This is a genomic window from Salarchaeum japonicum, assembly GCF_049705945.1.
In the GTDB taxonomy this organism is placed as follows: domain Archaea; phylum Halobacteriota; class Halobacteria; order Halobacteriales; family Halobacteriaceae; genus Salarchaeum; species Salarchaeum japonicum_A.
This window is the reverse complement of the sequence record NZ_JBNAMV010000004.1, coordinates 1,988,840-2,163,226: the sequence shown is the minus strand read 5'-3', so window position 1 is coordinate 2,163,226 and position 174,387 is coordinate 1,988,840. Positions and strand designations below refer to the sequence as shown.

Here is a 174,387-nt window from a genome sequence, read left to right as displayed (position 1 = left end):
CGAGGACGCCGACGACGTTCTCCAGTTCATTCGCGCTGCCCGGGAGTACGGACGGGTCGCCGACACCGAGAAGCGCTACCGCGTCCACATTCATCGGGGCGGCGAGCACGTCGCGACCTACGAGAAGGACACCTTCCTCGTCTACAACACGGACGGCGACCTCCTCCGCCGCCACAGCCTCATCCCGAGCGGTATCGAAATCTAGTCGAACGGCCCCGGGTCGTCGGTCGCGGACACCCGCCACGTGAACGTGCCGTCCTGGTGGACGTGCCCGCCGAGGTAGGACGCGCGGTCGTCGTCGCTCGGCGCGGGGTTGAACGCGGTGTGACCGCCATTGTTCTCCGGTTGGTCGCCGTCCATCGTGAACTTCACCTCGTACCAGGCGTCCTCGGTGAACACGGCGTCGTACGTCTGCGGTTCGTCCGGTCGGGCGACCGTCGACGCGGTGAGGGTGCGCTGGGGACCCGGGACGGCGGGGTCGCCGGCCACGCCGGGCCCGCCGTCCGCCGGTTCGGTGCCGGCGTCCACGACCCGGAGCGTGATTTCGTGGGGCACGTCGTGGTCGTTGACGAACCGGAGCGACCCGGCGGGAACGTCGTCTGTGTCGTTCGTGAGCGCGGTACAACCGGCGAGCGCGCCGCCGAGAGCGGCACCGGCGGTCGCGAGGTACGTTCGTCGCGTAGGGGAGGGCATCGTCACCCAAGTCTCGTCGGATACGTGATAAAATCCGGTGGTCGACCGCAGGGGTAAAGCCGTCCGCTCGTGTTCGTCCGAGCATGGAGTTGTTCGGGACTGCCGGGATTCGTGGGAGTTCGACGGACCGCGTGACGCCCGAGCTAGCGCTCGCGGTCGGGCGCGCCGCGGGCGTGGACGCCGAGGAGTTCGTTCTCGGACGGGACGGCCGCGAGACGGGGGGTGCGCTCGCGGACGCGATGGCCGCCGGCCTCCGGAGCGCGGGCGCGGATGTGCGTCGAGTGGGCGTGGTTCCGACGCCGGCGCTGGCGTTCGCGTCACGGGGCCGCCGCGGCGTGATGCTGACCGCGTCACACAACCCCCCGCAGGACAACGGCATCAAGCTGTTCGACGACGGCACGGAGTACGACGCGGGCCAGGAGTCGACCATCGAGGACCGGGTCGCGGCCGACGACCCGCCGGCGGTGTGGGACGCGTGGGGGGACGCGGAGAACGCGGACGTGCTGGACGAGTACCGGACGGCGGTGGCGGCGTACGCCAGGGAGTTCGGCGCGAGCCTCGACGGTCTCAAGGTCGTCGTGGACTGCGGGAACGGAATGGGGAGCGTGGCGACGCCGCACGTCCTCGAATCGCTCGGCGCGGAGGTCGTGGCCTTGAACGCGAACGTGGACGGCCACTTCCCGGGACGGCCGAGCAAGCCGACGCCGGAGACGCTCGGCGACTTCACGAACTTCGTCGCGAACGCGGACTGCGCGTTCGGCGTCGCGCACGACGGCGACGCGGACCGAATCGTCATCGTGGACGCCTCCAGCGAGGTCGTGCACGAGGACACGGTACTCGCGGTGCTGGCGGAGCGCTACACCCGCGCGAGCGGCGCGCTCGACCCCGTAGTGGTGACGACGCCGAACGCGTCCGCGCGCATCGACGAGCGGGTTCGGGCGGCGGGCGGGCGCGTCGAGCGCGTTCGACTGGGCGCGCTCCACGAGGGAATCGCGTCCGCGGAGGCCGCGGGCGGTGACGTGGTGTACGCGGCGGAACCGTGGAAGCACATCCATCCCGGGTTCGGCGGGTGGATCGACGGCGTGGCGAGCGCGGCCGTTCTCAGCCGACTGGTCGCCGCGGAGGGGTTGGACGCGCTCCGCGCGCCCGTGACCGAGCGACCGTACCGGAAGGTGAGCGTGGACTGTCCGGACGAGCGGAAGGCGGCCGTGATGGACGCGCTCGAAACCGAGATTCCGGCGGCGTTCCCCGACGCGGACATCGACACCGAGTACGGCGTGCGCGCGGAGTTCTCGGACGGCTCGTGGACGCTCGTCCGCCCATCCGGCACGGAGCCCTACGTTCGCGTGTACGCGGAAGCGGACGACGTGGACGCGCTGGTGGACGACGTGGCGGAGCTCGTCGAGGGCGCGGTGGCGAACACATAACCCAGCGTACACACGTATGTGACCAAGTTCCGCATTCGAACGACGGATTTATTCGCGTACGCGGTATTTCTGTAGTCGATTATGGTGGATACCGACGACCGGCGGCGGCAGTTCCTCAAGCTTTCAGGTGCCCTCGGAGCGGCGGGTCTCACGGGCCTCGCTGGCTGTTCGAGCGGCGGGGGCGGTGACAGCGCGGCAGCAAACATCGGTATGGTGTACGCGACCGGCGGAATCGGGGACGGGTCGTTCAACGACCAGGCGCAGACTGGTATCCAGCGCGCCGCGGACGAACTCGATATCACGTACGAGGAGTCCCAGACCGAGACGAACTCGGACTTCCAGCCGACTCAGCGCCAGTACGCGCAGTCCGGTGACTTCGACCTCGTCTCCTGCATCGGGTACGCGCAGTCGGACGCGCTCTCCACGAACGCGGTGGATTTCCCCGACCAGAAGTGGGCTATCGTCGATTCCGTCGTGGACGAGCCGAACGTCGCGAGCTACGGGTTCCGCGAGCACGAGGGGTCGTTCCTCGTCGGATACATGGCAGGCATGCTCACCACGCAGGACTTCTCCGCGGGCGCGGGCAGCACGACGAGCGACACGAACACCGTCGGGTTCGTCGGCGGGACGGAGACGCCGCTCATCCAGAAGTTCGAAGCCGGCTTCGAAGCAGGCGTCGGCCACCACGACGACTCCATCGAGGTCATCACGTCCTACGTCGGTTCCTTCAACGACCCCGCGGCGGGCCAGGAGCAGGCGCGCTCGATGTACAACGGCGGCGCGGACATCGTCTACCACGCCTCCGGCGCGACCGGTGTCGGCGTGTTCCGCGCGGCACAGGACATGGGCAAGTTCGCCATCGGCGTCGACAAGGACCAGTCCATCACCCAGGAGTCCTTCGCGAACGTCATCCTCGCGAGCATGGTCAAGCGCGTCGACACCGCCGTTTACACCGCCGTCGAGAGCGTCGTGAACGACAACTTCGCGGGCGGCGAGCAGACGACGTTCGGCCTGAGCGACAACGGCGTCGAAGCCGTCTACGGCGACCAGATCGGCGACCAGATTCCCGAGGACGTGAAGTCGAGCGTCGCTGACGCCCGAGAACAGATTATCGCGGGCGACATCACTGTCCCCTCGACACCCCAGTAACAACGCCACCCCCGCTTTACTGCATGTCAGACGCAATCACGCTGACGGACGTCACCAAGCGATTCCCCGGCGTCGTCGCGAACGACGCCGTGTCGCTCTCCGTCGAGTCCGGGTCCGTCCACGCCCTGCTCGGAGAGAACGGCGCAGGGAAGACGACGCTGATGAACGTCCTCTACGGACTGTACGAGGCCGACGAGGGAACGATAGCAATCGACGGTACGCCCCGGGAGTTCGACAGCCCGCGGGACGCCATCGACGCCGGCATCGGAATGATCCACCAGCACTTCATGCTCGTGGACACGATGACGGTCGCCGAAAACGTCGTCCTGGGTGACGAACCGACGACGTGGTTCGGCCTGCGGACGGACGCCGACGCTGCGCGCGAGGCCGTTCGCGACCTCTCCGAGCGCTACGGGTTCGACGTGGACCCGACCGCGCGCGTCGAGGACATCAGCGTCGGAGAGAAGCAGCGCGTCGAGATCCTGAAAGCCCTCTATCGGGGCGCGGACACGCTCGTGCTTGACGAACCGACCGCTGTACTCACGCCGCAGGAGGTCGAGGACCTGTTCGCGGTGTTCGAGGAACTCACCGCGGAGGGGAAGACCGTCCTGTTCATCACGCACAAACTCGGCGAGGCGATGGCGGTCGCGGACGACATCACCGTCCTGCGGGACGGCGTGAACGTCGGGACCGTCGACGCCAAGAACACGACCCAGGAAGACCTCGCGGAGCGGATGGTCGGCCGGGACGTGCTGTTCGAAATCGAGAAGGACGCGGTGACCGCGGGGGCGGTGTCGCTCGCCGCGGACGGTCTCACCGTCACCGACGCCGATGACGTGGCGCGCGTGGACGACGTGGACTTCGAGCTTCGAGAAGGCGAAGTCCTCGGCATCGCGGGCGTCGACGGGAACGGCCAGGCGGAACTCGTGGAGGCAATTACGGGCCTCCGCGAGCCGGACGCCGGCACCGTCCGATTGCACGACGAGGACGTGACGACGGCGTCCCGCCGCGACCACATCGACGCGGGCCTCGCGTACATTCCCGAGGACCGCCACGCGCGCGGCCTCGTGATGGACTTCGACCTCGTCGAGAACGGTATTCTCGGCGCACAGCACGGCGCGCCGTACGCCTCCCGCGGCGTGCTCGACTGGCGGACCGCGCGCGACCACGCCGAAGACATCGTGGACACGTACGACGTGCGGCCCGCCGACGCGGACGCGGACGCCGCCTCATTCTCCGGCGGGAACCAGCAGAAGTTCATCGTCGGCCGCGAACTCGAACGCGACCCGAGCGTCGTCGTCGCCACCCACCCGACGCGGGGCGTGGACGTGGGCGCGACCGAGTTCATCCACGACGAACTCCTCAACCGCCGCGCGAGCGGGGATGCCGTCCTCCTCGTCTCTTCGAAACTCGACGAGGTGCGGAGTCTCTCCGACCGCCTCGCGGTGATGTACGAGGGCGAGTTCGTCGCCGTCGTCGAACCCGAGAACGTGACGGAGGAAGAACTCGGCCTGCTGATGGCCGGCGAATCCCCGGAGGGGTTCGATGAGTAAGTACCGCCGGGCGCTCGAACGACTCGTGGACGCGTCCGCGAAGGAACGCATCGCGGTGAGCGCCGCCGCGCTCGCGCTCTCCATCCTCGTCGGCGCGCTCGTCGTGTTCGTCTCCGGTATCGTCGCGACCTGCGCGTCGCCCGCGTTCAGCGTGCTCGGCGTCGGCGTCTGCTACGACCCCATCAACGTCTTCACCGAGCTGTTCCTCGGCGCGCTCGGCCACCCCGAACAGGGCGGCTGGTCGCCGACGAACTACCGCATCGCCATCGCGCTCCAGCAGACCACCCTCCTCATCTTCACCGGGCTCGCGGTCGCGGTGTCGTTCCGCGCGGGCCTCTTCAACATCGGTGTGCAGGGCCAGCTCGTGTTCGGCGCGCTCGCCGCCGCGGTCGCCACCATCTGGGCGGGCGCAATCGCGCCGACCGGCATCCTCGGCACCGTCTTCCTCGTGCCGCTCGGCCTGCTCGCCGGCGCAATCGCCGGCGGCCTCTACGGCGCGCTTCCGGGTGCGCTCAAGGCGTACGGCGGCGCGAACGAAGTTATCACGACCATCATGCTGAACTTCATCGCGTCGAACGTCGCGTACGTTCTCGTCTCCACCTTCCTCATGCCCGAATCCAGCCAGCTCGTCCAGACCGCCGTCATCCCGGCGGCGGCGAAGATACCGAACGTTCCGTTCATCGGGTTCGAGGCCCGGGACGCGTTCAGCCTCCTCGCGCTCCTCGGCGCGCTCGCGTTCATCACCGGCATCGCCTACCTGCTCGCGAAAACGTCGTTCGGCTACGACATCCGCACCAGCGGACTGCAGGAGGAAGCCGCCGCGTACAGCGGCGTCGACGCGAAGCGAACGACCGTCCTGAGCATGGCGCTCTCCGGCGCGCTCGCCGGCGTCGGCGGCGCCGTCTGGGTGTTGATGGTGAAGGGACGGTTCCTCACCGGCCTCCCGTCGCTCGGCTTCGACGGCATCACGGTGAGCATCCTCGCCGGCAACAACCCAATCGGGGTCGGCGCGGCCGCGTTCCTCTTCGGCGTCCTCAAGTCCGGTACAATCGCCGTCGACTTCTCGACGGACGTCCCGGTCGAACTCGTGGACGTGCTGCGCGGCCTCATCATCCTGTTCGTCGCGATGCCGGAGTTCTTCCGGCTCATCGGGAAACGCTACCTCGGCCTCGGAGGTGAGCAGCGTGCGTAACACGCTCCGCGCCGCAGTCGGCGTGTTCGCCGCGCTCGTCGTCCTCGGCCTCGTCTTCCCCGACTCCCTGTTCGGTCTGGTCACCGACACCGGGACCGCGGAGGCCGCGCTCCGCCTCGCCGTCCCCATCACGCTCGCCGCGCTCGGCGGCATCTTCGCGGAGAAGAGCGGCGTCATCAACATCGGCCTCGAAGGCCTCCTCATCGTCTCCGCGTTCGCGGGCGTCGCCGCCGTGAAACTCCTCGGAACCGGCAGCAGCGTCGGCCCCATCCCGTCTATCTGGGTGGCGTTCCTCGTCGGCGTGCTCGCGAGCACGCTGCTCGCGCTGCTGTTCGCCGTCGTCTGCATCGAGTTCGAGGCGGACCAGATTATCGCCGGACTCGCGGTGTGGCTGGTCGCGCTCGGCATCGCGCCGTTCGCGTCCGTCGTGCTGTTCGGCACGAAGAACGTCCAAGTGTCCACGCTCGGCGACATCTCGATTCCCGTGCTCTCCACGATACCCTACTTCGGGGACGTGGTGTTCTCCGCGAACGTCATCGTCTACATGATGTTCGTCGCCGTGCCCGCGTGCTGGTACGTGCTCAACCGCACCCAGTTCGGTCGGTGGGTCGAGGCGAGCGGGGAGAACCCGAGTGCGCTCGACACCGCCGGGGTGAGCGTCGACCGCGTCCGGTACGCGAGCGTCCTCATCTCCGGCGTGCTCGCCGGCATCGGTGGCGCCGCGCTCTCGCTCGGGCACGTCGGCGCATTCACCGCCGGCGGCGCGACGATGGTGAACGGCAAGGGCTTCATCGCCATCGCCACCTACCTCTTCGGGAACTACAACCCGCTCGGGACGCTCGTCGCCACGCTGCTGTTCTCCGGTCTGGACTCGCTCCAGATCGGCCTCCAGCAGGCCGGTATCGCCATTCCCTCGGAGCTCGTGCAGACGATTCCGTACGTGACGGTCATCGTCGTGCTCGTGTTCGTCGGCCGCACCCGCATTCCCGCGGCCGCCGGCGACCACTACGACTCCGGCGAGGACTCCCGGTAAAGCGAACCACCTTTTCCGTCCGCGCGCGGACTCACGCCCATGGACGACCTGATGCGGGCCGCGCGAGACGCCTACAAGAACGCCTACGTTCCCTACTCCGACTACCGGGTCGGTGCCGCCATCGAAACCGCCGACGGAACCGTCTACACGGGCTGTAACGTCGAGAACGCGAACTACAGCAACAGCATGCACGCCGAGGAAGTCGCGGTCTCGCAGGCCGTCGCGGACGGCCACACGGAATTCGAACGCCTCGCTGTCTCCTCCGCAGAGCGGGACGGCGTCACGCCCTGTGGGATGTGTCGGCAGACGCTCGCGGAGTTCTGCGACGACGACTTCCCGGTCGCCGTGGACGGCGACGAGGGCGAGGTGTACGAACTCGGCGACCTCATCCCGAACACGATTACGCGGGGAATGCTCGACTGAGGCGCTCCCGATTGAGGAGAACGAAGCCCGCGAGCACGACCGCGAACCCGACGACTGTGAACGCCGTGATTGCTTCTCCGAGGAGAAGCCAGCCGGCGAACGCAGCGACCAACGGGACGATGTACGCGACAAGGTTCGCGTATATCGCGCCAGCGGTCGCGATGAGTTCGAAGTAACAGACGTACGCGAGCGCCGTTGCGACGACGCCGAGGTAGGCGAGCGCGAGCAGGAGGTCCGTCGTCACGGTCGCGTCCGCGAGGTGCTGGTCGACGGCGAACGCGCTCGCGTGCAGGAGGACCGCGCCGACCGCCATCGCCCACATCGTCACCGCGGCCGTGGAGAGCGACCCGCCGCTGAGGCGGTTCGAGAACACGCTTCCGACGGCGACCGAGGCTGCCGCGACGAACACGAGCGCCAGGCCGAGCGTGCTCTCCGAGAGCAGTGAGCTCGGCGACGGATGCGCGACGATGACGACGCCGACCAAGCCGAGCGCGACGCCGGCGAGTTCGTCTGCGGCGAGACGCTGTGACGGCAGGAACATGCGCGTCAATCCGACCGAGAGAATCGGGTTGAGGCTGTAGATGATGGCGGCGACGCCGCTCGTGAGGTACTGTTGTCCGACGAACAGGAATCCGTTGTTGAACGCGACGATGAGCACGCCGCTCACCAGCACGGAGAGCACGTCAGTGCGCGTACTCGGAAGGACGTTCGAGCGAGCGGTCGTGGCGAGCACGAGCGTCGCGAGGACGACGAACCCGACATCGAACCGGAACGCCGCGTAGAGCACGGGCGGAACGTTCGCCAGTCCGGTCTTGATGGCGACGAACGACCCACCCCACGCGAGCGCCACGTACGTGAAGAGCGCGGCGGGATGGCGGAGGTTCACAGTCGGCCGTCGGTTTCCGGCGTGAAGTCGGTTCGTGTTCCGGCATCGAACGGGAAGACCCTTGTGCGCCGCCCGCCGACGCGACGGTATGCCCGGTGATTCTGAGGACCCGAACGAGGAGGTCCAGTACCACGTGGAACTCACGGAGGGTGACGTTGCGGACACCGTTCTCTTGCCCGGCGACCCCGAGCGAGTGGAGAAGATTTCGGAGTTCTGGGACGACTACGAGGAGAAGGCGTACCACCGCGAGTACCGCACGCTCACGGGGACGTACGACGACGCGCCAATTTCGGTGACCTCGACGGGTATCGGCAGTCCGTCTGCGGCCATCGCGGTGGAAGAGCTCGCGCGCGTCGGCGCGGACACGTTCATTCGCGTCGGCTCGTGTGGCGCGCTCTCAGCGGAGATGGACGTGGGCGACCTCGTCATCTCCACGGGCGCGGTCCGTCAGGAGGGGACGAGCGACGAGTACGTCCGCGAGGACTATCCGGCAGTCGCGCACGACGAGGTCGTGAGCGCGCTCGTCGCGGCGGCGGAACGCCTCAATCACGACTACCACGTCGGCGTGACGATGAGCGCCGACGGCTTCTACACGGGCCAGGGCCGCCCCGGGTTCGGCGGCTATCAGGCGGCCGGGAGCGAGGACCTCATCGAGGAACTCGAAGCGGCGAACGTGAAGAACATCGAGATGGAGGCCTCGGCCATCCTCACCATCGCGAACGTCTACGGTCTGCGCGCGGGCGCTGTCTGCTCGGTCTACGCGAACCGCGCCACCGGCGAGTTCCGGGCGGAAGGCGAGTATCGGGCGTCCGAGACAGCGAGCCTCGCCGTGAAACTCCTCGCGAAGATGGATGCGAAGAAAGCGGAGGAAGGCGTGGACCGCTGGCACGCGGGTATGAGTCTCGACTGACCTGGGACTTGCACGGCGGCGCGTCGGTGGTCGCGGTGGGCGCGCCGCCGGGTTTCGCGCTCCCACGCGCGGTCTGTTTCAGACCACGCTGCACGCTGGCCGCGTGTTCGTATTTGAACGTTCGCGTCACTCAGTCATTCGTGACGAAAGTACTCTCAAGTGGTGGTTTCGGGATTCTCAGAAGCCTTCGCGGAGGAAGGTGGTGGTTTCGGGGTAGAGGGCGTCGAGCGCCTGCGTGGTGTCGTCGTCGGTGTGGATGTCGTTGGTTCGTGCGAGGTCGGTGGCGGTTCGGTGGCCGACGGCGAGTTGGGTGAGCGTGCCGATGTCAAGCGAGAGGTCGGCGTCGTCGTGTGTTCGTTCGACGCTGGGTGCGCCGTTGGTGACGGTGAGGCGGAAGGTGTCGTCGTTCCAGTCGGCGAGCGTGTCGGTGACGGCGATGGTGAGGTCGGCGTCGATGGCGGGGTAGTCGAGCGCGGTGAGCGCGTCGGGAACGTCGACGATGCGGACCATCGGGCCGGCGGAGACGGTGGTGTCGACCTCGCCGGGGTCGGGGACGACATCGAGGAGCGGGGAGTCAACGGGGCCGCGGAGGCGGACTGTCTCTACCTGGGAGTCGTGGTCGGCGAGGAATCCGAGGACGGCGAGGTAGGCGCCGTGGTCGGTCCACGCGGCGTCCTGTACGGCGAGCGTCTTCCCGTCGTCGGACTCGACGCGGTAGACGAGGTACGCGCGGTCGGTTCCGGTGGCGTCCTGCCAGCAGTAGACGTAGGGGTCGGTGTCCCAGCCGCTGAAGACGCGTTTTCGCCACCACTCCTCGGTTCGGTCAAGCGTGAGTTCGTAGCGCTCGCCGTGCGCGGCGAGCACGCTCGGGAGGCGGTCCCAGTCGTCGGCATCAAGGCGGCCCCAGGTGCCGAGCGGGGCGTCGTCCCGGGCGAACGCGAGCGCGTCTGGGGGGCACTCGTGCGTGACGTACTCCGTGGCGGTCGCCCAGCCGAACTGCGCGTAGAACGGGTGTTTGAACGGCCAGAGCGCGCTCAGGTAGGTGTCGCGCTCGCGGTACTCGCGGAGGGATTCGACGAGCATGTCGCGGACGAGGCCGCGGCGGCGGTTCTCGGGCGGCGTGGCGACCGCGGAGAGGCCGGCCATCGGGTGGGTGTCGCCGCGGACGTGTGCCGTGAACCAGTAATGTCGGCAGACGGCGAGCAGGTCGTCGCCGTCAAAGACGCCGTAAGGGTCGCCGACCTGCGCGGGTTCGGGAAGGTCGTCGTCCTCGTCGGGGTCGTGCGGGCCTGATTCGGGGCGGAACGCGTACGTGACGAACGACCGGAACTCCTCCGTGCGGTCGTCGGGGAGCGGGCGGTAGTCGACCATACGAACCAGCGTGGCGCGAAGAATGAAGAACGTGCCGAGTCAGTACGCGGTCTCCCCGACAGTTTCGAGGTAGGTCGCGGTGCCGGTGTGGTCGGCATCGTCGAAGGACTCCACGCGAACGCGTACTTTCGTCTGCACGCTGTCGCGGGGTGCGTCCGGCACGCGGAGCACGGAGTCGCCGATGCGGACGATGGGCGTGTCGCCCTCGTTACCGGTGACGACGACGACAAACTCGTCGCCAGTGTCGAAACTCGGCGTCGCGGTGCGGAATCCGACGCCCGCGAAGAACGCGTCGAGGTTCATACGCGCGCCACCTCCTCTGCCTCACGGTCAGTGGCGTACTCCAGGCCGTACCCGGTGATGGCGGCGGCGAGGAACACGAAGAACAGCAGCCAGCCGTGGAAGACGAACGGCCAGACCTCCACGGGGTTGACGAGCATCGACTCGACGCCGTACTCCTCGACGAGCGCGGGCATCTGGCTGTATCCGGCGAGCACGCCGCCGGCCCACGGGAAGATGTAGCCGAGCGCGCTCGTGTTCGCGTCGAGGATGTTCGCGCGCCGGTAGCCGTTGATGTTGAACTGTTCGCCGATGCGCGCGACGTAGGGCGCGATGGCGATTTCCGCGGCGGTGTTGATGGTGATCATTGCGTTGACGCCGGCGGTGCCGAGCACCATCGTCGTCTCCGCGCGCCGGACTTTCGTCGCGACGGTGGAGAGCAGGAAGTCCTGCACGGCCTTGAACCCGCCGCCCTGAATCATGATGCGGGCGGCAGCGACGATGAGGAGCGTGAGGACGATGAGCGGGAAGAACCCGGCCGCACCCGTGTAGAGGCTGCCGTGGACGCCCGCTGCGGGCGTGTTGGGTCCGGCGATGGTGACGATGGGGAGCGCGGTGAACGCGTCTGCGAGCGGCGCAGTCGTCGGTGCGACGAACTGGATGATGGTGCTCGCGGGCGCGAGACCGAGCCCGATGTTGAAGACGATGGCTGCGATGATACCCCACGAGATCGCTTCGACAATGTGGCGGCCGTTCACCGCGGTCCAGATGACGAGCCCCATCGAGACGAGATGGACGAGGCCGACGACGTTCCCCGAGGGAAGGCCGTCACCGGTGGGCTGGAAGGTCGTCATCAGTTGGCCGGCGATGAGGTAGCCGACGATGGCGAGCGCGGCGGCGACGAACGCGTACTTCAGCCGTGAAGCGACAACACCCCCGATGTCGGCGTCCTGGGTGACGGCGCTCACGATGGTGGTGTCGCTGACGGGCGCGAGATTGTCCCCGAAGACCGCACCGGAGAGAATCGCGCCGAACATCAGGACGGGGTTCGCGCCGAGCAGGACGGTCGCCGGGAAGAACGTCGTGACGAACGTGATCGTCGTCCCGTAGCCGGTACCGATGCCGGTCGCGAGGAGCGCGGCGAGCACGAACGTCAACGCCGGCAGGAGCGTCGGGAGCACGGACTCGGAGACTGGGACGACGTTCGCGACCCAGATGAGGCCGTTCACGAACCCGCCGTCCTGCAGGAGCTGGGCGAACATTCCCGCCCAGAGCCATGCGACGATGGCTGTCGCGGCGACTCGTTCGGTCATCCCCGCGAAGATGGCGTTCGCGTAGTGCTTCCAGTCGCCCTTCACGAAGAACATCCCGACGACGAGCGCGACCAGCATCCCGATGACGAGGCCGGTGGTGTCGCCGATGCCGAACAGGCCGCTCTGCACGACCGCCCACACTACGAACAAGCCGAGGGGAATCGCGCTCGCGGCACGCCCTCCGTAGAACTCCAACGTGGGCGCGCTGCGCGCGTCCTCAGCTTCGTTAAGTTCGGTCTGTACGTCGTCCGCGTCGTCGTTATCTGACATTCTCTCTCTCCCTCTGAGTGGTGATTGGTACCTGCCTTCATATAGTTCAGGGGAGCGTCAAGGCTTCCGACGGCGACGAAACTAAACCCACCCGCGTCGTCGCTCCATCCATGAGTCAGTCCACACAGGACCATCTCGTAGCGCTCCGACGAGACCTCCACCGTCACCCGGAGCCGGCGTGGCGCGAGTTCTACACGACCGCGCGTATCGTCGAGGAGATCGAACGCATCGGCGTGGACGAACTGCACGTCGGCCCGGACGCGCTGAACGCCGACGAACGCATGGCAGTCCCGGACGAGGACGTGCTCGACGAGTGGTACGACCGCGCGCTCGACGCGGGCGCGGACCCCGACCTGCTCGAATCGCTCCGCGGCGGCTTCACGGGCGCGGTCGCGGTGCTCCGGAAGGGCGAGGGGCCGACAGTCGGGCTGCGCGTGGACATCGACGGGCTTCCGCAGGCGGAGTCGACGGACGACGACCACGTGCCCGCCAGAGAGGGCTTTCGCTCCGAGAACGAGGGTGCGATGCACGCCTGCGGGCACGACGCGCACGCGACCTTCGGTATCGGCGTCCTCGAACGCGTCAAACAGAGCGACTTCGAGGGGACGTTCAAGGTGTTCTTCCAGCCGGCGGAGGAGCGCGTCGGCGGCGGGCGCGCGATGGCGCGCTCCGGCCACCTCGACGACGTGGACTACCTGCTCGCCGTGCACGTCGGACTCGATCACCCGACGGGCGAGGTGGTCGCGGGCATCGACGGATTCCTCGCGGTGTCGCACTTCCTCGCGGAGTACGACGGCGAACCCGCACACGCCGGCGCGAAACCCGAGGAGGGGCGGAACACCGTGCAGGCGATGGCCGCGGCCATCCAGAACCTCTACGGGATTCCCCGGCACTCGGGGGGCGAGACGCGCGTGAACGCCGGTCTCGTCGGCGGCGGCACGGCGACGAACGTCATCCCCGAGGAGTCCTTCGTCGAGGGCGAAGTCCGCGGTGAGACGACGGAGCTCAAGGACTACATGAAGGACCACGCGCACCGCGTGCTCCGGAGCGCGGCGGAGATGCACGACGTGGACGTGGACATCCACACGGAGGGCGAGGCGCCGAGCGCGGTGAGCGACGGCGCGCTCGCCGACATCGTCTACGACGTGGCGAGCCGAACCGACGGCGTGGACAGTCCCGTGGACCGCGACAAACTCGGCGGGAGCGAGGACGCGACGTTCCTCATGCAGGAAGTCCAAGACAACGGCGGACTCGCGTGCTACCTCGCGGTCGGCACCGACCATCCCGGGGGCCACCACACCGCGACGTTCGACGTGGACGAAGCCAGCATCCCCATCGGAATCGACGTGCTCACGGACTCGATTCTCTCCATCGCGAAAACACAGCCGTAGCTCGGTAGGGGCATTCACGGCGGCCTGGGTTCTCGCACGCGGACGGCCGTCGGGATTTCGTGAATCCCGCGTGCGACGACGATTACGCCATACCGCCCGCTGGCCTCGCTATTGTACTTGAACGTTTGTCGGAGGGATAGAGCATCGTCGCGCTTCGCGCGACGTTCACCGCGAACGCTGTGCGTTCGCGGGTTTTTTGGTGCAGATTTTTGCTCCGAGTGGTCGCGCTCCGCGCGACCCGAGGAGGAAAAAGGTGCGCTAGTACTTGGGGTCCGCGCCGGTGACTTCGTAGACGTCGGTCATGATGTCGTCGCGGCGGTCCTGCCAGGTGTCGAGTTCGTGGGGGCTGTCCGGGTAGGTCTGGTAGTGGTCGAGGAGGCGGTCGGCCTGGTTCTTCGTCTGGTAGAGGTTGTAGATGGTGCCCCAGTTGCCGAAGCTCTTGATTGCGGTCTGGACTTTGACGCCGAGGCTGAGTTCGGCGCTGCCGGCGTAGATGGCTTCGGAGAGTTTGCCCATCGGGAGGCTGGCGAGGAGGCCCATGAGGTTGTCGACGTCGACGGCGGTGGAGAGGATGTTGTAGACGTCGAGGCCGGCGTAGCGCGCGCCGAAGTGGTCCATGACGCGTTCGTTGTACCGCCAGAGGTTCTCCTCGCTCACGTCGCCCTGCTCGATGGCGGTGACGGCCTGTTCGCCCGCGTACTTCCCGGAGTAGGCGGCTCCCGCGATACCGCCGCCCGTGGTGGGGTTGACGAGGCCGGCGGCGTCGCCGACGGCGATGAAGCCGTTCGCGACGGCGGAGTCGTAGGGCCGGCGGGTGGGGAGCGCCGCGCCGAGTTTGTCCTTGACGGTCGCGCCCGCGAACTCGGGGCGGTTCCGGAGGTCGCGCTTGAGGTCCTCGATCATCTGCATCGGCTCCTCCGTCATCTGGAACCCGAGGCCGGCGTTGATTTCGGTGCCGGTGCGCGGGAAGTACCAGAGGTAGCCGGCGGCGCGCTTGGTTGGTTTGAACACGAGCGCGTCCTTCCATTCGACTTCCTCCTCGACTTCGACGATTTCGCGGTAGCCGCTGCAGAACTGGCTGTAGTTGACGTTCGTGTCGAACGTCGTGCCGTCGAAGTTCGTGTTGTCTTGGAGGACGCTGAGCGACCCTGCGCCGTCCACGACGATGTCGGCGTCGAACTGGTGGACGTCGCCCTTGTGCTTCCCGCGGACGCCGGTGACGGTGCCGTCGTCCTCCTGAAGGACGTCGGTGACGACGACGTTGTAGTGGAAGTCGACGCCGCGGTCCTTCGCGCCGCCGATGACGCACTTCCCGTACTCCCAGCGGTCCACGACGGCGAGTTCGCCGGGAACGGGAATGTCGAGGACGGTGTCTTCCTGGGGAATCTCGAAGCGGCCGTGGTCGACTTCGGTGTTGGTGATGGCGGGTTCGAGTTTCGACTTCGGGATGGCTTCGGGGAAGTTCGCCGCGCCCTTGAGGGCGTCCCCGCACGCGATGTGACCGGCCTCCTGCTCGGTCTTTCGCTCGACGATGGCGACGTCGTAGCCCGCCATCGATATCGTCGCGGCGGCGTAACAGCCGGCGGTGCCGGCGCCGACGACGACTGCGTCGTACTCGTGGGTAGTCATACTCGCTCGATTGAAGGCGGGCGGGAAAACTCTTTACTCCTCAATCCGTCGCCTGCGCGGGGACACGGCGGAATAAAGAGTTTTACCGGTCGTCGCAGAACGGACGGGTATGACGACGTACACGGTCGAGTTCGCCGGCCGCGACGAGACCATCGAGGTCTCCGAGAAGGAGACCATCTTGAAGGCGTGTTTCCGCGAGGGAATCGCCCAAGAGTACTCGTGTCGGGTCGGAATGTGTCTGGCGTGCTCGGCCAAGGTTATCGAGGGCGAGGTCACGCAGCCCGCAGCGCGCGGGTTCACGGAGGAGGAGGCCGAGGAGTACGCGCTCACCTGTATGGCGCGCCCGCAGTCGGACCTCGTGCTCGACAGGGGGCAGTATCCGCCGAGTATCGAGGAGGAGGCGCCGGAGCCGAGCGGTCCGGTGACGGCCGATGACGACTAGACGCCCGGCGTGGGCGCTGCCTTCTGCAGTGCGGTTTCCGCGATGTTCCCGCCGTAGTCGGCGCACCGGGAGAGCGAGTCCACGACGAGACTCAGCTGTTGGGCGTTCCGCGGTTCGAGGTCGCGGAGGTGTTCGTCGACGGCGCGCGTGAGGTCGTCGATCTGGGGGATGCGTTCGCGCGCGTCGTTCGCGAGCTCGGTCGCTTCGTTGGTGTCGTCGGTGACGAGCGCGTCCATCGCGATGTCGACGATGCCGATGGCTTCCTCGTGGAGTTCGTTGAGGGCGTCCGCGACCTCGTCGGGGATGTCCTCGTCCATTTCGAGCGCGACGTTCGCCATCTTGGTCGCGTGGTCGGCGATGCGTTCGAGCTGGCGCGCGCTCGAGTGGTAGTCGAAGCAGACTTCGCGGGAGACGCCCATCTCGGTGGCGGCTTCGGGTGAGCGGAGCGCGCCGCGGAAGATGCGGGAGACGACGAACCAGAGGCGGTCCACGTCGTCGTCACGTTCGGTCACGTCTCGCGCGAGGTCGTCGTCGTTCTCGACGATGGCGGTGACGGCGTCGTCCAGCATCGACGTGGAGATGAGTCGCATTCGACGGACGGCGTTGTGGATGGAGAGTTCGGAGGAGTCGAGGAGGTCCTGGATGACGACGCGGTCACCGGTCTCCTCGAGGACTTCGAGGCCGACGAGGCTCTGCGTGGCGTTCCGGATGACGCGGCGCTGGTCGGCGGTGATGCGGTCGGCTTCGAGTTCAAGCACGTCGAACCCGGAGACGTACATCGTCATCACGGTCCGCATCAGGTGGTCGCCGTCGAGGCCGCTGATGTCGAACGTTCCCCGGACGGTGTCCTCGCTTCCGACTGGCTGAACGAGGAGGCTCCGGCCGTCCTCGTGGAACACCATCTCGTCGCCGGCTTCGACGTCGTTCTCGCGCGCCCAGTCCTTCGGAATCGAAACTGTGAACGTCGACCCCCCTGTCACCTGGACCTTCCGTCGTTCCATATACACTGCTACGCGCCACACAATAAATTATCTTCGGTCTATATAACCCACTACGCTAGCCCGCCCGTATCGCCTGAAATGCGCCCTGAATGCTTGTGAGTGGTCGTTCCGACGAGTATTCGAAACGCGTTGAACGACCAATCTACCACGACGTATATTCTACTATATAGTTGTAATAGTAGAGTATTTACCCACGTCTCGGGTAGTCCCGGGTGATGTCTGAAAGGCGTGCGACACGCCGTCTCGCCCTCGCTACAGGGGGGTCGGCGCTCGCCGCACTCGCCGGTTGTATCAGTACCAGTCCGACACCGCCCGGGAGCGGTGGCGACACCAACAGCGGCGGCGGTGGCGGCGGAAGCGTTCCGCTCCTGCGGGCGGGCGGGTCCTCGACCGTCTTCCCTATCGCGAACCGCGCGTCCTCCTACTGGGGGTCGAACGCGCCGCCGTCCGACGGCGAGTACTGGGGGCCGACGGAGTACGGAATCGAGACGGACGAACACCTCGCGGACTACTGGGCGGGCCTCTACGGGTTCGGACCGGCGGACGGCGGCGTTCCGCCGTTCGAGGTGAAGGTGAACCTCAGTCACTCCGGAACGGGCCTGGAGAACTTGAAGGCGGGCCGCGTCGACATCGGGAACGCGAGCGCGCCCGTCGCGGCCGAACTATCCGAAGCCAGCGAGGAGGAACTGGCGAAGTTCAAAAACCACGTCGTCGGCGTGGACGCTCAGCCCATCGTCGTCAGTCAGGAAGTGTACGACGCGGGCGTCACCGGACTGACCGCGGAGACGCTCCGCGCCATCTACAAGGGCGAGATAACCGACTGGCAGAACGTTCCTGGCTACGACGGCCCGTCGAAGCAGATTCAGTGCATCGGGCGCGCCGAAGGCTCCGGAACCGACACGGCGTTCCGCACGAACCTCTACGGCGACGCGAACGCGCCGATGCCCGGTATCGACGTGCGGAAGGGACAGAACCAGCAGGTGCGGGACATCGTCGCGCGCTCCGGGAACGCCATCGCGTACATGGCGCTCGCGTTCGTCGACGACTCCGTTCCCGCCATCACGCTCACGTTCGAGGGAACGGAGTACGTCCCCGGTGAGAACCTCGCGGACCTGAACTATCCCCTCTCGCGGGACCTTCACTGTTACACGTACGAGGACACCTCGAAGATGGAGGCCGCGTTCCTCCGCATGATTCTCAGCGACTACGGCCAGGAGAGCTTCGTGAAACCGGTCGGGTACTCCGCGCTCACGCAGGAGCGACAGGACGAAGAACTCGCGAAACTCCCCGACACAGTATGAGCGTCGCAGACACGGCCACGGACCGAGCGCGAGACGCCGCGCGGACGCTCGTCCACCTCGACCACGGCACGCGCGTCGTCGGCGGCCTGGGAACGCTGTTCCTCGTCGCGTTCCTCGCGGCGTTCGCGGTCGGGCACGCGCTCGCATGGGTGCCGCTGGTCGCGTTCGTCGGTGTGAACGCGTACGGCGCGTCCCGCTATCCGGGCGCGACCGCGCGCTACCTCGCGTTCGTCGCGACCGTCTCGACGGTCGTCGTGCTCGGCCTCATCATGGTCTACCTCTTCCTGCGCTCCCGGGAGGCGTTCGGCCTGATGAGCCACCACGTGTCGCTGTTCGGCGTGTCGTTCGACGTGCCGGGCCTACGGATGTTCACGGACACGTCCTCGCCGTTCTGGACGCCGAGCCAGCAGTTGTACGCGCTCGCGCCGATGCTGTGGGGGACGTTCATCACGACCCTCATCGCGACCGCGGTCGCCGCGCCGCTCGGCGTCGCGGGCGCATTGTTCATCAGTGAGATGGCGCCGGGGTGGGCGCGCGAAATCCTGAAACCGAGCGTGGAGACGCTCGCCGGCATCCCCTCCATCGTGTACGGCTTCATCGGCTTCATCGTCCTCAACGAGTTCATGATGACCGAGTTCAGCCTCCCGACGTTCGGCAGCCTCATCGTCGTCGGGTTCGTCATCGGCGTGATGGCGCTTCCGACCGTGGTGTCGGTCGCGGAGGACGCCATCGCGAGCGTGCCCGGCGAGATGAAGGACGGGTCGCTCGCGCTCGGCGCGACGAGCTGGCAGACCACGACGAGCGTCACTCTTCCCGCGTCGATTTCGGGCGTGTCGGCCGCGGTCCTGCTCGGAATCGGGCGTGCGGTCGGTGAGACGATGGCCGCGACGGTCATCCTCGCGAACATCACGAACCTCCCGGACCCCCTGTACGACGTGTTCGGGAACACCATCACGCTCACCTCGCTCATCGCGAGCCAGTACGGTATCGCGTCCGGCAGTCAGATGAGCGCGCTGTTCGCCGCGGGCGTCGTCCTGTTCGTGACGGTGCTCGCGCTCAGCATCGGCTCGCAGTACATTGAAGCGCGAATGAACCGCAAACTGGGTGGTCGAGAATGAGCTCGCTCGTTCAGTCCGAGTCCTCGCGCGCGGAGTACGCCGCGGGCGTCGGCGTCGCACTCGGCAGTCTCGCGCTCGCCGCGAGCGTTCTCGCGTTTGCACAGGTCATTCCTGCCACATCCACAGTTGCGGGCGTCGCGGTCGCCGACTGGCTCGCGGGCGGCCTGCTCGCCGGCGCGCTCGCGCTCGCCGGCGTCGGTATCGCCTCTCGCACCGGCGCGCTCGACACGACGCCGGACGCGACCGCCGGCCTCTCCGTCGTCGCCGGGTTCGGCCTGCTCGGCCTCGCAACGGGCGGCTTGGTCGCCGCGCAGACGCTCGGGTTTTCGACGCTCTGGCCGATCGGTGCGCTCGTCGGGATGGTCATCGGCGCCGTGCTCGTCGCGTCCCCACGCGAGGACGCCGGTCTCACCGTCGCCGGCGCCGGGTTCGCCGGTCTCGCCTCGCTTATCGTCCTGCTCGACGTTATCAGTCCGGGCTGGCGGTGGACGCCGATCGAGTCCTCGGCCGTGTTCACGCCCGACACCGTGCTCCCAATCCTGCTCGGCGTCTCCGGCCTCGCCCTCGCCTGGGTGAGCGCGCAGGCCTACAACGGGTTCGGGGCGCGCGGGCGCGAGCGCGGCGCGAACTTCCTCGTCGGCGCGAACGCCGCCGCGATGATCGTGCTGCTCGTCGTCATCGTCGGCCTCATCGTCGTGCGCGGGTTCGAGCCGATGACGCAGAGCATCCAGTACGGTCTCTACTGGGGGCCGTGGTTCTGGTTCCACGTCCCGCTCCTCGACCAGTACGTGATATTCAGCGGCCCCATTCTCTGGTTCTACTGGCCGTTCGTCATGGAGGGTGTCGCGCTCACGAACGCCGTGAACGGCATCGCGCCCGCCATCGTCGGCACGGTCTGGCTCGTCATCGGCGCCGTCCTGCTCTCCGTCCCGCTCGGCGTCGGCACGGCCGTCTTCCTCACCGAATACGCGGAACAGGGCCGATTCACGCAGCTCGTGGAAGTGTCGACGAACGGCCTCTGGAGCACGCCCAGCATCGTCTACGGCCTGTTCGGGCTGGCGTTCCTCGTGCCTCGTCTCGGGAACACGAACAGCCTGCTCACGGGGATGCTCGTCCTCGGGTTCATGCTCCTCCCGCTCGTCGTCATTACGAGCCGCGAAGCGCTTCTGAACGTCCCGGACGAGTACCGGGACGCGAGCGCCGCGCTCGGCGTCTCCCAGTGGCAGACCATCAGGAGCGTCGTGCTGCCCGCGGCGATGCCGGGCGTCATCACGGGCGTCATCCTCGGCGTCGGCCGCATCGCCGGCGAGACAGCGCCAATCCTGCTCGTCATGACGGGCGAGCCGTTCCCGACGAACGGCGCGGACGTGCTCGGGTCGTTCTCCTTCACGTCCTCGTTCCCGTTTGTGGACATTCTGAACACGGGCGCGCTCCTCGAACCGGCGAGCGCACTCCCCTACCAGCTGTTCGCCGCCATCAGCGCCGGCGTCGGCCAGCAGGGTGAGGGCTTCGCGTGGGCGACCGCGCTGGTCCTCCTGCTCGTCGTCCTCGGCTTCTACGCCATCGGCATCGCCTCACGAATCTACTTCCGGAAGAAACTCGAAGCATGAGCACGCAACACACCGAATCCGAACGCACCACCGCCGGCGAGAGCGAAGAACAAATCGACCCCGAGTGGACGAACTACGAGTTCGAGGGGGACGCGAAGATCTCCGCGAGCGACGTGAGCGTCCACTACGGCGAGGAACAGGCGCTCAAGAACATCGACCTCGACATCCCCGAGAAGTCCGTGACGGCACTCATCGGACCGTCCGGCTGTGGGAAGTCGACGTTCCTCCGGTGCCTCAATCGGATGAACGACCGCATCAAGAGCGCTCGCGTCGACGGCAGCGTAACGCTCGACGGGGAGGAAATCTACCAGGACGGCGTGAACCTCGTGGAGCTCCGCAAGCGGGTGGGGATGGTGTTCCAGCAGCCGAACCCGTTCCCGAAATCCATCCGCGACAACGTCTCCTATGGCCCCCGCAAACACGGCGACATCGACACGGGCCTGCTCTCGCGGCTGCTCGGCCGCGGCGACGACGAAACCGAGGACGAACTCGTGGAGCGCGCGCTCCGCCAAGCCGCGCTCTGGGGCGAAGTCAACGACCGCCTCGGGGACAACGCACTCGGGCTGTCCGGCGGTCAACAACAGCGCCTCTGCATCGCGCGCTGTCTCGCCGTTGACCCCGAGGTGATTCTGATGGACGAGCCCGCATCCGCGCTCGACCCCATCGCCACCGCCAAAATCGAAGACCTCATCGAGGACCTCGCGGAGGACTACACCGTCGTCGTCGTGACGCACAGCATGCAGCAGGCGGCGCGGATTTCGGACCAGACCGCCGTCTTCCTCACCGGCGGCGAACTCGTCGAGTACGGCGACACCGACCAGATCTTCGAAAACCCCGAGAGCCAGCGCGTCGAAGACTACATTACGGGGAAGTTCGGGTAACACAGTATGCCACGAGAATCCTATCAGGAGAAACTCGAAACGCTGCGTAACGACGTCCTCTACATGAGCGAGGTCGTCACCGACCGCCTCCGCATGGCGCTCGAATCCATGCAGCAATCGGACGAAGAACTCGCGAGGGACGTCATCGAGGGCGACGACGAAGTGAACGGCCTCTACCTCGACCTCGAACAGGACTGCATCGACCTGTTCGCGCTCCAGCAGCCCGTGGCGGGCGACCTCCGCCTCATCGCGTCCTCGTTCAAAATCATCACGGACCTCGAACGCATCGCCGACCTCGCCGTCAACCTCGGCGAATACACCCTGGACGCCGAACACGAGATGTTCCCCGAAGTCAACATCCACTCCATCGGCCAGGAAACCATCGACATGGTCGAGGACGCCATGAACGCCTACGCCAACCAGGACGTCGACGCCTGCTTCGCCATCGCCGACCGCGACGACGACATCGACGAGATGTGCGAAGCCGCCAGCCAGACCGTCGTCCGCGATCTCATCGAAACCGAAGTCGACGCCGACACCACCGAAGAAGAAATTGAACGCATCATGCAGGACGTCTCCCGCATGCTCCTCACCATCCGCGACCTCGAACGCATCGGCGACCACGCCGTCAACATCTCCGCCCGCACCCTCTACATGGTCGAAAACGACGACGAACTCATCTACTGAACGCACCTTTTTACTCCGCGCGTCGCCGAAGGCGACCGCGTGAGTGAAACCCTGTTCCCGCGAACGAACGGCGTAGCCGTGAGTGAGGGGGAGCCAGTCAGAGCACCGCTCTGACGTTGGAGGAAAAGGCCGCGAGCGCCGGCGGCGCTCGCGGTACTATCCAAGTTTCCGCTCCGTTACCGTCCCGCCTCCGCTCCGCCACCGTCCCGCCTCCGCTTCGCGACCGCTGCGCCGCTCCGTATTTGATTTGTTGGGTCGTCGCGTCCCCTACGTTTATTCTGGACGCGGACGGGGTTCGGGTATGCGAATCAAAACCTCGCTGAAGAGCGACTTTCTGGCCGGGTTGGTACTGGTCGCGCCGTTGCTCGTGACGCTCGTCATCCTTCAGTTCGTGTTCTCGTGGACGACGGGCTTTCTCGCGCCGTTCATCGAGGGGTCGCGGCTGGCGTCCCTGACGGCGAACAACGTCCTGCTCGCGCAACTGCTCGCGTTGGTGTTGTTCGTCGTGGGCGTCACGGTCGTCGGCGCGGTCGCGCAGTGGTCCGTCGGGAAGCGCGTGCTCGGGCGGACGGGCCGCGTCGTGACGTTCATTCCCGTGTTTCGGACTATCTACGGGAGCATTCGAGGGATGGTGTCGTCGGTGACGACGCGGAGTTCGGACTTCGAATCGGTGGTGTACGTGGAGTGGCCGCAGGACGGCGTCTACCGTCTCGGACTGAAGACCGGTGACAGTCCAGAGGGTGTCGAGGAGGTCGCGGGCGAGAAAGCGTACAACGTGTTCGTTCCGGGGAGTCCGAACCCGACGCAGGGCTCGCTCATCCTCGTGCCGGAGAGTCAGGCGCACGAGTCCGATTTGAGCGTGCGCGCGGCCATCCGCCTGCTGATGACGACGGGGATGACGGAGTCCGAGGACGAGTCCGTGATTCAGCTCACGGAGGAGGAGTTGGACGAGGGCGTTTCCACACCTTGATTAGTCCGTCCGCTCCTCCACGTAGTCGTACGATGAGTGCGCGAGCGGACGGCGGCGGACCCGAATTGGTGGTCGTGTGTGGGCTTCCGGGCGTCGGGAAGACGACGGTCGCGGAGACGATTCGAGAGCGCGTCCCCGGAAACGCGGACCTCCTGCGGACCGATATCGTTCGAACTGACGTGGTCGACGACCCCGACTACACGGAAGACGAACTCCGCCGGGTCTACGACGAACTGTTCTCCCGGGTGGACGCGCGTCTCGCACGCGGCGAGTCGGTTGTCGTCGACGGGACGTTCAAGCGCGCGATGCATCGAGAGCGCGCCCGCGACCTCGCCGCCCAGCACGGCGCGACCTTCCGCCTCGTGCGCGTCGAGTGCGACGAGGACGTGGTGCGAGCGCGCATCGCCGCGCGAACGGACGACGCGAGCGACGCCGACTTCGACGTGTACAAACTCTACAAGGAGGAGTTCGAGCCAATCGAGCAACCCTGTATCACAATCGACAACTCGGGGAGTACCGCGCAGACGAGAGAGTGCGTTATCGACGCGCTCTACTAACTTTCTTCGCCGTCCGCGATGTCGTCGTACTGGTCGAACAGCAGGCGTGCGCGCTCGCTCTCCTCCTCGGTCGCTTCGATGCCTTCCTCGACTTCGCCGAACGACTCCTCGCGGTGGCCGACCCACTCGCGGAGGTCGTCGTTCGCCTCGGCCGCGAGGTCGTCCGCCTCGCCGACTGTTCCGTACGTCTCCCGGAAGACGGTCTGCCAGCCCTCCTGTTCTACGTCGTAGCCGACGCCGTAGACGGTGTCGCCGGTGACGAGGACGAGCGCGGAGACCAATCGAGTGTCGCGGCCGCGTTTCGAGGACGCGGACGCGGGCGCGGCCATGCGGAAGGTGTCGGAGCGGTGCAGCGTGCGTCCCTCCGGGACCGTGAGCGGCCGCGGCGGGAGCGAGTCGAGACTCATACCTCGTCGTTCTCGCCCCACGATGAAGAACGAACCGAACGGGAACCCGCAAAGAAAAATACCCACCGCTCGAATCCACGCGTATGGTTACGGACGAAAGTGGGTTCGCCGTCCCTGCAGGCATCATGGTGTTCATAACGATAGTCGCCGCCGTTCCGGTGCTCCTCCCGGGCGGGTTCTGGCCGCTCCTCCTCGTCGGCCTGTTCGCGGGAGCCGTACTCGGCGGACTGTCGTACTGGCTCGTCGAACGACTGTACTAACGCGCAAAGAACGGACGACGCGGTCGGCGGTCCGTGTTCGCCGACACGAGCGACGTGCGACTGGACGAAGAGAGCAGGACGACGCGGTCGGCGGTCCGTGTTCGCCCCGGGAAAGCGGAGTGTTTTTGCGACGCGGGTCGAGGGAGGTCGTATGTCCGAGACGTGGACGGTGCTGCTGCCGTCGACCATCGACCCGAGCGGTCCCGACGAACTCCGCGAGTTCGCGACGTTCGTCTCCATCGACGAGTACGCGGACGAGGCGGCGCTCGTCGCCGACGCCGACAGATTCGACGCGGTCATCACGCGCACGGTCCCGCTGACCGCGGCGTTCTTCGACGCCGCCGACTCCCTGAACGTCGTCGTGAAACACGGCGCGGGCGTGGACCACATCGACGTTGACGCGGCGACCCGGAACGGCGTGCTCGTCGCGAACACGCCGGGGGAGAACACGAACGCCGTCGCGGAGCACGCGCTCACGCTCCTCCTCGCGGCGAAGCGCCAAGTGGTGCGCGCCGACGCCGCAACCCGGAACGCCGACTGGCGACGCCACGACTTCGCGGGCCACGAACTCTCGGGCCGGACGCTCGGCCTCGTCGGCGCGGGGAACGCGGGCCGACGGCTCGCGGAGCTCGTCCACGGGTTCGGCGTCTCCTGCGTCGCCTACGACCCGTACGTCGATTCCGAGGACCTCCCGGCGAACGTCGAACTCCTGGATTCTGTCAGTGCGGTGTTCGAGGCGGCGGACGACGTGAGCGTGCACGTCCCGCTCACCGACGAAACCCGGCACGTCGTCGGTCGCGAGGAACTCCGAGCGCTCCCCGACGACGCCGTGCTCGTGAACACCGCACGCGGCGGCGTGGTGGACGAAGACGCTCTCTGTGACGCGCTCGACTCCGGCGCGCTGGCCGGCGCTGGCGTCGACGTGTACGAGACGGAACCGCCGACCGCGGACGACCCGCTGCTCGACCAGGAGCGCGCGGTCCTCACCCAGCACAACGCCGGCGTCACCGTCGAATCGGCGCGCGCCGTCAGCCTCGCCGCCGCCGACCACGTCCGCACCGTGTACGAGGGTGGGCGGCCGAAAACGGCTCTCAACGACCCAAAATAGTCGTCAGTCGTCCGTTCCGCGGTCCGGGAGCGTGACGGTGACGACGTTCCCGTCGTCGTACGAGAAGTCGAGCGTCGCCCCGAGCGCGTCGGCGCACCACGTCGCGACCCAGAGGCCGACGCCGCTCCCGTGACTGAGCGGGGTTTCGGTGCCCGCGCGCAGCGGCGCGAGTTCGGCGTCCGAGATTCGGTCGTTGTCGTCGCGAATCGAGACCGCGAACCGGCCGTCGTCGGTGGTGTGGAGGCGAACGAAGGCGCTCGGGTCGCCGTCGGCGTGCGCGACGGCGTTCTCCACGAGGTTCGACAATAGCAGTCCCAGCACCGCGCGGTCCGTTCGAACGGTCGCGTCGGACGCGTCGTGTTCCACGGCGATTTCCGCGTTCGGCCAGTCCGCCAGCACGTCCTCACGCACACCCGCGACGACCGTTTCGAGCGAGACACGTTCGGGGTCGCGGTCGCGCTCGCGAACCCGCCGGAACTCGTGGGCGGTCTCCGCGACGGCGAGCAGTTCGTCGCTCGACGCCACGATTGCGTCGGCCTGCGATTCGAGGCGGTCGTCGCTCAGGTCCGCGCGCATCGACTGGGCGTGCCCGCGGATTATCGTCATCTTGTTTCGGAGGTTGTGCCGCAGGACGCGATTCAGCACGGTGAGTTCCTGTTCGCGCTGTCGTTCGCTCGAGATATCGTAGAGGATGAGCGTCCCGCCGACCGACCCGCCATGGGAGTCCGTGAGCGGCGTGTACGACACGGCGAACACGCCGCCGTCCGGGCCGCCCGCGGAGAGTTCACCCGCCTCGCGCACGTCGTCAAGAGACTGTCCGACAACGGCCGAGAACGCGACGGGGAGATCGTTCGCGCGCGGGACGCCGAACACGGTTCGTGCGCGGTCGTTCGCCTCCACCACGCGGTCGTCCGCGTCCAGCACCAACACGGGCTGGTGGAGGTCGTCGAGCGCGTTCTGCTCCGCCGCGCGCCGCGTCACGGGGTTCGTGTCGAACATGTGCGTGCCGACGAACGCGTACGCGTCGAACGCGACGTGCGCGATGACGAACACGAGGATGAAGTTCAGCGCCGGCCACGGTCCCGACTGCGTTATCCACTGCACGAACCCGGCGAGCGGCGGGGCGGTGCTGAGCGCGACCGCAGCGGTCTCCCGACGGTAGAGCGGGCCGTACGCGAGTATCGCGTCCACCAGCAACAGCACGGCGATGGCGACGGCGGTCAGCGACAGAATCAGAATCGCGTAGCCGAGCGGTTGAATCGAGTACAGCGCGCCCGCCAAACCGAGCGTCTCCACCACGCGGAACTCCCGCCACAGCAGCGCGTGCAGCGGTTGCGTCACCACGAGCACGGACCCGCCAGCCGTCGCCGCCACGATACCGCGGAACACCCACGTCTGCAACGCGCCGCTCCGCCCCGTGTACGCGAGCGCGAACGCCAGGAAGAACGGCCCGATCCAGAGAAACCCCAGCCAGAACGCCGCGTCCGCGTACGCACGCCAGAACGGATCGAACACGAACAGACCGATGCCGTACCCGAGCGTCGCGACCGCCTGCGCCGCCAGCGTCGCCATGAACCACTCCGCACCACCACGCCCCCAGTGCCGCCACAGATACGCGCAGAGCGCGAGCGAGCTCACGCCACCCAACAGCGTGCAGGCGGCCACGACGACACCGAGTATCGAAACCACGACGACTAAAGACACACAATCGGCCTAATTGGGTCTTCGGGTCGCAGAACGACGCCGCAACGCCCGTGCGACGGCAATGCGAACGCCCCGACCACCGCCGACGCCGAAGGATGGTGGTTCCGAGGCGGACGCCGGCGAGTGCCGCCGGAGCGCCGCGCCCCACCTACCCCTCTCCCACGGTTCCATGTTACGGCCATCGGAACACACGCAACGCAAAAGGTGGAGCGGGCCGGGAGCGATTTGAATTGCGTCAGACTCGCTATCGCTCGCCTGACTAACCCAAATCGTGCTGGCCGCTTCGTTCCGCTCGAACTGACTCGCACACGCTACGCGGTGCTCGACAGGTGCGGTCGGAATAGAAGCGGGCCGGGCGCGATTTGAACACGCGACCGTCTGATTAAGAGTCAGACGCTCTGCCGAACTGAGCTACCGGCCCTGTGATTCTTCGTATCCGCGGGACGCTAAAATAGGTTTCCTTCTGGGGGTCGCGTGTGAGGGGTTCTCGGGGGTTGTCGGGAGGACTAAGTACGGCCGGAGGATACGCGTTCGTACATGAGTAGCCGGGCTACGATTTCGTCGATGTCCACGTACGCGATTCTCGGCTGCGGGAGCGTCGGGCACTCCGTCGCGGAAGAGCTCGTCGAGCGGGGGAAGGACGTGCTCATCGTGGACAAGGACGAGTCGCGCGTCGAGGCGTTGCGCGACCAGGATTTGAACGCGCAAGCCGCCGACATCCGGGACGACGACGTTGCGGAGCTCGTCGACGACCGGGACGTGGTGCTCATCATGTCCTCGGACATCGAGGCGAACGAGGCCGCGGTGGAGAACATCCGGAATCGGAACGAGGACCAGTTCGTGGTGGCGCGCGCGAGCGACCCGGTGACGGCGGACGAGCTCACCCAGTTGGGTGCGGACGTGGTGATCAATCCGTCGAACGTCATCGCGGACGCGGCGTTGCGCGCGCTCGAATCCGGCGAACTGGAGTACAAGGCGCGACAGCTCGCGGACGTCATCACGGCGTCGACGAGTAAGCTCGCGATACTGACGCACGACAACCCCGACCCGGACTCCATCGCGTCCGCGGCGGCGTTACGGTCCATCGCGGAACACCTCGGCGCGGAGGCGGACATCCTCTACTTCGGCGATATCGGCCATCAGGAGAACCGGGCGTTCGTGAACCTCCTCGAACTCGAACTCACGCCGTACGACGACGTGGACATCTCGGAGTACGACACGGTCGCGCTCATCGACCCGGCGAAGGCGGGCGACCTCAAGGTCGACGCGGACGTGGATATCTACATCGACCACTACGAGTCGGAGGGCGAGGTGGAGGCGGAGTTCGTGGACGTGCGGCCGAACGTCTCCTCCACGTCGACCATTCTCACGAAGTACATCCAGGAGTTCGACCTGAGTGTCGACCAAGCGGTCGCGACCGCGCTCCTGTACGGGATTCGGACGGAGACGCTGGATTTCCGGCGGGACACGACGCCCGCGGACCTCACGGCTGCGGCGTACCTGTATCCGTTCGCGGACCACGACACGCTCGAACAGGTCGAGTCGCCGAACATGAGTCCGGAGACGCTGGACGTGCTCGCGGAAGCCATCACGAACCGCGAAGTCCGCGGAAGTCACTTGGTCTCCGATGCGGGGTTCATTCGGGACCGGGACGCGCTCGCGCAGGCCGCCCAGCAACTCCTCAATCTGGAGGGTATCACGACGACGGCCGTGTTCGGTATCGTGGACGACACCATCTACCTCGCGGCGCGCTCGAAGGACATCCGATTGAACATCGGGAAAGTCCTGCAGGACGCGTTCACGGAGATTGGCGAGGCCGCAGGGCACTCGACGCAGGCGTCCGCCGAAATACCGCTCGGCATCTTCACGGGCATCGAGTCCTCGGAGGAGAACCGCGAGACCCTGCTGACGCTGACTGAGGAGGCGGTGAAGCGAAAACTGTTCGACGCGATGGGTGTCGAGCAGGAGACGAGCGCGCAGAACGGCGGTTAGTCCTTTCGTTTGACCATGTCGCCGAGGGTGAGGCCGTCCCCGCCGCTCTCGGACTCCCAGTCGTCGTCGCCGCTCGAGGATTCGGTGAGCGTGATGGAGAGGTACTTCTCCAGTTTCTTCTGGACGCTGTCGCTCGGGAGCATCGCGCCGCGTTCGAGTTTGCGGACGAGGCTGGCTTTCTCGCTGATTTCCTTCGCGAGTTCCTCCTGGCTGAGGCCGGCTGACTCGCGGGCGTTTCGAATGCGGTCGTCGTAGTCCGCGGCCACCTCCTCCATCTCGTCGAACATGTCGTGGCGGCGAGTGTTCGACGACCCGCCGGAGGAACCGCCGGTGCTACTGGAGTCGCCGGAACTGCTGGAGGACGTGGAGTACTTGGTGGACGTGGAGGACGACGACTGGGTCTTCACTTCGGTGCCGAAGTCGGCGCAGTCGTCACAGACGTCGAGTTCCGCGCCCTCGACCTTGATGGTCTTGGGGGACGCGGTCTCCGCGCCACACATCTCGCATTGAACCATAGAGAATCTAGCTCCGGGAGCGGCTTAAAAGGCACGCCGCGGGTTACTGGAGGTCGCGCCACGCGCCGAAGAACCGCTGGAAGGCGGTGAGGTGGCCGACGACGGCGAACAGGCCGAGCAGCCACGCGACGACGCTCACGTCGGCGACGACGGGAACGACGACGGAGATGCCGCCGGTGAGGCAGACGAGCGCGAGGCGGTCGGCGCGTCCGAGCAGGCCGCCGTACTGGCGTTCGAGGCCGACGGCTTCGGTCTGCGTGCCGAGGTAGGACGTCATCAGGACGCCCGTGACGGCCGCGAACCCGAGCGCGTGCTGGTCGATTCCGGCGGCGAGTCCGGCGATGATGACGATGTCGGCGTAGCGGTCGAGGACGTGGTCAAGGAGGTCGCCGGCGGGGCTGTCCGTGTCGAGTTCGCGTGCGACCGCGCCGTCGAGCAGGTCGAGCATGCCGTTGAGCAGGACGAGCACGGCGCCGACGCCGTACCACCAGTCGGGGCCGGCGCCGGCCTCGTAGAACGCGCCCGCGGCGATGACGGCGAGCGCGAACGCGGCGACGCTGATGGCGTCGGGCGTGAGATTCAGTCTAACCGAGAGCCTGACGAACGGGCGGAGGATGCGCGACGCGAGCGAGCGGTACTGGTCGAGCGTCATAGGTAGTCGGTGAAGTCGAGGTCGCCCGCGCTCGGGTCGCGCTCGCCCGCGAGCACCGCTTCCACGTCGTCCGCGACCTCCTCGGGCGAGCGGTTCGACGTGTCTATCTCGTACACGCTGTCCGCGCCGAACTCCTCGACGGCCTCCGCGAGAATCACGTCCAGGGCCTCGGATTCGGCGTTCTCCCGGGCTTTCGGTTCGGGTTCGCCGCGCTCCCTGAGCCGCTGGTCGAGTTCGCGCGGGTGACACCGCAGGACGATGCAGCGGTCCGCGTCGAAGTAGTGCGCGAGGTGGCTCTCCACGATGATGTCGTCGCGGCCGTCCAGCCAGTCGCGCGCGGCGTCCACGTCCACGACGAGGCTGTCGCGCTCCTCGTCGCGTTCGGTGTAGAGGTCGCGTTCGCGGATTTCGTCGTTCAGGTGAATCACGTCGAGGTCGGTGTCCACGAGGTCGGTCACCGTGGTCTTCCCGGTTCCGGGTGTGCCGGTGACGGCAACTCTCACGAGTCGAGCACCTCGTTCAGTTCCGCAACGGCGGTCTTCGTCTCCTCCGTGGTGCCGCACGTGATGCGGATGCAGTCGTCGAGGCCGAAGCTCGTGCAGTCGCGGACGATGACGCCGCGGTGCTTCAGCGCCTCGGCCACCGCCGCGGCGTCCCCGACGTTGACCAACACGAAGTTCCCGTGGCTCTCGAACACGCGGGCGTCGATGTTCTCGGTCATGTACTCGCGCGCCCACTCCGCTGTCTCGACCGTACGGTCGACGTGCGCGTCGTCGTCAAGCGCCGCCAGTCCGGCGCGACAGGCGACGAGGTTCGCGGCGAACGGCGTGTTCACGCGCCGGTACGCTTCGGCCCAGTCCTCGGGAACGACCGCGTACCCGAGGCGGAGGCCCGCGAGCCCGTAGGCCTTCGAGAACGTGCGGAGAACGGCCACGTCGTCGCGTTCGCGCACGAGGTCGATTGCGCTCGGCGCGTCCGTGAATTCGCCGTACGCTTCGTCCACGACGACGAGCGTGTTCTCCCGGGTTTCGTCGGCGATTTCGGTGACGGCGTCCAGCGTGAACCGGCCGCCGCTGGGGTTGTGGGGGCTGGTGAGGAAGACGATGCGCTCGCCGTCGTAGGCGTCGAGGACGGCGTCTGCGGTGAGGGAGAAGCCGTCGTCACGCTCGACGGGATACGTCGCGACGGTGCCGTGGTGGAAGCGCGCGGTCATCCCGTAGTAGGAGAAGCCGGGGTCGGGGACGAGAACGCCGTCCTCGGGTTCGAGGGTGGCGCGTGCGAGGTAGTCGAGCGCGCCGTCCCCGCCGTTCGCCAGCCACACCTGGTCGTCCTCGACCGCCCAGTCGTCGGCGAGTCGCGCGACGAGGTCGGCGTGGTCCGCGGTCGGGTAGTGGTGGGCGTCGCTCGCAGTCTCCCGTATCGCGTCGGCGCCGAGCGGACTGGGGCCGAACATGTTCTCGTTCGACGCGAGTTTCACGAACTCCGAGGGGTCGCGGCCGAGTTCGCGCGCGACCTCCTCGATTCCCCGACCCGCCTGGTACTCGACGTGGTCGGAGAGGTCCCGTGGTTGCATGGGTGGACCGAGCGCCCGGGCGGCCTTAAGCCTCCCTACAGCCAGTCGTCCTCGCCGACTGAGCGAGTCCCGGCGGGTTTCAAGTCGCCGCCGTCCCCAGGATGGGTATGGCACTCACCGAGACAGCCTTGTACGCGTTCCACCTGGTGTTCGCGTCGCTCTGGACGGGCAGCGTCCTGTTCGCGGCGTACGCAGTCGTCCCGCTCGGCCGCTCCGGCGACGCCTCACCCGGCGTTCTCGCCGCCCTCGCGGGCAAGCTCGGCGTTCTCAACCGTCTGTCGAGCGCGCTGATGCTCCTCTCCGGCCTCGGCCTCTGGGTCGTTCTCGACTACACGAGCCGGTTCCCGGACGACCCGAACAGCCACCTCGTGCTCACGATGCTCGTCCTCTGGTTCGTCCTCACCGGTCTCGTCGAGGTCGGCGTCTCCCGGCTGAAGGACGCGACGGACTCCGAGAAGGTCCGGACGCCCGCAGAGAACGCGCGACCGTTCCTCCTCGGCGCCGCCCTAGTCGGTGTCCTTCTCCTGCTCGACGCCGCCGCGCTCGCCGGCAACCTCGTTTAAGTAGCCGGCGTTCGTTTTTCCCGTCATGGTAGACATCACGAGCGGTCTCGTCCTGTTCGTCGTCAGTCTCCTCGTCGGCGGGTTCGGCATCTACGCCGGCGGGCGAATCGTCGCCGGCGTCGACGACTACAGCCACGCCGTCGTCACCGCGCTCGTCGGCGCAATCGTCTGGACAATCGTCGCGTTCTTCTTCGGGTGGGTTCCCCTCCTCGGCCCGATTCTCGTCTTCCTCTCCTACCTCTGGGTCGTGAAGACGCGCTACCCCGGCGGCTGGGTGAACGCCGCGCTCATCACGCTCGTCGCGTGGGTCACGCTGGTCGTCGTGCTCGCGTTCGCAGAAACCTTCGGCGTGTTCCCGAACGAGTTCGACGCGTTCGGCGTCCCCGGAATCTAGGCGCGCTCGACGGTGTGTTCGAGGGTGCCGACGCCCTCGATTTCGACCTCGACGCGGTCGCCGTCGGTGAGTTCGTTCACGCCCTCGGGCGTGCCCGTGATGACCACGTCGCCGGGTTCGAGCGTGAGGTAGCTCGTGATTTCCTCGATGAGTTCCGGAATCTCGAAGATGAAGTGCTCGATACTGGAGTCCTGTCGCGTTTCGCCGTTCACGCGGAGCGAAATCGACGCGTCCTCGGGGAGGTGTTCGGGGTCGGCGAGCACGGGGCCGAGCGGGCACGCGCCGTCGAACGCCTTCCCGCGCACCCAGTTCTTCTCCTCGTCCTGGTCGTCGCGGTTCGACACGTCGTCCGCGACCGTGTAGCCCGCGATGTACTCCTCGGCGTCCGCGGCGTCGACGTTCTTCGCCTGCTCGCCGATGACGACCGCGAGTTCGGCCTCGTGCTCGCAGTACTTCCCCTCGGGGAGCGTGACGGTCGCACCGGGGCCGGTGACGGCGTTTGGCGGCTTCAGGAAGAGAAGCGGGCGGTCGGGAACATCCTCGCCGCGCTCCTCGGCGTGCTTCGCGTAGTTCCGGCCGACGCACACGACCTTCGACGGGTCGGTCGGCGGGAGGAGTTCCACGTCCTCGATGTCGTAGGTACGGCCGCCGAATGACACTTCGTCGCCGTGGTACTCGCCGTCTCGAACTGCACCCGCGGGGTCGCGGAATCGAACGTGATGCATACGTACGCGTTCGAGACGCGGGGCGTAAGGGTTGTGGAAACGGCGGACCGCGAGTCGGCGGTACGATTTATGGGCGGCACGTCCGTACTTCCACTCGCAATGGAACTCACCTGGTACGGCCACGCGACCTGGGGCGTCGAAGTCGGCGACACGAGCATCCTCATCGACCCGTTCTTCGACAACCCGAAGACGGACACCGACCCGGAGGAGCTCGACCCCGACTACGTTCTCGTCACGCACGGGCACGCGGACCACATCGCGGACGCGGACCGCTTCCGCGGCGCGCAGTTCGTCTCGACGCCCGAAATCATCAGTTATCTCACGGACCAGTACGGCGTCGAGGACGGCACCGGCATGAACCTCGGCGGCACGTTCGAGGCCGGTGACGCCTTCGTCACGATGGTGCGCGCCGACCACTCGAACGGCATCGACACCGACTACGGCGCCTCGGGCGGAATGCCCGCTGGGTTCGTGATTTCGGACACGAAACCCACGCAGGTCTCGGACGAGGACTCCACGACGTTCTACCACGCCGGCGACACCAGCCTCCACTCCGAGATGAAGGACGTCATCGCGCCCTTCCTCGAACCCGACGCCGCGGCCGTCCCCGCCGGCGACCACTTCACCATGGGTCCCTGGCAGGCCGCCGTCGCCGTCGACTGGCTGAACGTCGACCACGCGTTCCCGATGCACTACGACACCTTCCCGCCCATCGAAATCGACACTGACGACTTCGTGCGGGAGGTCAAAGCCACCGGGAGCGACGCCGACGTACACGTACTCGACGGCGACGAGACCTTCACCCTGTAGGGGCCGCCCGCGAGTGGAGGCCGCGCGTACCGAAGGGACAACGCTTACCTATTTTCCGGGCGACCACTCGAACGCAATGACGGACATCGACATCACCAGCACGTCCGAGGAGGGCTTCGTCACGCGCTCGCGAATCGGCGACTTCGAACTCACCGTCGACGCCACCGGCGAGGAAGGCCCTGACCCCAACGCCACCCTCGTCGCGGACTACGCGTCCTGCTACATCCCGGCGTTCCGCGTCGGCGGCCAGCAGCGCGGCTACGACGACCTCGGCAAGGTCGAAATCGGTGCCGAAGCCGACCTCGACGACGACGACGACCTCGAAGCTATCCGCTTCCACATCAAGGTCGAATCCGACGTTCCCGACGACGACCTCGACGACATCGTCGCGCGCGGCGAAGACATCTGTCACGTCCACTCCGCCCTCCGCGAGGAACTCCACGCGGACATCACGGCGGAAGCGGACGCCTTCTAACGCGCTTCTTTCTTCGGGTCTCGCGGGTATCGAAGAGGACTCTCGTACCGGTCGGTTCGCCACCACCGGTGTCTTTTTGTAGGTTTGTAGATGGGACTGCGTATGCAACGAGAACCCGGGACGGACAGACGACAGTTCGTCAAGGCGGCCGCAGGTCTCGCGACCGCCGGCGCGCTCGCTGGCTGTAGTGAACAACTGACCGGAAGTAACAGTAGCGGCCCGACGGAGGCGATTCAGACGCTTGCCAGGGGGTACCGTGAGAACGACATCGACCTCGTGACGCAGATGATTCACCCCGAGTCGCCGATGAGCGGTTCGATAAGCACGTCCACCGTGGAATCGGCGACGATTACGGTGACGGACGCGAACGTGGCCCGTCAATCCGCGGACGGAGCCTACGTCACTGCGACAGTCACCTCGGAGAGCGGGAGTAGCGAATCGAATACGGCAACGTACACCTTCGAACTGCGAAAGTACAATGGCGAGTGGAAGGTCTGGCAGATAGAACAGGGCCGGAACGTTCCCACGACTACCTCGACGCGAACGACATCGCTTACGACCTATCCCGACGGCGACCCGCGGCGGACGATTCAGACGTTCGCGCGAGCGAACCGACAAGACGACGCCCAACTCGCCCGGAGCGTCATCCACCCCGACTCATCGCTCCGAGAGAACGTCCGACAGAACGTCGAGAGCAACGACATAGACATCCTCGAAATGGAGGTGGCGAGTGAGAGTGAGACGGACGCGGTCGTCTACGCTCGACTACGAATCATCTACGAGGACGGGAGTTCCGACCCGCGAACGACGTGGGTGACGTTCGAACTCCGCACGCACGACGGCGCGTGGAAGATTACGACGCTCACCGAAGGGCGAGAACAGCCGACCGAGACGGAGACGACGACAACCTCGAACCGCGAGACGCACTTCCACGATGGGTTCGAGGAGAACCTGAGCGCCTGGCAGGTCGACGACGACCGATGGACGCGGACGGACGCAGTCGCCTACCGCGACACATACAGCGCGCTCATGTCCGCCAGCAGTAACGTGACTCGCATCGCGACGGCCGCCCTTCCCGAGACACGACAACTCGGTCGCTTCGCGTACGCCTGGCAGGAAAGCGACGCGAGCTGGGGCGGCGGAATCCGACTGCTAAACGAACGGGGCGAAGTCGAAATCGGGTTCGCCACCAACAATCCCCAATGGGTAGTAGACGACGCGAACGGGCTCTCACAGGTCCATCAGGGCGTTGGATACGAGACCTGGGTAACGACGAGCGTCGAGTTCGACTGGCAGGAGAGCGCGGCGCTCGTCAGATTCGTCCATCCCGAGTCCGGCGAGTCGGTCACGCAGTCTCGACCGCTCAAACGCGGCCGCAACGTCGCCTCCATCGAGGTTCGCGGGTTCACCGGCGAGCGCGGCTGGCAGAACGACTCGTGTCACATGGTCTGGGACGAAGTCGTCGCAGAAATCTAGCGGAACGGCAGTCGTCCCGTATCGGGGTGTGGCGTCCGCACACAGCTGTTTTCCGCGCGCTATCGGGGAATATCGAGAATCGGCGAGGCCAGCCCTCAGTGAGCGGTGGAGAGCGCGGAGAATTATGCCGTGGAGCCGACCGTCTTGACGCGTTCGATGTCCGCTTCCATGCGGATGCTGGCAGGAAGGTCGCGTTCCATGACGCGGCGAGCGAGGTCGTCGTGGCCGTGGATTTCGAGACGGCGCTGGTAGACCGTGTAGTTCCACGAGCTATACTTATCGGACTCGTCGCCGTCGAGTGATTTGTACTGGGAGACGTAGAAGTTCTCGGGGGTGTCGGAGTGCGGGCCCTTGATCTGTGCGCCTTTTCGTCGTACGTTGTCGCGGATGTCCCGGACGACCCGTTCGAGGGTGTCTCGGTCCCCGCTCGTGAACGTGAGCTTAGTTACGAAGGTCATGGCTGGAACTGGGTAATACGGTACGATGCAGTCCACAGTAAAAAGTAGTGTGCCTTCGCGCTGGCGTGCTACCGGGTCGCGCGGGTCCGACATTCACTTAACCCGGAGTCCAGTAACAATACGTAATGACGGTTGAAGCAACCAGCGCCGGTGCGATCCTCTTTCGGGATACGCGAGACCGGCGCGAATACCTCCTCCTCAAGAGCCGCCCCGGCGACTGGGAGTTTCCCAAGGGCGGCGTCGAGGGGGACGAAGAACTCCAGCAGACGGCCATCCGTGAGGTCCAGGAGGAAGCCGGTATCGAGGACTTCAGACTCCTCGACGGCTTCCGCGACGACTACGACTACGTGTTCGAGGCAGGTGGAGACCGCATCCACAAGACGGTCCACCTGTTCATCGCGAAGTCCTACGAGGCCTCGGCAGAACTGTCGAGCGAACACTCGGACCTCCAGTGGCGAGACTACGAACAGGCGATAAACACCATCACGCAGGACGGGCCGCGCGACATCCTCCGAGACGCTCACGAGTTCATCGACGAAGAAATCGTGGACGACGCCGACGCGGACGGCGAGGCGGGCGTCGAACAGGAGGGGTAGCGTGCCAGCGGAGTTCAGTTTCGAACTCCGCGTGTGCGCCGCGCTCGAATCCCAGTGGCCGCTCGGCGACCGCGACACCGAGTTCTTCGTCGCGCGGCAGTTAGGGACCAAGCGGCGGCGCTGGGACACGCTGATTCTCGAAGTCGACCCCGAAGGGTTCGCCGAGCGCGCGCAGTTCGGCGGGAAGCGACTCGACCCGAACCTGTTGTTCGTGTGCCAGCACGCGCCCGCGGACTGGCAGTACTACCGGGACGCGCTCCCCGAGGGCGAGGTTCCCTGGCGGTACGTCCGCGAGACCATCCACCGCGGCGCGGCCCGGGGCGTGCTCGAAAAGCGAAAGCGTAGCGGCCGCATCGAACTCCACCGAAAACAGGCGTATCCGGACTGGCTGGAGCGCATCATCGCGGTGGAGAACAAGCCAGACCTCGACGCGTCGGCGGCGCGAGCGCTCTCCGACCAACTGGAGCGCGACGTGGCGCTCGGCCTCGCGGACGAGGTCTGGGTCGCAACCGAGTCCGGCGAGCGCGTGCTGTACGAGGAGATGCCGGTCGAAGCGGGCATCCTCGTGTTCGAGGACGGCGCGCTGGACGTGCGGTGGCATCCGCGCGCGCTTACCCCGGAACAGCCCGGCACGCGCATCCTCGACCGCGGAAGCGAGGTCTGTGAGTTCGAGTACGTCACGGCGGCGCGAAAATCGAAGCTTCGGGCGTGGCTCGCCGAGCGCGCGTACGAGCGCGGCTGGCGGTCCTACGTGGACACGATGCGGCCGGACTGCCGCCACTTCGACCTGAAGCGGGACGGAGATGGGTACGTGCCGTACTGTCACGCGAAGAACAGAGAACAGACCGCTGGCGAGTGCTCGGGGTCGTGTGCCGAGTTCTCGCCCGAACCCCCGCAGTGGCGACAACTGGGCTGGCCCATCGAGGGCGGGCCGGGACAGACCGTCAAGCGCGTGCTGGACGAGCGCCGGGAGCGCGAGCGCGGGCGTTAGTCGGTGAGTTCGACGGCGTTCCGGGGGACGGCGAGGCGGAACGTCGGGACGGTGCGGTAGATGAGGTCGGCGACGCCCTTGCGTTCGAGCGTGCGGAGCGCGCGCCGCACCTCGCCCGTGTCGAACTCTTCGCCGAACTCGCTTTCGAGGTCGTGGAGGACGCTGACGACGCTCTGCGAGCGCTCCTCGGGACCGGCGAGTACCTCCAGAATGTGTTGTTCGAGGTCGCTGAGGTGGACGCGCAGCGGGTCGTCCTCCCCGACTTCCTCGCCAGTGACGATGGCGCGGGCCTCCGCCGTCGCGCGGATGAGGCTGTCCTCGTCGCGGTAGTAGTAGTCCTTGAGTTCGCCCTCGAGGTACTGGTGGACGTCGCTCCCCGACTCCATCTCCCAGCGCTCTTGGAGGGTCTTGTTCTTCGTGGGCTGGAGTTCCACGAGGTCGGCGAGGCGCTCTCGGGCCTCCGCGGAGAGACTCATACCCGGTATCTCGCCACCGGGGTATTTCGGCCTTCTGAAAGCCCCGAACCCAATCGTTATGCAGTCCGTCGCCGTGCCTCGACGTATGAGCGACCTCGTCGAACTCGACGTGGCCGAGGGCGTGGCGACGGTGACGGTGACCCGGCCGGAGAGCCTGAACAGCGTGGACGCCGCGACGCTGGACGCGCTCGGGGACGCGTTCGCGGACGCGGCGCGCCGTGACGCCCGCGCGGTCGTGCTCACGGGCGCCGGCGAGAAGGCGTTCGTCGCGGGCGCCGACGTGTCCTACATGGCGGACATCGACACCGCGGAGGCCGAGGCGTACGCCCGGAAGGGCCACGAGCTCACGCGCGCCATCGAGGAGTTCCCCGCACCCGTCATCGCGGCCATCAACGGCTACGCGTTCGGCGGCGGCCTCGAACTCGCGCTCGCCTGCGACCTCCGCGTCGCGTCCGAGCGCGCCGTGCTCGGGCAGACCGAAATCGACCTCGGCGTGATTCCGGGCTGGGGCGGCACCCAGCGCCTCCCCCGCCTCGTCGGCGACGAGACCGCGCGCCGCATGATCTACTTCGGCGACCGCATCGACGCGACCGACGCCTACGAGGAAGGCCTCGTCGGCGACGTCATCGCGCACGACGAACTCGACGAGCACGCCCACAGCCTCGCCCGCGACCTCGCGGAGAAACCCGGGTTCGCGCTCGCCGCGGCGAAGGAAGCCATCAACGAGAGCCACCGCACTACGCTCGACGCCGGACTGGACTTCGAACGCCGCACCTGGGCGGGCCTGTTCGGCACGCCCGACCAGCGCGAGGGCATGGCGGCGTTCCTCGAGGACCGCGACCCCGATTTCGACTAAGAACTAAGGCGGATGCCCGCGACTCCCCGGTATGGCAACGCGTATCAAGTTGAACGAGCTCGACGACGCGCTCGACGACCTGCCGTATCCGCTCACGCACGGCGACGCAGTCGCCGAACTCGACGACTACGTCCTCCAGTACGCGGACGGCGAGGAACCGCTCGCGGACGTGGTGGAGCGCTCCGACGAGGACGTGTTCGACGACCCGAGCATGCTCGACGCCGAAATCCGGAACAACCTCCCGACGGAAGCCGTCGGCGAACCCGGGCAGTCCGAGGGCGAGGGCTGAGTCGGGGGGCTTAACTGACGACGTTCGCTAAGGCGAGCATGGAATTCTGCGACGACTGCGGTTCGATGATGCACGCGGAGGACGACCTCTGGGTGTGTGACTCCTGCGGGCACAAACAGCCGAAGGACCCCGACGCGAACTACGTGCTCTCCGAGGAACAGGAAGTGAGCGACATTATCGAGACGGACGGCGAGAACGCCGGCCTCCCTACCACGGACGCGCGGTGTCCCGAGTGCGGGAACGACAAGGCGTACTGGTACATGCAGCAGATTCGGAGCGCGGACGAGTCCGAGACCCGCTTCTTCGTCTGCACCGAGTGCGAACACACCTGGCGCGAGGACGACAACTAACGAGGGACGCGGTTACTCGGCGCGCGACTACTCGGCGTGTTCTTTCTTGAGTGAGAGTGCGGTGCGGTCGAACTCGCAGACGACCTCGTCGTCCTGGTTCAGGGCTTCGACGTGCATCGTGACGATGCCGCGTTCGCCGTCGCTGGTCTCGCGTTTGTCGGTAACCGTGCTGCGGGCGGTGATGGTGTCTCCGTGGAACACCGGCTGGGGGTGTTCGACGTTGTCGTAGGAGAGGTTCGCGACGATTGTGCCGTCCGTGGTGTCGGGGATGGTGAGGCCGACGGCGAGGCTCATCGTGTAGAGGCCGTTGACGAGGCGTTCGCCGAACTGGGTGTCGCCGGCGAACTCGGCGTCGAGGTGGAGCGGCTGCTGGTTCATCGTCATGTCGCAGAACTGTTGGTTGTCGGCTTCGCTGACAGTGCGGGACTTCCGGTGTTCGATGGTCTCGCCGACCTCGAACTCCTCGTAGTACTTCCCGGGCATACTCGGGTGGTCGCGAGTCCGGGAGAAAAACCCCGTCGGTTCGAGCGGCCACCATCCTTTTCGGTGTCAGAAATCCATACTGTAATAGATATGTCATCGCTCTCGACGCGCACGAGCGCGCTTCTCGCCGCGGTGGTCGCCGTCGGTCTGCTGACCGGCGCGGCCGTCGCGGCGACAGAAGGCTCGGTCACGGCCGACCCGAACACGCCGGAGACGACCGCGACGCACACCGCCACCGCCACCATCGACGGCAGCGCGGCGGGGGCGTCGTGGAACGGCCTCGAAATATCGTACGAACAGACCGACGTGAGTAACGTCGGCCAGAACGACATCGCGAAAATCGGCATCGACCGCGGCGATGACGCGCCCGGCGACACCGTCGACGTCGATATCTCGAACGACCTCAGCAGCGTGAGCGCGAACAGCGACGGAACCGTGCTCACTATCGGTCTCGGCGGGAACTACAACCTCGGTTCGGGCGACGAGGTCGTCGTCGTATACGAGGACGTTCAGAACCCGCCCGCCGGCACGTACACCGTCGGACTCGACGTGAACTACCAGTCGAGCGGCGGAGAGACCTCGGCGGCGCTGACCATCGAATCCGACACGACGACCACAACAACCACGACGCAGACCACGACACAAACGACGACGCAGTCCACGCAAACGACGACTGCGTCGACGACGCGAACGACTACGACAACCGAGACGAGCGACCCGACCACCACGCGGACAACGGAAACGACCCAGACGACTACGACGACCCAGAGCGCTGAAGACGCGCGCCACGCGTCGGTCGTGTCGATGCCGGCCACGTCGAACGCGAGCGTCACGCACGGCGCGATGGCGGTCGTCGGGAGCGCGAACGACGGCTCGTCGTGGACCGGGTTCCAGATTGACTACCGCGGAACGGGTGTCGACGCGAGTAACGTCGGCCAGAACGACATCACGAGAATCGGCATCGACCGCGGGAACGACAGCGCGGGGACGACCGTCGACGTGAACGTCTCCGACGATCTGAGTAGCGTGAGCGTCTCCGGTGACGGCGAGGTCGTGACCGTCGGCCTCGGCGGGAACTACGACCTCTCGCTCGGCGACCAGATAGTGGTCGTCTACGAGGGCGTGGAGAACGGCGCCGCGGGGACGTACGAGGTCCCGGTGGACGTGAACCACCAGTCGAGCGGCGGGACGGCCGTCGCGACGCTCGCGGTGGCCGAGAACAGCACGGCGACGCAGACCACGGTGAACGCCGACCAGACCACGACGACGGGAGACACGACGACGGCCGCGATTACGGACACTGAGACGAGCACGACGACGGAGACGACCGATTCCGGCGGAAGTACGTCCGGGTTCGGTGTCGCCGTCGCAGTCGTCGCCCTGCTCTCGGTGGCGCTGCTCGCCCGCCGCGACAACTAAGCCCCGTCGGTGTTTTTTCGCGGTATGGTTCGACGCAGTCTCCTGTTCACGCCCGGTGACCAGCCGGAAATGATGCGGAAAGCGCCCGGTTCGGGCGCTGACGTGGTCGTGTTCGACCTCGAAGACGCTGTCGCGCCGGACGAGAAGAGCGTTGCGCGTGCGACGGTCTCCGACGTGCTCACGTCGCCGGCGTTCCGGCCGGACTGCGAGGTGTGCGTGCGCGTCAACCCCGTTGGTATCGCGGCGGACGACGACGTGGCGGCGCTCGCACCTGCGGACGACCACGTCGATGCGGTGATGCTGCCGAAGGTCGCCGCGGCGGACGACGTGCGGACGCTCGAACGCCTGCTGGACGAACACGGCGTGGACGCGGACGTAGTCGCGCTCGTGGAGTCCGCGGCGGGCGTGCTGAACGCCCAAGAAATCGCAGCGGCGGACGCGGTGACGGCGGTGGCGTTCGGCGCGGAGGACCTCTCCGCGGACATCGGCGCGACCCGCACGGACGACGGAACGGAAGTCCTGCACGCGCGCGAGCACGTCGTGCTCGCCGCGGCCGCGGCCGACGTGGACGCAATCGACACCGTCTACACGGACATTGAGGACACCGACGGATTGCGCGAGGAGACGGCGTTCGCGGCTGGACTCGGGTACGACGGGAAGATGGCGATTCATCCGGCGCAGGTCGCGCCGATTCATGACGCGTTCAGCCCCGACCCCGAGGAGGTGGAGTGGGCGGAGCGCGTGCTTGCGGCGAAGGAAGCGGCCGACGCGGAGGGACGCGGCGTGTTCCGGGTGGACGGCGAGATGGTAGACGCCCCGCTCGTCGCGCAGGCGGAGCGCGTCGTCGCCCGCGCCGACGCCGATAATTAAATTCCTAATATTACATATTACCATACCTGAGCCGCCACGCTTATTCGGAACGGAGGAATCGATTCAGTCGATGAGCGAGTCCAATCCGTTCGAGAACCTGCAGGAGCAGCTAGAGGACGCCGCCGCCCACCTTCCCGACGGCGTCAGCGACGACGTGCTCGAACGACTCAAGAACCCCGAGCGCGTGCTCGAAACGAACCTCACCGTCGACATGGACGACGGCAGCATCGAGACGTTCCGCGCCTATCGCTCGCAGTTCAACGGCGACCGCGGCCCCTACAAGGGCGGCATCCGCTACCACCCCGGCGTCACCCGCGACGAAGTGAAAGCGCTCTCCGGGTGGATGGTGTACAAGTGCGCCGTCGTCGACATCCCCTACGGCGGCGGTAAAGGCGGTATCGTCGTCGACCCCAGCGAGTACTCCGCGAGCGAACTCGAACGCCTCACACGGTCGTTCGCGAAGGAACTCCGACCGTTCATCGGCGAGGACAAGGACATCCCCGCGCCCGACGTGAACACCGGCCAGCGCGAGATGAACTGGATCAAGGACACCTACGAGAAACTCGAAAACACCACCGAACCCGGTGTCATCACCGGAAAATCCCCCGAGAACGGCGGGAGCGCGGGCCGCGTCGAAGCCACCGGCCGCTCCACCATGTTCGCCGCACGCGAGGTGTTCGACTACCTCGATAAGGACCTCACCGACGCCACCGTCGCCGTCCAGGGCTACGGGAACGCCGGCTGGATCGCCGCGAACCTCCTCGACGAACAGGGCGCGTCCGTCGTCGCCGTCAGCGACTCGAGCGGCGCCATCCACGACCCCAGCGGCCTCAACCCCGTCGCAGTCAAGGACTTCAAGAACGAATCCGGGCACGTCACCGGCTACGACGACGCCGAGGAACTCACCAACCGCGACCTCCTCACGCTCGACATCGACCTCCTCGTCCCCGCCGCCCTCGAAAACGCCATCGACGAAGACATCGCCCGCGACGTACAGGCCGACGTCATCGTCGAAGCCGCCAACGGCCCCCTCACCCCCGACGCCGACGACGTCCTCCAAAACAGCGACGTCACCGTCGTTCCCGACATCCTCGCGAACGCCGGCGGCGTCACCGTCAGCTACTTCGAATGGGTCCAGAACCGCCAGCGGTTCTCCTGGACCGAAGACCGCGTCAACGACGAACTCGAACGCGTCATCACGGACGCCTTCGACGAACTCACGCACGCCTACGAAACCCTCGACCTCCCCAGCCTCCGCACCGCCGCCTACGTCGTCGCCATCCAACGCGTCGTCGACGCCTACACCGGCAACGGGAACTGGCCCTAGCAAGCCCTAAACGGTCGCCTTTGGCGACCGTTTACCCCTTGCAGAATCCCCACCCTGGCCGTCGGCAGACGCAGACGGCGGCCTACGGCCGCCGCGGCATCACAACAAACGAAACCGCAACTCCGACCGCATCGCAACTGACTGCGACCGCACCGCACCCGCTTTCGTTACTGGTGGCCGCTGACCCGCACGGGTTCGTAGGGTTCTTCGAGGTAGTCGATGTCGGAGTCGCTCAGGCTGATGTCGAGTGCTTCGACGGCGTCTTCGAGGTGTTCGACGCTCGTGGTGCCGACGATTGGGGCGTCCACCCAGTCCTTGTGGAGCACCCAGGAGAGCGCGATTTGCGCCATCTTCACGTCCTTCTCGTCGGCGAGTTCCTCGACGCGTTCGTTGATTTCGAGGCCGCCGCCCTCCCGGTAGGGGTGTTCGTACATGTGTTCTTCCGTCTCTCCGCGTCGCGTAGCGTCGATATCCTCGTGGGGGCGAGTGAGGAAGCCGCGGGCGAGCGGACTCCACGGCAGGACGCCGACGTTCTCCTTCTGGGTGTACGGCAGCATCTCGCGTTCCTCTTCCCGATAGGCGAGGTTGTAGTGGTTCTGCATCGTCACGAAGCGCTCCAGGTTCTCCACGTCACTCGTGCGGAGCGCGTCGGCGAACTGGTGCGTCCACATCGAACTCGCGCCGATGTACCGCGTGTCGCCGCGTCGGACAGCGTCGTCGAGCGCCCGCAACGTCTGCTCGATGGGCGTGTCGTAGTCCCAGCGATGAATCTGGTAGAGGTCCACCGTATCCATCCCGAGCCGGTCGAGCGAGTTCGAGAGCTCCTGCTCGATAGTCTTCCGACTGAGGCCGCCAGAGTTGCGATTGTCGCGGTCCATCGGGTGGAACACCTTCGTCGCGACGACCTGCGAATCCCGGTCGTAGTCGTCGAGGACGGACCCGAGCACGCGTTCGGACTCTCCCGTCGAGTACATGTTCGCGGTGTCGAAGAAGTTGATGCCGAGGTCGATGGCGCGCTCGATGATCTCTCGACTCTCTTCCTCGTCGAGCACCCAGTCGCGCCACTCCGGGGTGCCGAAGCTCATGCAGCCGAGGCAGAGCCGACTGACTTCCATGCCCGTGTCGCCCAGCGTCGTGTACTCCATACGCGACCGTCTCACGCCGTCGTGAAGAACCCTTGTGCGTCCCGGCAAGCGCGTCCGTCGCGCGTGGACTTTTGAGGGCGAGCGTCGAGAATCCGGTATGGACTTCGAGTACCCTTGGGCGTTCGAGTCGCGGCGGTCGGCCGTGCACGCGCGAAACGGGATGGTGGCGACCAGCCATCCCGTCGCCGCGCAGGCCGGACTGGCCGTGCTTCAGGACGGCGGGAACGCGGCGGACGCGGCGGTCGCCACCGCGGCGGTGCTGAACGTCGTCGAACCGAACATGACGGGTATCGGCGGGGACGCGTTCGCGCTCACGCAGTTCGACGACGAGTACGAGGCGCTGAACGCGAGCGGGCCCGCACCCGCCAGCGCGAACCTCGACACGTACCGCGAGCGCACCGACGCCACGGACGAAAACGGTGACCCCGCGATGCCCGAGGACGGCGGTCTCGCCGTCACCGTTCCGGGCGCGCTTGCCGGCTGGGACGCCCTCGCGGACCGCTACGGCACCCGCGACCTCGATGCACTCCTCGAACCCGCCGTCGAGTACGCCCGCGACGGCGTGCCCGTGAGCGAGTTCGTCGCCCGCCAGTTCGCGCACGCCGCGCCGCGAATCCGGGAGTACGACGAGACGGCCGACACCTTCCTCGACGAGAACGGCGACCCCTACGAGGCCGGCGACACCCTCCGTAACCCCGACTTCGCGGACACCCTCGAACGCATCCAGAACGCCGGCATCGGCGCGTTCTACGGCGGCAGTCTCGGCGAGCAAGTGGTCGAGACCGTGCGCGAGCACGGCGGCGAACTCGCGCTCTCCGACCTCGACTCGTATCGCCCCGAGTGGACCGACCCAATCAGCACCGAGTACCGCGGCCTCGAAGTGCTCGAACATCCGCCGAACGGCCAGGGAACGGTCGCGCTCGAAGCGCTCAACGTCGCGAGCGAGTTCGACCTTCCCAGCGACCCGACGAACCCCGACCGCCTCCATCACCTCATCGAGGCAGTCAAGGTCGCGTTCGCGGACGGCTACGAGTACATCACCGACCCCGACGCGTACGACATACCTCTAGAAACGATGCTCTCGGAAGCGTACGCGGCGGAGCGCGCCGCCGACATCGGCCACCGCGCGAGCGTCCGCGAGGCGAAGGCGGGCGACCACGCGGACACTGTCTACCTCACCGTCGTCGACGGCGACGGGAACGCCGTCTCCTTCATCAACTCCATCTACATGAACTTCGGGAGCGCGCTCACCACGGGCGGGTTCGCGCTCCAGAACCGCGGGCACTCGTTCAGCCTCGACCCCGACCACGCGAACTGCCTCGAACCCGGAAAGCGCCCGTTCCACACCATCATCCCCGCGATGCTCCGCGAGGGCGGCGAGTTCCGCGCCTCCTGGGGCGTGATGGGCGGGTCGATGCAGCCACAGGGCCACCTCCAAGTCGTCGCGAACCTCCGCGCCGGCCTGAACCCGCAGGCGGCGCTGGACGCGCCGCGGTTCCGCTGGCTGGAAGACAATCAGGTCGCGCTCGAAACCAACCGCATCCCCGAATCCGTGGTGACGAACCTCGAAGGCCGCGGCCACCGCATCATAGAGGAGGACGCGTTCTTCGACGACGGCGGCCACTGGGGCGGCGGCCAACTCATCTGGCGCGACGACGACGGCACGCTCGTCGGCGGGTCCGACCCGCGAAAAGACGGCCAGGCGGTCGGCTTCTAGGCGGCGTTCGGCGGTTTCTCCATCTCTCTTCGTCGGCTTACAGGCCGAGTTGTCGGCCCAGCACCATGTGCTGGATTTCGCTCGTCCCTTCGCCGATTTCCATGAGTTTGGCGTCGCGGTAGAACCGCTGGGGGGCGAAGTCGGTGGTGTAGCCGTAGCCGCCGAGGGTCTGGACGGCGTCCTCGGCGTTCTTCCGCGCGGCCTCGGAGGCGTCGAGTTTCGCGAGCGCGGACTCCGTGCTCACGCTGTTGCCCTTATCGTACTCGGTGGCGGCCTTGTGGGTGAGGAGGCGGGCGCGTTCGGTGCGGCGGTACATGTTCACGATTTTGTCGCGGATGGCGTCGAACTTCGCGATGGGTTTGCCGAACTGCTCGCGCTCGGTGGCGTAGGAGTGTGCGGCCTGATACGCGCCCTCGGCGAGGCCGGTGGAGAGCGCGGCGATGGAGATGCGGCCGCCGTCGAGCGTCTTCATCGTCTGCTTCCAGCCCTCGCCCTCAGCCCCGAGCAGGCGGTCCCCGGGGACGTAGACGTCGTCGAACGCGATTTCGCAGGTCGGAGAGGCGTTGAGCCCCATCTTCTCCCACTCGGTCGTGACCTCGAAGCCGTCGTCCTCGTCGGGGTCGACGATGAACGTCGAGATGCCGTCGTAGCCCGCGTCGGTGTCCGTGACGGCTTTCACGAGCACCGACCCGGCGACCGAGGCGTTCGTGATGAACTGCTTCGTGCCGTTGATTCGGTAGCCGTCGCCGTCGCGTTCGGCGGTGGTGTCCATGTCGCTCGCGTCGCTCCCGCTCCCGGGTTCGGTGAGCGCCCACGACCCGAGGTAGTCGCCTTCGGCGAGCGGGCGGAGCCAGCGCTCCTTCTGTTCGTCGGTGCCGAACAGTTCGATGGGTTTCGAGGCGAGGCTGATGTGCGCGACGTAGGAGAGGCCGATGGAGCCGGAGACGCGCCCGAGTTCCTCGGCGACGAGCGCGTACGTCAGGTAGTCCGCGCCCAGGCCGCCGTACTCCTCGGAGACGGGGACGCCGAGCATGTCGAGGTCGGCGAGCGCGTCGAAAATCTCGTCGGGGAATCGGTGGTCGTCCTCGATGTCCTGCGCGATGGGTTCGATTTCCTCCTCGCAGAACTCGCGGACGGTGTCCCGAATCATCCGGTGTTCGTCGGGGACGCTGAAATCCATGCGTCAAAATTTGCCAGCAGGAGTATAAACACACCGGACGACCGCACGAGGCGGGAAACCTATGGGGCGCGCGGGCCAGATACGGATATGAGCGTGCGGCGGTTCGTCCGCGGAACAGTCCCCTGGGACCGACTGGAAGCCCTCGCCCACGAGCTCGGCGAGCGCTACGACGAGTCGCCAGTCCGCGTGGAGTTCCTCGACGCGGAGAACTGGTTTTCGACGCCGTTCGTGGTGAACGACGAGTACTTCGTGAAAGTGGTGACGCCGCAGAACGCGACCGTGCACGCGCTCTTCACGGGGATGCGGAACCTCGGCGTATTCTCCTCGGGCACCGAGGGGTTCTTCGAGCAGTTCGAGGACGCGTACGCGATGGCAGCCTACGAGTACGACGCCACCGAACGCATGCGTGAATCCGGATTGAACGTCCCGGAGCCCGTGGACGTGTTCGAGTTCGACGGGTTCGGCGTGCTCGTCCTCGAATACCTCCCCGAATTCACGCCGCTCGACGACCTCCCGGAGGCGGACATCGCCGCGTACGCGCCCGACCTGTTCGCGGGTCTGCGCAGGATGCACGACCACGGCGTCGCGCACGGCGACCTCCGCGGGGAGAACGTCCTCGTCTCCGACGGCGACCTCTACTTCATCGACGCGACGAACGTTCGCGAGGGCCGCGAGGCCGCGGCGCGCGCCTACGACCTCGCGTGCGCGCTCGCCGTGCTCGAACCGCTCGTCGGCGCGTCCGTCGCCGTCGACGGCGCGCGCGAACACTACGACGCCACGGACCTCCTCGACGCCTGGGAGTTCCTCGACTTCGTGAACATCCGCCCCGACCACGACTTCGACGCCGGCGCGCTGAAGGGAGAGATCGAGGCCGCCGCCGGGTAGCGCGAAGTCCCTATCTTTTTACTCTCCGACTGCGCAGTTTTTGCCGAGATGAGTACCTACAACCACTACATCGACGGCGAGTGGGTTTCGGGCGAGGGCTCGGAGACCTTCGAGAGTCGGAACCCCGCGACCGGCGAGACGCTCGGCGAGTTCGAACGCGCGACGGACGCGGACGTGGACGCCGCCATCGACGCCGCGAACGCCGCCGAAGAGGAGTGGCAAGCCCTCTCCTACATCGACCGCGCAGAGTACCTCTGGGACATCTATCACGAGCTCCGTGACCGCCACGAGGAACTCGGCGAGGTCGTCACGAAGGAGTGCGGGAAGGAGATCTCGGAAGGGAAGGCCGACGTGACCGAGGCCTGGCACATGGTCGAGTGGGCGGCCGGAAACGCCCGCCACCCGCACGGCGACGTCGTCCCCTCGGAGATTCCGTCGAAGGACGCATACATGCGCCGGAAGCCGCGAGGGACCGTGGGCTGTATCACGCCCTGGAACTTCCCGGTCGCAATCCCGTTCTGGCACATGGCCGTCAGCCTCGTCGAGGGCAACACCGTCGTGTGGAAGCCCGCGGAGCAGACGCCGTGGTGCGGCCAGATCATCGCGGAGATGTTCGAGGACGCCGGGATTCCGGACGGCGTGTTCAACATGGTGCAGGGCTTCGGCGACGCGGGCGAGCGTATCGTGGAGGACGACGGCATCGACACCGTGCTCTTCACCGGGAGCGCGGAGGTCGGCCACGAAATCGCGTCGAAGGTCGGCGGCGAACCCGGCAAGCTCGCGGCGTGCGAGATGGGCGGGAAGAACGGCATCGTCGTCACGGAGAAGGCGGACCTCGACGTCGCCGTCCACTCCGCGGTGATGAGTTCGTTCAAGACCACGGGCCAGCGCTGCGTCTCCAGCGAACGTCTCGTCGTCCACGAGGACGTCTACGACGAGTTCAAGGAGCGCTTCGTCGAGAAGGCGAAGCAGGTCGCTGTCGGCGACCCGCTCGACGAGTCGACGTTCATGGGGCCCGCCATCGAACCCGAACACGTCGAGAAAATCAAGGCCGGGAACACCCTCGCACGAGAGGAGGGTGCGAACGTCCTCGTCGACCGCGCGGACCTCGACGCCGACGAAATCCCTGACGGACACGAGGACGGGAACTGGGTCGGGCCGTTCGTCTACGAAATCGACTACGCGGACGACCTCTCCTGCATCCGCGAGGAAGTGTTCGGGCCGCACGTCGCCCTCATGGAGTACTCGGGCGACATCGAGCGCGCCGTCGAAATCCACAACGACACGCCCTACGGGCTCGCCGGCGCGGTCATCAGCGAGGACTACCGCCAGATCAACTACTTCCGCGACAACGCCGAGGTCGGCCTCGCGTACGGCAACCTCCCCTGCATCGGCGCGGAAGTCCACCTCCCGTTCGGCGGCGTGAAGAAGTCCGGGAACGGCTACCCGAGCGCCCGCGAGGTCATCGAGGCCGTGACGGAGCGGACGGCGTGGACGCTCAACAACAGCAAGGACATCGAGATGGCGCAGGGGCTGAGCGCGGACATCAAAACGGAAGACGACTAATCGGTCCGCGCCGGTATCGGTCCGCGCCGGTTTCGCGACACGGTTTTTCTTTCGGTGGTTCGACAAGCCCCGAGTACGGAGGCGTGGGTATGATTGCGCGTGTCTGGTACGGGTACACGGAGCCGTCGGATGCGGACGAGTACGAGGCGTTCGTGACGGAGAACGTGATTTCGGACGCCGAATCGAAGATTGAGGGTTGTGTCGGCGGCGAGGTATTCCGGCGCGAACTCGATGGCGAGGTGGAGTTCGTGACGGTGCTTCGGTTCACGGACTACGATGCTGTCGAAGCGTTCGCGGGCGAGGAGTACGAGTCGGCGCACGTTCCCGCGGAGGCACGGGCGTTGCTGTCGCGGTGGGAGGACGAAGTGGCGCACTACGAGGTTGTGTAAGTGGCGGGAGGAGGTGGGGTCCCGGCGGGTGGACGCCGGGAGAGGGGTGGACGCGGTGTGGCGGACGTGGACGCCAATTTGTGCCGACACGTCGGCGAGAAAAGCGCCTGTGCGTCGGCACGCGGTGATTGGTCGTCCTCCCGTATAAGGTTGTTTACCGGCGGCGGTCGCGCAGGGCCGGGAAGTCCGCTCGGGTTTCCTCGACGCGGTCGAGCGAAACCTCGGCGGTGACGATGCCGGGGTCGTCGTCCGTGGTTGCTATCGGGGTACCCCAGGGGTCGTAGACGGTGGAGCGCCCGAGGAGCGAGGCGTCGTCGAAACTGCCGCTGCCGTTGATGGTGGCGACGTACGCGAGGTTCTCGATGGCGCGCGCCCGGGGGAGCGTCTTCCAGTGTTCGACGCGCGGGTAGGGCCACGCGCTCGGAACGAGCACGAGGTCGACGCCGTCGTCCGCGAGGGCGCGGTAGAGCTCGGGGAAGCGGAGGTCGTAGCACGTCGTCACGCCGACCGTGAATCCGCCGAGGTCGGCGGTCGGCACGGTCTCACCGGGAACGAGCAAGCGGGCTTCGGCGGATTCGTAGCCGAACAGGTGGCGTTTGCGGTACGCGAGCAATCGCTCCCCGGACGAGTCGAAGAGGACGCTGGTGTTCGCGAGGCCGTCGTCTGCGGGGCCGCCGTCGCTCGTGGCGAGGTCTTCGACGATGCTGCCGGCGAGCACGGCCACGTCGTTCTCGCGCGCGGCGTCCCGAAGCCGGGTGAGGGTCGGGCCGTCGAGGGGTTCGGCCGCTCGTCCGTAGGCGTCGAACGCGAAGTAGCCGACGTTGAATATCTCGGGGAGAGCGACGAGGTCCGCGCCCTCGCTCGCGGCCGTTTCGATGGCGTCGACGGCTCGCTGGGTGTTCGCGTCCACGGCCGCCGCCTCGATGTCGAGTTGGGCGAGTGCGAGTTTCATTCGTCCAGTCGGTCCCGGAGGCTGTCCAGTTCCTTGTCGAGGTTGCGCTTAAAGAACCGTTCGACGCCCGGCAGGCGGCCGTCAACGACGAACTCGTTGTGGAGTCGAGTCCCCCCACTCTCTAGGGGTTCGATGCGGTGCTCGCCGGTGACGCGGAGGACCTTGGACTTCCCGACGAACTTCACGTACTCGCCGTCCTCGCGTTCCACGTCACGGGTTTCGACGGGAATCGTGCGGTTCACGACGGGTACGCGGACGTGCCACGTGGTCACGTCGCCGTCCTGGTCGAAGGAGTCGACGACGCTGATGGCGCTCGCGCGGCGTGCCGGGTCGGCGATGAACGCCCACACGTCCTCTGGCGGCGCGTCGAGGTCGAACGTCCGCTCGACACGTACGGTCATACCCTCACGTGGAGGGGTTGAGAGAAAAACCCGCCGATTACTGCGGTTCGACCTTCCATGTGGTCGAGCGCGAGCGGCCCCACTTCTCGATGTCCACGTCCTCGGACTTCTCCGCGAGCCGCGGCAGCCGCACGCCCACCTGTTTCGCGGTGAGTCCGATGGCGTCCGCGATGGTTTTCGCGCGGAAGTACCGCTCGCCGGTGGCCACGCTCTCCCGGAGGTAGTCCACGATTTCGCGCTCCTCCTCGGTGTAGTCGGCCATTAGTGGGATAGTACGGGTTTCGAGCGCTTAATGGTTCTGCTGCTCACTCCGCGTCCGGACTGCCGAGGACTTTATCGAGCATCCAGAGCGCGGCGAGCACGGGGAGCAGTGGGAGGAAGAGGAACACCATTGCCGTGAGCAGCATCAGTCCGACGAGCGTCATGAAGGGGTCGTCCGAGCTAATCGGACTGAACAGGAAGGATAGGGCGCGGTCCGTCTTCGATGTCGTGGGCATACTCGGTGGTTGTGGGAGTACCCGCAAAAACGCATCGCCCCCGCGGCGTCAGTCGTAGACGTGGAACGCGCCGACGGCGAGGACGCCAAGGGTGACCGCGGCCGCGAACGCCCACGCGGTGTTCGCTTGACTCTGCGCGACGTACATCCCGAGCGCGCCGGCGACGCTGAGCGCGCCGAGCAGCACGCCTCCGCCGAGGCTCGCGTCAGTTTCGGTTTCGGTTGCCATACGCGAGTCGTCCGGCGCGAGTGCCTTAATCACTTCCATGGCGGCCGACAACGATTAACCACGGGGAGTGCGTTCACGACGTATGGACGTTCGTTCGCTGTTGTTCGGGAGCACTATCCGCGTCGCGCTCACGGTCGTCCTCGGCCTGGGCGTCGTGGCGGGGGGTGCGGTGGTCACTGGCGTCGTCGGCGTGCCGAGCGTCGCCTCGATGGACAACGACTTCGGGGAAATCACGGACGACACGACGGCCGTGAACACCGAACTCGTCGTTCACAACCCGAACCCGCTCGGGGTTCGACTCGGTGACACGACCGTGAACTACAGCGTGCTGATGAACGACGTGACGATGGCCACGGGGTCGAAGTCCGGGTTCGACATCGACACCGGGAATACGAGCATCAATCTCACGACGTACCTCCAGAACAATCGGATTCCGGACTGGTGGGTGACGCACATTCGGAACGGCGAATCCACGTCGCTCGTGGTGAACGCGGACGTGCACTCGGGCCTGCTTGGTCGGACGTTCAACTATCAGACGGGCGGACAGACCATTTCGACGGACATCATCAGTCAGTTCAATTCGAGCGAGACGCGTGCCGTCGACTCGGGGAGCGTTCTCGTGGACGACCCATTGTTCTACGTGAACCGCACGAACGCCTCCTGGGGTGGCGTGTCGTCCGCCGAGACCCCCATCGATATGGAGTTCCTCGTGCACAACCCGAAGGACACCCCGCTCGGCGTCTCCAAGATCGGGTACAACATCACGATGAACGACATCTCGGTCGGGAGCGGTGAACTCGACCGGGGCGTCGTCGTTCCGCCGCACGAGTCCAAGGTCGTGAACGCGCAGACGGCCATCCGGAACCAGCGCCTCGACGAGTGGTGGGTGTCCCACCTCCGGAACGACCAGGTGACGAACCTCACCATCGACTTCTACGCGGTCATCGACCCGCCGGTAGCTGGGGCGGGCGAGATGCGGATTCCGCTGCGCGGCCTCACGTACAACCGTACCATCGAGACGAACATCTTCCAAGACGGCGACGAGAACGACTCGTCGAACGGCGCGTCGAACGACACCACCACGACCACATCGGACCGCGGGGATAGCACGACCACGAGTGGGACGACCACGACCGACACGAGCGACGGCACGGCGACTTCAGGCGACACGACCACGGACGGCGGAACCACGACGGGCGATGGAGCGACGACCGGCGGTGAGACGACGACTAGCGGGACGACGACGGACGACGGCGGCATCCTCGCAGTCAGTCAGGGGAGTACGTTTATGAGTGAGGAGGGCGGTGTTTCGAGTATGGCACGGAGTACTCAGTCTCCTGGTCGCGTTCTCCACGCGTGATGAGATTGCAGTCGACGGCAAGGGCGAATCGGTCGTCGTCACGATCGGCGGCGAGACGGTCGAACTCTCCCGAGACGCCGCCGAGGAACTGAAAGACGGCGTCGGGGACGCCCTCACGCGCCGCGAATCCTTCTTCCGCACCGCGTGCGTCCACCGCGAGGACGGTAGTTACGTCGTCGAACGCCGGAACGCGGACTCCACGGGGAACTCCGCGGTGTTCGAGACGTTCCGGGAAGCCAGGCGGTTGTTCGACCGACTCCCGGACGTGTTCGACGCTGACGACCTCTCGAAGGCGGGGTTGACGGGGTCGCGGCGTCACATGATGGTGCGGCACTTCGCCGAACATCCGGGATTCGCGTGCGAACTCGACGGGCGAAGCCCGCTGCGTGCGAGGAAAATCGGCGGCTAGACGGCCGCAGCGGTTAGTTGATGGTGGTGTGGTCGGACTGTTCGTTGAGCGCGAGGTTCGCGGCGATTTCGGCGTTCCGCATCGCGTACTGCGCGGTCTGCTGGAGGCTGACGAGGACTTCGCGGACGCGGAGGAGTTTCTCGTTCTCCATCTCGGGGAGGTCGGCGAGGATTTCGCCCTCGCGGTCCTCGATGTCCTTGAAGAGTTTGCGGACCTCGACGGTGGCGTCGTAGTCGCGGTTCACGACGGCGTCGACGGAGAGTTTCGTGATTTCGTCGACTTGGTCGGTGAACTCGCGGATGCGGCGGAGTATCTTCGAGTCGATGTCGAGCGTGTGTCCCTCGGTTTCGAGGACGATTTCGGCGATGTCCTCGGCGTTGTCCGCGGTGAGCTCGAGGTTCTTCGCGACGCTCCGGTAGCCGATGAGGGGGAAGCCGTCGTCCAATCCGACGGCGCGCGCGAGGTTCGGGTTCTGGTAGGCGGTGAAGATGAGGCGGAGACAGAGGACGAAGATCTTGTTCGCCTGGCGTTCGCGGTTGAGCGCGCGCTGGGCGATGTCGGGGTTGCCGTGCGCGAGCGCTTTGATGGCCTCGCCGCGCATCGTGCTGCCGGTGTTCTCGAGGCGCTGGAGGAGGTTGTCGAGGTCGAAGTCCTCGGGGTCGACCGAGCACCGGATGGTGATGCGTTCGGGCGTCTCCTCGATGACGCCGAGCCCCATGAGTTGGGTTTCGGCCTTGTAGACGGCGTTGATGTGCGCGGAGTCGAGCGCGCCGTCGCTCTCGACGTGAATGATGCGGCGGCCGAGCACGTACTGGCCGACGATGGCGCGTTCGACGGCGTCGACGCTATCGGGGGCGTCGGCGGCGAAGGACTCGACGTGAATCGTCGCTTCGGTGTCCTCCTCGCGGGATGACTCGGGCGTGATGGTGAGCGTTCCCTTCCCACTCTCGCGAACCGTTATCTCCTCGCCCTTCTCGACGTTCTGCGCGCGCGCCCACTCCGCGGGCAGCGTCATCGCGAGCGTCGAGGGGCCGAGGCGTTGAACCTTTCGCGTATCCATACCCGAACAGAGTGACCAATCGGACTTAATCTTGTCTCTCGAACCTTATATTGGCCTTAGGATGTTGCGTGTTCACTCACATCTCGCCACTGCGCCCTAGACGACCTTGACGAGGCGTCGCTCGAAGCGGCCCGTCCGCACGCGCATCCAGCCGCGGAGCGACTCGTCCACGTCCTCGTCACCGGTGTCCACGCGGAGCGCGCCGATATCGTCGAGCTTTCGACGGGACGCAACGACCTCGACCTCACTCCGCCGGATGACCTCGGGGCTTATCTGGTGGTTGCCGCGGCCGAACACGAACCCCTGACCGCCGATGGGCGACACGACGATGACGTTGCGCTCGCCGAGGTGTGCGAGGATGTCGTCCTCGGTCGCGTCCCGGACGAGCACCTCGCCGTCCCGCCACAGATCCACGCCGAGCGGCGACCCCGGAAAGCCGAGCGCCTCCTTCACCGCGCCGACGGTGCTTCCGGGGCCGAGCACGTACGTCACGCCGTCCTCGACGTCGTCCGCAACTCCCTCGGCGAGTGCCTCGACGGTCCCACCCGAGAGCTGCTTGCTCGACTGGAGCTGTTCCGCGACCGGAACCTCGACGACGGCTTTCAGTTCGGCCCGCACCTCGCCCTCGCGGTACGCGTCCTCGTCGATGTCGTTCACTTCCCGGCCCTCGGTTCGCTCGAAGGACGCGGCGATACGGCCCGCGGCCTCCGGCCGCACCGCGAACACCGAAGAATAGACTTTCACGCCCGCGGGAACGCCGAGAATCGGCGTGTCCGAATCGAGGTCGTCGAGCGCTTCCGCGATGTCCACGGCGGTGCCGTCCCCGCCGACGAACAACACGAGGTCGACGCCAACGTCCACGAACGCCTCGACGGCGGCCCGAGTGTCGGAAGCGGTCGTCTCGTCGCCCGCGGGATCGCCGACGACTTCGGGGTCGAACCCGGCGTCGCGGGCCTCGTCCGCGCCCATGCGGCCGCCGTACGCGAGCACGCGAACGTCAGGGTCGGCGTCGCGGAGCGCGCGCAGTGCCTTCGTCGCGCGCTCCGGCGCTCGCGGCTCCGCGCCCCGCCGCCGCGCTTCCTCCAGAACGCCGTCGGTTCCCTTCAGGCCGACGCGTCCCCCCATGCCCGCGATGGGGTTCACGACGACTCCGATAGTGCGCATACCCGGCGTACGGGCGGGCGCGTAAAGTGCGACGGGGTCGCGGCGACTCGAAAAACACTAAGCCCGCGGGGCGAGAGACGCAGGTATGAACGCACTCGTCGCGGAAACCGCGGGCAGCCTGCCAATCGACCTCGTGAGTTACGCCGTACTCGCCGTCGGCGTCCTGTTCGTCGTCGCGTGGGCCGCGTCTATCCTCCGGTAGAGCGCTATACTCGTTCGCGCAACCACGCTGCCGCCGCCTCCGCCGTCTCCGGGTCGGGGCTTCCGACGCGGATGCGAACGCCGTCGCCGGGATAGCTCCCGACTGTCACGTCGAACTGTTCCTGCACTTCGGTGAGCGTGTCGACGAGCGCCGACTCCGGCTTCTCCGAGTGCACGACCTCGACGTGCGTGCGTTCGCCCTCGAACTCGGATTCGACCGCGTCGAACATCGCCTTCATCTCCGACGGCACGCCCGGGAGAACGTAGACGTTCTCTACGACCGCGCCCGGCGCGACGCCCTCCTCGTTCGGTAGAAGGCGGGCGTCCTCGGGGAGGAACGTCGTTCCCTCGGCGAGGTCGCTGTTGTGGTAGCCGCCATGCGCCTCGAACCACGCGACCGCGTCCGGGTGCTCGGTCACGTCGCGGTCGAACGCCGCGGCGACGCCGTCCATCGTCACGTCGTCGTGCGTCGGCCCCAGTCCACCGGTGACGATGACGGCGTCGTACCGGTCCGCGAGCCGTCGCGTCTCCGCCGCTATCTCCTCGATATCGTCCGGCACGACGACCGTCCGGCGGACGGTGACGCCGCGCTCCGCGAGCCTGCGGCCAAGCCAGGACGCGTTCGTGTTCTCCGTCTCCCCGGACAGTAGCTCGTCGCCGACAGTGAGAACGCCGACCTTCATACCGACCGAAGGGACGCCGACGATAAAAGCGCTATTCGACGTCGAGACCCGCGTCCTCCCGGTACTGCTGGAGCCGCCGGATCTGGTTACGGAGGTAGAACGCGCCCGTCACGCCCAGCAGGACGGCGAGCACGATGACGCCCCCGAAGAGGTAGACGTCCTGTTCGTAGTAGTACGTCACCTCGATGTGGCCGCTGTCGAGCGACTCCCACGCGAGGTGGACGCGACCGTCCTCGACGGAGCGATCGTAACCGCCGGGGTCGACGTGGCCGAGCACGGGAATCGCCACGTCCATGTCACCGGGGAGTACGACCTCGTAGGACCCCTCGACAGGCGTGGAGACGGTGACGCCTCGCTGGTCGGCGGGCGCGGTGAACGCCACCTGCCCCGTATCGGTCGGGAGCGACACCGTCGTCGACGAACGCGACTGGGAAACGTCGACCACGGACTCGTTCACGACTGTGCCGTTCGAGTACTGGAACTTCACGGCCGAGAGCGTGACCGGCTGGTCGCCCGTGAGGTCAGTCGGCGTCGAAAAGGAGAGCTCTGTGGTGTTGTTCACGCGGTAGACTGCCTGATAGGACCCCGTCGATACGTCGACTGAAGCGTCCGCGGACGCGTTCCAGTCGTAGGACACGTTCTCACCGTCTGCGCCGGAGAACCCCATTCCCATACAGCCGGCGGTAGCGGCGAGCGCGCAAACCGCGAGCACCGCGACCAGCCGACGCCTCATGGAACGACGGCGAGGAGTTCGGCGGGCAGGTACTCGCCGATGCTGGAGAGCAGGCCGGGCGCGTCCGTGTCCTCGCGACAGATGATGCTCTGTTCGAGGAGGCCGAGGCGTTCGACCGTGACGATGTCGTGCGCGTGGCCCGCGCGGTTCACCGTCGCCCGCGTCTCCCCGCGGGTGGCGCTGTTCACGTTCACGCGACCGGTGCCGCGCGTCCACTCGAACAGTCGGTCGCGCTCTTCCTCGGCGAGCGAACACGGCTCGTCGTACACGAACCGGAGCGGCATGTGCTGGACGAGGCCGAACCGCTGTCGGACCTGCTCGGGCGTTCCGGGCCCGAGACCGAGTTCGTCCGTGGGAATCCGAATCTCCTCGCCCGCGTCGAGAACGAACCCGTCCTCGTCCCAGGATTCGAGCGTGCCCGTGTAGGTGTCGCCCTCGCGGAACTGGGGCGTGATGACGCCCCACTCCTCGCGCAGGGCGTTCCGCGCGACCTCCTCGTCCGGCCCGGAGAGCGTCACGGACGGGAAGCCGTCGTGACGCACGCCGATGTCGAACTCCACGTCGAGGTCGCCGACCGTGTTCTGGATGAGCGACCGCAGGCCGTCGAGTGCGCGTTCGCGGGCGTCGCCGCCGACGTACACTTTGGTTGCAAGGACGACCATTATGCCGCGTTCAACTCCGATTCGAGCGCGTTGATTCGGTCGTCGATGGACGACAGCATGTCCGTGTTCTCCATCGACTCCAGGGGCGACCCACACTCCGGACACTCGAATCCGAAGTCCATCGCTTCACCGAACTCGAACCGGATGGAGTCCACCTCACAGAGGTAGAACTCGTTCTCCAGTTCGTACTCGCGGCGCTCCCGCAGCGCCTCCAGGAGGCGGTCCATCTCCTCCGCGAGGTTCTCCGGGATGTTGTCGTACTCGAACGTCCAGAGGTAGGTCAGCCAGCCCGAATCCTCGTCCCGGACCCGTCGGTAGGTCGCGAGGTCGTTCTCGTAGAGAATGAAGAGCGCGCGGCGCACGTCGTTCAGTTCGAGGCCAAGTCGCTCCGCGAGCTCCTCGTCCGTCACCTCGCCGTCCGGCGGCGCGGCCGCCACCGGCATCCCCGTCGGCCCGACGAGTTCGTGGAGGTACTTCTGCACCACCGGATCGTCGAGTAAGTCCTCAAAAGCCATTTGCGTGTAACTCCGGGCCGAACGACCCTTAATACCATCGGGATACGCGGCGCTTCGCGCCGCGGAACACACGAACGCTGAACGACGTGAAGCGTGAGCACGCGGTACGCGGGGCCGAACCGCAGGTGAGGCTCCGCGGAATAAGCGAGCGGCGACAACGGAGCCACGAGCCGCGAAACCTGCGAACGCGGAGACGTTAGTCGTCGAGTTGTTCGACGTTCTTCCCGGTTTCTTCGGGGATGACGCGACGTTGTGCGCCCTCCCAGTCGCGGTCGAGTTCGCGGCCGTCGAAGAGGCGGTCGAGGAAGACGGCGAGTCCGGCGACTTCGGAGTGGGGTTGGTTAGTGACGCCGACGTTCCAGTCGGCGTGCTCGTAGACGGAGAACGGGACTTTCTCGCCGCCGACGACGACCAAGAAGTCGTTCTCCGCGTGCGCGTCCCGTATTTCGTCCTGGGCGTCCTGCACGCGTTCGCCGTACATCGTGAGATGGGCGATTTTTCCCTCCCAGTTCCGGATGAGGGCGTCCTGTTCGTCGGTGAGTTCGACGGCGAACGGGCCGCCGAACCGGCCCGTGATGTCGCGGACGGTTTCCGCCGACTGACCGGCGTTCGCGGGGAACACGACGCGGTCCGCGCCGAGCGCGCGCGCCGTCAGCCCCACGTGCGTCGTCATGCGGTCGTCGCGGCCGGGACGGTGGCCGTACCGGCACACGACGACTTCGCTGTCTCCCTGCATACCGTGGTGGAGCGGCCGCGGCGGGTAACGCGTTTCGGAACCGACCGTTCAAATACGAGGGCGGGGCCAGGGGGTGGCGTGACGTAACCGTCGCCGCGCGAGACTCGGAACACGGAGTGCGCGACACACGCCCGCGCGGCCCCGGTCGTGTCGCCGAACGCCCCTTTTTGCCGTTGGGAGTCGTAGCGCTCGCATGAGCGACTATCGTCCCGAAGTCGATGCAGGTGTCGAGAGCACGTCTCTCGACGGGAAGACCGTGCTCGTCACCGGCGCGACCGACGGTGTCGGCCGTGAGACCGCGCTCGCGCTCGCCCGCCTCGGCGCGCACGTCCTTCTCCACGGCCGCGACCGCACGAAAGGCGAGCGCGTGCTCGACGCCGTCCGCGAGCACTCGAACGGGGAACTCTACCTCGCGGACTACACTAGCCAGCGCGCCGTGCGCGAGTTCGCGCGCGCCGTGCGGGAGCGCCACGACACGCTCGACGTGTTGCTGCACAACGCCGGCGCGCACTTCGACGACGGCTGGCTCACGGAGAACGGCGTCGAGGCGACGTTCGCCGTGAACCACCTCGCGCCGTTCCTCCTGACGTACGAGCTCCGCGACCGCCTGTCCGAGGACGGCAGGGTTGTCACCGTCGCGAGCGACGCGCACCGCGGCGCGACCCTCGACTTCGAGCGGTTCCGTTCCGTGGAAAACTACGACGGGCTGGCGGCCTATCGGAGGTCGAAGCTCGCGAACGTGCTGTTCACGCGCGAACTCGCGGCCCGCCTGAACGGCCCGACCGCGAACGCGCTCCATCCGGGGTTCGTGCCCGGCAGCGGGCTGTGGCGGCACGCGAGCATTCCCGTCCGGCTCGGCGTCGGTCTGGCGACGCGACTGCCGACGGCCCTGACTGGCGGCGTGGTATCGACGCCGGCGGAGGCGGCGACCACGTCGGTCTACCTCGCGGCGTCCCCCGCGGTCGCGGACACGGCTGGCGAGTACTTCGCCGACTGCGAACCGGCGACGCCGGACGACGCCGCGCTCGACGCGGACGCGCAGCGTCGGCTCTGGACGGCGAGCGCCGCACTCACTGGCACCGACCCGACGGTCCCGTAGACCGGAAGGCACTTTTCCCGGCCGCCGACAGGTCGCGTATGGACCTCATCGGACAGCGGGTCGTCGTTACGGGTGCCGCGGGACTGGTCGGCTCCCATCTCGCCGGCCACCTCGCGGACGAGAACGACGTACTCGCGGTGGACAACCTCTCGAAGGGCACGCGCGACCGCGTGCCCGACGGTGTCGCGTTCGAGAAAGCGGACCTGCGGGACGAGGACGACGTTTCCGAGGTCATCACCGAGGATGTCGATATCGTGTTCCACTTCGCGGCGTACACGGACACGAACTACTCGAACCCCCGGAAGCTGTTCGAGGAGAACGGCGAAATGACGTACAACGTCCTCGAACGCATGAACGAGGTCGGCGTGGACAAACTCGCGTTCACGTCCTCCTCGACGGTGTACGGGGAGGCGCCGATGCCGACGCCGGAGGATTACGCGCCGCTCGAACCCATCAGTATCTACGGCGCGTCGAAGCTCGCGGACGAGGGACTGGTGTCGACGTACGCGCACAGCCACGGCATCCAGTCGTGGATGTATCGGTTCGCGAACATCGTCGGGCCGCGCCAGCGCGGGAACGTCATTCCGGACTTCATCGAGAAGCTCCTCGACGATCCGGAGACGCTTACAATCCTCGGGAACGGCCGCCAGGAGAAGTCCTACCTGCACGTCGAGGAGTGCGTGGACGCGATGTGTCACGTCGTGGAGCACGCGGACGACGACCTGAACACGTACAATTTGGGGACGCGGACGACGACGAGCGTGAACAGCATCGCGGACATCGTCGCGGACGTGCTCGACATCGACCCCGAGTACGAGTATACGGGCGGTGACCGCGGATGGACGGGTGACGTGCCGAAGATGCGGCTCTCCATCGAGAAGCTGTCCGCGCTCGGCTGGGAACCCCCTGAGTCGAGCGACGACGCGGTTCGCCGGGCGGCCCGACAGCTCGCGGACGAACTTCGCGAGTAGACGGGTATTCTTTTGTCCGTCAGGCTCGAAACGTCGGGTAGTTCGATGTTCGATGTCGGCTCGGTGCTTCCGGTTGAGGAGGTCCCCGAGGGGACGAACCTCCTCGTTGGAGGCCCGGCGATGAGTCGGAAGCGAGAACTCGCCCGTTCGCTCGTGGAGCGCGGGCTCTCGGCGGGCGAGGGTGCAGTCGTCGTGACGACGCGGGACAGCGCCGACCGCCTGCTCGACGTGTCGCAGCCGATTCGCACGGCGACGGCGGAAGGCCGCGCGGGCGTTATCGACTGCGTGACGCGGGAGCGCGGCGGCGACTACCGGGAGCGCGAGAACGTCCGGTACGTCTCTTCGCCCGGCGACCTCACCGATATCGGGATTCGTGCGGCCGGGTTCTTCAAGCGGTTCAGCGAGGAGGACCGGCCGGTCCGGTTCGGGATGGCGTCGCTGTCGACGATGTTGATGTACGCGGACACCCGTCGCGTGTTCCGGTTCATGAACGTATTGACGGGGCGCATCCAGCAGCACGGCTGGTTCGGTGCGACCGTGTTGGAGACCGACGACCGCACGGCGTTCGACACGTTCGCGCCGCTGTTCGATGGAATGGTGCAGACGCGCCACAACGAGGACGCGGGGCGCGTCGAGGTCCGCGTGCTCGGCCTCGCAGGAGCGCCGACGGACTGGCAGCCGCTCTAGGAGAAGTGTTCTTCGGCGGCGACCTCCGAGGACTCTTCGTCTCTGAGTTCCGCGTCTACGTACGCGAGGAGTTCGTTCACGAGGTCGCCATAGTCGGAGAGCTCTCCGCGGTCGAAGCTCACGATGAGGCCCTCCCATTCGCCTATCGGAACATGGATGAGGAGGATTTCGTTGAACCATCGTGCGGTCATGTCGAGTGTTCCCCAGCGCGTGAACTCTCCCTGTTCAGGTGTTTCGTCGAGGCCTTTGAGAATGGCGTTCTTCACGATCTCGTCGAACTCCTCGTCGGTGAACACGTTCGCGATGTCGTCGCGGCGGTAGAGAACTGTGTAATCGTCGCCATCGTAATGAACGGCGACACGCAGGGGGCGCTGCTCCCGTGCGGCGGCGAGAAAGTCGTCAAGCACGTCTGAATTCATGGCGTTTTCTTCGCGGTCGCCGACTGTTAACCTTCCCCCTCAAGTGTCGGATTTCGCGACAAACCCGTAGCCGGTCGCGGCCATGACGAACAGGAGGAGCGGGCTGAAGAACGCGAACGCGTAGTAGGGCGCGTATCCGCCGATGGAGACGCTGAGGTTCGCGAGGTCGATGCTTCCGGTGAGGGTCGGGACGCCGAAGACGCCGGACATGTAGACTGCGCCGGCGTGCCAGGGGATGAGCGCGCCGCTCGGGGTTCCGACGGCTTCGACGGCGCGGGAGAGGTTGCGGGAGTCAAGGTCGTACTCGTCGTAGGCGTTCCGGAGGCTGACTCCGGGAAGGACGATGCTCATGTACTGCTGGGCGCTGAAGACGTTCGTGACGAACGCGGCGACGCCGGTGCCGGCGACGAGGCTGTTCTCGCTCCAGACGAGGTCGAGGAGTTCGTTCGCGAGCACGGCGAGCACGCCCATGCCTTCGAGGAGGCCGCCGAGGGAGAGCGCGAGGACGACGACGGTGATGGTCCACGCGGATCCGGAGAGGCCGCCGGTGGCGAGCAGGTCGTTCACGAGTTTGACGCCGGTCTCGGGCGCGGTGCCGTTGAGGAAGACGTTCCAGGCGGTGGTGAACTGCGCGCCCTGAAGGAGGACGGTGGTGAGCGCGCCGGCGAAGACGCCGGTGACGAGCGTGGGGAGGGCGGGGATGCCGTAGAGCGCGAGTCCGAACGTGACGACGAGCGGGAGGAAGACGATGGGGTTCGTCGTGTAGGTGCCAGCGAGCGCGCCGCGGATGCTCTCGACTTGGCCGGCAGGAATCGCGCCGCCGGCGCGGAGGCCGAGGACGGCGTAGACGACGATGGAGAGGCCGAGTGCGATGGCGGTCCCGACTTTCATCGCGTCGATGTGGTCGTAGAGGTCGGTGTTGGTGACGGCGGCGGCGAGGTTGGTGGTGTCGCTGAGCGGGCTCTGTTTGTCGCCGGCGTACGCGCCGGAGAGAATCGCGCCGGCGGTCATCGGTGCGGGGATGCCGAGGCCGGAGCCGATGCCGATGAAGGCGACGCCGAGCGTGCCGGCGGTCGTCCACGAGCTCCCGATGGAGAACGCGACGATGGCGGCGAGCAGCGCGGTGACGGGCAGGAATATCTTGGGGGTGAGGACGCCGAGGCCGTAGTACATCAGGCCGGGGATTGTGCCGGCGCTGACCCAGGTGGCGATGAGGGCGTAGATGGTGAAGAGGATGAGGAGCGCCTGGAGGCCCATGATGAGGCCGTTCGAGACGGCGTCGTAGAGGTCGGAGTACGTGAGGTCGAGGCGGACGAGGCCGACGAGGCCGCCGAAGACGATGCTCCAGAGGAGGGGTGCGTGCGGTGCGAGCCCGAGGTAGCCGGAGCCGACGCCGAGGAAGACGACGACGCCGAGAATCGGCAGGAGCGCTTCCCCGAGCGAGGGCCGGCGTTCCGGTGGGATGTCACTGAGTGTTTTGGGCTGGAAGTCCGAACTCATCGTCCGACTATATCACCGTGAAGCATTAAACAGTTCTGTTGTATGCACTACGTGTATGGGTTAGTGTCCCATACCGGCCGCGGTCACTCGTCACGTCCCACCCCGCAGCCGGCCGCGACATCCCGACAGCCCGGCGGATGTTTAGGCCTCGGGTGGCAACGTCGGGTATGGACGACCTGTCGGAGGTGTCGGAGGCGGACCTCCGGTCGGTGTTCGAGCGAGAGCAGTACGTCGCCGGCGACGACGTGGTGACGACGACGTTGCTCGCGCTCCGACTGGGGAAGCCGCTGCTCGTCGAGGGCGAACCGGGCGCCGGGAAGACCGAGCTCGCGAAGGTACTCGCCAGCGGGTTCGACACCGAGCTCGTGCGCCTCCAGTGCTACGAGGGGCTCGCGGCAGAAGAAGCGCTCTACGAGTGGAACTACACGAAGCAACTGCTGGACGCGCAGACCGGCGCGGACTCCGTGTTCGAGGAGGAGTACCTGCTCGAACGCCCGCTTCTCCGAGCGCTGCGCCACGACGGCGACCGACCGGCCGTCCTGCTCGTGGACGAGGTGGACCGCGCGGACGAGGCGTTCGAAGCACTCCTGCTCGAAGTGCTGAGCGACTTTCAGGTGTCGATTCCCGAGCTCGGCACGGTCCGCGCGGAGACGCCGCCCGTGGTCGTGCTCACGTCGAACCGGACGCGGGAGTTGAGCGACGCGCTGAAGCGGCGGTGTCTCTACCTGAATCTCGAACCGCCGTCGATGGAGCGTGAGCGTGAAATCCTGGAGCGGAAGGTCCCGGAACTCGACCCGGCGGTCGCGGCGGACCTCTGCGGCGTCGTGGCGGAACTCCGGGACCGCCCGCTCCGCAAGCCGCCGGGAGTGGCGGAGACGCTCGAGTGGGCGGAGGCGTTCTCCGTGCTCGGCCGCGACACCGTCACCGTCGCGTCGGTCCGGGAGACGCTGTCGTGCGTGCTCAAGGACGCGGACGACGTGGAGCGCTTCGACGGCGACGCGCTCCGGGACGTGCTCGCGGCCGCCGGCGTTGACACGGGGGCGTGAGGCGTGGCGCTCGACGACCACGTCCGCCGCGAACTCGTGGCGTTCGCCGCACGCCTCCGGGACGCTGGCGTCGCGGTGCCGGGCGACGGCGCGCAGTCGGCGGCGCGCGCGGTGGCAGCGCTCGACACCCGCGACCGTGAGCGGGTTCGGGCGGCGCTCCGGGCCGCGCTCTGCACGCGACCCAGCGACGGCGACGCGTTCGACCGTCTGTTCGACACGTTCTGGGCGCGCGTCCGCGGCGAGAACGCCGACTACCCGACCCCGGACGCGGACGACGACGGGCCAATGGTCGGACGGCGTGGGGACGACGCGGCCGCGACGCCGGACGAGGACGGCGGCGGAGGCGGGTTCGGCGACGGCTCCGGGGGCGAGGACGCGGGCCGGGGCGGCCGCGGGGACGCGTACACCGCTGAAGCGGGGGGTCGACTGGTGTCGCTCGACGCGACGCCGCCGGACGCGACCGAGGCGGTGGCGGCGTTCACGGACGCGGTGGCAGCGCTTCCGGGCCGGCGGTGGACGACGGGCGACGAGACGCCGGACCCGCGGCGGGCGCTCCGGAAGAGCGTGCGGTACGGCGGCGTCCCGATGGAACGCCCCACTCGTTCGCGAGCGGAGAGCCGGGTGAAGGGCGTCGCGCTCGTGGACGTGAGCGAGTCCGTGCTGGACGCGCTCGACCGGGACGCCCTGCTCGCGGTCCTGCACGCGCTCCATCGGGCGTGGAGTCGCTTCTCCGTGTTCTTCTTCGACACCTCGCTGCGCGACGTGACGGACGCGTTCGCCGCGCCCACGACCGAGGACGCGGTCGCGGCGCTCGCCGAGGGCGACGCGGAGTGGAGCGGCGGCACGAGACTCACGAACGCGCTCCGGTCGCTCCGCACGGAACACGCGAACGTCGTCGCGCGGGACCGCGTCGTCGTCGTGGTGAGCGACGGCATCGAACGCGGCGGCGTTTCGGGTCTGGAGCGCGAACTCGCGTGGCTGTCGCGGCGCGCCGGTCTGCTGCTCTGGCTGAATCCGCTGGCCGCCGACCCGAACTGGTCGCCGAACGCGCCCGGGATGCGCGCCGCACTCCCGTACGCCGACGGCGTCTACCCGTTCGTGGACGCCAGCGACCTCGAACGAGCGGCGGAGTCACTCACCAGGGTCGGACCGACACGACGCGTCGAATAAAGAACGAACTGCGGGGGATTTTACGCTGACGTGGTGGACGACGTACTCGCCTTCTCGGCGCTGTCGAGGCGGCGCCAGAGGACGATAACGAGGATGAGGCCGACGACGAGCAGGCCGTTGACCACGTAGAGAGCGTTCGTGTAGTTACCCGTGGTTTCGACGACGTAGGACGCGATCTGCGGACCGACGACGCCCGCGATGGCCCACGCGGTCAGCGCGTAGCCGTGAATCGCGGACACGTCCTTCGTGCCGAACAGGTCGCTGAGGTACGCTGGCAGGCACGCGAACCCGCCGCCGTAGCACGTGATGATGAGGAACAGCAGCGCGGCGAGCGCCCAGACGCCCGCGATCTGCGCCATCACGAAGAACGCGACGATCTGGATGACCATGAAGGCCGCGTAGGTCGTCGTCCGACCGACGTAGTCGGAGAGCGTGGACCAGAAGATGCGGCCGCCGCCGTTGAAGATGCCGATGTAGCCGGTGATGAACGCGGCGGTCGTCGCGGTCGCGCCGCCGATCTCCTGCAGCATCGGGGACGCGAACGCGAGCAGCATGATACCGGCGGTGATGTTGATGAAGACGATACCCCAGATGAGGGCGAACCGCGGCGTCGTCCGCGCTTCAGCGGCGCTGAGAATGTTGAGGCCGGGGAGCGAACCGGTCGCCTGCTCTTGGGCGTCCTCGATGTCGTGCATCGTTTCGGGGAGCCAGTCCTCCGGGGGCTTCTTGAGGTAGCTCGCGCCGGCCGCCATCAGGACGAAGTAGAGCGCGCCGAGGACGTAGAACGTCGTCGCGATGCCGCCGGTCGTGTAATCGGCTGCGCCACTGCTGAAGCGCAGCATGAGTTCGTTACCGACGGGACTGGTGAGGAGCGCACCCGCACCGAAGCCCATGACGGCGAGGCCGGTCGCCATGCCGCGGCGGTCCGGGAACCATTCGACGAGCGTGCCGATCGGAGTAATGTAACCGAGACCGATACCCATTCCGCCCACGACGCCGAACGTCGCGAGGAAGAGGGGGAGGCTCCCGAGTTGGACACTCAGTCCGGCGCCGACCATGCCGAGTCCGTAGAGGACTGCGGCGGCGAGTCCGGATTTCCGCGGGCCGTATTTCTCGACGTACTTCCCGAGGAACGCGGCCGTGAATCCGAGTACGAAGACTGCAATGGAGAACGCGAGCGTGACGCTCGACGTGCTCCAGTCGAGGCTCTCGTTGAGCGGTATCTGGTAGATGCTGTACGCGTAAATGCTACCAATGGAAAGGTGGATTGCGACCGCCGAAATCGCGATGAGCCACCGGTTCTTGTCTGCACTGACTGTAGACATCACCTATCCACGGGGGTTACAGAAGTATAAAAATTCGGCATACAACGTTAAATACCTATTTTTCTTGGTAGGCTCTCCCTACTATCCAATTGCGGGTTTTTCCAAGCCCGACCTGGAGTTAAGGTGACGTTTTAGCGGTCGAGCGCGCCGAACTCGTCACGGGTGTTGACGTTGGTAAGCGCGGCGTCGAGCGAGATAGTCGCCGGGGTGTCCGCCGAGGTGACGCGGCGAACGTCGAGTCGGTCGAGGAGCGCTCGCGGCCCGGCCGCCCCAGCCACCTCGGCGAGCGCGTCCGCGACGGTCGTTCGGCGATACCACGCGCACAGCGGTTGCGGGACGCCGTCGGCGGCGACCGGAACGACTGCGTCGCAGTCGGCGGTGCGTTCGTCCGCGAGCCACGTGACGGTGGCGGCGTCGAGGCGCGGGAGGTCGGTCGCGGCGGCGAACAGCCAGTCAGCGTCGAGCGAGCGCACGGCACCGGCGAGTCCGGCGAGCGGGCCGGCGTACCCGTCCGCGTCCGGGACGAACTGCGCGTCCGCCGGGAGTACGCGTCGATACGCAGCGGGCGGCGTAGGGCCGGCGGCGACTGCGGGCGGCGTCCCGATGGCGTCGGTGAGCGCGTCGTACACGCGGCGCACCATCGGCGTGCCGTCGACGCGGGCGAGCGCCTTGTCCCGCTCCCCGAACCGAGTGCTGTCGCCGCCAGCGAGAACGACACTACGGTCACGCCACTCGGTCATCGGCGGGGATAGTCTCGCCGGCGAGAAAAGGACGTTGCTCGCCCCCCTCGTGAAGCAGCGTATGTCGCCGCTTTCTGGGGGATAGCACCCGTGAGCAAACTTATTTCAGGATGGCTTGAGTAGATGTGTGCGAGACGATGCACGATGTCTGAAACTGTAGGAAGCCAACGACTCGCGGTGCGCGTCGCCGGTCGCGGTTCGGGGGAGGTCGCGGTGGCCGCCCGCGAGCGAGCGAACGTGCCCGTGGCCGAGGTCGGTTCCACCGGCGTGCCGGGCGTCGAACCGCTCCTCGCCGCGAGCGACGGCGACGAGACGACGTTCTACGCGAACGCAACGGCGGAGACGGCGGAGTCCGTCGCGGACGCGCTCGCCGGTGACGGCGCGCTGCCCGACGGAGACGCGACGGTCGCCGTGTCGGACGCATCGGCGCTCCCGCTTCCGGACCTCGACGGATTCGGCGACGAGCGGTCGGTGCTCGCGCGCTGCGGCTGGATCGAACCGACGAACCCCGACGCGTACGCCGACGCGGTCGGATTCACGGACGCCGACCCGGACGCGGTGCTCGCGGACGCGGGCGGCGTGCTCGGCCGCGGCTGGGGCGACTGGAGCGCGGACGAGCCCGTCGGCCCGCTCTGGGAGGGCGTCCGCGACCGCGACGGCAGTCCCGCCGTCGTCGTGAACGCCCACGGCAACCCCGGCGACGCGCTGCTCGGTGAGAGCGACCCGTTCTCCGTGTTGGAGGGCGCGGCGCACGCCGCAGCGGTCGTGGACGCCGTGCAGGTGTTCGTGTACGTGAGCGAGGACGACGAGGCCGCGCGGGACGCGTTCACCGCCGCGGCGGACGCCTACCCCGACTTCCCCGTCGATGTTTCGATAGTGGAGGGGCCGGCGGCGTACCGCGCGGCGGAACCGACGATGGCCATCGAAGCGGTGGAGGGCAACCACCGGCTCGAAGCCCGTCTCCGGCCGCCGGGGCCCGAGGTCGAGGGCGTGTTCGGCGAGCCGACCGTGGTACACACGGCGCGGACGTTCGCGCACGTCGCCGCCGCGGTCCGCGGCGAGGAAACCGACTCGCGCGTGCTCTCCGTGACGGGCGACGCCGACGAGGCGACGCTCGAAGTCGGAGAGAGCGAGACGCTCGACAGCGCGCTCGACGACGCCGGTGTCGCGGACTACACGGGCGTGCTCGTCGGCGGTCGGTTCGGCGGGCTGACGACCGACCTCGACGTGTCGCCGACGCCGGACGCGCTCTCCGCGGCCGACCTTGGCACGGACGGCGTGCTCGAAGTCGTCGGCGCGGACGCGTGTCCGGTCGCGTTCGTCGGGAAGCGAGCGCAGTTCGCGGAGGACGCGAACTGCGGGCGCTGCGTGCCCTGCCGGGAGGGGTCGAAGCAGTTGACCGAACTCCTCCGCGAGGTGTACGACGGGTCGCTGAACCGTCCGAAGATAGACGAACTGATGCGCGTGATGGAGTCGTCGAGCGTCTGCGCGTTCGGCCAGCACGCGCCGCGGCCCGTGCGCACCGGCCTGCAGGAGTTCGCGGACGAGTTCGAAGCACACGCGGAGGGAACGTGTCCGTCCGGACAGTGCAACCCTGACGCGGCGAGCGAGGAGACAGCGAGGGCGAAACCATGAGTTCACACGAACCAGAACCACACTCGGAGTTCGACGTACCGCCACTGACGGAGACGATAGCCCCCGGAACCGCGAGCGACCCCGACATGGAGAGCGCGGAGACGGCGACGGTCACGGTCGACGGCCAGGACGTCGAAGTCGAAGCGGGGTCGACCCTGCTCGACGCCGTCGAGGAAGTGGAAACCGACGAGTACGTGCCCGCACTCTGTCACTACGACCGCCAGGACATCGGCCCGCGAAGCGAGTGCCGCACCTGCATGGTCGAGACCGAGGACGGCGTGGTGGCGGCGTGCAGCACGCCCGCCGAGGACGGCCTCGAGGTGTCGACGGACGCCGCCCCCGCTTCCGAAGCGCGGGACGTGAACCTCGACCTCGTGCTCTCCGACCACAACCTCCGCTGCACCACGTGCGGGAAGAACGGCCGCTGCGACCTCCAGGACGTCTCCATCGAGAACGACGTGGAGGAGCCGCGGTACGGCGTGCTCGACGACCGCGACGAGTACGAACCCATCGACGACACGAGCGACTTCATCCAGATCGACCGCAATAAGTGCATCCTCTGCAACCGCTGCGTGGAGGCGTGTAACGACGTGCAGGTCGAGGGCGTCCTCCGCATGGAGGGCCACGGTCAGGACACCCGTATCGGGTTCCAGAACGGCGCTGACACGATGGAGGGCTCGACCTGCGTCTCCTGCGGGCACTGCGTCACCGTCTGCCCGACCGGGAGCCTCGTCGAGAAGGGAATCGAGGACGCGACGACCATCCCGCTACCCGGGTTCAATCAGAAGAACAGCGTCGGGAAGGTCGTGGAGTCCGCGGACGTGGAGAAGGGGCCGATGACCCCGATGAAGCGCGACCAGGTAACCGAGACCACCCGGGAGACGGGTGGCGACGAGGAGCGTGACTGGCCATGACAAGTCTTGACGACCGCACCACGGATGACGAGGACGAACAGAAGGAGGGCGTCGCCGGCTTCATGCAGGGCGCCCGGAAGAAAGCGCTCGAGAACGTCGAGCACGTCGCCGAGGGCGCGGCCGCTGGGACGCTCCCGGAAGGGAAGCTGTTCGACATCGCGACCACCATCGGCGACAAGCGCCTCGACGACCTCACGGTCGAGGACACCACCTGCGGGTACTGCGCCGTTGGCTGTCGGTTCGACGTGTACACGGACGGCGACGAAGTGCTCGCCACCCGTCCAACTGAGCCCGAGAAGTCGCCCGTGAACGGCATCTCGACGTGCGTGAAGGGCAAGTTCTCGTACGACTTCGTCGACTCGGAGGGGCGACTGACGACGCCGCTCGTCCGCGACGAGAACGGGGACTTCCGGGAGGCGTCCTGGGACGAAGCCTACGAGCGCGTGGTCGAGGGCTTCCAGGACATCAAGGAGGAGTACGGTGGCTCCGCGATGAGCATGATCGCGTCCTCGAAGGCGACGAACGAGGAGAACTACCTGATGGGGAAGTTCGCCCGTCAGGTCTTGGGGACGAACACGGTCGACAACTGCAACCGGCTCTGTCACTCCTCGACGGTCGCCGGCCTCGCTCGCACGTACGGCTACGGCGCCGCGTCGATATCGAACGAGGACTTCGAGAAGGCGGACGCCATCTTCCTCACCGGTTCGAACACGACCGAAGCCCACCCCGTGCTCGCGACCCGCATCAAGCAGCAGGTCAAGGACGGGAAGGAGCTCGTCGTGTTCGACCCGCGCGAGGTCCAAATCGCCGAGTACGCCACCCAGTACACGGAGGTCCGGCCCGGGTTCGACCAGGTCTGGATCAACGGGATGGTTCGGTACATCATCGAGAACGACCTCTACGACGAGGAGTTCGTCGAGGAGCGCACCCGTGGCATCGACCAGGTGCGTGAGGCCGTTCAGGAGTTCACGCCCGACTACGTCGAGGAAGTCACGGGCGTCTCGCCCGAGGAACTGAAGTCGGCCGCGGAGACCATCGCGAGCAACGACCGCGTCGTGTTCGGGTGGACGCTCGGGCTGACCGAGCACTCGCACGGCACGGAGAACATCATGGCGATGGCGAACCTCGCGGCCATCACCGGTAACCTCGGGAAGCCCGGTACGGGCGTCTCTCCCTTCCGCGGGCAGAACAACGTCCAGGGCGGCGGCGGCGACATGGGGCCGCTCCCGGACAACTTCCCCGGCTACCAGTCCATCACGGACGAGGAGAACCGGAAGAAGTTCGAGGAAGCCTGGGACTGCGAAATCGACCCCGAGCCCGGGTTCTACACGACGGAGATGTTCCTCGCGGCGAACGAGGACGACCTTCAGGGGATGTACTGCATCGGCGAGAACCCGTCGCTCTCCGAGCCCGGGTCGAACCACGCCTCGGAGGTTCTGGAGGAGATGGAGTTCCTCGTCGTGCAGGACTTGTTCCTGAACGACACCGCGAAGTACGCGGACGTGGTGCTGCCCGCGTGTTCGTTCCTGGAGAAGACGGGGACGTTCACAAACACGGACCGCCGCGTCCAGATGGTGAAGCAGGTCATCGACCCGAAGGGCGACTCGAAGACCGACTGGGAGATCCTGCAGGACCTCGCGAACCGCATGGGTCGCGAGTGGGACTACGACAACACCGCCGAAATCATGGAGGAGATGCGCCAGCTCACCCCCATCTACGGCGGTATCACGCAGGAGCGCGTCGAGGAGGAGGGCGGCCTCCAGTGGCCGTGCTACGACCTCGACCATCCCGGGACGGAACGCCTCTACACCGAGGAGTTCAACACCGAGGACGGTCTCGCGCACCTGCAGGCCGTCGGGTACAACGAGCCGGGCGAACTCCCGGACGAGGACTACCCGCTCTCGCTCACGACGGGGCGCGTGCTCTACCAGTACCACACGGGGACGATGACGCACCCCGAGGAGGGAATTCAGGACTACAACGACCGCGACTTCGTGGAGATTAATCCCGAGGACGCGGCCGACTACGGTATCGAGGACGGCGACCTCGTCACGCTCGAATCCCGCCGCGGCGAGATTACGGTGCCGGCGCAGGTCACCGCCCGCATCGGGTCGGGAACCGTGTTCGCGCCGATTCACTTCGCGGAGACGTGCGTGAACAAGCTCACGGACTCGGAGCGCCTCGACCCGCACGCGAAGACGCCCGAGTTCAAGGTGTCCGCGGTGCGCGTGACGCCCGTGGAGGGCGAACCGGACGTTGACTTCGAGACGCGAGAACCGGTCTCGGGGGACGACTGACGATGGCGAAACCGACCACTGACGTTCCCGACGGCGCGCTGAACGTCGAACCCGAGCGTCCGCAGGAGGGCGAGGACGCCCTGCGTGCGGTGCTCGAAGAGTACGGCGGCGACTACGCCGACGCTATCGAGTACACGGACGAACTCGAAGCCGTCTTGGAGACAGCGATACTCGTCATCGCGAGCGCGGACGACGACGACGTGGACAACGTCACGCAGTCTCTCGTCACGCTCGTCGAAGCCGGCGACGCGATCTCCACCGAGGGAACGGTCGCGCTCGCGGAGGGCGTCGGTGAGAACAGCGAAGACCTCGCGGACGCGCTCGACTCCGTGCTCGCGCTCCAGCAGTCCGGCGACCTCGACGAACTCATCGAGATGGCGGGCGTGCTGTCCGCGCTCGACGTGGACGAGACCACGGTCGCGGGTCTGAACCGCGTGCTCGACGCGGTCGGTGAGGCCGAAGAAGAGTCGGAGCCGGCCGGGCCGTTCGCGCTCGTCGGTGCGATGTTCGACGCGGACATCCGCGCCGGCCTCGGCTACCTCCTCTCCGTGCTGCGCTCGCAGGGGAGTCGCCTCCGGTCCGAGTGATGGACGACGGGACCGTCTGCCCGCTCTGCGCGGTCGGCTGCCGGCTGGACGTGGGCGAGGACGGCGACCGCGCGGTCGGCCGGAACGGTCCCGCGAACCCCGATGGTCGCCTCTGCGCGAAGGGGATTCGCGCGCCGAGCGTGCTGGACGACCCCGAGCGCTTGACGACGCCGCTCGTCCGCGAGGACGGCGACCTCGTGGAAGCCTCGTGGGAGCGCGCGCTCGACCGCGCCGCGGACGGCCTCCGAGACGTTCGCGAGACGTACGGCGCCAACGCGCTCGCGTTTTTGGGCGCGCCGCACTGCACGAACGAGGAGAACTATCGCTTGCAGAAGCTCGCGCGCGTCCTCGGCACGAACAACGTCGACAATCGGGCGCGGGCGTGCCACGAGGAGGCGGCGGGCGCGCTCATCGAGCGCTTCGGGTATCCGGCGACGACGTTCGCGGCGGAAGACCTCGACGACACCGACCTTCTGCTGGCGGTCGGCGCGAACCCGGCGGTCCAGCAGCCCGTGTTCTTCGACTCGTTCGTCCGCCCCGCCGTGAACCGCGGGGACGCGACGCTCGTGCAGGTCGACCCGCGCGAGAACGAGACGACGCGGCTCGCCAGCCACCACGTCGCGCCCCGCCCGGGGTCGGACGCCCAGTTCCTGCAGGCCGTCTGCGCGCGCCTCGTCGAACGCGGCGACGTGGACGACGACTTCCTCGACGAACGAACAACGGGCTACGGGTCGTACGCGGACGCGGTCGCGGATATCGACCCGGTGAGCGCGGCGGCGGAGACCGGCGTGTCGGCGGACGCCGTAGACGCGGTCGCGGACGCGGTCGCGGACGCGGACCGCGTGGCCGTACTCGCGGCGACGGGCGTGGAGAACGACGGCGGTGCGACGCCGAACGCTCTCCTCAATCTCCTCGCGCTCACCGGGAACGTCGGCCGGCCCGGCACGGGGTTCGGCCTCCTCCGAGGGTTGAACAACGAGCAGGGCGCGAGCGACGCGGGGTGTCGACCCGACGGGCTCCCCGGACACGCCGCGCTGGACGACGAGGCCGCGCGTGAACGCCTCGCAGACGCGTGGGGCGTCGCGCCGCCACGCGAACCAGGGTTGACCGAGAAGGAGGCGTTGCCGGCGTTCGGCGACGACGTACACGGCGTGCTCGTCGTCGGCGAGAACCCGGGAGTGTCGAAGCGCGACGAGTCCGAGGTGGCGGAGCGCCTGAACGCGCTGGACTCGCTCGTCGTATTGGACGTGTTCGAGAGCGAGACGACCGCGCACGCCGACGTGGTGCTCCCAGCGGCTGTCGGCCTCGAAAAACCCGGAACCGTGACCTCGCTCGACCGGCGCGTCCAGCGGCTCTCCCCGGTCGCCGACCCGCCCGGAGACGCGCGCTCCGACCACGCCATCCTCGGCGGCCTCGGACAACGGCTCGCCGGCGACGCGTTCGCTGGCGGCATCGAGGACACCGAGCGGGAGCTCGCGGCCGTGAGCGACCTGCACGGCGGGCCGGACGGCGCGCGCTGGCCGGCGGGCGAGGACACGCTCTACACGGACTCGTTCGCGACGCCGTCGGGCCGCGCGCGGTTCGTCGACCCGTCGTTCGACGCGCCGACGATTCCCGAGGGCGCGTTCGCGTTGGTGGTCGCGAGCCGCGCGGGCGGGTTCGGAATGGAGGCCGGCGACGACCGCCTCCGACTCAACACCGACGACGCGGCGGCGCTCGGCGTTGAGGATGGCGAACGCGTCCGCGTGTCGACCCTAGAGGGCGACGCGTCGGTGGACGCGGTCGCGCACGTCACCGACGGCATCCGGGCGGGCACGGTCGCATTGCACGCGGACGCGGCGGACCCGCTCGTCCGCGCGGGCGCGACCGCCGTACGCGTCGACTAACGACCGCCGACGAGCGGGTCGTCGCGGACGTGACTGGTGAGCGCGATCCGCGGCACGTCCGCGCGGTCGTGGATTCCGGCGGCGATTTCGTCGGCGGTCGTTCGCTGCGCTTCGGTATCTACCTTGTTCAGGACTGGAATCACGGTCGCATCTGGTGGAACGTTCTTCAGCCCGCCGTCTGGATGGGCGAGCACGGCGGCGACGTGGTCGGGTTCGATTGTGTCGCCGAGACTGAGGTCGGTGAGCGCGGCGACGCGCTCGGGGCGGTGGACTGACTCCTCGCTGAGCGGGTCGCCGACGACGCCGACGGACGCGACGGGGAGGACGGTGTCGGCGGTCGCGGGAACCGGCGGTTCGCCGTCGTTCGGGGCTTTGAACTCGCGGCCGCGCGCGCCGTCGGCCTTCACGAGCACTGTGTCCGCGAGGTCGCGGAGGCCGGCGACGGTGTCGGCGTCGTAGCCCTGATAGTGGCCGGGTCGGTACTCGCTCTCCACGAGGCCGAGGGGGAACTCTGTCGCGTCCGCGATGGCTGCGCGGGGGTCGTCGGTGACGCGGAAGGCGGCGACGCGGTCGGAGAGGTCGGGGACGCGAGTGGTCGTGGTGACCACTGCGCGGGGAATGCGGTCGGCGAGCGCGAACGTCGTGGTCTTCTTCCCGCCGGCGCCGACGATGGCGACGAGGCCGTCGGCGGCGAGGGCGTCGCGGAACTCCATACGGTCGCTGAGAGCGGTAGACGGGTAAGCGCGGCGCTAGTCGGGGAAGCCGCCGGGGGTGACGGCGCGCGTCCCGCGGTCGGTCGCGCGGAAGACGACTTCGCCGGTGACGGCTTCGACGAGGCCGCGGTCTGCGAGGACGGCGCAGCGGCGCTCCACGTAGGGCGTGTGCGCGCCGACCCGGTTGGCGATGATGGCCGCGTACTCCACGCGGCCGTCCGCGAGGAATTCGAGTATCGCCGCGTCCACGGGCCGGAGCGCCGGACGGCCGCTTCGCGCGTCGCTCATACACCTTATTGGGTATTGTTACCATATAACACTATCGGGTGGGTCTAAGTTCGACACGCCCCAACCGCGGATGTGCCCGCGACCACCACGCCCGCAGAACTCGCCGCGCTCCTTGACGCGGACGCCGACGCCACCATTCTGGACACGCGCCCGCCCGAGAGCTTCGACGCCTGGCACCTCCCGGGGGCGGCGAACGTCCCCTACAAGCCGAACCAGCCGTTTCCCGCGGACGCGCTCCCGGACGACCTCGACACGACGGACCGCGTGCTCACGGTCTGCGCGAAGGGAACGTCCTCGCGGTTTCTGGCGGAGGAACTCGAAGCCGCCGGATACCGGGACGTGTCGGTCGTCGCCGGCGGGATGCGCGACTGGAGCGCCGTCTACGAGACCGTACCGGTCGTCGCGCGAAGCGACCTCGAAATCGTGCAGGTGCAGCGCCGCGCGAAGGGCTGTCTCGGCTACATCGTCGCCGACCCGAACACTGGAATGGCCGCCGTCGTGGACGCGACGCGTCACGTCGAGCGGTTCCGCGACGTCGCCGACTCACGGGGTTGGGAGGTCGTGCGCGTGCTGGATACGCACGTCCACGCCGACCACATTTCTGGAGGGCGACGGCTCGCGGACGCCCTCGACATTCCCTATCACCTCGGCGCGAACGCCCGCGAACGCGACGTGGCCTACGAGTACGAGGAAATCGAGCGCAACGACACGGTGGCGGTGGGCGACGTATCGCTGAAGGCGCTGGCGACACCGGGTCACACGACGGACCTCACGAGCTATCTTGTGGACGGCGCCGCGGTGCTCACGGGCGACGCGCTGTTCGTCGATTCCGTGGGGCGGACGGAACTGGAGTTCGGGGACGCGGACGCCGACCGGGGCGCGCGCCTCCAGCACGGGAGCCTCCACCGGACGCTCCTCGCGCTCCCGGACGCGGTGACAGTGCTCCCCGGCCACGCGAGCGTCGCCGCCGACGGTACGTGGACGCCCACGCCACCCGGCCAGCCCGTCAAAGCCATCCTCGGACGCCTCCGCGACCGCCTCCCGCTCCTGTCGTTGTCCGAGGACGCGTTCGTCGACCGACTGACGGCGAGCGCGCCCGCGAAACCGCCGAACTACGAGCGCGTCATCGCCATCAACCGCGGCCGCGAAGAAGCCGAGAGCGAGACCGAACTCACGGAACTGGAACTCGGCCCGAACAACTGCGCGATAGACTGACTACCGCTCTCGGCGGCGACCACACACGACTAAATGCCAGCCGGGAGACGGATTCGTATGGCGGAGACCAACCGACAGTGGATTCTCGCGCAGCGCCCGACCGGCGAACCGACCCGCGACGACTTCGAACTCCGGGAGACGGAGAAACCGACGCCGGACGCGAACGAAGTGCTCGTCGACCTCGCGTACATGTCCGTCGACCCCTACATGCGCGGCCGGATGCGGGACGCCGAATCCTACGCGGAACCCTGGGACGTCGGCGACCCGATGCAGGCGGGCGCGGTCGGCACCGTCGAGGAATCGAACCATCCCGACTTCGAGCCGGGTGACACCGTCGTCGGCAACCTTCGATGGGCGGACTACGTCGCCGCCGACGGCGCGGAACTCTCCCACGTTCGCACGGGCGACGCACCCGTCAGCACCGCGCTCGGCGTGCTCGGAATGCCCGGCCGCACCGCCTACTTCGGCCTGTACGACGTGGGCGAACCCACGCCCGGCGACACGGTCGTCGTCTCCGGCGCGGCGGGCGCGGTCGGCTCCACGGTCGGACAGCTCGCCAAGCTCGCCGGCTGCGAGGTCATCGGATACGCCGGGAGCGACGAGAAAGTCGAGTACCTGGAGGACGACCTCGGCTACGACCACGGCATCAACTACAAATCCGAAGACGTCCGGGACGCCCTCCGCGACGTGACGGACGGCGTCGACATCTACTACGACAACGTCGGCGGCCCCATCACCGACGCCGTGATGGACACCCTCAACGTGGACGCGCGCGTCGTCGTCTGCGGCCAAATCGCGCACTACAACGACACCGAACGCCCCACCGGCCCCCGCCACTTCGGGAACCTCATTCAGACCCGCGCGAAAGTCGAGGGAATCCTCGTCCGCGACTTCGCGCCGCGCTTCCAGCAGGCCACCGAACGCCTCGCCGAGTGGGTCGCGTCCGGCGACCTCACCTACCGCGAAACCGTCACCGACGGCCTCGAAAACGCCCCCGACGCCTTCCTCGGCCTCTTCGAAGGCGAGAACATCGGCAAACAGCTCGTCAAACTCGACTAGCGAACAGTCGCCCGCAGCGACGTCAGTCCTCCAGCGCTCGCAGTTTCGGCGGACTCGCAGACTCCGCCTCCCTCACGCCTCCCTCCGGTCAGCGTTCGGCGTTTGGCGACTCCCTCCGGTCGTCGCCTCGCCTCGGCTCGCGCCTCGCTCGTTCGTTCAGCGAAGCCTCCGGCTTCGCTTACTGGAAGCCCATCGCTTCGATCTGTTCCTGATAGCGATTCCGGATGGTGACTTCGGTGACCTGCGCGACGTCCGCGACCTCGCGCTGGGTCTTCTTCTCGTTGCAGAGGAGGCTGGCGGCGTAGATGGCGGCGGCGGCGAATCCGGTCGGGGATTTGCCGGAGAGGAGGCCCTGTTCGGCGGAAACGTCGATGATTTCGTTGGCCTTCGACTGGGTTTCCTCGGAGAGTTCGAGTTCGCTCGCAAAGCGCGGAACGAACTGCTTGGGGTCGACGGGCTCCATTTCGAGACTGAGTTCCTGTGCGACGTAGCGATACGTCCGACCGATCTCCTTCTGGTCGACTCGGGAGACCTCCGCGACCTCTTCGAGGCTGCGGGGGATGCCTTCCTTGCGGCAGGCGGCGTAGAGGCAGGCGGTGGCGACCCCCTCGATGCTGCGCCCGCGGATGAGGTCTTCCTTCAGCGCGCGGCGATAGATGACGGAGGCGACCTCGCGAACGCTGCGAGGCACGCCGAGCGCGCTGGCCATGCGGTCGATTTCGCTGAGCGCGAACTGGAGGTTGCGCTCGCCGGCGTCCTTCGTCCGAATCCGCTCCTGCCACTTCCGCAACCGATGCATCTGACTCCGCTTTTTCGAACTGATGGAGCGGCCGTAGGCGTCCTTGTCCTTCCAGTCGATTTGGGTAGTCAGCCCTTTGTCGTGCATCGTCTGGGTGGTCGGCGCGCCCACGCGCGACTTCTCCTGGCGCTCCGAGTGATTGAACGCCCGCCACTCCGGCCCGCGGTCAACGTTGTCCTCCTCGATAACGAGACCGCAGTCCTCGCAGATGAGCTCCCCCTGGTCCGCGCTCACGCTGAGGTTCGTGGAGTCACACTCCGGGCACACCCGAACGTCCTCCTGTTCGGACCCCGTCGTTTCCTCCGCCTGGTTCTCGCGCTCGCGCTGCCGGCTGGGGCGTACCATCGTACGTTAACCAAACACATCGGTAGTTTTAAGCCCTTTGTCTGGTGTGCCATGTTACCAAACCGAGAGGTCTGCGGCGACCCACGCGACCCCAACTGCGCCGAACGACCCGAGGAGATTCACGACGGCGTTCGCGGCCGCCAGCCGCGTGTGGCCGTTCTCGGCGAGGCGGACGGTCTCGTACGCGAACGAGGAGAACGTCGTGAACGCGCCGCACGCGCCCGTGCCGAGGAGGAGCAGCCAGGTCTCGCCGGCGTTCGCGAACGTCAGGAGGCCGAGCGCGAAGCTCCCGAGGACGTTCACGGCGAGCGTGCTCCGCGGGAACTCGGTTTCGGGGACGAGCACGCCGACGTAGTACCGGGCGAGTGCGCCGAGCGCACCGCCGGCGCCGACGAGCTGGGCGGACACCACGTCCACTAGGCGTCACCCCCGAGCGCGCGAGCGAGCGCGCGGCCGACGAGCACGCCGAACAGTCCGAGCGCGTAGTTCGCGGCGACGTTCCCCGCGAGCACGAGCGGCGCGCTCTGCAGGCTCTCGACGGCGAACGTGCTGTACGTCGTGAATGAGGAGAGGAAGCCCGTGGCAGCGAGGACTCGCGTGCGGTCGGCGAGCAGGCCGACGTGGTAGGCCTCGTACATCACGAATCCGAGGAGGAAGCTCCCCGCGGCGTTCGCGGCGAGCGTGCCCGAGAGGCCGGGGAGGAAGAGGCCGAGAAAATATCGGAGGTTCGCGCCAGCGAATCCGCCGATCCCCACCAAGAGGGCGGTTTCGGCGGATTCGCGGCGGCTCATTCCTCGACGACGGTGATGTCGCCGACCATCCCCATGTTCTCGTGGGGGACGCAGATGTAGTGGTAGTCGCCGGGAACGGTGAACGTGTGTTCGTGTTCGAATCCGGCGTCCTCCCACTCCTCGTGGCCCTCCCAGTCGGACTCCGCGGGGATGCCGTCGGGGACGACGTTGTGCCCACCCTCGAACCACTTCCAGATGACCGTGGTTCCCGCCTCGATAGTGAGCGAGTCCGGCGAGAACGCGTACCCGCCGTCGGGAGCAACCTCGATGAGCGTCGTCTCCGGTGGAAGCGACGTGACGGTGACGTTCGGCCCACTCGCGCAGCCAGCGAGCGCCACAGCACCACCGACACCGGCCGTTCGAAGGAACTGCCGTCTGTCCATATCGAGGCTTTGGTGGGAAGCGAAAAACGCCTTCCGGTTCTGTCAATCCAGTCAGTACGTATTTAGGGGTGCGTCGGCGAGGAGATTGCACGATGGGCCTCCGCGACATCGTCTCGGGCGTCGAAAGCCGGGAGAAGACGCTGACCGTGTACGCCCCGAGTGACGCCCTCGCCGACGCCGTTCGCGACTACTTCGCGTCGCAAAACGTCCGCGTCGTCCACGAACCCGTCGCCGACCCGGCGGACGCGCGGGTCGAACTGTCGGACGACGACGGTGAGCGGGTCGCGTCGGTGGACGTGCGCGCCATCGAGGAACTCGTGTCGGGGCGCGCGGACCGCGACTTCGGCGACACCCCGCCGTACCGCGCCATCCTCGAAGGCCTCGACAAGACGACGTTCACGTCCTACGACCGCACCCAGATGATGCGGGCGTCCCGCGAAGTGGAGGACCGCGCGTGGCGGGTCGGCGAGGGCCAGTTGGTCGCGGGGTTCCAGCGGCTCTCGACGTTCGAGACCCAGCACGACGCGTACTCGTTGCTCGCGGATACGGGCCTCGACGTGCACGTCTACGGCGCGCCCGACGCCGATGTGGACGCCGTCGGGACGACCGTTCACGGGGTGGACTCGTCCGAGATACGGGAGACGTGGTTCGTCGCGTTCGACGGCGGCCCCACACCCACGCAGAAGTGCGCGCTGCTCGCAGAGGAACGCGAGCGCGGCGAGTTCTACGGGTTCTGGACGTACGACCCGGACACCGTCGACCGCGTGTTCGACGCCGTGACGGGAAACCCGAACCGGCCGACGGCGTAGGATACCCGTAGGCTTTTCTCGACAGCTACGCGAGGGCGTACCATGGTAGTCATCGATTGCGGCACGCTCGTCGACGGCCGGGCGGACGACCCGCTCAGCGACGCACGCATCGTCGTGGACGAGGAGACAATCACCGCTGTCGGCCCGCAGGAAGCGGTGGACGTTCCGGACGGTCACGACCACGTCTCGTATCCCGATTCGACGGTGATTCCGGGACTCATCGACGCGCACGTCCACCTCCAGGGGTCGCGGTCGATGGACCCGATGGAGTGGGTGACGGAGGGCGACGCGCTGTGCGCGGCGCGCGCGACCGCGGATCTCCGCGACCTCCTCGCGGCGGGGTTCACGAGCGTTCGCGACGTGGGAAGCACGACCGGGCTGGGCCTCCGCGGCGCGGTCGAGTCCGGCGACGTGCCGGGGCCGCGCGTGTACACGAGCGGGCAGTCCATCAGTCAGACCGCGGGCCACGGCGACAGCCACAGCCTCCCCTACGAGTGGGCGGCGGACGCCGGTCTCGGCATCTCCACGCTCGCCGACGGCCCCGCCGAGTGCCGGAAGGCCGCGCGCAAGCAGATTCGGGAGGGCGTCGATTCGCTGAAGATCATGACGACGGGCGGCGTGCTCTCGGAGCGGGACGCGCCCGACCAGAGCCAGTTCACGGACGCCGAGATAGCGGCGATGACGGAGGAAGCCCACCGCGTCGGCATTCCGGTCGCGAGCCACGCACAGGGCGCGGCGGGCATCAAGAGCGCTCTCCGGAACGGCGTCGACACCATCGAACACGGCTTCTACATCGACGACGAGGCGGTCGACCTCCTGCTCTCGACGGACGCGACGTTCGTCCCGACGCTCGCCATCATGCACCGCATCGTCGAACACGGCGACGACCACGGCGTCCCCGAGCACGGCCTCCGGAAGGCCCGCGAAGCCTACGACGCCCACCGCGAGAGCGTCAGAAAAGCGTACGACGCGGGCGTGCCGATAGCGCTCGGCACGGACTTCCTCGGCCCCGACCTCGTCCCGCACGGCGAGAACGCGATGGAGGCCGAACTGTTCGTCGAGGAAATCGGGATGAGCGAGATGGAGGCGATTCAGGCCGGTACGCGCGTCGCGGCGCGCACCGTCCCCGACGACGACCTCGGAACCGTCGAGTCCGGCCAGCGCGCGGACCTCGTCGTACTGGACGAGAACCCGCTCGACGACATCTCGGCGGTCCGCGAGAGCGTGGCCGCGGTGTACGCGCGCGGCGAGAAAGCGTAGTCAGTTTTCGGGCGCGTCCTTCCACTCGCCCATGCCGGCGGGGTCGAGGTGGATGTGCACGTCGCCCACGTCGGGGAGCGCCATCACGCGCGTCCTGAGTTCGGTTTCGAGGTCGTGGGCCTCCCGAAGGGTGTGTTCGTCCGCGACCTCCGCGTGGAACTCCACCTCGATTTCGGTGCCGACGTAGTGCGCCGTGAAATCGTGGATTCCGGCGACCTCCGGGTGGGAGAGAACGGCGTCCCGGATGGCGTTGAGCTCCTCCTCGGGCGGCGCGCGGCCGACGAGGTAGTTGATGTTCTCGCGGGAGATGGCGACACCCTGTCGAATCACGAGGACGCTGACGAGCGCGCCCGCGATGGGGTCGAGCATCGGTTCGCCGATGGCAGCGCCGAACACGCCGACGACGGCGGCGAGACTGGTGTACACGTCGTTCAGGCAGTCGGCGGCCAACGCGTCGAGCGCGGGCGACCCGAGCGTCTCGTTCAAGAGGTTGGTGTAGCGGTAGACGAGCACCATGTCGAGCACGCCGAACGCGAGCCCCGCGACGAGGAGCGGGTCGAACACCACATCGGGTGCGTGGAGGACGGCGAGGCCGGCGTCGTAGAGGATGCGCGCGCCGAGCACGACGAGCGTCGCGCCGACGAACAGCGCGGTGAGCGGTTCGATGCGCTCGTGGCCGTGCGGGTGCGTGCGGTCGGGGCCCTCGAAGGAGAGCCGGCCCCAGACGAGCACGATGAGGCTCGCGAGCAGGTCGGCGAGCGAGTGCGCGGCGTCCGCGACGAGCGCGAGACTCCCGAAGGTAACGCCGACGACGCCCTCGACGAGAATCTTGAGGACGTTCCCGAGGACGTTGGCCCAGGTCGCCCGCAGGAACGCGCTCCGGTCGTCCATCACCGGAGGAACGGAGACCCGGCAGTTAGGGGTTGCGTTCGCCCGCGCGAGACTCCTCGAACACCCGACGACACGCTACACGTCGAACTGTCTGGTGTAGCTGACCGTCCAGACCGTCGTGGCAAGCAGGAGGACGACGTAGGCTATCCAGGCAGCAGAATTCGTTCCGCCCGCGAATTCGAGCGCGGCGAGCGCAAACGTTCCCACGACGGCGGGCGACAGGCGGAGCGCGAACCCCTTGCCGAGTTCCGCGCCGTCCACGTTCTCGGGCGTGTTCGGGCCGACGCCGGCGATGAGGCTCGTGTGACCGCGCGCAATGAGGGCGGTGAGAACCGCGAGCACGACCGCGATACCGAGCAACGCGACGCCTTCCGAGGTGCTCATACGTCGGCGTCGAACCCGGCGGAAGATAGTCCTTCCGCGACGCTACCCGGCGAGAGCGACGAGGAGGACGACGGACGCGGCCGATACTGTATGTCGCTACAGCGAACGCTTACAACGCTTTGTGCTGACTGTTCACGTATGTCGTCTGACTCGCAGGGGTTCGTGTACGCGACGGACCTCGACGCCCTCCGAGAGAGCGATCGCGAACTCGTGAACAAGGACGGACAGGCAATCGCGCTGTTCCACGCGGACGGCGAGGTGCGCGCGGTGGACAACCGATGTCCCCACATGGGATTTCCGCTGACTGAGGGAACCGTTGACGACGGCGTGCTGACGTGTCACTGGCACCACGCGCGCTTCGAACTGTCCTGCGGGGATACCTTCGACCCGTGGGCGGACGACGTGCCGACGTATCCCGTGGAAGTGCGCGATGGCGAGGTGTACGTCCGGCCCGTGCCCGAGCGGGACGCGCCGCCCGCGGAGCACTGGGCGGACCGACTGGAGACGGGTCTGGAGGAGAACCTTCGGCTCGTGCTCGCGAAAGCCGCCATCGGCCTCGCCGACGCGGGCGTCGACTACGGTGAACCGTACGCGACCGGCGTCGAGTTCGGCACGCGCTATCGGGCGGACGGCTGGGCGTCCGGGCTGACGATTCACACGGCGCTCGCGAACGTCCGCGACCGACTGGACGACGCGACCCAGCGGCGCGCGCTCTACCAAGGAGTAGTTGAGGTCGCGGGCGACTGCGCGGGCACGCCGCCGAAGTTCGACCAGCCAGCGCTCGACACCGACGAGGTGTCGAAGGCGCGGCTGAAGGAGTGGTTCCGGGAGAACGTCGAGGTCCGGGACCGGGACGGCGCGGAGCGCGTGCTCCGAACCGCCGTGAACACCTTGGAGCGAGAGGACGTGGCGGAACTCCTGTTCGCGGCGGCGACCGACCACGTCTACCTCAGCACGGGGCACGCGCTCGACTTCGTGAACAAGGCCTTCGAATCGCTCGACCACGTCGGCTGGGAGCGCGCGGACGACGTGCTCGCGTCCGTCGTCTCCAGCCTCACGGACGCGGACCGAAGCGAGGAGAACGCCGAGTGGCGTCAGCCCGTGGACCTCGCGGGCCTGCTGTTCGACGCGTACGACGAACTCCCCGCGGATCCGAGCGGCGACTGGACCGAGCCCGACGGCTTCCTCGACACTCTGCTCGACGACGACCCGCACGCAATCGTTGACGCGCTCACCGAGGCCGCGGACGCGGGCGCGACGCCGCGCCAGCTCTCCCGCGTGGTGCGGTACGCGGCCGCGGTCCGGGTCGCGCAGTTCTCGACGGGCAACGAGTTCGGCGACTGGAACACCGTCCTGCACACGTTCACGTACGCGAACGCAGTCCACCAAGCCACTGCGCGCACCGACGCCACCGAACTCTACCGGGGCGCGTTCGACGCCGCGCTGAACGTCTACCTCGACCGATTCCTCAACACGCCGCCCGCCGCGATACCGGACGGCGACCCGAACGCCGACCCGGAGAGCGTGCTCGACAGGCTTGACGAGGCGTTCGACCGCGAGGGAACCGAAGAGGTGAATCAGGCGTCCCAAGCGGCCGCGGACTTCCTCGCCGGCGGTGGCGACCCCGACGACCTCATGGAGGAACTGGGCGCGTCGCTCGTCCGGGAAGACGTCGGCTTCCACACGTTCCAGGCCGTCGAAGCCGGATTCACGGGCGCGACCGAAACCGACGACGCGGAGCGCGAGCGCGTCTTCCTCGTCGCGGCCGCGCGCTACCTCGCCGCGCACACGCCGACGCGCCGCGAGCGCGAACAGACCTATCGCATCGCCGAGCGCCTCCACCGCGGCGAAGCCCTCCACGAGACAGAGCACTAGAACCGCAAGGCGTTCGCCCGCGGTACAGCGAGTCTCCCCGCGACCGAGCGTATTTCCCGCCGCCACCCGAACGCCCGGTGTGCCCCTCCGAGACTGCTCGCATCCCATAACGAACGATATGCCCGTCTATCCGGGCGACCCCGACGTGGCGGTCGAACCCGCAGCGACGATGGAGTCGGACGGCTTCCGCGTCCACCGCCTCGCGCTCGGCACCCATACTGGCACGCATCTGGACGCGCCGAGCCACCTCGAACCCGACGGCGCGACGCTCGGCGAGTACGAGGTCGAGGATTTCCGCTGGGACGCGCGCGTCGTCCACTGCGACCCCGGAGCAGGCGGGCGGATTCGAGCGAGCGACGTGCCGGATTTCGGCGACGTGGACGCGGTGGTGTTCGGGACCGGGTGGAGCGAACACTGGGACACCGAACGCTACCGCGAGCATCCCGCGCTCACGCCGGACGCGGCCGCGCGGTGTGCCGACGCGGACATTCATGTCGGCGTGGACTGCCCGAGCGTCGACCCGGCGGAGAGTGAGGCGTTCCCGGCGCACCACGAACTCCTCGGCGCGGGGTCGCTGATTCTGGAGAACCTCACGAACCTCGCGGGCCTCCCGGAGCGCGTGACGCTGCACGCGCACCCGCTTCCGGTCGACGCTGACGGCGCGCCCGCCCGCGTCGTCGCGGAGTACTAGTCGTCGGTGGCGAGCGCCCGCGCGCGCTCGCTCACCGTGCTGCGGCGGTACATGAGGACGAAGGCGGCGGTGGCGACGACGATGAACCCGGCGGCGACGGCGAACGCGACCGGCATCGACGAGAGGTCGGTGATGATGCCGACGGTGAGCGGGCCGACGACCTGCCCGACCTTCCACGAGAGCGAGCGAAGGCTCATGCTGGACGCGACGGAGTCGAAGCGCTCGCCCTCGGTGACGAACAGGCTCATGCTCGCGGGAAGGCGGATGCTGTCCGCGACGCCGAGCACCGCGTACGCGCTGAACATCACGGCGAGCGCGCCGGCGTTCGTGACGGTGCCGACGACCGGGAGGACGGCGGTGGTGAGGAGGTCGTTCGCCGGGCCGGCGAGCGGGAGCATCGCCGTGCCGACCGCGTAGAGGAGCGCGCCGGCGACGACGAACCGGTGTTCGCCGCCGAGTCGGTCCGTGAGGTCGCCCATGTAGCCCTGGAGGAGGGTTTTCGCGAGTTTCCCGCCCGCGAGGATGCCGCCGATGACGAGCGAACTTACGCCGAAGACGGTGCGGGCGTAGATCGGGAGGAAGAGGATGACCGCCATCTTCCCGAAGCTGAACGCGAGGCGAAACGTGACGAGCGAGCGCACCATCGGCCGGCCGAGCAGCGCGACGAGCGTCTCCCGGCCGCTCGCGTTCTCGGGGTCGGTCATCCCGCCGGGGTTGTCCCGGAGGAACAACAGGACGAGCACGGTCGCGGCGAGCGTCACCGCCGACAGGACGACGTACGTGAACCTGAATCCCTGTGAGTAGAGGAGGTAGCCGCCGACGAGGTCGCCCGCCATGCTGGAGAACGCCGCGACCTGATTGTACGTGCCGAGCCAGCGCCCGCGCTCGCCGTCCGGACTGATTTCGCCGACGACCGCCGACCCCGTTATCCAGAGCACGCTCGCGCCGACGCCCTGGAGGATGCGAACGAGGATGACGTGGACCGCGCTCTGCACGAAGATGAACCCGACGAACACCAGGACGTTCACGAGGAGGCCGGCGACGAGGTAGCGCTTCGCGTTCCCGGTGTCGATTTTGCGGCCGAGCGGGAGGACGATGAGGAGCTGTGCGAGCGCGAACGTCGCGCCGAACAACCCCTCGACGAACCCCGTGGTGCCGAACAGGTCCGCGTACAGCGCGAGCGCGAGGAGGAGCGTCGAGTACGCCTGACTGCGCGCGAACGCCGTGCCGGAGAGCGCCACGAACTCGGCGTTCTTGAACAGCGAGAGCGGACTCCCACGGTCCTCCGAATCGGCCACGAGTACGCCACGCTACCCGCGCCCCGTTCTTAAAAAACGCGCCCGGAGAGGGGTTTGCCTACAGTTCGATGCGTTCGACGAGTCGCTCGCCGTCCCCGCTCGTGTTGATGGCGACGATGCGGATGCTGTCCTCGAGCATCGACCGTTCGAGTTTCTCCTTCAGGAGGTTGTCCACCTGGTAGACGCCCGCCGCGTTGTGCATCTTGATTTCGACGAGCACGGGCGTCTCGTCGCCGGGTTCGAGCGTCACCGCCTGAATCGCCTGACTCGAAATCGTGTTGATGCCGCGGCCGCCGCGCTCGTACGGAATCCGGGACCGCCCGCGCTCCATGTCGAGTCCGTCCGCGACTCGAATCACGCCAGCCTCCGTCGTGAGCGGTTCTTCTTCCGTGTGATGGCAGAGAATCGCGTGCAGTACTTCGGCCTTCACGCGCACCGCGTCCGCCGTCCCGTAGAACTCGGGCAGCATTCGGTCGAGCAAGTCGGCCGCGAGCGGAATCGAATAGTATGAGTGGTCGTCCCGGTGGACGACGTGCCCGATATCGTGCAGGGTCGCCGCGAGCGCGACGATAACCGCCTCGTCGGCCTCCTCCAACCCCTGGTCGCTCGCGCCGTTGAACGCCACGCCGCCGCGCTTCAGGAGGTCGTACAACCGCAGCGCCCGATTCCGAACGATCTCGATGTGCTTCGCGCCGTGGTCGTTGTACCCCTTTCGCGCCACCGGATTCACGTTCTGCGTCTCCAGATACGCCTGAATCTCCTCGTCAGACTCGATATACGCCAGCACGTCGTTCACGCGCTCGTCCGGGAACGCGTGGTTCTCGGCCGGGTCGTACGCGTGCGTTCCACTGATCTCGCTCATACCCCAGCATCCGACCGCCGCGCCGAAAAAGACCGCGGGTCACACCCACCCATACGAGCAAAAGGCCTATAATCAAGTGTTGGCTATCAACGGTTAGAGATGCTCACTGCACCAGCGTTCATCGGGGGTCTCCCGGGCGGGATGGAGTTCGCGGTCATCCTCCTGCTCGCCGTCCTCCTGTTCGGCGCAAACAAGATTCCGAAGCTCGCCCGGTCCACCGGTCAGGCAATGGGTGAATTCCAGAAGGGCCGCGAGGAAGTCGAACAAGAACTCGAGGAAATCCGCGACGGCGACGTGTCCGCAGACAGCGAGTCCGAACCGTCCACGGACTCCGACACCGACAAGACGCCCACCAACTAACCAACACGGCTTTTTCGCGCGCCCAACACACCCCCATAGGGGCGCGTGGCCAAGCGGACAAGGCGAGAGGTTCCTAACTTCTAGACCGCGGGTTCAAATCCCGCCGCGCCCGTTTTCACAGCTCGCGGAGCGAGCCGGAAAACGCGGGCGGCTCCGCGAGACGCCAAAGGCGTCTCGCTCAGTCACCCTCGCTCGTTTCACTCGCTCGCGTGACTCCCGCCGCGCCCGCCTATTCTGTTCGAGCAAGGCGAGAGCGAAGCTCTCGCTGGCAGCCGAAACGCTCCGCGTTTCGGCGACGACGCGAGAACCGAGTGGGCGTGTGACTGGGTAAACACCATCACGGTGGGGCGTGTAGCGTTCTCGTATGCCAAATAGTGCTGACGTGCAGTTGGTTCGTAACGCGACTGTTCTCGTGGATGTCGGGAGTGTGACGTTCTTGGTGGACCCGATGTTTTCGGATGAGGGCGAGAATCCGCCGGTGCCGAACTCGCCGAACGACCGGCGGAACCCGCTCGTTCCGATGCCCGGTGTCGAGTTGTCCTACGACGCGGTGGTCGTCACGCATCGTCATCAGGACCACTGGGACGAGGCGGCGGTGGAGGCGCTGGACGCCGACGTGCCGCTGTTCTGTCAGCCCGCGGAGGCGGACGCGTTCGCCGCGGAGGGGTTCACAGACGTTCGAGCGGTCGAAGAGTCGGCGTCGTTCGAGGGCGTCACCGTTCATCGCACGCAGGGCCGTCACGGCCACGGAGCGCTCGCGGAGGAGATGGGTCCAGTGTCCGGGTTCGTGTTCGAGGGCGACGAGACCGTGTACGTCGCGGGCGACACCGTCTGGTACGACGCCGTCCAGGAGACGCTCGACCGGTTCGCCCCCGAGGTGGTCGTGCTCAACGGCGGGGAAGCCCGATTCGAGGAGGGCGACCCTATCACGATGGGCGTCGAGGACATCACGGCCGTTCGCGCGGCCACCGACGCCGAAATCGTCGTCGTTCACATGGAAGCCATCAACCACTGCCTGCTGTCGCGCGAGGAACTGCGTGAGGGAGTCGGGGACGTTCACGTCCCCGCGGACGGTGAGCGAGTTACCTTCTGACGCGAGGAGAGTTCGCGCGAAGCCTCTGTATTATCGGTTGGTGTACTGGTCGTTCGTCGTGGGGTCGGCGAGGGCGCGGCGCGCGTTCTCGCGGACGACGTCCTCGGTGACGGGGTGGCCAGCGAGCGGCGTGTCGTTGAGCCAGAAGACACCGTCGGCGTCGGCGGCGAAGTCGACGAACTCGGCGGTGGTGAGCGGGAGGGGAAGGGGGACGGTGCGGCCGCCGAGCATGTAGTCGTCGGGGAGGAGGCGGTGGTCGTAGCCGGAGACGCTGCCGAATCCAAACTGGGGAACGGGGAGGCGAACCTTCGCGTCGTGTTCGTCCGGGGCGGTGGTGTGCGCGTCGAGGTGGATGGGGGAGCCGCCGCCGGCGCGCCGACAGAGCGAGGTCTGTGGGAGGCCAGTGATGCGGACGCGGTCGCGGTCGACGTCCGCGGCGTCGACCGCGTCGGTGACGGGGAACGAGAGCGCGAGCGCGTCGAGCAGGCGTGCGAGCGCGTCGTCACGGAGGTCGCCGTACGTGAGCGCGGTGACGAGGCCGCGGTCGAACAGGGCGTCGGTGAGCGTGCGGTCGGCGTCCCGGGCGAGGAGGACGCGCGGGGCGAGCGCGCCGGTTCGGAGCGCGTCGTGACTGGGGTGGTCGCGGTCGGTGTCGAGGACGAGGGCGTCGGCGCGTTCGACGCCGTCGAGCGCGTCGGTGACGGTGAGGTGGTCGGCGGGGAGGGCGGGCCAAGCCTCGCTCCCGCGGACGCTGGAGAGGGCGTCGCGACGGCCGGGGGCGTCGCTGACGACGGCGATGCGGGTGTTCTCGATTTCGGGCGGGGCGGGGGCGCGCGCGTTCTCGAACGCGACCGGTGGCGTGCGCGCGACGCCCGGCCGGGGGCTGTCGAGGCCGAGCGCGTGGCCGGCGGGGAGCAGAGAGTCCGTTCCGCGAACGCGAATCGGGGAGAGCACGTCGAGCAGCGGCGAGAGGAGGCGGGTGCCGTCGACGCTCCCGGGGAGGACGCCGACGGTCGGCCAGCGCGGAAGCACGTCTTCGATGTCGGCGAGGTCGACTTCGAGGTACTCGACGAGCGCGTCCGGGATGGATGCGTCGTAGAGGTTCTCCGGGTAGAACGGGAGGTCGGCGGCGACGGCGTCGTACTCGACGCGGGGGAGTGCGTTGTACCCGCCGATGCGGGCGAGCGTGTCGAAGAAGACTGCGCGGGCGAGCACGCTCTCCACGCTGTCGGCGAGCGGTTCGTTCCGTCCGAGGCGTTCCGTGTATCCGTTATCGAGGCGGATGGCGGGGTCGCCGGGTTCGACGGTCGCGCCGAGGTAGTACGCGAGCGGCGCGGCCTCGTACACGTCGGCGTACGTCTCGGGAACCGTGATGGTGACGCCGGTGTCGGGCCGGGAGAGCGCGTCCGGTATCGAGAGTTCGTCGCCGGGTTCGTACGCGGGCGGGTGGCCGCGCAGCGTCGGCCACGACCGCTCGGGCGAGAACTCCTTCAGGCTCGTTCCGGCGTACGAGACGGCGTCCATGAGCGCCGCGGGGTCGTCGGGGACGGTGATGGTGTGGTTCGGGGCGTCGTGACGGGAGCGCGCGCCGACCGTCACGGTGGTGTCGCCGTCGAACGTGAGCGTGAGCGGCGCGTCGTTCTCCTCCCGTGACTCGTAGACGCCGGTGAGCGGGCCGTCCGCGCGCAGGAACACTTTCAGTCCGCACTCGATGTCGAGGACGTACGTCCCGGCGTCGAGCGACCGCTCGGTGGTGTTGAACTCGCCGAGGTGCGTGCCGTCCTCGGTACGGATGAGGACGCCGGTGTGGGTGCCGACGACGAGTTCGGCCGTCTCGAACGCCACCGCGTCGTCCACAGGAAGCGGGAAGAGCGCGGGGAGCGCGGAGCGGAGGCTGACGGGGCCAGGAGCGGAGAAGGAGAGCGACGCGCCGGTTACGTCGTCCGCGACCGTGACGGTCCCGTCACCGGTCGCGCGAAACGACACGAGGTCGGGACGCCGGCGGGAATTCATGGGTCGTGTCAAGCCGCCAGCCGGATTTATGCATGCCGGTTAGTGCGTCTCGAACCAGTCCGCGAGCGTCTCTAGGCGGTGGATGGCGCGGTCCGGGTCGCCGATGTTGTGGTGTTCGTTCTGGTAGACGACGAGCTTGGCGTCGACGCCCTGTTTCTTCACGCTGACGTAGAGCTGTTCGGCCTGCGTCGGCGGGCACCGCCAGTCCTCCTCGCCGGCGGTGACGAGGAGCGGCGTCTCGACGTTCCCAACGTCGTCGATGGTGGATATCTCTCGGTACGTTTCCTCGTTCTCCCAGGGGAGGCCGAACTCGTCCTCGTGCCAGAGGTGGTTGTCGTCGGTTCCGAACGTCGACCGGAAGTCGTAGATGCCGTGTTCGGCGGCCGCGGCGGCGAACGCGTGCGATTTCGTGACCGTGGCGGCGGTGGTGATGCCGCCGTAGGAGAACCCGGTGAGGTAGCGGTCGTCCGCGTCCGCCCAGCCGCGGTCGGTGAGCGCTTCGACGCCCGTGACCACGTCGTCGACCTCAAGGTCGCCGCGCGTCCCGCGGAGGCGTTCGGCGAACTCGCGGCCGTATGAGGTGGAGCCGCGGTAGTTAGTGCGGAGGACGACGTAGCCCTTGTTCGTCCAGAAGAGGTTGTCGAAGCGGAAGGCGGGGTCGTCGTACGCCATCGGGCCGCCGTGGACGGCGGAGACGACGGGCCGCGGGTCGGGGTCGTCGGTGTCGAAGCCGGGCGGGAGGTAGACGAGGCCCTCGATGGTGATGCCGTCGGAATTCTCCCACTCGACCCGCACGCACTCGGGGGTGTGCGCGTCGTCCACGAGGTCGGCGTTCACGCGACTGATGCGGGTGAGCCCGTCGTCGGTGTCAGCGTCGAGCGCGTCGACAGGGAGCGTGTGTACGTCCGCGCCCGTCGCGGGGTCGTCGAGGCGGAACGCGAGCACGCCGCCGGCGGTGTCGAGGAAGGAGAGCGACCGGCCCGTTCCCTGCGCGTCGAACACGCGCTCTGGGTCGTCACGGTCGGCCGCGAGCCGGACGAGTCGCGTGTTTCCTTCGTCGCCGACGAGGCTGACGAGCGTGTCGTCGTCCAGCCAGAACGGCGCGCCGCCCATGCCGAGCGTGCGGTCGAGCGACCCGGACACCGATTCGAACGCCTCAGCTTCGCGGTCGAGCACGTACGCTTCCGTGGGCTTGTACCAGTTGTAGGGGTCGCCGCCCGCGACGGCGATGCGGTCGCCGTCCGGCGACCAGCGCGGCGCGTTCAGCCGGAGGCCGGCGTCCGTCTCCCGTTGGAGGCCGGTTCCGTCCGGGCGGATGGTGTAGAGGTAGGTGACGTGCGTGTCGTCGGGGTCCTCCTCCTGGTTCGCGAGGAACGCGATGCGGTCGCCGTCCGGACTCCACGCCGGCTGGAGCGGCCACCGCGACCCCTTCTCGGCGTCGAACGCGTCGTCCAGTCGCACGGTCGTTCGGTCCGCGACGTCCACGACGAACAGGTAGGTCGCGACCTCGTCCAGCCAGCCCGTGCCGTTCGCCTTGTGCTGGAGGCGTTCGATTTCGACGGGACCGTCGTCCTGGCGCTGTTCGAGGTACGCCTCGTCGTCGTCGGTCGGGTCGCGGCCCGTGACGACGAGGCGCTCGCCCTCGGGCCCCCAGTCGAAGTCGCTGACGCCGTAGTCGCGGTCGGTGACCTGCCGGGCGTCCCCGCCGCGCGCGAGGTCGAACACCCACACCTGCGGCCGCGGTCCGTCACCGCCGACCGGCCCCGACTCCTCCTCGCCATCGTCGTCTTCCTCGCTCTCGACGGAGAGTTCGGCGTCCTCGTCGCGCGCGCCGACGAACGCGAGTCGCTCGCCGTCCGGACTCCACTGCGGGTTCGACGCGTCGGACGCCCGCGTGAGCCGGTAGGGGTCGCGCGAGCCGTCGGTCGGGGCGACGAACAGCGAGGTCCGCGAGTCGTCTTCGGACTCGTCGAACTCGGTCGCGAGGAACGCCACCCGCTCGCCGTCCGGCGACACGGCGGGCGACGACGGGAGGCTGTAGTCGTAGTACCGCTCCGCGGAGAACTCGTCAGTCATACGCGTTCGTCGCACACGCCCACAAAGAGCCTAGGGTCTCCGGAAATCCGTTCGCGTCACACCCGCCCGTTCGCGTCACTCCACCAGCGTCTCCTCGTCGTCGTGGGAGACGGTGACCTCGTGGCCCGTGTGGCGGGCATGCGTTCGCGCCCACCGCGTCGCCGGGCGCTCCGCAAGGAAGGAGTCGCGGTTCGGGCACTGCCGGCACTCCACGCGGTACGGCGTCACGCCGTCGGGGAAGTGGCCGGTGTGGCGCTGGTGGTCGAGCGCGAACTGCTCGACCGCCTGATTACCCGCCTTCAGTTCGTCGAGTTCGTACCCGAGGTCCCACTCCTCGCCGCAGCGCGAACACGACACCGTCGGCGTGTCGTCCACCTCGGGGTCCGTGTCGTCCACGTCCGGGATGTCCATACGCGGGAGAGTCGCGGCACGCACTTCAGCGTCCGGGAAACGCGTCGTCCTCGATGACGCCGGGGTCGGCGCTCCCGACCGGTTCGGGGTCGTACTCGGGGCCGACGCCCGCCCCGCCGCGCCCGCCCCGCCCGCCGCGCTCCCCGCGGTCGACGGGCGCGCGCTCACCTCGCTCGTCGTTTTCGGCGTCCCGGTCGGCGCGGTCGAGTTTCCGGTCGACGCGCGCGACGGACCGCGAGAGACCCGCTTGCTCGTAGTGGTCGCGCGCGGCTTCGAGGTGGATGCGGCGCACGCCCGGGTCGTCGCCCTCCAGGGACGCTTCGGCCTCTCGCTTCTGTCCGCGGAGGTGCGCGAACGCCTCCTTGCGGCGGCCGTCCGGAACGTCGTACCCGGCAAGGGCGTCGATGGCGTCCTCGACGACGGCGACCGCGCGACTGTCGCGGCCCGCGGAGGCGTGCTGGTTCGCGCGCACGACGCTCCGACTGTACAGCGGGTCCCACGCGTCGAGGAAGTCGTACTCCTCGGCGACCTCGCGGGCGCGGTCGAACGCGTCGACGGCGCGGTCGTGGTTGCGCGCGCTCCGGTGGCGGTGCCCGACCGCGAGCAGGCGAGCGTACTCGGCGCGGCCCGCGACGCCGTCCAGGTCGATGCGGTTCGCCACGTCGGCGGCGGCCGCGTGCAGGAGTTCCGGGAATCGGGCGTCGGTGCGTGCGACTTCGCCGGTCCAGTGGAGGGCGTTCGCGAGCGCGAACGCGAAATCGTCGTCGCCGGACTCGGTCGCGGCTGCGGCGACCGCGTCCCGCCACGCCCGCCCGCGCTGCCAGTAGTCGGCGTCGAGCGCGCGCGACTTCGCGCGACCGTACGCCTCGGTCGTGTCGAACTCGCCGCGGACGTACTCGCGAGCGCGCTCGAAATCTCCCCCGCCGTCTCGGACGATGCGGGCGAGCGCGACCGCGTGGGATCGGCCGTCGTCTCGCGCCGCGAGGTCGCTGGGGGTGTAGCCGAGGCGGCGGAGTCGGTCGCGGGCAGTCGGCCAGTCCCCGGTGGTGGTGACGAGGTCGCAGAGCGCGTCCGCGGCGTCCACGTCGCCGATGTCCGCGATGTCGTCGAGGCTCGCGGCGAACGACTCGAACGCGCGCCGCGTGCCGGTGGCGAGGCCGACGCGTGCGACGGCGGCGTGCCGGACGAGTGGGTAGCGAATGCTGTGCACGGCGTCCGCGGCGCGCTGGCTCGCGGCGGTCACGCCCGCGAGGAGACGCACGACGCCCGGCGGGTCGAGGAAGAATCCTGCGAGGAACGGGAGCGATTCGGGGTTCGGGACGGCGTTCAGCACGGTCTTCGCGGCCTTCCGGTCGCCGTCGGCGGCGTCTCCGAGCGCGTCGCCGAGCACGGGACCGAGGAGGCAGAGGGAAACGTGAGCGTCCGGGAACGCGAGGCGGACGCGCGCGAGCCGCGCGGATTCGGGAACTGTGACTGTCCAGTCCTCGACTGTTGCGTCCGTCGCGGCGTCGACGCTGGGGGTGTCCGCGGGGAAGTCGAGCCGGTAGCGGCGCTCGCGGTCCTCGCCGCGTTCGTGGTCGCCGAGCACGCGAGTCACGCGCGCGACGGCGGCGCCGGTGCCGACGGTCCAGCGGGAGCGCTCCATCACGTGCGGGAAGGGCGTCCGAGCGTAATAGCCCACCGTCTCGACCGAAGAATTATGCCGTCCCGCGGACGTGTGACGTGTACGTGAAACGAGACGGGGTGGTCGGCGATGGCTGAGGGAACGTCGCTCGGCACGGACGACGGCGGGCGGAGCGTCGGGCGCGCACTGCTCGCGGCCGCGGTGGTCGTCGGCGTCGTGCTCGCGACGGGCGTCGCACCGGCGTTCGGCTCCGTCGCTGGCGGCGCGCCGCTCGCGAGCCTCCTCCCCGTCGTCGACCCGCCCGCGAACGCCGGGTCCGGTGGGTCGGCAGGGAGCGGGCTGTCCGGCGGACAACTGGGCGCGCTGAACGCCGGGTCGCAGGTCGGCGTCGGCGGCGACCTCGCGTCGAACGACTCGGCGTTCCGGTCGCTGAACGACGAGGTCCACTTCGTCGTCGAGAGCCCGCAGCCGGCCTACTGGCGGACGAACGCCTACACGACCTACACGGGAACGGGGTGGTCGACCGACGGCGCGACGACGGCGTACGAGTCACCCGTGGCGTCCCGGGACGGCGACGCGTTCTCCTATCGAGTGACGCTCCGGCAGGCGGCGACCTCGCTCCCGACCGTCTGGGCGCCCCGAACCCTCGATACGAACACTGACCTCTCGGTGACGCCCACTGACGGCGTCGTCGCGGACTCCCGGCTTCCCGCGGGAACGACGTACGCAGGGACGAGCGTTCGCCCGCCCGACGACCCCAGCGTTCTGCGGTCGCTCGGCACGGAGTACCCGCGAGCTATCGAGTCGACGTACACTCGGCTTCCCGAGGAGTCCCGTGACGCGTTGACGCCGTTCGTGAACGACCTCACCGAGGGCGCGGAGACGCCCTACGACGCGGCGAAGCGCGTGGAGAACTGGCTCGAAACGAACAAGGAGTACTCGCTGAACGTCAGTCAGCCGCCGAGCGAGAACATCGCGACCCAGTTCGCGTTCCAGATGGAGGCGGGGTACTGCGAGTACTTCGCGACGACGATGACGGCGATGCTGCGCACGCAGGGGATTCCCGCGCGGTACGTCGTCGGGTACTCGACGGGCGAGCAGACCGGTGAGGACGAGTACACGGTCCGCGGGATGAACGCGCACGCCTGGGTCGAGGTGTACTTCCCGGACGCGGGCTGGGTTCGCTTCGACCCGACGCCGGCGAGCGAGCGTCTCAGCCAGGAGGACCAGGCGCTCCGGAACCAGACCGGCTCCGGCTACGAGACGACCACGACCACTGAGCCGACCGACACCACCACGGACGAAACGACGGGAACGCCGACCAGCACCACGCCGACGGGGACGACCGACGGCACGACGACGCCGGAGGGAACGACCACAACGGGCGGCACGACGACACCGGGCGACACGACGACACAGCCGTCGGGTGACGACCCGCAGAACCGCGGGAACGATGGTGGAACGAACGACACGGCGACCGACGACGGGCTGTCGGTGTCGCTGAACCGCACGCCGGTCCCGGGTGCACCCGTCGAGGTGACAGTGTCGGGTGCCGACGGGCCGCTCGCGGGCGTCGGCGTGACGTTCAACGGCGAGCGGGTCGGCGTGACGGACGAGAACGGCACGGTCGTCGGCGTGGTGCCGTACGCGCGCGAGTTGACGATACGGACGGAGACGGAGACGGTCGTCGCGGAGACGGAGGACCCGGCGTCCGGGTTCGCGTTCACGTCGGGGAGCGCGTCGATTCCGACCGACGACGCGAACAACTCCTCGACGTACCCGGTGAACACGAACGCGTCCGTCTCCCTGCTCGGGCGGACGGTCACCGGGAACGAGGTGACGGTCGTCGCGGCCATCGACGGTGTGCCGGTGCGTGACGCCGCGGTCCTGCTTGGCGACGAGCAGGTGGCGACGACGAACCGCTCGGGGCGGGCGCGCGTGACGCTCCCCGCGGAACCCGGGAACGCGACGGTGCGAGTCGAGCGCGACCCCGTGAACGGCTCCACGACAGTGAACTTGGAGCGGCTGTCGCTGTCAGCCGACCCGTCGCTGCCGCTCGCGCTCCCCGGAACTGGCGCGACGGTGACGGCGACGCTCGGCGGTGACCCGGTCGCGGACGTGCCCGTGTTCCTCGACGGCGAACAGGTGGGCGTCACCGGTGCGGACGGGACGGTTCGCGTGTCGCTGCCGGTCGCGTCGTCGGCGGCCGTACGCGCCACGGCGTACGGACAGGAGCGCACGCTGACGTTCGACTCGCTCTTCCTGAACGCCGGCGGCATAGCGGTCGGCCTGCTCGCGGTCGTCGTCGGTGGCGTCTACGGACTCAAGCGGTACGGGACATCGCCGCGCGGCCTGCTCGCGTGGGTCGCCCACAGCGTCGTAGCGGTCGCGCGCGGCGCCGTGAACCTCGTCGTGGTGCTCGCCGGGCGGGCGGTCGCGGCGGTGCAGCGCGCGCTCGACGCGCTCGCGAACACCGTGCGCGGCCGTCGGTCGCTGCGCGAACTCGCGGCGGCGTTCGTCGCGTGGCTGGCCGCGCTCCGCGACGAAGCAGTCGAACGAACCCGGAACGCCCGGAGCCGGTTCGATTCGAGTTCCGAACAGGGTGAGTCCGGTGAGGTTGCGGCGGCGCGGCGGACGCTCCGGGACGCCTGGAACGACTTCCTCGATGCAACCTCGGTGCGGCGGCCGTCCCGGCACACGCCGGGCGAGCTCGCGACGCACGCGGTCGAGCGCGACGACCTCCCGGCGGACGCGGTGCGGGAGGTCCGGGACGCGTTCCGGTCGGTCGAGTACGGTCACCGCGACCCCGGCGACCGCCTGCCCGCCGTCGAGGACGCGATGCGGGAGATAGAGGCCGCACAGCGCCCCGACGACGGAGGTGGGGAGTGATGCGGCTTCGAACGTGGTTCGGCGGAACGGTCGGCCTGGCGTCGCTCGCGGCCGCCTACCTCTACACGTACCGCCCGAGCCTCGTCGAGTCCGTCGCGCCGCTCGCGAACGTCCAGGACGCGCTCGGCGGGATGGAGCCGACGCCCGTACTCGCGGGACTCGGCGCGCTCCTGACGCTGTACGCGGCGCTGCGGGCGTGGCGGCCGTTCGGTCGGTCGTCTCGTCCGGTGGACGGGTCGCCGGCCGCGCGGTTCGCCGCGTACCGGGAGCGCCCGCCCGAGTTCGTGTACGGCGACGACCGCGTCCGGGCGGCGTCGGCGATGGACCGAACGGTATCGAGCGCGGTCGAAGGGTCGGCGGACGCGCTCGACACGACGCGGCACGCGCTCCGCGACACCGCCGTCGCGGTCCTGGAGCACGCGGACGCGGACGACCCGACCGCAGCGGTCGCCGACGGGTCGTGGACGGACGACCGGGTCGCCTCGGCGTTCCTCGCCGACGACGCCTCGTATCCGTTGTTGAGTCGGCTACGGTCGTGGGTGGACCCGGCAGCAGCACGGGAGCGCCGCGTCGAGCGCGCGCTCGCCGCCATCGAGAACCGGAGGGAGAGCGATGAGTGACGGCGTTCGGGAGCGCTCGGGGCGCTGGGGCGTCGCCGGCGTCGGCGCGCTCACGCTCGCGGGCGTCGGCTTCCTCTACACCGCGCCGCTCGTCATCGCGGCCGCAGCGATTCCGGCCGCGTTCGCGGCGTACGACGCTCTCACGACCGTTCCGTCCCGCGGTCGAGTGCGGGTGACGCGGGCGTTCGGCGCGAGCGCACCCCGGCCGGGCGAGCGCGTCACGGTCACGCTGACCGTCGAGAACGCGGGCGACTCCGCGATTCCCGACCTCCGCGTCGTGGACGGCGTGCCGGACGAACTCGCGGTCGCGTCGGGCGCACCGCGCGTATCCACCGCGCTCAGCGCCGGCTCCGAGGCGAGCGTCGAGTACGAGGTCGTGGCGAAGCGCGGAACCTACGCGTTCGACGCGCCGGTCGCGCGGGCGCGGTCGTTCTCCGCCTCAACGACCGTCACCGTCGACGCAGACCCCGAGGGCGACACCGAACTCGTCGGGCAGCGCGCGGTGGACGCGCCGCCGATAACGGACTCGACGACGCTCCGCGCGGGCACGCAGACGACGGACCGCGGCGGGAGCGGTCTCGAGTTCCACGCGACCCGCGAGTACCAGCACGGCGACCCCGTGAACCGCCTGAACTGGCGGCAGTACGCGAAGACCGGCGAACTCTCCACGGTCGAGTTCCGGGAGGAACACGCCGTGCGCGCCGCGCTCGTCGTGGACGCGCGACCGCCGACGCGGGTCGTCGCGGGGCCGGGCGAACCGACGGGAACCGAACTCGCGGGGTACGTCGGCCGTCGACTCCACGGCGCGCTGACCGCCGCGAGCATCGACACCGACGTGACCGCAGTCGGACTCGACGCGTCGCACGGCGCGCCGCTCGGCCCGGACGGGCTGCCGTGGGTGGCCGCCGCGGACGGCCGCGAGAGCGCCGACCTCGTGTTCAGCGCCGTCGAAGCCGCCGCGGACGACACGCCCGACCCGAGAGCGACCTGGCAGTCCAAACCGCCGAACGCGGAGTCCTGGGACGCCGCGACGACGGACTGGGTGCCCGAACTCGGCGAACGACTGCCGGCGCGCGCCGAAGTCGTGCTCGTGTCGCCGCTGCTCGACAACTGGCCCGTCCGCACCGCGAGCGCGCTCGCCACCCGCGGGTACGGCGTCACCGTCGTCAGCCCGGACGTGCTCCCGGACGAATCGACCGGCGGGCGTCTCGCGCGCGTCCACCGCGACCTCCGGACGCGGACCCTCCGCGAGCGCGACGTGCGCGTCGTGGACTGGAACCTCGACGACCCGCTCGACACCGTGCTTGACGCCTCACTCACCCACCTCCTCACATGACGCGAACACTCACCGACACGACGTGGCGGCCGACCCGGCTCGGGACTGCAGTCGTCCTCCTCGGGACGCTCGCGGTCAGCGTCGCGCTCGCCCGGCCGCTCGGCCTCGAACCGTCCATCGCGCTCGCGTGGACGGCCGCCGTGCCGTTCGCGCTCGGACTCTGGCTCGTCACGCGCGAGCGCTGGCGGCTCGCCGCGCGCTTCCTCGCGGGCGTCGCCGTCCTCCCGCTCGGCGTCGGCGTCACCGTCGGCGCGGTGTACGCCGCCGTGACGCTGTTCGGCGCGCTGTTCCCGCAACCGACGCCCGGACAGGTCGCGGAGGCGACGCTCGTCGTGCTCGGCCGTCTCGCCGTCGTCGTCGGCCTCACCGCCGCGGCGCTCGGCGCGACCGTGAGCGTCGGCGACCTCGCGGACCGCGACAGCCTCCGGAAGTTCTCGAAGGTCGCGGGACGAACGGCGTTCGTCGGCATCGCCGCCGCAGGCGTGCTCGTCGCGCTCGCCGCCGTCGGGAACACCGAACTCGGCGGCCTCCAGGGGTCCGTCGGCGACACCGTCGCGGACGTCCTTGACGCGGTCGCGGGCGCGCTGCTCTCACCGGGAACGATGACGCCGAGCCTGTTCTCGTTCGCGGCGCTGCTCGTGCTCGCGTCGCTCGCGACCGCTGGCGCGCTTCGTTCCCTCCCCGTCGCGGAACTGCTCGACGCACCGACTGCGGTGACGGCGGTTCGGCGCGCTCTCTACCAAGTCACGCTGTTCGGCATCGTACTGCTCGCCGCGGGCACGCTCACCCGGTTCGCGATTTCGCCGATGCGGCTCCAGCGCGTCCTCCCCGCGACGGCCTACGACGTGCTGGTCGCGGTCACGACGCTCGGCGCGCTCAGAACGGTGCTCGTCGCCGCGGCAGCCGTCGGACTCGCGGGCGCACTCCTCGGCTGGCTGTTCCGTCGGCTCGCGCGGGCGTCGGCGGGCGCGGCGGCCGTCCGGAACGCCCCGACGGTCGCCGGCGGCGCTCTCGTCGCCGGAACCCTCGCCGTGCACGGGCCGCTCGTGGCGGAACTCCGGTCGTTCGTGCTCTCGACCGTCCCGTACACGGTCGCGGGCACGATTCGCGGACAGTCCGGCGCGGTAGTCGATTACTACGGGACGTTCACGGTCGCGGCCGTACTGCTCGCGGTCGTGCTCGTCGCCGCCACCGCGACGTTGGTCGTCGCGCGCGTCGGCGTCGGCCTGCGCGTCCTCCCCGTGGACACGTTCGGCCCCGCGCTCGCCGCCGCCGGTCTGTTCGTCGCCGCGGCGTTCGCCGGCACCACGGACGCCGTCACGCCGCTGCGGTTCCTCGCCTGCGTCGTCGCCGCGCTCGTCGTCTGGGACGCCGGCGAGTACGCAACGAAACTCGGGGACGAAATCGGTCGGCACGCCGGCACGGCGGGCGTCGAGGGCGTCCACCTCGTCGGCACGCTCCTCGTCGGCGTCGCCGCCGCGGCGCTCGCGGTCGGCGTCGCGAACTACGGGACCGCGATGTCGTTCTCGAACCCGAACGCGCTCCCCGTCGCCGTCGTCGGGAGCGGCGTGGCGCTCCTCGCGCTCGTGTTCGCGCTCCGATAATCAGTCCGCGACCGCCGGCACGTCCAGGCTGTCCAGCACGTCCGAAACCACGTCCTCGCGGTCGACGCCGCGGACGTTCGCCTCCGCGGTGAGGACGAGTCGGTGCTGGAGCGCGGGCCCCGCGACGCGCTTCACGTCGTCGGGCACGACGTAGTCGCGGCCCTGCACGACCGCCGCGCCGCGCGCCGCCTCGAACAGTTTCTGAATGCCGCGCGGGCTGACGCCGACGTCCACGCGCTCGTCCTCGCGCGTCCGCCGCCCGAGTTCCACCACGTAGTCCCGGAGGCGTTCCTCCACGTCCACCGTCTCCACGGTCGCCTGAATCTCTCGAACCGTCTCGGGGTCGAGCACGCGGCCCACCGTCGGAATCTGGGTGTCGCGCTCCGCGCGGCGGTCGATGAGTTCGCGCTCGCCCGCGAAGTCCGGATAGCCCATATCGGTCTTCACCATGAATCGGTCGCGCTGGGCCTCGGGGAGACCGAACGTTCCCTCCTGCTCGACGGGGTTCTGTGTCGCGATGACGAAGAACGGCTCCGGGAGCTTGTGGGTGGTTCCGTCCACCGAGACCTGGCCCTCGCCCATCGCTTCGAGGAGCGCGGCCTGCGTCTTCGGCGGCGCGCGATTGATCTCGTCCGCGAGCACGACGTTCGCGAACAGCGGGCCGGGGTTGAACGAGAACTCGCCCGTGGACTCGTTGTAGATGTTCGACCCCGTGATGTCCGCGGGGAGGAGGTCGGGCGTGAACTGGATTCGGGAGAAGTCGAGGCCGAGCGCGGTGGCGAAACTCCGCGCGGTGAGCGTTTTTCCGGTTCCGGGCACGTCTTCGAGGAGGACGTGGCCGTCGGCGACGAGACTGGTGACGACGAGTTCGAGGAACTCCTCGCGGGTGACGACCGCGCCGCTCACCTCGTCGAGGACATCGCGCAGGCGAGACGCCGCCTCTGCGTGTTGCATACAGGAAGGGGCGACGCCGGGAGTAAATACGTGTCGCCGCTACGGGGGGCGTTCGAGCGAGAACCGGTCGCGGGTGTACGAGTAGAAACTGCCGGCGAGTCGGCCGACCGCGTCGAGTTCGCGCACGTCCAGTTCGCCGTCGGGCGCGAGCGCGTCGTCCACGTGGACGTGCTCGACTTCACCGATGACGAGCACGGAGTCACCGACGCGGAGCGTGTCGTACAGCGAGCACTCGAAGTTCACCGGCGACTCCGCTACGCGCGGCGGTTTGACGGTCTCCGAGTCAACGCGCGTGACGCCCGCGTGCTCGAACTCGGACTGGTCGGCCTGCAGGGTCGCGCTCGTCTCGTTCATCGCCTCCACGGTGTCGCCCGTGACGACGTTCACGACGAACTCCTCCGTCTCCCGGACGTTCCGCGTCGTGTCCTTCGAGCGCTCGTCCGTGTCCAGCGGCGAGAACATCACCGTCGGCGGCTCGACCGACACCACGTTGAAGAAACTGTACGGTGCGAGGTTGTCCACACCATCCGGGTTCGTCGAGGACACCCAGGCGATGGGGCGCGGCACCACCGCGCCCGAGAGCGTCCGGTACATCGACGCCACGTCGTCCGGCGCGTACTCCATACCCGGAGGACTCGCCCGCGCGACGAGTCGCTTTCGACTCTCCCGGAGAGTTACGGGAAGATTGACTCCGGAACGTAGGCGGTCACCGTCCAAGCCCTCGCCGCTCACTCCGCTCGCGTCTCGCCCTTGGAGAATCCACCAGGACAGCGCTCGCTACGGGAAGATAGATTCCGGAACGTAAGCGGTCACCGTCCAGTTCGGCGCGTCGACGACTTCGCTGATTTTGAGGTCGACGATGGCCGAGCAGAGGATGTAGGCCTCGCCGCGGGTGAGGCCGCGCTCGGCTTCGAGGTGGTCGATCATGTGGCGAATCGCCTTCTTCGTCGCGACCATGAGGTCGTCGGCGATGCCGGTGGTGGCGTACATCGGTTCGTCCCGGCCCGTCGGCGTGTACGGGTGGTCGCTCTCGAACTGGGGTTGGGAGATGTCCATGTCCTTCCGGACGTCGAAGCGCGCAGTGACGAACATCGGGGCTTCGATACCCGTCACGCAGACCTCGCCGTCGCCCTGCGCGGCGTGACAGTCGCCTGTGGAGAACAGCGCGCCCGCGACCTCGACCGGGAGGTAGACGGTGGAGCCGGCGGTCATGTGCTTCACGTCCATGTTCCCGCCCACGTCGCGCGGCGGGAGCGTGTCGTGCTCGCCGTCCGCCGCCGGTGCGTTCCCGATGGTTCCGGGGAAGGGGTGGAGCGGGACTTCGATGTCGTTCACGAAGTGGCCGATGTCGCCGTCGAGGTCCCACGCGTGATAGCCGGACTCCTCGAAGTCCTCGGGGAGCAGGCCGAGCCCCATGTCGCCCGGCATGAAGCCGGTGTACCCCCAGCCCTTGTGTTCGAGGTCGAGGAGTTCGACCTCCAGCACGTCGCCCGGTTCCGCGCCCTCGACGTACACCGGACCAGTGAGGGGATGGACGGGGTCGAAGCTCACTTCGCCGAACTCCGCGGCTGTCGTCTCCATGTCGACTTGGCCGTCCACGGCGTCCCGGCACTCGAAGCGAACGACCTCGCCCGGTTCGACGGTCAGAATCGGGTCGAGGGAGTTGTCCCAGGCGTTGTGGATGTTCTCGTCGTCGTCGCTCAGCTCGTAATCGACGGAGTATGCCATACGTCCACGAAAGGCACGAACCGGCTTAAGGCTATGTGGCGCGAACGCCGGCGACGGTGGCGGGTGACACAACGCCTTTCTTCCTCGACACCCACCACACGAGTATGACATTCGACCCCGCCGACGAGGGCCTCGACGCCGACGACGTCCAAGAGCGCGTGGACGACGCCATCGAGAACAACGAAGTCGTGCTGTTCATGAAGGGCACGCCGATGATGCCCCAGTGCGGGTTCTCGAAGCGCGCCATCGGCCTCATCACCAAATACCGCGAGGACGTGGAGACCGTGGACGTGCTCCAGAACCTCGACGCGTTCCGCGCTGCGCTCGAAGAGTACTCCGGCTGGGAGACCATCCCCCAGACGTACGTCGAGGGCGAGTTCGTCGGCGGGAGCGACATCCTCGCGGAACTCGAAGAGCGCGGCGACCTCGCCGAGACGCTGAACGCGGAAGACGTCGACGTGGACGCGAGCGACGACGGCGACGACCAGACCGTCGAATCCCCGTTCTGACGAACTACCGTTCTTCCTCCGAATCGGGCACTGCCCGCTTTCCGTCGCGATACCGTTCACGCGCCACGCCGAGAATCGAGTACACCACGTAGAGGACGACGCCGACAGCGGCGATAGCGAGTACCGTGAACGTCAGGGTTTCGAGGACTGCCATACCGGCGTGTAGGCGCTCGGAAGGGAAAAGGAGCGGTACGTAGACGCGCTCAGTTCCAGGGTGCGAAGTCGGGGTCGACTTCGCGTTCGACGCGGTCGATACCGTCGATTTTCTCGATATCCTCGGGGTCGAGTTCGACGCCGAGGCTCCCCCAGTTGTCCCGGATGTGTTGCTCGCTCGTGGCCTTCGGGATGGCGGTGACGCCCTTCTCGCGCGCCCACGCCAGCGCGACCTGCGCGGCGCTCGCGTCGTGTTTCTCCGCGACAGTCTCGATGGTGTCGTTGCCGAACACTTCGCCGCGGGCGAGCGGACTGTACCCGACGAGTTCGATGTCGTGTTCGTCGGCGTACTCGCGGAGTTCGACCTGCGGGAGGAACGGATGGAGTTCGACCTGGTTCGCGAACAGCGGCGCGTCGAGGACTTCCTGGGCCTCGTCGAGGTGGCGCGGTTCGAAGTTCGACACGCCGATGTGTTCGATTTTACCGTCGTCGTAGAGTTCGTCGAACGCCGAGAGCGTGTCCGGGGCGTCGTACTCGTTCGCCGGCCAGTGCACGTAGAGAAGGTCGGCGTAGTCCGTTCCCAGTTTGTCGAGGCTCTCCTCGAAGCTCTCCAGCACGTCGTCGTGGGAGAGCTCGCTCGTCCAGATCTTCGTCGCGAGGAAGATGTCGTCGCGGTCGACATTCGCCTGTTCGATGCCGTTCCCGACGGCGTCCTCGTTCCCGTAAATCTGGGCGGTGTCGACGTGCCGGTAGCCCGCTTCGAGCGCGGTCTTCACGGACTGCGCGCACTGCGCGGGGTCCTCGTTCTGCCAGGTGCCGATGCCGAGTACGGGCATGCCGCTACGCTGTGGGTAGTCGAATCCAGACATATTTGTTCGGTGGAGCGTAACGGGAAAAGACGTTTTGGTAGCGGCGTTAGAGGTAGTGTTCGGTCACGAGTCGCTTGAGGAGCGAGAGGTCGTCGAAGTGGAGGAGCTTCGCGATGGCGAGCGGGTTCCCGCTGTTCGCGTCCGAGAGCGTGTCCACGTCCGCGTCGTTCAGGTCGCGGAGGAGACGGTCGTAGCGGTCGTCGTCCGCGAGGTAGAGGAGGCGCGTCATCGCGAGGCGGCGCTTCGCGCCCGGCGCCACGTCCTGATGCCAGAGGTCGGCGTACGTCTCCATCGCCTCCTTCGACGTGTCAGTCGTGCCGGTGAGACAGCGGTCCGCGGTGATGGCGGCGGCGCGCGCGGACTTCAGTCCCTTGTGAATGCCCTCGCCCCAGAGCGGGTCGATGGACGGAACAGTGTCGCCGATGGCCATGAAGTTGTCCGTGCAGAGCTGTCCCGGCTCCTGGATGTGGGCGGACCCGCGGTGTTGCTTGCCTTCGAGTTTCGTCGCGTTCTCGAAGCGCGGGTCGTTGTCCAGCCAGTACTCGAGGTAGCCGTCGATGCTCATGCCTTCCTTCCCGCGCTCCTGATAGGACTCGTTCTGGATGTAACACAGTCCAACCTTCGCCGTGTCCTCGCCCGTGTGGAAAATCCAGGAGTAGCCGCCGGGCGCGAGGTCGTGGTCGAGGCGGAGCATCATCGCGTCGTGGAGGTCCGCGTACCCGGAGTGGTCGACGTCGACGCCTTCCATCTCCCACTCGATGCCGATGGCTTGGTTGTGGCGCTCCAGGTCGCTCACGCCGAGTTGTTTCGCGAGCGGCGCGGCGGGCCCGGTCGCGTCGACGACGATGTCCGCGTACACCTCCTCGTCGCCGCTGTACTCGACGCCCACGATGTCCCCGTTCTCCATGATGGGTTTCGAGACGCGGGAGCCGAACCGGTACTCGGCGCCGTGCTCGCGGCCTTCCTTCACGAGGAAGCGCTTGAAGTCCGCGAACTCCAGGACCGCACCGGGTTGCTGCTGGACGATGTGCTCGTTCGGGGATTCGAGGACGACGGTGTCCGTGAACTGCATCACGACATCGTCGGGAATCCCGAACGCGCCCATCATCGAGGGGAACGTCCCCGCGGTGGACTTGTTCGACTGTCGCGGGAACTCGTCTTCTGGTTCGGTTTCGAGGACGAGAACGTCGTAATCGCGCTGAGCCAGGTCGCGAGCGCATTGTGCGCCCGCCGGCCCCGCCCCCGCGATTACAACGTCGAAACGCTCAGGCATACTCCACAAAATCCCCGTCGCGCTAATCAACCTTTCCGAATACGCACGCAGAACCCTCGTATTCCGATGTTTTCCGGAGAACAGAACGAACACGCGGACCCGGGAGACGTGTTCCAGGAGAAATCATTATTGCAGTTGGATTTCTTGTTTATCCTATGACCGGAGTGACAGTACACCGGCGCGTCGCGGACCGCCGAGCGATTGCCGCTGGCGCGCTCCTCCAGGCGTTCGTGGTCGCCGGACTCTACCTCCTCGTCGCACCCTACTACCTCTACGGCGTTACGCCGCTCGCCATCGGCGCGTTCGTCGGCATCATCAGTCGCGCGTTCGAGACGGAGGGCGTCGACGGCGCGGCGGCCGTCGGCCTCGGGTCGTTCCTCGGCGTGCTCGTCGTCGGCGTCGCGTTCTTCCTGAACTCGCCGTTCACCATGACGCAGACCATCGACATCCTGTTCGTCTACGGTACGTGGACGACGTTCGGCGTCATCTGCTTCGCGCCCATCGCGGCCATCATGGGCGGCATCGCCGCTCAAGTCACCGCCGGCTACGCCGGACGAGCAATCTGAGAACGGCGGTGCTCCCCGCACCGTTCCGTGGGTTCGACCGACCGCGAGTTTCGCGTTCGAACACCGGACCTGCGGTCGATTTCGTGGAACCGCCACGAACGTAATCCCCCGTCACGACCCGGACGTATGGATGTGAGTCTGCCGCCCGAGGAAGAGGATGTGTACACGTACGAGCGAACGTTCACCACCGACGAGGTGGAGGCGTTCGCGGAGCTCTCGCACGACGACCAGCCCGTTCACAGCGTCCCCGACGAGGCGGGACGCTTGATGGTGCAGGGTCTTCTCACCGCGACGCTCCCGACCGCCATCGGGTCCGCGCTCGGCGTGCTCGCCTACCACATGGACAACTACTTCCACAAACCCGTCTACACCGGCCAACCAATTACCTGCGAAACCACGCTCACCGACGTGGAGGAACGAGACGACCGCTTCGACATTCGCGGCGAAAACAGGTGCACGAACGACCAAGACGAGGAAGTCCTCACCGGCTCCTTCGAGGGCGTCGTCTGGAAGGAGTAGCGGACGCGGTACGCGGAAGTCGCACTGAAGGTACCGAGCGCGCTCGTCCGAACAGCCTATCAAGTATATGTTGAAAGACAAATAGAACGAGGGGGGCCTGTCGGCGCATCGAAGATGCGCCGTTCACCGGTCGCCGGAGGCGACCGGCCTTTTTAGTGGAGGTTTTTGCTCAAGCGGTCGCGCAAAGCGCGACCCGCCGAGCAAAAAAGTCCGTTAGTAGAACTCGCGGACGAGGTCCATCGCTCCCTCGGGGGCGCCGTCGGTGTCGATGTCGGCCATGTTGCCGTCGACGCCGTGGGACTGTTCGTAGGACTGGGCGTCGTCGTCCTGGTAGAGGATGCCCATGTATTCTTTCTCGCTGTCGAGGATTTTGTCCTTCGCTTGTTCGCGGTCGCTCGGGTCGTACTCCGCGTCTTCGCCACCGAGGTCGACGAGGCTGTCGCGGAAGTAGTCGTAGGTGTCGACGTCGTTGAACGTCACGCACGGGCTGAACGTGTTCACGAGGCTGAAGCCGTCGTGTTCGATGGCTTCCTCGATAATTTCGGTGTGGCGCTGGGCGTGACTGCTGAAGGACTGCGCGATGAAGCTTCCGCCGGCGGAGAGCGCGAGCGCGAGCGGATTGACCGGGGGCTGCTTGGAGCCCTCGGGCGTGGTCGCGGTCTCGAAGTCGGACCGGCTGGTCGGGGACGCCTGGCCCTTGGTGAGGCCGTAGATGCGGTTGTCCATCACGACGTACGTGATGTCGATGTTCCGGCGGACGGCGTGGATGAAGTGACCGACGCCGATGCTGTAGCCGTCGCCGTCGCCGCCCGCGACCATCACTTCGAGGTCGGGGTTGGCGACCTTGACGCCCGTGCCGACGGGGAGCGCGCGCCCGTGGACGCCGTGGAGCGCGTACGAGCGCATGTACGTCCCGATCTTCCCGGAGCACCCGATACCCGCGACGACGAACGTGTCGTCGGGCGCGTTTCCGGTGTTCGCGAGGGCTTTCATCATGCCGTTCATCGTGCCGAAGTCACCGCACCCGGGACACCAGGTGGGCTGCTTGTCGGACTTGAAGTCGGTGAATCTGACGTTGGAGCTCATGCTAGTTCCTCTCGGATGTCCTCGGCGAGTTCGTCCGCCTTGAACTGGACGCCGTTGTACTTGTTCACACGCTTCACGCGGGTAAGCGTGTCGTGCTCGATGAGGTCGGCGAACTGCCCGGTCGCGTTACACTCGACGACGATAACGTCCTCCGCGGCCTCGACGTCCTCGGTGAGGTCGGGGCGCGGGAAGACGTAGGGGACGGAGAGGAAGCGCACGTCCACGTCCTCCTGGTCGAGGTAGTCCATCGCCTCGATGAGCGTCCCTTCGTTGGACCCCCACGAGATGACGAGGTTGTCGGAGTCGGGGTTACCGAACTCGCGGTAGGAGAAGTCCTCTTCCTCCTCGGCGGTGGTGACCTTCTGCTGGCGCTTGTCGACCTGTTCGACGCGCACGTCCACGTCCTCGGTACGGCGGCCGAGTTCGTCGTGCTCGAGGCCCGTGCTCATGTGCACGCCGCCCTCCGTGCCGGGGAAGGCGCGCGGGCTGACGCCGTCGGCGGTGACGGCGTGCGGCTTGAACTGGTCCTTCTCGTTCTGCCACTTCGAGATGTCGTCCTCGTCGACGACCTTCCCGCGGTCGATTTCGACCGCGTCCATGTCGAACTTCTCGGGTTCGAACGTCTGCTCGGTGACCGCCATCGCGAGGTCGGCGGTGAGGTAGACGGGCGTCTGGTACTTCTCCGCGAGGTTGAACGCCTCGATGGTCTTCCAGAAGCACTCCGCGACCGTGGTGGGCGCGAGGACGAACCGCGGAATCTCGCCGTGTCCGCCGTACAGCATCTGGTTCAGGTCGCCCTGCTCCTGCTTCGTCGGCATCCCCGTGCTGGGGCCGGAGCGCATGACGTTCGTGATGACGAGCGGCGTCTCCGAGGTCGCGACCAGGCCGAACGTCTCCGTCATCAGGTCGATACCGGGACCGGAGGTCGCGGTCATCGAGCGAGCGCCGGCGCGCGCCGCGCCGAGCGCCATGTTGATGGCGGCGAGTTCGTCCTCGGCCTGCACGACGTGCCCGCCGAAGTTCTCGATGCGGCCCTTGAGGTACGTCATCACGTCCGTCGCGGGCGTGATGGGGTAGCCGGCGTAGAACTTACAGCCGGCGGCGATGGCGCCCATCCCGATGGCTTCGTCGCCGTTCAGGAGGACGTAGTCGTTGTCCGTGGTTTCGAGGTCGAAGTCGAACGCGAGGTCGAACTCCTCCTCGACGTACTCCGCGCCGAGACGCGCGGCCTTCTTGTTGTTCTCGACGATTTTCTCGCCCTTCCCGCCGAACTTCTTCTCGAGGGATTCGTCGAGGTTCTCGATGGGGAACCCGGCGACCTCACAGACCGCGCCGAGCGCGACGACGTTGCGCATGATGGCGCCGCCCGCGTCCTCCGCGAGCGACTTGAGGGGGACGTCGAGTCCCGTGACCTCGTTGGGCGCTTCGAAGTCGGAGAACTCGGTCCGCTCCCCGTCGTAGATGATGACGCTGCCGTCGTGGAGCTCGTCGAGGTTCTCCTCGACGGTGCGTTCCGTGAGGGCGATGAGGACGTCGAGGCGGTCCACGACGCTGCGGACCTTGTCGACGGACGTTCGTACTTTGTATGCGGTGTAGCCACCTCGGATGCGGGACGCGAAGTCCTTCGAGGTGAAGACGTGCCGGCCGGCGCGCGAGAGCGCCTGTGCGAATATCTTGCCGGTGGAGTCGATTCCATCGCCGGCTTCCCCGCCGATGGCCCAGTTCAGGTCCTCGTGCATGTGGTGTAGGCTTCCGAATCGCCCGGCAAAAAGCCTTCTGAACCCGGTGGAAGACGTGAAAACGAGGTTCGTGTGGATTCGGAAACGATTACTGAACGGGCGTTCGTGTTTCCCGCTCGAACTGTCCGGTCCCGGTCTATTCGAGCGTTGAAATGCCGGTTCGGCCCGAGTTCTGAGTCACCGACTGGGTGACGTGAACCGCGGCCGACGTGACCACTAACACAACTGCTTTCCCCGGCCACGGCAACACGAACGTATGGATACGACGGACGTAGCGGTTCGCGCGGTTCGCGCGGTCGGCCCCGACACCATCGCCATCCAGTTGGACGCGCCCGACGGCTTCGACGCGAAGCCCGGGCAGTTCGTGCAGCTCGCGGTGACCGTGGACGGGAACGAGGAAGCCCGCCACTACACGCTCTCCTCGCCGGACACCGACGACCTCCTCGAAGTCACGGTCGGCGTCGACCCCGACGGCACCGTCGGCCCCTACCTCGAATCCCTCGAACCCGGCGACACCGTCGGCATCAACGGCCCGTTCGGGCACGCGTTCTACGAAGGCGAACGCGAAGTGACGCTCGTCGTCGGCGGCCCCGGCGTCGGCCCCGCGGTCGGCATCGCCGAGCGCGTCGTGCAGGACGGCGGCGAGGTCGCGGTCGTCTATCTCGACGATGTACACGCGCACACGGACCGCCTCGCCAGCCTCGCCGACCACGGCGCGGACGTGTTCCTCGTCGGCGACGACCTCGGGCCCGCGGTGGACGCCGCGCTCGCCGCGGTCGGCGGTCAGGTGTTCGTGTACGGGTTCAGTGACTTCGTGCGAGAGGTCGCGGACCTCCTCGAGGACCGCGGTATCGAGTCCAACGACGCGAAGATAGAATCGTTCGGGTAACGGGGAACGAGTTTAAGTTTTCTCCGACCATTCGTCCACCCAGACCCTGGAATGGACGACCCCGAACACGACGTGAACCGAGTTCTGGACCGACTCGAAGACGTCTACGGGGAGGTACCAGTCCACCGCGAGTCGACGCCCGTTCCGCGCGAGATGTACGTCGAGTGCATGAACGCCGCGGACAACGGCGAACTCGGCGGCACGCGCGTCCTCGTCTCACACGAAAACGAATTCCTCCTCGTCCGCGAGACGGGCGAGGAAGCCTGGGACGCGCCCGGCGGCAGCCTCTCCCGGAACGACACGCACGCCGCCGCCGGCACGCAGTACGTCGCCGACCAAGCGGGAATCGAGTGCACGGTCGTGGACGCGTTCGCGGCCATCGAACGCGAGTTCACGTTGGTCGACGGCGGCGACGGCGTCACCGGCCTCTGGGTGTTCTTCGAGGCCGAGACGTTCGAAACAGACGTCGAACTCGGCCCCGGTATCGAGGACGCGCAGTGGTTCGCGCGACCGCCGGCGGAGGTCGGCCCCCACCTCTCCGAGCGGTTGGCGTCCGCCGCGGGCGACGACTAGTGCTCGACGTACTCCACGAGCACGCCGCCCGTGTCCCGTGGGTGGAGGAACGCGACCGTGTGCCCCCACGCTCCCTCCCGCGGTTCTTCGTCCACGAGTGAGACGCCGTCCTCGCGCGCGTTCGCGAGCGCTGCCTCGATGTCGTCCGTGATGAACGCGACATGGTGCATCCCCGGTCCGTTCTCGTCGAGGTATCTCCCGATAGTCGTCTCCTCGCCCGTGGGTTCGAGGAGTTCGAGGTAGGCGTTCCCGAGGTCGAGAAAGCAGACGTTCATGCCGTCGAACTCCTCCTCGTGGACGATTTCGGCGTCGAACAGCGAGGCGTACTGTGCTGCGAGGCTGGCGGCGTCCTGAGTGGCGACGCCGACGTGGTCGAGACGCATACCGCGAACTGGGGGCGACGCGTGGATAAACCTTAGAGTGCGGTGCCGGGCTGGTACTCGCCGAACACGTCCCGGAGGACGTTACATATCTCGCCGACCGTCGCGTACGCCTTCACGGCGGCGACGATGTGCGGCATGAGGTTCTCGTCGCCCTCCGCGGCCTCGCGGAGCGCCGCGAGTCGCTCCTCGACCTCGCCGTCGTCCCGGTCCTCCTTGACGTCCTCGAGCCCGCCGATCTTGCGCTTCTCGTCCTCCTCGGTGACCTCCTCGATGTCGACTTCGGGTTCGTCGTCCACCTCGAACTCGTTCACGCCGACGATGGTGCGCTCGCCGTCCTCGATCTCCTGCTGGCGCTCGTACGCCACGTCCTGAATCTGGCGCTGCACCCACTGCTGCTGGATGGCGGACAGCATCCCGCCCTTGTCGTCCACGGTGTCGAGGAGGTCGAACGCCTCGTCCTCGATGTCGTCCGTGAGGGATTCGACGTAGTAACTGCCGGCGAGCGGGTCGATGGTGTCCGCCGCGCCCGACTCGTGCGCGAGAATCTGCTGGGTGCGTAGCGCCGTCCGCACCGACTTCTCGGTCGGGAGCGACAGCGCCTCGTCCTTCCCGTTCGTGTGCAGGCTCTGCGTTCCGCCGAGTACGGCGGCGAGCGCCTGGTACGCAACGCGCACGACGTTGTTCTCTATCTGTTGGGCGGTCAGCGTCGACCCCGCGGTCTGCGTGTGGAACTTCAACTGCTTCGACTGCGGGTCGTCCGCGTCGAAGCGTTCCTCCATGATTTGCGCCCACATCCGGCGCGCGGCGCGGAACTTCGCCGCCTCCTCCAAGATGTTGTTGTGGGCGTTGAAGAAGAAGCTGAGCTGGGGCGCGAAGTCGTCCACGTCGAGGCCGGCGTCGAGCGCGGCTTCGACGTACTCGATGCCGTTCCCGAGCGTGAACGCGACCTCCTGCGCGGCCGTCGACCCCGCCTCCCGGATATGGTAGCCCGAAATCGAGATGGTGTTGAAGTTCGGCGTCTCCTGCGCGCAGAACTCGAAGATGTCCGTGATGATTCGCATCGACGGCTCCGGCGGATAGATGTAGGTGTTGCGCGCGACGTACTCCTTGAGCACGTCGTTCTGGATGGTGCCGCGCAACTCCTCGCGGTCGACGCCCTGTTTGTCGCCCACGGCGATGTACATCGCGAGCAACACGCTCGCGGGGGCGTTGATGGTCATCGACGTCGAGACTTCGTCGAGCGGGATGCCGTCGAACACCTTCTCGAAGTCCGCGAGCGTGTCGATGGCGACGCCGGACTTCCCGACCTCGCCCGCGCTCATCGCCGCATCCGAATCGTATCCCATCTGGGTCGGGAGGTCGAACGCCATCGACAGCCCGGACGACCCCTGGTCGATGAGGTAGCGGAAGCGCTCGTTCGTCTCCTCGGGGGTTCCGAAGCCCGCGTACTGCCGCATCGTCCAGAGGCGGCCGCGGTAGCCCGTGGAGTAGACGCCGCGCGTGTAGGGGTCTTCGCCCGGGAACCCGATGTCCTCCCGATAGTCGAGGTCGCTCACGTCGTCCGGCGTGTAGAGGCGGTCGACCGTCTGCCCGCCGGTGTCGGTGTCGAACTCCTCCTTGCGTTCGCCGAACCGGTCGAGCACGGGGTCGAGCGTCTCCGCTTCCCACTCCGATTTCGCCTCGCGGATACTCGCGAGGTCGTCGTCGTCGAACATACCTCGGACGACGAGGGAGACCGCCTTAATGGTTGTACGTTAGGGAACCCACGCGCGCTCAGTCACTTCCATGCGCGTGCCCATCGTGCCCGCTCTCGTTGCCGCCGGTGCGGTGGAGGTAGTAGAGGCCGAGGAATCCGACGGTGGCGAGGACGTTGAGCGCGGCCTTGTAGTTGAGTTCGATGGAGATGCGTTCGACGGTCGCGCTCGCGGGGTCGGGGATGAGACCGAGCAGGTCGAACGCGATGTGGACGGCAACGCCGGTGACGACGGCGGCGACGAATATCATCGCGGAGAGCACGGCGGCGAACGTCGCGCCGTAGTACTCCCGGTACGCCTGCATTATCGGGGGGATGACGAGGTCGGCGTAGATGTATGCGAGCACGCTCCCGAACGGCAGGCCGCGCGTCCAGAGAATCGCGCCGAAGGGGACGTTCCCGACGGAGCAGACGAACGTGACGATACCGACGACGGCGCCGAGTACTGCCGTCCAGACGACGTACGTGTACTCGCCGACGATTGGGCCCGCGAAGATTGACTGCCAGACGGCGTCGGGGACGAAGCCCGCGATGAGGCCGGCGAACACGAACCCGACGGCGATTTCGTCCCAGAGCATCCCCCACTCCTTGAGTTGCTTGTCGGCGAGCGCGCGCCAGCCGGAGAGCGAGGTCGCTTGCTCGACGACGGTCGTGTCGGCGTCCTCGGGGTCCCAGCCGCGCTTGCAGGACGCGGAGCAGAAGTAGTAGGTCGTGCCCTCGTACTCAATGGTGTGTTCGGTCTCGTCGGGGTCGACTTCCATCCCGCAGTTCGGGTCGCGGACGGTGGTGTCGTCCGAGGCGTGCTCGCGCGCGGACTCCACGATTTCGTCCGGAACGAACCGGAACCCGACCGCCATCAGGCCGATGAGGAGGACGCCGCCGACAAAGTTCGCGGCGACGAACTCCCAGCCGAGCAGTATCCAGATGACGAATCCGATTTCGATGACGAGGTTCGTCGACGCGAACATGAACGCGCCGAGGGCCGCCGCGGCGCTCGCGCCCTTCTTGAAGAGGTTCTTGGCCGTGGCGATGGCGGAGTACGAGCACGAGGAGGACACGAACCCGAAGAACGCGCCCGTCCCGAGTTCGCGGACGCCCGACCCCTCTAGGTGTTGGGAGATGTCGTCCTCGGACAGCCACGCCTCGACGCCGCCGGCGATGGCGAACCCGAGCACGAGCGCCCACCACGTTATCCACGCCATCTCCACGGCCGTCCTGACCGTCTCCTCAGCGCCCGTGAGAAGGTACGTGTCGAGCGGTTCCGTCGACGCAATCGCGCCCCCGGCGACGATGAGAACAGCGAACGCCACCAGGATGAGGTAGTCCCGTCGCTCCATACGGAGTACAAGACACGCCCCGTTTACGCCGTTTGGGGCTCAGAATCCGAGGCTGACTCGTGGAAAACCCGGGAGTCGTTAGCCGCCGGTGTCGTACTTGTAGGTCGCGGTGTCCGAGTCGATGCCGAAGTCCTCCGGGGTCTCCTGCGGTTCGCTCTCGCCCTCGTCGGAGCGGAAGCGCCGGCGGAGGCGGCCCGGAACGGAGAACTCATCGGCGTCGAGGAGGAGCGGAACGGCGTCCTCACCCTCCGTCTCCCGGACCTCTGAGAGCCGGCGGACCAGCGGCTCGGGGAGCGTCGACTCGTCGATACGCTCGAACGCGAACTGCTCCATGTAGTCCGGTTCGGTCGTGAGCGAGAAGACGCGGTCGAACCCCTGGTCGTGCGCGGACTCCACGAGGCGTTCGATGACGTGCGCGCCGACACCGCGGCCGCGCCAGTCGGGAAGAACGCCAATGTTCGTGAGTTCGCAGACGGACGAATCGTCGCCCGAGTGAACGCGGAGCCGGCCGAATCCCGCTTTCTTCCCGGTCTCCTCGTCCACGGCGAACACGTAGTCCCGGGAGCGAAAGGCGGGGTCCGGCATTCCGAACTCGTCCAGCCGGTCCAGCAGCCACACCTCCTCGCGTTTCTCCGCGGGCCTGACGTGCATACACGAGACGTCTGGCCCGCGCATCAAAAGCGTTCCTCCGCCCCACCGTCCCAGGATTATAAGATACGGCCGGCAGAATTTGCGCGTATGGAGTCACTCGACGACGTGAACGAGGTCGTCCACGAACCCAGCCCGGAGCTCGTGGAAGCGACGAACGTCCGCGCGTTCATGCGGGAATACGACATCGACAGCGAGGCCGAACTCCGCGAGCGGTCCGCGAACGACCTCGACTGGTTCTGGGGCGAACTCCCCGACTACCTCGGACTCGACTTCTACGAGTCCCCCAAAACAGTTCGGGACGAGTCCGACGGCCCCCAGTTCACCGAGTGGTATCCCGGCGGGTCGCTGAACATCGCGCACAACACTGTCGACCGGCACGCTCGCCGCGACTCAGGCACCCGGAACCACGTCGCCACCATCTGGGAGGGCGAAGACGGAGAAGTCCGCGAGCAGACATTCCACGACGTCTACCGGGAGTCGAACCAGGTCGCGAACGCGCTCAACGAACGCGGCATCGGCGCGGGCGACACCGTCGGCCTCTACATGCCGATGGTGCCCGAGGTCGTCTCCATCCTCTACGGAATCTTCAAGGTCGGTGCGATTGCGGTCCCTATCTTCAGCGGGTTCGGCGTGGACGCGACCGCCACCCGCATCGCCGACGCGGAGTGCAGCGTGCTGTTCACCGGGGACGGATTCCGCCGCCGCGGCAGCAACGTCGCGCTCAAGGGCGGCGCGGACGACGCCATCGAACAAGCGGGACACGTCGAACACACCATCGTCTACGAGCGCCTCGGCGAACAGCGAGAGGAAGACGTGCCGTGGGACGACGACCGCGACGAATGGTGGGCAGACGCCGTCGAAACCCAGTCCGGCGAGTACGACACGAGAGAGATGGCGTCCTCCGACGAGTCGATGCTGCTCTACTCGTCCGGCACGACCGGGAAACCGAAGGGTATCGTGCACACGCACGCGGGCGGCCTCGTCCAACCCGCGAAAGAGATATACTTCAACTTCGACCACAAACCCAGCGACCGGTTCTTCTGGGTGAGCGACATCGGATGGATGATGGGTCCGTGGACGCTCATCGGGAACCACGCGCTCGGCGGCACCGTCGTGATGTACGAGGGCGCGCCCGACCACCCCGAACCGGACCGCTTCTGGGACCTCATCGACACCCACGACGTGACGACGTTCGGCGTCAGCCCCACCGCGATTCGCGCGCTCCGCAAGCACGGCGACGAGTGGCTGGACGGCCACGACCTCTCCAGCCTCCGCATCCTCGGTTCCACGGGCGAACCCTGGGACCCCGAGTCCTGGCGGTGGTTCCACGAACACGTCGGTGGCGGTGACGCGCCCATCATCAACATCTCGGGCGGCACCGAGGTGTTCGGCTGCTTCCTCTCGCCGCTCCCGACTGAACCGCTCAAGCCCTGCACACTCGGCGGCCCCGGCCTCGGGATGGACGTGGACATCGTGAACAGTCAGGGCGAATCCGTCGCGGACACCGGTGAGCGCGGATTCCTCGTCGCACGCGCCTCTTGTCCGTCGATGACGAAGAGCCTCTGGAGCGGCGACGACCGATACCTGGAGGAGTACTGGAGCAGTTTCGAAGACTTGTGGGACCACGGCGACTGGGCGCAGAAGGACGACGACGGGTTCTGGTTCCTGCACGGCCGCGCGGACGACGCGCTCAATATCGCCGGCCGGAAGGTCGGGCCGGCGGAGGTCGAGGGCGCGCTCATCGACCACGACGCGGTCACGCAGGCGGCCGCGGTCGGCGTCCCCGACGACACCACCGGCGAGGCCGTCGTCGCGTACGTCATCCTCGCCGACGGCTACAAGCCATCGGACGCGCTCCGGGAGGAGCTCCGCGAACAGGTCGGCGCGGAACTCGGTAAGCCGTTCAAGCCCCGCGAAATCTTGTTCGTGGACGAATTCCCGAAGACCCAGTCGGGAAAGATCATTCGACGCGCCATCGAGGGCGCGTACACCGGCGAGGACATCGGCGACCTCTCCAGCATCGAGAACCCGGATGCGCTCGCGAAACTGAAAGAAGCCCGCTAGGAAAGACGTCCGCTAGAGGACGCCCGCGAGGTTCTCGGGGTAGACCGTTCGGTCGTCCAAGGAATCGATAGCGACCCACTCGACGGGGAACGTCTCGTCGAGTTCGGGTTCCTCTCCCACGAATTCGTCTCGCTCGTACGGCCAGCGTTCGACCGTCGTTCCCTCGTAGAGCCGCCATATCTCGTGGCCGCGCTCGCCGCCGAACTCGAACGAGCGCTCGAACGTCCCCAACCGTCGCTCGACAGTGAACTCGACGCCGAGTTCCTCCGCGAACTCGCGGGCGACGGCGGCACGGCTGTGTTCGCCGAACTCGAATCCGCCCCCGATGGGGCGGTGGAACGTCTCGTTCGTTTCGGGGTCGTTGTGGCGCGCGAGCAACACCTCGTCGTCGCGTCGGAGGACGCCGAGCGCGACCGGTCGGATGTCCCGCCACGTCTTCTCGGGCATGGACGCCAACCCACCCGCAGAGCGGCTATAAGCTTTCGGGATTCACGGTCGGGTCGACGCTCCGCGATTCGGGTGCGTCGCCCGTGGTGACGGCGACCGTGCCGGTGGCGTCGCTGTCGGGGAGCAGGAGTGTCGCGCCGGCGAGCAGCGGCGCGACGACGCCAGCGACGACCGTTCCGGGCGTGGCGAGGGACGCGCGCACCGCGACCACGTCGCTGCTGTCGTAGTCGAACCGACGCGCCTCATCGAGAAGGACAGCGTGTGTGTAGCGGTCGTCGGTAGCGAGCGCGACCGCGTCGCCGGTGAACGACACCGGCGGAAAGGCGGGGTTCTCGCTCCACACGTCCCGCTCGAAGTGCGCGCGGTTCGGGTCGTCCGGCCGGTCGCCGTACCCGACGTACTGCCCGCCCGCGGGAAGCGACACGTCGTCGAGCGAGTCGGTAGGCGCGACGTACGCGCGAGCGTCGACGTCGCCCGTCGCGCCGAACCGAACGCGCGCGCCGAGCAGGGTCGCGCCGAGGAACGCGAACACGGATTCGGGCGCGCGGTCGTCCGCGACGGCGACCGTCGCGCCCTCGTGGACGCCACGGTGTCGGAGGAAGTTTCCCGTCTTGAACGCCGTCTGCCGGAGTTCGCGGCGGTTGTACTCGCGGGGCGGCGCGCGGAGCGCCGCGGACTCGGGGAGGTCGTTCACGAGGTCGTACAGCGTCTCCATACAGGGCGAAGACGCCACTCGCCGTTAAACCAACGCACTTTGGGGCTTGCACACCACCGTTTCTGGGCGCGTCGCACGTGCACGTGCTGAGTTATCCAGATGGGCGTTCGCGGCTTCGTACACGGGCCGGTGGTGGTTTCGCGAAGTCCGTGTCCGGCAATCGTCAGTAGATACCGGCCGCTGGTTCCGGCTTCCTACGTCAACATTCGCGTCGAAATATCGGAAAAGACTGACCGCGTTCGTGGCGCGTCGCGCAGCTCTCGACCGCGTGAGACGCTCCTATAGGGAGTTCTTGAGTTTCTCGAAGAATCCCTGTTCGACCTCGATTTCCTCGCCGCCGGCTTCGGCGAAGGCTTCGAGGGCCTCCTGTTGTTCCTCGTTGAGGCTGTCCGGGGTGACGACCTGGACGGTGACGTAGAGGTCGCCGTGGCCGCGGCCGCGGAGGTGGGGCATACCCTTGCCTTGGAGGCGGAAGCGTTCGCCGCTCTGGGTGCCACCGGGGAGGTCGAATTCGGCGGTGCCGGTGACGGTCGGGACTTCGATGGTGTCGCCGAAGGTGGCCTGCGGGAAGCTGATTGCGTGGCGGTGGTGGAGGTCGTCGCCGTCGCGTTCGAAGTCCGGGTGGTCGGCGACCTCGACTTCGATGAGGAGGTCGCCGTTGGGTGCGCGTTGGTCGCCGGGCGCGCCCTCGCCGTCCATGCGGAGAGTTTGGCCGCTCCGGATGCCGGCGGGGACGTTCACGGTGAGCGTGGCCTCGCGTTCGACTTCACCCTGGCCGCTGCACGTGCTGCAGTTCTCGCTGTAGATGTCTCCCTCGCCGCCGCAGCGACGGCACGTCTGAGTCTGCTGGACGCGCCCGAGCGGCGTCTGCTGGGTGCGCGTCGTCTGCCCCTGACCGTTACACTCCGGGCACGTCCGCACGTCGGCGTCCTCGGGGTGGCCGGAGCCGCCGCAGTCCGGGCACGCTTCGGGTCGCCGGACCGTGATCTGTTTCTCGACGCCCTGGTAGGCGTCCTCTAGGTCGACGCTGAGCCGCGTGCGGAGGTCCTGACCGGGCTGCGGGCCGCCACGGCCGCCGCGGCCCTGGCCGCCCATCCCGCCGAAGAACTGCTCGAAGATGTCGTTCATCCCGCCAGCACCTCCCTGGCCGCCGAACGGACCGCCAGCGCCGCCCATGCCGCCGGCGCCGCCGCCCTGGCCGTCGAACCCGCCGCGTTTCTCCGCCTGCGTGAACCGCTCGTGGCCGAGCTGGTCGTACGCCTGCCGCTTCTCGTCGTCCGTCAGAACTTCCTTCGCCTGCTGGAGTTTCTTGAACTGCTCCTCGGCGTCGGGTTCGTCGCTCACGTCGGGGTGATACTTCTTCACCTGCTCTCGGTACGCCTCCTGTATCTCGGACTCGTCGGCGTCCCGACTCACCCCGAGCACGTCGTAGTAGCTCTCAGTCATCGATGCTGACGAGTGAACGGATGGTTAGTTGTCCTCGTCCGCGTCGTCCGTCGCGTCCTGTCCGGCGGACGAATCAGTCTCGGAGTCGTCGACGTCCTCGAAGTCGGCGTCGACGAACTCGTCGCCGTCACCGCCTTCCGCGCCCATGCCGCCGGGGCCGGCCTGACCGCCCATGCCGCCCATCCCGCCGGGACCAGCGCCGGCGCCGCCGGCCGCACCGGCCTGCGCCTGCTGTTGCTGGTAGGCCTGCTTGCCGATCTCCTGCAGCGTCTCGGTCAGGTCCTCGGTGGCGGATTCGAGGTCGTCGGTGCTGGCGTCCTCCTCGTCGAGTACGTCCTCGACGTCCGAGATTGCAGCCTCGACTTCCTCGCGGGTGTCGTCGTCCACGAGTTCGTCGTTCTCGTTGAGGAGTTTGTTCGCGCGCTGCACCGCGGACTCGGCCTCGTTCCGGGCCTCGATGTGCTTGCGACGTTCTTCGTCTTCTTCCTCGTGCTTCTCGGCTTCCTCCTGCATGCGCTCGATCTCGTCGTCGCTGAGACCGGCGCCGCCCTCGATGGTGATGTCTTCCTTGTTGCCCGACCCCTGGTCTTCGGCTTCGACGTTGACGATACCGTCGGCGTCGATGTTGAACGTCACTTCGATCTGGGGCGTGCCGGCGGGCGCGGGCGGGATGCCGGAGAGCTGGAAGGCGCCGAGGAGTTCGTTCTCTTCGGCGATTTCGCGCTCGCCCTGGAACACGCGAATCTGGACCGAGGTCTGGTTGTCGGCGGCGGTGGTGAACACCTTCGACGCCTCGGTCGGGATGGTGGTGTTCTTCTCGATGAGGCGCTCGAACAGCCCGCCCTTCACCTCAATACCGAGGCTGAGGGGCGTGACGTCGAGGAGAACGATGTCGTCGACTTCGCCGGAGAGCACGCCGCCCTGCACGGCCGCGCCGAGCGCGACGGCCTCGTCGGGGTTGACGTTCTTCTTCGGTTCCTGACCGGCGAGTTCCTCGACCTTCTCCTGCACCTGCGGCATCCGGGTCGAGCCACCGACCAGCACGACCTCGTCGATGTCGTCCTTGGAGAGGTCGGCGTCCGCGAGCGCCTGCTCCGTCGGGCCGACCGTGCGCTCGATGAGGTCGGACGTGAGGGATTCGAACTTCGCCCGCGTCAGGTCCTTCTCCAGGTGAACGGGGCCGGAGTCGGTCGCGGTGATGAACGGGAGGTTTATCGTCGTCTCCTTTCGACTGGAGAGTTCGATTTTCGCTTCCTCTGCGGCGTCCTTGAGCCGCTGGAGGCTCTGACGGTCGTCGCGAAGGTCGATACCGTGTTCGTCCTCGAACTCGTCGGCGAGCCATTCGATGATGGCTTCGTCCCAGTCGTCGCCGCCGAGGTCGTTGTCGCCGTTGGTGGCGCGGACCTCGTGGTAGCCTTCGGCCATTTCGAGGACGGACACGTCGAACGTGCCGCCGCCGAGGTCGTAGACGAGAATCGTCTTCTCGTCGCCCTCGTTGAACCCGTACGCCATCGAGGCGGCGGTGGGTTCGTTGATGATGCGTTCGACTTCGAAGCCCGCGATTTCGCCGGCGTCCTTCGTCGCCTGACGCTGGCGGTCGTTGAAGTACGCAGGGACGGTGATGACCGCCTTCTCGATGTCGTCGCCGAGGTAGTCCTCGGCGTCGCGCTTGATCTTCTGGAGGATCATCGCGGACACCTGTTCGGGCGTGTACTCCTCGCCGTCGAGTTCGACCGTGTAGTCGTCCTCGCCCATGTGGCGCTTGATGGACGCGACGGTCTCGTCGGGGTTCTGGACTGCCTGGTTCTTCGCGGGTTTGCCGATGAGGCGTTCCCCGTCGTCGAACGCGACGACGGAGGGCGTGGTGCGGTCGCCCTCAGAGTTCACGATGATTTCGGGGTCCCCTCCCTCCATCACGGCGAACGCGCTGTTCGTGGTACCGAGGTCGATACCGAGAATTTTCTCGCTAGCCATCTTGGTAGCGAATAAGCCGCGCGTTTCGTTTAAACCTTGCTAGTGTGAACGCCTACCACGACCGCCGTACTCCGCGAAAACAAGCGTTTCGAGCGGAGTAGCCGGCCGGCGTCACTACCTTTATGTCGAAGCGGTAGGCTACTCGTCGGCGACCGTGACCTGCGCCGGCCGCAGCACCTTCCCGCCCATCTCGTAGCCGGGCCGATAGACGTCCACGACGGTTCCAGCGGGCTGGTCGCTCTCGACGCGCATCATAACCTCGTGGCGGTTCGCGTCCACGTCCGTCCCGGGATCGGGCGCGATTTCCTCGACGCCTTCGTTTTCGAGCACGCGGTCGAACTCGGAGAGCGTCATCTCCACGCCCTCCCGGAGCGAGTCCGCGTCGTCCGTGTCCTCGTCGAGCGCTCGCGCGAGGTTGTCCCGGACGTCCAGGAGGTCCTCGACGAGGCCCTCGGTCGCGCGCTCCTCTATCTGTGCCTGCTTCTTCTTCGCGCGCTTCTTGTAGTTCTGGAAGTCCGCCTGCACGCGCTGCGCGCGCTCCTCCAAGTCCGCGACTTCCGCTTCGAGGGATTCGTTCTCGGCGCGGAGGTCCGTCGCCTCCGCCGAGAGTTCTTCGACCTCGGCGGCGAGCGCGTCGTCGTACTCGGCCACGCGCTCGGCGAGCGTCTGGTCGGACGCGCTTGCGCCCGCTGCGGCCTGCTCGTCGGCGCTGGTGGCTTCCTCGTCACTCATACTCCGTGTCTGGGCCGCCCGCGCGTATAAGGATTTCAGAACGCCACGAGAAAAGCCCATTAGCGGGCACGCCCCAGTGGCGGTATGAGCGACACGGACCCCGAGCTAACTGCAACAGGCGTCGGCGTGGGTATCGCTATCGGGCTCTCTATCGGCGTCGCGCTCGGCGTCGCCCTCGACAACCTCGCGCTCTGGATGGGCGTCGGCGTCGCGATGGGTATCTCCTTCTCACTCGCGTTCTCGCAGGCGTTCGCGGACGAGGACACGGACGAAGAGGCGGACGACCGAACGCAGTGATTCGACTCGCGTTCGAGGACGGGACGGTGCGGGTCGAGGGCGCGAGCGAACGCGACCTTCCCGGCGTGGAGTCGGACGACCGGACGGAGACGGGGCGCGCGCCCGCCCACCGGTACGCCGAAATTCGAGATACGCTGGACGAGGCCGGTGTTCCGTACGAGGACGACGTAATGCGTGACGCGCCGCTCGACGTGGCTTCGCCGTACGAACTCCGGGACTACCAGCGCGAGGCCATCGAGGCGTGGCGGGACGCGAACCGGCGGGGCGTGCTCGAACTCCCGACGGGGTCCGGCAAGACCGTCATCGGCGTGAAGGCCATCGAATCGGTCGGGCGGAGCGCGCTGGTCGTCGTGCCGACCATCGACTTGCTCGTGCAGTGGCGCGAGGAACTCGAAGCGGAGTTCGACGTGCCCGTCGGACAGCTCGGCGGCGGCGAGCAGGTCGTGGAGGACCTCACGGTCGCGACGTACGACTCGGCGTACCTGCGCGCGGACGATCTCGGCGACCGGTTCGGCTTGCTCGTGCTGGACGAAGTCCATCACCTCGGCGGCGAGGGCTACCGGGACATCGGACGGCTGTTCGCCGCGCCGGCGCGCCTCGGCCTCACCGCGACGTTCGAGCGCCCGGACGGCGCACACGAAGTCATCGAGGAGTTGGTCGGCCCGGTCGTCTACCGGCTCTCGCCGGACGATCTGGCGGGCACGCACCTCGCGGACTACGACATCAAGCGCCGGTCGGTCCCGCTCACGGACGAAGAACGCGAGCGCTACGAGGAGGCGCAGGGGACGTTCACGGACTACCTTCAGTCGTCGAACATCCAGTTCCGGTCGGGGAGCGACTACCAGGAACTCGTGAAGCGCTCCGGGAGCGACCCCGAGGCCCGCGAGGCGTTGCTGGCGAAACAGCGCGCCCGCGAAATCGTTCAGGAGTCGGAGAACAAGGTCCGGGAGTTGGCGTCGATTCTCGACCGCCACCGCGGGGACCGAATCATCGTGTTCACGGCGTCAACGGACCTCGTCTACCGGCTGAGCGAGCGCTACCTGATTCCGGCCATCACGCACGAGACGAGCGCGGCGGAGCGCCGGCGGGTGCTGGAGGCGTTCCGGCGCGGCGATTACTCGCGGGTGGTGACGGCGAACGTGCTCGACGAGGGCGTGGACGTGCCGGACGCGAACGTCGCCGTGGTGTTCGCGGGGTCGGGGAGCGAGCGCGAGTTCACCCAGCGACTCGGCCGCGTGCTCCGCCCGAAGGAGGACGGCGGGCGGGCGCTGCTCTACGAACTCGTCTCCGAGGACACGGCGGAAGAACGGGTGGCGGCGCGGCGACGCTAGTCGTCGTCCTCGGCGCGGCGGACCGTCGCGGTCGCGCTGAACGAGTTTACTTCGCTGTACTGCACGCCGTACGGCACCGTGACGATGCGGGTCGCGTGTGCGTCGAGCGTGACCTGTCGGAGTTCCACCGACTTCTCGCCGTTCAGTTCCGCGGTGACGTAGACGATGCCGGACTGGGTGGTGTCGCCGGTGTTCGTCACGGTGACCTCGGCGGCGATCGACCCGTTCTCGGCCTCGACGATTGTGGTGCCGTTCGTGGAGAGCGTGAACTCGGAGTCTCCGCCGGACGAACAGCCGGCGAGTCCGCCCGCGACGGCGACGGCCGCGCCGCGCCGGAGGAACGCGCGTCGATTCATACGAGTGGGTTCCGGCGTCCGCGGAAAATACTTTCTGTCAGGCTTTTACGCGCCGCCGGTCTACTCGCGGGTGTGCTGACGAAGGACCTGCTGCGGGTGTCCCGGCGGGGCGGCGGCTACCAGCCGCGGTTCGCGGACGCGGGGAGCGAGGCGCTCGCGGCGCGCGTGCTCGGCACCTATCAGGGACACGTCGGGGAACCCCGGCAGGCGCTCGACGACGCGCTCACCGACCTCGAACGCGAGGCGGACGATTTCAAGCTCGTCCGGGGGTTCGCGGCGCTCGTCGAGCGGGACGCGGAGTTCGAGACGCGGGCGGATGTGGACCCGGAGCGCGCTCGCCGCGCCGCGTTCCGTGCCGCAGCGGACGTGGGCGTCGTCACCGAGAGCGAGCGGGAGACGGCGCTCGCCGAGGCCGCCGCCCGTCTCGACGTGTCGGCGGACACGCTCGACCGCGCGCTGTATGCGGACCGCGAGTCCCGGCAGGTGCTCGCGACGGTGGACGCGCGGTGGACGCCGAGCGAACTCGTGGCGCAGTACAACCTCTCGCTCGCACAGACGGCGCTGTTCGACGCAACCGAAGTCCGGGTGCGCACGAGCGACCCGCGCGGACTGGTGTCCGCGGTGAAGCGCCTCGGCCTGCTGTACGAACTCGTGAAGACCGAGGACGGCCGCGAGGTCGTGCTCACCGGACCGGACGCGCTGTTCCGCGCGACCCGGCGGTACGGCACCCGGTTCGCCAGGGTGCTGCGGGCGGTCGCGGACGCCGACGACTGGCGCCTCGAAGCGACCATCGACGACCGCGGCACCGAACGCCGTCTCGTCCTGTCGAGCGACGACCCCGTGCGCGTGCCGGGCGTCGAACCCGTGACGGACGTATCCTACGACAGCGGCGTGGAGCGCGAGTTCGCGGCGGCGTTCGAGGGACTCGACCTCGACTGGACGCTCGTCCGCGAACCCGACGTGCTCGACGCCGGCGACCGCGTGATGATTCCGGACTTCGCGTTCGAGTACGACCACGCGGACTTCGAAGTGCTGTTCGAGATTATGGGGTTCTGGACCCCCGAGTACGTCGAGAAGAAACTCGAGCAGTTGGACGCCGTGGAGGAGGAACTGCTCGTCGCGGTGGACGAGTCGCTCGGCGCGGGCGAGGACATCGAGGTTCGGGACCACCGCGCGATTCCGTACTCGGGGTCGGTGCGCGTGAAGGACGTGGTTCGGGAGTTGCGGGCGTACGAGGACGACTTGGTCGCGGACGCCGCGGCGGAGTTGCCGGGCGAACTCCGGCCGGACGCGGACGTGGTCACGCTCGCGGCGCTCGCCGACGAACACGGCGTGAGCGAGGACGCAATCGAGCGCGTGGAGTTCCCCGAGCACGAGCGAGTGGGCCGGACGCTCGTCCGCCCTCGCGTACTCGACGCAATCGACGAGGAACTCGAAGCGGAGATGGCGTTCGCGGACGCCGAAGACGTGCTCGACGCGCACGGGGTTTCGGACGCGAGCGCCGTGCTCTCCGAACTCGGCTATCGAGTCGCGTGGGAGGGACTCGGCGGCGGAACCCTCGAAACGCGCTAGAACTCGCGGCGCCGTCCCTTCGGCACCATCGACTGGAGCGACCCGTAGGTGAACAGGCCGACGCCGATTGGTTCGACGCCGCCCGCGATGTCGTGCGCAGCGACGAGGTAGCCCCAGTCCCCGTCCCAGTCCACCTCCTGGTCCTCGCCCGCGAGGAACCGCTCGGCCTTCTCGCGGTCGAGGACCACGACGTTCCGCGTCGCCTTCTGACAGAACCGCTGGACGCCCGCCGTCGTCGGCTTCCAGTGCTCCTGGCGCGTCCGCAGGACGTTCAGTCCGAGCGCCTCAACGGGAATCGGCGGGTCCGGGTTCGCGGGGAGCGCCCACACCCGGCCAGCACCCTTCTCCCAGAACGTGTACCCGTCGAAAATCGAGGGTTCGACGCCGAACCGGTCCGTCCACCACTCCACCACCGCCTTCCGGGACGGCCGGCCCTCGACCTCGCGGTCGGCCGCCGTCTCGGGAAGCCGGTCGAACTGCGTGCTGTCGTTGTCTCTCATAGCGTGAGTTTCGCCGCGAAGAACCCGCCCGTGTCGTTCTGGTGCGGGTAGAAGCGCTTCGCGTTCGCCAGCGACTCGTCGTACGATTCCCCGTCCCACTCGGTGAGGCCGTCGTCGTGGTCGAGCGCGATGTCGTACGGCTCCACGGAGAGCGCGTCGAACTCGCCCAATACGCCGTCCACGACGGCCTCGTTCTCCTCGGGCGCGAACGTGCACGTCGAGTACACGACGGTGCCGCCCTCGCGCGTGAGTTCGACCGCGCGGCGGAGGATGTCCGCCTGCAGTCGCGCGAGGTTTCGGCTCGCGCTCGGACTCGCCTCGTCCAGCGCGTCGAGATTCTTCCGAATCGTCCCCTCGCACGTACACGGCGCGTCCACGAGCACGCGGTCGAACTGCTCGACGTCCACCACGGATGGGTCGAAACGGCGCGCGTCCGCGTTTGTCACCGCCGCGCACGTGACGCCGAGGCGGTCGGCGTTCCCGCGGAGCGCCGACAGCCGGCCGAGGTTGTCGTCGTTCGCCACCAGGAGCCCCGTGTCGTCCATCAGGTCGGCGAGCTGCGTCGCCTTGCTCCCCGGCGCGGCGCACGTGTCCCAGACCGCGTCACCGGGCTGGGGGTCGAGGACGCGCGCCGGAATCGCCGACACCTCCTCCTGGCCGTGCACCCAACCGTGGACGTACGGCCACGTGTTCCCCGGTTTCTCCGTGTCGACTTCGAGAACGCGGTCGCTCCAGTCGCGGCGCGTCACCGCCACGCCGTCCGCCTCGAACGCCTCCACCGCGCGCTCCACGCTCCCCGTGATTCCGTTCACGCGAACCACGGTCGGGAGCGGGCGCTCGCACGCGTCGAGGAACGCCTCGAAGTCGTCGATAATCGACTCGTACCGCCGCAGAGCCTCCATTACTAGCGAGGTGGGCGAGCGCGCGCTAATGCGTTTCGCCTCCGCCCCACGAATTATGTGTCCGCCGCGCGTCCCCCCAGTATGGCCCGAGTTCGCGAGAAGACGGACGTGTCCCTCGACGAGCCGATGCTCGTGGAAGGACTGCCTGGCGTCGGACTGGTCGGGAAGATCGCGACCGACCTCATCGTCGACCAGTTCGACATGGCGTACGTCGCCAGCATCGACGCCGACGGCATCCCCCGCGTCGCCATCTACGACGAGGACAAACGCGGCATCGAGCCGCCCGTGCGCATCTACGCCGACGAGGAACGCGACCTCCTCGCGCTCCAGAGTGACGTTCCCGTCTCCCGCACCGCCGCCGTGGACTTCGCCGACAGCGTCACCAACTGGCTCACCGACGTGGACGCGACGCCGCTCTACCTCAGTGGCCTCCCGATAGAGGACCAGACGCCGGACGAGATTCCGGACATCTACGGAATCGCCACCGGCAACGCCGCCAGCCTCCTCGACGAACAGGACATCCCGCTTCCACCCGAGCGCGGCGTCGTCGGCGGCCCTACCGGCGCACTCCTCAATCGCGCCGCCGAGACCCACCTCGACGCCGTCGGCCTCGTCGTGGAGAGCGACCCCCAGTTCCCCGACCCAACCGCCGCCAACCGACTCATCACGAACGGCATCGAACCCATCACCGGCGTCAGCGTCAACACCGAAGAGCTCGTCGACCGCGCCGAAGAGATTCGCGAGCAGAAGGAGAAACTCGCCCAGCGCATGCAGCAGGCCGGCGAGGAGGAGTCCAGTCAGGCCCAGCCGATGCGGATGTTCCAATGAACTTTTTTACGGCAAGCGGTCGCGCTCCGCGCGACCCGCGCCGTAAAAACCTTCACTAATCGCGAGACACAACGTGTCTCGCTATACAGCCAGAACGCTGGGCGTTCTGGCGATAAAAACACGGTCGCCTTCGGCGACCGGGAATCTCGCGCTTCGCGCGAGAACGAGACGGCTGACGGATGTTCAGCGAGCGTCTCGAGCGGCAGGCGGCGAGCGTTTATCAGTGATGGCGCGGCCAGTCGCGGCCATGAATTGACGACTGGGTCGTGTCGGAGTGCGAAACCGGCGGGGACGCTGGCACGACGAAGGGAGTCGCCGCCTGTTCGCAGTTCCTGAAGCCGTAGGTTTATACGGATTCTCGCCGCGTGCGTACGTATGACGGAGTTCTCCGAGCGCGTGGAGTCGATATCCATCAGTGGTATCCGGGAAGTGTTCGAGGCGGCGAGCGAGGACGCCATCAACCTCGGAATCGGCCAACCGGACTTCCCGACGCCGCAGCACGCGCGGGACGCCGCCGTCGACGCGATTCAGGCCGGGAAGACGGACGGCTACACGTCGAACTACGGGATTCCCGAGCTCCGGTCGGCGATTCGGGAGAAGCACGCTCGCGACAACGACGTGACGGTGCCGGAGAACGGCGTCGTCGCCACGGCCGGCGGAAGCGAAGCGCTCCACCTCGCGCTGGAGGCGCACGTCGACGCGGGCGAGGAAGTGCTGTTCCCCGACCCCGGGTTCGTCGCGTACGACGCGCTCACGAAGCTCGCGGGCGGCGAACCGGTGCCGCTCCCGCTCCGCGACGACCTGACGCTCGACCCCGAGACCGTCGAGGAGAACATCACGGAGGACACCGCGGCGTTCGTCGTGAACAGCCCCGGGAACCCCACGGGTGCGGTGTCGCCGCCCGAGGACATGCGGGAGTTCGCGCGCATCGCGGACGAGTACGACGTGCTCTGCATCAGCGACGAGGTGTACGAACACATCGTCTTCGACGGGGAGCACCGCAGCCCCCTCGAATTCGCGGAGTCGGACAACGTCGTCGTGGTGAACGCGTGCTCGAAGACGTACTCGATGACTGGCTGGCGGCTCGGCTGGGTCGTCGGGAGCGAGCGACGCGTCGACCGCATGGTCCGCGTCCACCAGTACGTTCAGGCGTGTGCGAGCGCGCCAGCCCAGTACGCCGCGGAAGCCGCGCTCGCCGGACCCCAGGAGCCGGTCACGGAGATGGTCGAGGCGTTTGAGGAGCGGCGGAACGTCCTGCTCGACGGCCTCGAAGACATGGGGTTGGACGTGCCGACGCCCTCCGGTGCGTTCTACGCGTTCCCGAAGGTCCCCGACGGCTGGGTCGACGCTGTGATGGACGAGGGCGTCGTCGCCGTGCCCGGCGAGGCGTTCGGGGAGCGCGGCGCGGGGTACGCGCGACTCTCGTACGCGAACGGTGTCGAGAACATCAAGGAAGCCGTCGCGCGGATGCGTCGCGCGACGGAACGCGTCCGCTAACTAACCGTCTCCCGGTCCTCCGCTCGGTATGAAGCTTGCGCGACACGCGGACGGGAGCGGGGGTCGCGGCGCGGCGGCAGCGCTGGCCTCGCAGGTACATCCGGTGTTCATGCTCCCGCCGGTCGCCGTCTCGGTGTTCGGCGGCGTGCTCGCTGCCGACTTCTCGCTGCTCCGTGCGACCGTGTTCGCTGGAGCGGTGTTCTGCAGCGTCTACACCGCGCACGTCACGGACGGCTACGTGGACTTCTACGTGCGCGGCGAGGACGACTCGCATCCGCTCACGCCGCGCGGGTGCGCCGTCGGGTTCGCGCTCGGAACGCTCGGATTCTTGGTCGCCGCACTCGCGCTCGCCGCGCTCGTCGGTCCGGTGGCCGCCCTGTTCGCCGTTCCGGGCTGGGTGCTCGCGGTGTCGCACGCGACCGTCCTCGACACGAATCCGGTCGGAGCGACTGTCGGCTACCCGCTCGGTGTCGCGCTCGCGCTCCTCGGCGGGTTCTACGCGCAGTCTCGAACGGTGAGCGCGCTGGCGCTGTCGTTCGCGGGCGTCTTCCTCGTCGTCCTCGCCGGCGTGAAGGTCGTGGACGACGCACAGGACTACGCGTACGACCGACGTATCGACAAGCGCACGGTCGCCGTCGTGCTTGGACGGCGGCGCGCCCGCCGGGTCGCGTACGGACTGATGACCGCGGGACTGGTCGGTGTGGGCGTGTTCGCCGCAGTCGCGGTGTTCCCGCCGAGCGCGGTCGGCGCGGTCGGCGTCTTCGCCGCCGTAGCCGCCGTCGCGTCCCGCGCGGACGCCGACGTGGCGACTATGCTCCTCGTCCGGGGGTCGTATCTCTTCCTCGCGGCGCTCCTGCTCGCCGTGTGGTTGCGGCCGTTCGCGTAGCGGTCGGTACGCATTACTCCGTCCGGGCGCAGAACGTGGGTATGGAAGTCGCGTTACTCACGGTCGGCGACGAACTCCTCGCGGGGGAGACGGAGAACACGAACGCGTCCTGGCTCTCGCGTCGCCTCACGGAGCGCGGCGCGACGGTGACGCGCGTGCTCGTCGTGCCGGACGACCACGACGCCATCGCGTCCTACACGCGCGAGTGGCGCGAGTCGTTCGATGCCGTCGTCGTCACGGGCGGCCTCGGCGGAACACCGGACGACGTGACGATGGACGCGGTCGCGGACGCGGTCGGCCGCGAGGTCACCGTGAGCGACGAGGCGAAAGAGCAGGTGGTCGAGACGGCGAACGCGTTCGCCGACGACAACCCCGAGTTGGTGGACGCCTACGACCTCGACCTCGATTTGGACGCGTGGTCGAGCGTCCCGGAGGGAGCGCGCGTCGTCCCGAACGACGCTGGACTCGCCCCCGGCGCGGTCGTCGACTCCGTCTACGTTCTCCCCGGCGTGCCCTCGGAGATGCAAGCTGTCTTCGAGCGGATGGTCGACGACTTCGGCGGCGACGCGCTCTCGGAGACCGTCTACACGCCCGCTCCGGAGGGTGCGCTCACCGGCCGACTCGAAACCCTCCGCGACGAATTCGACGTGACTGTCGGCAGCTATCCCGCGACTGACGAACCGAACCGCATCAAAGTCACCGGCACCGACACCGAGGAAGTCGAACGCGCCGCCCAATGGGTTCGCGAGAACGTCGAAATCATCGAAGACTGAGAATTACTTCGCGGTGCTGACAATCTTGATGACGTCGCCTTCTTCGAGTTCGTAGGCGTCGGAGACTTCCATGCTGGTCTTGGCGTCGACGGCGTGGAGGTAGCCGTCGCCGATGTCCGAGTGGACGGCGTACGCGAGGTCGACCGGAGTGCTGCCGCGGGGGAGGAGGTGGGCGTCGGGGAGGACGTTCCCCTGGCCGTCCGTCCACTTCGAGGCGTCCTGGACGGGGTAGGCGGTGATGTGGTCGAGCAGGCCGTAGACGGCGTGGTCGAGCGCGGCCTGGACGCCGGTGCCGCCGTACTCGTCCATCGTGTCGGAGAGCGCGTCGAGGAGCGCGCGCTGGTCGTCCGGCACGTCGCCGACGAGTTCGAATGATTCGTCGCCGGGGTCGTAGTCGACTGCGCCGGCCTCGGCGCCGCGCCGGAGCGCGAGCTCGCCCTGCGCGGTCGCGGGAATCACGGGCTTGTCGAGCGAGCGCAGCGCCTCGACGTTCTCCGCGGGCGCGGCGTCGATCTTGTTCGCGACGACGACAATCGGTTTCGTGCGCTCGCGGACGAGGCTGGCGAGCGCTTCGCGGTGGTCGTCCTCCCACGCCATCGGACTCTCCGGGTAGTCGAGTTCGCGGAGGCAGGCCGCCACGTCGTGTTCGGTCGCGCCGAATCCCGTGAGGAGGTCGGTGAGGGCGTCGTCCATGTCGAACCCGGGGCTTCGGGACTGGCGCTCGACGGTCTCCCAGTTCCGGTCGATGATGCCGGCGAGCCAGAGGTCCATCTCGTGTTCGATGAAGTCGATGTCTTCGAGGGGGTCGTGGCTCCCGATTTCGACGGGTTCGCCCTCGGCGTTCGTGCCGCCCGTGGCGTCGACGACGTTCAGGATGGCGTCGGCGTTCGTGAGTTCGTCGAGGAACTGATTCCCGAGACCCTTCCCCTCGTGCGCGCCCGGAACGAGACCCGCCACGTCGAGCAACTCGACGGGGACGTAGCGTTTCCCGTCGTGGCAGTGTTCGTGCCCGCAGCGCTCGTCGCGTTCGAGACACGGACAGTCGGTGCGGGCGTGGGTGACGCCGCGGTTCGCGTCGATGGTCGTGAACGGGTAGTTCGCCACGTCCACGTCCGCCATCGTCACCGCCGTGTAGAAGGTCGACTTGCCGGCGTTCGGCTTCCCGGCGAGCGCGAGAGAGAGCATAGCCCGAGTAGTCACAGCGCCGAAGAAGGGCTTTCGGTTGCTGACAATCGCCACAAGGGATATTCGGCGCCGTTCAGAAACGCCGGGACGATGAACACGGTCGAAATAGTGCTCCGGCTCGTCGCGGGACTCGGACTGATTCTCGCGAACGGCTTCTTCGTCGCTATCGAGTTCGCGTTGACGCGCGCCCGCCAGTTCACCGAGGACGAGTTCGTCGACGGAAACCCCGCGCTGGAACGCGCGTGGGAGATGACGAACGACCTCGAACTCTACCTGACGACCTGCCAGGTGGGGATTACGGCGTCCAGCATCGCGGTCGGTATCGTCGCCGAACCCGCGCTCGCCGCCATCCTCGAACCGGTATTCCACGGGACGTTCCTCGCGTCGGTGGGTGCCGGCGCGGTGCTCGCGTTCCTCATCATCAACCTCGTCCACCTGACGCACGGCGAGCAGACGCCGACGTATCTCGGCGTCGAGCGCTCCCGGTTCGTCGCGAAGTACGCCGCGGGGCCGCTCTACTGGTTCCACTTCGCTATCTCCCCCATCATCACGCTCGGCGACGCCGTCGCGAAGGGGACGCTCCGGCTGTTCGGCGTGGAGATGACGGGCGCGTGGCTCGAAACCGAGGAAGACGTCATCGAGAGCCGCGCGGACCTCCGGAACCGGCTCGAATCCGTGCTCGAACGCGGCGACCTCTCGGAGGAACGCCTCACCGAAGTCGTGAACGCGCTCGACGTGGGAACGACCGCGGTAACGGACGTGATGGTAGACACCGACGACGTCGTCTTCCTCTCCACCGCCGAATCCGCCGAGGAGAACATCCACCGGCTCACGTCCTCCCCGCACACCCGATATCCGCTCGTCGGCGACTCCCCGAACGACTTCCTCGGTATCGTCTACGTTCCCGCCGTCATCGACCACCTCGACGAGATTCGGGCGGGCGAACTCTCGCTCGACGAGGTCGCCGCACCGCCGATGACGGTGTCCGCGGACACCACCGTCAGCGACGCTATCGACCAGTTTCAGGCGGAGAGTCAGGAGCTCACGCTCGTCGTTCGGGACGGTGACGTTATCGGACTCCTCACCGCGACGGACGCGTTCGAGGCGGTGATGGGTGAAATCGAGGACCCGCTCGACCGGGCGGGCGACTGACTACTCGGGTTCGCGCTCGACGTCCGTTCCGGCCATCCGCGTCTCGCCGCTCGCGCGAATCGACCCGTCCACGGCGGCTTCGGGCTGAATCTCCACGTCCGTCCCGGAGACGTTCCCGAGAACGAGCGCGCCCGACTCGATGGTTACGTCGCCGCCGCGCGTGGTTACGTCGCCGTGAATCTTCGTGTCCGCGCCGACGACGATGTCGCCCTGTGCGCGCAGACTCCCGAAGATGTTGTTCTCCCGGCCGACCTCGATTTCGGTGGCGCGGACGTTCCCATGCAGTCGGCACTCGTCGCCGATAGTCGCGGGCGTGGAGACGCGCCACGCGTCGTCGCTGACGTGCGCGCTCCGCGGCACGCGAATCGGTTCGGCGTCCTCCGCGTCCGTGAGGTCGTCCACGAGGTCTTGGGCCTCCTCTTCCTCCCCGATTCGGAGGAGGTGGGAGAGGTAGACCATGAAGAAGACGATGGTCGGCATCGGATTTCGGATGACGATCCAGCCGTTCGCCTCGAACCCCTCCGTGATGTCCACGTCGTCGCCGATGTCGAGGTCGCCGCCGACGACGAGACGGCCGTCGATGTTCACGCGCTCGCCGAGGTAGGCGTCCGCGCCGACGAGCACGTTCCCGTCGACGCCACACCACATGTCGAGGCGGCAGTCGCCCTCGGCCTCGATGTTGCCGTCGAACTGCACGCGTTCGCCCGCGATGACGTTGTAGCCGCGAACCCCGAACTCGACCGTGCTCTGCCCGCCGACGAGCACGTCGCCGTCCGTCACGAGGTCGTGTTCTTCGACCGTCGTTCCGTCCGGAATCGAGAGTTCGTCGAGGGGGTCCGTGCCCAGCACACCCCGATTCTGGACGGCAGGGGGTAAAAGCCTCTCGGAGAATTCAACGGCTACCCTCGCGCAGTCTCGTACTCCTCGCGCGTGATGGTGTATCGGACCTCGTCGTGCACGCCACCGTCCTGGTCCGCGAGCGCGTTCCGCAGGTGGCCCTCGCGCCGGCCGCCGTTTCGCTCGACGTACTTCGTGATGGCGCGCTCTGACTGTTCGTTTTCGGGAACGTGACTCACCTGCACGCACGCGAGGTCGAGCGTCTCGAACGCCAGTTCGAGCAGGGCGTCAGCGCGCTCGCCCGAGTACCCGCGACCCCAGTAGGGCTTGCGGAGCCAGCACCCGAGCGTCCCCAGGTCGCGCTCCCAATCTATGCTCAGGCCGCTCGACCCGGCGAGTTCGTCGGCGTCCTTCGGGAAGATACCGTAGCTCGCGCCGTCGGCGTTCGCCCACTGGTCGCCGACGTGGTCGAGGTACTCCTTCGTCTCCTTCGGCGTGTCGTGCGGGCTCCACGTCATGTACTCGGTTATCTCCTCGATGGCGGGGTCGTGCGCGCAGACCTCGTAGTAGTCGAGCACGTCGACGTGTTCGTCGAGGCGTTTCAGTTCGAGTCGGTCGGTTTCGATGGTTTCGGGGAACATCTGTCTCTGAAAGGGTGGTCGGAGGCGATTCAGCGAGAAGCGAAGGGAGCGCGCCCGGGGCGCGGCGCGGGTGAGGCCCGCGTCACGCGGCCGAGCGCACTGTCCGCTCCCGACTGCGTCCTGTGGAGAGCGAGGGAGCGGACATCGTATCCGGACCGACTTGCTGGACTCATTTCAAGGTATCGCCGTGACGTGGTGTTTTTCTTCCTGCGAACGCTGTCTTCGAGCATGACCACGATGTCGTTCGACGAGAAGGGCGTGGACGCGGTCTACGCCGGGACGGAGTTCCGCCTGGAGAAGGAGATGATAGAGGACGCGACGGAGAAGCCGTACCCGGACGTGACCGACCACGATGTCATCAAACTCATCGAACCGAACCCGGACCTCTCAGGGGAGCCGCGTCGCATCGCGGACATCCTCGACTGACACGTTTTAAGACCCTCGGCGGAGTGCATTGGGGTATGAGCGTTCAGTCGTTCGACCACCCGTCGTGGACGGCCGCCCTCGGAACCCTCGTCAGCTACCTCCTCGTGCTCGCCGGCATGACCGTCCTGTTCTTCGGCGTGCCCTACCTCCTCTTCACCGCGCTCTGATGACGCCCGACGCCCTCGACGCCGACGCCCGTCTGCTCGCGGGATACGCGGTCGCCCAGCTAGCCCTGCTTTCCTTCTCCTACCTTGCAGTAACCTCGCTCGGGTTCGGAAGCCCCGGATTCGTGCACTTCGGGCTTCCGTGGGCGCTCGTCGCCCCCGGCATCTGGCTCCTCGTCTTCTGTCTCGCGTTCGCCGCGTTCGCGCCGCGCGTCCGCGACGCCTGACCTGTCATACGAACGGCGGGAAGTATCGGACCGAGCGGAGCATTATTGAACACCCGTGTCCTGACACCACCCATGGGTATAGAAAACAAAGGACAGTCTACTGTCGAACGGGGGGTGGCGTTCGCCAGGAGCGGACCGGGTGGCGCGCTCGTCGCCGCGTTCGCCGCGTTCCTCGTCGTCGACCTCATTCTGAAACTCCTCGGCCTCGGGGCTAGCTTCTCCCTCGCGACGGTTCCGGTCGTCAGAGAGCTACCGGTACTCGGCGGCCTCTCCGGCGGCATCGGTGGCGCGATTCCGGTCGGCCAGTTCAGCAGTTACGTCTGGAACGGCCTCGTCATCGGTCTCGTCATCGGCCTCGCGAGCATCGGACTCTCGCTGACGTACAGCATCCTCAACTTCGCGAACTTCGCGCACGGCGACTACCTCACCACGGGCGCGTTCTCCGGGTGGGCGGTCGCGTACGTCATCGCCGGGTTCGGCAGTCTCGACCTCGTCAACCTCGTGCTCCTTCGCACGCCCCCGGGCGACGTGGGCGCGAACCTCTGGCTCTCCCCGCTCGCGGTCGTGCTCGGACTCGTCGTGTCCATCCTCGCGACGCTCGTGTTCGCGCTCGCCATCGACCGCGTCGTCTACCGCCCTATTCGGGACGCGGACGGCATCTCGCTGCTCATCGCGTCCGTCGGTGTCGCGTTCGCGCTGCGCTACCTCATCAGCCTCGTGTTCGGGAACAGCCGCCGCATCGTCACCTCGACCGAGAGCCTCCCGAGCGTCAACGTCGTCGCCGCGATTCCCGACCTCGTCCCGGACGCCATTATCAACGTGATTCCGAGCGTGCTCGTTCCGAGTAACGCTGGCTCGCTCATCGTGAACGCCCACGAGGTCACGCTCATCGTCGTCGCCGTCCTCCTCATGCTCGGCCTGCACTACCTCCTGCAGCGCACGAAACTCGGGAAGGCGATGCGCGCGATGGCGGACAACCGCGACCTCGCGCGCGTCACCGGCATCCCGACCGAGCGCGTCATCAACACGACGTGGATAATCGGCGCCGGCCTCACCGGCGCGGCGGGCTTCCTGCTCGTGCTCAGCCAGGGCGGCCTCGGGTTCACGACCGGCTGGCGGCTCCTCCTCCTCATCTTCGCCGCCGTCATCATGGGCGGCATCGGCTCCATCTACGGCGCCATCGCGGGCGGCCTCGTCATCGGCCTCGCGAGCCGCGTCTCGCTCGTGTGGCTGCAGGGCGACTGGTCGGCGTTCGCCCGCCCGACCGCGTTCCTGCTGATGATTCTCATCCTCCTGTTCCGCCCGTCCGGCATCTTCAGCGGGGTGAAGACCACATGAGCGACGACCCAGTCCAGACGAACGACGAACCGAGCCTGTTCACGCAGGTCGTGCGCAACGACGCGTTCAAAGTCGCCGTATTGCTCGCGGGCATCTGGCTGCTGTTCTACGCGCTCAGCGCGTTCCTCGAATACCCGACCTACGGCGTCGTCGCGACCATCCGGCGGGTGACATTCCTCTCCGCCGTCTACGCCATCGCGGTGCTCGCGCTGAACATCCAGTGGGGGTACACGGGACTGTTCAACATCGGTGTCGCGGGCTTCATGGCGGTCGGCGCGTACACCACGGTCATCCTCTCCGCCGACCCGGGCGGCGTCCCGCCCGGCTTCGGCCTCCCGCTCCCCATCGGCGTGCTCGGCGGCATCCTCGCCGCCGTCGTCATCGGATTGGTCGCCGCGCTCCCCGCCTTACGGCTGGACGCGGACTACCTCGCCATCGTCACGGTCGCGTTCTCCGAGATTATTCGGCTCACGCTGAACTCGCCCGTCCTCATCGACATCACGGGCGGCGCGAGCGGGTTCGACAACCTCCCGACGAGTCCCGTCCAGAGCATCCTGCTCACCGACCCCGGAAGCATCATCTCGGAGCCGACCGCGCTCGGCTCGTTCGTGTTCGGGCTCGGCGAACCGCTCGACCTCACGCGCATCGTGATGATAAACATCGTCTACACGCTCGGCGTGCTCGTCGTCCTCCTGCTCGTCTACCTCGTGCTCGAACGCGCCGGGAAGTCGCCGTTCGGCCGCGTGCTCAAGGCCATCCGGGAGGACGAGGTCGCCGCGCAGTCCCTCGGGAAGAACACGCAGAGCTTCAAGGTACGGGCGTTCGCGCTCGGCTGCGGGCTCATGGGGCTCGCGGGAATCCTCTGGTACGCGATGGGGCCGCGCGCGTCCGTGGTGCCCACGAACTTCCGGCCAGAGCTCACGTTCTACATCTTCATCGCGCTCATCCTCGGCGGAGCCGGGTCCAACACCGGCAGCATCATCGGCGGCGCGGTGTTCGCGAGCCTGCTCTACGAGGCGCCGCCGCTGCTCTCCGACGTGGCCGTGAAACTGCTCGCGGACTACAACGTGGCGCTTCCGAGCGCGCCGGACAACGTCGTCGTCACCCTGTCGACCGGCGACCCGCTCGCCGTCGTCGCGTTCCTCCTCGCGAACATCGACACCTTACGGTTCATGTTCATGGGGGCGTTGCTCGTGTTGCTCGTGCAGTACAAGCCGGACGGCATCCTCGGCGACCGCACCGAGACCGCGGCCGCCGTCCCGCTCTCGGACGACAGCCGTCCCACGAACGCGAACGCGGGAGGTGAGACCGATGAGTAACGCAGACGACTCCAACATCCCCGAACCGGACGAAGAACTGGACGCGGAACCCGAGTCGCGCGACTCGCCCACGGAGGAAGCCGCGAAGACGACGCCGAAGAGCCTCCCGCTGCGGGTGAACAACCTCCGCAAGGAGTTCGGCGGCATCACCGCCGTCGACGGCGCGACGTTCGCCGTCGAGGAGGGCTCGCTCACCGGACTCATCGGCCCGAACGGCGCCGGGAAGTCTACGACGTTCAACTGCATCACGGGCGTCCACGAGCCGACGAGCGGAACCGTCCACTTCCGCGACGAGGAAATCACGGGCGAATCCCCCCACAAAATCGCGCAACGCGGGCTGGTTCGGACGTTCCAGCTCGCGCGCGAACTCGAGGAGATGACCGTGCTCGAGAACATGATGCTCGCGCCGGGCGGGCAGTCCGGCGAGTCCGCGACCCGTTCGGTGCTTCCGGGTCTCCGGTCGACTGTCGTCGCGGAGGAAGAGGCGGTCCGCGAGAGGGCGTGGGAGACCCTGGAGTTCTTCGAGATAGACCATCTCGCGCAGGAACTCGCGGGCAACCTCTCCGGCGGGCAGCGCAAACTCCTCGAACTCGCGCGGGCGCTGATGACCGACCCGGACGTGATGTTGCTGGACGAACCGTTCGCCGGCGTCAACCCCACGTTGGAGGAGAAACTCCTCGACAGAATCCACGAACTCCGGGAGACGGAGGGCCTGACCTTCCTCCTAGTCGAACACGATATGGACCTCATCATGGAGAACTGCGAGCACGTCATCGTCATGCACCAGGGCCGCGTCCTCGACGAGGGGCCGCCGGAACAGATAACGGAGAACGAGGAAGTTATCGAGGCCTACCTCGGAGGGACGGTATGACCGACGCCTCGGCCGAAACCCGGCTCCCGGAGGACGAAGCCGGCCTGCTGTCCGTGCGCTCGCTGGACGCGGGCTACGGCGACCTCCAGGTGCTCTCCGACGTGGACTTGGACGTGCGGGACGGCGAGTACGTCACCATCGTCGGCCCGAACGGCGCGGGCAAGTCGACCGTGATGAAGTCCGTGTTCGGTCTCACCGACTACATGGACGGCTCCATCACGTTCCGCGACACCGAAATCCACGGCTGGAACCCCGAGGACATCATCCACGAGAGCCTCGGGTACGTCCCGCAGAACGAGAACGTGTTCGCGGGCCTGAGCGTGCGCGAGAACCTCGAGATGGGCGCGTACATCCTCGACGACGTACCGGAGGACCGCCTCCGGGACGTGTTCGAGCGCTTCCCCATCCTCGAAGAGCGCCAGGAGCAGACTGCCGGGTCGCTGTCCGGCGGCCAGCAGCAGATGCTCGCGATGGGGCGCGCGCTCATGCTCGACCCCGACCTCCTGATGCTGGACGAACCCTCGGCGGGATTGGCGCCCGACCTCGTGGAGGACATGTTCGACCGCATCGACCGCATCAACGACGACGGCACGTCGATTCTGATGGTCGAGCAGAACGCGAAGGAAGCCCTCCGACGCTGCGACCGCGGGTACGTCCTCGTGCAGGGCGAGAACCGCTACATGGACGACGGCGACACACTCCTCGAGGACGAGGAGGTCCGGCAGGACTTCCTCGGCGGCTAACCCAGCCAGCTCGTTTCCGCGCCGTCCTCTGTTGTCCCGTGCGGTCTCGTGCTGTTTTGCACTGCTTCGAGCTGTTTTGCGCTGCTTCGCGTCGTCATTCGGCGGTCGCGTCGAAAGAAAAGCGGTTTGGTGGCCGGTTAGGCCGTGAACTGAATCTCGTCGATGGTCTCGATGCCGCCGCCGGACTCGAATCCGAAGTACTCGTAGGTCGCGGCCTTCAGGTCGCCGTTCTCGTCGAAGTCGACGGCGCTGGACGCGCCCTTGTACTGGATTTCGGTTCCGTTCGCGGCCATTTCGAGGCCTTCAGCGAGCGTGTCCGGGAGGACTTCCTCGCCGCCGGGGTTCGCGACGGCCTGCATCTCTCGGGCGATTGCGGCGCCGTTGTTCTCGCCGGCGGCCGCGTTCGCGAGCAGACACACAGCGGTCGCGTCGAACGCCTGCGACGTGAACACGCCCGGCTCGTTCCCGAACTCGGACTGGAACTGCTCCGTGAAGTACTCCGTTCCGGGGCCGGCCGCGAGCGGCGCGGTGCCGGTGACGTTCGACATGTCGTTGCCCACGTCGGACGGAAGGCTCGCGGAGCGAAGGCCGTCCGTGACGAGGATCGGGACGTCCGAGTCGAAGTCGGTGTAGAAGTCCCGGAACAGCTGCTTTCCGCTCTCGGGGTAGCCGATGACGACGACGACGCCGGGGTCGCCGGAGAGCGCCTGGCTGAGGCGGGACGTGTACGAACTCTGGGCCTTCTGGAAGGAGACCTGCTGGAGCATCTCGCCGCCGGCGTTGTTGAACGCGGTGGCGAAGCTCTCGGAGAGCAGCTGTCCGTAGGAGTTGTTCACGTACATCGTCGCCGCGTTCGACGCGTCGAGGCGCTCCATCGCGACCTGCGCGAGGACTTCGCCTTGGAGCGCGTCCGTCGGCGGCGTACGGTAGATGAGGCCGCTGTCCTCGAGGTCCGTGATGGCGGGCGACGTGCTCGCGGGCGAGCAGCCGACCATTCCCGAGGGGATGAAGACGTTCTTCGCGACCGCGATCGTCACTTCAGAGGACGCCGCGCCCGTGACCGCCGGGTAGCCGGAGTTCCGGAGCGTCTGCGCCGCGGACTGCGCGGCGTTCGCGTCCGTCTGCGTGTCCTGTTCGGAGAAGTCGAGCGTGAAGTCCGTCTCGCCTTCGAGGAGGATGCGCGGGAGGATGGCGCCGTTGTTGATGGGGACGCCGAGGTCCGCGAGTCCGCCCGTCGTCGGGAGAAGCACGCCCTGCTTGAGTGTGCGCGCGCTGGACGATGTCGTCGTTGCTTGCGTCGTACCGCCGCCGCTGGTGGTCGTGTCGTCTCCCCCGCCGTTGCCCGAGCAGCCGGCGAGTCCGACGATGCCTGCGGCTCCGACGCCACGAATCACATCCCGTCTATTGACATTGGATGGCATACCTCAAGGTATGGTTTCCCCCACATAAATCTGTTCCGAGGATACTGGCAGAATTTGCGCTTCGACGGTCCAAGACGGGTGAAAACGGCGGTTCGGTGCTAGCGGTTCCGGCTGAACCACTCGGTCGCGTAGTCCACGAGCGAGCGCTGGTCGACGACCGTCGCGTCCGCCGCGCCCACGCGTCCCGTCTCGACGCCGACGTCGTTTTCGAACGCCGCGCCGGCGTCCGGGAAGTCGTCGGTCGTCCGTTCGATATCCATGAACTCCATCCACTCGCGCTCGCCGTCGACCAGCATCGGCCCCTCCTCGACGGTCTCCTCGCGCTCGTGGTCCGCGCGAGTCTCGGCGAGGTGGAGGGACGTGTTCGTCTCGTAGTCCGTGCCGAGCATGAGGACGAGGCCGTCGCGGTCGTAGACCGCTGAGAGCGGCGAGTTCTCGCCGAGCCCGTAGTCGAGTTCGTGGTCGGTCACGACCTCGTCGGCGTTCGCGCCCCACGCCGCGAAGGAGTACTGCGGATGCGTGCTCCGTACCGCGTTCGGATGGGTTCGCAAGCACTCGGGAATCGCGCCCACGCCGCGAGAGGGCGTCACTGCGGGTCGGAACGCCGGCATCGACTCGCGGACCTCGGGGAGCCAGTCGTCCGGAATCGGCGGGTTCTCCCAGACCGACGGCGTGCAGAGGTGGCTGGTGTGCGTCGGCACGACTATCGTTCCCGCTTCGGTGACGGCGTTCTGGAGCGCCTCAACGACGCCCTGCGGGCCGCCGGGCACCCAGCCGAGACTCGACACCGACGAGTGGACGATGACCGTCTCGCCGCGAACGCCGAGATTGCGGAGGTCGCTCGCGAGTCGCTCGGGCGTCACTGGTTCGTCCACCATTCCGACTGCGTCGCCTTCGCTCATACCACCACACGGCGCCACGGCCGGCATAAGTCTTCTCGGACAGGGAGAGCTTGTTGAGCGAACGAACAGTAAGAGCACACCGCCACAAACCACGGGAGCGCCCGGCAGGGCGCGACCCTGGTGGAAATGAAAAGGGCGAGGAGCGCGCCCTCGTGGGGGCGCGCGACGAGGGCTTTCAGGCGAAAGTACGGGAGACGTCGGGTTCGTCGTCGTCGTGGGTGAGTTTCGCGTGGGCGTTCCGGAAGTCGGCCATGGTGACTTCGTCGCGGTCGTCGCGGATGGCGAACATGCCGGCTTCGGTGCAGATGGCTTTCACGTCCGCGCCGGAGGAGCCGTCGGTTTCCGCGGCGAGTTCGGTGAAGTCCACGTCGTCGGCGACGTTCATGCCGCGGGTGTGGATCTGGAAGATCTTTTCGCGGCCTTCCTCGTCGGGGTGGGGGACTTCGATGAGGCGGTCGAACCGGCCGGGGCGGAGGATGGCGCGGTCGAGCATGTCGAAGCGGTTGGTGGCGGCGATGATGCGGATGTCGCCGCGCTCGGAGAAGCCGTCCATCTCGGAGAGCAACTGCATCATCGTCCGCTGGACTTCGGCGTCCCCGGAGGTCTTCGAGTCGGTGCGTTTGGATGCGATGGCGTCGATTTCGTCGATGAAGACGACGGCTGGCTCGTGGTCGCGGGCGACCTGGAAGAGGTCGCGGACGAGTTTCGCGCCCTCGCCGATGAACTTGTGGACGAGTTCGGAGCCGGCCATCTTGATGAAGGTGGCGTCGGTCTGCGCGGCGACGGCTTTCGCCATCATCGTCTTCCCCGTGCCGGGCGGGCCGTGCAGGAGCACGCCGCTCGGCGGGTCAATGCCCACGGTGTCGAAGATGTCGGGGTTCTCCATCGGGAGTTCGACGGTCTCGCGGACTTCCTGGAGCTGGTCGTGGAGGCCGCCGATGTCCTCGTAGCCCACGTCCGGGGACTCCTCGACCTGCATGACGCGAGCGCGAACGTCGGCCTCGTCGTCGAGGCGCTGGACGACGGAGAGGCTGTTGTTGACGGCGACGCGCGCGCCGGGTTCGAGGTCCTCCCGCAGTTCGTCCGTGACTTCGGTGAGGGCTTCCTGGTTGTTCCCGTGCTGTTTGATGATGGCGCCGTTGTCGTTGAGTTCCTGAACGGTCGCGACGAACAGCGGGGACTGCTTGAGTTTCTTGTTCTCGTGGTTGAGGCGTTCGAGTTTCTGCTGGTACTTGTTGTTCTCCGCGTTCGCGTCGAGCAACTCGTCCCGCATCTCCTCGTTCTGCTCCTCGATGACGTCGAGGCGCTCCTGCAGGGCGTCGATCTTCTCCTGCTTGGACGCGCCGTCCTCGTACGGGAGGTCGACGTCGTCGACGGTGTCGGTCATCACCAGTGTTAGGGCGGCGGTTCCTAAATGAGTTCGGGTGACAGTAATATAACCAGTAGTAATTAGTTTGAACCGAAGATATTATCACCCGGTATGGTGTAGGAGGTGGTGATGAGCGCCATTCAGTCCGCCGAAGCCGACACACTCGAACGCGTCCGCGACCTCCCGCCGAGCGCGAAACTCGTCGCGAAAGTCCTCGAGTACGAGGACACCCTCACCCAGAGCGAAATCGCCGACGAAACCCTCCTCCCCGCGCGCACCGTCCGGTACGCGCTCACCCGCCTCGAAGACGAGGGCGTCGTCGACTCCCGCTTCTCCTTCACCGACGCCCGCAAACGCCTCTACAGCCTCGACGTCTGAGCGCCGAACCTTTATCCGCGAACGCCGGAGTAGGGAGTGATAATGACGCGCGTCATCCACACGGGGGACACCCACCTCGGCTACCGCCAGTACCACTCCCCCGTGCGTCGCCAGGACTTCGCGGACGCGTTCCGGAGCGTCGTCGAGGACGCCGTCGAGGACGACGTGGACGCGGTCGTGCACGCCGGCGACCTCTACCACGACCGCCAGCCCGGTCTCCCTGACCTCCTCGACACCATCGACATCCTCACGCCCCTCCGCGAGAACGACATCCCCTTCCTCGCCGTCGTCGGGAACCACGAGAGCACGCGGCAGGGCCAGTGGCTCGACCTCTTCGAAACGCTCGGCCTCGCCACGCGACTCGACGCCGACGGAACCGCGGTCGGGGATACGACGTTCTACGGTCTCGATTACGTCCCGGAGTCGAAACGCGACCAGCTCGACTACGAGTTCACACCCCCTGAAACCGAGCACGCCGCGCTCGTCTCGCACGGCCTGTTTACGCCGTTCCCGCACGCGAACTGGGAGACCGAGACCGTGCTCGGCGAGTCGAACGTCGACTTCGACGCGTTCCTCCTTGGCGACAACCACGCACCCGACCGCGCGGAAGTGATGGACACGTGGGTGACGTACTGCGGGTCGACCGAGCGCGCGAGCGCGAGCGAACGCGACCCCCGCGGCTACAACATCGTCACGTTTGACGGCGGCGCGACCATCACTCGGCGGGGCGTGGACACCCGTGACTTCGTCTTCCTCGACCTCGAATTGAAGGGCGACGAGGGCACGGCGTACGTCCGGGACCGCGTCCGCGACGCCGATGTGGCGGACGCGGTGGTCGTCGTCACCGTCGAGGGCGAGGGCGGTCAGGTGACGCCCGCCGACGTGGAGGCGTTCGGCGAGGAGCGCGGCGCGCTCGTCACCCGCGTGAACGACCGCCGCGAGGTCGAGGACGAGACCGACATCGACGTGAGTTTCGCCGACCCCGACGAGGCCGTCCGCGAGCGCGTTCGCGAACTGGGACTGAGCGCGACCGCACGCGACATCGACGAGACCGTCCGGGAGAGCAAACTCGCCGACGCGAACGTCCGCGACGCGGTGAAAGACCGCGTGCAGGAAGCAATCTCGGACGCGCCTGACGCCGACTCGCCGCCCGACGGCGACCCACCGTCTGGCGTCGATGACGCGGCGGACGGCGACGGAGCGAGCGACGAGACCGATGGGCAGGCGGCGATGGGTGAGTTCCAGTGAAGTTCGAGCGCGTGCGGCTCCGGAATTTCAAGTGTTACGACGCGGAGGACGTGCGACTCGACCGCGGCGTCACCGTCGTGTACGGCCTGAACGGGAGCGGGAAGTCGAGCCTGCTCGAAGCGTGTTTCTTCGCGCTGTACGGGACGGACGCCGTCTCCGGGACGGCCGCGGAAGTGGTGACGACGGGCGCGGAGGAGATGTCCGTGACGCTGTGGTTCAGTCACGACGGCGCGGAGTACGAACTCTCCCGCGAACTCAAGGTTCGGGACGGACGCGTCGGCCGCCACGACTGTGTTCTCACCACGCCCTCCGGAAGTATCGAGGGCGTGACCGACGTGGAGGGGCACGTCGCCGACCTCCTGCGGATGGACGCGTCGGCGTTCGTGAACTGCGCGTACGTCCGGCAGGGCGAGGTGAACAAACTCATCAACGCCAGTCCTGGCGAGCGCCAGGACATGATAGATGACCTCCTCCAGCTCGGCAAACTGGAGGAGTACCGCGAGCGCGCCGGGGACGCTCGGCTGGGCGTGGAGGACGTGCTCACGGAGTACCGGAGTCGCCTCGAACAGCGCGCGGAGGACGTGGCGGATCTCGAAGACCAGGACCTCCACGAGCGCCGGAACGCACTGAAGTCCGACCTCGCGGAGGTCGAGTCCGAAATAGAGCGCTTCGAGGAGAACCAGCAGAACGCGCGGGAGACGAAGGAGGAGGCCGAGCGCGTGCTCTCCGAGTACGAGGAGAAACGCGAGGAACTCGACTCCGTCAGGGAAACCATCGCGGAGCTCCGCGAGACCATCAGCGACACCGAGAACGAGCGGGAACAACTGGGAGAGACGCTGCGGGAGCACCGCGAGCGCGCGGACGAACTCGACGAGCGCGTGGACGCGCTCGTTGCCGACACCGACCTCGACGGGGACGCCGACCTCAATACGGTCGAGGAACGCCGCGCGGACCTCGAAGCGGAACGCGAGGAAGTGCAGTCCGAGGTTCAAGAGGTCGCGAGCGAGATGACGAGCGACCGGAAGGACGCCGAGTCCGCCGCCGAGCGCGCGGACGAACTCGACGAGCGGGCCGAGGAGGCGCGCGAACGCGCGGACAGTCTGGAGAGCGACGCCGAGGACGCGGCCGCGGAGGTCGAGGAACTGGACGACACAATCGCGGCCATCGAGGACGACATCGAGGACGCGCGGGAGGCGTTCGCGGACGCGCCGGTCGCGTTCGGCGAGGCCGAGTCGTACCGTGAGAGTCTCGAAGCGGAGCGCGAGGACCTTCGCACGGAACGCACCGAGGTCCGCGAGGAACTGGCGTCGGCGCGCTCGCGCGTCGAGGACGCAGAGGAGTTGCTCGCGGAGGGGAAGTGTCCGGAGTGCGGCCAGCCAGTCGAGGGGTCGCCGCATGTCGAGGCCATCGAGGACCACCGCGAGCGCGTCAGCGACCTCGAAGCAGATTTAGAAGAAATCGAGAGTGAACTCGAAGACGTGGCGGAGCGCATCGAGCGCGCGGACGAACTCGAATCGGTGGAACGGACGGTCGCGGACCTCGAATCGCGCCGCGAGTCGAAAGCGGAGGTGCGAGAGGCGAAGGCCGAAGCGGTCGCGGAGAAGCGCTCGGACGCGGAGGAGAGCCGCGAACGTGTCGACGACCTCGCGGAGCGCGCGTCGGAGAAGCGAGAGGACGCGGAGGAAGCGCGCGAGCGCGTGGAGAAACAGCGCGAACGATTGGGCGACCTCCAGACGGAGAAGCAGTCGCTCGACGAGCAGGTCGAACGGCTCGGGGACCTCGCGGAGGCGCTCCGGGAGCGCGAGCGCGCGCAGGACGCCGCGGAGCGCGTCGCGGAGAAACGCGAGAGTCTCGCGGAGCGCAACGAGGAGCGCCGCGAGCGGCTGTCCGACCTCCGCGAGCGCAAGCGGTCGCTCGAAGACGCGTACGACGAGGACCGCATCGAGACCGCGGAGACGAACAAACAGGAGGCCGCGCAGTACCTCGAACAGGTCGCGGAGAAACTCGACGCCCTGCGCGAGCGCCGCGACGAGATTCAGGGGAAACTCGGCGGCGTGCAGAAGGACATCGACACGCTCGAACGCCTCCGCGAAGAGCGTGACGCGCTCGAAGAGACGGTGTCCGAGTTACAAGACGTGCACGGGGAGACGGAGTCACTGGAGTCGCTGTACGGCGACCTCCGGGCGGAGCTCCGGCAGCGTAACGTCGACCGGCTCGAACGGCTGTTGAACGAGACGTTCGACCTCGTCTACCAGAACGACTCGTACGCCCGCATCGAACTCGACGGCACGTACGAACTGACGGTGTACCAGAAGGACGGCCAGCGCCTCGACCCCGAACAGCTCTCCGGCGGCGAGCGCGCGCTGTTCAACCTCAGCCTCCGCTGCGCCATCTATCGATTGCTCTCGGAGGGAATCGAGGGGTCCGCGCCGATGCCGCCGCTGATTCTGGACGAGCCGACGGTGTTCCTCGACTCCGGGCACGTCTCACAGCTCGTGGAACTGGTGGAGTCGATGCGCGCGGTCGGCGTGGAACAGATTCTCGTGGTGAGTCACGACGAGAGCCTGCTCGGCGCGGCGGACGACCTCGTAAGGGTGCAGAAGGACGCGACGACGAACCGCTCGCACGTCGAGCACGACACGCCGACGCTCAACGCCGATTGAGGAGTTTCGCGACGCCGCGGTCGCCCGTCGACGTGAGCGCGTATCCGGGTTCGCCGGCGACTGTCGCTTCCTCGACGACGCCGGCGGCGCGGCATTCGGTGAGGAGGCCGAGGAGGTCGCTCTCGCAGAACGAGTAGTCGGCGAGCATGTCGCGGACGGGCCGCGGGCCGTTCTCGTGGAGGTCGAGGAGGAGGCCGAGCGAGCGGTCGTCGTGGGCGACGCGGAGGACGGCGCGCACGCTCCCGGGGACGGCGGCCGCGCGGGTTTCGAGCGCGGATTGGTCGAGCGGTTCGAGGTCGGCGTTCGGGACGTGCGTCTCCTCGCCGGTCTCGGGGTCGCGGACGAGACTGCTCTCCGAGGACTCCTTCACGCGGAGGTAGACGTCGCCGTCGTAGCGGACTGGCTGCGTCATTCCTCTCTCCGGTCGATGATTTCGCCGATGCGGGCCTTCGAGCGCTTGTAGTCCCACGCGCAGTACGCGAGGACGGCCGCGCCGGCGAGCGCGGTGCCGCCGCCGACGGCGAGCAGGCCGCGGAACGCGAGGAACATGAGGCCGAGGGCGAACAGGAGGATGCCGACGTTGAGGAAGGCGACGAGCTTCCAGAACCGGAGTTTGATCTCCGTCGGGACCTCCGTCGACTCCCCGTCCTCGTCGTCGTCGGGGACCGCGGTCTGCGGTTTCAGCGGATTGTACACGGATAGCGGGAGGCCGCGGAGCGAAGAAAAGTTATCGCTGCTCGGCGAGCGGCATCGCGTTCGTGGCCTTGAGCCACGCGAGCGGGTTGTCCGCGTCGTAGAGCACGACCCCGTCCTCGGTGTCGTAGGACTCGACGGTCGGACCCTCCTCCCCCTCCGGCAGCTGGGGTACGTGGTTCCGGCGCTCTTCATCACCCGTCGTCGCGTGGTCGGACACGTGTGTCACCTCAACCCACGATAAGAAGTACCACACTATAACCCTTTTCCCCGCGGGCGGCGGACGCAGGGTCTTTTAGTCGGGCGCGACCAAGGAAGGAGCAATGCCTAACGCCAGCCTGACGGACTTCGACGGCGGCGAGGACGACGCTGCCGTCGAGGGGGACGGCGCCCGGCCCGCCGCGGAGGCGCGGTACGTCGCCGGGGACGGCGACCCCGTGGTAAACGAGATTATCGACGCCGAGGAGGGTGCGCTCCCGGACACAGACGGCACCGTGGACATCGCGGTCACCCAGGTCGACTACACGGTCGAGGGACGGGGGAGCCGCGAACGCCCCATCATCCACGTCTTCGGCCGCCGCGCGGACGACACGCCCGAGCACGTCCGCATCCACGGCTTCCGTCCCTACTTCTACACGCCCACGGACAGCCTCTCGGAGGGCGACCTGCAGGACGACGTCATCACGGGCAGCGAGGACGGCTACGAGAGCATTCGTGGCACTGAACTGACGAAGGTATTCGGGCGGACGCCCCGGGACGTGGGGAACATCCGGGACTGCTTCGAGCACTACGAGGCGGACATCCTCTTCCCGAACCGCTTCCTCATCGACAAGGACGTGAACAGCGGCCTCCGGGTGCCCGAGCGCCGCGCGGAGGAGGACGGCGCGCTCGTCGCGCACCACGGCGAGGTCGAGGCCGTGGAGGCGGAGGCGACGCTGCGCGTGAACACGTTCGACATCGAGGTGGACGACCGCTCCGGGTTCCCGGAGGACGGCGAGGAACCCATCGTCTGCCTCACCAGCCACGACAACTACCGAGACGAGTACATCGCGTGGCTCTACGACGCGCCCGACGCGGAGGTCCCCGCGCCCGACGATCTCGCGGACTACGACCTACTGGACGAGAAGGCGGACGCGTCGGTCGAGGTGCGCGCGTTCGACGAGGAAGAGGAGATGCTGGATGCCTTCCTCACGTACATCGAGGACACCGACCCGGACGTGCTCACGGGCTGGAACTTCGAGGACTTCGACGCGCCGTACTTCATCGACCGCCTCGACGTGCTCGGGATGTCCTACGACCGCCTCTCCCGCGTGGACGAGGTGTGGACGGGCGGCTGGGGCGGCCCGGACGTGAAGGGCCGCGTGGTGTTCGACCTCCTGTACGCCTACCAGCGCACGCAGTTCAGCGAACTCGACTCCTACCGCCTCGACGCGGTCGCGGAGACCGAACTCGGCGTCGGGAAGGAGCGCTACACGGGCGACATCGGCGACCTCTGGGAGCAAGACCCCGAACGCCTCCTCGAATACAACGTCCGGGACGTGGAGCTCTGCGTCGAAATCGACCGCAAGCAGGACGTGATTCCGTTCTGGGAGGAGGTCGCGGCCTTCGTCGGGTGTAAACTCGAGGACGCGACGACGCCCGGCGACGCCGTCGACATGTACGTCCTCCACAAAGTCCACGGGAGTTTTGCGCTCCCCTCGAAGGGCCAACAGGAATCCGAGGACTACGAGGGCGGCGCGGTGTTCGACCCCATCACGGGCGTCCGCGAGAACGTCACTGTGCTCGACCTCAAATCCCTCTACCCGATGTGCATGGTGACCATCAACGCCAGCCCCGAGACGAAGGTCAATCCGGAAAACTACGACGGCGAGACGTACGTCGCGCCGAACGGCACGCACTTCCAGAAGAATCCCGACGGCGTCATCCGGGAGATGGTCGACGAACTCCTCGAGGAGCGCGAGCAGAAGAAATCAGAGCGGAACGACCACGACCCGGACAGCGAGGGGTACGAGCGCTTCGACCGCCAGCAGGCCGCGGTGAAGGTCATCATGAACTCGCTCTACGGCGTGCTGGGCTGGGAGCGCTTCCGCCTCTACGACAAGGAGATGGGGGCCGCGGTGACCGCCACCGGCCGCGACGTCATCGAGTTCACCGAGCGGGCCGCGAACGAAATCGGTCACGAAGTCGCGTACGGCGACACGGACAGCGTCATGCTGGAGCTCGGCGGTGAGTTCTCGAAGGAGGAAGCCATCGAGACGTCCTTCGAAATCGAGGAGCACATCAACGGTCGGTACGACGACTTCGCGGCTGACGACCTGAACGCGGAGGAACACCGGTTCCAGATCGAGTTCGAGAAACTCTATCGGCGATTCTTTCAGGCGGGGAAGAAGAAGCGGTACGCGGGCCACATCGTCTGGAAGGAGGGCAAGGACGTCGACGACATCGACATCACGGGCTTCGAGTACAAGCGAAGCGACATCGCGCCCATCACGAAGGAGGTGCAGAAGGAGGTCATCGACCGCATCGTCCACGGCGAGGACGTGGACAGCGTGAAGGACTACGTGCACGCCATCATCGAGGACTTCCAGGCCGGGAACGTGGACCTGGACGATGTGGGGATTCCGGGCGGTATCGGGAAGCGCCTCGACAACTACGACACGGACACCGCGCAGGTTCGGGGCGCGAAGTACGCGAACCTCCTGCTCGGCACGAACTTCCAGCGCGGGTCGAAGCCAAAACGGCTCTACCTCGCGAAGGTGCAACCGGAGTTCTGGCGGCGCGTCGAATCCGAGAAGGGACTCGACCCGCAGACCGACCCGCTCTACGGCGACTTCAAGCGCGACCCGGACGTCATCTGTTACGAGTACGCCGACCAGGTGCCCGCGGAGTTCGAGGTGGACTGGAACACGATGCTCGATAAGACGCTCAAGGGACCCATCGAGCGCATCCTCGAAGCGCTCGAGGTGTCGTGGGAGGAAGTGAAGAGCGGGCAGACACAGACCGGTCTCGGCTCGTATATGTGACTACCAGTCGCTGAACTTGTCGCGTCGGTAGAGGTCGATTTCGCTCGCGGTAGACTGTTCTTGGCGGGCGGCGAACGCGATTGCGTCGGCGATTTCCGCGGGTTCGGTGACTTCGCCCGGGTCGAAGCGGTCCTCGAAGCTCTCGCCGGAGTCCCCGCCGAACTCGGTGCGGACTTCGGTGGGGTTGACGACGGTGACGCCGACGCCGTCCGACCCGTACCGGGCTTCGACGCTGTGCGCGAACCCGCGCGTCCACCACTTCGTCGCGGCGTACACGGGACTGCCGGGCCGGGGGTACTGGCCGGCGAAGCTCCCGACGAACACGAGATTGCCACGCGACTCGACGAGGTGCGGGAGGGCGGCGCGGGTGGCGTAGAACATCCCGGTGCAGTTCACGTCCATCATCGTCCGGTACGCGTCGGTGTCCATGTCGGCCACGTCGCCGTCGCCGCGGGCGAGGCCGGCGTTGTTCACGAGCACGTCGAGGCCGCCGAAGGCGTCGACGGTGTCGGCGACGAGCGCGTTCACGTCGGTCTCGTCCGTGATGTCCGTGGTGGCGACGAGCGTCTCCGCGTCGTATTCTCCTTCGAGTTCGTCCGCGATGGTCTCCAGTCGGTTCGTTCTGCGCGCGGCGAGCGCGACGTTCGCGCCGTCCGCCGCGAGCGCGTGCGCTGTCGCGCGGCCGATTCCGGCGCTCGCACCGGTGACGACCGCGGTTCGTCCGTCGATCGGGGTGTCCTGACCCATACGGGCCATGCGTCGAGCGGGGGTTTCGGTCTTTCCCCGTCTCCGCTCCCCCACGCCGACTTTCCTGTTTTGAGAAATTAATTTGTGTTTGAGAGAACGTGACACCCGTGGATGCGTAAGCATTATGCGTCGCAAACACCTCCTTCGACATGACTGAAGGCATGGCTACGCTTACACTACAAAACGTACACGCAGAAGTCGCAGAGGAGGGCGAGAAGATTCTCAACGGCGTCGACCTCGAAGTCGACACCGGCGAGATTCACGCCCTGATGGGTCCGAACGGCAGCGGGAAGTCCACGACCTCGAAGGTCATCGCGGGCCACCCCGCCTACGATGTCACCGAGGGCTCCATCACACTCACGCTCGACGACGACGACTTCGGCGACGTCGACGAGATTCCGGAGGACGCACGCGAGTGGGACCTCCTCGACATGGAGCCGAACGAACGCGCCGCGCTCGGCGTGTTCCTCGCGTTCCAGTACCCCGCGGAAATCGAGGGCGTCACGATGACGAACTTCCTTCGCACCGCGCTCAACGCGAAACTCGAAGAGCGCGAGGAACTCCTGTTTGGCGAGGACGAGGAGGAAGAAGACGAGGAAGCCGGCTACGACACCAGCCCGATGGAGGGCCCCGCCGACGAGGGTGACGTGGGCGTCGCCGAGTTCCAGCAGCTCCTCTCGGAGAAGATGGAACTCCTCGACATGGACGAGAAGTTCGCACAGCGCTACCTCAACGCCGGGTTCTCCGGCGGCGAGAAGAAACAGAACGAAGTCCTGCAGGCAGCGATTCTCGAGCCCGCTATCGCGGTGCTCGACGAGATCGACAGCGGTCTCGACATCGACCGCCTGCAGGACGTCGCGGACGGCATCAACGCCCTCCGAGACGAACAGGGTACCGGCATCCTCCAGATCACGCACTACCAGCGCATCCTCGACTACGTCGAGCCTGACACGGTTCACATCATGCTCGACGGCGAGATCGCGATGGAAGGCGGCCCCGAGCTCGCGGCGAAGCTCGAAGACAAGGGGTACGACTGGGTGCGTGACGAGGTCTACAACGCGGCCTAAACCACGATTATGAGCTCAGACGAACACCTCAAAGAAACCGACACGGAAGCCCGATTCGAGTTCAAGAAGGAACAGAAATCGGCGTTCGAGTCGGAGAAAGGACTGACCGAGGAGACAATCCGTCTCATCTCGGACGACAAGGACGAGCCGGACTGGATGCTGCAGCGGCGTCTCCGCGCGCTCGAACACTACCAGGAGATGCCGATGCCGACGGACTGGCCGGGCCAGCCCGACCTCACCGAACTCGACATCGAAGAGATCGTTCCCTACATCCGCCCCGACATCGACGCTCGCGGCGGCGCGGACTCCTGGGAAGACCTCCCGGACGAGATTCGGGACACGTTCGAGAAGCTCGGCATCCCGGAAGCCGAACGTGAGGCGCTCTCGGGCGTCGGCGCGCAGTACGAGTCCGAGATCGTCTACCAGAACATGCAGGAGCAGTGGGAGGAGAAGGGTGTCATCTTCATGGACATGGACAAGGCCGTCCAGGAGCACCCCGAGCTCGTGAAGGAGCACTTCATGACGAAGAACGTGCCCCCGAGCGACAACAAGTTCGCCGCGCTCCACGGCGCAGTCTGGTCCGGCGGCTCGTTCGTCTACATCCCCGAGGACGTAACGGTGCAGATGCCGATTCAGGCGTACTTCCGCATGAACTCCGAGGGGATGGGGCAGTTCGAGCACACCCTCATCATCGCGGAGAAGGGCAGCGAAGTCCACTACATCGAGGGCTGTAGCGCGCCGAAGTACGGCGCGCACAACCTCCACAGTGGTGGCGTCGAAGTCTTCGTCGGCGAGGACGCGCACGTCCAGTATTCGACCGTGCAGAACTGGTCGAAGAACACGTACAACCTCAACACGAAGCGCGCCATCGTCGAGGAGAACGGCACGATGGAGTGGGTGTCCGGTAGCATGGGGTCGAAGGCGACGATGCTCTACCCCTGTACCATCCTCAAGGGCCGCGGCGCGACTGACAACCACATCACCATCGCGTTCGCGGGCGAGGACCAGGACATCGACACCGGCGCGAAGGTCTACCACAACGCGCCCGAGACGAAGTCCACCATCGAATCCAAGTCCATCAGCAAGGACGGCGGCCGCACGAACTACCGCGGTCTCGTCCACATCGCTGACGGCGCGGAGAACTCCAGCACGTCGGTGGAGTGTGACGCGCTGATGTTCGACAACGAGTCCACGTCGGACACGATGCCGTACATGGAGATTGAGGAGTCGAAGGTCGACGTTGCCCACGAAGCGACCGTGGGGAAGATCGGCGACGAGGACGTGTTCTACCTCCAGAGTCGGGGGTTGGACGACGACGACGCGAAGCAGATGATCGTCGCCGGGTTCATCGAACCGATTACGGAGGAACTGCCCATCGAGTACGCGGTCGAACTCAACCGTCTCATCGAACTGGAGATGGAGGGGAGTCTCGGATGAGCACGCAACTCCACGACGGCATCACCGAGGAGGCGGTCCGCCAGCTCTCGGAGGAGCGAAACGAGCCGGACTGGCTCCTCGAAACGCGCCTCGACGCACTCGACGAACTGGACAGCCTCGACTTCCCGAGCGTCATCCAGACGCCCGGGCGGACGTGGACGAACCTCGAAGACCTCGACTTCGAGTCCCTCGTCGAACCGCACAAGCAGACCGAGCAGAAAGAGCTCGAAGTCGACGAGGACGCGACGGTCGTTCCGTTCCACCGCGCGCTCGACGACGCCGACCTCGAATCCCTCGTGAAGGAACACTTCGGGTCCGTCGTCTCCACGACCGAGAACCGGCTGACCGCGCTCTCCACGGCGCTGTTCACCACCGGCACGGTCATCTACGTCCCGAGCAACGTGGATGCGGAGGACGTGAAGGTGCGGACGACGATGAACGGCCGGTCGCTGTTCAACTACACGCTCGTCGTCACCGAGAAGAACGCCTCGGTCACGATTCTGGAGCGACAGGACACCGGCGACGAACTGGAGTCGCGTAGCGACTCCGAACGAGCGAGCGGTGACGAACCGCGAGCAGGCGAGCGGTACTACTCCGGTATCGTCGAGGTCGCGGCGGGCGAGAACTCGTACGTCCAGTACGGGAGCCTGCAGGACTTCGACCAGCAGACGTACAACTACACCGTGAAGCGCGGTGATGCCGACACCTACAGTACGATTGACTGGATCGAGGGCAACCTCGGGAGTCGGCTGACGAAGACCGCCGTCAGCACCGAACTCAACGGCGACAGTTCGGAGACTCAGATCGTCGGCGCGTTCTTCGGACACGACGACCAGCACTTCGACTTGGAGAGCGCGGTCTGGCACCGCGCCGAGCACACGACCGCGGACCTCGTCACGCGCGGCGTCATCGACGACCACGCGCGCTCCGTCTACGAAGGTGTTCAGGACGTCGGACGCGACGCCTGGGACACCTCGAGCTACCAGCGCGAGAACACGCTGATGCTCAGCGACGAGTCCGAAGCGGACGCGTCGCCGAAGCTCATCATCAACAACCACGACACGGAAGCGAGTCACTCCGCAACCGTCGGTCAGATCGACAAGGAGGACCTCTTCTACATGGAGAACCGCGCGGTCCCCGAGCAGACCGCGAAGAACATGCTCGTCGAGGGGTTCTACGTCCCCGTTCTCGAAGAGATTGCGGTGGACGAACTCCGCGACGACCTCGAAGAGCGCATCCACGAACGCCTCAACTAGGCGGTTTTTTCTTTCGCGGACCTGAGAAACGAGTGTGAGCGATAGCACCGTCAGGGACGCGGTTCCCGGGGACGCCGCGCGCGTCCGAGAGATAGCGGCGGCGGCGTGGCGCGACGCGCACGCGCCGCTCGTCGGCGACGACCGCGTCGAGGAGTTTCTCGCGGCGCACTACACGGAGTCCGACCTCCGGGATGCTATCGAGCACGAGGAGTCGGTGTTCCTCGTCGCGGAACGCGACGACGTTCTGGGGTTCGTCGAAGTCGGGCCGACGGACGACGGGGATACCTGGAGCGTCTACCGCATCTACGTCCACCCCGAGCACTACGGCGCCGGCGTCGGAACGACCCTGCTCGACGGCGCGGAAGCCCGGCTCTCGGACGCAGTGACGCGGCTGCGGTTGGTGGTGCTCGCTGGGAACGACCGCGCACGCGGGTTCTACGAGGCGCGCGGGTTCCGGTTCGTACGCGAAAAGCCGAACGAGTTCGACACTCGGGACGCAGTGTACGTGAAGCGACTCGACGGCACCGTTTAAGTTCGCGCGGACCGACGACTCAGGTATGACGGACGGACGCCGAGGTGAACCGTGAGTTCAGTCGCCGCACGCGTGGATTCGGACGACCAGCTCGCACGCCTCCTCCAGATCGGAATCGTGCTCGAAGAGGTCGTCGAAGCACGCGCCTACCAGCACTACCAGCGACTCCCCGCGGACGAACGCGACGAACGCATCGAGGGCCTCCTGGCCGACGCGCGCGAGGAATCACACCAGCACCGCGAACGCCTCGAAGACCTCGTCGACGAATTAGACGCGGAAAGCATTCCGTTCGACGACATCCAAGCACTCGTGAACGCCCAGTACGCACAGACGCGCCCCGACGACTTCGACGGCGTGCTCTACGACCAACTGAACGGCGAAGAGACCGCCTACAAGTTCTACGACGACCTCATCGACGCCATCGAGTCGAGCGACGCGGAGTTCAGCGTCCCCCGCGACAGCCTGCTCGGCGTGCTCAAAGAGATTCGGCAGGCCGAAGCGGAGGGCGTCGAAGAAGTCGCGAACCTCATGGAGGACCGCGTATGACCGGGGTGAGCGCCGAATGAACCGAGCGCGACCGTCAGTCTCGCTCGCTCACGGCTCCCAGGGAGCCGTGAATTTCGTCGCACGCGATGCGCGCGACGCACTCACGCGAACCACGAGGTGGTTCGCATGAATACAGCGGACCAGTACCTGAAAACCATCTTCGTCGTCCAGCAGTTGGAGGACGGCCCGGCGTCGACCGGCGCGCTCGCGGACCGACTGGACGTGAGTCCCGCAAGCGCGAACGAGATGGTCGGAAAACTCGAAGAACGCGGCCTCGTCACCCACGAGAAGTACAAGGGCGCGGCGCTCACGGACGACGGCGAAGCGCGCGCGGTCGAAGCGCTCGGCACGTACTGCATCCTCGAACGCTTCCTCGCGAACGTCCTCGACGTCAAGGAGTATCGAGAAGAAGCGCGCCAGCTCGAACCCGTTATCGACGAAACCGTCGCCGGCCGCCTCGACATGATTATCGACCGCGAACCAGACTGTCCCGCCTGCTTCGACCCCGAAGCCGACGCGTGCGGGAAACTCGTCGAGGAACTCGAAGGCGTGCAGGCGGACGACTAGCCGCCACACCTACACTGCTCGCCCACAACCATCGCGTATGGACGACAACCTCGGCACGGCGCAAATCGTCTACGACGATCCCGACGAGGGAACCGTCGAACGCGAACTCCAGAACGAACACATCGCGTACTTCCAGGACCACTGGATTCTCAAAGTCGACGAAGACGACGGAAAGGACGTGGTTCGACGCATTCCCGTCGAACGCGTCCACTACGTCGAACGCACCGTCGAAACCTTCGAAGACGAAGTCTCCACCCTCAAATCCCAAGTCGAGTCGTTCGCGGACGACGTCCGCAACACCATCTTCGGCGGCAGCGACCGAAGCAGCGACTCCGGCGACGTCACCCGAATCGACGTGGAGAGCGGCGACGAAACCGACCGGTAACCGACGTCGGCGAAATTGACTATATTGCGGGCTTCGTGTTCGGTGCATGGAGTGTCCGACCTGCGGGAAACACCTTCGGACCGAACAGGGTGTACGTCAGCATCATACGATAGTCCACGGCGATCCACTCCCGAACCGCACCTGCGCTGACTGCGAGCGCGAGTTCTACGACCCGAAATCCCGGCGGACGTACTGTGACGACTGCTACAGCGAGCGCGGTGAGAAGAACGGTAACTACCGGGACGCGAAGGAGCGTACTACGTGCGAGCGCTGCGGAGACGAGTTCGACTACTATCCGTCCAACAAGAAGGGCGTGTACTGCCCGAATTGCGTTGAGAACGCGGATGGGTTGCTTCCTGAGAACCCGGCGGAGCGAGAACGCGTCGTGACGGAATGTCCCGCCTGCGACAGTGAAAACACGGTCGTTCCCTCTCGGGCGGCGAACCCGCGCGGCGGCTTCTGTGACAGTTCGTGTTACGCCGAGTGGCTGTCCGAGTACGTGGTCGGGGAGAATCATCACCAGTGGGCGGGTGGGCCGATTCGATACGGCCGGACGTGGTGGAAGATTCGGCGGCGAGCGCTCCAGCGCGACCAGTATCGGTGTCAGCGCTGTCTGCGGAGCGAGCGGCAACTAACGCGACACCCGGACGTACACCACATTCGTCCCGTTCGGGAGTTCGAGAACGTACGGGACGCCCACCGGCTTGACAACGTTATCGCGCTCTGTCGGCCGTGTCACCGGCGTGTCGAAGCCGGCGCCGTCGAACTCCCACAGAATCAGTGAAGGGTAATTCTCTTGTATGGTCCCGCGTCTACAATTATAGTACAGTCCCGTGGTGTAGTGGCCAATCATATGGGCCTTTGGACCGGTGCGGTACGAAGCGTACCGGGAAGACAGCCCATGACGGCGGTTCGAATCCGCCCGGGACTATTCTGCGAGAAAGAACGTGACGAGCGAATAGTCCGTGGATTCGCAGCCCCGAAAACGAGCGGATTCGAGTTTTCGTGGTTCGAATCTGCCCGAGATCATGGTAATTTTCTAACATATTTTGGGTGGGGAGCGCAGTGGTTTTCCTCGCCGGGCGTTTCTTCGAGAGTATGAGTGTCTTGGAGTCGTTGCCGGGGCGGGCGTTGAGTATGGGTGAGGTGGCGGCGTTGAACGAGTCGGACGCGTTCGAGTTGGTGGTGCCGGTGGAGCAGGAGGAGGCGGTGCGGGCGGAGTCGATGGAGGAGGTGACGGTGAGTGAGGCGGTGGTGTTGGTGACGGAGTCGCGGGCGACGGCGGTGGTGTTCGACGACGAGTGGTCGGTGGTGGAGTCGGTGGAGTTGGCTGGCGTGGAGGACCGGACGGAGGCACTGATGAAGTGTGAGCACGCGATCGAGGACGCGCGGTTGCCGGGCGAGCGCGCGAACTAGCGCGTCACGGGTTCTTCGTGGGTGTGTGGGTGGCCTGCAAAAGGCTAAAGAGCGAAACAGGCGTTCGTCTACGTAATGAGTTGTACGTATCGGATTCGAACGGAGGTGGTGAGATGGGCGTCGAGATAAGGGAATCGTCCGTCTCGTCCGAGGAGCTTGCGGAGATGAAGACGTTCGTTTCGGACTATCTCCGGGCGAGCGTGGAGAACGAGGACGGCGGCGGTCGGATGCGGTGGTATCCGTGGCACTCTGCGGAGTACCGGTTCAATCACATCCTGAACGTGACGGACCTCGCGGTCGAAATCGCGCAGAAGGAGGGCGCGGACGTGGACGTGGTTCGCGTCGCGTCGCTCTTCCACGACGTGGCGAAACTGGAGGCCGACCAGGACGTGCACGCGGAGGAGGGTGCGCGGGTGGCGCGGCAGTTCCTCGAAACGCACGGCGACTATCCGGCGTCGTTCGTCGACCGTGTCTGCGACGCTATCGCGAAGCACTCCTATCAGGGGTCGCTCGGCGACCTGACGCTCGAAGCGCGGTGTCTCGTGGAGGCCGACTTGCTCGATAAGGTCGGTGCGAACGGCACGGTGTTGATGCTGTTGCGGATGGGGTACGAGGCGCGCACGCACATGGATTCGGCGGAGATGATAGAGCGCGTGTACGAGCGCGGCGAGGAAGCGGTGAGTCGCGTGGAGAGCGATACCGCGGAGTCCATCGCGCACGAGCGGCTGAAGCGCGTGCGGTGGTTCCGGGAGTGGCTGGAGGGCGAGGTCGCGCGGATGGAGACCGACGAGCGGTTCTAGGCCGCGTGGTAGCGTTCAGCGGCCGCGCCAACGCAGAAGAAGAGCGCGGCGACGACCGCGATGATGAGGACGGTTTCGCCGATGGCGCCGAAGACGAACACGCCGAACGCGGCGAACACGACCGCGGACGCGACCTCGATGTAGAGCGAGGGAAGGACGCGTTCGGCTTGCTCGCCGATGAGCGCGTCGACGCCGGTGCGGAGCGCGAGCGCGGCGACGACGCCGAGGAAGACGGAGACGAGCGAGTTCGGGAACGTCGCGGCGAGCGCGATGGTGAGGAGTTGGGTTTTATCGCCGAACTCGGCGAGTCCGATGAACGTGAACCCGGTGAGGGTCGGGCCGTGGCCGTCCGTGAGTCCGCGCAGGGACGCGGGGACGACGCTCATCGGGTCGACGGGTGTGAGTGGGTCGGCGCGAACGGTGTTGAGGACGTTGAGGAGCGTCCACGCCGCGAAGGCGAGGAAGAGGCCGCCGGTCGCGACGGTCATCGTGGACGCCGGGACGACGCGCGTGATGGTGCTGCCGAACACGACTTCGAGCGCGCTCCACGCGGTGAACGCGGCCATCGCGCCGACGAAGATGCGTTTCGCGTCGTACTTCGTGGCGAGTGTGATGACGGCGAGCTGTCCCTTGTCGCCGAAGGTCGCGAGGAGGTTCGCGAGGAACGCCGCGAGGAAGGGCCCGTAGTGCGCGTACTGTTCGATGATGCCCTGGAGGCCGCTCGCCGTCATGCGCTCACCTCGGACACGGGACGGACGCGGATGGTCGCAGCGACCGATTCGGGGAGCGTCACGGTCTCACCGTCGATGTCGAGGACGAGCGTGCCGATGGGCGTCGTGTCCGTGACGGTGAGCGTAGTGCCGGGTTCGACGCCGACCTCGGAGAGGTAGCGGAGTTCCTCGTCGTCACGGTCGCTCACGCGAGCGACCACCACGTCGTCGCCGGGTTCTGCGCTCGCGAGCGAGACGGTGTCGTCCTCTGCGAGCGTGAGGTCGGCGCTCGGAATCGGGTCGCCGTGCGGGTCGACCCGGGGGTCACCGAGCGCCTCGGCGACACGTCGCTCGAACTCCTCGCTGATGTGGTGTTCGAGCGCGTCCGCCTCGTCGTGGACCTCCGACCACTCGTAGTCGAGGTGTTCCGCGAGGTAGGCTTCGAGAAGCCGGTGGTGGCGAAGCACTTCGAGCGCGACCGCTTCGCCGTCCTCGGTGAGTTCGACGCCCTTGTACTTCTCTCGGGTGACGAACCCGCGGTCTTCGAGTTTCTCCAGCATCGAGGTGACGGTCGGCGAGGTCACGTCGAGCGCGTCCGCGACGGTCGAGGTGCGGACGGGCGGGCCGTGCTCGCGCTGGAGCATGTAAATCGTCTTCAGGTAGTCCTCCATCACGTCGGAGAGCATTCGATACCAGAGAATTAGGGACGTCTAACTATGAAGTTTGTGCCCTCGACTAGATGCCCTTGCTCATCAGGTGACTGCGAAGGATGTCGTCGTCCTTGCTCCCGTGACCCGTGTTCAGGAGGACTATCGTGTCGTCCTCGTCGAACTCGCCGCGCTGCGCGAGCTCCCACGCGCCGGACGCCGCCGCGGCGCACGTCGCCCCCATCTCGACGCCCTCGTTCTGCGCGACCGTCACCGCCGAATCGAGGATGTCCTGGTCGCTCGTCGCCACCGCGCCACCATCGGACTCCCGGAGCGCATCCAGAATCAGCGGACTCGCGCCCGGGTCGGGAATCTCGATGCCGCCGCAGATAGTGTCCGGGTTCTGCCACGGCTCGTGCACGTCCCGCCCCTCCTCGAACGCCCGTACGACCGGCGCACAGCCTTCCGCCTGCGCCGCGTACATCGACGGCAGGTCGTCAGTGAGGCCGAGGTCGCGGAGCTCCTTCGCGGCCTTGTGCATCCCGACCAATCCGACGCCGCCGCCGGTCGGGTAGACGACCGCGTCCGGCACCTCCCAGTCGAGCTGCTCGACCGTCTCGTACAGCATCGTCTTCTTCCCCTCGTGGCGGTACGGCGTGACGAACGTCTTCACCGAGTACCACTCGGGGTTCTCCTCCATCGCGCCCTCGTACGCCGCGCCCGCGTCCCCGATGCGGCCCTCGACGACCGTCATGTCGCCGCCGTGGACGTTCACCATGGCCTTCTGCGTGAACCCAGACCGCGACGGCAGGAACACGTGCGCATCCAGGCCCGCGCGGGCCGCGTACGCCGCCGCCGCCTGCCCCGCGTTCCCCGCTGACGCCAGCGCCACGTCGCTCGCGCCGTGCTGACTCGCCGCCGTCACCGCGACCGTCTGCCCGCGGTCCTTGAACGTCCCCGTCGGATTCCGCCCTTCGTCCTTGATGAGCACGCGCCCGACCCCGAGTTCGTCCGCGAGCTTCGGCGCGTTCACCAACGCCGTCGCGCCCTCGTCCATCGACACCGCCGACGCCCGCGTGAACGGCAACAACTCCTCGTACCGCCACATCGAATCGAACCGACGCCCCTCGAACGTCTCCCGCGACACGTCCAGCACGTCGAAATCGTACTCGGGGTCCAGAATCCCCTCGCACTCAGGACACCGATGCGTCGCCTCCTCGGCGTCGAACAACTCCCCACACTCCACACACCGCAACCCGATGAACGCCTCAGTCGTCTCCATACACACACTGCACGGCCCGCGTCGAAAGGAGTTACCCTTGCGGAACGAGAGTCGCACTCGGGCCGCTTCGCTCCCTCGCGCGACCAACGCAAACTCCGTTTGTTGGGCCGCGTTCGTTCGCTCCGCTCTCTCACGCGACCGGTGGAACTTTGACCGTCCCACACCCGGACTCGGGTATGGCCGACGTGCTCTCCGATAAGCGCTCCGCGACGCGCTTCCGGATTCTTGTTGAAATCGCGGACCGGCAGCCCGCGGTGAGTCAGGGCGAGATAGCGGACGCCGTCGGCGTCACGACGCAGGCGGTCTCCGAGTACATCCGGGAACTCACGGAGGAGGGACTGGTGGAGAAGGAAGGGCGGTCGCGCTACCGCATCACGAAGGAGGGAGTGGACTGGCTCCTCAGGACGGCGGACGACGTGCGGCGGTACGCCGACCGCGTGACCGAGGACGTGCTCGGGAGCGTGCAGGAGGACGCCGCCATCGCCACCGGTGACATCGCGCAGGGCGACACCGTCACGCTCGACATGCGCGAGGGCTTGCTGCACGCCACGCCCGGCGAGGGCGGGCCGGCGACCGGCGTCGCGACCACGGACGCCGCGGCCGGCAAGGACGTGGGCGTCACGGGCTTCGAGGGCATTATCGACCTCGCGCCCGGGTCCGTGACCGTCCAACAGGTGCCGCCAGTTCGCTCCGGTGGGAGCGGCGAAGTCGACCTCGACGAACTCGCCGCCAAAGTGAATCGAGCGGACCTCGTGCTCGCCGCGGGCGTCGAAGCCGTCGTCGCACTCAGAAAGACCGACGCCGAACCCGCGACCACGTTCGCCGTCGGCGACGTCGCCGCCGACGCCGCGAGCCGCGGCCTCGAAGTCGTCGTCGTCGCCACCGCGGACGCCGTCGGCCGCGTCACCGACCCGCTCCGCGACGCCGGCGCGACCTACGAAGTCGTCGACCGCTAAGCGAACGGCTTTCTAGTCGTCCGACCCGCTAAGAGAAGAACTCGGAGTACGCGCTCAGCCGATGTACCGGAGGTCGTCCTCGCTCCCCGGACTCGGTCCCTGTTCCATCTGCTGCATCTGCTCGACCACGTCCTCCATCTCGTCGGCGCGCTCGTCCAGCGCGTCGAAGTCGACCTCGAACCCGAGGAGGGTTTCGAGGACTTCGAGCACGGCTTTCGCGCTCTTCGGGTCGACGAGGTAGCCCGAGGTCTCGCCCATCAGGCAGACGGCGTCGAACCCGCGGCGGCCGCCGAGGCCGAGCAGGAGGCCGCTAGTTCCGACGATGCCGCCCGCGGGTTCGTCCGATCGGAACTCGACGCCCGCGTCTTCGAGGTCGTCCGTGAGCGAATCGTCGCTGACCGCGCCGACGACGCCGTACTCCTCGATGAGTTCTCCTGTGGGAACGCCGCCGAGCGCGAACAGTTCCGTCGCGCCGAACTCCCCAGCGATGTCGAGGAAGGCGTCCGTCACTCGGTAGTGCCCGGCGTTCTCCTGGGCTTGGTGGTCGCCCGTGAGCACGAGGAGGTCGCGGCCGTCCGTCTCGACGGCGTGCACCTCGACGTGCGCGAGTTCCGCGACACCGCCGTCGCCGACGGTCACCTGCGGCGGGAAGTGCTCCGAGTACACGCGTCGCACGAGCGTGCTGTCCCCCTCCTCCACGATGTGCTCGGCGACGAGTTTCCCGACGTGTCCGACGCCCGGAAGCCCCTCGACGAACACGGGGTCGGAGAGGTCGGCGTCCGCGACCGTCTCGATTTCGAGTTCCTGCATGCCCCTAGTCCCGAACGCGTCTCTTAAGAGCGCGTCGGTACTCCCCGTACGGGTCCTCGGGGTTGAACGGCGCTGGCGCGCTGTTCTCCGCGTCGCTCCCGCACTCGGGACAGCTAGAAGAGAGCGTGTACACCGGGCGGTCGTGGTCGCGGCACACCCGGATGTCGGACTTCACTGGTCTTCGTCGAGCTGGCGTTCGCGGTGGAACTCACCGCTCCCGCCGGCCGCGGCGATAGCGTCGGTCGCGCGGGCGGCGCTCGCTTCGAGTTCATCCTCCGCGGTCTTGTAGTTCGGCGCCTGCACCTTGATGCGGTACTCCGGCGACCCGACGTACGTCACGTCGAGGTCGATCTCGTCCGGAATTTCGTCGTCGCCCTCCGCGGCCTTCAAGGATTCCTTGATGTCGTCAACGCCGTCGCCCGCGGCGGATTCGAGGTGGACGTATCCCGTCACGGTGACGTAGGGGACGGAGACGTTGTCGCGTGCCGTGGCGACGATAGTCTCGATTTCGTCCTCGTCCAGGTCGGTGGATTCGAGCGCGTCCGGGCCGTGGATGGCCGCCTGTTCGAAGCCCTCGTAGAGACTCCCGAACTCGGCGAGCAGTTCGTTCGCGACGGCGCGGAACTGGTCGTCCTTCATGTCCTCGCCGAATGCGATGCTCATCCACTTGTCCGCCTTCTGCTCGTTCTTCCAGTCCTGAATCGCGTCCGAGCGCTGGTGGTCGTTGACGTCCTTGATGGAGAGGTCGATCTGCTGGGCGTCCGTGTCCACGTCGAGGACTTTCGCGACGACGGTCTGTCCCTCGCGAACGTGGTCGCGGACGTTCTTGATCCAGCCTGACGCGACCTCGCTGATGTGGACCAGCCCGCGCTTGTCCTCGTACTCCTCGAGGTCGACGAACACGCCGAAGTCCTCTATCTCGTCGACCTTTCCGACGACGAGTTCACCGGGCTCGGGCCAGCCTTCGTACTTCATCGAGTCTCGACGGTTTCGAGGACGTCGCCCTCGATGTCGGCCTCCCCGCCGGTCGGGCGTGCGAGCGTCGTGCCGCAGACGGCGCACGCGACCTCGCTGGAGGCTTTCCCGAAGACGACCTGTTCGTTCTCACAGTCCGGACATTCGACGGTGTAGAAGTTCCCGGGCATTATTCTTGAAGCTCCAGTCGGCCGGCGCGCCATCCCTCGCGAAGGTGGGCCTTCCCACACTCGCTGCAGCGGTACTTCAGGTCCGTCTTCTTGGTGGGCTTGTCGCCACCGGGGACCTTCGAGAACTTACCGGCGTTCCCGATGCGGGAGGTCTTCCGGGCGCGCTGACGGCCGTTGACTTTCGTCATGCCGGAGGTGCGACCGGAGCGGACCTTCTCGACCTCGTGTTCGTTGTGTTCGTTGCAGTGCGGGCAGTACGTGTTGAAGCGGCGTGGCATCTGCATAGTGAATCGACTCTTGTCGTCTGCTTCGACTGGGGGCCTTAAAATCCGCACGGTTCGACCCCGGCTAGTCCCCGACCCACCGAAACACCAATGGCGTGCGAGACGTACGCACGCCCGTGTCTCGACGCGCCCTCCTCGCGTGTATCCTCCTGGTCGTGTTCGCGGGTGTCGCCGCGCCCGCCGCGGCCCGTCCGCCGCCCGAAGACGCGGACGGGTTCCCCGCGTTCGCGGGCGAGCGCTACGACTACCCCGCATCGAGCGTCGAACGCGTCTCCGTGACCGTCGATGTCGCCGCGAACCGCACGAGCGCGTGGACGGAACGCGCCACCCTCGCGAACCCCGAGACAGTCGATGCGTTCCGCGGGAACGACACGCTCCGCCGCCTCGTCGTCGCCGACGCGTTCGACCACCGGTTCGGCCACGCGACGACGGACCGACGCTCCCACCTCAACGACGATACGCTCGTCGTGACGTACCGCCTCGACGGCGCCGTCCACACCGGGCCCGGCGGCGGCGTGCTGTTCGCGCCGTTCGCGGGCTACGGGAACGACTACCGGCCGGACGGCGCGGACGTGACGATTCGCGCACCCGCCGGCTACCAGGTGACTGACGCACCGACCCAGATGGCCGTCCGTGCGAGCGTCATCCGGTGGAACGAATCCACCGGCGCGGGGTCCGCCGGCGTCTCGCCCGGTCTCGTCACGTTCGCTCCGGACGGCACGGCGCTCGCCGAGGTTCGCGGTGAACTCGCTGTAGCCGCGACCTACGGTCCGACGACGCTCCGCACCGCCGCGGGCGGAACGGTCCTCTACGGACCCGGGTTCGGTCTCCTGCTCGCCGGTGTCCTCGGCCTCTCGGCCGCCCTCCTCGGTACCCCGAGCATCGTGTCCAGCAGGAAGCGACTCGAAGGTATAGGATTCGCCGCCGCCCTCGTCGCGCTCTTCGCGTGGGTGCTCGTTACGTCCTATCCCGACACCGGCGTCACGCCCGGCGTCGTCGTGCCGTGGTGGCTGGTCGTGCTCACCGTCACGCTCCCCGCGGGCGTGCTCGGCGTCGTGTTGCTCGCACTCGCCCGGCGGTACGCCCGCGGAGGAGTGCGAAGCGTTTAATCGGCCGCCCGCGGAACCTCACTCCATGAAGCGGCTCATCATCGACGGGGACCCCGGTGTTGGGAAGGACGCCGTCATCGAACACGACGGCGAGGAACAGGTCCTCTTCGGCATCTCGCGGAACGGCGACTGGCACGGGCCGAAGCGCGTCCAGCTCTGGTGCACGATGGGCACCGAGGACGAGCGCGAGGACTTCGAGAAGCGGAACTTCGTCCCGCAGTGGCTCGACGTGGAGCGCGTGGACGCGGACGACGTGACCGTCGTCGACCCGAAGAGCGCGCGAACCTAAGCGGCGAGCGCGGACTGGTTCACCGCGTACACCGTCACGCCCTCATTCTCGTAGGCGACGCGGATTCCGGGTTCGGACGCGAACGATACTGAGCCGTAGGCGTCGCGTTCGAGCGGCCCGTAGTAGATGTACTGGACGTCGTAGTAGTCGAGGAGCACCGCGCGGGACTCCGCGCTGTCGAGCGTGTAGAGGAAGTTCACGTCGCGGGCGCGGCGGTCGTAGACGGCCGAATCGTGGTAGTTCCGTGCGTGTACCCAGCCGGCGACTGTCGGGATGCCGGTGAGGCTGGACGCGGGGTTCGCCCACTGGTAGATGTCGCTGCTCGGCCGTGAGACGATGGTGGGCTGGCCGTCGATGTTCTCGTCCATCCACTCGATAGCGGCGGCCTCGTGCGGATGGTAGTCCTCGGCGGTCTCGAACGCGTCGAGGGACGGGTCGCCCATGTCCGCGAAGTGCCGGGAGAGCGAGAGCGACGCGTACGGCACGCAGAGCGAACAGACGAGAAGGACGACGAGCGCGACGCGAAGCGCGGTCGCGCGGTCGGCGCGGAGGCTGTCGAGTCGGTCGCGGGCATGTGGGAGGAAGCCGGCGAGCGCGACGCCGCCCGCGATAGCCCAGAGCACCCAGACCTGCGCGTACGTCTTGAACACGGTGTTGAATCGGCCCGCGCCGGCGGCGTCGTTCAGGTACGCGAACTCCACGAGCACGACGAGCCCCGCGCCCGCGACGACGAGCATCGTCTCGTAGCCCGCGTCGCGCCGGCGGAGGACGTACCAGCCGACGGCGACGAGCGGACCGGCGAGCGCCAATCCGACGAGGTCGAACAGCCAGCCGAACGCCGCGAACGCGAGGAGCGCGGCGATGACCGCAGCGGCGAGCACGCGTCCGTCGCGGTCGCGGGCGGTCTTCCGCGCGAGGTACGCGGCGAAGGTGGCGAGGAACGCGCCGTGCACGAGCACGAACGGCCCGAGCGGGCTGCGTTCGGGAAGGACGGCGAGGGTCTGTTTGCTCGCGCCGGCGAGGAGCACGCTGGTGACGAACGGCCACGTCCACGCGAGCGCGAGCGGGACGGCGGGAAGCACGAGCAACAGAGCGACAATCGGACGCACTATCTCCGCGCGAACGCCGGCGAGCGACGGGCGGACGCGTGCGGGGAGGAGCGTCCACGGCGGTTCGGGAGCGAGCGCGAGCGCCAGC

187 protein-coding genes and 3 tRNA genes (1 of these 190 running past the window's edge) are annotated in these 174,387 nt (G+C 67.3%); 101 read left to right on the top strand and 89 right to left on the bottom strand.

What is annotated here, in order from left to right:
* Window positions 1-205: DUF5793 family protein (locus ACOZ4O_RS13590; protein WP_424526134.1), on the top strand; the 205-nt coding region annotated here is incomplete at its 5' end.
* On the opposite strand, the gene ACOZ4O_RS13585 is transcribed toward ACOZ4O_RS13590, so the two are convergent.
* Window positions 202-693, bottom strand: coding sequence for a hypothetical protein (locus ACOZ4O_RS13585; RefSeq protein WP_424526132.1), 492 nt, complete (start codon window positions 691-693; stop codon window positions 202-204). The two genes, ACOZ4O_RS13590 and ACOZ4O_RS13585, sit on opposite strands and share 4 nt — an antisense overlap.
* A gap of 83 nt (window positions 694-776) precedes the next feature.
* Here ACOZ4O_RS13585 and ACOZ4O_RS13580 point away from each other — a divergent pair, with 83 nt between their 5' ends.
* The 6 genes from ACOZ4O_RS13580 (at window position 777) to cdd (ending at window position 7,470) form a co-directional block, all read left to right on the top strand.
* Window positions 777-2,120 carry a phosphopentomutase/phosphoglucosamine mutase gene (locus tag ACOZ4O_RS13580; protein ID WP_424526130.1) on the top strand — a complete coding sequence of 448 codons (1,344 nt, stop codon included), beginning with the start codon at window positions 777-779 and terminating at the stop codon, window positions 2,118-2,120.
* 81 nt (window positions 2,121-2,201) lie between these two features.
* Window positions 2,202-3,269, top strand: coding sequence for a BMP family lipoprotein (locus ACOZ4O_RS13575; protein WP_424526128.1), 1,068 nt, complete (start codon window positions 2,202-2,204; stop codon window positions 3,267-3,269).
* A 23-nt stretch (window positions 3,270-3,292) separates the two neighbouring features.
* Window positions 3,293-4,822 carry an ABC transporter ATP-binding protein gene (locus tag ACOZ4O_RS13570; RefSeq protein ID WP_424526126.1) on the top strand — a complete coding sequence of 510 codons (1,530 nt, stop codon included), beginning with the start codon at window positions 3,293-3,295 and terminating at the stop codon, window positions 4,820-4,822.
* Window positions 4,815-6,014 carry an ABC transporter permease gene (locus ACOZ4O_RS13565; RefSeq protein WP_424526124.1) on the top strand — a complete coding sequence of 400 codons (1,200 nt, stop codon included), beginning with the start codon at window positions 4,815-4,817 and terminating at the stop codon, window positions 6,012-6,014. Before ACOZ4O_RS13570 ends, ACOZ4O_RS13565 begins: the two co-directional genes overlap by 8 nt.
* The gene (locus ACOZ4O_RS13560) at window positions 5,998-7,047 is read left to right on the top strand and encodes an ABC transporter permease (protein WP_424526122.1); all 1,050 of its coding nucleotides are present in this window, start codon (window positions 5,998-6,000) and stop codon (window positions 7,045-7,047) included. Before ACOZ4O_RS13565 ends, ACOZ4O_RS13560 begins: the two co-directional genes overlap by 17 nt.
* Window positions 7,048-7,086: 39 nt before the next feature.
* Window positions 7,087-7,470 (top strand): cytidine deaminase, encoded by a 384-nt coding sequence (cdd, locus tag ACOZ4O_RS13555; RefSeq protein WP_424526120.1) that lies wholly within the window; start codon window positions 7,087-7,089, stop codon window positions 7,468-7,470.
* On the opposite strand, the gene ACOZ4O_RS13550 is transcribed toward cdd, so the two are convergent.
* A complete protein-coding gene (locus ACOZ4O_RS13550) occupies window positions 7,448-8,356 on the bottom strand; it encodes a DMT family transporter (RefSeq protein ID WP_424526118.1) in 909 nt (302 codons plus the stop codon). The two genes, cdd and ACOZ4O_RS13550, sit on opposite strands and share 23 nt — an antisense overlap.
* An 88-nt stretch (window positions 8,357-8,444) precedes the next feature.
* On the opposite strand from ACOZ4O_RS13550, the gene ACOZ4O_RS13545 reads away from it, so the two are divergent.
* Window positions 8,445-9,266, top strand: a complete 822-nt coding sequence (locus ACOZ4O_RS13545) for a nucleoside phosphorylase (protein ID WP_424526116.1) — start codon at window positions 8,445-8,447, stop codon at window positions 9,264-9,266.
* A gap of 177 nt (window positions 9,267-9,443) precedes the next feature.
* On the opposite strand, the gene ACOZ4O_RS13540 is transcribed toward ACOZ4O_RS13545, so the two are convergent.
* The 3 genes from ACOZ4O_RS13540 to ACOZ4O_RS13530 are packed head-to-tail and all read right to left on the bottom strand — an operon-like array spanning window position 9,444 to window position 12,499.
* Window positions 9,444-10,637 (bottom strand): GNAT family N-acetyltransferase, encoded by a 1,194-nt coding sequence (locus tag ACOZ4O_RS13540; protein ID WP_424526114.1) that lies wholly within the window; start codon window positions 10,635-10,637, stop codon window positions 9,444-9,446.
* Window positions 10,638-10,676: 39 nt separating this feature from the next.
* Window positions 10,677-10,940, bottom strand: coding sequence for a DUF7513 family protein (locus ACOZ4O_RS13535; RefSeq protein WP_424526112.1), 264 nt, complete (start codon window positions 10,938-10,940; stop codon window positions 10,677-10,679).
* Complete coding sequence (locus tag ACOZ4O_RS13530; protein ID WP_424526110.1) at window positions 10,937-12,499, bottom strand: Na+/H+ antiporter NhaC family protein; 1,563 nt, start codon at window positions 12,497-12,499, stop codon at window positions 10,937-10,939. Before ACOZ4O_RS13530 ends, ACOZ4O_RS13535 begins: the two co-directional genes overlap by 4 nt.
* A gap of 110 nt (window positions 12,500-12,609) precedes the next feature.
* On the opposite strand from ACOZ4O_RS13530, the gene ACOZ4O_RS13525 reads away from it, so the two are divergent.
* Entirely contained in the window at window positions 12,610-13,890 is a 1,281-nt protein-coding gene (locus tag ACOZ4O_RS13525; protein ID WP_424526108.1) for an amidohydrolase, read from the top strand.
* 258 nt (window positions 13,891-14,148) lie between these two features.
* Here ACOZ4O_RS13525 and ACOZ4O_RS13520 read toward each other — a convergent pair whose 3' ends face one another.
* Window positions 14,149-15,519, bottom strand: a complete 1,371-nt coding sequence (locus ACOZ4O_RS13520) for a geranylgeranyl reductase family protein (RefSeq protein ID WP_424526106.1) — start codon at window positions 15,517-15,519, stop codon at window positions 14,149-14,151.
* 109 nt (window positions 15,520-15,628) lie between these two features.
* On the opposite strand from ACOZ4O_RS13520, the gene ACOZ4O_RS13515 reads away from it, so the two are divergent.
* The gene (locus tag ACOZ4O_RS13515) at window positions 15,629-15,961 is read left to right on the top strand and encodes a 2Fe-2S iron-sulfur cluster-binding protein (protein ID WP_424526104.1); all 333 of its coding nucleotides are present in this window, start codon (window positions 15,629-15,631) and stop codon (window positions 15,959-15,961) included.
* Here the strand turns inward: ACOZ4O_RS13515 and ACOZ4O_RS13510 are convergent.
* Window positions 15,958-16,962, bottom strand: coding sequence for a PhoU domain-containing protein (locus ACOZ4O_RS13510; protein ID WP_424526102.1), 1,005 nt, complete (start codon window positions 16,960-16,962; stop codon window positions 15,958-15,960). The two genes, ACOZ4O_RS13515 and ACOZ4O_RS13510, sit on opposite strands and share 4 nt — an antisense overlap.
* A gap of 215 nt (window positions 16,963-17,177) precedes the next feature.
* Here ACOZ4O_RS13510 and ACOZ4O_RS13505 point away from each other — a divergent pair, with 215 nt between their 5' ends.
* The 7 genes from ACOZ4O_RS13505 to ACOZ4O_RS13475 all read left to right on the top strand — a co-directional run bounded on the left by ACOZ4O_RS13505 (window position 17,178) and on the right by ACOZ4O_RS13475 (window position 24,086).
* Complete coding sequence (locus ACOZ4O_RS13505; protein WP_424526100.1) at window positions 17,178-18,263, top strand: PstS family phosphate ABC transporter substrate-binding protein; 1,086 nt, start codon at window positions 17,178-17,180, stop codon at window positions 18,261-18,263.
* Complete coding sequence (gene pstC / locus ACOZ4O_RS13500) at window positions 18,260-19,381, top strand: phosphate ABC transporter permease subunit PstC (protein ID WP_424526098.1); 1,122 nt, start codon at window positions 18,260-18,262, stop codon at window positions 19,379-19,381. Before ACOZ4O_RS13505 ends, pstC begins: the two co-directional genes overlap by 4 nt.
* Window positions 19,378-20,991 (top strand): phosphate ABC transporter permease PstA, encoded by a 1,614-nt coding sequence (gene pstA / locus ACOZ4O_RS13495; protein WP_424526096.1) that lies wholly within the window; start codon window positions 19,378-19,380, stop codon window positions 20,989-20,991. Before pstC ends, pstA begins: the two co-directional genes overlap by 4 nt.
* The gene (pstB, locus tag ACOZ4O_RS13490) at window positions 20,988-21,872 is read left to right on the top strand and encodes a phosphate ABC transporter ATP-binding protein PstB (RefSeq protein ID WP_424526094.1); all 885 of its coding nucleotides are present in this window, start codon (window positions 20,988-20,990) and stop codon (window positions 21,870-21,872) included. The genes pstA and pstB overlap by 4 nt, the downstream gene beginning before the upstream one ends.
* A 6-nt stretch (window positions 21,873-21,878) precedes the next feature.
* Window positions 21,879-22,559, top strand: a complete 681-nt coding sequence (gene phoU / locus ACOZ4O_RS13485; RefSeq protein WP_424526092.1) for a phosphate signaling complex protein PhoU — start codon at window positions 21,879-21,881, stop codon at window positions 22,557-22,559.
* A 301-nt stretch (window positions 22,560-22,860) separates the two neighbouring features.
* Entirely contained in the window at window positions 22,861-23,529 is a 669-nt protein-coding gene (locus tag ACOZ4O_RS13480; RefSeq protein WP_424526090.1) for a DUF502 domain-containing protein, read from the top strand.
* Between the two features lie 32 nt (window positions 23,530-23,561).
* Window positions 23,562-24,086, top strand: coding sequence for an AAA family ATPase (locus tag ACOZ4O_RS13475; RefSeq protein ID WP_424526088.1), 525 nt, complete (start codon window positions 23,562-23,564; stop codon window positions 24,084-24,086).
* On the opposite strand, the gene ACOZ4O_RS13470 is transcribed toward ACOZ4O_RS13475, so the two are convergent.
* Window positions 24,083-24,493 carry a hypothetical protein gene (locus ACOZ4O_RS13470; protein ID WP_424526086.1) on the bottom strand — a complete coding sequence of 137 codons (411 nt, stop codon included), beginning with the start codon at window positions 24,491-24,493 and terminating at the stop codon, window positions 24,083-24,085. The genes ACOZ4O_RS13475 and ACOZ4O_RS13470 overlap by 4 nt on opposite strands.
* 83 nt (window positions 24,494-24,576) lie before the next feature.
* Between ACOZ4O_RS13470 and ACOZ4O_RS13465 the strand changes: the two genes are divergently transcribed.
* Both ACOZ4O_RS13465 and ACOZ4O_RS13460 read left to right on the top strand, forming a co-directional pair.
* Window positions 24,577-24,753, top strand: coding sequence for a hypothetical protein (locus ACOZ4O_RS13465; protein ID WP_424526084.1), 177 nt, complete (start codon window positions 24,577-24,579; stop codon window positions 24,751-24,753).
* A gap of 151 nt (window positions 24,754-24,904) precedes the next feature.
* Window positions 24,905-25,861, top strand: a complete 957-nt coding sequence (locus ACOZ4O_RS13460) for a hydroxyacid dehydrogenase (RefSeq protein WP_424526082.1) — start codon at window positions 24,905-24,907, stop codon at window positions 25,859-25,861.
* Window positions 25,862-25,864: 3 nt separating this feature from the next.
* On the opposite strand, the gene ACOZ4O_RS13455 is transcribed toward ACOZ4O_RS13460, so the two are convergent.
* A complete protein-coding gene (locus ACOZ4O_RS13455; protein WP_424526080.1) occupies window positions 25,865-27,550 on the bottom strand; it encodes a histidine kinase N-terminal 7TM domain-containing protein in 1,686 nt (561 codons plus the stop codon).
* 362 nt (window positions 27,551-27,912) lie between these two features.
* Window positions 27,913-27,986: transfer RNA gene (locus tag ACOZ4O_RS13450), tRNA-Lys, on the bottom strand.
* A 116-nt stretch (window positions 27,987-28,102) separates the two neighbouring features.
* Here ACOZ4O_RS13450 and ACOZ4O_RS13445 point away from each other — a divergent pair.
* The gene (locus tag ACOZ4O_RS13445) at window positions 28,103-29,557 is read left to right on the top strand and encodes a DHH family phosphoesterase (protein ID WP_424526078.1); all 1,455 of its coding nucleotides are present in this window, start codon (window positions 28,103-28,105) and stop codon (window positions 29,555-29,557) included.
* Here ACOZ4O_RS13445 and ACOZ4O_RS13440 read toward each other — a convergent pair.
* Genes ACOZ4O_RS13440 through hisC form a run of 4 tightly spaced genes read right to left on the bottom strand, consistent with a single transcriptional unit; the run spans window position 29,554 to window position 32,297 of the window.
* The gene (locus tag ACOZ4O_RS13440) at window positions 29,554-30,072 is read right to left on the bottom strand and encodes a multiprotein bridging factor aMBF1 (RefSeq protein WP_424526076.1); all 519 of its coding nucleotides are present in this window, start codon (window positions 30,070-30,072) and stop codon (window positions 29,554-29,556) included. The two genes, ACOZ4O_RS13445 and ACOZ4O_RS13440, sit on opposite strands and share 4 nt — an antisense overlap.
* A 43-nt stretch (window positions 30,073-30,115) precedes the next feature.
* Window positions 30,116-30,724: a CDP-alcohol phosphatidyltransferase family protein gene (locus tag ACOZ4O_RS13435; RefSeq protein ID WP_424526074.1), complete on the bottom strand. Its 609-nt coding sequence runs from the start codon at window positions 30,722-30,724 to the stop codon at window positions 30,116-30,118.
* Entirely contained in the window at window positions 30,721-31,227 is a 507-nt protein-coding gene (locus ACOZ4O_RS13430; protein WP_424526072.1) for an adenylate kinase family protein, read from the bottom strand. The genes ACOZ4O_RS13435 and ACOZ4O_RS13430 overlap by 4 nt, the downstream gene beginning before the upstream one ends.
* Window positions 31,224-32,297 carry a histidinol-phosphate transaminase gene (gene hisC / locus ACOZ4O_RS13425; protein WP_424526070.1) on the bottom strand — a complete coding sequence of 358 codons (1,074 nt, stop codon included), beginning with the start codon at window positions 32,295-32,297 and terminating at the stop codon, window positions 31,224-31,226. Before hisC ends, ACOZ4O_RS13430 begins: the two co-directional genes overlap by 4 nt.
* A gap of 107 nt (window positions 32,298-32,404) precedes the next feature.
* Between hisC and ACOZ4O_RS13420 the strand changes: the two genes are divergently transcribed.
* Together ACOZ4O_RS13420 and ACOZ4O_RS13415 are read left to right on the top strand one after the other, a co-directional pair.
* Window positions 32,405-32,860 carry a transporter gene (locus tag ACOZ4O_RS13420; RefSeq protein WP_424526068.1) on the top strand — a complete coding sequence of 152 codons (456 nt, stop codon included), beginning with the start codon at window positions 32,405-32,407 and terminating at the stop codon, window positions 32,858-32,860.
* A gap of 34 nt (window positions 32,861-32,894) precedes the next feature.
* Window positions 32,895-33,254 carry a hypothetical protein gene (locus ACOZ4O_RS13415; RefSeq protein ID WP_424526178.1) on the top strand — a complete coding sequence of 120 codons (360 nt, stop codon included), beginning with the start codon at window positions 32,895-32,897 and terminating at the stop codon, window positions 33,252-33,254.
* Here the strand turns inward: ACOZ4O_RS13415 and ACOZ4O_RS13410 are convergent.
* Window positions 33,251-33,979: a fumarylacetoacetate hydrolase family protein gene (locus tag ACOZ4O_RS13410; RefSeq protein ID WP_424526066.1), complete on the bottom strand. Its 729-nt coding sequence runs from the start codon at window positions 33,977-33,979 to the stop codon at window positions 33,251-33,253. The two genes, ACOZ4O_RS13415 and ACOZ4O_RS13410, sit on opposite strands and share 4 nt — an antisense overlap.
* A 99-nt stretch (window positions 33,980-34,078) precedes the next feature.
* Between ACOZ4O_RS13410 and ACOZ4O_RS13405 the strand changes: the two genes are divergently transcribed.
* The 3 genes from ACOZ4O_RS13405 to ACOZ4O_RS13395 all read left to right on the top strand — a co-directional run bounded on the left by ACOZ4O_RS13405 (window position 34,079) and on the right by ACOZ4O_RS13395 (window position 36,740).
* Window positions 34,079-34,789, top strand: coding sequence for a metal-dependent hydrolase (locus ACOZ4O_RS13405; protein WP_424526064.1), 711 nt, complete (start codon window positions 34,079-34,081; stop codon window positions 34,787-34,789).
* 76 nt (window positions 34,790-34,865) lie between these two features.
* Window positions 34,866-35,264, top strand: coding sequence for an OsmC family protein (locus tag ACOZ4O_RS13400; RefSeq protein ID WP_424526062.1), 399 nt, complete (start codon window positions 34,866-34,868; stop codon window positions 35,262-35,264).
* Window positions 35,265-35,366: 102 nt separating this feature from the next.
* A complete protein-coding gene (locus ACOZ4O_RS13395) occupies window positions 35,367-36,740 on the top strand; it encodes a TcaA NTF2-like domain-containing protein (RefSeq protein ID WP_424526060.1) in 1,374 nt (457 codons plus the stop codon).
* Between the two features lie 122 nt (window positions 36,741-36,862).
* On the opposite strand, the gene ACOZ4O_RS13390 is transcribed toward ACOZ4O_RS13395, so the two are convergent.
* A complete protein-coding gene (locus tag ACOZ4O_RS13390; RefSeq protein WP_424526058.1) occupies window positions 36,863-37,198 on the bottom strand; it encodes a 30S ribosomal protein S10 in 336 nt (111 codons plus the stop codon).
* A gap of 125 nt (window positions 37,199-37,323) precedes the next feature.
* On the opposite strand from ACOZ4O_RS13390, the gene ACOZ4O_RS13385 reads away from it, so the two are divergent.
* Window positions 37,324-37,794 carry a bis(5'-nucleosyl)-tetraphosphatase gene (locus tag ACOZ4O_RS13385; RefSeq protein WP_424526056.1) on the top strand — a complete coding sequence of 157 codons (471 nt, stop codon included), beginning with the start codon at window positions 37,324-37,326 and terminating at the stop codon, window positions 37,792-37,794.
* A 1-nt stretch (window position 37,795) separates the two neighbouring features.
* On the top strand, window positions 37,796-38,785 hold the full coding sequence (locus ACOZ4O_RS13380) for a DUF5787 family protein (protein WP_424526054.1): 990 nt from the start codon (window positions 37,796-37,798) through the stop codon (window positions 38,783-38,785).
* Here the strand turns inward: ACOZ4O_RS13380 and ACOZ4O_RS13375 are convergent.
* On the bottom strand, window positions 38,782-39,261 hold the full coding sequence (locus ACOZ4O_RS13375) for a DUF5797 family protein (RefSeq protein WP_424526052.1): 480 nt from the start codon (window positions 39,259-39,261) through the stop codon (window positions 38,782-38,784). The two genes, ACOZ4O_RS13380 and ACOZ4O_RS13375, sit on opposite strands and share 4 nt — an antisense overlap.
* An 85-nt stretch (window positions 39,262-39,346) precedes the next feature.
* Between ACOZ4O_RS13375 and ACOZ4O_RS13370 the strand changes: the two genes are divergently transcribed.
* Genes ACOZ4O_RS13370 through ACOZ4O_RS13360 form a run of 3 tightly spaced genes read left to right on the top strand, consistent with a single transcriptional unit; the run spans window position 39,347 to window position 40,756 of the window.
* Window positions 39,347-40,117 carry an enoyl-CoA hydratase/isomerase family protein gene (locus ACOZ4O_RS13370; RefSeq protein ID WP_424526050.1) on the top strand — a complete coding sequence of 257 codons (771 nt, stop codon included), beginning with the start codon at window positions 39,347-39,349 and terminating at the stop codon, window positions 40,115-40,117.
* Between the two features lie 31 nt (window positions 40,118-40,148).
* Complete coding sequence (locus ACOZ4O_RS13365) at window positions 40,149-40,406, top strand: DUF5789 family protein (protein WP_424526048.1); 258 nt, start codon at window positions 40,149-40,151, stop codon at window positions 40,404-40,406.
* 38 nt (window positions 40,407-40,444) lie between these two features.
* Window positions 40,445-40,756, top strand: coding sequence for a transcription factor S (locus ACOZ4O_RS13360; RefSeq protein ID WP_424526046.1), 312 nt, complete (start codon window positions 40,445-40,447; stop codon window positions 40,754-40,756).
* 27 nt (window positions 40,757-40,783) lie between these two features.
* On the opposite strand, the gene ACOZ4O_RS13355 is transcribed toward ACOZ4O_RS13360, so the two are convergent.
* On the bottom strand, window positions 40,784-41,239 hold the full coding sequence (locus tag ACOZ4O_RS13355; RefSeq protein WP_424526044.1) for a MaoC family dehydratase: 456 nt from the start codon (window positions 41,237-41,239) through the stop codon (window positions 40,784-40,786).
* Window positions 41,240-41,329: 90 nt separating this feature from the next.
* On the opposite strand from ACOZ4O_RS13355, the gene ACOZ4O_RS13350 reads away from it, so the two are divergent.
* The 3 genes from ACOZ4O_RS13350 to ACOZ4O_RS13340 all read left to right on the top strand — a co-directional run bounded on the left by ACOZ4O_RS13350 (window position 41,330) and on the right by ACOZ4O_RS13340 (window position 44,855).
* Window positions 41,330-42,658 (top strand): PGF-CTERM sorting domain-containing protein, encoded by a 1,329-nt coding sequence (locus tag ACOZ4O_RS13350; RefSeq protein WP_424526042.1) that lies wholly within the window; start codon window positions 41,330-41,332, stop codon window positions 42,656-42,658.
* 24 nt (window positions 42,659-42,682) lie between these two features.
* Complete coding sequence (locus tag ACOZ4O_RS13345; protein WP_424526040.1) at window positions 42,683-43,528, top strand: HpcH/HpaI aldolase/citrate lyase family protein; 846 nt, start codon at window positions 42,683-42,685, stop codon at window positions 43,526-43,528.
* A gap of 70 nt (window positions 43,529-43,598) precedes the next feature.
* Complete coding sequence (locus ACOZ4O_RS13340; protein WP_424526038.1) at window positions 43,599-44,855, top strand: Glu/Leu/Phe/Val family dehydrogenase; 1,257 nt, start codon at window positions 43,599-43,601, stop codon at window positions 44,853-44,855.
* A gap of 167 nt (window positions 44,856-45,022) precedes the next feature.
* On the opposite strand, the gene ACOZ4O_RS13335 is transcribed toward ACOZ4O_RS13340, so the two are convergent.
* Window positions 45,023-46,000 carry an aldo/keto reductase gene (locus ACOZ4O_RS13335; RefSeq protein ID WP_424526036.1) on the bottom strand — a complete coding sequence of 326 codons (978 nt, stop codon included), beginning with the start codon at window positions 45,998-46,000 and terminating at the stop codon, window positions 45,023-45,025.
* A 97-nt stretch (window positions 46,001-46,097) separates the two neighbouring features.
* Here ACOZ4O_RS13335 and ggt point away from each other — a divergent pair, with 97 nt between their 5' ends.
* Complete coding sequence (gene ggt, locus ACOZ4O_RS13330; protein WP_424526034.1) at window positions 46,098-47,717, top strand: gamma-glutamyltransferase; 1,620 nt, start codon at window positions 46,098-46,100, stop codon at window positions 47,715-47,717.
* 37 nt (window positions 47,718-47,754) lie between these two features.
* Here ggt and ACOZ4O_RS13325 read toward each other — a convergent pair whose 3' ends face one another.
* A complete protein-coding gene (locus tag ACOZ4O_RS13325; RefSeq protein ID WP_424526032.1) occupies window positions 47,755-48,897 on the bottom strand; it encodes an acyl-CoA dehydrogenase family protein in 1,143 nt (380 codons plus the stop codon).
* Between the two features lie 87 nt (window positions 48,898-48,984).
* On the opposite strand from ACOZ4O_RS13325, the gene ACOZ4O_RS13320 reads away from it, so the two are divergent.
* The 3 genes from ACOZ4O_RS13320 (at window position 48,985) to ACOZ4O_RS13310 (ending at window position 51,737) form a co-directional block, all read left to right on the top strand.
* Window positions 48,985-49,782 (top strand): RIO1 family regulatory kinase/ATPase, encoded by a 798-nt coding sequence (locus ACOZ4O_RS13320; protein WP_424526030.1) that lies wholly within the window; start codon window positions 48,985-48,987, stop codon window positions 49,780-49,782.
* Between the two features lie 48 nt (window positions 49,783-49,830).
* Window positions 49,831-51,348 carry an aldehyde dehydrogenase family protein gene (locus tag ACOZ4O_RS13315; protein ID WP_424526028.1) on the top strand — a complete coding sequence of 506 codons (1,518 nt, stop codon included), beginning with the start codon at window positions 49,831-49,833 and terminating at the stop codon, window positions 51,346-51,348.
* 89 nt (window positions 51,349-51,437) lie between these two features.
* Window positions 51,438-51,737, top strand: a complete 300-nt coding sequence (locus tag ACOZ4O_RS13310) for an antibiotic biosynthesis monooxygenase (protein WP_424526026.1) — start codon at window positions 51,438-51,440, stop codon at window positions 51,735-51,737.
* A gap of 154 nt (window positions 51,738-51,891) precedes the next feature.
* Here the strand turns inward: ACOZ4O_RS13310 and ACOZ4O_RS13305 are convergent, their stop codons facing one another.
* Genes ACOZ4O_RS13305 through ACOZ4O_RS13285 form a run of 5 tightly spaced genes read right to left on the bottom strand, consistent with a single transcriptional unit; the run spans window position 51,892 to window position 53,815 of the window.
* Complete coding sequence (locus tag ACOZ4O_RS13305) at window positions 51,892-52,689, bottom strand: carbon-nitrogen family hydrolase (protein WP_424526024.1); 798 nt, start codon at window positions 52,687-52,689, stop codon at window positions 51,892-51,894.
* The gene (locus ACOZ4O_RS13300) at window positions 52,686-53,090 is read right to left on the bottom strand and encodes an SRPBCC family protein (RefSeq protein ID WP_424526022.1); all 405 of its coding nucleotides are present in this window, start codon (window positions 53,088-53,090) and stop codon (window positions 52,686-52,688) included. Before ACOZ4O_RS13300 ends, ACOZ4O_RS13305 begins: the two co-directional genes overlap by 4 nt.
* A 37-nt stretch (window positions 53,091-53,127) precedes the next feature.
* The gene (locus ACOZ4O_RS13295; RefSeq protein ID WP_145847794.1) at window positions 53,128-53,352 is read right to left on the bottom strand and encodes a DUF7123 family protein; all 225 of its coding nucleotides are present in this window, start codon (window positions 53,350-53,352) and stop codon (window positions 53,128-53,130) included.
* A gap of 43 nt (window positions 53,353-53,395) precedes the next feature.
* Window positions 53,396-53,587 carry a DUF7535 family protein gene (locus tag ACOZ4O_RS13290; protein ID WP_424526020.1) on the bottom strand — a complete coding sequence of 64 codons (192 nt, stop codon included), beginning with the start codon at window positions 53,585-53,587 and terminating at the stop codon, window positions 53,396-53,398.
* A 48-nt stretch (window positions 53,588-53,635) separates the two neighbouring features.
* A complete protein-coding gene (locus ACOZ4O_RS13285) occupies window positions 53,636-53,815 on the bottom strand; it encodes a DUF7525 family protein (RefSeq protein ID WP_424526018.1) in 180 nt (59 codons plus the stop codon).
* 82 nt (window positions 53,816-53,897) lie between these two features.
* On the opposite strand from ACOZ4O_RS13285, the gene ACOZ4O_RS13280 reads away from it, so the two are divergent.
* Together ACOZ4O_RS13280 and ACOZ4O_RS13275 are read left to right on the top strand one after the other, a co-directional pair.
* The gene (locus tag ACOZ4O_RS13280; protein ID WP_424526016.1) at window positions 53,898-55,175 is read left to right on the top strand and encodes an LEA type 2 family protein; all 1,278 of its coding nucleotides are present in this window, start codon (window positions 53,898-53,900) and stop codon (window positions 55,173-55,175) included.
* Window positions 55,120-55,584, top strand: a complete 465-nt coding sequence (locus ACOZ4O_RS13275) for a DUF7528 family protein (RefSeq protein WP_424526014.1) — start codon at window positions 55,120-55,122, stop codon at window positions 55,582-55,584. Before ACOZ4O_RS13280 ends, ACOZ4O_RS13275 begins: the two co-directional genes overlap by 56 nt.
* A 13-nt stretch (window positions 55,585-55,597) precedes the next feature.
* Here the strand turns inward: ACOZ4O_RS13275 and ACOZ4O_RS13270 are convergent, their stop codons facing one another.
* The 7 genes from ACOZ4O_RS13270 to ACOZ4O_RS13240 all read right to left on the bottom strand — a co-directional run bounded on the left by ACOZ4O_RS13270 (window position 55,598) and on the right by ACOZ4O_RS13240 (window position 61,338).
* Window positions 55,598-56,644, bottom strand: a complete 1,047-nt coding sequence (locus ACOZ4O_RS13270; protein ID WP_424526012.1) for a PhoU domain-containing protein — start codon at window positions 56,642-56,644, stop codon at window positions 55,598-55,600.
* Between the two features lie 96 nt (window positions 56,645-56,740).
* Complete coding sequence (locus tag ACOZ4O_RS13265; protein ID WP_424526010.1) at window positions 56,741-57,808, bottom strand: ATP-NAD kinase family protein; 1,068 nt, start codon at window positions 57,806-57,808, stop codon at window positions 56,741-56,743.
* A gap of 206 nt (window positions 57,809-58,014) precedes the next feature.
* Window positions 58,015-58,692 carry a competence/damage-inducible protein A gene (locus tag ACOZ4O_RS13260; RefSeq protein WP_424526008.1) on the bottom strand — a complete coding sequence of 226 codons (678 nt, stop codon included), beginning with the start codon at window positions 58,690-58,692 and terminating at the stop codon, window positions 58,015-58,017.
* Between the two features lie 31 nt (window positions 58,693-58,723).
* Window positions 58,724-59,425 (bottom strand): DUF5803 family protein, encoded by a 702-nt coding sequence (locus tag ACOZ4O_RS13255; RefSeq protein ID WP_424526006.1) that lies wholly within the window; start codon window positions 59,423-59,425, stop codon window positions 58,724-58,726.
* Window positions 59,422-60,087: a DUF2110 family protein gene (locus ACOZ4O_RS13250; RefSeq protein ID WP_424526004.1), complete on the bottom strand. Its 666-nt coding sequence runs from the start codon at window positions 60,085-60,087 to the stop codon at window positions 59,422-59,424. The genes ACOZ4O_RS13255 and ACOZ4O_RS13250 overlap by 4 nt, the downstream gene beginning before the upstream one ends.
* A complete protein-coding gene (locus ACOZ4O_RS13245; RefSeq protein ID WP_424526002.1) occupies window positions 60,087-60,602 on the bottom strand; it encodes a transcription factor in 516 nt (171 codons plus the stop codon). Before ACOZ4O_RS13245 ends, ACOZ4O_RS13250 begins: the two co-directional genes overlap by 1 nt.
* 196 nt (window positions 60,603-60,798) lie before the next feature.
* On the bottom strand, window positions 60,799-61,338 hold the full coding sequence (locus ACOZ4O_RS13240; RefSeq protein ID WP_424526000.1) for a tRNA (cytidine(56)-2'-O)-methyltransferase: 540 nt from the start codon (window positions 61,336-61,338) through the stop codon (window positions 60,799-60,801).
* Between the two features lie 193 nt (window positions 61,339-61,531).
* Between ACOZ4O_RS13240 and ACOZ4O_RS13235 the strand changes: the two genes are divergently transcribed.
* Genes ACOZ4O_RS13235 through ACOZ4O_RS13225 form a run of 3 tightly spaced genes read left to right on the top strand, consistent with a single transcriptional unit; the run spans window position 61,532 to window position 64,095 of the window.
* The gene (locus ACOZ4O_RS13235; protein ID WP_424525998.1) at window positions 61,532-62,437 is read left to right on the top strand and encodes an SDR family NAD(P)-dependent oxidoreductase; all 906 of its coding nucleotides are present in this window, start codon (window positions 61,532-61,534) and stop codon (window positions 62,435-62,437) included.
* A gap of 38 nt (window positions 62,438-62,475) precedes the next feature.
* The gene (locus ACOZ4O_RS13230; RefSeq protein ID WP_424525996.1) at window positions 62,476-63,408 is read left to right on the top strand and encodes an NAD-dependent epimerase/dehydratase family protein; all 933 of its coding nucleotides are present in this window, start codon (window positions 62,476-62,478) and stop codon (window positions 63,406-63,408) included.
* A 45-nt stretch (window positions 63,409-63,453) separates the two neighbouring features.
* Window positions 63,454-64,095 (top strand): RAD55 family ATPase, encoded by a 642-nt coding sequence (locus tag ACOZ4O_RS13225; RefSeq protein ID WP_424525994.1) that lies wholly within the window; start codon window positions 63,454-63,456, stop codon window positions 64,093-64,095.
* On the opposite strand, the gene ACOZ4O_RS13220 is transcribed toward ACOZ4O_RS13225, so the two are convergent.
* Window positions 64,092-64,514, bottom strand: a complete 423-nt coding sequence (locus ACOZ4O_RS13220; RefSeq protein ID WP_424525992.1) for a hypothetical protein — start codon at window positions 64,512-64,514, stop codon at window positions 64,092-64,094. The genes ACOZ4O_RS13225 and ACOZ4O_RS13220 overlap by 4 nt on opposite strands.
* Before the next feature lie 39 nt (window positions 64,515-64,553).
* A complete protein-coding gene (locus tag ACOZ4O_RS13215) occupies window positions 64,554-66,014 on the bottom strand; it encodes a Na+/H+ antiporter NhaC family protein (RefSeq protein WP_424525990.1) in 1,461 nt (486 codons plus the stop codon).
* Between the two features lie 167 nt (window positions 66,015-66,181).
* On the opposite strand from ACOZ4O_RS13215, the gene ACOZ4O_RS13210 reads away from it, so the two are divergent.
* The gene (locus ACOZ4O_RS13210; RefSeq protein WP_424525988.1) at window positions 66,182-67,060 is read left to right on the top strand and encodes an AAA family ATPase; all 879 of its coding nucleotides are present in this window, start codon (window positions 66,182-66,184) and stop codon (window positions 67,058-67,060) included.
* A gap of 3 nt (window positions 67,061-67,063) precedes the next feature.
* Window positions 67,064-68,230 carry a VWA domain-containing protein gene (locus ACOZ4O_RS13205; protein ID WP_424525986.1) on the top strand — a complete coding sequence of 389 codons (1,167 nt, stop codon included), beginning with the start codon at window positions 67,064-67,066 and terminating at the stop codon, window positions 68,228-68,230.
* Window positions 68,231-68,250: 20 nt separating this feature from the next.
* On the opposite strand, the gene ACOZ4O_RS13200 is transcribed toward ACOZ4O_RS13205, so the two are convergent.
* Window positions 68,251-69,555 carry an L-lactate MFS transporter gene (locus ACOZ4O_RS13200; RefSeq protein WP_424525984.1) on the bottom strand — a complete coding sequence of 435 codons (1,305 nt, stop codon included), beginning with the start codon at window positions 69,553-69,555 and terminating at the stop codon, window positions 68,251-68,253.
* Window positions 69,556-69,686: 131 nt separating this feature from the next.
* Window positions 69,687-70,295: a molybdenum cofactor guanylyltransferase gene (mobA, locus tag ACOZ4O_RS13195; protein ID WP_424525982.1), complete on the bottom strand. Its 609-nt coding sequence runs from the start codon at window positions 70,293-70,295 to the stop codon at window positions 69,687-69,689.
* A 144-nt stretch (window positions 70,296-70,439) separates the two neighbouring features.
* Between mobA and ACOZ4O_RS13190 the strand changes: the two genes are divergently transcribed.
* The 5 genes from ACOZ4O_RS13190 to ACOZ4O_RS13170 are packed head-to-tail and all read left to right on the top strand — an operon-like array spanning window position 70,440 to window position 77,614.
* On the top strand, window positions 70,440-71,930 hold the full coding sequence (locus ACOZ4O_RS13190; RefSeq protein ID WP_424525980.1) for an NADH-ubiquinone oxidoreductase-F iron-sulfur binding region domain-containing protein: 1,491 nt from the start codon (window positions 70,440-70,442) through the stop codon (window positions 71,928-71,930).
* Window positions 71,927-72,844, top strand: a complete 918-nt coding sequence (locus ACOZ4O_RS13185; protein ID WP_424525978.1) for a 2Fe-2S iron-sulfur cluster-binding protein — start codon at window positions 71,927-71,929, stop codon at window positions 72,842-72,844. Before ACOZ4O_RS13190 ends, ACOZ4O_RS13185 begins: the two co-directional genes overlap by 4 nt.
* Window positions 72,841-75,141, top strand: a complete 2,301-nt coding sequence (gene fdhF, locus ACOZ4O_RS13180; RefSeq protein WP_424525976.1) for a formate dehydrogenase subunit alpha — start codon at window positions 72,841-72,843, stop codon at window positions 75,139-75,141. The genes ACOZ4O_RS13185 and fdhF overlap by 4 nt, the downstream gene beginning before the upstream one ends.
* Before the next feature lie 2 nt (window positions 75,142-75,143).
* A complete protein-coding gene (locus ACOZ4O_RS13175) occupies window positions 75,144-75,728 on the top strand; it encodes a DUF1641 domain-containing protein (RefSeq protein WP_424525974.1) in 585 nt (194 codons plus the stop codon).
* Window positions 75,728-77,614, top strand: coding sequence for a molybdopterin oxidoreductase family protein (locus ACOZ4O_RS13170; protein WP_424525972.1), 1,887 nt, complete (start codon window positions 75,728-75,730; stop codon window positions 77,612-77,614). Before ACOZ4O_RS13175 ends, ACOZ4O_RS13170 begins: the two co-directional genes overlap by 1 nt.
* Here the strand turns inward: ACOZ4O_RS13170 and yqeC are convergent.
* Window positions 77,611-78,327, bottom strand: a complete 717-nt coding sequence (gene yqeC / locus ACOZ4O_RS13165; protein WP_424525970.1) for a selenium cofactor biosynthesis protein YqeC — start codon at window positions 78,325-78,327, stop codon at window positions 77,611-77,613. The genes ACOZ4O_RS13170 and yqeC overlap by 4 nt on opposite strands.
* 36 nt (window positions 78,328-78,363) lie before the next feature.
* Window positions 78,364-78,615, bottom strand: a complete 252-nt coding sequence (locus ACOZ4O_RS13160) for a hypothetical protein (RefSeq protein WP_424525968.1) — start codon at window positions 78,613-78,615, stop codon at window positions 78,364-78,366.
* Window positions 78,616-78,687: 72 nt separating this feature from the next.
* Between ACOZ4O_RS13160 and ACOZ4O_RS13155 the strand changes: the two genes are divergently transcribed.
* Entirely contained in the window at window positions 78,688-79,830 is a 1,143-nt protein-coding gene (locus tag ACOZ4O_RS13155) for a rhodanese-like domain-containing protein (protein WP_424525966.1), read from the top strand.
* A gap of 57 nt (window positions 79,831-79,887) precedes the next feature.
* Window positions 79,888-80,889 carry an NADP-dependent oxidoreductase gene (locus tag ACOZ4O_RS13150; protein WP_424525964.1) on the top strand — a complete coding sequence of 334 codons (1,002 nt, stop codon included), beginning with the start codon at window positions 79,888-79,890 and terminating at the stop codon, window positions 80,887-80,889.
* A 178-nt stretch (window positions 80,890-81,067) separates the two neighbouring features.
* On the opposite strand, the gene ACOZ4O_RS13145 is transcribed toward ACOZ4O_RS13150, so the two are convergent.
* The 4 genes from ACOZ4O_RS13145 to ACOZ4O_RS13130 are packed head-to-tail and all read right to left on the bottom strand — an operon-like array spanning window position 81,068 to window position 83,207.
* Entirely contained in the window at window positions 81,068-82,033 is a 966-nt protein-coding gene (locus ACOZ4O_RS13145; RefSeq protein WP_145847867.1) for a transcription initiation factor IIB, read from the bottom strand.
* 54 nt (window positions 82,034-82,087) lie between these two features.
* Window positions 82,088-82,450, bottom strand: a complete 363-nt coding sequence (gene crcB / locus ACOZ4O_RS13140) for a fluoride efflux transporter CrcB (protein WP_424525961.1) — start codon at window positions 82,448-82,450, stop codon at window positions 82,088-82,090.
* Window positions 82,450-82,824, bottom strand: a complete 375-nt coding sequence (locus ACOZ4O_RS13135) for a CrcB family protein (protein WP_424525959.1) — start codon at window positions 82,822-82,824, stop codon at window positions 82,450-82,452. The genes crcB and ACOZ4O_RS13135 overlap by 1 nt, the downstream gene beginning before the upstream one ends.
* Entirely contained in the window at window positions 82,821-83,207 is a 387-nt protein-coding gene (locus ACOZ4O_RS13130; protein ID WP_424525957.1) for a plastocyanin/azurin family copper-binding protein, read from the bottom strand. The genes ACOZ4O_RS13135 and ACOZ4O_RS13130 overlap by 4 nt, the downstream gene beginning before the upstream one ends.
* 92 nt (window positions 83,208-83,299) lie before the next feature.
* Here ACOZ4O_RS13130 and ACOZ4O_RS13125 point away from each other — a divergent pair, with 92 nt between their 5' ends.
* Both ACOZ4O_RS13125 and ACOZ4O_RS13120 read left to right on the top strand, forming a co-directional pair.
* Window positions 83,300-84,016: a DICT sensory domain-containing protein gene (locus ACOZ4O_RS13125; protein WP_424525955.1), complete on the top strand. Its 717-nt coding sequence runs from the start codon at window positions 83,300-83,302 to the stop codon at window positions 84,014-84,016.
* A gap of 42 nt (window positions 84,017-84,058) precedes the next feature.
* Window positions 84,059-85,276 (top strand): amidohydrolase family protein, encoded by a 1,218-nt coding sequence (locus ACOZ4O_RS13120; protein ID WP_424525953.1) that lies wholly within the window; start codon window positions 84,059-84,061, stop codon window positions 85,274-85,276.
* Here ACOZ4O_RS13120 and ACOZ4O_RS13115 read toward each other — a convergent pair whose 3' ends face one another.
* Together ACOZ4O_RS13115 and ACOZ4O_RS13110 are read right to left on the bottom strand one after the other, a co-directional pair.
* On the bottom strand, window positions 85,277-86,167 hold the full coding sequence (locus ACOZ4O_RS13115; protein ID WP_424525951.1) for a cation diffusion facilitator family transporter: 891 nt from the start codon (window positions 86,165-86,167) through the stop codon (window positions 85,277-85,279). It abuts the gene before it with no gap.
* Between the two features lie 75 nt (window positions 86,168-86,242).
* Window positions 86,243-86,551 carry a hypothetical protein gene (locus ACOZ4O_RS13110; protein WP_424525949.1) on the bottom strand — a complete coding sequence of 103 codons (309 nt, stop codon included), beginning with the start codon at window positions 86,549-86,551 and terminating at the stop codon, window positions 86,243-86,245.
* 138 nt (window positions 86,552-86,689) lie between these two features.
* Between ACOZ4O_RS13110 and ACOZ4O_RS13105 the strand changes: the two genes are divergently transcribed.
* Window positions 86,690-88,426, top strand: a complete 1,737-nt coding sequence (locus ACOZ4O_RS13105; protein ID WP_424525947.1) for a Rieske 2Fe-2S domain-containing protein — start codon at window positions 86,690-86,692, stop codon at window positions 88,424-88,426.
* Between the two features lie 79 nt (window positions 88,427-88,505).
* Window positions 88,506-89,117, top strand: coding sequence for a cyclase family protein (locus ACOZ4O_RS13100; RefSeq protein ID WP_424525945.1), 612 nt, complete (start codon window positions 88,506-88,508; stop codon window positions 89,115-89,117).
* On the opposite strand, the gene ACOZ4O_RS13095 is transcribed toward ACOZ4O_RS13100, so the two are convergent.
* The gene (locus ACOZ4O_RS13095) at window positions 89,114-90,415 is read right to left on the bottom strand and encodes an MFS transporter (RefSeq protein ID WP_424525943.1); all 1,302 of its coding nucleotides are present in this window, start codon (window positions 90,413-90,415) and stop codon (window positions 89,114-89,116) included. The two genes, ACOZ4O_RS13100 and ACOZ4O_RS13095, sit on opposite strands and share 4 nt — an antisense overlap.
* Window positions 90,416-90,473: 58 nt before the next feature.
* A complete protein-coding gene (locus tag ACOZ4O_RS13090) occupies window positions 90,474-91,277 on the bottom strand; it encodes an HD domain-containing protein (RefSeq protein ID WP_424525941.1) in 804 nt (267 codons plus the stop codon).
* 99 nt (window positions 91,278-91,376) lie between these two features.
* Here ACOZ4O_RS13090 and tatA point away from each other — a divergent pair, with 99 nt between their 5' ends.
* From tatA to ACOZ4O_RS13075, 3 genes are all read left to right on the top strand, one after another.
* Window positions 91,377-91,637: a twin-arginine translocase TatA/TatE family subunit gene (gene tatA / locus ACOZ4O_RS13085; RefSeq protein ID WP_424525939.1), complete on the top strand. Its 261-nt coding sequence runs from the start codon at window positions 91,377-91,379 to the stop codon at window positions 91,635-91,637.
* Between the two features lie 39 nt (window positions 91,638-91,676).
* A tRNA-Arg gene (locus ACOZ4O_RS13080) sits at window positions 91,677-91,749 on the top strand.
* 252 nt (window positions 91,750-92,001) lie between these two features.
* Window positions 92,002-92,730, top strand: coding sequence for an MBL fold metallo-hydrolase (locus tag ACOZ4O_RS13075; RefSeq protein ID WP_424525937.1), 729 nt, complete (start codon window positions 92,002-92,004; stop codon window positions 92,728-92,730).
* Between the two features lie 30 nt (window positions 92,731-92,760).
* Here ACOZ4O_RS13075 and ACOZ4O_RS13070 read toward each other — a convergent pair whose 3' ends face one another.
* From ACOZ4O_RS13070 to ACOZ4O_RS13055, 4 genes are all read right to left on the bottom strand, one after another.
* Complete coding sequence (locus tag ACOZ4O_RS13070) at window positions 92,761-94,743, bottom strand: hypothetical protein (protein ID WP_424525935.1); 1,983 nt, start codon at window positions 94,741-94,743, stop codon at window positions 92,761-92,763.
* 39 nt (window positions 94,744-94,782) lie between these two features.
* Window positions 94,783-96,819 carry a prolyl oligopeptidase family serine peptidase gene (locus tag ACOZ4O_RS13065; protein ID WP_424525933.1) on the bottom strand — a complete coding sequence of 679 codons (2,037 nt, stop codon included), beginning with the start codon at window positions 96,817-96,819 and terminating at the stop codon, window positions 94,783-94,785.
* Window positions 96,820-96,894: 75 nt separating this feature from the next.
* On the bottom strand, window positions 96,895-97,230 hold the full coding sequence (locus ACOZ4O_RS13060) for a hypothetical protein (protein WP_424525931.1): 336 nt from the start codon (window positions 97,228-97,230) through the stop codon (window positions 96,895-96,897).
* 25 nt (window positions 97,231-97,255) lie between these two features.
* Window positions 97,256-98,875, bottom strand: a complete 1,620-nt coding sequence (locus ACOZ4O_RS13055) for a hypothetical protein (RefSeq protein ID WP_424525929.1) — start codon at window positions 98,873-98,875, stop codon at window positions 97,256-97,258.
* Window positions 98,876-98,983: 108 nt separating this feature from the next.
* Here ACOZ4O_RS13055 and ACOZ4O_RS13050 point away from each other — a divergent pair, with 108 nt between their 5' ends.
* The 4 genes from ACOZ4O_RS13050 to ACOZ4O_RS13035 are packed head-to-tail and all read left to right on the top strand — an operon-like array spanning window position 98,984 to window position 105,303.
* On the top strand, window positions 98,984-101,743 hold the full coding sequence (locus ACOZ4O_RS13050; protein WP_424525927.1) for a transglutaminase TgpA family protein: 2,760 nt from the start codon (window positions 98,984-98,986) through the stop codon (window positions 101,741-101,743).
* The gene (locus tag ACOZ4O_RS13045; protein WP_424525925.1) at window positions 101,743-102,363 is read left to right on the top strand and encodes a DUF7269 family protein; all 621 of its coding nucleotides are present in this window, start codon (window positions 101,743-101,745) and stop codon (window positions 102,361-102,363) included. Before ACOZ4O_RS13050 ends, ACOZ4O_RS13045 begins: the two co-directional genes overlap by 1 nt.
* Window positions 102,356-103,699, top strand: coding sequence for a DUF58 domain-containing protein (locus ACOZ4O_RS13040; protein ID WP_424525923.1), 1,344 nt, complete (start codon window positions 102,356-102,358; stop codon window positions 103,697-103,699). Before ACOZ4O_RS13045 ends, ACOZ4O_RS13040 begins: the two co-directional genes overlap by 8 nt.
* Entirely contained in the window at window positions 103,696-105,303 is a 1,608-nt protein-coding gene (locus ACOZ4O_RS13035) for a DUF7519 family protein (protein ID WP_424525921.1), read from the top strand. Before ACOZ4O_RS13040 ends, ACOZ4O_RS13035 begins: the two co-directional genes overlap by 4 nt.
* On the opposite strand, the gene ACOZ4O_RS13030 is transcribed toward ACOZ4O_RS13035, so the two are convergent.
* From ACOZ4O_RS13030 to ACOZ4O_RS13020, 3 genes are all read right to left on the bottom strand, one after another.
* Window positions 105,304-106,257, bottom strand: a complete 954-nt coding sequence (locus tag ACOZ4O_RS13030; RefSeq protein WP_424525919.1) for an AAA family ATPase — start codon at window positions 106,255-106,257, stop codon at window positions 105,304-105,306.
* 39 nt (window positions 106,258-106,296) lie between these two features.
* Window positions 106,297-106,881 carry a flavin reductase family protein gene (locus tag ACOZ4O_RS13025; RefSeq protein WP_424525917.1) on the bottom strand — a complete coding sequence of 195 codons (585 nt, stop codon included), beginning with the start codon at window positions 106,879-106,881 and terminating at the stop codon, window positions 106,297-106,299.
* Window positions 106,882-107,034: 153 nt separating this feature from the next.
* On the bottom strand, window positions 107,035-107,985 hold the full coding sequence (locus tag ACOZ4O_RS13020; protein WP_424525915.1) for an acetamidase/formamidase family protein: 951 nt from the start codon (window positions 107,983-107,985) through the stop codon (window positions 107,035-107,037).
* A 104-nt stretch (window positions 107,986-108,089) separates the two neighbouring features.
* Here ACOZ4O_RS13020 and ACOZ4O_RS13015 point away from each other — a divergent pair, with 104 nt between their 5' ends.
* Complete coding sequence (locus tag ACOZ4O_RS13015) at window positions 108,090-108,494, top strand: glutaredoxin family protein (protein ID WP_424525913.1); 405 nt, start codon at window positions 108,090-108,092, stop codon at window positions 108,492-108,494.
* 4 nt (window positions 108,495-108,498) lie between these two features.
* On the opposite strand, the gene ACOZ4O_RS13010 is transcribed toward ACOZ4O_RS13015, so the two are convergent.
* The 3 genes from ACOZ4O_RS13010 to ACOZ4O_RS13000 are packed head-to-tail and all read right to left on the bottom strand — an operon-like array spanning window position 108,499 to window position 110,789.
* On the bottom strand, window positions 108,499-108,648 hold the full coding sequence (locus ACOZ4O_RS13010; protein WP_424525911.1) for a hypothetical protein: 150 nt from the start codon (window positions 108,646-108,648) through the stop codon (window positions 108,499-108,501).
* Window positions 108,649-108,697: 49 nt separating this feature from the next.
* Entirely contained in the window at window positions 108,698-109,516 is an 819-nt protein-coding gene (locus ACOZ4O_RS13005; RefSeq protein ID WP_424525909.1) for an aldo/keto reductase, read from the bottom strand.
* 46 nt (window positions 109,517-109,562) lie between these two features.
* Window positions 109,563-110,789, bottom strand: coding sequence for a digeranylgeranylglycerophospholipid reductase (locus ACOZ4O_RS13000; RefSeq protein ID WP_424525907.1), 1,227 nt, complete (start codon window positions 110,787-110,789; stop codon window positions 109,563-109,565).
* Window positions 110,790-110,944: 155 nt separating this feature from the next.
* On the opposite strand from ACOZ4O_RS13000, the gene ACOZ4O_RS12995 reads away from it, so the two are divergent.
* Together ACOZ4O_RS12995 and ACOZ4O_RS12990 are read left to right on the top strand one after the other, a co-directional pair.
* On the top strand, window positions 110,945-111,355 hold the full coding sequence (locus tag ACOZ4O_RS12995; RefSeq protein ID WP_424525905.1) for a hypothetical protein: 411 nt from the start codon (window positions 110,945-110,947) through the stop codon (window positions 111,353-111,355).
* A gap of 126 nt (window positions 111,356-111,481) precedes the next feature.
* Window positions 111,482-111,874, top strand: a complete 393-nt coding sequence (locus ACOZ4O_RS12990; protein WP_424525903.1) for a dehydratase — start codon at window positions 111,482-111,484, stop codon at window positions 111,872-111,874.
* A 213-nt stretch (window positions 111,875-112,087) separates the two neighbouring features.
* On the opposite strand, the gene ACOZ4O_RS12985 is transcribed toward ACOZ4O_RS12990, so the two are convergent.
* A complete protein-coding gene (locus ACOZ4O_RS12985; RefSeq protein ID WP_424525901.1) occupies window positions 112,088-112,960 on the bottom strand; it encodes a 2-oxoacid:ferredoxin oxidoreductase subunit beta in 873 nt (290 codons plus the stop codon).
* On the bottom strand, window positions 112,957-114,699 hold the full coding sequence (locus ACOZ4O_RS12980; protein ID WP_424525899.1) for a 2-oxoacid:acceptor oxidoreductase subunit alpha: 1,743 nt from the start codon (window positions 114,697-114,699) through the stop codon (window positions 112,957-112,959). The genes ACOZ4O_RS12985 and ACOZ4O_RS12980 overlap by 4 nt, the downstream gene beginning before the upstream one ends.
* A gap of 256 nt (window positions 114,700-114,955) precedes the next feature.
* Here ACOZ4O_RS12980 and ACOZ4O_RS12975 point away from each other — a divergent pair, with 256 nt between their 5' ends.
* Window positions 114,956-115,588, top strand: a complete 633-nt coding sequence (locus tag ACOZ4O_RS12975; RefSeq protein ID WP_424525897.1) for a ferredoxin--NADP reductase — start codon at window positions 114,956-114,958, stop codon at window positions 115,586-115,588.
* Between the two features lie 51 nt (window positions 115,589-115,639).
* Window positions 115,640-116,161 (top strand): hypothetical protein, encoded by a 522-nt coding sequence (locus tag ACOZ4O_RS12970; protein WP_424525895.1) that lies wholly within the window; start codon window positions 115,640-115,642, stop codon window positions 116,159-116,161.
* On the opposite strand, the gene mce is transcribed toward ACOZ4O_RS12970, so the two are convergent.
* From mce to ACOZ4O_RS12950, 4 genes are all read right to left on the bottom strand, one after another.
* Window positions 116,158-116,544: a methylmalonyl-CoA epimerase gene (gene mce, locus ACOZ4O_RS12965; RefSeq protein ID WP_424525893.1), complete on the bottom strand. Its 387-nt coding sequence runs from the start codon at window positions 116,542-116,544 to the stop codon at window positions 116,158-116,160. The two genes, ACOZ4O_RS12970 and mce, sit on opposite strands and share 4 nt — an antisense overlap.
* Before the next feature lie 32 nt (window positions 116,545-116,576).
* The gene (locus tag ACOZ4O_RS12960; RefSeq protein ID WP_424525891.1) at window positions 116,577-118,259 is read right to left on the bottom strand and encodes an acyl-CoA mutase large subunit family protein; all 1,683 of its coding nucleotides are present in this window, start codon (window positions 118,257-118,259) and stop codon (window positions 116,577-116,579) included.
* Between the two features lie 58 nt (window positions 118,260-118,317).
* The gene (locus ACOZ4O_RS12955; RefSeq protein ID WP_424525889.1) at window positions 118,318-119,634 is read right to left on the bottom strand and encodes a permease; all 1,317 of its coding nucleotides are present in this window, start codon (window positions 119,632-119,634) and stop codon (window positions 118,318-118,320) included.
* A gap of 78 nt (window positions 119,635-119,712) precedes the next feature.
* Window positions 119,713-120,285 (bottom strand): GNAT family N-acetyltransferase, encoded by a 573-nt coding sequence (locus tag ACOZ4O_RS12950; RefSeq protein ID WP_424525887.1) that lies wholly within the window; start codon window positions 120,283-120,285, stop codon window positions 119,713-119,715.
* Between the two features lie 87 nt (window positions 120,286-120,372).
* Here ACOZ4O_RS12950 and ACOZ4O_RS12945 point away from each other — a divergent pair, with 87 nt between their 5' ends.
* Window positions 120,373-122,349, top strand: coding sequence for an AMP-binding protein (locus tag ACOZ4O_RS12945; protein ID WP_424525885.1), 1,977 nt, complete (start codon window positions 120,373-120,375; stop codon window positions 122,347-122,349).
* A 12-nt stretch (window positions 122,350-122,361) separates the two neighbouring features.
* On the opposite strand, the gene ACOZ4O_RS12940 is transcribed toward ACOZ4O_RS12945, so the two are convergent.
* From ACOZ4O_RS12940 to grpE, 5 genes are all read right to left on the bottom strand, one after another.
* A complete protein-coding gene (locus ACOZ4O_RS12940; protein WP_424525883.1) occupies window positions 122,362-122,796 on the bottom strand; it encodes an NUDIX hydrolase in 435 nt (144 codons plus the stop codon).
* A 25-nt stretch (window positions 122,797-122,821) separates the two neighbouring features.
* Window positions 122,822-123,511 carry a hypothetical protein gene (locus ACOZ4O_RS12935; protein WP_424525881.1) on the bottom strand — a complete coding sequence of 230 codons (690 nt, stop codon included), beginning with the start codon at window positions 123,509-123,511 and terminating at the stop codon, window positions 122,822-122,824.
* A gap of 279 nt (window positions 123,512-123,790) precedes the next feature.
* Entirely contained in the window at window positions 123,791-124,957 is a 1,167-nt protein-coding gene (dnaJ, locus tag ACOZ4O_RS12930; RefSeq protein ID WP_424525879.1) for a molecular chaperone DnaJ, read from the bottom strand.
* Between the two features lie 24 nt (window positions 124,958-124,981).
* Entirely contained in the window at window positions 124,982-126,931 is a 1,950-nt protein-coding gene (gene dnaK, locus ACOZ4O_RS12925) for a molecular chaperone DnaK (RefSeq protein WP_424525877.1), read from the bottom strand.
* A 138-nt stretch (window positions 126,932-127,069) separates the two neighbouring features.
* Entirely contained in the window at window positions 127,070-127,723 is a 654-nt protein-coding gene (grpE, locus tag ACOZ4O_RS12920) for a nucleotide exchange factor GrpE (protein WP_424525875.1), read from the bottom strand.
* 24 nt (window positions 127,724-127,747) lie between these two features.
* Here grpE and ACOZ4O_RS12915 point away from each other — a divergent pair, with 24 nt between their 5' ends.
* Window positions 127,748-127,960, top strand: coding sequence for a hypothetical protein (locus ACOZ4O_RS12915; RefSeq protein ID WP_424525873.1), 213 nt, complete (start codon window positions 127,748-127,750; stop codon window positions 127,958-127,960).
* The gene (locus tag ACOZ4O_RS12910; RefSeq protein WP_424525871.1) at window positions 127,957-129,291 is read left to right on the top strand and encodes a DEAD/DEAH box helicase family protein; all 1,335 of its coding nucleotides are present in this window, start codon (window positions 127,957-127,959) and stop codon (window positions 129,289-129,291) included. The genes ACOZ4O_RS12915 and ACOZ4O_RS12910 overlap by 4 nt, the downstream gene beginning before the upstream one ends.
* On the opposite strand, the gene ACOZ4O_RS12905 is transcribed toward ACOZ4O_RS12910, so the two are convergent.
* Complete coding sequence (locus ACOZ4O_RS12905) at window positions 129,288-129,647, bottom strand: hypothetical protein (RefSeq protein WP_424525869.1); 360 nt, start codon at window positions 129,645-129,647, stop codon at window positions 129,288-129,290. The genes ACOZ4O_RS12910 and ACOZ4O_RS12905 overlap by 4 nt on opposite strands.
* Before the next feature lie 72 nt (window positions 129,648-129,719).
* Here ACOZ4O_RS12905 and ACOZ4O_RS12900 point away from each other — a divergent pair, with 72 nt between their 5' ends.
* Window positions 129,720-131,219 (top strand): DUF790 family protein, encoded by a 1,500-nt coding sequence (locus ACOZ4O_RS12900; protein WP_424525867.1) that lies wholly within the window; start codon window positions 129,720-129,722, stop codon window positions 131,217-131,219.
* Here the strand turns inward: ACOZ4O_RS12900 and ACOZ4O_RS12895 are convergent.
* Complete coding sequence (locus ACOZ4O_RS12895) at window positions 131,216-131,719, bottom strand: DUF7122 family protein (RefSeq protein ID WP_424525865.1); 504 nt, start codon at window positions 131,717-131,719, stop codon at window positions 131,216-131,218. The two genes, ACOZ4O_RS12900 and ACOZ4O_RS12895, sit on opposite strands and share 4 nt — an antisense overlap.
* Entirely contained in the window at window positions 131,716-132,621 is a 906-nt protein-coding gene (locus tag ACOZ4O_RS12890) for an RsmB/NOP family class I SAM-dependent RNA methyltransferase (RefSeq protein ID WP_424525863.1), read from the bottom strand. The genes ACOZ4O_RS12895 and ACOZ4O_RS12890 overlap by 4 nt, the downstream gene beginning before the upstream one ends.
* A gap of 81 nt (window positions 132,622-132,702) precedes the next feature.
* On the opposite strand from ACOZ4O_RS12890, the gene ACOZ4O_RS12885 reads away from it, so the two are divergent.
* From ACOZ4O_RS12885 to ACOZ4O_RS12870, 4 genes are all read left to right on the top strand, one after another.
* A complete protein-coding gene (locus ACOZ4O_RS12885; RefSeq protein ID WP_424525861.1) occupies window positions 132,703-133,449 on the top strand; it encodes a proteasome assembly chaperone family protein in 747 nt (248 codons plus the stop codon).
* Window positions 133,450-133,824: 375 nt separating this feature from the next.
* Window positions 133,825-134,946, top strand: a complete 1,122-nt coding sequence (locus ACOZ4O_RS12880) for a pyridoxal phosphate-dependent aminotransferase (protein ID WP_424525859.1) — start codon at window positions 133,825-133,827, stop codon at window positions 134,944-134,946.
* Between the two features lie 28 nt (window positions 134,947-134,974).
* Window positions 134,975-135,832, top strand: coding sequence for a UbiA family prenyltransferase (locus ACOZ4O_RS12875; protein WP_424525857.1), 858 nt, complete (start codon window positions 134,975-134,977; stop codon window positions 135,830-135,832).
* 41 nt (window positions 135,833-135,873) lie between these two features.
* Window positions 135,874-136,605, top strand: coding sequence for a competence/damage-inducible protein A (locus ACOZ4O_RS12870; RefSeq protein WP_424525855.1), 732 nt, complete (start codon window positions 135,874-135,876; stop codon window positions 136,603-136,605).
* A gap of 3 nt (window positions 136,606-136,608) precedes the next feature.
* On the opposite strand, the gene ACOZ4O_RS12865 is transcribed toward ACOZ4O_RS12870, so the two are convergent.
* Complete coding sequence (locus ACOZ4O_RS12865; RefSeq protein WP_424525853.1) at window positions 136,609-137,790, bottom strand: redox-regulated ATPase YchF; 1,182 nt, start codon at window positions 137,788-137,790, stop codon at window positions 136,609-136,611.
* Between the two features lie 90 nt (window positions 137,791-137,880).
* Between ACOZ4O_RS12865 and ACOZ4O_RS12860 the strand changes: the two genes are divergently transcribed.
* Window positions 137,881-138,942 (top strand): CNNM domain-containing protein, encoded by a 1,062-nt coding sequence (locus ACOZ4O_RS12860; protein ID WP_424525851.1) that lies wholly within the window; start codon window positions 137,881-137,883, stop codon window positions 138,940-138,942.
* Here the strand turns inward: ACOZ4O_RS12860 and ACOZ4O_RS12855 are convergent, their stop codons facing one another.
* Both ACOZ4O_RS12855 and ACOZ4O_RS12850 read right to left on the bottom strand, forming a co-directional pair.
* Entirely contained in the window at window positions 138,943-139,791 is an 849-nt protein-coding gene (locus ACOZ4O_RS12855) for an acyltransferase (protein ID WP_424525849.1), read from the bottom strand.
* A 50-nt stretch (window positions 139,792-139,841) separates the two neighbouring features.
* The gene (locus ACOZ4O_RS12850) at window positions 139,842-140,420 is read right to left on the bottom strand and encodes a GNAT family N-acetyltransferase (protein WP_424525847.1); all 579 of its coding nucleotides are present in this window, start codon (window positions 140,418-140,420) and stop codon (window positions 139,842-139,844) included.
* A 228-nt stretch (window positions 140,421-140,648) separates the two neighbouring features.
* On the opposite strand from ACOZ4O_RS12850, the gene ACOZ4O_RS12845 reads away from it, so the two are divergent.
* The 7 genes from ACOZ4O_RS12845 to ACOZ4O_RS12815 all read left to right on the top strand — a co-directional run bounded on the left by ACOZ4O_RS12845 (window position 140,649) and on the right by ACOZ4O_RS12815 (window position 145,508).
* Complete coding sequence (locus ACOZ4O_RS12845; RefSeq protein WP_424525845.1) at window positions 140,649-140,846, top strand: DUF5800 family protein; 198 nt, start codon at window positions 140,649-140,651, stop codon at window positions 140,844-140,846.
* A gap of 35 nt (window positions 140,847-140,881) precedes the next feature.
* Entirely contained in the window at window positions 140,882-141,013 is a 132-nt protein-coding gene (locus ACOZ4O_RS12840; RefSeq protein ID WP_264476822.1) for a hypothetical protein, read from the top strand.
* Window positions 141,013-141,237, top strand: coding sequence for a hypothetical protein (locus ACOZ4O_RS12835; protein WP_424525842.1), 225 nt, complete (start codon window positions 141,013-141,015; stop codon window positions 141,235-141,237). Before ACOZ4O_RS12840 ends, ACOZ4O_RS12835 begins: the two co-directional genes overlap by 1 nt.
* 72 nt (window positions 141,238-141,309) lie before the next feature.
* Window positions 141,310-142,575, top strand: a complete 1,266-nt coding sequence (locus tag ACOZ4O_RS12830; protein WP_424525840.1) for a branched-chain amino acid ABC transporter permease — start codon at window positions 141,310-141,312, stop codon at window positions 142,573-142,575.
* Complete coding sequence (locus ACOZ4O_RS12825; RefSeq protein WP_424525838.1) at window positions 142,572-143,894, top strand: branched-chain amino acid ABC transporter permease; 1,323 nt, start codon at window positions 142,572-142,574, stop codon at window positions 143,892-143,894. The genes ACOZ4O_RS12830 and ACOZ4O_RS12825 overlap by 4 nt, the downstream gene beginning before the upstream one ends.
* On the top strand, window positions 143,887-144,765 hold the full coding sequence (locus ACOZ4O_RS12820; RefSeq protein ID WP_424525836.1) for an ABC transporter ATP-binding protein: 879 nt from the start codon (window positions 143,887-143,889) through the stop codon (window positions 144,763-144,765). Before ACOZ4O_RS12825 ends, ACOZ4O_RS12820 begins: the two co-directional genes overlap by 8 nt.
* Window positions 144,762-145,508 carry an ABC transporter ATP-binding protein gene (locus ACOZ4O_RS12815; RefSeq protein WP_424525834.1) on the top strand — a complete coding sequence of 249 codons (747 nt, stop codon included), beginning with the start codon at window positions 144,762-144,764 and terminating at the stop codon, window positions 145,506-145,508. Before ACOZ4O_RS12820 ends, ACOZ4O_RS12815 begins: the two co-directional genes overlap by 4 nt.
* Window positions 145,509-145,645: 137 nt before the next feature.
* Here ACOZ4O_RS12815 and ACOZ4O_RS12810 read toward each other — a convergent pair whose 3' ends face one another.
* The 3 genes from ACOZ4O_RS12810 to pan1 form a co-directional block, all read right to left on the bottom strand.
* Window positions 145,646-146,929 (bottom strand): ABC transporter substrate-binding protein, encoded by a 1,284-nt coding sequence (locus ACOZ4O_RS12810; RefSeq protein ID WP_424525832.1) that lies wholly within the window; start codon window positions 146,927-146,929, stop codon window positions 145,646-145,648.
* 98 nt (window positions 146,930-147,027) lie between these two features.
* Entirely contained in the window at window positions 147,028-147,831 is an 804-nt protein-coding gene (locus ACOZ4O_RS12805) for an aminoglycoside N(3)-acetyltransferase (protein ID WP_424525830.1), read from the bottom strand.
* Window positions 147,832-148,006: 175 nt separating this feature from the next.
* The gene (gene pan1, locus ACOZ4O_RS12800; RefSeq protein WP_424525828.1) at window positions 148,007-149,218 is read right to left on the bottom strand and encodes a proteasome-activating nucleotidase Pan1; all 1,212 of its coding nucleotides are present in this window, start codon (window positions 149,216-149,218) and stop codon (window positions 148,007-148,009) included.
* 111 nt (window positions 149,219-149,329) lie between these two features.
* Between pan1 and ACOZ4O_RS12795 the strand changes: the two genes are divergently transcribed.
* Genes ACOZ4O_RS12795 through rad50 form a run of 3 tightly spaced genes read left to right on the top strand, consistent with a single transcriptional unit; the run spans window position 149,330 to window position 153,489 of the window.
* On the top strand, window positions 149,330-149,578 hold the full coding sequence (locus ACOZ4O_RS12795) for a MarR family transcriptional regulator (protein ID WP_424525826.1): 249 nt from the start codon (window positions 149,330-149,332) through the stop codon (window positions 149,576-149,578).
* A gap of 42 nt (window positions 149,579-149,620) precedes the next feature.
* Complete coding sequence (gene mre11, locus ACOZ4O_RS12790) at window positions 149,621-150,826, top strand: DNA double-strand break repair protein Mre11 (RefSeq protein WP_424525824.1); 1,206 nt, start codon at window positions 149,621-149,623, stop codon at window positions 150,824-150,826.
* Window positions 150,823-153,489, top strand: coding sequence for a DNA double-strand break repair ATPase Rad50 (gene rad50 / locus ACOZ4O_RS12785; protein WP_424525822.1), 2,667 nt, complete (start codon window positions 150,823-150,825; stop codon window positions 153,487-153,489). Before mre11 ends, rad50 begins: the two co-directional genes overlap by 4 nt.
* Here rad50 and ACOZ4O_RS12780 read toward each other — a convergent pair.
* Genes ACOZ4O_RS12780 through ACOZ4O_RS12770 form a run of 3 tightly spaced genes read right to left on the bottom strand, consistent with a single transcriptional unit; the run spans window position 153,476 to window position 154,411 of the window.
* Entirely contained in the window at window positions 153,476-153,901 is a 426-nt protein-coding gene (locus ACOZ4O_RS12780) for a DUF7346 family protein (RefSeq protein WP_424525820.1), read from the bottom strand. The two genes, rad50 and ACOZ4O_RS12780, sit on opposite strands and share 14 nt — an antisense overlap.
* The gene (locus ACOZ4O_RS12775; RefSeq protein WP_424525818.1) at window positions 153,898-154,185 is read right to left on the bottom strand and encodes a DUF7322 domain-containing protein; all 288 of its coding nucleotides are present in this window, start codon (window positions 154,183-154,185) and stop codon (window positions 153,898-153,900) included. The genes ACOZ4O_RS12780 and ACOZ4O_RS12775 overlap by 4 nt, the downstream gene beginning before the upstream one ends.
* 31 nt (window positions 154,186-154,216) lie before the next feature.
* Window positions 154,217-154,411: a DUF7331 family protein gene (locus ACOZ4O_RS12770; RefSeq protein WP_424525816.1), complete on the bottom strand. Its 195-nt coding sequence runs from the start codon at window positions 154,409-154,411 to the stop codon at window positions 154,217-154,219.
* Window positions 154,412-154,505: 94 nt separating this feature from the next.
* On the opposite strand from ACOZ4O_RS12770, the gene ACOZ4O_RS12765 reads away from it, so the two are divergent.
* Window positions 154,506-157,205 carry a DNA-directed DNA polymerase gene (locus ACOZ4O_RS12765; protein ID WP_424525814.1) on the top strand — a complete coding sequence of 900 codons (2,700 nt, stop codon included), beginning with the start codon at window positions 154,506-154,508 and terminating at the stop codon, window positions 157,203-157,205.
* On the opposite strand, the gene ACOZ4O_RS12760 is transcribed toward ACOZ4O_RS12765, so the two are convergent.
* Window positions 157,206-157,952 carry an SDR family oxidoreductase gene (locus ACOZ4O_RS12760; protein ID WP_424525812.1) on the bottom strand — a complete coding sequence of 249 codons (747 nt, stop codon included), beginning with the start codon at window positions 157,950-157,952 and terminating at the stop codon, window positions 157,206-157,208.
* A 161-nt stretch (window positions 157,953-158,113) separates the two neighbouring features.
* Between ACOZ4O_RS12760 and ACOZ4O_RS12755 the strand changes: the two genes are divergently transcribed.
* The 11 genes from ACOZ4O_RS12755 (at window position 158,114) to ACOZ4O_RS12705 (ending at window position 165,958) form a co-directional block, all read left to right on the top strand.
* Window positions 158,114-159,019, top strand: coding sequence for an ABC transporter ATP-binding protein (locus ACOZ4O_RS12755; RefSeq protein ID WP_424526176.1), 906 nt, complete (start codon window positions 158,114-158,116; stop codon window positions 159,017-159,019).
* 9 nt (window positions 159,020-159,028) lie between these two features.
* The gene (gene sufB, locus ACOZ4O_RS12750; protein WP_424525810.1) at window positions 159,029-160,456 is read left to right on the top strand and encodes a Fe-S cluster assembly protein SufB; all 1,428 of its coding nucleotides are present in this window, start codon (window positions 159,029-159,031) and stop codon (window positions 160,454-160,456) included.
* On the top strand, window positions 160,453-161,712 hold the full coding sequence (gene sufD, locus ACOZ4O_RS12745; protein WP_424525808.1) for a Fe-S cluster assembly protein SufD: 1,260 nt from the start codon (window positions 160,453-160,455) through the stop codon (window positions 161,710-161,712). Before sufB ends, sufD begins: the two co-directional genes overlap by 4 nt.
* Before the next feature lie 34 nt (window positions 161,713-161,746).
* Complete coding sequence (locus tag ACOZ4O_RS12740; RefSeq protein WP_424525806.1) at window positions 161,747-162,244, top strand: GNAT family N-acetyltransferase; 498 nt, start codon at window positions 161,747-161,749, stop codon at window positions 162,242-162,244.
* 51 nt (window positions 162,245-162,295) lie between these two features.
* Window positions 162,296-162,790 (top strand): ferritin-like domain-containing protein, encoded by a 495-nt coding sequence (locus tag ACOZ4O_RS12735; RefSeq protein WP_424525804.1) that lies wholly within the window; start codon window positions 162,296-162,298, stop codon window positions 162,788-162,790.
* Window positions 162,791-162,916: 126 nt separating this feature from the next.
* The gene (locus ACOZ4O_RS12730) at window positions 162,917-163,357 is read left to right on the top strand and encodes a metal-dependent transcriptional regulator (RefSeq protein WP_424525802.1); all 441 of its coding nucleotides are present in this window, start codon (window positions 162,917-162,919) and stop codon (window positions 163,355-163,357) included.
* A 37-nt stretch (window positions 163,358-163,394) separates the two neighbouring features.
* Entirely contained in the window at window positions 163,395-163,742 is a 348-nt protein-coding gene (locus ACOZ4O_RS12725) for a hypothetical protein (protein WP_424525800.1), read from the top strand.
* A 46-nt stretch (window positions 163,743-163,788) separates the two neighbouring features.
* Window positions 163,789-164,526, top strand: coding sequence for an HNH endonuclease (locus ACOZ4O_RS12720; RefSeq protein WP_424525798.1), 738 nt, complete (start codon window positions 163,789-163,791; stop codon window positions 164,524-164,526).
* A 43-nt stretch (window positions 164,527-164,569) separates the two neighbouring features.
* Window positions 164,570-164,673: transfer RNA gene (locus tag ACOZ4O_RS12715), tRNA-Gln, on the top strand.
* 167 nt (window positions 164,674-164,840) lie between these two features.
* Window positions 164,841-165,158, top strand: coding sequence for a hypothetical protein (locus tag ACOZ4O_RS12710; protein ID WP_424525796.1), 318 nt, complete (start codon window positions 164,841-164,843; stop codon window positions 165,156-165,158).
* A 113-nt stretch (window positions 165,159-165,271) separates the two neighbouring features.
* Window positions 165,272-165,958, top strand: a complete 687-nt coding sequence (locus ACOZ4O_RS12705; protein WP_424525794.1) for an HD domain-containing protein — start codon at window positions 165,272-165,274, stop codon at window positions 165,956-165,958.
* Here the strand turns inward: ACOZ4O_RS12705 and ACOZ4O_RS12700 are convergent.
* The 3 genes from ACOZ4O_RS12700 to ACOZ4O_RS12690 are packed head-to-tail and all read right to left on the bottom strand — an operon-like array spanning window position 165,955 to window position 168,597.
* Window positions 165,955-166,689, bottom strand: coding sequence for a TMEM165/GDT1 family protein (locus ACOZ4O_RS12700; RefSeq protein WP_424525792.1), 735 nt, complete (start codon window positions 166,687-166,689; stop codon window positions 165,955-165,957). The two genes, ACOZ4O_RS12705 and ACOZ4O_RS12700, sit on opposite strands and share 4 nt — an antisense overlap.
* Window positions 166,686-167,354: a metal-dependent transcriptional regulator gene (locus ACOZ4O_RS12695; RefSeq protein ID WP_424525790.1), complete on the bottom strand. Its 669-nt coding sequence runs from the start codon at window positions 167,352-167,354 to the stop codon at window positions 166,686-166,688. The genes ACOZ4O_RS12700 and ACOZ4O_RS12695 overlap by 4 nt, the downstream gene beginning before the upstream one ends.
* A 49-nt stretch (window positions 167,355-167,403) precedes the next feature.
* Entirely contained in the window at window positions 167,404-168,597 is a 1,194-nt protein-coding gene (locus tag ACOZ4O_RS12690; protein ID WP_424525788.1) for a threonine synthase, read from the bottom strand.
* Window positions 168,598-168,773: 176 nt separating this feature from the next.
* Here ACOZ4O_RS12690 and ACOZ4O_RS12685 point away from each other — a divergent pair, with 176 nt between their 5' ends.
* Complete coding sequence (locus tag ACOZ4O_RS12685) at window positions 168,774-169,553, top strand: winged helix-turn-helix transcriptional regulator (RefSeq protein ID WP_424525786.1); 780 nt, start codon at window positions 168,774-168,776, stop codon at window positions 169,551-169,553.
* A 54-nt stretch (window positions 169,554-169,607) separates the two neighbouring features.
* On the opposite strand, the gene ACOZ4O_RS12680 is transcribed toward ACOZ4O_RS12685, so the two are convergent.
* From ACOZ4O_RS12680 to ACOZ4O_RS12660, 5 genes are read right to left on the bottom strand one after another with little or no spacing between them, the layout of a single operon-like run.
* Window positions 169,608-170,363: a proteasome assembly chaperone family protein gene (locus ACOZ4O_RS12680; RefSeq protein ID WP_424525784.1), complete on the bottom strand. Its 756-nt coding sequence runs from the start codon at window positions 170,361-170,363 to the stop codon at window positions 169,608-169,610.
* A gap of 4 nt (window positions 170,364-170,367) precedes the next feature.
* Window positions 170,368-170,538, bottom strand: coding sequence for an RNA-protein complex protein Nop10 (locus ACOZ4O_RS12675; protein WP_424525782.1), 171 nt, complete (start codon window positions 170,536-170,538; stop codon window positions 170,368-170,370).
* Window positions 170,535-171,338 (bottom strand): translation initiation factor IF-2 subunit alpha, encoded by an 804-nt coding sequence (locus ACOZ4O_RS12670; protein ID WP_424525780.1) that lies wholly within the window; start codon window positions 171,336-171,338, stop codon window positions 170,535-170,537. Before ACOZ4O_RS12670 ends, ACOZ4O_RS12675 begins: the two co-directional genes overlap by 4 nt.
* The gene (locus ACOZ4O_RS12665) at window positions 171,335-171,508 is read right to left on the bottom strand and encodes a 30S ribosomal protein S27e (RefSeq protein ID WP_424525778.1); all 174 of its coding nucleotides are present in this window, start codon (window positions 171,506-171,508) and stop codon (window positions 171,335-171,337) included. Before ACOZ4O_RS12665 ends, ACOZ4O_RS12670 begins: the two co-directional genes overlap by 4 nt.
* On the bottom strand, window positions 171,508-171,792 hold the full coding sequence (locus tag ACOZ4O_RS12660) for a 50S ribosomal protein L44e (RefSeq protein WP_424525776.1): 285 nt from the start codon (window positions 171,790-171,792) through the stop codon (window positions 171,508-171,510). The genes ACOZ4O_RS12665 and ACOZ4O_RS12660 overlap by 1 nt, the downstream gene beginning before the upstream one ends.
* Before the next feature lie 116 nt (window positions 171,793-171,908).
* Between ACOZ4O_RS12660 and ACOZ4O_RS12655 the strand changes: the two genes are divergently transcribed.
* Together ACOZ4O_RS12655 and ACOZ4O_RS12650 are read left to right on the top strand one after the other, a co-directional pair.
* Window positions 171,909-172,901: a hypothetical protein gene (locus ACOZ4O_RS12655; RefSeq protein WP_424525774.1), complete on the top strand. Its 993-nt coding sequence runs from the start codon at window positions 171,909-171,911 to the stop codon at window positions 172,899-172,901.
* A 25-nt stretch (window positions 172,902-172,926) separates the two neighbouring features.
* Window positions 172,927-173,190: an HAH_0734 family protein gene (locus tag ACOZ4O_RS12650; RefSeq protein WP_424525772.1), complete on the top strand. Its 264-nt coding sequence runs from the start codon at window positions 172,927-172,929 to the stop codon at window positions 173,188-173,190.
* Here the strand turns inward: ACOZ4O_RS12650 and ACOZ4O_RS12645 are convergent.
* Window positions 173,187-174,387, bottom strand: partial view of a DUF2298 domain-containing protein gene (locus ACOZ4O_RS12645; RefSeq protein WP_424525770.1) — the 3' portion only. Its footprint extends 1,031 nt past the window's final position; 1,201 of the gene's 2,232 nt are visible here — the last part of the coding sequence; its start codon lies beyond the right edge, outside the window; it ends in the stop codon at window positions 173,187-173,189. The two genes, ACOZ4O_RS12650 and ACOZ4O_RS12645, sit on opposite strands and share 4 nt — an antisense overlap.

What these genes read in the sequence shown, in the direction of transcription:
- ACOZ4O_RS13585 (WP_424526132.1), bottom strand. Translation starts at nt 693, where the DNA reads ATGCCCTCCCCTACGCGACGAACGTACCTCGCGACCGCCGGTGCCGCT.
- ACOZ4O_RS13580 (WP_424526130.1), top strand. Translation starts at nt 777, where the DNA reads ATGGAGTTGTTCGGGACTGCCGGGATTCGTGGGAGTTCGACGGACCGC.
- ACOZ4O_RS13575 (WP_424526128.1), top strand. Translation starts at nt 2,202, where the DNA reads ATGGTGGATACCGACGACCGGCGGCGGCAGTTCCTCAAGCTTTCAGGT.
- ACOZ4O_RS13570 (WP_424526126.1), top strand. Translation starts at nt 3,293, where the DNA reads ATGTCAGACGCAATCACGCTGACGGACGTCACCAAGCGATTCCCCGGC.
- ACOZ4O_RS13565 (WP_424526124.1), top strand. Translation starts at nt 4,815, where the DNA reads ATGAGTAAGTACCGCCGGGCGCTCGAACGACTCGTGGACGCGTCCGCG.
- cdd (WP_424526120.1), top strand. Translation starts at nt 7,087, where the DNA reads ATGGACGACCTGATGCGGGCCGCGCGAGACGCCTACAAGAACGCCTAC.
- ACOZ4O_RS13545 (WP_424526116.1), top strand. Translation starts at nt 8,445, where the DNA reads ATGCCCGGTGATTCTGAGGACCCGAACGAGGAGGTCCAGTACCACGTG.
- ACOZ4O_RS13540 (WP_424526114.1), bottom strand. Translation starts at nt 10,637, where the DNA reads ATGGTCGACTACCGCCCGCTCCCCGACGACCGCACGGAGGAGTTCCGG.
- ACOZ4O_RS13535 (WP_424526112.1), bottom strand. Translation starts at nt 10,940, where the DNA reads ATGAACCTCGACGCGTTCTTCGCGGGCGTCGGATTCCGCACCGCGACG.
- ACOZ4O_RS13530 (WP_424526110.1), bottom strand. Translation starts at nt 12,499, where the DNA reads ATGTCAGATAACGACGACGCGGACGACGTACAGACCGAACTTAACGAA.
- ACOZ4O_RS13525 (WP_424526108.1), top strand. Translation starts at nt 12,610, where the DNA reads ATGAGTCAGTCCACACAGGACCATCTCGTAGCGCTCCGACGAGACCTC.
- ACOZ4O_RS13520 (WP_424526106.1), bottom strand. Translation starts at nt 15,519, where the DNA reads ATGACTACCCACGAGTACGACGCAGTCGTCGTCGGCGCCGGCACCGCC.
- ACOZ4O_RS13515 (WP_424526104.1), top strand. Translation starts at nt 15,629, where the DNA reads ATGACGACGTACACGGTCGAGTTCGCCGGCCGCGACGAGACCATCGAG.
- ACOZ4O_RS13510 (WP_424526102.1), bottom strand. Translation starts at nt 16,962, where the DNA reads ATGGAACGACGGAAGGTCCAGGTGACAGGGGGGTCGACGTTCACAGTT.
- ACOZ4O_RS13505 (WP_424526100.1), top strand. Translation starts at nt 17,178, where the DNA reads ATGTCTGAAAGGCGTGCGACACGCCGTCTCGCCCTCGCTACAGGGGGG.
- pstC (WP_424526098.1), top strand. Translation starts at nt 18,260, where the DNA reads ATGAGCGTCGCAGACACGGCCACGGACCGAGCGCGAGACGCCGCGCGG.
- pstA (WP_424526096.1), top strand. Translation starts at nt 19,378, where the DNA reads ATGAGCTCGCTCGTTCAGTCCGAGTCCTCGCGCGCGGAGTACGCCGCG.
- pstB (WP_424526094.1), top strand. Translation starts at nt 20,988, where the DNA reads ATGAGCACGCAACACACCGAATCCGAACGCACCACCGCCGGCGAGAGC.
- phoU (WP_424526092.1), top strand. Translation starts at nt 21,879, where the DNA reads ATGCCACGAGAATCCTATCAGGAGAAACTCGAAACGCTGCGTAACGAC.
- ACOZ4O_RS13480 (WP_424526090.1), top strand. Translation starts at nt 22,861, where the DNA reads ATGCGAATCAAAACCTCGCTGAAGAGCGACTTTCTGGCCGGGTTGGTA.
- ACOZ4O_RS13475 (WP_424526088.1), top strand. Translation starts at nt 23,562, where the DNA reads ATGAGTGCGCGAGCGGACGGCGGCGGACCCGAATTGGTGGTCGTGTGT.
- ACOZ4O_RS13470 (WP_424526086.1), bottom strand. Translation starts at nt 24,493, where the DNA reads ATGAGTCTCGACTCGCTCCCGCCGCGGCCGCTCACGGTCCCGGAGGGA.
- ACOZ4O_RS13465 (WP_424526084.1), top strand. Translation starts at nt 24,577, where the DNA reads ATGGTTACGGACGAAAGTGGGTTCGCCGTCCCTGCAGGCATCATGGTG.
- ACOZ4O_RS13460 (WP_424526082.1), top strand. Translation starts at nt 24,905, where the DNA reads ATGTCCGAGACGTGGACGGTGCTGCTGCCGTCGACCATCGACCCGAGC.
- ACOZ4O_RS13445 (WP_424526078.1), top strand. Translation starts at nt 28,103, where the DNA reads ATGAGTAGCCGGGCTACGATTTCGTCGATGTCCACGTACGCGATTCTC.
- ACOZ4O_RS13440 (WP_424526076.1), bottom strand. Translation starts at nt 30,072, where the DNA reads ATGGTTCAATGCGAGATGTGTGGCGCGGAGACCGCGTCCCCCAAGACC.
- ACOZ4O_RS13435 (WP_424526074.1), bottom strand. Translation starts at nt 30,724, where the DNA reads ATGACGCTCGACCAGTACCGCTCGCTCGCGTCGCGCATCCTCCGCCCG.
- hisC (WP_424526070.1), bottom strand. Translation starts at nt 32,297, where the DNA reads ATGCAACCACGGGACCTCTCCGACCACGTCGAGTACCAGGCGGGTCGG.
- ACOZ4O_RS13420 (WP_424526068.1), top strand. Translation starts at nt 32,405, where the DNA reads ATGGCACTCACCGAGACAGCCTTGTACGCGTTCCACCTGGTGTTCGCG.
- ACOZ4O_RS13410 (WP_424526066.1), bottom strand. Translation starts at nt 33,979, where the DNA reads ATGCATCACGTTCGATTCCGCGACCCCGCGGGTGCAGTTCGAGACGGC.
- ACOZ4O_RS13405 (WP_424526064.1), top strand. Translation starts at nt 34,079, where the DNA reads ATGGAACTCACCTGGTACGGCCACGCGACCTGGGGCGTCGAAGTCGGC.
- ACOZ4O_RS13400 (WP_424526062.1), top strand. Translation starts at nt 34,866, where the DNA reads ATGACGGACATCGACATCACCAGCACGTCCGAGGAGGGCTTCGTCACG.
- ACOZ4O_RS13395 (WP_424526060.1), top strand. Translation starts at nt 35,367, where the DNA reads ATGCAACGAGAACCCGGGACGGACAGACGACAGTTCGTCAAGGCGGCC.
- ACOZ4O_RS13390 (WP_424526058.1), bottom strand. Translation starts at nt 37,198, where the DNA reads ATGACCTTCGTAACTAAGCTCACGTTCACGAGCGGGGACCGAGACACC.
- ACOZ4O_RS13385 (WP_424526056.1), top strand. Translation starts at nt 37,324, where the DNA reads ATGACGGTTGAAGCAACCAGCGCCGGTGCGATCCTCTTTCGGGATACG.
- ACOZ4O_RS13375 (WP_424526052.1), bottom strand. Translation starts at nt 39,261, where the DNA reads ATGAGTCTCTCCGCGGAGGCCCGAGAGCGCCTCGCCGACCTCGTGGAA.
- ACOZ4O_RS13370 (WP_424526050.1), top strand. Translation starts at nt 39,347, where the DNA reads ATGAGCGACCTCGTCGAACTCGACGTGGCCGAGGGCGTGGCGACGGTG.
- ACOZ4O_RS13365 (WP_424526048.1), top strand. Translation starts at nt 40,149, where the DNA reads ATGGCAACGCGTATCAAGTTGAACGAGCTCGACGACGCGCTCGACGAC.
- ACOZ4O_RS13360 (WP_424526046.1), top strand. Translation starts at nt 40,445, where the DNA reads ATGGAATTCTGCGACGACTGCGGTTCGATGATGCACGCGGAGGACGAC.
- ACOZ4O_RS13355 (WP_424526044.1), bottom strand. Translation starts at nt 41,239, where the DNA reads ATGCCCGGGAAGTACTACGAGGAGTTCGAGGTCGGCGAGACCATCGAA.
- ACOZ4O_RS13350 (WP_424526042.1), top strand. Translation starts at nt 41,330, where the DNA reads ATGTCATCGCTCTCGACGCGCACGAGCGCGCTTCTCGCCGCGGTGGTC.
- ACOZ4O_RS13345 (WP_424526040.1), top strand. Translation starts at nt 42,683, where the DNA reads ATGGTTCGACGCAGTCTCCTGTTCACGCCCGGTGACCAGCCGGAAATG.
- ACOZ4O_RS13340 (WP_424526038.1), top strand. Translation starts at nt 43,599, where the DNA reads ATGAGCGAGTCCAATCCGTTCGAGAACCTGCAGGAGCAGCTAGAGGAC.
- ACOZ4O_RS13335 (WP_424526036.1), bottom strand. Translation starts at nt 46,000, where the DNA reads ATGGAGTACACGACGCTGGGCGACACGGGCATGGAAGTCAGTCGGCTC.
- ggt (WP_424526034.1), top strand. Translation starts at nt 46,098, where the DNA reads ATGGACTTCGAGTACCCTTGGGCGTTCGAGTCGCGGCGGTCGGCCGTG.
- ACOZ4O_RS13325 (WP_424526032.1), bottom strand. Translation starts at nt 48,897, where the DNA reads ATGGATTTCAGCGTCCCCGACGAACACCGGATGATTCGGGACACCGTC.
- ACOZ4O_RS13320 (WP_424526030.1), top strand. Translation starts at nt 48,985, where the DNA reads ATGAGCGTGCGGCGGTTCGTCCGCGGAACAGTCCCCTGGGACCGACTG.
- ACOZ4O_RS13315 (WP_424526028.1), top strand. Translation starts at nt 49,831, where the DNA reads ATGAGTACCTACAACCACTACATCGACGGCGAGTGGGTTTCGGGCGAG.
- ACOZ4O_RS13310 (WP_424526026.1), top strand. Translation starts at nt 51,438, where the DNA reads ATGATTGCGCGTGTCTGGTACGGGTACACGGAGCCGTCGGATGCGGAC.
- ACOZ4O_RS13305 (WP_424526024.1), bottom strand. Translation starts at nt 52,689, where the DNA reads ATGAAACTCGCACTCGCCCAACTCGACATCGAGGCGGCGGCCGTGGAC.
- ACOZ4O_RS13300 (WP_424526022.1), bottom strand. Translation starts at nt 53,090, where the DNA reads ATGACCGTACGTGTCGAGCGGACGTTCGACCTCGACGCGCCGCCAGAG.
- ACOZ4O_RS13295 (WP_145847794.1), bottom strand. Translation starts at nt 53,352, where the DNA reads ATGGCCGACTACACCGAGGAGGAGCGCGAAATCGTGGACTACCTCCGG.
- ACOZ4O_RS13290 (WP_424526020.1), bottom strand. Translation starts at nt 53,587, where the DNA reads ATGCCCACGACATCGAAGACGGACCGCGCCCTATCCTTCCTGTTCAGT.
- ACOZ4O_RS13285 (WP_424526018.1), bottom strand. Translation starts at nt 53,815, where the DNA reads ATGGCAACCGAAACCGAAACTGACGCGAGCCTCGGCGGAGGCGTGCTG.
- ACOZ4O_RS13280 (WP_424526016.1), top strand. Translation starts at nt 53,898, where the DNA reads ATGGACGTTCGTTCGCTGTTGTTCGGGAGCACTATCCGCGTCGCGCTC.
- ACOZ4O_RS13270 (WP_424526012.1), bottom strand. Translation starts at nt 56,644, where the DNA reads ATGGATACGCGAAAGGTTCAACGCCTCGGCCCCTCGACGCTCGCGATG.
- ACOZ4O_RS13265 (WP_424526010.1), bottom strand. Translation starts at nt 57,808, where the DNA reads ATGCGCACTATCGGAGTCGTCGTGAACCCCATCGCGGGCATGGGGGGA.
- ACOZ4O_RS13260 (WP_424526008.1), bottom strand. Translation starts at nt 58,692, where the DNA reads ATGAAGGTCGGCGTTCTCACTGTCGGCGACGAGCTACTGTCCGGGGAG.
- ACOZ4O_RS13255 (WP_424526006.1), bottom strand. Translation starts at nt 59,425, where the DNA reads ATGAGGCGTCGGCTGGTCGCGGTGCTCGCGGTTTGCGCGCTCGCCGCT.
- ACOZ4O_RS13250 (WP_424526004.1), bottom strand. Translation starts at nt 60,087, where the DNA reads ATGGTCGTCCTTGCAACCAAAGTGTACGTCGGCGGCGACGCCCGCGAA.
- ACOZ4O_RS13245 (WP_424526002.1), bottom strand. Translation starts at nt 60,602, where the DNA reads ATGGCTTTTGAGGACTTACTCGACGATCCGGTGGTGCAGAAGTACCTC.
- ACOZ4O_RS13240 (WP_424526000.1), bottom strand. Translation starts at nt 61,338, where the DNA reads ATGCAGGGAGACAGCGAAGTCGTCGTGTGCCGGTACGGCCACCGTCCC.
- ACOZ4O_RS13235 (WP_424525998.1), top strand. Translation starts at nt 61,532, where the DNA reads ATGAGCGACTATCGTCCCGAAGTCGATGCAGGTGTCGAGAGCACGTCT.
- ACOZ4O_RS13230 (WP_424525996.1), top strand. Translation starts at nt 62,476, where the DNA reads ATGGACCTCATCGGACAGCGGGTCGTCGTTACGGGTGCCGCGGGACTG.
- ACOZ4O_RS13225 (WP_424525994.1), top strand. Translation starts at nt 63,454, where the DNA reads ATGTTCGATGTCGGCTCGGTGCTTCCGGTTGAGGAGGTCCCCGAGGGG.
- ACOZ4O_RS13220 (WP_424525992.1), bottom strand. Translation starts at nt 64,514, where the DNA reads ATGAATTCAGACGTGCTTGACGACTTTCTCGCCGCCGCACGGGAGCAG.
- ACOZ4O_RS13215 (WP_424525990.1), bottom strand. Translation starts at nt 66,014, where the DNA reads ATGAGTTCGGACTTCCAGCCCAAAACACTCAGTGACATCCCACCGGAA.
- ACOZ4O_RS13210 (WP_424525988.1), top strand. Translation starts at nt 66,182, where the DNA reads ATGGACGACCTGTCGGAGGTGTCGGAGGCGGACCTCCGGTCGGTGTTC.
- ACOZ4O_RS13200 (WP_424525984.1), bottom strand. Translation starts at nt 69,555, where the DNA reads ATGTCTACAGTCAGTGCAGACAAGAACCGGTGGCTCATCGCGATTTCG.
- mobA (WP_424525982.1), bottom strand. Translation starts at nt 70,295, where the DNA reads ATGACCGAGTGGCGTGACCGTAGTGTCGTTCTCGCTGGCGGCGACAGC.
- ACOZ4O_RS13190 (WP_424525980.1), top strand. Translation starts at nt 70,440, where the DNA reads ATGTCTGAAACTGTAGGAAGCCAACGACTCGCGGTGCGCGTCGCCGGT.
- ACOZ4O_RS13185 (WP_424525978.1), top strand. Translation starts at nt 71,927, where the DNA reads ATGAGTTCACACGAACCAGAACCACACTCGGAGTTCGACGTACCGCCA.
- fdhF (WP_424525976.1), top strand. Translation starts at nt 72,841, where the DNA reads ATGACAAGTCTTGACGACCGCACCACGGATGACGAGGACGAACAGAAG.
- ACOZ4O_RS13175 (WP_424525974.1), top strand. Translation starts at nt 75,144, where the DNA reads ATGGCGAAACCGACCACTGACGTTCCCGACGGCGCGCTGAACGTCGAA.
- ACOZ4O_RS13170 (WP_424525972.1), top strand. Translation starts at nt 75,728, where the DNA reads ATGGACGACGGGACCGTCTGCCCGCTCTGCGCGGTCGGCTGCCGGCTG.
- yqeC (WP_424525970.1), bottom strand. Translation starts at nt 78,327, where the DNA reads ATGGAGTTCCGCGACGCCCTCGCCGCCGACGGCCTCGTCGCCATCGTC.
- ACOZ4O_RS13160 (WP_424525968.1), bottom strand. Translation starts at nt 78,615, where the DNA reads ATGAGCGACGCGCGAAGCGGCCGTCCGGCGCTCCGGCCCGTGGACGCG.
- ACOZ4O_RS13150 (WP_424525964.1), top strand. Translation starts at nt 79,888, where the DNA reads ATGGCGGAGACCAACCGACAGTGGATTCTCGCGCAGCGCCCGACCGGC.
- ACOZ4O_RS13145 (WP_145847867.1), bottom strand. Translation starts at nt 82,033, where the DNA reads ATGGTACGCCCCAGCCGGCAGCGCGAGCGCGAGAACCAGGCGGAGGAA.
- ACOZ4O_RS13135 (WP_424525959.1), bottom strand. Translation starts at nt 82,824, where the DNA reads ATGAGCCGCCGCGAATCCGCCGAAACCGCCCTCTTGGTGGGGATCGGC.
- ACOZ4O_RS13130 (WP_424525957.1), bottom strand. Translation starts at nt 83,207, where the DNA reads ATGGACAGACGGCAGTTCCTTCGAACGGCCGGTGTCGGTGGTGCTGTG.
- ACOZ4O_RS13125 (WP_424525955.1), top strand. Translation starts at nt 83,300, where the DNA reads ATGGGCCTCCGCGACATCGTCTCGGGCGTCGAAAGCCGGGAGAAGACG.
- ACOZ4O_RS13120 (WP_424525953.1), top strand. Translation starts at nt 84,059, where the DNA reads ATGGTAGTCATCGATTGCGGCACGCTCGTCGACGGCCGGGCGGACGAC.
- ACOZ4O_RS13115 (WP_424525951.1), bottom strand. Translation starts at nt 86,167, where the DNA reads ATGGACGACCGGAGCGCGTTCCTGCGGGCGACCTGGGCCAACGTCCTC.
- ACOZ4O_RS13110 (WP_424525949.1), bottom strand. Translation starts at nt 86,551, where the DNA reads ATGAGCACCTCGGAAGGCGTCGCGTTGCTCGGTATCGCGGTCGTGCTC.
- ACOZ4O_RS13105 (WP_424525947.1), top strand. Translation starts at nt 86,690, where the DNA reads ATGTCGTCTGACTCGCAGGGGTTCGTGTACGCGACGGACCTCGACGCC.
- ACOZ4O_RS13090 (WP_424525941.1), bottom strand. Translation starts at nt 91,277, where the DNA reads ATGAGCGAGATCAGTGGAACGCACGCGTACGACCCGGCCGAGAACCAC.
- tatA (WP_424525939.1), top strand. Translation starts at nt 91,377, where the DNA reads ATGCTCACTGCACCAGCGTTCATCGGGGGTCTCCCGGGCGGGATGGAG.
- ACOZ4O_RS13075 (WP_424525937.1), top strand. Translation starts at nt 92,002, where the DNA reads ATGCCAAATAGTGCTGACGTGCAGTTGGTTCGTAACGCGACTGTTCTC.
- ACOZ4O_RS13070 (WP_424525935.1), bottom strand. Translation starts at nt 94,743, where the DNA reads ATGAATTCCCGCCGGCGTCCCGACCTCGTGTCGTTTCGCGCGACCGGT.
- ACOZ4O_RS13065 (WP_424525933.1), bottom strand. Translation starts at nt 96,819, where the DNA reads ATGACTGACGAGTTCTCCGCGGAGCGGTACTACGACTACAGCCTCCCG.
- ACOZ4O_RS13060 (WP_424525931.1), bottom strand. Translation starts at nt 97,230, where the DNA reads ATGGACATCCCGGACGTGGACGACACGGACCCCGAGGTGGACGACACG.
- ACOZ4O_RS13055 (WP_424525929.1), bottom strand. Translation starts at nt 98,875, where the DNA reads ATGGAGCGCTCCCGCTGGACCGTCGGCACCGGCGCCGCCGTCGCGCGC.
- ACOZ4O_RS13050 (WP_424525927.1), top strand. Translation starts at nt 98,984, where the DNA reads ATGGCTGAGGGAACGTCGCTCGGCACGGACGACGGCGGGCGGAGCGTC.
- ACOZ4O_RS13045 (WP_424525925.1), top strand. Translation starts at nt 101,743, where the DNA reads ATGCGGCTTCGAACGTGGTTCGGCGGAACGGTCGGCCTGGCGTCGCTC.
- ACOZ4O_RS13040 (WP_424525923.1), top strand. Translation starts at nt 102,356, where the DNA reads ATGAGTGACGGCGTTCGGGAGCGCTCGGGGCGCTGGGGCGTCGCCGGC.
- ACOZ4O_RS13035 (WP_424525921.1), top strand. Translation starts at nt 103,696, where the DNA reads ATGACGCGAACACTCACCGACACGACGTGGCGGCCGACCCGGCTCGGG.
- ACOZ4O_RS13030 (WP_424525919.1), bottom strand. Translation starts at nt 106,257, where the DNA reads ATGCAACACGCAGAGGCGGCGTCTCGCCTGCGCGATGTCCTCGACGAG.
- ACOZ4O_RS13025 (WP_424525917.1), bottom strand. Translation starts at nt 106,881, where the DNA reads ATGGAGTACGCGCCGGACGACGTGGCGTCGATGTACCGGACGCTCTCG.
- ACOZ4O_RS13020 (WP_424525915.1), bottom strand. Translation starts at nt 107,985, where the DNA reads ATGGCATACTCCGTCGATTACGAGCTGAGCGACGACGACGAGAACATC.
- ACOZ4O_RS13015 (WP_424525913.1), top strand. Translation starts at nt 108,090, where the DNA reads ATGACATTCGACCCCGCCGACGAGGGCCTCGACGCCGACGACGTCCAA.
- ACOZ4O_RS13010 (WP_424525911.1), bottom strand. Translation starts at nt 108,648, where the DNA reads ATGGCAGTCCTCGAAACCCTGACGTTCACGGTACTCGCTATCGCCGCT.
- ACOZ4O_RS13005 (WP_424525909.1), bottom strand. Translation starts at nt 109,516, where the DNA reads ATGTCTGGATTCGACTACCCACAGCGTAGCGGCATGCCCGTACTCGGC.
- ACOZ4O_RS13000 (WP_424525907.1), bottom strand. Translation starts at nt 110,789, where the DNA reads ATGCCTGAGCGTTTCGACGTTGTAATCGCGGGGGCGGGGCCGGCGGGC.
- ACOZ4O_RS12995 (WP_424525905.1), top strand. Translation starts at nt 110,945, where the DNA reads ATGACCGGAGTGACAGTACACCGGCGCGTCGCGGACCGCCGAGCGATT.
- ACOZ4O_RS12990 (WP_424525903.1), top strand. Translation starts at nt 111,482, where the DNA reads ATGGATGTGAGTCTGCCGCCCGAGGAAGAGGATGTGTACACGTACGAG.
- ACOZ4O_RS12985 (WP_424525901.1), bottom strand. Translation starts at nt 112,960, where the DNA reads ATGAGCTCCAACGTCAGATTCACCGACTTCAAGTCCGACAAGCAGCCC.
- ACOZ4O_RS12980 (WP_424525899.1), bottom strand. Translation starts at nt 114,699, where the DNA reads ATGCACGAGGACCTGAACTGGGCCATCGGCGGGGAAGCCGGCGATGGA.
- ACOZ4O_RS12975 (WP_424525897.1), top strand. Translation starts at nt 114,956, where the DNA reads ATGGATACGACGGACGTAGCGGTTCGCGCGGTTCGCGCGGTCGGCCCC.
- ACOZ4O_RS12970 (WP_424525895.1), top strand. Translation starts at nt 115,640, where the DNA reads ATGGACGACCCCGAACACGACGTGAACCGAGTTCTGGACCGACTCGAA.
- mce (WP_424525893.1), bottom strand. Translation starts at nt 116,544, where the DNA reads ATGCGTCTCGACCACGTCGGCGTCGCCACTCAGGACGCCGCCAGCCTC.
- ACOZ4O_RS12960 (WP_424525891.1), bottom strand. Translation starts at nt 118,259, where the DNA reads ATGTTCGACGACGACGACCTCGCGAGTATCCGCGAGGCGAAATCGGAG.
- ACOZ4O_RS12955 (WP_424525889.1), bottom strand. Translation starts at nt 119,634, where the DNA reads ATGGAGCGACGGGACTACCTCATCCTGGTGGCGTTCGCTGTTCTCATC.
- ACOZ4O_RS12950 (WP_424525887.1), bottom strand. Translation starts at nt 120,285, where the DNA reads ATGCACGTCAGGCCCGCGGAGAAACGCGAGGAGGTGTGGCTGCTGGAC.
- ACOZ4O_RS12945 (WP_424525885.1), top strand. Translation starts at nt 120,373, where the DNA reads ATGGAGTCACTCGACGACGTGAACGAGGTCGTCCACGAACCCAGCCCG.
- ACOZ4O_RS12940 (WP_424525883.1), bottom strand. Translation starts at nt 122,796, where the DNA reads ATGCCCGAGAAGACGTGGCGGGACATCCGACCGGTCGCGCTCGGCGTC.
- ACOZ4O_RS12935 (WP_424525881.1), bottom strand. Translation starts at nt 123,511, where the DNA reads ATGGAGACGCTGTACGACCTCGTGAACGACCTCCCCGAGTCCGCGGCG.
- dnaJ (WP_424525879.1), bottom strand. Translation starts at nt 124,957, where the DNA reads ATGACTGAGAGCTACTACGACGTGCTCGGGGTGAGTCGGGACGCCGAC.
- dnaK (WP_424525877.1), bottom strand. Translation starts at nt 126,931, where the DNA reads ATGGCTAGCGAGAAAATTCTCGGTATCGACCTCGGTACCACGAACAGC.
- grpE (WP_424525875.1), bottom strand. Translation starts at nt 127,723, where the DNA reads ATGGGCTTTTCTCGTGGCGTTCTGAAATCCTTATACGCGCGGGCGGCC.
- ACOZ4O_RS12915 (WP_424525873.1), top strand. Translation starts at nt 127,748, where the DNA reads ATGAGCGACACGGACCCCGAGCTAACTGCAACAGGCGTCGGCGTGGGT.
- ACOZ4O_RS12905 (WP_424525869.1), bottom strand. Translation starts at nt 129,647, where the DNA reads ATGAATCGACGCGCGTTCCTCCGGCGCGGCGCGGCCGTCGCCGTCGCG.
- ACOZ4O_RS12895 (WP_424525865.1), bottom strand. Translation starts at nt 131,719, where the DNA reads ATGAGAGACAACGACAGCACGCAGTTCGACCGGCTTCCCGAGACGGCG.
- ACOZ4O_RS12890 (WP_424525863.1), bottom strand. Translation starts at nt 132,621, where the DNA reads ATGGAGGCTCTGCGGCGGTACGAGTCGATTATCGACGACTTCGAGGCG.
- ACOZ4O_RS12885 (WP_424525861.1), top strand. Translation starts at nt 132,703, where the DNA reads ATGGCCCGAGTTCGCGAGAAGACGGACGTGTCCCTCGACGAGCCGATG.
- ACOZ4O_RS12880 (WP_424525859.1), top strand. Translation starts at nt 133,825, where the DNA reads ATGACGGAGTTCTCCGAGCGCGTGGAGTCGATATCCATCAGTGGTATC.
- ACOZ4O_RS12875 (WP_424525857.1), top strand. Translation starts at nt 134,975, where the DNA reads ATGAAGCTTGCGCGACACGCGGACGGGAGCGGGGGTCGCGGCGCGGCG.
- ACOZ4O_RS12870 (WP_424525855.1), top strand. Translation starts at nt 135,874, where the DNA reads ATGGAAGTCGCGTTACTCACGGTCGGCGACGAACTCCTCGCGGGGGAG.
- ACOZ4O_RS12865 (WP_424525853.1), bottom strand. Translation starts at nt 137,790, where the DNA reads ATGCTCTCTCTCGCGCTCGCCGGGAAGCCGAACGCCGGCAAGTCGACC.
- ACOZ4O_RS12860 (WP_424525851.1), top strand. Translation starts at nt 137,881, where the DNA reads ATGAACACGGTCGAAATAGTGCTCCGGCTCGTCGCGGGACTCGGACTG.
- ACOZ4O_RS12850 (WP_424525847.1), bottom strand. Translation starts at nt 140,420, where the DNA reads ATGTTCCCCGAAACCATCGAAACCGACCGACTCGAACTGAAACGCCTC.
- ACOZ4O_RS12845 (WP_424525845.1), top strand. Translation starts at nt 140,649, where the DNA reads ATGACCACGATGTCGTTCGACGAGAAGGGCGTGGACGCGGTCTACGCC.
- ACOZ4O_RS12840 (WP_264476822.1), top strand. Translation starts at nt 140,882, where the DNA reads ATGAGCGTTCAGTCGTTCGACCACCCGTCGTGGACGGCCGCCCTCGGA.
- ACOZ4O_RS12835 (WP_424525842.1), top strand. Translation starts at nt 141,013, where the DNA reads ATGACGCCCGACGCCCTCGACGCCGACGCCCGTCTGCTCGCGGGATAC.
- ACOZ4O_RS12830 (WP_424525840.1), top strand. Translation starts at nt 141,310, where the DNA reads ATGGGTATAGAAAACAAAGGACAGTCTACTGTCGAACGGGGGGTGGCG.
- ACOZ4O_RS12825 (WP_424525838.1), top strand. Translation starts at nt 142,572, where the DNA reads ATGAGCGACGACCCAGTCCAGACGAACGACGAACCGAGCCTGTTCACG.
- ACOZ4O_RS12820 (WP_424525836.1), top strand. Translation starts at nt 143,887, where the DNA reads ATGAGTAACGCAGACGACTCCAACATCCCCGAACCGGACGAAGAACTG.
- ACOZ4O_RS12815 (WP_424525834.1), top strand. Translation starts at nt 144,762, where the DNA reads ATGACCGACGCCTCGGCCGAAACCCGGCTCCCGGAGGACGAAGCCGGC.
- ACOZ4O_RS12810 (WP_424525832.1), bottom strand. Translation starts at nt 146,929, where the DNA reads ATGCCATCCAATGTCAATAGACGGGATGTGATTCGTGGCGTCGGAGCC.
- ACOZ4O_RS12805 (WP_424525830.1), bottom strand. Translation starts at nt 147,831, where the DNA reads ATGAGCGAAGGCGACGCAGTCGGAATGGTGGACGAACCAGTGACGCCC.
- pan1 (WP_424525828.1), bottom strand. Translation starts at nt 149,218, where the DNA reads ATGACCGACACCGTCGACGACGTCGACCTCCCGTACGAGGACGGCGCG.
- ACOZ4O_RS12795 (WP_424525826.1), top strand. Translation starts at nt 149,330, where the DNA reads ATGAGCGCCATTCAGTCCGCCGAAGCCGACACACTCGAACGCGTCCGC.
- mre11 (WP_424525824.1), top strand. Translation starts at nt 149,621, where the DNA reads ATGACGCGCGTCATCCACACGGGGGACACCCACCTCGGCTACCGCCAG.
- ACOZ4O_RS12780 (WP_424525820.1), bottom strand. Translation starts at nt 153,901, where the DNA reads ATGACGCAGCCAGTCCGCTACGACGGCGACGTCTACCTCCGCGTGAAG.
- ACOZ4O_RS12765 (WP_424525814.1), top strand. Translation starts at nt 154,506, where the DNA reads ATGCCTAACGCCAGCCTGACGGACTTCGACGGCGGCGAGGACGACGCT.
- ACOZ4O_RS12760 (WP_424525812.1), bottom strand. Translation starts at nt 157,952, where the DNA reads ATGGGTCAGGACACCCCGATCGACGGACGAACCGCGGTCGTCACCGGT.
- ACOZ4O_RS12755 (WP_424526176.1), top strand. Translation starts at nt 158,114, where the DNA reads ATGGCTACGCTTACACTACAAAACGTACACGCAGAAGTCGCAGAGGAG.
- sufB (WP_424525810.1), top strand. Translation starts at nt 159,029, where the DNA reads ATGAGCTCAGACGAACACCTCAAAGAAACCGACACGGAAGCCCGATTC.
- sufD (WP_424525808.1), top strand. Translation starts at nt 160,453, where the DNA reads ATGAGCACGCAACTCCACGACGGCATCACCGAGGAGGCGGTCCGCCAG.
- ACOZ4O_RS12730 (WP_424525802.1), top strand. Translation starts at nt 162,917, where the DNA reads ATGAATACAGCGGACCAGTACCTGAAAACCATCTTCGTCGTCCAGCAG.
- ACOZ4O_RS12725 (WP_424525800.1), top strand. Translation starts at nt 163,395, where the DNA reads ATGGACGACAACCTCGGCACGGCGCAAATCGTCTACGACGATCCCGAC.
- ACOZ4O_RS12720 (WP_424525798.1), top strand. Translation starts at nt 163,789, where the DNA reads ATGGAGTGTCCGACCTGCGGGAAACACCTTCGGACCGAACAGGGTGTA.
- ACOZ4O_RS12710 (WP_424525796.1), top strand. Translation starts at nt 164,841, where the DNA reads ATGAGTGTCTTGGAGTCGTTGCCGGGGCGGGCGTTGAGTATGGGTGAG.
- ACOZ4O_RS12705 (WP_424525794.1), top strand. Translation starts at nt 165,272, where the DNA reads ATGGGCGTCGAGATAAGGGAATCGTCCGTCTCGTCCGAGGAGCTTGCG.
- ACOZ4O_RS12700 (WP_424525792.1), bottom strand. Translation starts at nt 166,689, where the DNA reads ATGACGGCGAGCGGCCTCCAGGGCATCATCGAACAGTACGCGCACTAC.
- ACOZ4O_RS12695 (WP_424525790.1), bottom strand. Translation starts at nt 167,354, where the DNA reads ATGCTCTCCGACGTGATGGAGGACTACCTGAAGACGATTTACATGCTC.
- ACOZ4O_RS12690 (WP_424525788.1), bottom strand. Translation starts at nt 168,597, where the DNA reads ATGGAGACGACTGAGGCGTTCATCGGGTTGCGGTGTGTGGAGTGTGGG.
- ACOZ4O_RS12685 (WP_424525786.1), top strand. Translation starts at nt 168,774, where the DNA reads ATGGCCGACGTGCTCTCCGATAAGCGCTCCGCGACGCGCTTCCGGATT.
- ACOZ4O_RS12680 (WP_424525784.1), bottom strand. Translation starts at nt 170,363, where the DNA reads ATGCAGGAACTCGAAATCGAGACGGTCGCGGACGCCGACCTCTCCGAC.
- ACOZ4O_RS12670 (WP_424525780.1), bottom strand. Translation starts at nt 171,338, where the DNA reads ATGAAGTACGAAGGCTGGCCCGAGCCCGGTGAACTCGTCGTCGGAAAG.
- ACOZ4O_RS12665 (WP_424525778.1), bottom strand. Translation starts at nt 171,508, where the DNA reads ATGCCCGGGAACTTCTACACCGTCGAATGTCCGGACTGTGAGAACGAA.
- ACOZ4O_RS12660 (WP_424525776.1), bottom strand. Translation starts at nt 171,792, where the DNA reads ATGCAGATGCCACGCCGCTTCAACACGTACTGCCCGCACTGCAACGAA.
- ACOZ4O_RS12650 (WP_424525772.1), top strand. Translation starts at nt 172,927, where the DNA reads ATGAAGCGGCTCATCATCGACGGGGACCCCGGTGTTGGGAAGGACGCC.